General features: G+C 68.7%; 223 protein-coding genes, 4 tRNA genes, 1 pseudogene and 1 riboswitch (2 of these 229 only partly in view). Of the genes and pseudogenes, 96 read left to right on the forward strand and 132 right to left on the reverse strand.

Annotation, left to right across the window (positions count from 1 at the left end):
- Both pqqB and DFR72_RS14995 read left to right on the forward strand, forming a co-directional pair.
- On the forward strand, positions 1-256 hold the 3' end of the coding sequence (pqqB, locus tag DFR72_RS14990; protein WP_090065556.1) for a pyrroloquinoline quinone biosynthesis protein PqqB. 620 nt of this gene lie to the left of the window's left edge; only the last 256 of its 876 coding nucleotides appear in the window; its start codon lies beyond the left edge, outside the window; the stop codon is at positions 254-256.
- An 18-nt stretch (positions 257-274) separates the two neighbouring features.
- On the forward strand, positions 275-1,423 hold the full coding sequence (locus DFR72_RS14995) for a PucR family transcriptional regulator (protein WP_090065555.1): 1,149 nt from the start codon (positions 275-277) through the stop codon (positions 1,421-1,423).
- On the opposite strand, the gene DFR72_RS15000 is transcribed toward DFR72_RS14995, so the two are convergent.
- A complete protein-coding gene (locus tag DFR72_RS15000) occupies positions 1,377-2,222 on the reverse strand; it encodes an SGNH/GDSL hydrolase family protein (protein WP_177224542.1) in 846 nt (281 codons plus the stop codon). The genes DFR72_RS14995 and DFR72_RS15000 overlap by 47 nt on opposite strands.
- A 116-nt stretch (positions 2,223-2,338) precedes the next feature.
- On the opposite strand from DFR72_RS15000, the gene DFR72_RS15005 reads away from it, so the two are divergent.
- The 4 genes from DFR72_RS15005 to DFR72_RS15020 all read left to right on the forward strand — a co-directional run bounded on the left by DFR72_RS15005 (position 2,339) and on the right by DFR72_RS15020 (position 6,157).
- The gene (locus tag DFR72_RS15005) at positions 2,339-3,079 is read left to right on the forward strand and encodes an inositol monophosphatase family protein (protein WP_211335430.1); all 741 of its coding nucleotides are present in this window, start codon (positions 2,339-2,341) and stop codon (positions 3,077-3,079) included.
- Entirely contained in the window at positions 3,076-3,759 is a 684-nt protein-coding gene (locus DFR72_RS15010) for an SDR family NAD(P)-dependent oxidoreductase (protein WP_090065553.1), read from the forward strand. The genes DFR72_RS15005 and DFR72_RS15010 overlap by 4 nt, the downstream gene beginning before the upstream one ends.
- An 84-nt stretch (positions 3,760-3,843) precedes the next feature.
- Positions 3,844-4,656 (forward strand): HD domain-containing protein, encoded by an 813-nt coding sequence (locus DFR72_RS15015; protein ID WP_245982959.1) that lies wholly within the window; start codon positions 3,844-3,846, stop codon positions 4,654-4,656.
- A 37-nt stretch (positions 4,657-4,693) separates the two neighbouring features.
- On the forward strand, positions 4,694-6,157 hold the full coding sequence (locus tag DFR72_RS15020; protein ID WP_090065551.1) for a toll/interleukin-1 receptor domain-containing protein: 1,464 nt from the start codon (positions 4,694-4,696) through the stop codon (positions 6,155-6,157).
- Positions 6,158-6,440: 283 nt separating this feature from the next.
- On the opposite strand, the gene DFR72_RS15025 is transcribed toward DFR72_RS15020, so the two are convergent.
- The 11 genes from DFR72_RS15025 to DFR72_RS15070 form a co-directional block, all read right to left on the reverse strand.
- Positions 6,441-6,517 (reverse strand) — tRNA-Leu (locus DFR72_RS15025).
- 118 nt (positions 6,518-6,635) lie between these two features.
- Entirely contained in the window at positions 6,636-7,739 is a 1,104-nt protein-coding gene (locus DFR72_RS15030) for an ATP-grasp domain-containing protein (RefSeq protein ID WP_245982961.1), read from the reverse strand.
- Positions 7,736-7,858 (reverse strand): hypothetical protein, encoded by a 123-nt coding sequence (locus DFR72_RS47495; protein ID WP_256238980.1) that lies wholly within the window; start codon positions 7,856-7,858, stop codon positions 7,736-7,738. The genes DFR72_RS15030 and DFR72_RS47495 overlap by 4 nt, the downstream gene beginning before the upstream one ends.
- Positions 7,859-8,123: 265 nt before the next feature.
- Entirely contained in the window at positions 8,124-9,449 is a 1,326-nt protein-coding gene (locus DFR72_RS15035; RefSeq protein ID WP_090065550.1) for an NAD(P)/FAD-dependent oxidoreductase, read from the reverse strand.
- Positions 9,450-9,591: 142 nt separating this feature from the next.
- Entirely contained in the window at positions 9,592-10,053 is a 462-nt protein-coding gene (locus tag DFR72_RS15040; RefSeq protein WP_090065549.1) for a hypothetical protein, read from the reverse strand.
- On the reverse strand, positions 10,047-11,276 hold the full coding sequence (locus DFR72_RS15045) for a DUF58 domain-containing protein (RefSeq protein WP_090065548.1): 1,230 nt from the start codon (positions 11,274-11,276) through the stop codon (positions 10,047-10,049). Before DFR72_RS15045 ends, DFR72_RS15040 begins: the two co-directional genes overlap by 7 nt.
- Positions 11,273-12,214 carry an AAA family ATPase gene (locus tag DFR72_RS15050; RefSeq protein ID WP_090065547.1) on the reverse strand — a complete coding sequence of 314 codons (942 nt, stop codon included), beginning with the start codon at positions 12,212-12,214 and terminating at the stop codon, positions 11,273-11,275. The genes DFR72_RS15045 and DFR72_RS15050 overlap by 4 nt, the downstream gene beginning before the upstream one ends.
- The gene (locus DFR72_RS15055) at positions 12,211-12,561 is read right to left on the reverse strand and encodes a hypothetical protein (RefSeq protein WP_090065546.1); all 351 of its coding nucleotides are present in this window, start codon (positions 12,559-12,561) and stop codon (positions 12,211-12,213) included. The genes DFR72_RS15050 and DFR72_RS15055 overlap by 4 nt, the downstream gene beginning before the upstream one ends.
- Positions 12,558-13,157: a DUF4129 domain-containing protein gene (locus tag DFR72_RS15060; RefSeq protein WP_090065545.1), complete on the reverse strand. Its 600-nt coding sequence runs from the start codon at positions 13,155-13,157 to the stop codon at positions 12,558-12,560. Before DFR72_RS15060 ends, DFR72_RS15055 begins: the two co-directional genes overlap by 4 nt.
- Positions 13,158-13,211: 54 nt before the next feature.
- On the reverse strand, positions 13,212-13,685 hold the full coding sequence (locus DFR72_RS15065) for an SMI1/KNR4 family protein (RefSeq protein ID WP_211335431.1): 474 nt from the start codon (positions 13,683-13,685) through the stop codon (positions 13,212-13,214).
- A gap of 10 nt (positions 13,686-13,695) precedes the next feature.
- The gene (locus DFR72_RS15070; RefSeq protein ID WP_211335440.1) at positions 13,696-14,319 is read right to left on the reverse strand and encodes a uracil-DNA glycosylase; all 624 of its coding nucleotides are present in this window, start codon (positions 14,317-14,319) and stop codon (positions 13,696-13,698) included.
- Positions 14,320-14,349: 30 nt separating this feature from the next.
- Here DFR72_RS15070 and DFR72_RS15075 point away from each other — a divergent pair, with 30 nt between their 5' ends.
- The 3 genes from DFR72_RS15075 to DFR72_RS15085 are packed head-to-tail and all read left to right on the forward strand — an operon-like array spanning position 14,350 to position 16,792.
- Positions 14,350-15,807 (forward strand): S10 family peptidase, encoded by a 1,458-nt coding sequence (locus tag DFR72_RS15075; RefSeq protein WP_090065544.1) that lies wholly within the window; start codon positions 14,350-14,352, stop codon positions 15,805-15,807.
- The gene (locus tag DFR72_RS15080) at positions 15,804-16,229 is read left to right on the forward strand and encodes a GNAT family N-acetyltransferase (RefSeq protein WP_090065543.1); all 426 of its coding nucleotides are present in this window, start codon (positions 15,804-15,806) and stop codon (positions 16,227-16,229) included. The genes DFR72_RS15075 and DFR72_RS15080 overlap by 4 nt, the downstream gene beginning before the upstream one ends.
- Positions 16,226-16,792, forward strand: a complete 567-nt coding sequence (locus DFR72_RS15085) for a chloramphenicol phosphotransferase CPT family protein (RefSeq protein WP_090065542.1) — start codon at positions 16,226-16,228, stop codon at positions 16,790-16,792. The genes DFR72_RS15080 and DFR72_RS15085 overlap by 4 nt, the downstream gene beginning before the upstream one ends.
- Before the next feature lie 7 nt (positions 16,793-16,799).
- Here the strand turns inward: DFR72_RS15085 and DFR72_RS15090 are convergent, their stop codons facing one another.
- From DFR72_RS15090 to DFR72_RS15160, 16 genes are all read right to left on the reverse strand, one after another.
- Positions 16,800-17,795, reverse strand: a complete 996-nt coding sequence (locus tag DFR72_RS15090) for an ABC transporter ATP-binding protein (protein ID WP_090065541.1) — start codon at positions 17,793-17,795, stop codon at positions 16,800-16,802.
- The gene (locus DFR72_RS15095; protein ID WP_090065540.1) at positions 17,788-18,774 is read right to left on the reverse strand and encodes an ABC transporter ATP-binding protein; all 987 of its coding nucleotides are present in this window, start codon (positions 18,772-18,774) and stop codon (positions 17,788-17,790) included. The genes DFR72_RS15090 and DFR72_RS15095 overlap by 8 nt, the downstream gene beginning before the upstream one ends.
- Before the next feature lie 9 nt (positions 18,775-18,783).
- Positions 18,784-19,758 (reverse strand): ABC transporter permease, encoded by a 975-nt coding sequence (locus DFR72_RS15100; protein WP_090065539.1) that lies wholly within the window; start codon positions 19,756-19,758, stop codon positions 18,784-18,786.
- A complete protein-coding gene (locus DFR72_RS15105; RefSeq protein WP_090065538.1) occupies positions 19,751-20,680 on the reverse strand; it encodes an ABC transporter permease in 930 nt (309 codons plus the stop codon). The genes DFR72_RS15100 and DFR72_RS15105 overlap by 8 nt, the downstream gene beginning before the upstream one ends.
- A gap of 119 nt (positions 20,681-20,799) precedes the next feature.
- Positions 20,800-22,377 carry a peptide ABC transporter substrate-binding protein gene (locus DFR72_RS15110; protein ID WP_245982965.1) on the reverse strand — a complete coding sequence of 526 codons (1,578 nt, stop codon included), beginning with the start codon at positions 22,375-22,377 and terminating at the stop codon, positions 20,800-20,802.
- 226 nt (positions 22,378-22,603) lie between these two features.
- On the reverse strand, positions 22,604-23,545 hold the full coding sequence (locus tag DFR72_RS15115) for a Ppx/GppA phosphatase family protein (protein ID WP_090065827.1): 942 nt from the start codon (positions 23,543-23,545) through the stop codon (positions 22,604-22,606).
- A 59-nt stretch (positions 23,546-23,604) separates the two neighbouring features.
- Positions 23,605-24,171 (reverse strand): GNAT family N-acetyltransferase, encoded by a 567-nt coding sequence (locus DFR72_RS15120; RefSeq protein ID WP_090065536.1) that lies wholly within the window; start codon positions 24,169-24,171, stop codon positions 23,605-23,607.
- 9 nt (positions 24,172-24,180) lie between these two features.
- Positions 24,181-25,368, reverse strand: coding sequence for an MFS transporter (locus tag DFR72_RS15125; protein ID WP_090065535.1), 1,188 nt, complete (start codon positions 25,366-25,368; stop codon positions 24,181-24,183).
- Complete coding sequence (locus DFR72_RS15130) at positions 25,368-28,466, reverse strand: amidohydrolase family protein (protein WP_090065534.1); 3,099 nt, start codon at positions 28,464-28,466, stop codon at positions 25,368-25,370. The genes DFR72_RS15125 and DFR72_RS15130 overlap by 1 nt, the downstream gene beginning before the upstream one ends.
- Positions 28,467-29,321, reverse strand: coding sequence for a N5-glutamine methyltransferase family protein (locus DFR72_RS45540; protein ID WP_170176275.1), 855 nt, complete (start codon positions 29,319-29,321; stop codon positions 28,467-28,469).
- Positions 29,321-30,793 carry an NAD(P)/FAD-dependent oxidoreductase gene (locus DFR72_RS45545; RefSeq protein ID WP_170176276.1) on the reverse strand — a complete coding sequence of 491 codons (1,473 nt, stop codon included), beginning with the start codon at positions 30,791-30,793 and terminating at the stop codon, positions 29,321-29,323. Before DFR72_RS45545 ends, DFR72_RS45540 begins: the two co-directional genes overlap by 1 nt.
- Positions 30,790-32,040: an aminotransferase class I/II-fold pyridoxal phosphate-dependent enzyme gene (locus tag DFR72_RS15140; protein WP_090065533.1), complete on the reverse strand. Its 1,251-nt coding sequence runs from the start codon at positions 32,038-32,040 to the stop codon at positions 30,790-30,792. The genes DFR72_RS45545 and DFR72_RS15140 overlap by 4 nt, the downstream gene beginning before the upstream one ends.
- On the reverse strand, positions 32,037-32,852 hold the full coding sequence (locus tag DFR72_RS15145; RefSeq protein WP_090065532.1) for a prephenate dehydrogenase dimerization domain-containing protein: 816 nt from the start codon (positions 32,850-32,852) through the stop codon (positions 32,037-32,039). The genes DFR72_RS15140 and DFR72_RS15145 overlap by 4 nt, the downstream gene beginning before the upstream one ends.
- The gene (gene pabB / locus DFR72_RS15150) at positions 32,849-34,906 is read right to left on the reverse strand and encodes an aminodeoxychorismate synthase component I (protein WP_090065531.1); all 2,058 of its coding nucleotides are present in this window, start codon (positions 34,904-34,906) and stop codon (positions 32,849-32,851) included. Before pabB ends, DFR72_RS15145 begins: the two co-directional genes overlap by 4 nt.
- A 22-nt stretch (positions 34,907-34,928) precedes the next feature.
- Positions 34,929-35,243, reverse strand: coding sequence for a chorismate mutase family protein (locus DFR72_RS15155; RefSeq protein WP_245982967.1), 315 nt, complete (start codon positions 35,241-35,243; stop codon positions 34,929-34,931).
- 98 nt (positions 35,244-35,341) lie between these two features.
- Complete coding sequence (locus DFR72_RS15160; RefSeq protein ID WP_090065530.1) at positions 35,342-36,610, reverse strand: AMP-binding protein; 1,269 nt, start codon at positions 36,608-36,610, stop codon at positions 35,342-35,344.
- A gap of 467 nt (positions 36,611-37,077) precedes the next feature.
- On the opposite strand from DFR72_RS15160, the gene DFR72_RS15165 reads away from it, so the two are divergent.
- Complete coding sequence (locus DFR72_RS15165; protein WP_245982970.1) at positions 37,078-38,382, forward strand: 3-deoxy-7-phosphoheptulonate synthase class II; 1,305 nt, start codon at positions 37,078-37,080, stop codon at positions 38,380-38,382.
- Positions 38,383-38,438: 56 nt separating this feature from the next.
- Here the strand turns inward: DFR72_RS15165 and DFR72_RS47895 are convergent.
- From DFR72_RS47895 to DFR72_RS15200, 8 genes and pseudogenes are all read right to left on the reverse strand, one after another.
- Positions 38,439-38,913 (reverse strand): annotated as a pseudogene (locus DFR72_RS47895) (DUF5753 domain-containing protein).
- A complete protein-coding gene (locus DFR72_RS15170) occupies positions 38,852-39,145 on the reverse strand; it encodes a helix-turn-helix domain-containing protein (protein WP_114773679.1) in 294 nt (97 codons plus the stop codon). The pseudogene DFR72_RS47895 and the gene DFR72_RS15170 overlap by 62 nt, the downstream one beginning before the upstream one ends.
- A gap of 102 nt (positions 39,146-39,247) precedes the next feature.
- Entirely contained in the window at positions 39,248-40,492 is a 1,245-nt protein-coding gene (locus DFR72_RS46335; RefSeq protein ID WP_177224540.1) for a lytic transglycosylase domain-containing protein, read from the reverse strand.
- A 169-nt stretch (positions 40,493-40,661) separates the two neighbouring features.
- The gene (locus DFR72_RS15180) at positions 40,662-41,165 is read right to left on the reverse strand and encodes a DUF501 domain-containing protein (protein WP_170176277.1); all 504 of its coding nucleotides are present in this window, start codon (positions 41,163-41,165) and stop codon (positions 40,662-40,664) included.
- Positions 41,141-41,635 (reverse strand): FtsB family cell division protein, encoded by a 495-nt coding sequence (locus DFR72_RS15185; RefSeq protein WP_245982972.1) that lies wholly within the window; start codon positions 41,633-41,635, stop codon positions 41,141-41,143. Before DFR72_RS15185 ends, DFR72_RS15180 begins: the two co-directional genes overlap by 25 nt.
- A gap of 13 nt (positions 41,636-41,648) precedes the next feature.
- A complete protein-coding gene (gene eno, locus DFR72_RS15190; protein ID WP_030482071.1) occupies positions 41,649-42,935 on the reverse strand; it encodes a phosphopyruvate hydratase in 1,287 nt (428 codons plus the stop codon).
- Between the two features lie 154 nt (positions 42,936-43,089).
- The gene (locus tag DFR72_RS15195; protein WP_090065527.1) at positions 43,090-43,500 is read right to left on the reverse strand and encodes a hypothetical protein; all 411 of its coding nucleotides are present in this window, start codon (positions 43,498-43,500) and stop codon (positions 43,090-43,092) included.
- Positions 43,497-44,717 (reverse strand): cytochrome P450, encoded by a 1,221-nt coding sequence (locus DFR72_RS15200; protein WP_090065526.1) that lies wholly within the window; start codon positions 44,715-44,717, stop codon positions 43,497-43,499. Before DFR72_RS15200 ends, DFR72_RS15195 begins: the two co-directional genes overlap by 4 nt.
- Positions 44,718-44,732: 15 nt before the next feature.
- Here DFR72_RS15200 and DFR72_RS15205 point away from each other — a divergent pair, with 15 nt between their 5' ends.
- Entirely contained in the window at positions 44,733-45,434 is a 702-nt protein-coding gene (locus tag DFR72_RS15205) for an alpha/beta fold hydrolase (RefSeq protein WP_090065525.1), read from the forward strand.
- Here DFR72_RS15205 and DFR72_RS15210 read toward each other — a convergent pair.
- The 3 genes from DFR72_RS15210 to DFR72_RS15220 form a co-directional block, all read right to left on the reverse strand.
- Positions 45,419-46,159, reverse strand: a complete 741-nt coding sequence (locus DFR72_RS15210; RefSeq protein WP_090065524.1) for an SDR family NAD(P)-dependent oxidoreductase — start codon at positions 46,157-46,159, stop codon at positions 45,419-45,421. The two genes, DFR72_RS15205 and DFR72_RS15210, sit on opposite strands and share 16 nt — an antisense overlap.
- Positions 46,160-46,209: 50 nt before the next feature.
- Positions 46,210-47,727, reverse strand: a complete 1,518-nt coding sequence (locus DFR72_RS15215; protein ID WP_170176278.1) for an AfsR/SARP family transcriptional regulator — start codon at positions 47,725-47,727, stop codon at positions 46,210-46,212.
- Between the two features lie 61 nt (positions 47,728-47,788).
- Positions 47,789-48,238 (reverse strand): Lrp/AsnC family transcriptional regulator, encoded by a 450-nt coding sequence (locus tag DFR72_RS15220; protein ID WP_090065522.1) that lies wholly within the window; start codon positions 48,236-48,238, stop codon positions 47,789-47,791.
- Positions 48,239-48,288: 50 nt separating this feature from the next.
- On the opposite strand from DFR72_RS15220, the gene DFR72_RS15225 reads away from it, so the two are divergent.
- A complete protein-coding gene (locus tag DFR72_RS15225; RefSeq protein WP_090065521.1) occupies positions 48,289-49,425 on the forward strand; it encodes a MalY/PatB family protein in 1,137 nt (378 codons plus the stop codon).
- Between the two features lie 151 nt (positions 49,426-49,576).
- Positions 49,577-49,948 (forward strand): tetratricopeptide repeat protein, encoded by a 372-nt coding sequence (locus tag DFR72_RS15230; RefSeq protein WP_090065520.1) that lies wholly within the window; start codon positions 49,577-49,579, stop codon positions 49,946-49,948.
- Here DFR72_RS15230 and efeB read toward each other — a convergent pair whose 3' ends face one another.
- Genes efeB through efeU form a run of 3 tightly spaced genes read right to left on the reverse strand, consistent with a single transcriptional unit; the run spans position 49,949 to position 53,144 of the window.
- On the reverse strand, positions 49,949-51,190 hold the full coding sequence (gene efeB / locus DFR72_RS15235) for an iron uptake transporter deferrochelatase/peroxidase subunit (RefSeq protein ID WP_090065519.1): 1,242 nt from the start codon (positions 51,188-51,190) through the stop codon (positions 49,949-49,951). It abuts the gene before it with no gap.
- Entirely contained in the window at positions 51,187-52,305 is a 1,119-nt protein-coding gene (gene efeO, locus DFR72_RS15240; RefSeq protein ID WP_245982980.1) for an iron uptake system protein EfeO, read from the reverse strand. Before efeO ends, efeB begins: the two co-directional genes overlap by 4 nt.
- Positions 52,306-52,319: 14 nt before the next feature.
- Complete coding sequence (efeU, locus tag DFR72_RS15245) at positions 52,320-53,144, reverse strand: iron uptake transporter permease EfeU (protein ID WP_090065518.1); 825 nt, start codon at positions 53,142-53,144, stop codon at positions 52,320-52,322.
- 128 nt (positions 53,145-53,272) lie between these two features.
- On the opposite strand from efeU, the gene DFR72_RS15250 reads away from it, so the two are divergent.
- Positions 53,273-54,067 carry a lysozyme family protein gene (locus DFR72_RS15250; RefSeq protein WP_245982983.1) on the forward strand — a complete coding sequence of 265 codons (795 nt, stop codon included), beginning with the start codon at positions 53,273-53,275 and terminating at the stop codon, positions 54,065-54,067.
- Positions 54,068-55,404: 1,337 nt separating this feature from the next.
- On the opposite strand, the gene DFR72_RS15260 is transcribed toward DFR72_RS15250, so the two are convergent.
- The 4 genes from DFR72_RS15260 to mfd are packed head-to-tail and all read right to left on the reverse strand — an operon-like array spanning position 55,405 to position 64,032.
- Positions 55,405-58,575, reverse strand: coding sequence for a S41 family peptidase (locus DFR72_RS15260; protein ID WP_090065515.1), 3,171 nt, complete (start codon positions 58,573-58,575; stop codon positions 55,405-55,407).
- A 29-nt stretch (positions 58,576-58,604) separates the two neighbouring features.
- A complete protein-coding gene (locus DFR72_RS15265; protein ID WP_090065514.1) occupies positions 58,605-59,525 on the reverse strand; it encodes a nucleoside triphosphate pyrophosphohydrolase in 921 nt (306 codons plus the stop codon).
- Positions 59,522-60,463, reverse strand: coding sequence for a hypothetical protein (locus DFR72_RS15270; RefSeq protein WP_090065513.1), 942 nt, complete (start codon positions 60,461-60,463; stop codon positions 59,522-59,524). The genes DFR72_RS15265 and DFR72_RS15270 overlap by 4 nt, the downstream gene beginning before the upstream one ends.
- A gap of 14 nt (positions 60,464-60,477) precedes the next feature.
- A complete protein-coding gene (mfd, locus tag DFR72_RS15275; RefSeq protein WP_170176279.1) occupies positions 60,478-64,032 on the reverse strand; it encodes a transcription-repair coupling factor in 3,555 nt (1,184 codons plus the stop codon).
- 152 nt (positions 64,033-64,184) lie between these two features.
- Between mfd and DFR72_RS15280 the strand changes: the two genes are divergently transcribed.
- Both DFR72_RS15280 and DFR72_RS15285 read left to right on the forward strand, forming a co-directional pair.
- Positions 64,185-64,718: a DUF4291 domain-containing protein gene (locus tag DFR72_RS15280; RefSeq protein ID WP_211335432.1), complete on the forward strand. Its 534-nt coding sequence runs from the start codon at positions 64,185-64,187 to the stop codon at positions 64,716-64,718.
- Between the two features lie 7 nt (positions 64,719-64,725).
- Entirely contained in the window at positions 64,726-65,835 is a 1,110-nt protein-coding gene (locus DFR72_RS15285; protein ID WP_090065511.1) for a PQQ-dependent sugar dehydrogenase, read from the forward strand.
- A gap of 164 nt (positions 65,836-65,999) precedes the next feature.
- On the opposite strand, the gene DFR72_RS15290 is transcribed toward DFR72_RS15285, so the two are convergent.
- Both DFR72_RS15290 and DFR72_RS15295 read right to left on the reverse strand, forming a co-directional pair.
- Positions 66,000-66,599, reverse strand: coding sequence for a TetR/AcrR family transcriptional regulator (locus DFR72_RS15290; protein ID WP_143086713.1), 600 nt, complete (start codon positions 66,597-66,599; stop codon positions 66,000-66,002).
- A 33-nt stretch (positions 66,600-66,632) separates the two neighbouring features.
- On the reverse strand, positions 66,633-67,574 hold the full coding sequence (locus tag DFR72_RS15295) for an acyl-CoA desaturase (protein ID WP_090065509.1): 942 nt from the start codon (positions 67,572-67,574) through the stop codon (positions 66,633-66,635).
- Positions 67,575-67,747: 173 nt separating this feature from the next.
- Between DFR72_RS15295 and DFR72_RS15300 the strand changes: the two genes are divergently transcribed.
- The 8 genes from DFR72_RS15300 (at position 67,748) to pth (ending at position 75,665) form a co-directional block, all read left to right on the forward strand.
- Positions 67,748-68,887 carry an alpha/beta hydrolase family protein gene (locus DFR72_RS15300; protein ID WP_090065508.1) on the forward strand — a complete coding sequence of 380 codons (1,140 nt, stop codon included), beginning with the start codon at positions 67,748-67,750 and terminating at the stop codon, positions 68,885-68,887.
- A gap of 88 nt (positions 68,888-68,975) precedes the next feature.
- Positions 68,976-69,046: transfer RNA gene (locus DFR72_RS15305), tRNA-Gln, on the forward strand.
- A 14-nt stretch (positions 69,047-69,060) separates the two neighbouring features.
- Positions 69,061-70,758 carry a GGDEF domain-containing protein gene (locus DFR72_RS15310; RefSeq protein ID WP_245982985.1) on the forward strand — a complete coding sequence of 566 codons (1,698 nt, stop codon included), beginning with the start codon at positions 69,061-69,063 and terminating at the stop codon, positions 70,756-70,758.
- Positions 70,759-70,804: 46 nt separating this feature from the next.
- Positions 70,805-72,277 (forward strand): bifunctional UDP-N-acetylglucosamine diphosphorylase/glucosamine-1-phosphate N-acetyltransferase GlmU, encoded by a 1,473-nt coding sequence (glmU, locus tag DFR72_RS15315; protein WP_090065507.1) that lies wholly within the window; start codon positions 70,805-70,807, stop codon positions 72,275-72,277.
- Positions 72,278-72,291: 14 nt separating this feature from the next.
- Entirely contained in the window at positions 72,292-73,263 is a 972-nt protein-coding gene (locus tag DFR72_RS15320) for a ribose-phosphate diphosphokinase (protein WP_030482093.1), read from the forward strand.
- A gap of 677 nt (positions 73,264-73,940) precedes the next feature.
- Positions 73,941-74,543, forward strand: coding sequence for a 50S ribosomal protein L25/general stress protein Ctc (locus tag DFR72_RS15325; protein WP_090065506.1), 603 nt, complete (start codon positions 73,941-73,943; stop codon positions 74,541-74,543).
- A 62-nt stretch (positions 74,544-74,605) separates the two neighbouring features.
- On the forward strand, positions 74,606-75,112 hold the full coding sequence (locus DFR72_RS15330) for a DivIVA domain-containing protein (protein ID WP_090065505.1): 507 nt from the start codon (positions 74,606-74,608) through the stop codon (positions 75,110-75,112).
- The gene (pth, locus tag DFR72_RS15335; RefSeq protein ID WP_090065504.1) at positions 75,102-75,665 is read left to right on the forward strand and encodes an aminoacyl-tRNA hydrolase; all 564 of its coding nucleotides are present in this window, start codon (positions 75,102-75,104) and stop codon (positions 75,663-75,665) included. Before DFR72_RS15330 ends, pth begins: the two co-directional genes overlap by 11 nt.
- A gap of 28 nt (positions 75,666-75,693) precedes the next feature.
- On the opposite strand, the gene DFR72_RS15340 is transcribed toward pth, so the two are convergent.
- Positions 75,694-77,307, reverse strand: a complete 1,614-nt coding sequence (locus tag DFR72_RS15340) for a fatty acyl-AMP ligase (RefSeq protein ID WP_090065503.1) — start codon at positions 77,305-77,307, stop codon at positions 75,694-75,696.
- Positions 77,308-77,407: 100 nt separating this feature from the next.
- Here DFR72_RS15340 and DFR72_RS47500 point away from each other — a divergent pair, with 100 nt between their 5' ends.
- On the forward strand, positions 77,408-78,754 hold the full coding sequence (locus DFR72_RS47500; RefSeq protein ID WP_281273332.1) for a DivIVA domain-containing protein: 1,347 nt from the start codon (positions 77,408-77,410) through the stop codon (positions 78,752-78,754).
- Positions 78,755-78,795: 41 nt separating this feature from the next.
- Here DFR72_RS47500 and DFR72_RS15360 read toward each other — a convergent pair whose 3' ends face one another.
- The 9 genes from DFR72_RS15360 to metG all read right to left on the reverse strand — a co-directional run bounded on the left by DFR72_RS15360 (position 78,796) and on the right by metG (position 90,312).
- Positions 78,796-80,565, reverse strand: coding sequence for an ABC-F family ATP-binding cassette domain-containing protein (locus DFR72_RS15360; RefSeq protein WP_090065502.1), 1,770 nt, complete (start codon positions 80,563-80,565; stop codon positions 78,796-78,798).
- 64 nt (positions 80,566-80,629) lie between these two features.
- The gene (locus DFR72_RS15365; protein WP_090065819.1) at positions 80,630-81,592 is read right to left on the reverse strand and encodes a 4-(cytidine 5'-diphospho)-2-C-methyl-D-erythritol kinase; all 963 of its coding nucleotides are present in this window, start codon (positions 81,590-81,592) and stop codon (positions 80,630-80,632) included.
- 57 nt (positions 81,593-81,649) lie between these two features.
- Complete coding sequence (locus DFR72_RS15370; RefSeq protein ID WP_245982987.1) at positions 81,650-82,408, reverse strand: MetQ/NlpA family ABC transporter substrate-binding protein; 759 nt, start codon at positions 82,406-82,408, stop codon at positions 81,650-81,652.
- 70 nt (positions 82,409-82,478) lie between these two features.
- Complete coding sequence (locus tag DFR72_RS15375; protein WP_090065500.1) at positions 82,479-83,162, reverse strand: methionine ABC transporter permease; 684 nt, start codon at positions 83,160-83,162, stop codon at positions 82,479-82,481.
- On the reverse strand, positions 83,159-84,157 hold the full coding sequence (locus tag DFR72_RS15380; protein ID WP_090065499.1) for a methionine ABC transporter ATP-binding protein: 999 nt from the start codon (positions 84,155-84,157) through the stop codon (positions 83,159-83,161). The genes DFR72_RS15375 and DFR72_RS15380 overlap by 4 nt, the downstream gene beginning before the upstream one ends.
- Positions 84,158-84,379: 222 nt before the next feature.
- Positions 84,380-84,473, reverse strand: a riboswitch (SAM riboswitch).
- Between the two features lie 88 nt (positions 84,474-84,561).
- Positions 84,562-85,392 carry a 16S rRNA (adenine(1518)-N(6)/adenine(1519)-N(6))-dimethyltransferase RsmA gene (rsmA, locus tag DFR72_RS15385; RefSeq protein ID WP_218158088.1) on the reverse strand — a complete coding sequence of 277 codons (831 nt, stop codon included), beginning with the start codon at positions 85,390-85,392 and terminating at the stop codon, positions 84,562-84,564.
- Positions 85,393-85,985: 593 nt separating this feature from the next.
- Complete coding sequence (locus DFR72_RS47505) at positions 85,986-87,395, reverse strand: resuscitation-promoting factor (protein WP_090065497.1); 1,410 nt, start codon at positions 87,393-87,395, stop codon at positions 85,986-85,988.
- Positions 87,396-87,697: 302 nt separating this feature from the next.
- Positions 87,698-88,519 carry a TatD family hydrolase gene (locus DFR72_RS15395; protein WP_090065496.1) on the reverse strand — a complete coding sequence of 274 codons (822 nt, stop codon included), beginning with the start codon at positions 88,517-88,519 and terminating at the stop codon, positions 87,698-87,700.
- Positions 88,519-90,312 carry a methionine--tRNA ligase gene (gene metG, locus DFR72_RS15400; protein ID WP_090065495.1) on the reverse strand — a complete coding sequence of 598 codons (1,794 nt, stop codon included), beginning with the start codon at positions 90,310-90,312 and terminating at the stop codon, positions 88,519-88,521. The genes DFR72_RS15395 and metG overlap by 1 nt, the downstream gene beginning before the upstream one ends.
- 54 nt (positions 90,313-90,366) lie before the next feature.
- Between metG and DFR72_RS15405 the strand changes: the two genes are divergently transcribed.
- From DFR72_RS15405 to DFR72_RS15415, 3 genes are read left to right on the forward strand one after another with little or no spacing between them, the layout of a single operon-like run.
- Positions 90,367-90,921 (forward strand): PadR family transcriptional regulator, encoded by a 555-nt coding sequence (locus DFR72_RS15405; RefSeq protein ID WP_090065494.1) that lies wholly within the window; start codon positions 90,367-90,369, stop codon positions 90,919-90,921.
- 58 nt (positions 90,922-90,979) lie between these two features.
- Positions 90,980-91,912, forward strand: coding sequence for an ATP-binding cassette domain-containing protein (locus DFR72_RS15410; RefSeq protein ID WP_090065493.1), 933 nt, complete (start codon positions 90,980-90,982; stop codon positions 91,910-91,912).
- The gene (locus DFR72_RS15415; RefSeq protein WP_090065492.1) at positions 91,902-92,630 is read left to right on the forward strand and encodes an ABC transporter permease; all 729 of its coding nucleotides are present in this window, start codon (positions 91,902-91,904) and stop codon (positions 92,628-92,630) included. The genes DFR72_RS15410 and DFR72_RS15415 overlap by 11 nt, the downstream gene beginning before the upstream one ends.
- Here the strand turns inward: DFR72_RS15415 and rsmI are convergent.
- The gene (gene rsmI / locus DFR72_RS15420; protein ID WP_090065491.1) at positions 92,622-93,467 is read right to left on the reverse strand and encodes a 16S rRNA (cytidine(1402)-2'-O)-methyltransferase; all 846 of its coding nucleotides are present in this window, start codon (positions 93,465-93,467) and stop codon (positions 92,622-92,624) included. The two genes, DFR72_RS15415 and rsmI, sit on opposite strands and share 9 nt — an antisense overlap.
- A 24-nt stretch (positions 93,468-93,491) precedes the next feature.
- On the opposite strand from rsmI, the gene DFR72_RS15425 reads away from it, so the two are divergent.
- The gene (locus tag DFR72_RS15425) at positions 93,492-95,030 is read left to right on the forward strand and encodes a dolichyl-phosphate-mannose--protein mannosyltransferase (protein WP_245982995.1); all 1,539 of its coding nucleotides are present in this window, start codon (positions 93,492-93,494) and stop codon (positions 95,028-95,030) included.
- Here DFR72_RS15425 and DFR72_RS15430 read toward each other — a convergent pair.
- Both DFR72_RS15430 and DFR72_RS15435 read right to left on the reverse strand, forming a co-directional pair.
- Positions 95,017-95,676, reverse strand: coding sequence for a hypothetical protein (locus tag DFR72_RS15430; RefSeq protein WP_090065489.1), 660 nt, complete (start codon positions 95,674-95,676; stop codon positions 95,017-95,019). The genes DFR72_RS15425 and DFR72_RS15430 overlap by 14 nt on opposite strands.
- Positions 95,666-96,187 (reverse strand): RNA polymerase sigma factor, encoded by a 522-nt coding sequence (locus DFR72_RS15435; RefSeq protein WP_211335433.1) that lies wholly within the window; start codon positions 96,185-96,187, stop codon positions 95,666-95,668. Before DFR72_RS15435 ends, DFR72_RS15430 begins: the two co-directional genes overlap by 11 nt.
- Before the next feature lie 64 nt (positions 96,188-96,251).
- On the opposite strand from DFR72_RS15435, the gene DFR72_RS15440 reads away from it, so the two are divergent.
- On the forward strand, positions 96,252-96,845 hold the full coding sequence (locus tag DFR72_RS15440; RefSeq protein ID WP_090065487.1) for a hypothetical protein: 594 nt from the start codon (positions 96,252-96,254) through the stop codon (positions 96,843-96,845).
- A gap of 142 nt (positions 96,846-96,987) precedes the next feature.
- On the opposite strand, the gene DFR72_RS15445 is transcribed toward DFR72_RS15440, so the two are convergent.
- From DFR72_RS15445 to DFR72_RS15490, 10 genes are all read right to left on the reverse strand, one after another.
- Positions 96,988-98,301, reverse strand: coding sequence for a hypothetical protein (locus tag DFR72_RS15445; protein ID WP_211335434.1), 1,314 nt, complete (start codon positions 98,299-98,301; stop codon positions 96,988-96,990).
- Between the two features lie 207 nt (positions 98,302-98,508).
- The gene (locus tag DFR72_RS15450) at positions 98,509-100,476 is read right to left on the reverse strand and encodes a serine/threonine-protein kinase (RefSeq protein WP_090065486.1); all 1,968 of its coding nucleotides are present in this window, start codon (positions 100,474-100,476) and stop codon (positions 98,509-98,511) included.
- A gap of 255 nt (positions 100,477-100,731) precedes the next feature.
- Entirely contained in the window at positions 100,732-101,286 is a 555-nt protein-coding gene (locus tag DFR72_RS15455) for a hypothetical protein (RefSeq protein WP_143086704.1), read from the reverse strand.
- A gap of 89 nt (positions 101,287-101,375) precedes the next feature.
- Complete coding sequence (locus tag DFR72_RS15460) at positions 101,376-101,750, reverse strand: cupin domain-containing protein (RefSeq protein WP_090065484.1); 375 nt, start codon at positions 101,748-101,750, stop codon at positions 101,376-101,378.
- A gap of 94 nt (positions 101,751-101,844) precedes the next feature.
- Positions 101,845-102,570: a hypothetical protein gene (locus DFR72_RS15465; protein WP_143086703.1), complete on the reverse strand. Its 726-nt coding sequence runs from the start codon at positions 102,568-102,570 to the stop codon at positions 101,845-101,847.
- Positions 102,571-102,689: 119 nt separating this feature from the next.
- Positions 102,690-102,762 (reverse strand) — tRNA-Ala (locus tag DFR72_RS15470).
- 57 nt (positions 102,763-102,819) lie between these two features.
- Complete coding sequence (gene sepX / locus DFR72_RS15475) at positions 102,820-103,536, reverse strand: divisome protein SepX/GlpR (RefSeq protein ID WP_090065482.1); 717 nt, start codon at positions 103,534-103,536, stop codon at positions 102,820-102,822.
- A 156-nt stretch (positions 103,537-103,692) separates the two neighbouring features.
- A complete protein-coding gene (locus DFR72_RS15480) occupies positions 103,693-104,346 on the reverse strand; it encodes a GNAT family N-acetyltransferase (protein ID WP_090065481.1) in 654 nt (217 codons plus the stop codon).
- Positions 104,343-105,566: a molybdotransferase-like divisome protein Glp gene (gene glp, locus DFR72_RS15485; RefSeq protein ID WP_090065480.1), complete on the reverse strand. Its 1,224-nt coding sequence runs from the start codon at positions 105,564-105,566 to the stop codon at positions 104,343-104,345. Before glp ends, DFR72_RS15480 begins: the two co-directional genes overlap by 4 nt.
- Before the next feature lie 17 nt (positions 105,567-105,583).
- On the reverse strand, positions 105,584-106,468 hold the full coding sequence (locus DFR72_RS15490; RefSeq protein ID WP_090065479.1) for a UTP--glucose-1-phosphate uridylyltransferase: 885 nt from the start codon (positions 106,466-106,468) through the stop codon (positions 105,584-105,586).
- Positions 106,469-106,506: 38 nt separating this feature from the next.
- On the opposite strand from DFR72_RS15490, the gene DFR72_RS15495 reads away from it, so the two are divergent.
- From DFR72_RS15495 to mscL, 4 genes are all read left to right on the forward strand, one after another.
- Positions 106,507-107,073, forward strand: coding sequence for a 5-formyltetrahydrofolate cyclo-ligase (locus DFR72_RS15495; protein WP_090065478.1), 567 nt, complete (start codon positions 106,507-106,509; stop codon positions 107,071-107,073).
- Positions 107,074-107,167: 94 nt separating this feature from the next.
- On the forward strand, positions 107,168-107,476 hold the full coding sequence (locus tag DFR72_RS15500; RefSeq protein ID WP_090065477.1) for an FmdB family zinc ribbon protein: 309 nt from the start codon (positions 107,168-107,170) through the stop codon (positions 107,474-107,476).
- Between the two features lie 71 nt (positions 107,477-107,547).
- Positions 107,548-108,102: an SAF domain-containing protein gene (locus DFR72_RS15505; protein ID WP_090065476.1), complete on the forward strand. Its 555-nt coding sequence runs from the start codon at positions 107,548-107,550 to the stop codon at positions 108,100-108,102.
- Positions 108,102-108,545, forward strand: coding sequence for a large-conductance mechanosensitive channel protein MscL (gene mscL, locus DFR72_RS15510; protein WP_090065475.1), 444 nt, complete (start codon positions 108,102-108,104; stop codon positions 108,543-108,545). The genes DFR72_RS15505 and mscL overlap by 1 nt, the downstream gene beginning before the upstream one ends.
- 560 nt (positions 108,546-109,105) lie before the next feature.
- Here mscL and DFR72_RS15515 read toward each other — a convergent pair.
- From DFR72_RS15515 to DFR72_RS15550, 8 genes are all read right to left on the reverse strand, one after another.
- Positions 109,106-109,288, reverse strand: coding sequence for a hypothetical protein (locus tag DFR72_RS15515; protein WP_090065474.1), 183 nt, complete (start codon positions 109,286-109,288; stop codon positions 109,106-109,108).
- Positions 109,275-109,775, reverse strand: coding sequence for a MogA/MoaB family molybdenum cofactor biosynthesis protein (locus DFR72_RS15520; RefSeq protein WP_089909148.1), 501 nt, complete (start codon positions 109,773-109,775; stop codon positions 109,275-109,277). Before DFR72_RS15520 ends, DFR72_RS15515 begins: the two co-directional genes overlap by 14 nt.
- A gap of 5 nt (positions 109,776-109,780) precedes the next feature.
- Positions 109,781-110,641, reverse strand: a complete 861-nt coding sequence (locus DFR72_RS15525) for a sensor histidine kinase (protein ID WP_090065818.1) — start codon at positions 110,639-110,641, stop codon at positions 109,781-109,783.
- Positions 110,642-110,664: 23 nt separating this feature from the next.
- On the reverse strand, positions 110,665-111,351 hold the full coding sequence (locus tag DFR72_RS15530) for a response regulator transcription factor (RefSeq protein ID WP_211335435.1): 687 nt from the start codon (positions 111,349-111,351) through the stop codon (positions 110,665-110,667).
- Positions 111,352-111,520: 169 nt separating this feature from the next.
- Entirely contained in the window at positions 111,521-113,038 is a 1,518-nt protein-coding gene (locus DFR72_RS15535) for a trypsin-like peptidase domain-containing protein (protein WP_090065473.1), read from the reverse strand.
- Positions 113,039-113,089: 51 nt separating this feature from the next.
- Positions 113,090-114,178, reverse strand: a complete 1,089-nt coding sequence (gene galT / locus DFR72_RS15540) for a galactose-1-phosphate uridylyltransferase (RefSeq protein ID WP_090065472.1) — start codon at positions 114,176-114,178, stop codon at positions 113,090-113,092.
- Complete coding sequence (locus tag DFR72_RS15545; protein WP_090065471.1) at positions 114,175-114,972, reverse strand: DeoR/GlpR family DNA-binding transcription regulator; 798 nt, start codon at positions 114,970-114,972, stop codon at positions 114,175-114,177. Before DFR72_RS15545 ends, galT begins: the two co-directional genes overlap by 4 nt.
- 1 nt (position 114,973) lies before the next feature.
- Positions 114,974-116,956: a beta-galactosidase gene (locus tag DFR72_RS15550; protein WP_090065470.1), complete on the reverse strand. Its 1,983-nt coding sequence runs from the start codon at positions 116,954-116,956 to the stop codon at positions 114,974-114,976.
- Positions 116,957-117,251: 295 nt separating this feature from the next.
- Here DFR72_RS15550 and DFR72_RS15555 point away from each other — a divergent pair, with 295 nt between their 5' ends.
- From DFR72_RS15555 to DFR72_RS15565, 3 genes are read left to right on the forward strand one after another with little or no spacing between them, the layout of a single operon-like run.
- Complete coding sequence (locus DFR72_RS15555) at positions 117,252-118,508, forward strand: ABC transporter substrate-binding protein (RefSeq protein WP_245982996.1); 1,257 nt, start codon at positions 117,252-117,254, stop codon at positions 118,506-118,508.
- Entirely contained in the window at positions 118,505-119,458 is a 954-nt protein-coding gene (locus tag DFR72_RS15560) for a carbohydrate ABC transporter permease (RefSeq protein WP_090065469.1), read from the forward strand. Before DFR72_RS15555 ends, DFR72_RS15560 begins: the two co-directional genes overlap by 4 nt.
- Positions 119,455-120,357 (forward strand): carbohydrate ABC transporter permease, encoded by a 903-nt coding sequence (locus tag DFR72_RS15565; protein ID WP_245982998.1) that lies wholly within the window; start codon positions 119,455-119,457, stop codon positions 120,355-120,357. The genes DFR72_RS15560 and DFR72_RS15565 overlap by 4 nt, the downstream gene beginning before the upstream one ends.
- Before the next feature lie 60 nt (positions 120,358-120,417).
- Here the strand turns inward: DFR72_RS15565 and lepB are convergent, their stop codons facing one another.
- The 8 genes from lepB to DFR72_RS46345 all read right to left on the reverse strand — a co-directional run bounded on the left by lepB (position 120,418) and on the right by DFR72_RS46345 (position 127,413).
- Complete coding sequence (gene lepB, locus DFR72_RS15570) at positions 120,418-121,278, reverse strand: signal peptidase I (RefSeq protein ID WP_245983001.1); 861 nt, start codon at positions 121,276-121,278, stop codon at positions 120,418-120,420.
- 10 nt (positions 121,279-121,288) lie between these two features.
- The gene (locus DFR72_RS15575) at positions 121,289-122,674 is read right to left on the reverse strand and encodes a sensor histidine kinase (protein WP_425459890.1); all 1,386 of its coding nucleotides are present in this window, start codon (positions 122,672-122,674) and stop codon (positions 121,289-121,291) included.
- Complete coding sequence (locus DFR72_RS15580) at positions 122,671-123,366, reverse strand: response regulator transcription factor (RefSeq protein WP_090065467.1); 696 nt, start codon at positions 123,364-123,366, stop codon at positions 122,671-122,673. Before DFR72_RS15580 ends, DFR72_RS15575 begins: the two co-directional genes overlap by 4 nt.
- 79 nt (positions 123,367-123,445) lie before the next feature.
- Positions 123,446-124,057, reverse strand: coding sequence for a trimeric intracellular cation channel family protein (locus DFR72_RS15585; protein WP_090065466.1), 612 nt, complete (start codon positions 124,055-124,057; stop codon positions 123,446-123,448).
- 21 nt (positions 124,058-124,078) lie between these two features.
- A complete protein-coding gene (locus DFR72_RS15590; protein ID WP_114773681.1) occupies positions 124,079-125,062 on the reverse strand; it encodes a nucleotidyltransferase domain-containing protein in 984 nt (327 codons plus the stop codon).
- 53 nt (positions 125,063-125,115) lie between these two features.
- On the reverse strand, positions 125,116-126,273 hold the full coding sequence (locus tag DFR72_RS15595; protein ID WP_090065465.1) for a GNAT family N-acetyltransferase: 1,158 nt from the start codon (positions 126,271-126,273) through the stop codon (positions 125,116-125,118).
- Between the two features lie 10 nt (positions 126,274-126,283).
- Complete coding sequence (locus DFR72_RS15600; protein ID WP_090065464.1) at positions 126,284-127,099, reverse strand: 3-hydroxyacyl-CoA dehydrogenase family protein; 816 nt, start codon at positions 127,097-127,099, stop codon at positions 126,284-126,286.
- Positions 127,096-127,413: an EthD family reductase gene (locus tag DFR72_RS46345; RefSeq protein WP_090065463.1), complete on the reverse strand. Its 318-nt coding sequence runs from the start codon at positions 127,411-127,413 to the stop codon at positions 127,096-127,098. Before DFR72_RS46345 ends, DFR72_RS15600 begins: the two co-directional genes overlap by 4 nt.
- A gap of 74 nt (positions 127,414-127,487) precedes the next feature.
- On the opposite strand from DFR72_RS46345, the gene DFR72_RS15605 reads away from it, so the two are divergent.
- Positions 127,488-128,135, forward strand: coding sequence for a histidine phosphatase family protein (locus DFR72_RS15605; protein ID WP_090065462.1), 648 nt, complete (start codon positions 127,488-127,490; stop codon positions 128,133-128,135).
- On the opposite strand, the gene rpmF is transcribed toward DFR72_RS15605, so the two are convergent.
- From rpmF to DFR72_RS15620, 3 genes are read right to left on the reverse strand one after another with little or no spacing between them, the layout of a single operon-like run.
- A complete protein-coding gene (gene rpmF / locus DFR72_RS15610; RefSeq protein ID WP_030481357.1) occupies positions 128,132-128,293 on the reverse strand; it encodes a 50S ribosomal protein L32 in 162 nt (53 codons plus the stop codon). The two genes, DFR72_RS15605 and rpmF, sit on opposite strands and share 4 nt — an antisense overlap.
- Positions 128,293-128,544, reverse strand: a complete 252-nt coding sequence (locus DFR72_RS15615) for a type B 50S ribosomal protein L31 (RefSeq protein WP_090065461.1) — start codon at positions 128,542-128,544, stop codon at positions 128,293-128,295. Before DFR72_RS15615 ends, rpmF begins: the two co-directional genes overlap by 1 nt.
- Positions 128,541-129,425, reverse strand: a complete 885-nt coding sequence (locus DFR72_RS15620; RefSeq protein ID WP_090065460.1) for a GTP-binding protein — start codon at positions 129,423-129,425, stop codon at positions 128,541-128,543. Before DFR72_RS15620 ends, DFR72_RS15615 begins: the two co-directional genes overlap by 4 nt.
- Positions 129,426-129,488: 63 nt before the next feature.
- Between DFR72_RS15620 and rpmB the strand changes: the two genes are divergently transcribed.
- Genes rpmB through rpsR form a run of 4 tightly spaced genes read left to right on the forward strand, consistent with a single transcriptional unit; the run spans position 129,489 to position 130,414 of the window.
- A complete protein-coding gene (gene rpmB / locus DFR72_RS15625) occupies positions 129,489-129,719 on the forward strand; it encodes a 50S ribosomal protein L28 (protein ID WP_245983003.1) in 231 nt (76 codons plus the stop codon).
- The gene (gene rpmG, locus DFR72_RS15630; RefSeq protein ID WP_030481361.1) at positions 129,719-129,886 is read left to right on the forward strand and encodes a 50S ribosomal protein L33; all 168 of its coding nucleotides are present in this window, start codon (positions 129,719-129,721) and stop codon (positions 129,884-129,886) included. Before rpmB ends, rpmG begins: the two co-directional genes overlap by 1 nt.
- Before the next feature lie 4 nt (positions 129,887-129,890).
- Entirely contained in the window at positions 129,891-130,184 is a 294-nt protein-coding gene (rpsN, locus tag DFR72_RS15635; protein WP_030481362.1) for a 30S ribosomal protein S14, read from the forward strand.
- Positions 130,184-130,414, forward strand: coding sequence for a 30S ribosomal protein S18 (gene rpsR, locus DFR72_RS15640; protein WP_090065458.1), 231 nt, complete (start codon positions 130,184-130,186; stop codon positions 130,412-130,414). Before rpsN ends, rpsR begins: the two co-directional genes overlap by 1 nt.
- On the opposite strand, the gene DFR72_RS15645 is transcribed toward rpsR, so the two are convergent.
- The gene (locus DFR72_RS15645) at positions 130,362-130,718 is read right to left on the reverse strand and encodes a hypothetical protein (protein ID WP_143086702.1); all 357 of its coding nucleotides are present in this window, start codon (positions 130,716-130,718) and stop codon (positions 130,362-130,364) included. The two genes, rpsR and DFR72_RS15645, sit on opposite strands and share 53 nt — an antisense overlap.
- Before the next feature lie 84 nt (positions 130,719-130,802).
- On the opposite strand from DFR72_RS15645, the gene bluB reads away from it, so the two are divergent.
- Positions 130,803-131,435: a 5,6-dimethylbenzimidazole synthase gene (bluB, locus tag DFR72_RS15650; protein ID WP_090065456.1), complete on the forward strand. Its 633-nt coding sequence runs from the start codon at positions 130,803-130,805 to the stop codon at positions 131,433-131,435.
- Positions 131,436-131,521: 86 nt separating this feature from the next.
- On the forward strand, positions 131,522-132,979 hold the full coding sequence (locus tag DFR72_RS15655; RefSeq protein WP_245983005.1) for a GGDEF domain-containing protein: 1,458 nt from the start codon (positions 131,522-131,524) through the stop codon (positions 132,977-132,979).
- A 30-nt stretch (positions 132,980-133,009) separates the two neighbouring features.
- On the opposite strand, the gene DFR72_RS15660 is transcribed toward DFR72_RS15655, so the two are convergent.
- Positions 133,010-133,657: a response regulator gene (locus DFR72_RS15660; RefSeq protein WP_030481367.1), complete on the reverse strand. Its 648-nt coding sequence runs from the start codon at positions 133,655-133,657 to the stop codon at positions 133,010-133,012.
- A 451-nt stretch (positions 133,658-134,108) separates the two neighbouring features.
- On the opposite strand from DFR72_RS15660, the gene DFR72_RS15665 reads away from it, so the two are divergent.
- Positions 134,109-137,309, forward strand: coding sequence for a penicillin acylase family protein (locus tag DFR72_RS15665; RefSeq protein WP_090065454.1), 3,201 nt, complete (start codon positions 134,109-134,111; stop codon positions 137,307-137,309).
- Positions 137,310-137,364: 55 nt separating this feature from the next.
- Here DFR72_RS15665 and DFR72_RS15670 read toward each other — a convergent pair whose 3' ends face one another.
- From DFR72_RS15670 to DFR72_RS15695, 6 genes are all read right to left on the reverse strand, one after another.
- Entirely contained in the window at positions 137,365-138,075 is a 711-nt protein-coding gene (locus DFR72_RS15670; protein ID WP_090065453.1) for a hypothetical protein, read from the reverse strand.
- Positions 138,072-139,934 carry a hypothetical protein gene (locus DFR72_RS15675; protein WP_143086701.1) on the reverse strand — a complete coding sequence of 621 codons (1,863 nt, stop codon included), beginning with the start codon at positions 139,932-139,934 and terminating at the stop codon, positions 138,072-138,074. Before DFR72_RS15675 ends, DFR72_RS15670 begins: the two co-directional genes overlap by 4 nt.
- Positions 139,934-140,794, reverse strand: coding sequence for a hypothetical protein (locus DFR72_RS15680; protein ID WP_090065451.1), 861 nt, complete (start codon positions 140,792-140,794; stop codon positions 139,934-139,936). The genes DFR72_RS15675 and DFR72_RS15680 overlap by 1 nt, the downstream gene beginning before the upstream one ends.
- Before the next feature lie 68 nt (positions 140,795-140,862).
- Positions 140,863-141,456, reverse strand: coding sequence for a Crp/Fnr family transcriptional regulator (locus DFR72_RS15685; RefSeq protein ID WP_090065450.1), 594 nt, complete (start codon positions 141,454-141,456; stop codon positions 140,863-140,865).
- A 39-nt stretch (positions 141,457-141,495) separates the two neighbouring features.
- The gene (locus tag DFR72_RS15690) at positions 141,496-142,233 is read right to left on the reverse strand and encodes an FkbM family methyltransferase (RefSeq protein WP_170176280.1); all 738 of its coding nucleotides are present in this window, start codon (positions 142,231-142,233) and stop codon (positions 141,496-141,498) included.
- 10 nt (positions 142,234-142,243) lie between these two features.
- Entirely contained in the window at positions 142,244-143,011 is a 768-nt protein-coding gene (locus DFR72_RS15695) for a hypothetical protein (protein ID WP_090065448.1), read from the reverse strand.
- A gap of 242 nt (positions 143,012-143,253) precedes the next feature.
- Between DFR72_RS15695 and DFR72_RS15700 the strand changes: the two genes are divergently transcribed.
- Positions 143,254-143,329 (forward strand) — tRNA-Arg (locus tag DFR72_RS15700).
- Between the two features lie 90 nt (positions 143,330-143,419).
- Entirely contained in the window at positions 143,420-143,773 is a 354-nt protein-coding gene (locus DFR72_RS15705) for a hypothetical protein (protein ID WP_211335436.1), read from the forward strand.
- Here the strand turns inward: DFR72_RS15705 and DFR72_RS15710 are convergent.
- Both DFR72_RS15710 and DFR72_RS15715 read right to left on the reverse strand, forming a co-directional pair.
- Positions 143,752-144,234: a hypothetical protein gene (locus DFR72_RS15710; RefSeq protein WP_143086700.1), complete on the reverse strand. Its 483-nt coding sequence runs from the start codon at positions 144,232-144,234 to the stop codon at positions 143,752-143,754. The two genes, DFR72_RS15705 and DFR72_RS15710, sit on opposite strands and share 22 nt — an antisense overlap.
- A 126-nt stretch (positions 144,235-144,360) precedes the next feature.
- Positions 144,361-144,843 carry a GNAT family N-acetyltransferase gene (locus DFR72_RS15715; protein WP_090065446.1) on the reverse strand — a complete coding sequence of 161 codons (483 nt, stop codon included), beginning with the start codon at positions 144,841-144,843 and terminating at the stop codon, positions 144,361-144,363.
- Between DFR72_RS15715 and DFR72_RS15720 the strand changes: the two genes are divergently transcribed.
- The 4 genes from DFR72_RS15720 to DFR72_RS15735 all read left to right on the forward strand — a co-directional run bounded on the left by DFR72_RS15720 (position 144,842) and on the right by DFR72_RS15735 (position 151,382).
- On the forward strand, positions 144,842-145,813 hold the full coding sequence (locus tag DFR72_RS15720; protein ID WP_090065445.1) for a nucleoside hydrolase: 972 nt from the start codon (positions 144,842-144,844) through the stop codon (positions 145,811-145,813). The genes DFR72_RS15715 and DFR72_RS15720 overlap by 2 nt on opposite strands.
- Positions 145,814-145,859: 46 nt before the next feature.
- Positions 145,860-146,759 (forward strand): LCP family protein, encoded by a 900-nt coding sequence (locus tag DFR72_RS15725; RefSeq protein ID WP_090065444.1) that lies wholly within the window; start codon positions 145,860-145,862, stop codon positions 146,757-146,759.
- Positions 146,760-147,020: 261 nt separating this feature from the next.
- The gene (locus DFR72_RS15730) at positions 147,021-150,830 is read left to right on the forward strand and encodes an nSTAND1 domain-containing NTPase (RefSeq protein WP_090065443.1); all 3,810 of its coding nucleotides are present in this window, start codon (positions 147,021-147,023) and stop codon (positions 150,828-150,830) included.
- A gap of 54 nt (positions 150,831-150,884) precedes the next feature.
- The gene (locus DFR72_RS15735) at positions 150,885-151,382 is read left to right on the forward strand and encodes a DUF2165 domain-containing protein (protein WP_090065442.1); all 498 of its coding nucleotides are present in this window, start codon (positions 150,885-150,887) and stop codon (positions 151,380-151,382) included.
- On the opposite strand, the gene DFR72_RS15740 is transcribed toward DFR72_RS15735, so the two are convergent.
- From DFR72_RS15740 to DFR72_RS15750, 3 genes are all read right to left on the reverse strand, one after another.
- Positions 151,357-153,411 carry a bifunctional diguanylate cyclase/phosphodiesterase gene (locus DFR72_RS15740; RefSeq protein WP_090065441.1) on the reverse strand — a complete coding sequence of 685 codons (2,055 nt, stop codon included), beginning with the start codon at positions 153,409-153,411 and terminating at the stop codon, positions 151,357-151,359. The two genes, DFR72_RS15735 and DFR72_RS15740, sit on opposite strands and share 26 nt — an antisense overlap.
- Before the next feature lie 339 nt (positions 153,412-153,750).
- Positions 153,751-156,069 (reverse strand): helix-turn-helix transcriptional regulator, encoded by a 2,319-nt coding sequence (locus DFR72_RS15745; protein WP_090065440.1) that lies wholly within the window; start codon positions 156,067-156,069, stop codon positions 153,751-153,753.
- A gap of 2 nt (positions 156,070-156,071) precedes the next feature.
- The gene (locus DFR72_RS15750; protein WP_143086699.1) at positions 156,072-157,292 is read right to left on the reverse strand and encodes an Hsp70 family protein; all 1,221 of its coding nucleotides are present in this window, start codon (positions 157,290-157,292) and stop codon (positions 156,072-156,074) included.
- 223 nt (positions 157,293-157,515) lie between these two features.
- Between DFR72_RS15750 and DFR72_RS15755 the strand changes: the two genes are divergently transcribed.
- From DFR72_RS15755 to DFR72_RS15775, 5 genes are all read left to right on the forward strand, one after another.
- A complete protein-coding gene (locus tag DFR72_RS15755) occupies positions 157,516-158,415 on the forward strand; it encodes an IniB N-terminal domain-containing protein (protein WP_143086698.1) in 900 nt (299 codons plus the stop codon).
- A gap of 206 nt (positions 158,416-158,621) precedes the next feature.
- Positions 158,622-160,433, forward strand: coding sequence for a dynamin family protein (locus tag DFR72_RS15760; RefSeq protein WP_245983007.1), 1,812 nt, complete (start codon positions 158,622-158,624; stop codon positions 160,431-160,433).
- A complete protein-coding gene (locus DFR72_RS15765; RefSeq protein ID WP_090065437.1) occupies positions 160,430-161,824 on the forward strand; it encodes a P-loop NTPase family protein in 1,395 nt (464 codons plus the stop codon). Before DFR72_RS15760 ends, DFR72_RS15765 begins: the two co-directional genes overlap by 4 nt.
- A gap of 15 nt (positions 161,825-161,839) precedes the next feature.
- Positions 161,840-163,114 carry a PhzF family phenazine biosynthesis isomerase gene (locus DFR72_RS47715; RefSeq protein ID WP_170176281.1) on the forward strand — a complete coding sequence of 425 codons (1,275 nt, stop codon included), beginning with the start codon at positions 161,840-161,842 and terminating at the stop codon, positions 163,112-163,114.
- A 182-nt stretch (positions 163,115-163,296) separates the two neighbouring features.
- On the forward strand, positions 163,297-164,247 hold the full coding sequence (locus tag DFR72_RS15775; protein WP_090065435.1) for a LysR family transcriptional regulator: 951 nt from the start codon (positions 163,297-163,299) through the stop codon (positions 164,245-164,247).
- Here DFR72_RS15775 and DFR72_RS15780 read toward each other — a convergent pair.
- Positions 164,244-165,002 (reverse strand): NmrA family NAD(P)-binding protein, encoded by a 759-nt coding sequence (locus tag DFR72_RS15780; protein WP_090065434.1) that lies wholly within the window; start codon positions 165,000-165,002, stop codon positions 164,244-164,246. The two genes, DFR72_RS15775 and DFR72_RS15780, sit on opposite strands and share 4 nt — an antisense overlap.
- 75 nt (positions 165,003-165,077) lie before the next feature.
- Here DFR72_RS15780 and DFR72_RS15785 point away from each other — a divergent pair, with 75 nt between their 5' ends.
- The 8 genes from DFR72_RS15785 (at position 165,078) to DFR72_RS15820 (ending at position 171,784) form a co-directional block, all read left to right on the forward strand.
- Entirely contained in the window at positions 165,078-165,422 is a 345-nt protein-coding gene (locus tag DFR72_RS15785) for a winged helix-turn-helix transcriptional regulator (RefSeq protein ID WP_090065810.1), read from the forward strand.
- A gap of 268 nt (positions 165,423-165,690) precedes the next feature.
- Entirely contained in the window at positions 165,691-166,635 is a 945-nt protein-coding gene (locus DFR72_RS15790) for a gamma-glutamylcyclotransferase (RefSeq protein WP_245983008.1), read from the forward strand.
- Positions 166,636-166,701: 66 nt separating this feature from the next.
- Positions 166,702-167,289 (forward strand): DUF4232 domain-containing protein, encoded by a 588-nt coding sequence (locus DFR72_RS15795; protein ID WP_090065432.1) that lies wholly within the window; start codon positions 166,702-166,704, stop codon positions 167,287-167,289.
- Positions 167,290-167,766: an alpha/beta fold hydrolase gene (locus DFR72_RS15800; protein WP_090065431.1), complete on the forward strand. Its 477-nt coding sequence runs from the start codon at positions 167,290-167,292 to the stop codon at positions 167,764-167,766.
- 16 nt (positions 167,767-167,782) lie between these two features.
- Positions 167,783-168,214: a hypothetical protein gene (locus tag DFR72_RS15805; RefSeq protein WP_090065430.1), complete on the forward strand. Its 432-nt coding sequence runs from the start codon at positions 167,783-167,785 to the stop codon at positions 168,212-168,214.
- Positions 168,215-168,453: 239 nt separating this feature from the next.
- Complete coding sequence (locus tag DFR72_RS15810) at positions 168,454-168,714, forward strand: hypothetical protein (protein ID WP_030481403.1); 261 nt, start codon at positions 168,454-168,456, stop codon at positions 168,712-168,714.
- On the forward strand, positions 168,714-168,965 hold the full coding sequence (locus tag DFR72_RS15815) for a hypothetical protein (RefSeq protein ID WP_030481404.1): 252 nt from the start codon (positions 168,714-168,716) through the stop codon (positions 168,963-168,965). Before DFR72_RS15810 ends, DFR72_RS15815 begins: the two co-directional genes overlap by 1 nt.
- Positions 168,965-171,784 carry an FtsK/SpoIIIE domain-containing protein gene (locus DFR72_RS15820; RefSeq protein WP_090065429.1) on the forward strand — a complete coding sequence of 940 codons (2,820 nt, stop codon included), beginning with the start codon at positions 168,965-168,967 and terminating at the stop codon, positions 171,782-171,784. The genes DFR72_RS15815 and DFR72_RS15820 overlap by 1 nt, the downstream gene beginning before the upstream one ends.
- Before the next feature lie 14 nt (positions 171,785-171,798).
- On the opposite strand, the gene DFR72_RS15825 is transcribed toward DFR72_RS15820, so the two are convergent.
- Positions 171,799-173,001, reverse strand: coding sequence for an RNA-guided endonuclease InsQ/TnpB family protein (locus DFR72_RS15825; protein WP_090065809.1), 1,203 nt, complete (start codon positions 172,999-173,001; stop codon positions 171,799-171,801).
- Positions 173,002-173,105: 104 nt separating this feature from the next.
- Here DFR72_RS15825 and DFR72_RS15830 point away from each other — a divergent pair, with 104 nt between their 5' ends.
- From DFR72_RS15830 to DFR72_RS15840, 3 genes are all read left to right on the forward strand, one after another.
- Positions 173,106-173,549, forward strand: a complete 444-nt coding sequence (locus DFR72_RS15830) for a hypothetical protein (protein ID WP_090065428.1) — start codon at positions 173,106-173,108, stop codon at positions 173,547-173,549.
- Positions 173,550-174,263 carry a GNAT family N-acetyltransferase gene (locus DFR72_RS15835; protein WP_090065427.1) on the forward strand — a complete coding sequence of 238 codons (714 nt, stop codon included), beginning with the start codon at positions 173,550-173,552 and terminating at the stop codon, positions 174,261-174,263.
- 85 nt (positions 174,264-174,348) lie between these two features.
- Positions 174,349-175,362 carry an NADP-dependent oxidoreductase gene (locus DFR72_RS15840; protein WP_090065426.1) on the forward strand — a complete coding sequence of 338 codons (1,014 nt, stop codon included), beginning with the start codon at positions 174,349-174,351 and terminating at the stop codon, positions 175,360-175,362.
- Between the two features lie 421 nt (positions 175,363-175,783).
- Here the strand turns inward: DFR72_RS15840 and DFR72_RS15845 are convergent, their stop codons facing one another.
- Positions 175,784-177,346, reverse strand: coding sequence for an FAD-binding oxidoreductase (locus tag DFR72_RS15845; protein WP_090065425.1), 1,563 nt, complete (start codon positions 177,344-177,346; stop codon positions 175,784-175,786).
- Here DFR72_RS15845 and DFR72_RS15850 point away from each other — a divergent pair.
- Together DFR72_RS15850 and DFR72_RS15855 are read left to right on the forward strand one after the other, a co-directional pair.
- Positions 177,345-177,920, forward strand: coding sequence for a TetR/AcrR family transcriptional regulator (locus tag DFR72_RS15850; RefSeq protein ID WP_090065424.1), 576 nt, complete (start codon positions 177,345-177,347; stop codon positions 177,918-177,920). The genes DFR72_RS15845 and DFR72_RS15850 overlap by 2 nt on opposite strands.
- Positions 177,917-179,302 carry a glycerol-3-phosphate dehydrogenase/oxidase gene (locus DFR72_RS15855; RefSeq protein ID WP_090065423.1) on the forward strand — a complete coding sequence of 462 codons (1,386 nt, stop codon included), beginning with the start codon at positions 177,917-177,919 and terminating at the stop codon, positions 179,300-179,302. Before DFR72_RS15850 ends, DFR72_RS15855 begins: the two co-directional genes overlap by 4 nt.
- A gap of 51 nt (positions 179,303-179,353) precedes the next feature.
- On the opposite strand, the gene DFR72_RS47510 is transcribed toward DFR72_RS15855, so the two are convergent.
- From DFR72_RS47510 to DFR72_RS15870, 3 genes are read right to left on the reverse strand one after another with little or no spacing between them, the layout of a single operon-like run.
- On the reverse strand, positions 179,354-181,021 hold the full coding sequence (locus DFR72_RS47510; RefSeq protein WP_090065422.1) for a WXG100 family type VII secretion target: 1,668 nt from the start codon (positions 181,019-181,021) through the stop codon (positions 179,354-179,356).
- Positions 181,018-181,326, reverse strand: a complete 309-nt coding sequence (locus DFR72_RS15865) for a hypothetical protein (RefSeq protein ID WP_090065421.1) — start codon at positions 181,324-181,326, stop codon at positions 181,018-181,020. The genes DFR72_RS47510 and DFR72_RS15865 overlap by 4 nt, the downstream gene beginning before the upstream one ends.
- A 19-nt stretch (positions 181,327-181,345) precedes the next feature.
- Positions 181,346-181,798 carry a YbaB/EbfC family nucleoid-associated protein gene (locus tag DFR72_RS15870; protein WP_090065808.1) on the reverse strand — a complete coding sequence of 151 codons (453 nt, stop codon included), beginning with the start codon at positions 181,796-181,798 and terminating at the stop codon, positions 181,346-181,348.
- 129 nt (positions 181,799-181,927) lie between these two features.
- Here DFR72_RS15870 and DFR72_RS15875 point away from each other — a divergent pair, with 129 nt between their 5' ends.
- Both DFR72_RS15875 and DFR72_RS15880 read left to right on the forward strand, forming a co-directional pair.
- Complete coding sequence (locus DFR72_RS15875; RefSeq protein ID WP_090065420.1) at positions 181,928-182,836, forward strand: ABC transporter ATP-binding protein; 909 nt, start codon at positions 181,928-181,930, stop codon at positions 182,834-182,836.
- Positions 182,833-184,014: an ABC transporter permease gene (locus DFR72_RS15880; protein ID WP_090065419.1), complete on the forward strand. Its 1,182-nt coding sequence runs from the start codon at positions 182,833-182,835 to the stop codon at positions 184,012-184,014. The genes DFR72_RS15875 and DFR72_RS15880 overlap by 4 nt, the downstream gene beginning before the upstream one ends.
- On the opposite strand, the gene DFR72_RS15885 is transcribed toward DFR72_RS15880, so the two are convergent.
- From DFR72_RS15885 to DFR72_RS15900, 4 genes are all read right to left on the reverse strand, one after another.
- Positions 184,004-185,248 (reverse strand): cryptochrome/photolyase family protein, encoded by a 1,245-nt coding sequence (locus DFR72_RS15885; RefSeq protein WP_090065418.1) that lies wholly within the window; start codon positions 185,246-185,248, stop codon positions 184,004-184,006. The genes DFR72_RS15880 and DFR72_RS15885 overlap by 11 nt on opposite strands.
- Positions 185,249-185,453: 205 nt before the next feature.
- Complete coding sequence (locus DFR72_RS15890; RefSeq protein WP_090065417.1) at positions 185,454-186,767, reverse strand: citrate synthase; 1,314 nt, start codon at positions 186,765-186,767, stop codon at positions 185,454-185,456.
- Positions 186,768-186,992: 225 nt separating this feature from the next.
- On the reverse strand, positions 186,993-187,925 hold the full coding sequence (locus DFR72_RS15895) for a carbohydrate kinase family protein (RefSeq protein WP_090065416.1): 933 nt from the start codon (positions 187,923-187,925) through the stop codon (positions 186,993-186,995).
- A gap of 5 nt (positions 187,926-187,930) precedes the next feature.
- Positions 187,931-188,521 carry a TetR/AcrR family transcriptional regulator gene (locus DFR72_RS15900; RefSeq protein ID WP_090065415.1) on the reverse strand — a complete coding sequence of 197 codons (591 nt, stop codon included), beginning with the start codon at positions 188,519-188,521 and terminating at the stop codon, positions 187,931-187,933.
- An 83-nt stretch (positions 188,522-188,604) separates the two neighbouring features.
- Between DFR72_RS15900 and DFR72_RS15905 the strand changes: the two genes are divergently transcribed.
- Positions 188,605-189,744 (forward strand): acyl-CoA dehydrogenase family protein, encoded by a 1,140-nt coding sequence (locus DFR72_RS15905; RefSeq protein ID WP_090065414.1) that lies wholly within the window; start codon positions 188,605-188,607, stop codon positions 189,742-189,744.
- Here the strand turns inward: DFR72_RS15905 and DFR72_RS15910 are convergent.
- Positions 189,741-190,952, reverse strand: a complete 1,212-nt coding sequence (locus DFR72_RS15910) for an amidohydrolase (RefSeq protein ID WP_090065413.1) — start codon at positions 190,950-190,952, stop codon at positions 189,741-189,743. The genes DFR72_RS15905 and DFR72_RS15910 overlap by 4 nt on opposite strands.
- A 464-nt stretch (positions 190,953-191,416) precedes the next feature.
- Entirely contained in the window at positions 191,417-192,304 is an 888-nt protein-coding gene (locus DFR72_RS15915; RefSeq protein ID WP_090065412.1) for an aldose 1-epimerase family protein, read from the reverse strand.
- 38 nt (positions 192,305-192,342) lie between these two features.
- Here DFR72_RS15915 and DFR72_RS15920 point away from each other — a divergent pair, with 38 nt between their 5' ends.
- Both DFR72_RS15920 and DFR72_RS15925 read left to right on the forward strand, forming a co-directional pair.
- Positions 192,343-193,119 carry an MBL fold metallo-hydrolase gene (locus DFR72_RS15920; protein ID WP_090065411.1) on the forward strand — a complete coding sequence of 259 codons (777 nt, stop codon included), beginning with the start codon at positions 192,343-192,345 and terminating at the stop codon, positions 193,117-193,119.
- On the forward strand, positions 193,116-193,832 hold the full coding sequence (locus DFR72_RS15925; protein ID WP_090065410.1) for an AAA family ATPase: 717 nt from the start codon (positions 193,116-193,118) through the stop codon (positions 193,830-193,832). Before DFR72_RS15920 ends, DFR72_RS15925 begins: the two co-directional genes overlap by 4 nt.
- A 2-nt stretch (positions 193,833-193,834) precedes the next feature.
- Here the strand turns inward: DFR72_RS15925 and DFR72_RS15930 are convergent, their stop codons facing one another.
- Positions 193,835-195,229: an APC family permease gene (locus DFR72_RS15930; protein ID WP_090065409.1), complete on the reverse strand. Its 1,395-nt coding sequence runs from the start codon at positions 195,227-195,229 to the stop codon at positions 193,835-193,837.
- An 80-nt stretch (positions 195,230-195,309) separates the two neighbouring features.
- On the opposite strand from DFR72_RS15930, the gene DFR72_RS15935 reads away from it, so the two are divergent.
- The gene (locus DFR72_RS15935; RefSeq protein ID WP_090065408.1) at positions 195,310-196,104 is read left to right on the forward strand and encodes a hypothetical protein; all 795 of its coding nucleotides are present in this window, start codon (positions 195,310-195,312) and stop codon (positions 196,102-196,104) included.
- On the opposite strand, the gene DFR72_RS15940 is transcribed toward DFR72_RS15935, so the two are convergent.
- From DFR72_RS15940 to DFR72_RS15975, 8 genes are all read right to left on the reverse strand, one after another.
- The gene (locus DFR72_RS15940) at positions 196,088-197,314 is read right to left on the reverse strand and encodes an MFS transporter (RefSeq protein WP_245983011.1); all 1,227 of its coding nucleotides are present in this window, start codon (positions 197,312-197,314) and stop codon (positions 196,088-196,090) included. The genes DFR72_RS15935 and DFR72_RS15940 overlap by 17 nt on opposite strands.
- A 95-nt stretch (positions 197,315-197,409) precedes the next feature.
- The gene (gene asnB / locus DFR72_RS15945) at positions 197,410-199,344 is read right to left on the reverse strand and encodes an asparagine synthase (glutamine-hydrolyzing) (protein ID WP_090065407.1); all 1,935 of its coding nucleotides are present in this window, start codon (positions 199,342-199,344) and stop codon (positions 197,410-197,412) included.
- 559 nt (positions 199,345-199,903) lie between these two features.
- Complete coding sequence (gene pdxH, locus DFR72_RS15950) at positions 199,904-200,560, reverse strand: pyridoxamine 5'-phosphate oxidase (RefSeq protein ID WP_090065406.1); 657 nt, start codon at positions 200,558-200,560, stop codon at positions 199,904-199,906.
- Positions 200,561-200,715: 155 nt separating this feature from the next.
- Positions 200,716-201,417: an urease accessory protein UreD gene (locus tag DFR72_RS15955; RefSeq protein WP_211335437.1), complete on the reverse strand. Its 702-nt coding sequence runs from the start codon at positions 201,415-201,417 to the stop codon at positions 200,716-200,718.
- Positions 201,418-201,441: 24 nt separating this feature from the next.
- Entirely contained in the window at positions 201,442-202,077 is a 636-nt protein-coding gene (gene ureG, locus DFR72_RS15960) for an urease accessory protein UreG (protein ID WP_342768649.1), read from the reverse strand.
- The gene (locus tag DFR72_RS15965) at positions 202,067-202,678 is read right to left on the reverse strand and encodes an urease accessory protein UreF (RefSeq protein ID WP_170176293.1); all 612 of its coding nucleotides are present in this window, start codon (positions 202,676-202,678) and stop codon (positions 202,067-202,069) included. The genes ureG and DFR72_RS15965 overlap by 11 nt, the downstream gene beginning before the upstream one ends.
- Positions 202,675-204,357: an urease subunit alpha gene (locus tag DFR72_RS15970; protein ID WP_090065403.1), complete on the reverse strand. Its 1,683-nt coding sequence runs from the start codon at positions 204,355-204,357 to the stop codon at positions 202,675-202,677. The genes DFR72_RS15965 and DFR72_RS15970 overlap by 4 nt, the downstream gene beginning before the upstream one ends.
- Positions 204,354-204,953, reverse strand: a complete 600-nt coding sequence (locus DFR72_RS15975; RefSeq protein ID WP_090065402.1) for an urease subunit gamma — start codon at positions 204,951-204,953, stop codon at positions 204,354-204,356. Before DFR72_RS15975 ends, DFR72_RS15970 begins: the two co-directional genes overlap by 4 nt.
- 144 nt (positions 204,954-205,097) lie before the next feature.
- Here DFR72_RS15975 and DFR72_RS15980 point away from each other — a divergent pair, with 144 nt between their 5' ends.
- The 5 genes from DFR72_RS15980 (at position 205,098) to serC (ending at position 209,589) form a co-directional block, all read left to right on the forward strand.
- Complete coding sequence (locus DFR72_RS15980; RefSeq protein ID WP_090065401.1) at positions 205,098-205,922, forward strand: ABC transporter ATP-binding protein; 825 nt, start codon at positions 205,098-205,100, stop codon at positions 205,920-205,922.
- Positions 205,919-206,716: an ABC transporter permease gene (locus DFR72_RS15985; RefSeq protein ID WP_090065400.1), complete on the forward strand. Its 798-nt coding sequence runs from the start codon at positions 205,919-205,921 to the stop codon at positions 206,714-206,716. The genes DFR72_RS15980 and DFR72_RS15985 overlap by 4 nt, the downstream gene beginning before the upstream one ends.
- On the forward strand, positions 206,695-207,750 hold the full coding sequence (locus DFR72_RS15990; RefSeq protein ID WP_114773686.1) for a sensor histidine kinase: 1,056 nt from the start codon (positions 206,695-206,697) through the stop codon (positions 207,748-207,750). The genes DFR72_RS15985 and DFR72_RS15990 overlap by 22 nt, the downstream gene beginning before the upstream one ends.
- Positions 207,747-208,349, forward strand: coding sequence for a response regulator (locus DFR72_RS15995; protein ID WP_090065398.1), 603 nt, complete (start codon positions 207,747-207,749; stop codon positions 208,347-208,349). The genes DFR72_RS15990 and DFR72_RS15995 overlap by 4 nt, the downstream gene beginning before the upstream one ends.
- Positions 208,350-208,461: 112 nt before the next feature.
- Positions 208,462-209,589: a phosphoserine transaminase gene (gene serC / locus DFR72_RS16000; protein WP_090065397.1), complete on the forward strand. Its 1,128-nt coding sequence runs from the start codon at positions 208,462-208,464 to the stop codon at positions 209,587-209,589.
- Positions 209,590-209,650: 61 nt separating this feature from the next.
- Here serC and DFR72_RS16005 read toward each other — a convergent pair whose 3' ends face one another.
- Positions 209,651-210,763 (reverse strand): ABC transporter permease, encoded by a 1,113-nt coding sequence (locus DFR72_RS16005; RefSeq protein WP_090065805.1) that lies wholly within the window; start codon positions 210,761-210,763, stop codon positions 209,651-209,653.
- Positions 210,764-210,858: 95 nt separating this feature from the next.
- Between DFR72_RS16005 and DFR72_RS16010 the strand changes: the two genes are divergently transcribed.
- A complete protein-coding gene (locus DFR72_RS16010; RefSeq protein ID WP_090065396.1) occupies positions 210,859-212,067 on the forward strand; it encodes an RNA-guided endonuclease InsQ/TnpB family protein in 1,209 nt (402 codons plus the stop codon).
- A gap of 6 nt (positions 212,068-212,073) precedes the next feature.
- On the opposite strand, the gene DFR72_RS16015 is transcribed toward DFR72_RS16010, so the two are convergent.
- The 3 genes from DFR72_RS16015 to DFR72_RS16025 are packed head-to-tail and all read right to left on the reverse strand — an operon-like array spanning position 212,074 to position 214,267.
- Positions 212,074-212,724, reverse strand: coding sequence for an ABC transporter ATP-binding protein (locus DFR72_RS16015; protein ID WP_090065395.1), 651 nt, complete (start codon positions 212,722-212,724; stop codon positions 212,074-212,076).
- Positions 212,721-213,761, reverse strand: a complete 1,041-nt coding sequence (locus tag DFR72_RS16020) for a peptidoglycan-binding protein (RefSeq protein ID WP_245983012.1) — start codon at positions 213,759-213,761, stop codon at positions 212,721-212,723. The genes DFR72_RS16015 and DFR72_RS16020 overlap by 4 nt, the downstream gene beginning before the upstream one ends.
- An 8-nt stretch (positions 213,762-213,769) precedes the next feature.
- Positions 213,770-214,267, reverse strand: coding sequence for a hypothetical protein (locus DFR72_RS16025; protein WP_090065393.1), 498 nt, complete (start codon positions 214,265-214,267; stop codon positions 213,770-213,772).
- 88 nt (positions 214,268-214,355) lie between these two features.
- Between DFR72_RS16025 and DFR72_RS16030 the strand changes: the two genes are divergently transcribed.
- The 11 genes from DFR72_RS16030 (at position 214,356) to DFR72_RS16080 (ending at position 221,065) form a co-directional block, all read left to right on the forward strand.
- Positions 214,356-215,015: a response regulator transcription factor gene (locus DFR72_RS16030; RefSeq protein WP_090065392.1), complete on the forward strand. Its 660-nt coding sequence runs from the start codon at positions 214,356-214,358 to the stop codon at positions 215,013-215,015.
- On the forward strand, positions 215,012-216,157 hold the full coding sequence (locus tag DFR72_RS16035; RefSeq protein ID WP_090065391.1) for a sensor histidine kinase: 1,146 nt from the start codon (positions 215,012-215,014) through the stop codon (positions 216,155-216,157). The genes DFR72_RS16030 and DFR72_RS16035 overlap by 4 nt, the downstream gene beginning before the upstream one ends.
- 101 nt (positions 216,158-216,258) lie before the next feature.
- Positions 216,259-217,194: a septation protein SepH gene (sepH, locus tag DFR72_RS16040; RefSeq protein ID WP_090065390.1), complete on the forward strand. Its 936-nt coding sequence runs from the start codon at positions 216,259-216,261 to the stop codon at positions 217,192-217,194.
- 16 nt (positions 217,195-217,210) lie between these two features.
- Positions 217,211-217,576 carry a hypothetical protein gene (locus DFR72_RS16045; RefSeq protein ID WP_143086697.1) on the forward strand — a complete coding sequence of 122 codons (366 nt, stop codon included), beginning with the start codon at positions 217,211-217,213 and terminating at the stop codon, positions 217,574-217,576.
- Between the two features lie 42 nt (positions 217,577-217,618).
- Positions 217,619-217,996, forward strand: a complete 378-nt coding sequence (locus tag DFR72_RS16050) for a hypothetical protein (protein WP_090065388.1) — start codon at positions 217,619-217,621, stop codon at positions 217,994-217,996.
- 92 nt (positions 217,997-218,088) lie between these two features.
- Positions 218,089-218,496, forward strand: a complete 408-nt coding sequence (locus DFR72_RS16055) for a hypothetical protein (protein WP_090065387.1) — start codon at positions 218,089-218,091, stop codon at positions 218,494-218,496.
- A complete protein-coding gene (locus tag DFR72_RS16060) occupies positions 218,490-218,909 on the forward strand; it encodes a hypothetical protein (RefSeq protein ID WP_090065386.1) in 420 nt (139 codons plus the stop codon). Before DFR72_RS16055 ends, DFR72_RS16060 begins: the two co-directional genes overlap by 7 nt.
- Before the next feature lie 43 nt (positions 218,910-218,952).
- Complete coding sequence (locus DFR72_RS16065; protein ID WP_090065385.1) at positions 218,953-219,801, forward strand: hypothetical protein; 849 nt, start codon at positions 218,953-218,955, stop codon at positions 219,799-219,801.
- 7 nt (positions 219,802-219,808) lie between these two features.
- On the forward strand, positions 219,809-220,216 hold the full coding sequence (locus tag DFR72_RS16070) for a hypothetical protein (RefSeq protein WP_090065384.1): 408 nt from the start codon (positions 219,809-219,811) through the stop codon (positions 220,214-220,216).
- Positions 220,217-220,260: 44 nt separating this feature from the next.
- Positions 220,261-220,680, forward strand: coding sequence for a hypothetical protein (locus tag DFR72_RS16075; RefSeq protein ID WP_090065383.1), 420 nt, complete (start codon positions 220,261-220,263; stop codon positions 220,678-220,680).
- Positions 220,646-221,065 (forward strand): hypothetical protein, encoded by a 420-nt coding sequence (locus tag DFR72_RS16080; RefSeq protein ID WP_114773687.1) that lies wholly within the window; start codon positions 220,646-220,648, stop codon positions 221,063-221,065. Before DFR72_RS16075 ends, DFR72_RS16080 begins: the two co-directional genes overlap by 35 nt.
- On the opposite strand, the gene DFR72_RS16085 is transcribed toward DFR72_RS16080, so the two are convergent.
- Positions 221,055-221,279, reverse strand: coding sequence for a hypothetical protein (locus DFR72_RS16085; protein ID WP_245983015.1), 225 nt, complete (start codon positions 221,277-221,279; stop codon positions 221,055-221,057). The two genes, DFR72_RS16080 and DFR72_RS16085, sit on opposite strands and share 11 nt — an antisense overlap.
- A gap of 123 nt (positions 221,280-221,402) precedes the next feature.
- On the opposite strand from DFR72_RS16085, the gene DFR72_RS16090 reads away from it, so the two are divergent.
- The 3 genes from DFR72_RS16090 (at position 221,403) to DFR72_RS16100 (ending at position 226,195) form a co-directional block, all read left to right on the forward strand.
- Entirely contained in the window at positions 221,403-223,175 is a 1,773-nt protein-coding gene (locus DFR72_RS16090) for an ABC transporter ATP-binding protein (protein ID WP_245983017.1), read from the forward strand.
- The gene (locus DFR72_RS16095) at positions 223,172-225,013 is read left to right on the forward strand and encodes an ABC transporter ATP-binding protein (RefSeq protein WP_090065380.1); all 1,842 of its coding nucleotides are present in this window, start codon (positions 223,172-223,174) and stop codon (positions 225,011-225,013) included. The genes DFR72_RS16090 and DFR72_RS16095 overlap by 4 nt, the downstream gene beginning before the upstream one ends.
- A gap of 582 nt (positions 225,014-225,595) precedes the next feature.
- Positions 225,596-226,195: a DUF2537 domain-containing protein gene (locus DFR72_RS16100; RefSeq protein ID WP_090065379.1), complete on the forward strand. Its 600-nt coding sequence runs from the start codon at positions 225,596-225,598 to the stop codon at positions 226,193-226,195.
- 5 nt (positions 226,196-226,200) lie between these two features.
- Here the strand turns inward: DFR72_RS16100 and DFR72_RS16105 are convergent, their stop codons facing one another.
- Positions 226,201-226,992 carry a TrmH family RNA methyltransferase gene (locus DFR72_RS16105; RefSeq protein WP_090065378.1) on the reverse strand — a complete coding sequence of 264 codons (792 nt, stop codon included), beginning with the start codon at positions 226,990-226,992 and terminating at the stop codon, positions 226,201-226,203.
- Between the two features lie 209 nt (positions 226,993-227,201).
- On the opposite strand from DFR72_RS16105, the gene DFR72_RS16110 reads away from it, so the two are divergent.
- Complete coding sequence (locus DFR72_RS16110; protein ID WP_090065377.1) at positions 227,202-228,698, forward strand: glutamate-cysteine ligase family protein; 1,497 nt, start codon at positions 227,202-227,204, stop codon at positions 228,696-228,698.
- 67 nt (positions 228,699-228,765) lie between these two features.
- Here the strand turns inward: DFR72_RS16110 and DFR72_RS16115 are convergent, their stop codons facing one another.
- Together DFR72_RS16115 and DFR72_RS16120 are read right to left on the reverse strand one after the other, a co-directional pair.
- Positions 228,766-229,731, reverse strand: coding sequence for a hypothetical protein (locus tag DFR72_RS16115; protein WP_090065376.1), 966 nt, complete (start codon positions 229,729-229,731; stop codon positions 228,766-228,768).
- An 83-nt stretch (positions 229,732-229,814) separates the two neighbouring features.
- Positions 229,815-229,874, reverse strand: partial view of a hypothetical protein gene (locus DFR72_RS16120; RefSeq protein WP_030480709.1) — the 3' end only. 351 nt of this gene lie beyond the right edge of the window; 60 of the gene's 411 nt are visible here — the last part of the coding sequence; its start codon lies beyond the right edge, outside the window; it ends in the stop codon at positions 229,815-229,817.

Here is a 229,874-nt window from a genome sequence, read left to right on the forward strand (position 1 = left end):
CCTGCTGCTCGACGGCACCTTCTACGCGGCCTCGGAGATGGGGGCGGCGACCGGCAGCTCGTCCGGCCAGGCCGCGATGGGCCACCTGCCGATCACGGCGAGCCTGCCCGAGCTGCGGCGGTTTCCCGGGGTGCGACGGATCTACACGCACCTCAACAACACCAACCCGGTGCTCGACCCGTCCTCGCCGGAATCGGCGAAGCTGCGCGAGGCAGGCGTCGAGGTTCCGTTGGACGGCACGGTGATCGAGCTGTAGATCGGCCACAATCACGGGATGTCCTACGTGATCGGAGGCCGTCCGGTGGCCGCGCGGCTCGCCGCCGAGATGCCGTCGTTCGTGCGGCAGGTGATCGCGTCGCTGGTGGAGCGCGTGCCCGCGTACGCGCAACTGCCCGCCGAGGAGCTCGCCGGCGACATCCACCGCGTCACCGAGCACGCCTTGCGCGCCTTCGCGGCCGTGCTGGCCTCCGGTGAGCTGCCTTCCGCCGAAGAACTGGCATTCCTGCGCGAGTCGGCGGCACGGCGCGCCGAGGAGGGCGTGCCGATCGACGTGGTGCTCACGGCGTACCACGTGGGCATCCAGGTCGTGTGGGAGACGCTGGTGCCCGAGGCGCGCCCGGAGGAGGTCTCGGACGTGCTCGCCCTGAACGCGCTGGTGATGCGGTACCTGCAGCTCGTGACGCCCGTGGTGAGCGCCGGGTACCTCGACGAGCGCCAGACGATGTTCGACGACGAGCGGTCCGCGCGGGCCACGCTGCTGACCGGGCTGCTCGCCGGAACCGTTGAAGCGCCGGGACCTTTCGTGGTGCTGGCACTCGAAGTGCCGCCGCATCCCGACGAGCTGCTGGCGGGCGTGGACGCGGCGGTCGCCTCGCGGCGCAAGCTGCGCCGGTTGCGGGCCGAGCTCGAGCGGCACAGCCGGGAGCCGGTGCTGTCGTCGCTCACCCCCGACGGCGGCCTCGCGCTGCTGCCCGGCGAGGACCTGCCGCTGGAACGGATCGTGGCCGACGTGACGCGGGCGTCCGGGGTCCCGTTGACGGTGGCGGCGGTCGCAGCCCCACCCTCCGGGGTCGCGGCCGCCGCAGTGCTCGCGCGCGAGGTGCTTCTCGTGGCACGGGGCTCAGGACCGGGCCTGTACCGGCTGACCGACGTGCTGCTGGAGTACCAGCTCTCCCGGCCCAGTGCCGCCTTGGAGCCGTTGGCGGCGATCGTCTCGCCCATGACCGACGAACTGGTGCAGACGCTGGAGGTCTACCTGCGGCGGGGCTCCCGGCGCCCCGCCGCCTCCGAACTGCACGTGCACCCGAACACCGTCGACTACCGGCTGCGGCGCGTCGCGGAACTGACCGGACTGGACCCGACGCGGATCGAGCACGTCACGCTTTTGACGGCTGCGCTTGCTGCGCGGCGCGCGCGACCGTAGCGCCGAAGGCCGCCATGCCCGCCGCGTTCGGGTGCAACGGCGCCGCGATCGTCGTCGGGATCAGGCCCTCCAGGTACCGGTCGGCAGGCTTGGCGCACGTGTCGTGCCCGACGCTGGCGGCCGCGAGGTCGACGTAGGTCGCACCGCGCTTCTCGGCCTCGGCCTTGGCGGTCGCGCTGAGCAGGTTCACCGATCCCTGCAGGTAGTCGGCGTCGCGGGCCCAGATCGGCTGGACCGGGTAGCAGCCGCCAGGCCGGATGTAGGTGCCGTAGCCGGTGACGAGGACCTTCGCGTGCGGTGCCCGCCGCTTGACCTCGTCGAGGGCCGCACCGAACTCCGGTGCCCACTGGGCGATGGCCGCGGCGACCTGGTCACCACCGGACGTGAGCCGTGCCTTGCAGGAGAGCCCGACGGGTTCCGGCAGCAGGTTGATGCAGCCGAGCGCCGTCTGCACGAGCCCCACGTCGTTGCCGCCGATGGTGATCGACACCAGGTCCGTCGTGGACTTCAGCGCGTCGTACTGCGGCGCCACGAACCCGAACTGCCGCCCGGCGAAGTCGTCCGTCTTCGCCCCGGAACAGGTGACGTCGGTGAGCTTCGCGTTGAGGAGCTTCGCGGCGATCTGCGGGTAGTTGTCGTTGCTGCTGCGCAGGCACCACAGCGCGGGGTCCTGGTTCGGGATCAGCGGCCCGGCCGCCGCCGAGTCCCCCAACGCCACGTAGTCGAGCGTGTCCGCCTGTGCGGTGCTTGTTCCGGCGACCAACATCGCCACGACAGCCAACCCGGCCACGATTCGCATCCTGATCCTCCAACGTCGTTGTCAGGTCAGCTCATCGTGGTGGCTCAGGTCACTGGCGCGGGTAGGACTCTGCCCAGAGTCATCCGGTCGTGTTTGTGACCGATCACAATGGGCCCGTGACTCCTCCCGATCTCCTCTCGCTGGCCGCGCAGTCCTGCGTGGACGCCGCCGCCCTGCTGCGCTCCGTCGAGGTCGACGTGTCCGCCAAGGGCGACTTCGACCAGGTCAGCAACGCCGACGTCGAGGTCGAGGCGTTCCTGCGGTCCGCGCTCGTGTCCGGCGCGCCCGGCTCGGCGGTCGTCGGCGAGGAACTGGGGTCGGCCACGGCCGCGGTCACCTGGTTCGTCGACCCCATCGACGGCACCCGGAACTTCGTGCGCGGCCTGCCCCTGTCGTGCATCTCGGTGGCCGCGGCCGTGGACGGAGTGCTGGTGGCCGGCTGCGTGCTCGACCCGTTCCGCGACGAACTCTTCACCGCGGCTCACGGCGTGCCGTTCAGCGTCCGGTCGACCGGCCTGGTGATCACTCCCGCCGAGAGCCCGCGCCCTCTGGTGCTGACCGACATCCCGTTGCCCGGCAGCCCGTACTCGGGCGAGATGGAACTGCTGGCCGAACTGATGGAGATCGCGGACGTCCGCCGCGTCTACTCGACGGCCCTGTCGCTCGCCTGGGTGGCGGCGGGCCGGGCGGACGCCGTGGCGAACATCGGCGTGTTCCCCTGGGACACGGCGGCGGGCGCGGTGCTGGTCCGCGAGGCGGGCGGCAGGTTCGTCGAGATCGCGGCCAACGCGTTCGCGGCGGGCCGGGGTGAGATCGTCGACTGGTTGGCTTCGGGCGTGAAGGGCATCGTCTCGTGATCGATCTCAGCGGCAAGGTCGTCCTGGTCACCGGCAGCCACGGCACCATCGGCGCCGGCATCGTCGACCGCTTCACCGCCGCGGGCGCCCAGGTCGTGCACCACACCGGCACGGACGACGGCGACCTGCGCACGTCGGCCCAGCGCGTGGTCGACGACGCTTTCGCCCGCCACGGCAGACTGGACGCGGTCGTGAACAACGCCGGCATCCAGCCCGTGGAACCGTTGCCCGACATGACGTCCGCGCAATGGCAGTCCGTGATGGACATCAACCTGATGGCACCGTTCGCCGTCACCCAGGCAGCGGTCGCGCACCTGCCGGCCGGCGGCTCGGTGACGCACATCGCGTCGATCGAGGGCACGCACCCGGCCCCCGGCCACGCCCACTACGCCGTCTCGAAGGCGGGCCTGATCATGCACGCGCGTGCGGCGGCTTTGGAGTACGGCGGGCGCGGCATCCGCGTGAACACGGTGTCGCCCGGCCTGATCGCGCGGCCGGGCATCGCGGAGCAGTGGCCTTCCGGTGTGGCGCGGTGGGAGGCCGCCGCGCCGTTGGGCCGTCTCGGGACACCGGAGGACATCGGAGACGCGTGCGTGTTCCTGGCTTCGGACATGGCCCGGTGGATCACCGGGCACGACCTGGTGGTGGACGGAGGCGTGACGGCCCGCCCGACCTGGTAGCGACAGCGCTCGATGCGTCGGCCGTTGACACGGCCTCAGTTCGACGGAACGTCGGTTCACCTGTTCGGCTGAACAGGTTGTGCAGTGGATCGCAGAAACTGGCCACCGGCAGGACATTCCAAGAAGACCGATCTCGATATCTTATTCCACCACGCCTGGCAACTTCCCTCCACTTTGCGACAAGAGCTGGCCAACTGCCAGACTTCGCGCATGAAAAACTTGAAGTCGCGGTATCTTTCCGATGTCGACGTCTCCACGGCGCTCGTCGCAGCTGCCTTGAACTATGCGTTCCAGCAACTTGCCGGTGATACGTCAGGCCATGATCCACATCATGTCATGCGCGTCTTCAAGATGGCACAGCGACTGGCGGAAGCGGAGGGCGCGGATCTTCAGACCGTCGAACTGATAGCGGCACTCCACGACGTAAAAGACTTCAAATTCACCGGAGACGAAATGTCGGGAGCCCTGGATGCAAGGCGCTGGCTTCTCGAACAAGACGCCGATCCGGATCTGGCCGAGCTCGTGGCCCGCAACATCGCCGGAATTTCGTTCAAGGGAGCGGGAACTCGAACGAAACCGCTGACGATCGAAGGCAAGTGCGTGCAGGACGCCGACCGCCTGGATGCCGTGGGCGCCATCGGCGTTGCTCGCTGTTTCGCTTATGGCGGCACCAAGGATCGTCCGATCCACGATCCCGAAACCGCTGTCGCCCACCATTCGACGACCGAGCAGTACCTGAGCCATCAGGGAACGAGCATCAATCACTTCTACGAGAAGCTTCTCCTGCTGAAAGATCGCATGCACACACAGACGGCGAAGGATCTCGCAGTCGAGCGGCACACTTTTATGGAGGGATACCTGCAGCAGTTCTTCAACGAATGGGAAGCGCGCTCTTAGACCACAGCTGAGCTCAGCCTGCCGCTGAAGGAGCGTCATGCTGCATGCAGTTCATGATGTCGCCTCGAAACTTCTCGCCGTCAGCTCTTTTCAGGACGTCTGCCTCTCAGTGCTGAACAGGTGCATGCTCGACAACGGAAGATTCGAGGCCGGCCGATTCGGCCGCGGCCAGCATTCTTCCGCGTCCGCTGGGGCCGTCTTGAACGGCGTGGTCTCCATCCCCTGCGTTCCCGCTCGACTGCGGCAGCGAGTTCGCCGCCTGGGCTGCTCACTGCTCACCACAGAGGGACATCTGCGGGGGCATGACGAGCATCCAGGCGACGGCACGACATCCTGGTCACTCGCACAGGTTCTGCATGGCATCGCCAAGGACTCCACCGGTCAGTTTCTACGTTCAGCGAACTTCGCCAACGGACTCACCAGGCTGCTCGCCTTGCAGAATCGATCAGACGGTTCGTGGCCACTGCGTCGCGGTGACTTCGATGATCCGGTTTTCGCGTTCTACCCGGTCTTGCTGTTCGAGCAGCTGTCCCGCACTCAGGGCCCATACGCCGAGTATGTCCAGGAGTCGATACGACTCACCGCCGACTACCTGCTTGACGTGGCATCTGCCACCAACGGAACGATCGCCGACGCAGCCCTCGCCGTTTCCGCCCTGGACAGAATATTCCGCCTGGGCAGGCTGGACGACAGGGCTGTGTCACGCTATTTCGACCACAAGGCGCGTCTGATCTCGGATCTGGTCGACGAGACCGGAAATCTACATTTGACTGATAAGTACATACAGAATGATCTCCAGCCTCGCTGGCACTCAGTTACCTGGACACCCGTTCTGTACGCTTGCACAAGACACTGGGGCGGCGTGCAGTCGAGCCATAATTTCCAGATATCGGCCCGACTGATTGAATCCTTCGATCGGACGGAGTCAGGCTGGAAGGGGCCTTCTCACTCGCCTGGAAGAGCCAGTTCATGGGCATCATCACTGGCCCTGCTCAACGTCTACCTCCTGGCGCGGGACATAGTGACCAGCGGCTTGGATGTAACCGAATACCAGAACACGATGCGGAGCATGAGCGCCCGCAAGAGATTTGACGTCGTCATCTCCTTTGGCGGGCCCGATCGCGCTGTGGCCAGAGAAATCCGGGACCACTTGGTGGCAGCGGGATTGCGAGTCTTCTTCGACACGGACTTCAGACACGATCTACTGGGAGAAGATCTCGCAATCTTGCTCCAGGATATATATTTCGAGCGGAGTAGGTTCGCCATTGCAATCCTGTCTCGATCCTTCCTGAAGTCCGACTGGGCCGGCAACTGGGAGTGGAAGGCAGTCCTGGCGCGAATGAATAAACAGCGACAGGGCTATCTTCTCCCTTATTTTCTGGAGAACGTCGAAGTTCCCGGGCTGAACCCGACCATCGGTTTCCTGTCTGCAGACAAGGTGTCGCCGTGCGAGTTCGCCGACATCGTGGTGCGAAAGGTCCAGGCCGGTCGACGACCGTGACGAATAACACAGTGGACGATGTGCCAGCTCAAGGCGGGACAGATCACATCATCGCACCTGCTCGAGTCCGATCGAAAGCAGTTTGACCTGCAGCGACGAGAGTCGTCCAAGATCACTCTCATCAGCGTCGCCGAGTTTGATGAGAGTGATCGACTTATGGTTACTCTCCGACTACTCTCCGCACATCGATCAGAGGTATCGACCTCGGCCGAACGGGTCGGCGAGGCAAGACGGACGAGCCGCAAAATACCTGATCAGGAACCATGTACTGCGGTGATTCTGTTGGTGCCCCCGACGGGATTCGAACCCGTACTGTGATCCTTTTAAGGGACCTGCCTCTACCGATTGGGCTACGGGGGCGCGGTGAGCCTAGGCGTTGATCGTCGGCTTGTGTGAGCGGATGGTCGTTTCTCGCCCGAGCGGCCCAGCGAATTGGACTAGAGCGAGCATCCGGCTAAGCGTCGAACGGTCCCGAACATCAGCGTGCCCTCCCCGCGCCGAGCAGCTCCTTGAAGCGCAGCGCCACCCAGTCGTGCACGGCCGTGGAGACGTTGTTGTCGCCTGCCCTGTGTTCGAACCAGCGCCAGTCGCAGTTGACGTTGATCTCCAGGAACACGTGGTCACCGCCGGTCACTAGCAGGTCGAACGCCGCCACCTGGACGCGCCAGTGCCGGGCCAGCGCCAGGAGTTTGTCCGAGAGGGACGCGGGGACCGTGGTCGGTGTGACGCGGACCGCGTCCGGGTCCACCCAGAGTTGGGCCGGGTCGAGCTTGTCCACCTGGTAGGCCAGGCACTGCTCGCCTACGACGAACACGCGGAGTTCCGTCTCGGAGGGCACGTACTCCTGGACGATCACGGGTGCCGGTTCTGGGGCGTCGGAGGCGCGGGAGGTTTCCAACGGGCGCGGGAACAGGCCGTGTTGTACGCCCGGGCGTGGTTCCAGGAGGTGTCTGCCCGCCGTTTTGACGATGCAGGCGCCGCCTCCTGGGCGGGTGCGGCCTGGGCGGGTCGTCACGGCTGTGCGCGGTACGCGCAGGCCGAAGGTGGACGCGTCGGAGAGCTGCGTCAGGCGGTCCAGGTGCGTCGAGAAGCGGGACGGGTTCACGTGCGCCCAGTCGGAGCGTGAGGACAGCCAGTTGGCCACTGAGGCCCACTGGTCGACCGCGTAGGCACCGGCGAGGGTGCCTGGTTCTACCGGGACCGCGGAGAGTTCGAAGTGGCGGCGCCAGACCAGCAGGGGGCGCAGCAGCCAGCGGTCCAGTTCGACCAGGGGCTGGTCGGTGTAGACGGTGAGGGGCAGGTCCACGCAGCGGTCGGCGTCGATTCGCGCCATGCGGATGCCGCGCTCCGCCAAGGCGATGGAGAGTTCGTTCATCTCCATGTCGGCGGCGCGGGCCAGCACGAGCACGCAGGGTTGCGGGTTGCCGTCGCCCTCGTCGACCATGCCGAGGCGGTGGACCTGTTCCTGGAAGTCCAGACACTTGGGCGGAGAGCGGAAGAGGTATTCCTGACCCTGCAGCAGCAGCGGTCTGGCAGCCTCGGACGGGGCACCTGGCACCCGCCCGTCAGCCGACCTGCTCAATCGTCCTTCTTGCTGCGGAAAACTTGCCCCGCCTGCGCGTACTCTGCGGCGTACTGCGCCAACGCGGGGTCCTCGATCTCACCGCGACGAAGCTGTGCGGCCAGCTCCTCGAGAGACATCGGGATCACCTCTCTCCCCACATGGCGAATCACGCATTCAGGTGATGCACCAGCCGTAGTCTCCGAAACACGTAACGCAATGTCAAGACGACCCTCGGAGCTTACTCCGATTGGGCGCTCAAGTTCCGCCCTCAAGTCAGACGAGTGCCCCGAACGAGGAGATCGTCCGGGGCACGGCGTCACTTACAGACAGTGAGTCTCTGTGTCACTCCTAGAAGCCACCTCTTGAGGTTGTCGACACGAGAAAACGCTCGTGTCGACAACCTCAGGACTGCACTGCGCGATCGAAGTCCGACTTCGGGTCGTTGATCTGGCCCAGGGCCACGATCTCGCGGCCGTAGAACAGCGCCTGCGTCCAGTCCATCAGCACGCGGAGCTTGCGGTTCACGGTCGGCATGAACGCCACGTGGTAGCTGCGGTGCATGAACCACGCCGGCACGCCCTTGAAGCGCAGGCCGAACACGTCCGCCACGCCCTTGTAGAGACCGAGGCCCGCGACCGAGCCGAGGTACTTGTGGAAGTAGTCCTTCGGCTGCTGGCCGCGCAGCGACTCGACGATGTTCTTCGACAGCAGCTTCGACTGGCGGATGGCGTGCTGCGCGTTCGGCACGCACGTCGCCGTCGGGTCCTCCTCGGTGCGCGAGAGGTCCGGCACCGCGGAGCAGTCACCGGCGGCCCACACGCCTTCGAGACCCTGGACCTGCATGGCGGCGGTGCACCGGACGCGGCCGCGCTCGTCGAGCGGGAGGTCCGTGTTGCGCAGCACCGGGTTCGCCTTCATGCCGGCGGTCCAGATGATCGTGTCCGAGTCGAACTCGGTGCCGTCGTCGAGGATGACGTGACCGCCCTCGAGCGACTTCACGCGGGTGTCGAGGTAGATCTTCATGCCGCGCTTCTCCAGCGCCTCGACGGTCCACGCGCCGAGCTTGGCGGACACCTCGGGCATGATCCGCCCGGCGGCCTCGACCAGGACCCAGTTCATCTCTTCGGGCTTGATGCCCTCGTAGTACCGAAGCGCATACCGCGTCATGTCCTCGAGCTCGGCGAGCGTCTCGATGCCCGCGAAGCCACCACCGATGACGACGAAGCTCAGGAGCTTCTTGCGCAGGTCCGCGTTGTTCGTGCTCGCTGCCTGGTCCAGGCGCGACAGCACGTGGTTGCGGACGTAGATCGCCTCGCCGATCGTCTTCATGCCGATGCCGACCTCGGCCAGGCCGGGGATCGGGAGCGTGCGTGAGATCGCACCCAGCGCGGAGACGAGCACGTCGTACTCGATCTCCTCGACGTGGCCGTCCGACAGCTCGGCGGTCACGATCTTGCGCGCGTGCTCGATCTTGGTGACGCGGCCGGTGACGACGTGGCAGCGCTTGAGCACCTTGCGCAGTGGAGCGACGACGTGGCGCGGCTCGATCGAGCCGGCCGCCGCCTCAGGCAGGAAGGGCTGGTAGGTCATGTGCGGCTGCGGGTCGATTACCGTCACGGACGCCTCACCGGAGCGCAGTTTCTTCTGCAGTCCGAGAGCCGTGTACATCCCGACGTACCCACCGCCGACAATGACAATCCGAGTGGGGTGCGACTTCACAGCAGCCATACACACATGGTCGCACCAGGACCCCCTTTTTCGCGCGTCCGAAGGGGCCGTTGTGACTACCGTCGCCGGGTGATGCGGGACACGATCGCGGCTGACCTGCGCCTCCACCTGAAGTCGAGCCGTTCTCCCTGAGAGTGTCGATTCAGATCCTCAGCGCGACGACCCCGATCACGACCGTCAGAGCGCCCAGTCCGAGCACTTCCACGAGCCCGATGCCGGTACCCGATGGGACGAACGCGGCGAAGGCCGTGAGGGCGAATGTGATCACTTGGACAATGGCGAACCGGCGCGCTGGTGCTTTCAGCGCAGCGGGCTCGATCCTCGTTTTCACCGGAACGACCGCAGCGAGCGCGGACGTCACGTGAATGAGGTGCAGCGCCGGAATCAGAACTAGCACTCCGAGCCGCAACGGGTGCCCGTCGGCGAACGCCATCGCCACCGCCGCGTAGCCGATCAGCAACGCCGCCCCGGCGCTCCCCGGCATCAGCGCGGTGAGCGCCGTCAGCACGGTGACGATCAGCAGCGGCGCGATCGACGAGGACTCCAGGTGCAGGACCAGCGCCACGGGCAACGCCGCGAGCACGACCGCCAGGCGCATCAGCATTCGCGCGTCACCGCCACCCCGTGCTCGGCCATGCGCCGCAGCCGCAGCCGGTGCTCCGCGGCGATCATCTCGGCCGCGACCTCACCCCACGGCGTCTCCGCGTCGGGTTCCAGCGGCATCGGCAGCGTGTTGATCGCCAGTACGACGTGCCCGTGCTTGCGCGTCTGCACGGCCAGTTCCGCGACGTCGTCGTCGAGGAACGGCGACAGCAGCACGACCACGCTCCCGTGCGGCAGCCTGCGCAACGCCACCCTCGACGACCACCCGGCGGCCTGCACGCACACGACGAGCTGCGTGCGGATGCGCATCAGGTGCCGCCGCCCGACGCCGGACCGCACGTTGAGCTGCGGCCGGGACAGGTCCGTCAACGCCACCCGGTCGCCTTGGCGCAAGTAGCCCGCGGCCATCGACGCCGCCAGCCGCACCGCCCGGTCGAGGCTGCCGCCGGGCCGCGTCGTCGCCCCGTAGTGGGGAGAGGCCCAGTCCGCCACGTCCGCGCCGACGTCCGCGCGGGTGTCCAGGGCCAGCACGATCTCCGCGTCGGCCTCGGCGTGCCGTTCGCGGACGTGCACGGTGCCGGTGCGGGTCGTGACGCGCCAGTCGATGCGCTTGAGCCTGTCCCCCGGCTGGAACGCCCTGATGTCGCGCAGTTCGGTCGAGTCGCCGGCGCGGGGTGAGCGGTGGATGCCGACCAGCCCGGCGGGCCGGGGCGGGAGCGGTCCGGACGGGTGGTGCTCGACCGGCGGCAGGATCGTGCGGACGTGCTCGACGCCCACGATCGGCCCGTAGACGTGCATGCCGTCCGGTCCGGCGAACAGGTGGTCCAGCCGCAGGTCGACACCGGGACCCCACGCGTCGCGCCGGATCTCGACCGGCAGGTCCGGCGAGTGCGCCGGCACCGCGCGGGCTCCACCCGGCAGCTTGACCACCGCGATCTCCGCGTCCGCGCCGTCGAGGTGCGCGACCGTGTGCACGACGCCCATGCCCGCTCCGCGCGGCACGGGACGGACGTCGACCTTCGGTGTGCCGCGGGGTGTGTGGGTGAGCAGCACGGACAGGACCAGCGGCACGCCGAACAGCACCAGTTCGACCTGGTGCAGGAACATCCCGCCGACGACGAGCCCGACGCCCAGCCAGACGGCGCGCGTGTACGCGTCCGTCGGGTGCCAGTGCGCGCCGTGCGACTGGGCGAACGCCTCCCTGATCTTGTCCGCCCTGCTCATGAGCTGGGCGGGCCCGGAACCTTGCCGAGCAGCTCGGTGACGACCTGCACGCCGTTCACGCCGGACGTCCACGTCTCGGGCTTCATCACGAGCCGGTGCGCCAGCACGGAGACAGCGCACTCCTTGACGTCCTCGGGCGTCACGTACGCACGATCGTCCAAAGTGGCCAGTGCGCGGGCGACGAGCACGAGTCCCTGCGCGCCTCGGGGTGACGCGCCGACCTCGACCGAGGAGTGGTTGCGCGTGGCGACCGCGAGATCGACGCAGTACCGCAGGAGATCGTCGTCCACTGTGGTCCGTTCGAGCTCGGCCTGCAGCTCGGCGAGCCTGCCGGGGGCGAGCACCGGCGCCACCTCGGCGTCCTCCCGCTGCCGCGCGAGCCGGCGGCGCAGGACCTCGACCTCCTCCTCCGGCGGCGGGTACCCGATGTCGAGCCGCACCAGGAACCGGTCGAGCTGCGCCTCGGGCAACGGGTAGGTGCCCTCGTACTCGACGGGGTTCGAGGTCGCGAGCACGTGGAACGGCCTGGGCAGCGGGAACGTGCGCCCCTCGACCGTCACCTGCCGCTCCTGCATGGCCTCCAGCAACGCGGACTGCGTCTTCGGCGGCGTGCGGTTGATCTCGTCGGCGAGCAGCAGCCCGGCGAACACCGGCCCCTGGTGGAACTCGAACTCGCGGCTGCCGGGGTCGTAGAGGAACGACCCGGTGACGTCCGCGGGCAGCAGGTCCGGTGTGCACTGCAGGCGGCGGAAGTCGAGGCTGAGCGCCTGCGCGAGCGACCGCGCGATCAGCGTCTTGCCCAGGCCCGGCACGTCCTCCAGCAGCACGTGCCCGCCCGCCAGCACGGCCGCGAGCGCGAGCCGCAGCGTGCGGGTGCGTCCGACGACGACCTGGCCGATCTCGTCGAGGACCGCCTTGGCCTCCTGCGAAATGGTCACTCGACCCTCCTGAGCCTCTCCGCGAGTTGTTCCGGATCCGGCATCTCGGACGCCTCGATCCCCAGTCGTGCGAGCCGGGCGCGGAACCGCTCCTGGTAGCGCCTCGGGTCCTCCGCCGCCTCGGTGAGCCTGCTCGCGAGCGTGCTGGCGAGCGCGGTGCTGATCGACCCGGGCGGCGGCGGTGCCGAGCTCCAGACGATGTCGGTGGCCCGCGGCAGCCTCGTGACCAGCACGCCGAACGCGGTGGGCGGCACGGCGAGTGCCGCGGCCCACGCCGGCGGGGCGCCGAGCAGCCAGATCACGACGCCGATGACCACCCCGGCCGCCAGTGCCAGCACGGTCTTCATGCGAGCTCCCGGACGATGCGGCTCAGCTCTTGCCGTGCCTGCTCGGCTTGCGCGGCCGTCACGTCCTCGTGCCCGAACCGTGCGCGTTGGTAGAGGTCCTTGAGCACCACCGCGTCCACGCCGAGCTTCTCGGTGAACTCGGTGGGCGTCTGGTGCGGCAGGCGTTCCTCGGCGGCTTCGAGCGCGAGCCAGGCGGCGATCACGGCGTCGCGCGGCGGCCGGTTCGGGTGCTCGGTGAACTGCTGCAACGCCTTCTCGACGCGCGCCACCACCGCGGACTCCCCGAACTCGGCGCCCTCGACCTCCACGCCGCGCACACCTCGGCGGCGGCGCCAGCGGGGCAGCTCGAACGCCAGGACGATCCCGATCAGTCCGAACAGGACGAGCCCGGCGAGCAGCACCAGGTACGCGGTGAGCGGCACGGCGAACACGCCGGGCAGCTCGTTCGGCAGCGGAACGTCCAGCTGCGCCTCGACGTCCTGCGGCGGCGGGCGGTCGTCGAGCCGGTCGACGAACGTGATCGGCGACGTGCCACCGGCAGCGACGACGACGATCAGCAACGCCGCCACCGCCACCCCCGCGCGCCACCACCTCATGCCGGTCAGCCTTGCACGGGCCGGCGGGGTTCGGATGATCCTTCGGCCAACTCGCTAGTCGAACGACTCGGCGGGCACCAGGCCGTCGAGGAACGTCCGGAGGTCGGGGGCCAGTGGCAGCTCCCACTCGTCGTCGGCGTCGAGCCACACGACCGACGGCTCACCGGTCGCCCCGCACGTCCGGTAGTCGAGAGCGATCCACCAGTGGCCGTCCCCGGTCAGCAGCACGACGGGCGACGGCAGCCCCCACTCCCGCACCAGGTAGGGCGTGTCGAGCAACGACGTGGTGCGCTCCGCCGTCCCGATGCCCATCAGGCTGTCGAACGGCGCGTGGTTCGGGGCCCACGAGGTCGGCTCACTCGTCGGGAACGCGGACCGCCCGGCCACGACGCCGCCGCCGTTCTGCACGCGCAGCAGCTCCAGCAACGCGTCAGGCAGCCGCACGCCCAGCACCGCCTCGGCCTCGCGGACGGCGTCGTCGGTGAGCGGTGCCTGCATGCCGTAGCTGTCCTCGGTCCAGAACTCCACGCGGCGGATCCTAAGTGGAACCCATCGCCCGTTTCAGCACGTCCTGCAACATCTCCTGGGTCAGCCTGCCGGTGTAGGTGTTGTGCGGGGACACGTGGTAGCACCCGAACACCCGCAGCCCGCCCATCTCGACCTCCACGCCGTGCCCGAACTTCGGCCGCTCCGGCCCCAGCAGCGGCAGGAACGCCTTCCACCCGAACCCGCCGAGCACCACGACGGACCGCAGGTTGGGCATCAGCGAGATCTCCTCGCGCAGGAAAGGTGAGCACCTGTCCCGTTCCGCGGACGTCGGCTTGTTGTCCGGCGGCGCGCACCGGACGGGCGAGGCCATGCGCACGCCGTACAGCTCCATGCCGTCGTCGCGGGCCCACGCGGTGGGCTGTGAGGCCAGGCCGGCCTCGTACAGCGCCCGGTACAGGAAGTCGCCGGACGGGTCGCCGGTGAACATCCGTCCCGTCCGGTTTCCACCGTGCGCGGCGGGTGCGAGGCCCACGATGAGCAGCGACGCGTCCATCGGACCGAAGCCCGGGACCGGTTTCGCCCAGTAGTCCTGGTCCAGGAACGCCGCGCGCTTCGTCACCGCGACGGACTCGCGCCACGCGACCAGGCGCGGGCACGCTCGGCAGGCCGTTATTCGATCGTCGAGTTCCGTAGTGTTGCTCCCATGTCCGAGGAGAAGACCGAAGAGAAGCCCGAGTCTCCCGCTGATGATCTGGTCACCACCCAGCACAGCATCGTCGTCAAGGGCCGCGAGCTGAACTACACCGCCACCACCGGGCGGATCGTGCTCAAGGAAGAAGTGCTCAAGGACGGCGTGTTCGAGGGCCACAAGCCCAAGGCCGAGGTGTTCGTGACCACCTACACCCTCGACGGCGCGGACCCGCTGAAGCGGCCCGTGACGTTCGCGTTCAACGGCGGACCGGGTTCCGCGAGCGTGTGGCTGCACATGGGGCTCCTCGGGCCGCGCCGGGTCCTCAGTGGCGACGTCGGCGACCTCACCGCCCCGCCGTACGGGATCGCGGACAACGAGGAGAGCCTGCTCGCCGAGAGCGACCTCGTGTTCATCGACCCGGTGTCCACCGGGTACTCGCGGGCCGCGCAGGGCGAGAAGCCCGGCAGCTACCACGGCTACCAGCCCGACATCGAGTCCATCGCCGAGGTCATCCGGCTCTGGACCTCGCGCAACGGCCGCTGGATGTCGCCGAAGTTCCTCTGCGGCGAGTCCTACGGCACGCTCCGCGCGGCCGGTCTCGCCGAGCACCTGCAGAAGAAGTACGGCATGTACCTCAACGGGCTCATGCTGATCTCGTCGGTGCTGGACTTCGCGACGCTGGAGTTCAACGAGGGCCACGACCTGGCCTACACGCTCTTCCTGCCGACGTACGCGGCCATCGCCAACTACCACGGCCTGCACGGCGACCGCCCGCTGAAGGAGGTGCTCGCCGAGGCCGAGGAGTTCGCGGTCCGCGACTACCCCTACGCCCTCGCCCGCGGCAACCGGCTCAGCGACGCCGAGCGCGCCGCGACGATCGAGAAGCTCGCCCGGCTCACCGGCCTGTCCGAGGAGTACGTGGACGCGGTCGACCTGCGCATCGAGCACATCCGGTTCTTCACCGAACTGCTGCGCCGCGACCGCAAGACGGTCGGCCGCATCGACTCCCGCTTCACCGGCTGGGACACCGACTACGGCCGCGAGGGCATCTCCGCGGACCCGTCCATCGACGCGATCCTCGGCCCGTACTCGGCGGTGCTCAACCACTACCTGCACGCCGAGCTCGGTTACTCCAGCGACCTGCCGTACGAGGTCCTCGCGCGGGTCATCGAGAACTGGTCCTACAAGGAGTTCGAGGGCCGCCACGTCACGACGGCGGGCAAGCTCTCGGCGGCGATGCGGGCGAACCCGCACCTCAAGGTCCACGTCGCGTTCGGCTGGTACGACGGCGCCACGCCGTACTTCGCGGCCGAGCACCTCATCGCGCACCTGCAGATCCCGAAGGAGCTCACGGCGAACATCGAGTCGGCCTACTACCCGGCCGGCCACATGATGTACGTCCACGAGCCCAGCAGGATCCAGCAGTCCGAGGACCTGGCGGCGTTCGTCCGGAACTCCTGCGGCACGTGATCCTCGACCTGTCCGACGACACCGTCCTGCACGAGCTCTGGACGGTGCAACGGCTGGCGTACGCCGTCGAGGCCGAGCTCATCGGCTTCGACGGCATCCCGCCGCTGCACGAGTCGCTCGACGAGCTCCGCGCCTGCGACGAGACCTTCCTCGGGCTCCACGACGAGGAGGGTCTCGCGGGCGCGGTGTCCTACCGGCTCGACGGGTCCACTGTGGACATCTGCCGGCTCGTCGTGCACCCGCGGGCACACCGCCGCGGCATCGCGTCGAAGTTGCTCGACGCACTGCCGGACGGGCCGCAGGTCGTCAGCACGGGCACGAAGAACGAGCCCGCGCTCGCGCTGTACCGCAGGCGGGGGTTCGTGGAGACGGGCACGCGCGAGGTCGCTCCGGGTGTGTCGCTCACCGACCTGAGCCGATGATCATCTTTCTCAACGGGACGTCCAGCTCCGGCAAGTCGAGCATCGCCGAGCAGCTGTTGCTGGTGCCGGACACCCCGTACTTCCACCTCGGCGTCGACGCGTTCGGTGCCATGCGCGCCGTCGAACGGACGCTGGAGCTCGACGGCCCCGCCCAGACCGAGGTCCTGCGCCGCACCAGGGCCGGCTTCCACCGGGCCGTGGCGGGCATGGCGCGGGCCGGCAACGACGTCGTGGTCGACCACCTGCTCAGCGAGCCGTGGCGTCTGCAGGACTGCCTCGAGGTGATGGACGGCCTGGACGTCGTGCTCGTGGGCGTGCACTGCCCTCCAGACGAGCTGGAGAGGCGCGAACGGGCCAGGGGTGACCGGGCGCCGGGGCAGGGCGCCGCGCAGCTCCAGAGCGTCCACCAGCACGGGCTTTACGACTTCGAGGTCGACACGAGCGCGCACAGCCCGCGCGAGTGCGCGCTCGCGATCAAGGAGTTCGTCAGCCGGGAGCCCACGAGGAGGGCCTTCGACGAGCTGAGGGGCCGCGCCCGCAGGCACGACCCCTCAGTCACCTAGAAACCGGTCAGACGACCGCGCGCTCCTCCGCGAAGTGACACGCGGCGGGGTGACCGCCGCCCCGCACCACGAGCTCGGGAACCTCGGTCGCGCAGATGTCCTGCGCCTTCCAGCACCGCGTGCGGAACCGGCAGCCCGACGGCGGGTCGATCGGCGAAGGCACGTCACCCGTCAGGCGGATGACGTCGCGCCGGCCGCGCTGGGTCGGGTCCGGTACCGGCACGGCGGACAGCAGCGCCTGCGTGTACGGGTGCATCGGACGCTCGTAGATCTCTTCCTCGGTGCCGATCTCCACGATCTTGCCGAGGTACATCACCGCGACGCGGTCCGACAGGTGGCGGACCACCGACAGGTCGTGCGCGATGAAGACGTACGAGAGACCCATCTCGGACTGCAGGTCGCCCAGCAGGTTCATGACCTGCGCCTGGATCGAGACGTCCAGGGCGGACACCGGCTCGTCGCACACGATCACCTTGGGCTTGAGCGCGAGCGCGCGGGCGATGCCGATGCGCTGGCGCTGACCGCCGGAGAACTGGTGCGGATACCGGTTGATGTGCTCCGGGTTGAGACCCACGGTCTCCAGCAGCTCCTGGACCTTGCGCTGCCGGTCGCCCTTGGGCGCGACCTCGGTGTGGATCTCGTAGGGCTCACCGACGATGTCGCCGACCGTCATGCGCGGGTTCAGCGACGTGTACGGGTCCTGCAGCACGATCTGGATGTCGCGGCGCAGCTTGCGCAGCTCCGCGCCCTTCATCGCGAACATGTCGCGGCCCTCGAAGCGCGCGAGTCCCGACGTCGGCGGTTCCAGGCGCATCAGCACCTGGGCCAGCGTGGACTTGCCGCAACCGGACTCGCCCACCACACCAAGGGTCTCGCCCTTGTTGAGGCTGAACGAGACACCGTCGACGGCCTTGACGTGGCCCACGGTGCGCTTGAACAGCACGCCGACGCGGACCGGGAAGTGCTTGACGAGGTTCTCGACCTCGAGGATGGGCTCAGCCACGAGCGACCACCTCCTCCGCGATGTGGCACCGGCTGGTGCGGCCCATGCCGAGGTTGTGCACGGCAGGGACCTCGGTGGGGCAACGGTCGAACGCCCGCGGGCAGCGCGGGTGGAACGGGCACCCCGACGGGATGTTGGTCAGCGACGGCGGCAGGCCCTTGATCGTCTTGAGCTCCTGGCCACGCAGGTCCACGCGCGGCAGGGACTCCAGCAACGACTCGGTGTACGGGTGTCCCGGCGCGCGGAACAGCTCGTAGACGTCGGCGTGCTCGACGATGCGGCCCGCGTACATGACCGAGATCCGGTCCGCGACGTCGGCGACGACGCCGAGGTCGTGGGTGATCAGGATCATGCCCATCTCGCGTTCCTTCTGGATCTCCGCCAGCAGGTCCATGATCTGGGCCTGCACGGTGACGTCCAGCGCGGTCGTGGGCTCGTCCGCGATCAGCAGCTCCGGGTCGAGGGCCAGCGACATCGCGATCATCGCGCGCTGCCGCATACCGCCGGAGAACTGGTGCGGGTAGTCCGAGACGCGACCCTTGGCGTTCGGGATCTTCACCTGGTCGAGGAGCTCGACCGCCCGCTTGCGGGCGTCCGCCTTGGACATCCCGCGGCGGACCTTGAGCTGCTCCTCGATCTGGAACCCGATCGTGAACACGGGGTTCAGGGCCGACAGCGCGTCCTGGAAGATCATGGCGATGCCCTCGCCACGAACCTGGCGGCGCTCTTCCGCCGACTGCTTCAGCAGGTCCTCACCGCGGAACTTGATCGAACCGTTGGTGATGAACCCCGGCGGCGTGTCCAGGATGCCCATGATCGTCTGAGCGGTCACGGACTTGCCGGAACCGGATTCGCCCAGCACGGCAAGGGTTTCGCCCGCCGAGACGTGGTACGAAACGCCGTTGAGCACCTTCGCGACACCGTCGCGGGTGCGGAATTCCACGTGGAGATCCTCGACCTCCAGCAATGGCTGAGTCACAGGATTCCCCTATCGGGACTTGGGATCGAGGGCGTCGCGCACGGCGTCACCGAGCATGACGAAGGCCAGCACGGTGATCGTGACGAAGCCGGCGGGGAACAGCAGCATGTGCGGAGCCGACTGGAAGTAGTCACGCGACTCCGAGATCATCACGCCCCACGACACCACCGGCGGACGCAGGCCGATGCCGAGGAACGCCAGCGTCGCCTCGGCACCGATGAAGGCACCCAGGGCGATCGTCGCGTACACCAGCACGGGCGCCACGGTGTTCGGCAGCAGGTGCCGGAACACGATCCGCAGCGGGGACGCGCCGAGGCCGCGGGCGGCCTTGACGTAGTCCTGCTGTTTCGCGACCAGGGTCGCCGAACGCATGATGCGCATGGCCACCGGCCACGACAGCACGGCGATCGAGAGCACCACCTGGGTGATGATCCGGAAGACGCCGGGGTTCTCCGTGGGCGCGTTGAGCGTCGTCAGGATGACGATCGCACCGAGCACGAACGGGATGCCGGCGAAGATGTCGCTGAACCGCGACAGCAGGCTGTCGATCCACGTCTTCGCGTAGCCGGCGATGATGCCGACGGTCGACCCGATCAGCACGGTCAGCAGCGTCGCGAAGATGCCGACCAGCAGCGACGCGCGGGCACCGTGCATCGCACGGGCGAAGACGTCGTAGCCCTGCAGGTCGTAGCCGAACCACGCGTCACCCGAAGGCGACTGCAGCGACTTGTCGAGGTCGGCCGCACGCGGGTCGACCGACGTGAACAGCGTCGGCCAGATCGCCATCAGGACGATGATCGCGATGATCACCAGCGAGATGATGAACGTGGGCTTGGTGCGGAGATCGCCCCACGCGTCGCTCCAGAGCGAGCGCGGCTTCTTCTGCTTCTGCGAGGAGTCGTCGACGTGGCTGAGCTGGTCGACACCTGCCGCCGCGGACGCCTCGAGTCCGGTTCCGCCGGACACGGATCCTGGGTCACTCATAGCGAATCCTCGGGTCGAGAACGGCGTACAGGAGGTCGACGATCAGGCTCATCAGCAGGTAGACGAGGACCAGCAGGGTCACGATGCCCGTGACCATGATGCCTTCCTTCTCCTGGATGCCGCGGAAGATCAGACCGCCGATGCCGTTGATGTTGAAGACGCCCTCGGTGACGATCGCGCCGCCCATGAGGGCGCCGAGGTCGGTGCCGAGGAACGTGATCACCGGGATCAGAGAGTTGCGCAGCAGGTGGATGCCGACGACGCGGGACTGCGGCTGGCCCTTGGCGATGGCCGTGCGCACGTAGTCCGCGCGCCGGTTCTCGACGATGCTCGACCGGGTCAGCCTGGCCACGTAGGCCATCGAGAGACTGCCGAGCACGAAGCCGGGCAGGATCAGTTCGCCGAACGTCGGATCGGAGCTGACCGAGGTGTCCATCAGGTCGAAGCCCTGCGGGCCGAGGTAGAGCCGCAGCACGAAACCGGTGACGAAGACCGGCAGCGAGATCAGGAACAGGGTCGAGACCAGGACCAGGTTGTCCAGGAAGCCCGACTTGCGCAGACCGGTGAGGACACCGGCGACGATGCCGATGACGGCCTCGATGATCAGCGCGATGATGCCCATCTTGAGCGTGATCGGCCACGAGGTGGCGATCTGCTCACCGACGGAGACGCCGTTGAAGGTGGTGCCGAAGTCACCGACGAGCAGGTTGCCCAGGTACTTGAAGTACTGGACGACCAACGGGTCGTTGAGGTTGAGCTTCTGGCTCATCTCGGCGATGTAGGCCGGATCACACGGCCGCTGGCCGCACTTGCCCGCGAAGGGGTCCTGCGGAATGGCCCAGACGAGGGCGTAGATGAGAAAAGTGGTCCCCAGGAAGACCGGTATCAGCTGCAGCAGACGGCGCAGCACATAGCGACCCATGAGGTCGGCTCCTTGCGTGGTGGGGGCGCCCAAGGTCCTGACACCGCACCGGCCCCGCGCCCGTAACGCTCGAGGGACGCGGGGCCGGACGGATCAGTCAGAACTCAGGTGTTCGGCAATCAGGCCTTGACGCGGAACGACTCCAGAGCGCCCTGACGCTTGAACGACATCTTCGCGGCGAGCAGGTTCTTGGAACGGCCGCCGATGCCCTTCTCGTTCCAGGTCGGCATGGAGGGCAGGTCCTTGGCGATGATGTCCTCCGCCTGCTGGTAGATCTTGATCGCCTCGTCCTCGTTCGCCGTCTCGTCGGCCTTCTTCAGAAGGGCGTCGACCTCGGGGTTCGAGTAGTTCGAGTCGTTCGACGAACCACCGGTGCGGTACAGCGGGTTGAGGAAGTTCTCGATCGACGGGTAGTCGGCCGACCAGTCCGAACGGCTCATGCCGGTCAGCTGCTTGCCGTCGACGATCTGGCGGAACGCACCGAAGTTGGTGGCACCGACGAACTCGCAGTCAACGCCGAGCGCCTGCTTGATGCTGTTGCAAGCCGCCTCGAGAGGCTCCTTGCGGCCACCGTCCTGGTTGGACTGGATGGTCAGCTTCTTGCCGGTGAAGCCCGACTCGGCGAACAGCTGCTTGGCCTTCTCCGGGTTGTACTTGCAGTACTCGCCGCAGGTGTCCGCGCGGTAGCCCTTGATGCCGGGCGACACGAAGCTGGTGGACGGCACGTACGAGCCGGCGAGCACGGTCTTCGTGATCTGCTCGCGGTTGATGGCCATCGAGACGGCCTGGCGCAGCTTCACGTTCTTGAACTCGGGGATGTACTGCGGGAACGCGATCGCGCTCTGGCCGAGCAGGTTGGCGTTCACGACCGCGTCACCGAGGTCGGCCTTGTACTTCTCGCCGACCTTGGCCGACGGGGGCAGGGCCTCCATGAAGTCCAGCTTGCCCGCGACCAGGTCCTGGTACGCGGTCTCCTGGGAGGAGTAGATCTTGTAGTCCAAGGTCTTGAAGTGGACCTTGTCCTCGCCCTTGTAGTCGTCGAAGCGCTCCATCTTGATCAGCGCGTTCGGCGTGCGGGAGACGAACTTCAGCGGGCCGTTGCCGATCGGCTTGGCCTCGGCGGCCTTCGGGTCCGCGAAGAACGAGTCGGCCATCGGCGAGAACGGCGTGTAGCCGATCATCGTCGTGAAGACCGAGGTCGGGCCGTTGAGGGTGACCTTGAACTCGTAGTCGCCCACCAGCTCGAGACCGGACATCTTGTCCTTGGCCGGCTTGGCGTTCTCGTCGGTCGGGTGAACGTCCTCGAAGCCCGCGATCGGGGAGAAGAACGATGCCGCCTGCTGCGCGTTCGGCGCGTACGCGGCCCAGTTCCAGGCGTCGACGAAGTTCTTCGCCTTGACCTCGGTGCCGTCGTGGAACTTCCAGCCCTGCTTGAGCTTGATCGTGTAGACCTTCGCGTCACTGGTCGTGATCGAGTCGGCCATCAAGTTGTAGGGCGCGCCGTCTTCGGTCTTGTAACCGACCAGCCGCGAGAACAGCGAGTCGGTGACCTTGCCACCGCCGGCCTCGGTCGTGTTGGCCGGGAACAAGGTGCTCTTGGGCTCGGTGCCGTAGATGGACACCGTGCCGTCCGGGTTGTCCTTGCCATCGGTGGCATTGGTGCTACCGCCACCGCCGCCGCATGCGCTGAGCGTCATGGCGAGCGCGGTGGGAAGAACCACCCACGCAACCCGTGATCGCGACATCAGTCTCTCCCGCCTTTCCCCGGCGCCGCTCCGCAGATATTGCGTGCGCGCGCCTCCCCGGGAGGTCTCGTCCACCTCCCAAAACGTGAGAGGACGTTAACCGGGGCGTCCAGCAGTACGCGCACTGAAATCGGTCACAAAGTCGTCACGATCACCTCAAGCGCACCTTAATTCGGCGCTAGACCAGCGAAAACGCGATGCCGTCGAGGATGTCGTGCTCGCTGCACACGAGCGTGCGAATTCCCGCGCGATTTTCCAGTTCGTCGGCAATCGCACGCAGTACCACTGCTCCACCGCAGATCACGTCCACTCGACCGGGGTGCATGGGTCCCAGCGAGGCACGCTCATCATGCGTCATGGAGAGGATACGGTCGGTGATTTCACGAACATTGTCAAGTGTGATGCGACTCAGGTGAATATCGTCGCTGTTGTACACCTCCAGCCCCTGGACCAGGGCTGACAATGTCGTAACCGTGCCGGCGACGCCGATCCACGTCTTGGTCTTCTCGACCGGGACGACTTCGAATGCTTCTTTGACGGCCGCACGCGCAAACGCTTCCGCCTGCGCGATTTCGTCCTCGGTGGGCGGATCGGACTTGATGAACCGCTCCGTGAGCCGCACGCAGCCGATGTCCATCGACCTCGCGGCCTCGACGTCGGAGCCCGTGCCGAGGACGAACTCGGTGCTGCCGCCACCCAGATCGGTGACGAGGAAGGGTCCCTCGTCCGGGTCGAGGTCGGCCACCGCGCCGAGGTAGGACAGCCTCGCCTCCTCGTCCCCGGTGATCACCTCCGCGGGCGCGCCGAGGATCTGCTCGGTCATGCTGAAGAACTCGTCGCGGTTGCTCGCGTCACGCGTGGCACTCGTCGCGACCATCCGTGCGGTCTCCACGCCCTTGCGTTGCATCGTGCGCGCGTAGTCGAGGAGGGCTTGCCGGGTGCGTTCGATGGCGTCGGGGTGCAGACGCCCGGTCGCGTCCACGCCCTGCCCGAGCCGGACGATCTTCATCTCGCGGTGGACGTCCCGCAGCCACGCCGTGCCGTCGTCGCGCTTGGTCACGTCGGCGATCAGCAGCCGGATCGAGTTGGTTCCGCAGTCGATGGCCGCAACGCGCGACATGATCACTCCTCGTCTCGGTGGAGCGGCCAAACCTACGCGTCGCGACCCCGGTGCCCCACTCAGCCGGAACGCGACGCGCGCCACTCGTCCGCGAGCATCGCGTAGACGAACTCGTCGCCCCACTCGCCCTTGAAGATCTCGTTCTGCACGAAGTGCGCCTCGCGCCGGAACCCGAGCCGCTCCATGAGCCGCCACGACGGGTCGTTGCGCGGGTCGCAGCGCCCGATGATCCGGTGCAGACCCAGGTCGGCGAACCCGAGCCGCAACATCACCTCGGTGGCCTCACGGGCGAGCCCCTTGCCCTGGTAGGCCGGGTGGAAGATGAAGCCGGTCTCGCCCTGCCGGTTCTCCTCGCTCAGGTAGTTGAGGTTGACCTCGCCGATGACCTTGCCCACCTCCGGCCAGTAGACGGCCAGCACGAAGTAGTCGCCCTCGGCGGCGAGGTGGTCCTGCTCCACCTTCTTCTTCAGCGCCTCCGCGACCTGGTCGCGCTCGCGGGCGTCCCAGTAGAGGTAGCGGGCGACGTCGGGCAGCGACTGGTAGGCGTACAGGTCGTCCAGGTCGGACTCGGTGAAGGGACGCAGGACGAGGCGGTCCGTGGTCAACGGGTAATCGGGTCGCAACACGCTGTGATCCTATGCAACGGGGACTGGTCGGGGAGTGAGAAAGCGAAGACCGGCGGCGCAGACGGCCACCGTGAGCACACCGCAGGCCGTGGCCAGGCCGAACGCCGCCGCGCTGCCCGCGAGGTCCGCGAACGCGCCGCCCGCGGCCGAGCCCGCCGCCATGCCGAGCGTGACGCCGCTGCCCACGACGGCGAACCCCTCGGTCAGGCCGCGCCGGGGCACCAGGGACTCGACGAGCGCACTGCCCACGACGAGCAACGGCGAGATGCCCACGCCGAGCAGCAACACGGCCAGGCACATCGTCACGACCGACCCGGCGAACAACGCGGGCACACTGCCGCAGGCCAGCACGGCCGCGGTGAGCAGCAGCCGGCGGGGCAGCCCCAGCTGCCAGCGGAGGAGCCCGAACGTGAGCCCGGCGACCATGCTCGCGAACGTCATCAACGCGAGCAGCACCCCGGCCGCACCGGGGTCCTGGTGCTCGCCCGCGAACTTCACGGCCGCGACGTCGATCGCGCCGATCAGGCCACCGGCGGCGAAGTAGACGGCGGTGAGGACCTTCATGCCGTGGACGCGGATGACACCGGTGCGCGGTTCGTCGCGTGCTTCGGCGAACCGCGGTGCGGTGCGCGGTTGTGCGGCCAGCGCGAGCCCGCCGGCCACGGCCAGCACGACCGCGCCGAGCAGGCCCGCAGCCGGCGTCAGCTGCACGGACAACCAGACGACGAGCAACGGCCCGAGGATGTAGATGACCTCGTCGACCACGGCTTCGAGCGCGTAGGCCGCCTGGATGCGGTCGCCCGCCACCACGGCCCACCGCGCGCGGACCAGCGACCCCATCGGGATCGACGTGAGCCCGGCGACGGCCGCCGCCGGGAAGTACGTCCACGCGGGAGCGCCCCAGACGACGGCCGCGACGAGCACGCCGACACCGGCCCCGTGCGCGAGTGCCGACCAGACCAGTGTCCGCGACTGGCCGTGCCGGTCGGCCAGCCGGGCGAGGAACGGGCCGCTGACCGCCATCGCGATGCCGAACACCGCCGAGACACCACCGGCCAGCGAGTACGACCCGGTGAGGGCGGACACCATCAGCAGGCACCCCAGCGTGCGCATGGCCATCGGGAGCCTGCCGACGAAACCCGCCGTCACGAACGCCGCCGCGCCCGGCAGCGCCAGCAGGGCGCGGTACGTGCGCATCAGCGTTGCCGGCAGCAGCCGTGCACGGCCGACTCCGAGTGGTGCCAGTAGTGCGCGGGGTTCTGCACGGCCGAAGGCGCGTCCGGACGGACTTCCGTCGTGCTCAGCGCCGCGGGTCGCGCGACGCGGAACGGCGCGAGGAGGTCCGGCACGGTGTGCATCATCCCGCCGACCATGACCTGCCGCACCGCCGCGGCCTTGCCGATGTCCCGCAACGGGTCGCCGTCGACGAACACGAGGTCGGCGAGCAGGCCGGGGGCGACGGTGCCGAGCCGGTCGGCGAGTCCGAGCACCCGAGCCGCGTCACGGGTGGCCGTGGTGAGCGCCTCGAACGGGGTGAAGCCGTGCTTCACCATCACCCGCAAGTTCTGGTGGTAGCTCACCCCGATGTCGTCGAGCGCCGCGTCGGTGCCGCACGCCACCAACCCGCCGCCGCGATGCACGCGCAGCAACGCGTCCACGTCACCGGCGGTCCACGCCCGGTACAGCTCCGCCCACGGTGCGGCGGCGTCCTCCGCCTTCTGCAGCAGCCGCCGGTACTCCCAGTCCGGGAACAGCACCTTCGTCCGCTCGTCCTCGATCAGCGACCTGTCCTCGAGGAACAGCTCGCTCGCGAACAGCGTCGTGGAGGACATCCACATGCCGCTCGCGACGAACAGGTCGACCGAGTCCTGCGAGGTGCGGCCGGCGCCGTAGCTCAGCGTGCGCGAGTACCCGAGCCGGTTGCCGCCGCCGGTGTGCTCCATCCCGTCGAGACCGGTGATCGCGGCCGGGTAGAGGTAGTGCGAGGTGACCGGAACGCCCTGCTGGTGCGCGCGTTCCACGATCCGCCGCTCCAACGCGACCGGCATCCGCATGTACGACTTGAGCAGGTCGTACTCGAGGCCCTGGGCGCGGTCGAGCTCGCGCTCCAGCTGCTCGCGGTTCATGGTCGTGCGCATGAAGTTGTAGTAGGCCCTGGTGCCGTCGAGCGCCTCGCCGGTGCCGAAGAACCTCGGCCCCACCCGGGTTCCGGCCGCGAGCGCCTCCCGCGTCTCCACCATCTGGTAGGCCGGGTCGCCGGGCGAACGGCTCGTCGTCACGCCGTACGCGAGCCACGCCCGTCCCTGCCGGTCGCCCCACTGCCGGCCGCGCAGGTGCCAGTGGTTGTGCACGTCGATCATGCCGGGCATGACCGTCAACGCCGACGCGTCGACCACCCGGCCCTTCGCCCTCCCCTGCGGCAGGACCGCGGCGATGCGGTCGCCTTCGAGCACGATGTCGACGTTCTTGCGCAGTTCGGCGCTCTTGCCGTCCCACAACGCGCCGGCCCGCACGACCACGCGTTCGGCGGACCGCTTGGCCTTCCACGTCAGGTCGAGCGGGATCGTCCGCGCCGGGCCGCCGTTCAGTCCGACGAGCCGCAGCCTGCCGTTGGAGAGGTACAGCACCCGGTCGCCGCTGACCGACACCGAGTCGGTGACCTCGTCGCTCAGGCGCACCGGTTTGCCGGTGATCCGGCCCGCCGCGTCGACGGGCACCTTCCACAGCAGGCTCTCCGCGACCACGACGAGCCAGCCGTCCGTCCACACCGGACCGTCGTCGCCGCGGGTGGCGATCGAGCGTTCCGGCGCGATCGGCTGGTAGGTCACGGTGCCGGACGCCAGGTGCGCGGTGAGGACCTGGTTGTGGCCGGACGTGCTGCGACGCGAGTACGGCCTCACCGCGGCGAGCGCGATCGTGCCGCTGTCGGGCGACCAGGTCGGCCTGCCGGGCTGGTACATGGCGGGCAGCACCTTGGTGACGGCGCCCGCCTCCCAGACCCAGGTCGCGCCGGCCTCGTCCTGGTAGGCGATCTTGCGGCCGTCCGGGGAGACGCACGGGGTCAGCTGGGCGTTGGGCAGGGAGGTGATCTGCCGCGAGGCACCCGTGGCCAGGTCGTGGCTCCACAGGTTCGCGGTGCCGGCGCGGTCGCTGACGAACACCAGGGACCGGCCGTCCGGGAACCAGTCGGGATCGGTGTCGAAGTACGCGTCGTCGGTGATCCGGCGGGCCTTGCCGCCCTCGACCGGCAGGAGCCACAACGAGTTCAGCGCGCGGAACGCGATGGTCCGGCCGTCCGGTGAGAGCACCGGCCCCGCGATGCCCTTGACCTGCTGGGGCGCCGAGGGGGCGAAGTCGCGCGGCTTGCGCTGGTAGTTCCGCTGCCGCAGCACCGGTGCGGCGACGACGAACGGGATGTCGCTCGCCGCGCCACCGAGCACGCGGCGGCGGATCCCGCCGTTGGTCGCGTACACGATCTCCTTGGCGGACAGCCAGTTCGGCCCGAACGGCGCCACGTCCTCGCCGTCCGCGACCACCGCGCCGTCGACCACCACGGCGGTCTTGGAGCCGCGGGCCTCGACGTACCCGAGCTTGCCGTCGGGTGCGTAGCTCGGCCCGAACACGGTGTCGGCGTCGGACTTCCGCACTTCGGCACGTGCGCCCGTAGCGATGTCGGTGGACTCGACCGTCGTGTCGTTGACGACGTAGACGACCTTGCGTCCGTCGGGCGACCAGGACGGCTGGGCGTGCTTCTTGTCGCCCTCGGTCAGCACCCGCAGCACGCCGGTCGCGATCTCCAGCAGCCAGACGTGGCTGGCGGAGCCGCGGTCGGAGGCGAACGCGACCAGCCTGCCGTCCGGGGAGAACGCGGGCTCCTGGTCGTAGCCGGGACCGTCGGTGAGCCTGCGCAGGCCGGTGCCGTCGGCGTTGATCGTCCACAGGTCGTAGGTGCCCTCGCGGAACGACTGGAACACCAGCGACCTGCCGTCGGGCGCCCAGTTCGGCTGCGTCGAGTCCTGCACGTCGTCGGTCAGCCTGCGCGCCCTGCCGCCGCCGACCGGCACCAGCCACAACGAGTTGAGCGCGTCGAACGCGATGGTCCTGCCGTCCGGCGACACGTGCACCCGCGGACTCGTCGACTCGCGCAGCTCGACCAGCTTCGTGCCGGTCTCGTGGTGCGGTGCGGCGGTGGCGGTGCCCGCGGTGAGCCAGATCGCGCCCGCTCCGGCGGCGACCTGGCCACCCCTGCGGAACACGTCCCGGCGCGAGACACCGGGTGTGTCAGATGTGGACACTCAGATTCTCCTGTGCGCGGTGGTGAAACGGGGATCACCGTGGTGGTCCGGGTGGTTGGTGATGCCGGTGAGGACGCCGGTGTCGCGCATCAGCGCGGCGACGACGGCCACCTGCGGGTCGCCGTGCTCGACGGCGAACCCGCCGCCGGGCCGTGCCAGCCGGGCGGCCAGCGCGATGACGTGCCGCAGGACGAACGTGCCGTCCGAACCGGCGTACATCGCCATCAGCGGCTGGTGCTCGCTCCACTCCGGCAGCATGTCCACGTCCATCGGCACGAACGGCGGGTTGGCGACCACGAGGTCGACGGCGCCGTGCAGGTCGTGGAACAGCTCCGGGTCGGTGACGTCTCCCTGCACCAGCCGGATGGCCGTGTCTCCCGCCTCCGCCCGCTGCTTGGCGTTGCGGAGCGCGAAGTCCAGCGCCACGTCGGAGAGTTCGACGGCGTGCACGGTCGCGTCCGGCCGGGCGTGCGCGATGGCCAGTGCCAGCGCGCCGGAACCCGTGCAGAGGTCGACGACCACGGGATCGGAGACCCCACGCAGACGTTCGAGTCCCCACGCCAGCAACGGTTCCGTGTGCGGGCGGGGCACGAACACCCCCGGGCCGACGGCCACCCGCACCCCGCCGAGCTCGGCCCAGCCGGTGACGTAGGCGAGCGGGATCCGTTCAGCTCGCTGTGCCACCAGCCGGTCCAGCTCCGCTGCCTGCACCGCGTCCAGCTCGGCATCGGGTTCGAGCACGCCGAGCACGTGTGCCGCGAGCACCTCGGCGTCCGATCGCGGCGCCCACACGCCGGCCGCGGTCAGCTTCCGTTCCGCGTCGGCCAGCGCGTGGGCCAGCGGCCGGGACGTCATCAGCTCCCCGACGCCGTGCGGCTGGCGGCGTAGTAGTCGCGCAGCGCCTTCACCAGGCTCGGGTGGATGCGCGACGAGGCGAGCAGCTCCGGCGGCGGCGTGAACTGCGGGTCGAGCTCGTCGGCCCACCGCTGGTAGGACGCCGTCAGGTTCTTCTCGATGATCACCGGCCAGTCGACCGGCACCTGCCAGTTGTACTCGTAACCGGTCGCCAGCATGTGCGTCACCGCGGTCTCCACCGTCTCCTGGCGGGTCGCGGTCTGGATGGGCGAACGCACGGGCTGGAACACGTCGAGGTCGTGCGCGGGCTTCTCGCCCAGGATGCGGGCCGTCATCTCGCCGGCCAGCAACGGCGACAGGTGCAGACCGTCGCGGTAGGTGCCGGTCATCATCCACAGGCCGTCGAGCTCCGCCTCGCCCAGCAGGGGGAACCCGTCGAGCGCGACCGGCCGGTTGCCGACCTGGATCTTGTCGATCCCGCTGTCCCAGAGGTTGCGGCGGACCTGCTTGTTCACGCAGTCGAGCAGGAACAGCACGTCCCGCATGACGGGGGTGTCGACGGGGTCCGGCGAGATGATGTTCGTCGCGCCCACGTAGACCTTGCCCTGGCTGCGCGGCACGACGTGCAGGCCGCACGCGAACGCCCTGTTGGGCGTGCGGATGACGCTGTCCGGCGAGGTGCCGTCCTCGGTCTTGACCAGCACCGACACGCCGTAACCCGAGACCAGGCGCGGTACCCGTGACGCCACGTCCGGCACGGTGTCGAGCAGGTCCTGGGACTTGGCGCCCGCGGCCAGCACCACGTCGGGCGCGCTCAGCCGGGTGCCGGACTCCAGCACGACGCCCTCGACCTTGCCGCTCGCGTACTCGACGCGGGAGGCGAACTCGGGGATGACCGTGCCGCCGGCCTTGAGGAACGCGTTCTGCAGCTGCAGGAGCAGCGCGTGCGAGTCCACCGCGTGCTCGCCGGGGATGTAGAAGGCGCGCAACGGCCGTGAGCTCGGATGCGGGTCGAGCCAGTCGACGTCCGCGGGGTCGACGTCCTCGAACGGCGCGTCGTAGCGGCGCATCTCGGCGCGGATGGCCTCGAAGTTCGCGTCGTCGATGCCGGGCACGCCAATGGTGTTGAGCATGACGACGGTGCCGTTCGCGGTTCGCACGTCCACGCCGTCGGTCTCGGCGGCGAGCTCCGCCGACCACTCCGGCCACAGCGCGGTGGCCGCGATGTCGAGCTCCAGCTTGGAACGGCCCTCGTCGCTCGCCACGAGCGTGGTGGTGACCTCGCCGAAGCAGCCCAGCATCGCGCCCGCCGCGGTCGAGGCGGCGTACGGGCGGTGCGGCTGCCCGAGCAGCGCGACCTTCTGCCCGCGCCGGGCCAGTGTCAGGGCGACGGACGAGCCCAGAGCACCGTTGCCTACGACGACGACGTCGAACACCCTGGTGCCGGTGTTGACGGTTTCATTGGTGCTCAACGGTTTTCACGCCCTCCGGTAGGTGCGGTCAGTCCCAGGACCTCTGCCGCGCTTTCGAGATGTGCCTGCTCGTGCAGTGACGACAGGGCGAACCGGATCAGGCCGGTGCCCCTGGCCACGGTGGGGAAGAACGCGGGCAGGATCAGCAACCCCGCCTCCTTCAGCCGCCGGGCGACGTCGAACGCCTCGTCCTCAGTCGGGTACAGGGCTCCGCGCACGGGTGAGCGCAGGCCCGCGTTGACCAGCTGGCCGCCGGTCAGCTCGTCGAACTGGTCGGTGTTGTGCCACAACCGCTTCTGCAGCGCGGCGACCTCACCGGTCAGGTGCAGCTTCGCCGCGGCGACGTTGGCGGCCAGCATCGGCAGCATGATGGAGTGCCCGAACACCAACGGGTTCGCGAACTTCCGCAGCTTCAGCACGTCCGCCTCGGAGGGCACCAGGGCGAAGCCGCCGGAGCCACCGAACGCCTTGGACAGCGAGCCGGCGATGACCACGTGCGGCGGCAGGCGGTCGCCGAGGACCTCGAACGCGTAGCCCGCGCCGCGTTCACCGGCGATCGAGATGCCGTGCGCGTCGTCGATGTAGAGGTGACCGCCGTGCGGTTCCAGCGCCGCCAGGATCCCGGTGACGTCGATCAGGCCGCCCATCGACCCGACGCCGTCGACCAGCACGATCGGCGTACGGCCCTCGCGGGTGTTCAGCGCGGTGGCGAGCGACTCGGGGTCCTGCAGGTCGAACCGGCGGACCGGGCCGATCTGCTCCAGCAGGCCTCGCAGGATCTGCATGGACGCGTGGGCGGTCTTCTCCACCAGGAACAACGCGCCCGCGTCGGCCACCGGGTAGCTCGGCAGCACACCGGTTCCCAGCAGCGGCAGCAGTCCCAGGTGGACGGTGCCGACCGAGGTGAAGGCGACCGGCCGGTTCCCCTGGTAGACCGCGCCGAGCAGCTCTTCCAGCTCACCGAGGTAGTGCGGCCGCATCCGGTTGCGCGACGAGGAGAAGTGGGCGCCGAAGCGCTGCAGCGCCTCCGAAGCGGCCGCGACGAGGTCCGGGTGCTCCTCCAGCCCGAGGTACGAGCAGGAGACGAACTCCACGGCGTCGCCGCCGTCCTGGAGCTGCACGCGTTTGCCCTCGCGGCCGACGATCACGTGCCCGGTCAGGCCTTCGTCGAACGCGCGGTCGAGCGAGTCGGACGTCTTGCCGACCCGGGACTCCACCCAGTTGGCGGGTCGCTGCACCTGCGTCATTTCTCCTCCATCCCCTCGAAGATCCGCTCGCACAGCTCGCGGTGGTGCGCGAGCCCGTCGCCGAGGAAGCCGCGCAGCTCGTCCAGCAGGTCCGCGAAGGCCGCCTCGTCGCCGTTCTCGACCACGTCGGCGACCCTGCGCATCCCGTTCGCCAGCGCGGCACGTGCCTGGGGCGCATGGGGGTTCGCCGCCTGGACGTCCCAGTAGACCTCCGGCGTGCCGCCCGCGATCCGTGCCAGCAGCGCCAGCAGGGTCCGGTGCGGTGGCGGGGCGACCGCGGTCAGGGCGTCGGCATCGACGTCCAGTTCGGCGAGCCCGAGACCGAACCCGAGCACCGCCGCGTGCGTCAGTGCCTGGGAGGCGGCCGCCAGGCGGTCGTGCTCGGGCGCCGTGACCTCGACGACCCGCGCGCCCCAGGAACCCAGCAGTCGCAGGAAGTCCCGCGCCCGTGGGCCGTCACGCACCACCACCGCGGCGATCGGCCGTCCCCGGACCGGCAACGACGGCGCGAACATCGGGTTGACGCTCACCGCTTCGAGTCCGGTCGCGCGGACGGCCTCCACCACACCGGACTTCACCGAGAGCGTGTCCACGAGCAGCGTGCCTGGCTCGAGGGACAACGCCTTCACCGCGTCGAGCGCCACCTGTTCCGGCAACGCGACCACCACGACGTCGGCGTCCAGTTCCCGGTCCGGTGCGGTGGCGTCGAAACCCGTGGCCAGGTCGAGCACCTCGACCTCACCGGACTCGCGCAGCCGCTCGGCGAAGAGCGAGCCCACCGCGCCGGAGCCACCGATGACCGCGTACCTCACCGGTCCTCACCCACGAGCTGGGCCGCGGTCGCGGCGACGGCGGTGAGCATCGCGCGGGACTTGACGACGGTCTCCTCGAACTCCTCCGCCCGGTCCGACAGGGAGACGATCGCACCGCCGACGCCGAACGTCACGTGGTCGTCCGTGACGACCAGCGTGCGGATCACGATGTTCAGGTCGGCGGCGCCGGACAGCGAGAACCAGCCGAGCGACCCGGAGTACACGCCGCGCGGCCCTTCCTCCAGCCGGTCGATGATCTCCATCGTGCGCACCTTGGGCGCGCCGGTCATCGAGCCGCCGGGGAACGCCGCGCGCACGCAGTCGACCGCCGACCGGTCCGGCAGCAGCGTGCCGCGGATCGTGGACACCAGCTGGTGCACCGGCGCGTACGTCTCCACCGCGAACAGCTTCGGCGCGTGCACCGACCCGACCTCGCAGACCACGTTCAGGTCGTTGCGGACCAGGTCGACGATCATCAGGTTCTCCGCGCGGTCCTTCTCGCGGCTGAGCAGGTCGAGCCGCAGCGCCTCGTCCTGGGCCGGGGTCGCGCCGCGCGGGCGGGTGCCCTTGATCGGCTTCGACTCCGCCACCCGGTCGGCCCCGATGCTCAGGAACCGCTCCGGCGACGCGCAGAGCACCGCGACACCGGGGAAGTCCAGCAACGCGGCGTAGGGCACCGGGCTGATCCGGCGCAGGTGCAGGTAGGTGTGCAGCGGGTCGACCCGCGCGCGCACGGTGACCTCGTTGGTCAGGCAGATCTCGTACGACTCGCCGTTGCGGATCTCCTCCAGGCACGCGTCGATGCGCTCGAGGTAGGCCTGCTCGTCATGGCGCCGGTCGAACGGCACCGGGCCCGACTCCAGCAGCACCGCCGCGTCCGCGGGTTCGGGCGCGGGCAACAGCTCCACCCGCTGGGCCGTCTCCTCCAGCCAGTCGCGGTTCTCCTCGCCCAGCGCCAGCACGTAGGTCGTGCCGGTCCGGTGGTCCAGCACGACCGCGCGGTCGCAGAACAGCAGCGACGCGTCCGGCGTGCCCGCCGAATGTGCCGGCGCACCACCGGTCTCGGCCTTCAGCTCGTACCCGAGGTAGCCGACGTACCCGAGGTTGAAGTCGAACGGCAGGCCGGGCGTGCTGGTCGAACGCAGCCGCAGCTGTTCGTCGAGGTAGTCGAAGAAGGGCTGGCGCACCAACGAAACCGAGCCGTCGGAGCGCCGCACGTCGACCACACCGTCGGCCACCCGGTAGGTGACGTGCTCGGCCAGCGGACCGGACCCGCCGCCCAGGAAGGAGAACCGGGACACGCCGTCGATCACCGCGCTGCTGTCGAGCCAGAACCCGTGCTGCCCGGCGGCGAAGAACTCGCGGTACACCGCCTCCGCGTCCGGCAGCACCGGCACCTGCCGGACGTGCACCGGCAGTCCACCGGTCGGCTCCGGCCGGCGGCGTGGCGCTGGCACGTACGGGTCGGCGGTCGCAGCGCGTTCGCCCATCACCAGGTCGCGGAAGTTCGCGAGCAGTTCACGGCCGTACTCGCTGCTGATCGACTCGGGGTGGAACTGCACGCCCCAGACGGGCCGGGTGCGGTGCCGGACCGCCATCAGGATCCCGTCCGGCGTCCAGGCGATCGGCTCCAGCTCGTCGGGCAGCGCGGTGACCGTCAGCGAGTGGTAGCGCACCACGTCGAACGGGCTCGGCAGACCGCGCAGGATGTCGACGCCGTCGTGCAGCACCGGCGAGATGCGGCCGTGCATGGGCTCCGGCGCGTGGCCGACCTCGCCGCCGAACAGGTGCGCGATCCCCTGGTGCCCCAGGCAGACCCCGAGCACCGGCAGGCCTCCGTCGAGGATCGCGCGGGCGCTCACCCCGAAGTCGCGCTCCCGGTCGGGACGGCCGGGTCCCGGCGAGATCACGACGGCGTCGAACTCGCTGAGGCGTAGGTCGGACCACTCGACGTCGTTGCGCACGACGACCGGAGGCTCCCCGTTGACCTCGCCCAGCAGCTGGTGGAGGTTGTAGGTGAACGAGTCGTAGTTGTCGATCAGGATCGTTCGCATCGCGGGCGCCGCTCCTCGACTGCTATTCGGCCGGTGTGTTGCCCATGACCACGTCCTCGACCCGGCAGGTCTCGGCGATGACGAGCTCGTACAGCCGGTGCAGGAAATCCTGGTTGAGGCCGTGCTCGGCGCCGTACTCCGCGGCCCGCTTCTGGACTATTCCAATTCGGTGGGGCTGCATCATCGGCACACCGTGCTCGAGTTTGTGCTCGGCAATGCGCACACACACTCCGATGCGGTCGCGCAATGTGTCGAGCAGACGAACGTCAATGGCGTCGAGTTCCGCGCGCAGCTCCTCGAGGCGGTCGACTCCGGTGACCGAATTGACCGTTGACACAATGCACCTCCACGACGTGGTTCTTCCCTTTTCGCCCATGCCGGACCCGGCCTGCCGCACACAAACGGCAAACCTCAGCAGGAGGACGTGCGGTCAGCTCATATTCGCTGGAACAACACCGGCACCTTGCCCCGTGCCGATCTCTCGAATTTCGCGAGTTCCGCCCGTTCGACCGAGAATCCGGCACACCTCGGGCCCATCAGCACTTTGCGCAGCTGGTAGGCGGGCAGCAGGTGTTCTCGCACCAGTTCGGTGGACAGGCCTTGCGGCGTGCGCGGTGACAGCAGCAGCCGCACCTCGTACTTCGACGACTCCCACAGGAACTGGAGCTGCACGTCCTCGGCGTCGGTGATGCCGAGGACCTCCAGGGCCCCGATGAGCTGGTCGGACGAGATCGTCCAGTTGTCCACGTTCATCGACTGCGCGGTCCGCCCGAGCAACGTCAGCAGCCGCGCCGGACTGCCGCACCCGCACGGTTCGGTGGTGAAGTACCCGCGGTCGCCGATGCGGTAGCGCAGCAGCGCCATGCCCGTGTCCGCGAGCGGCGTCACCACGATCTCACCGGCTTGACCAGCGGGAACGTGCTCACCGGTGTCGCTGTCGACGATCTCGACCAGCACCGCGTCCTCGTGCACGTGGTGGGTCGCGCCGCTCAGGTGCGCGCACTGGTAGCCGATCGGCCCGGTCTCGGTCGTCGAGTAGGCGAGCGAGCGGACGTTCAGCCCCGGCAGCACGGAATGCACCGCGTCCAGCCGCGCCCGGCCCATCGCCTCACCGAGGTAGAGCAGGTTCTCCAGGGATCGCAGCTGGTCAGCAGGGGTGGTGGTGATCAGTTCAGTGGCGAACGCCGGCCCCGCGACCAGCGTGTCGATCCCGTGGTCGCCGATGGCCGCGGCGATCTCGTGGAACGGCATCGTGCTGCCCAGCGGAAACGTCAGCGTGGGCAGATGTTTGCCCAAATCGTGCACGAAGATGAACGCGCCGTTCAGCTCCGCCGGGAACAAGCAGTTCGCGATGCGTTCCGGCGCCTTCCCCAGCACCGCCCGCACGCCGCGGGCGCCGAGGAGGTCGACGACCTCGTTCGACTCCCACGAGTGGTACACGACCTTGTTGCGTCCCGACGTGCCGCTGGAGCGCAGCACCATCCCCGGCAGACCACCGCGCAGCAGGAAGTCGTCCGAGTGTGGCGGACACCGTTCGGCCAGGTCAGCAGGGGTGAGCAGAGGCAGTGCGGCGATGCCGGCGACACCCGCACCGTCGGCGAGCGTCGGCCATCGCCTGCTCACCGCGGGCGTCTCGCGGACGGCTCGCACCATCGCCGCGAGGTTGTGGTCCCTCAGCTCCTCCAGCTCTTCCCTGCTGATCACGTCCAGATCTCGGGCAAGTCGCACCGCGCTCGCGCCGCCTATGGCATGCGCGAACAATTCGAATTCCAAATTCATCAGACCCCCGCTGGTCGCACCGCTCACCGTATTCGCCCCAGTGCGATGTGCGGTACCCATGACTCGTCTTCGAACGTAGCTGAGGCCCGGCAGCCCGTCCAGCGGTTCTCCGGTAATTGCCGGTTGAGCCGCAACGCACACCGTTGACACACCGCGGATGCACCTTTGTGGACAATGGCGGCCGTCACGAAGGATCACCCGATCGGACCTCACGTCGACCACAGAAAGTATGCACGGTGGGAACCGTGAGCATTGCGCGTGATTCCGCGCTAGGCTCGGACGGGGGAGTCGAGGTGCATTTCCTCGTTGTTCACTTCAAATTTCTGTTCGCTTGTCGGAACCCGGGGAGACCGATGAACAGCGTCGTGGAAAGCACCTGCGCACTGACACGCGTGCGTGAGGTGCGAGCCGTCTCCGCACTGCCGTTCGACGTCCGCCACGAGGTAGAGGAGGCGCTGAGCCGGCCGGCGGCCCAGCAGCCGGTCTGGAGATCGGCGGCGGACTGCCGCGACGCCGTGGCCGCGCTGAGCACCGCGCCACCGGTGGTGCTGGCATCCGAAGTGGACGATCTGCGCGCACGACTCGCTTCCGTGGCGCGTGGCGAGGCCTTCCTGCTCCAGGGCGGCGACTGCGCGGAGACCTTCGCGGGCAACACGGAGGCGCACATCCGCGCCAACTTCACGACCCTGGTGCAGATGGCGGTCGTGCTCGCGTACGGCGCGGGCACCCCGGTCGTCCGGGTGGGCCGGGTGGCGGGCCAGTACGCCAAACCCCGTTCGTCCGAAGTGGACCCCTCCGGCCACCCCTCGTACCGCGGCGACATGGTCAACTCGGCGTCACCGGCCGACCGGACCCACGATCCCGCACGCATGGTGCGGGCGCACGCGAACTCGTCCGCCACGATGAACATGTTGCGCGCCTTGGCCCACTCCCCTGTGCCCGTGAGCGACGCCCCCACCGGCCGCCGGTACGCGGCCCTGGTGGCCGAGGTAGACCGCGCACTGCGTTTCATGCAGGCGTGCGGCGCCGCGAACGACTACACCCGTGACGTCTACGCGAGCCACGAAGCCCTGGTGCTCGACTACGAACGCGCCCTGCTCCGGATGGCCGGCGGCAGGCTGTACGGCCTGTCCGGCCACTTCCTCTGGGTGGGCGAACGCACCCGCCAGCTGGACGGCGCCCACATCGCCCTGGCCGCGCTGCTGGCCAACCCGATCGGCCTGAAGATCGGCCCGACCACCACCCCGGAGTCGGCGGTGGAGTACGTGCAACGCCTCGACCCGCACGGCGAACCCGGCCGCCTGACGTTGATCAGCCGGATGGGCCACGACCGCATCAGGCACGTGCTGCCTCCCATCATCGAGAAGGTGACGGCCTCAGGGCACCAGGTCGTCTGGCAGTGCGACCCGATGCACGGCAACACCGAGACGTCCTCGACCGGCCACAAGACCAGGAGGTTCGACCGGGTCGTCGACGAGGTGGCGGGGTTCTTCGAGGTGCACCGCGCCCTCGGCACCCACCCCGGCGGCCTGCACGTGGAGCTGACCGGGGAGGACGTCACCGAGTGCCTCGGCGGCGAGCAGGACATCGCGGAGGCCGACCTCGGCGAGCGGTACCTGACGGCGTGCGACCCGCGCCTCAACCCGCGGCAGTCGATGGAGCTCGCGTTCCTGGTGGCGGAGATGCTGCGGGGCTAGCGGGGGTCCGCCGTCACGAGGTGGAGGAACGCGGACCACGCCTGCTTCGATTCGGGCTATAGCTGCTCTTGCGCCAGATCGACAAGTGAAACTCCCCCTCGAGACTCGAGGCTGCTGATCAGCTCCCTCGACTCTTCAACACCTAGGGCTTGCTTGTCGAGCAAGTCCAACACGCTGTCGTAGTCGTCCAGGCTTTCCTCGTCGTCGAGGAACAAGCCGGTTCGCAGGGACTCGATCCAGATGGCCGGCTCGTACTTGTCGTACTCCAGCTTGATGAACGGACCGGCCGCAGGGGTACGCGCCGATCGCCGTCGGCACGACTCTGATGGTGATGTACGGGCGCACCGCCATCGTCAGGACGTGGAGGAGCTGAGTCTGCATGAGGCCTGAGCCACCCACCGGCAGCCTGAGTGCGTTCTCGTGGATGTAGAAGAGGAACTCCCGACTGCGGTTGAAGATCACCTGCCGGTCAAGCTTCATTCGGATGAGGTCGTTGAAGTCCGGAGGCTTGATGACCGCTGAACTCTCCATCAGGGCGCGGATGTACCCGGCGATCTGGAAGAGCCCAGGCACGTAGGCCTGCGACCATGATCAGCTCGACCTCGGTGATGCCGCCCTTGCCGTTCACCGCGTCGGACGTCTTGGCTTCCTGCCAGTCCAACAGTTCGGCGAGTCTGCGTTGGGTCATGCCGCTCTGTTCGACGGCGTCGCGGACGCCCTGACCGAACTCGCGGCCCACCACGGTCGAGTTGCGCTTCGGCATGCAGACGGAGCTAGGAGACGGACTCCCCTTCACTCCACCGTTTCTGCCCGAATCTCGCCGAACGAAGTACCACTTGGATTCGTTCCAACCCGACACGCCGCGCTAGCTGGGCGTACTCGTCAGCAAGCTCTGCGACGTCGTCGGCACCGAACTGTTGACGCTGCTGCCCGCGGACGACGACTGCTGCGGCGGAGTCGACGGCTCCGTCTGCGGCGGGTTGGTCACCGTGGTCGTGGTGGTCGTCGTGGTCGTCGTGGTGGTGGTCGGCGGCGTCGTTGTGGTCGTCGTCGTGCACGAGGACGGCGGCGGTGTCGTGGTGGTGGTCGACGACGTGGTGCTGGAGGTCGTGCCCGTGGTCGTGGTCGGGCAGTTCGGCGGCGTCGTCGTCGTGGTGGTCGTCGTGGTCGTGGTCGTCGGGTTGCTGGTGTTGCCGTTGCCCGGCGGGTTTCCGGGGTTGCCGGGGTTGGGATTGCCCGGCTGCGGGTTCTGCTGGTTGTTGCCGTCGTCCGGCAGCAGCGGCAGCGTGTCGATGTTGTCGCTGTAGAGCTTGGCCCACTGCAGGACCTTCGCGACGTACGCGTTGTCCCGGTTGTACCGGTAGATCGCGGCGGCGCGGTCCGACGGCTTGTTCATGTCGAGGCCGCCGGAGCACAGGTAGCGGCCGGAGCCGAGGGCGGCGTCGTAGATGTTCTGCGGGTTGAAGTCGCCGTCGTCGTTCAGGTCGCCGCGGTAGCTCGCCCACGTCGAGGGGATGAACTGCATCGGGCCGACCGCGCGGTCCCAGGCGGTGTCGCCGTCATAGCGTCCGCCGTCGGTGTCTCGGATCGGTTCGATGTTCGGTCCGCCGTTGAGGACCGGGCCGAGGATCTTGGGGGTGGCGTCGCCGTTGCCGTTCACACGGCCGCCGTTGGCGTGGTTCGACTCGATCTTGCCGATGCCTGCGAGCAGCGACCAGTCGAGGTTGCAGCCAGGGACGAGCTCGCCCATCCGGTCTGCGGCGCGGAGGTAGGCGTCGACCATCACGCCGGGGATGTCGTGCACGCCGGTGGTGTCGATGCCGTCGTCGATCAGGCTGTCGTCGTAGTCGCCGTCGATCTCGCCGTCGTCCTCGAGGTCGGCGAGCAGCGCGGCGCTCAGTTCGTCGGACAGCGGCAGGCGGCCGGAAGCGCCGAGTTCGGACGGGTCGCGGTGCAGGGCGCCGAAGACGTCGGCGGGGCCTAACGAGACAGCGATGTCATCGTGCTTGGCGAGGTTGACCCAGTCGACGAGCTTGGTGCCGACGATCATCGCGGGGGCGAGCATCGCAGCCAGCGCGGCGACGGCGAAGCCCTTTTGCCTAGGGCTCAACACCGACGGACCACGCAGTTTGGCCATTGCCACGAATACTCACCTCTCGTGCGTCATCGCGGCTCGCCGTCCTGCAGTTACGGCGAACGCCCCCTGTCCCACCCTGCCCCACTACGAAGCCTAGGTGTACCCAAGACGGAGTGAAGCGTGTGTTCGGTTCCGTTGACTGTTAACTCGCCGAACATTCACCTGCGGGCCACAGGCCCTGCTCGCCCAGGAGTGCCAGCGCCTCGTCGCCCATGGGGTTGACCCCGGGGCCCTTCGCGAGCGCGTGTGCGACGTGCACGTGCAGGCACTTGACCCTGACCGGCATGCCGCCCGCGGTGACCTGGGTGCCCAGCGACTCGATGGCGTCGCGTTCCGCGAGGTACGACTCGTGCGCGCGCTGGTAGGCGGCCGCGAGGTCCGCGTCCGTGGCCAGCCGCTCCTGCTGCTCCTTCATCAGCCCGCCGCCTTCGAGCGTGCTGACCAGGGAGTTCAGCTTGGGGCAGGTCAGGTAGTACAGCGTCGGGAACGGCGTCCCGTCGGGCAGCCGCGGCGCCGTCTGCACGACGTTCGGGTGCCCGCTGGGGCACCGCGAGGCGATCGCACGTGTCCCGCGCGGCGTGCGGCCGAGCTGCTGAGCGACCGTTTCCAGGTCAGCAGCACTTACTTGTGCGTCACCGATTCCCACAGTTCCTCGTACCAGGACCCTTCTGCCGCCTGCTTGCCCGACGGCCTCTCCGTCTCCGTGTTGCGACCCTCGTCACCCGGCAGTTGCACGATGTAGGGCGTCTCGCCGGGCCGCACCCAGTGCAGCCGCTTGCGCGCCTCGATCTCCACGTACGCCGGGTCCTGCAGTTCCGACTTGCGCTTCTCCAGCGCGGCGACCGTCTCGCGCAGCTTCTGCTGCTCGGCGCCCACGTCACGCAGCTCGTCGCGCTGCGAGAGGTAGGTCCGCAACGGGACCGCGATGCTCAGCGCCAGTGCGCACAGCACCATCGCGAACAACGCGGCCCGCCGCGTACCGGTCATTCCGAACGCGCCACCCGTGCCCTCACTGCGCCGCGACGGCGCCTTGGGACGGGGTGGCTTGCGCGCGCGTGCGGGCCTCGCCTCCCGCTCTTCGCGGGGGCGGCGGGGACGACGCGCGCGCTCGGCCATGCCTTACAGCCTCTCAGCTCTCCGGCGTGTAGCGCGGGAACGCGAGCTCGCCCGCGTAGCGCGCCGCGTCGCCGAGGCTCTCCTCGATGCGCAGGAGCTGGTTGTACTTCGCGGTGCGCTCACCGCGGGCCGGGGCACCGGTCTTGATCTGGCCGGCACCGGTCGCGACGGCGAGGTCGGCGATGGTCGTGTCCTCGGTCTCGCCCGAGCGGTGCGACATCATCGACTTGTAGCCGTACGACGTGGCCAGCGAGACCGCGTCGAGCGTCTCGGAGAGCGTGCCGATCTGGTTGACCTTCACCAGCAGCGCGTTGGCGGCGCGGCGGGAGATGCCCTCCTCCAGGCGCTCCGGGTTCGTGACGAACAGGTCGTCGCCGACGATCTGGACCTTCTCGCCCAGCTCGGCGGTCATCTGGACCCAGCCGTCCCAGTCGTCCTCGGACAGCGGGTCCTCGATGGAGACCATCGGGTAGTCGCGCACGAGCTCGGAGTAGTAGCCGATCATCTGCTCGGCCGACCGCTTGTTCTTCTCGAACGTGTAGGCACCGTCGGAGAAGAACTCCGTGGCGGCCACGTCGAGCGCGAGCGCGATGTCGCGGCCCGCCCGGTAACCGGCCTTCTCGATGGCCTCGAGGATCAGGTCGAGCGCGTCGCGGTTGCTGCCCAGCGACGGCGCGAAGCCACCCTCGTCACCCAGACCCGTGGCGAGACCCTTGCTCTTCAGCACGGACTTCAGGGCGTGGTAGACCTCGGTGCCCCAGCGCAGACCCTCGCGGAACGTCTCCGCGCCGATCGGCGCGATCATGAACTCCTGGATGTCCACCTCGGTGTCGGCGTGCGAACCACCGTTGAGGATGTTCAGCATCGGCACCGGCAGCACGTGCGCGTTCGGCCCGCCGATGTAGCGGAACAGCTCCAGGCCGGAACTCGTCGCCGCCGCCTTCGCGACCGCGAGGCTCACGCCGAGGATCGCGTTGGCGCCGAGACGCCCCTTGTCCGGCGTGCCGTCCAGGTCCACGAGCTTCTGGTCGACGATGCGCTGCTCGACGGCCTCGATGCCGACCAGCTCGGGCCCGATCTCGTCGAGCACCGCGGTGACCGCGCGCTCGACACCCTTGCCCAGGTACCGCTTGGCGTCGCCGTCCCGCAGCTCCACCGCCTCGTGCTCACCGGTCGAAGCACCCGACGGAACAGCCGCACGCTCCAGCGTGCCGTCGTCCAGCGCCACCTCGACCTCGACGGTGGGGTTGCCGCGCGAGTCCAGGATCTCGCGTGCTCCGACCTGTTCGATGACCGCCACTTGCGCTCCCTGTTTCTCCTGCGTCTCGTCTCGCGACGAGCCTACTTGGGCCAGGTGACCGGCCGGGGCTCGACACCGTCAGATCACAGTGGGCCCGTCGCGCCTGTCTACTGAATCGTGCCAGACGCTCTACGTGCTGACCATGGCCGTCCTGTCAGCTCGTCCAGCAGTGGACTCTCGTGCCCGGCGGCCGGTTCCGGATCAGGTCGGCCAGGTTTCGCAGGAGGTCCGCTGCGATGGCCGGATCGATTCGGCCGGTCGAGCTCTCCGCCCACCGCCGCGCCAGCTCGTCGAGCGCGGCGGTTGAAGCGTTCGCCAGGGATCTTTGCAGCGCGTCGGACAGCGCGAACACCCACGCGCCGGTGTCTTCGTGCTCCGCGACCACTTCAGGGACGTCGCTGTCCAGGAGGTCGTCGAACGACGTGCCGGTCAGATGTTCTTCCCAGTGGAGCAGGGCCTCTTCGGCGTCGAAGTTCCCGCAGGAGAGAGGCCGGGACGACGGATCTGGACCGTGGGCGGCGGCTTCCTCGTTCGTCGCCGCGAAGAACTTGACGATGCTGCTCATAAGCGAACCGGCAGGTGCTTCACGCCGTTCTGGAAGTTCGACCGCAACCGGCTGACCTCCCCGTCGAGCTCCAGCACCCCGGGCAGGTCGAGGACCGCGTCGAACACGGCCCGCATCTGCGTCCGGGCCAGCTGCGCGCCCAGGCAGAAGTGCGGACCGTGCCCGAAGCTCAGGTGGTCGGCCTCCCGCCGCCCCACGTCGAACCGGTCCGGCTCGGTGAACACGCGCTCGTCCCGGTTGGCGGACGAGAACCAGACGACGACCTTGTCCCCCGCCCGAATCCGCTGCCCTGACAACGAAGTGTCCTGCACGCAGGTGCGGCGGAAGTGCATGACCGGTGTCCACCAGCGCAACATCTCCTCCACCGCGAGAGGAAGCAGCGAACGGTCGGCGCGCAGACGCCGATACTGGTCAGGGTGGGAGAGCAGGGCGATCATGCCGCCCGGGATGCCGTTGCGCAGGGTTTCGTTGCCCGCCACGGAGAACAGCCAGAAGAGGTTCTCGAACTCCTCCAGCGAGATGTCCTCCCGCATGAGGTTGCTCAGCACGTCGTCCCCAGGCGACGAGCGCTTGTACGAACCCAGCGCGTGTGCGTAGGCGTAGAGGTCGGGCATGCCGTCGCGGGCTCGTGGGTCGCGGCCGTCGTCGGGACGGAGCTCCAGCGCGGCGAGGGCCATGTCGGTCATGCCGGCGGTCGAGCTGGACGACAGGGCGTAGTCGGGGTCCTGGAAGCCGATCACGCGGTTGCTCCAGTCGTAGAGCAGCGCTCTGTCCTGGCGCGGGACGCCGAAGACGTCGGCCAGGGTCAGCAACGGCAGATCAGCGACGTCGGACGCGAAGTCGCCGGACAGGCCATGGACGATCTCGCGGGCGTTCGAGCGGATGCGGTCTTCCAGGCGCGCCACGGCGCGAGGGGTGAAAGCCCTGGTCAGCATGCGTCTGAGCCGCGTGTGCGTGGGCGGGTCCTGGTTGAGCATCATGCGTTGGACGTAGGCCAGATCGGCAGGCAGGGGGTCGCGGATCTGGGTAGCGCCTCGATGTGAGGAGAAGACGGAAGGCGTGCGCAGGACCGTGCGGACGTCCTCGTGGCGGAAGACCGCCCAGAAGTCGTCGATGCGCACCACGTCCTTCTCACGCAGCCGGGTTAGTGCGTCGTGCGGGACTCCCGATGTATACGTGTCCGGGTCGACGATGAGGTCGGCATCGGTCCTGGGCATAGAACGGATTCTGACGTGCTTCATGTCGAACGTGGTGGGAACGGGCCGTTGCTGGTGCTGCTGCACGGGCTGGGCGCTACCGGCGAGGTGTGGCAGGACGTCGTGGAGGACTGGTCCGGCAGCTGGCTCGTGCCCGATCTGCCCGGTCACGGACGAAGCGCGCGGATCGACCGGTACTCGTTCGGTTCGCTCGCGGCGGCGGTCGCTGAAGTCATCCCGCGCGAGCCGGTGACGATCATCGGGCACTCGCTGGGCGGCGTGGTCGGGCTGGCGCTGGCGAGCGGGTGGTTCGGGGTCGAGGTGACCACGTGCGTCGGCGTCGGGATCAAGGTGCGGTGGACCGACGAGGAGCTGCAGAAGGCCGCGGCGCTCGCCGCCAAGCCCGGGAAGGTCTTCGACACCGAGGAGGAAGCCGTCGAGCGGGCGTCGAAGATGGCGGGTGTGCCGCTGCGGCACGGCGTGTCCGAAGTGGACGGTGGGTGGACGCCGTCGCTGGACATGAGGGCCTTCGGCGTGGGCCGGCCGGACATGGCCGGGCTGATCATGTCCGCGCAGGCCCACGTCGTGCTGGCGGCGGGTGAGAACGACCCGATGAGCCCCCAGGAGCACCTGCGGGAGCTGGTGCCCGAGCCGGTCTCGTTCCCCGGCGCGGGCCACAACGTGCACGTCGAGTCGCCCTCGTCCCTGCGCACTGTGCTGGCTCAGCCCGCGACGTAGCCGCCGTCGGCCGTGATCACCGAGCCCGTGATGAAGCTGGCCTTCTCGGAGGCCAGGAACAGCACGGCTTCCGCGATCTCGTCGGGCTGGCCGACGCGCTGGAGGGGCAGGTCCTTCGCGATCGCGTCGAACACCTCACCGGCCTCCGCCAGGGCCTTCTCGGTGGCGACCGGGCCGGGTGCCACGGAGTTCACGCGGACGCCGGCGGGACCGAACTCGGTGGCCCACGAGCGGGTCAGCGCGTCCATCGCGGCCTTGGAGGCGTTGTAGACGGACCCGACCGGCGTGCCGACCACGGCCGCGATCGACGAGACGTTGACGATCGAGCCCCCGCCCTTGGCGACCATCGCCGGGGCGAGGGCGGCGGTGAGGAAGTAGGTGCCGCGGACGTTGACGTCGAACACCTGCTGGTAGACGTCGACGGACTGCTCGGTCGTCGGCGAGAACGGGAAGATGCCGGCGTTGTTCACGAGCACGTCGACGTCGCCGACCTCCTCGGCGAGCTTGCGGACGTCGTCGACGCTGGCGACGTCCGAGACGATGAAGTGACCGGTGCCGCCGGCCTGCTCGATCAGCGCGACGGTCTCCTTGCCGAGCTCCGCGCGGCGGCCGGTGAGGTAGACGGTGGCCCCCGCCTCCGCGAGCTTGACCGCGATGGAGCGGCCGATGCCGGAGGTGGCGCCGGTGACGAGGGCCTTCTTGCCTGCGAGTTCCTTGGTTGACATGTCTCCGAACTTGCCGACGCCGGATCGTCAGGCCATAAATTCCGGATGAATCAGCTGGTCAGCACAGGTGCACGCCAGCCGAAGTACATCCGCACGAAATGCGGCAGCCGGTACCGGCCGAGCACCAGCGGTTCGATCAGGTGCACGTCGGCGAGCGACTCCAGCGCGAACTCGATCGAGCCGGGGTCGGCGCCGGACATCTCCGCCGCCTCGCACACGTCGATGACGTCCGCGTCGCGGCCCGCGAAGCACAGCAGCAGGTGGCGTTCGTGCTCGGTGAGCTGCTGCTCGGCCTTGATCATCGGCGCCACCACGGCCATGCAGTCGGACGGGATGGCGTCGCCGAGCCGCGTCTTGCGTTCCATCTGGGCCAGCAGCATCCCCAGGGTCCAGGTCGGGCGGCCGGTGAGCTTGCCGCCGAGCACGCGGATGGGGTTCGGCAGGTAGGAGACGCGCGCCAGCACCTCGTCCGTGACGGCCGCCTCGGCGTCGACCCGGACGGGGTCGAGGACCCTGCGGAAGAACTGGTTCGCCTCGGCCTCGGTCAACCCGGCGACCTTCAGCCACGTCACGCTGGGCAGCTCGTTCCACCTGCGCACACTCGTGAGGACCATCGCCGAGCCGGGCGTGTGGAGCTCCGCGATCTGGGCGGGGTCGTGCACGTCGTCCACGACGATCAGGAACCGCTTGCCGCGCGCCTTCTCCCGCCACAGCGCGGCTTTGTCGCCGTGCGGGTTCTCGACGCCGACCGCGCGCAACAACTCGTTGGCGACGTCCTTGCCCCGCACGAAGATCTGCCCGTCGGGGTAGTCGTGCTTGGCGAGATGCGCGACGTGCGTGGCCAGCGCCGTCTTGCCGCTGCCGTGCATGCCGGTGATGCCGACGGTGCGCGGGAGGGTCCGGAGCGCCAGCGCGATCTCGGCCGTGCGGCCGGTGAAGTCGGGCAGGCCGGGCGGCAGTTGCTCGGGCCGGCGCGTCAGGTTCAGCTCGCCCCGCAGGATCTGCGCGTGCACCTCGCGCAGCTCGGGCCCCGGTTCGAGTCCGAGCTGCTCGTTCAGCAGAGCGCGTGCCTGGTGGAACTGCTCCAACGCGTCGGCCTGCCTGCCGTCGCGGTAGAGGGCCTGCATCAGCAGTGCGCGCGTTCGTTCCCTGAGCGGGAAGGCGGCGACGTGCTTCTGCAGTTCGAGAACGTCCATCTCGCGTTCGAGCAGCGCTTCGCGGCACTGCATCCGCTCGTTGCCGATCCTGACCCGCTGGGCCTCGAAGTACGTGCTGCTCAGACCCTCGAGCGGCTCGTCACGGCAGTCGTCGAAGATCTCGGCTTGAAGCGTGTAACCGCCGTCCTTGGACTTCAGGTCCAGCTCGGGGATGGCCTTGCGGATCTTGTACATGTACGTCCGCAGCGCCATCACCGCACTCGGCGTCGGGTCGTCCCAGACCATGCCGATCAGCTGGTCGTTGCTCAGCCGCAGGCCGTTGTTCAGCAGCAACGCCGCCAGCACCGCCCGCTGTTGCCGCGGGCCCAGATCGATCTCCTCGTCGTCGCGCCAGGCTCGTACCGGACCCATCAGTGAGAAGCGCAGGCTCATGCAACGTGACAACGCCCGCGGGCATTCCTCGCTTCCCGTCTCACGGACCGGCCGGCAACGGGCGGGGCCCGATCACCTGCTTCATCACGATCGTCGAGGTCAGCCCGCGCACCCCGGGCAGCTTCGCCAGCGTCTCCTCGTACAGCCGCTGGTACGACGCGAGGTCCGCGGTGACCACGCGCAGCAGGTAGTCGGGGCTGCCGAACAACCGTTGCGCCTCCACGACGTTCGGCACGTCGACCAGGGCGCGGTCGAAGTCGGCCATGGTGTCCAGGCGCACCTTGGCGAACACGAGGGCCTCGAAGCCGAAGCCGAGCGCCGCCGCGTCCACCACCGCGCGGTAGCCGTGGATGACACCCTCGCGTTCCAGCTCGCGCAGGCGGCGCTGGCAGCGCGAGACGCTGAGTTGCACGCGCTGGGCCAGGTCGGTGACGGTGATCCGTCCGTCGCGCTGCAGTTCAGCAAGAATCTTGCGGTCCACGGCGTCCATGAGCAAAGAACGCAAACACCTTGCGCGCGAGTTCCCCTAGCTTTTGCCCCATGAGCAGCGCGAATCCGTTACGTCAGCTGACCCTGGACCAACTGAGGCGCCGCACCAGCATGAAATGGCGGTACTACCCCGAGGACGTGCTGCCCGTGTGGGTGGCCGAGATGGACGTCCCGCTCGCCGAACCCGTCGCCAGGGCGATCACCGACGCCGTCGAGCGAGGGGACACCGGCTATCCGAACGGGACCGCCTACGCCGAGGCGCTGGCCGGGTTCGCGAAGGAGCGCTGGGGCTGGGAGCCCGCGGTCGAACGCACGGCGATCGTGCCGGACGTGATGCTGGGCGTGGTCGAGATGTTCCGGCTGGTCTCGCACCGGGACGCGCCCGTCGTCGTCAACTGCCCGGTCTACCCGCCGTTCTACCAGTTCGTGGAGTCGCTGGGACGCCAGGCGGTCGAGGCGCCGCTGGGCGCGGACGCGCGGATCGACTTCGCCGCGTTGGAGGCGGCATTCGTGCGGGCCGGACGGGGTGCGGTGTACCTGCTGTGCAACCCGCAGAACCCGACCGGCACCGTGCACACCACCGCCGAACTGGAGGAGGTCGCGCGGCTGGCCCGTGCACACGGCATCCGCGTCGTGGCGGACGAGATCCACGCGCCGCTCACGACCGGCGGCTTCGTGCCGTACCTCAGCGTCGCGGACGACGGGCTGTCGTTGATGTCCGCCTCGAAGGCGTGGAACCTCGCCGGGCTCAAGGCCGCGCTCGCCATCGCCGGGCCCGACTCCGCTGACGACCTGAAGAGGCTGCCCGAGGAGGTGAGCCACGGGCCCAGTCACGTCGGAATCCTCGCGCACACCGCGGCGTTCGACGACGGCGCCGACTGGCTGGACGCCCTGTTGGAGGGCCTCCAAGAAAACCGGGAACTGCTCTCCGGCCTGCTCGCCGAGCACCTCCCCGCCGTCCGCTACTCCCCCGGCCAGGGCACCTACCTCGCCTGGCTGGACTGCCGCGCGCTCGGCGACGACCCGGCCAGGACGTTCCTCAAGCGCGGCAGGGTCGCGCTGAACTCCGGGATCCCGTTCGGCACGGGCGGTGCCGGGTTCGCCCGGATGAACCTCGCGACCTCGCCGGAGATCATCACCGAGGCGGTTCGCCGGATGGCCGAGGCATGGCACGGACGGCTCGCTTGACGGCCTGGGTGTTCCGTGTCCGCAGTGGACTCGGGCAGGTCGCCGGTCTGCTGCTCGGCGGGCGTCCGCACGGGCCGTGCGGCCACTCAATCGAGTTCTGTCGCCCGGACGGCAGTCGAAGAACCGGCAGGCGGTAGGTAACGTTGATCGAATGACGGACGGCACCTTCGAGGCGTTTCGGAAGGCCGAGGCGTTGATGGCTCAGCGCAGGCCGCTCGACGCGCTGCGCGAACTGAGGCGGGTGCTGGACGAGGCCGGCGAGGCGCCGTCCGTGCAGCTGCTCGCCGGCCGGGCCTATCTCGGGTCCGCGCAGCTCAACCGGGCTGAAGAGGCGTTCCGCAAGGTCCTCGACCTCGATCCGAGCGATCACTACGCGCGGTTCGCGCTCGGTAGGACGCTGCAACGGCAGAACCGCCTCCCCGAGGCGCTCGCCCAGCTCCGGATGGCGGTCGCGATGAACCCGTCGCCGGAGTACCAGGAAGCGCTCGGAGAGGTCAAAGCCCGGCTGGCCCTGGGGAACTGATCACCGGAACAGGGTGTCTCCCCAGAACCCGCCCTCCTTCACCCCCGGCGGCACCGCGAAGTGCCCGGACCCGGTGTGCTCCAGGTACTCCATCATCTCGTCCTTTGTGGACAAGGCCTGCTGCATCGGGACGAACTGGGTGCGCGAGTCCCGGTTGAACGCCACGAAGAACAGTCCCGCGTCGAGGTGCCCGAGCCCGTCCGTGCCGTCGGTGAAGTTGTAACCGCGACGCAGGATCCTGGCGCCGTTCAACGACTCCGGCGCCGCGAGCCGGATGTGCGCGATCTCGCCGATCAACGGGATCCCGCCCGCGCCCTTGACGTGCAGGTCGGGTTCGTCGAACTCCTTGTTCTGCCCCAGTGGCGCGCCCTCGCCCTTGGTGCGGCCGACGATCTGCTCCTGCTCGGCCAGTGACGTGCGGTCCCAGATCTCGATGTGCATGCGGATCCGCCGCGACACCAGGTACGTACCGCCGACGAGCCACTCCGGCCCGTCCTCCTCCGAGACCCAGACGTGGTCCCGCAGGTGCTCGGTGTCCTCGGCCTTGATGTTGCGCGTGCCGTCCTTGAACCCGAACATGTTGCGCGGCGTCGCCTGGTCGCGCGTGGTCGAGGACGTCCGTCCGAACCCGAGCTGCGACCACCGCACCGCGACCCGCCCGAACCCGATGCGCACCAGGTTCCGGATCGCGTGCACGGCCACCTGCGGGTCGTTCGCGCAGGCCTGGATGCAGATGTCCCCGTTGCTGCGCGCGGGGTCCAGGTCGTCCTGCGGGAACCGGGGCAGGTCGATCAACCGCTCGGGCCGCCTGTCCCTGATCCCGAACCGGTCGTCGAACAGCGACGGCCCGAAGCCGATCGTGATCGTCAGCGCGGACGCGGGCAGGTCGAGCGCCTCGCCGGTGTCCTTGGGCGGCGCCTGGGCGTTGCCGCCGACCGCACCGTCCTCCGCGGCCTCCTGCCCGGCCGTCATCCGTTCCGCGGCGACGGTCCACTGCTTCAGCAGGTCGACCAGCTCGTCGCGGCTCTTCGTCTTCACGTCCAGCGCGACGAAGTGCATGTGGTCCTGCGCGGGCGTCGTGATGCCGGCCTGGATCTCACCCCGGAACGGCACCTTCGCCGCGGCGAGGTTCTCGATCTCAGGTGATCGGGACGCCAGCACACCGGCGGCGGCACCCGCACCCGCGAGCGCCACACCGGCGCCCGCGAACCCGAGCAGCCTGCGGCGGGGAACCCCCGTCACTTGGCCGACACCACTTCCGCGACCTTGCTGACGGGCTCGCCCAGCGCGTCGACGGCCTCGGCCAGCGCCTTGACCTCGTCCTGCGTCAGCTCGGTGTAGAGCTTGAAGCCGTCACCCTTGCGGTGCTTCTCCAGTGCCTCGTCCAGCGCCTTGAACTTCTCGTCCAAAGTGGACACGAGCGCCTTGTCCCTCTGCTCCACCACGGGACGCAGCGCGGCGATCGCGGCCTGCGACCCGTCGACGTTCGCGCGGAAGTCCCAGAGGTCCGTGTGCGAGTAGCGGTCCTCCTCACCGGTGATCTTGCCGGTGGCGACCTCGTCCAGCAGCTCCTTGGCACCGTTGGCCAGCTGGACCGGCGTCAGCTCCACCGACTTCGCCTTGGACACGATCTCCTTGACGTCGACCAGCAGCTGGTCCGCGATCTTCTCGGAGTCGGCCTGCAACCCGGACTCCCAAAGGTCCTTCTCGAGGCGGTGGAAGCCGGTGAACGCCATGCCCTCCTCGATGACGTCCTCACGGCCGTCGATCTTGGGGTCGAGGTCGCCGAAGCTCTCCGCGACGGGCTCGATGCGTTCCCAGTACAGGCGCGACACGGGGAACAGCGCCTTGGCGTCGTCGACCTTCTTCGCCTTGACGGCGTTGACGAACTCCTCGGTCTTCACCAGCAGCTGATCAGCCTGCGAGCCGACGTAGCGCTGGTAGCTCCTGGTCGCCTCGGCCAGCATCGTGTTGCCGTCGGTCGACTTCTTGGCGTCACCGGTCACCGTGAAGTCGCCGCGGATGCCGTCGCCCTTCATGCCGGGCTTGCACGCGGTCTGGAACTTGCCGGACTCCGTGACCTCGACGATCAGCTTCCGGGTGAGCCCGGGCCCGATGTTCTCGACCTCACCGAGGATGCGGTCCCCTTCGGCGTAGAGGTAGAACTCGGTCACCTTGGTGCCCTTGTTGGTCACCTCGAACGTCACGTTGCCGGCCCCGGCCTCGGTCTTGGCGACCTTGCACGCGTCGTCGGTCGCTTCGACGGCGATGTTGCCGTTGGCGCCGGTCGTACCGCCGTTGCTGCTGCACGCCGCCAGCACCGCGAGGGAACCCAGGATGACTGCTGCCTTGCGCACGGTTGCTCCAGTGATCAGTTGGCCACGGCGGCGCGACGACGCGGCCGGACGAGGAACAGGGACAGGACCACCACCACGTAGGAGACCCACGCGATGGCCTGCAGCACGGACGTCCGCTGCGAGTAGTTGAAGAAGCCCTTGAGCAGCGCCCCGTACCAGGAGTCCTCCGGCAGGGTGTCGCTGATGTCGAACGCCAGCGTGTTCAGCCCGGGCAGGATCGCGGCCTCCTGCAGGTCGTGGATCCCGTAACTGAGCACACCCGCGGCCACGAACACGAGCAGCACACCCGTGACCGTGAAGAACTTGCCGAGGTCGAACCGGATCGCCCCCTGGTAGAGCAGCGCGGCGATCAACACGGCGACGAAGATCCCCGCCAGAAATCCGATGAGCGGCTCCGCCGTACCCCCTCCGGCGGCCTGCACGCTGGAATAGAAGAAGACCGCCGTCTCCAGCCCTTCCCGACCAACGGACAAAAGGGACACGACAACGATGGCAAAAGGTCCGATTTCGAGCGCTTCATCCATTTTGCCGCGCAACTCGGCCGCAATCGTCTTGGCCGCCCTGCGCATCCAGAAGATCATTCCGGTGACAAAGGCGACCGCGATGATCGACATCGTCCCGCCGAAGGCTTCCTGCTGCTCAAAGGTCATCCCGGCAGCACTGAACGTGATGATCGCCCCGGCCGCTACGGACAGTGCCACCGCCGTCGCAACACCGACCCAAACCCATTTGAGCGCATACCGTCGATCGGTCTTCACGAGGAATGCGATCAGGATGCTCACCACGAGCGCGGCCTCGAGCCCTTCGCGCAGCCCGATGAGCCCATTGGCGAACAACATCCCACGCCTCCGAAGATTAGGTCGACCTATTTAAGGTAAGGCTCACCTGATTGTCCAGACGCCATCAGTGCCGGTTTCATCACGCTTCCCCCCGTCACCACTGGCGCGGAGCACGTAGCCTGGGTCGCGTGGTCCCGCCGCCCGCAGTCCAGGAACCCGCCCGCCGCAACCGCTCCGGCAACATCTTCGGCCGCATCGTCCTGGTGCTGCTGCTGATAGTCGTGGTCGCCGCAGGCGCCTGGGGCCTGGGCGCCCTGGGCCCGCCCCCGTTCCTCGTCCCGATCCAGCAGGTGGAACCGGGCGCAGCGGCGCCAGGCAGCGCCCCGTCCCCTGGCACCACGGCAACCGCCAACCCCCTGGCCGACTGGGCGACACGAGTAGCGTCGAAGACGGACATCCCGGCCAGGGCCCTGCACGCCTACGCGCAAGCAGACCTGACGATGCAACAAGAGGCCCCAGCCTGCCGAATCAGCTGGGCGACCCTGGCCGGCATCGGCAGGATCGAGTCGCACCACGGCAACATCAACGGCGCCCGCCTGCAGGAGAACGGCCTGCCGTCCCGCCCGATCATCGGCATCCCCCTGGACGGCGGCCCAGGCGTGAAGGCCATCAAGGACACCGACGGCGGCCGCCTGGACGGCGACACCACCTGGGACCGGGCAGTGGGCCCGATGCAGTTCATCCCGGGCACCTGGAACCGCTGGGCGAAACGAGCGGCAGGCGACGGCCTCCCAGCAGACCCGCAGAACATCGACGACGCCGCCCTGACAGCGGCCCGCTACCTCTGCGGAGGCAGCGCACGAGACCTCGGCACGGGCCAGGGCTGGTGGGCAGCAGTGCTGGCGTACAACAACTCCGTGGAGTACGGCCAGAACGTGTTCAGCGGAGCCGACGCCTACGCCAGGGCAAGCATCCCGCAGTAGCGCCAGAACACGCTGACGCAGGGGTCCTCTTCGCTCAAGGACCCCCCGCGACCCAACGTACAGAGCAGGTCTGACACTCCGACGAGGTCGAGGCAGGCCGCCTGGCCGCACGCCACGCCGAGGGCGGGCTGCCTGACCTCACGCGATGCCAAAGGCGAGCCCATGGATCGCATGCGACGCCGCCTGGCCGAACGCAAGCCGACGGATCGCACGCACGCCGATCGCAAGCTGCCCGACCGCACGCGACGCCGAAGGCGAGCCCCACCTGATCGCACGCGATGCCGCAGGCGAGCCGTCCTTACCGCAAGGTCTGGGTGGGGTGGTCCCGTCACGAGTCGCACCTCAGCTCTTGCTGCACCTGAAGAAGGGTGTGGCCCGCTCTGGTGCGGCTCGTGACGGGACCACCCCACCACCGCACCCCTCAAAGCAACGCAACTCCGCCCAAAGCAACAGGCGTGCCATCTACCCACGCGTGGCGCGGGCCGGTCTTCGATCAGATCGTGGGGGGTCTGGGGGGGGCGGAGTCCCCCAGGAAGCAGCGCAACCGCACGCCCGCAACGCAACCACCTACGAACTCAAAACAGGAACCCCCACCGAAACCTCAACCCGATCAACAGGAGGCTCAGCCCGATCAACAGGAGGCTCAACCGGCGAGGTGACCGGCGGCGAGGTAACCGGCGGAACCACAGGCGGAACCGGCTCCTCAGCCCGAGGCGCAGACGAAGGCGGAGCCTCGACAGGCGCTTCCACCGGCGCCACAACAGAACCAGGCGCCTCAACAGGAGGCCCAGGCTCCACACTGGACACAACCACAGAGGTAGTGGTGACCACCGGCGAAGCCGACCCAGAAGGCGAATTGGGCTCTTCCTCGCCAGGCCCAGCAGGCTCCCCAGGCTCGTTCCGCCCAACAGCCACAGGCTCACCAGCACCAACCCGAACAGTCTCGGTAACGGTAGCCCCGACCACCCGAGTCTGCGTAGCGGTACGAGCAGCCCGAACCTCCCGAGCCGCCCCCTCCACCACCACAGTCTCAGTAACGGTGGCCAACGAAACCCCAGCCTCAAAAGGCTCGGTCCACCACTGAGACGAAGGCCGGGAAGGCGGAGGCGCAGCCAACGGCGCCTCCGAAGGCGACCCGGTCAGTGCGATCAACGCGAACATGCCGCCCAGTGCCAGGAACGGCACGACGACCACGGCCCCGAAGCATCCACGGCCACTGCGCGGCTCTTCACGATGACTCATCTCCAGCACACCCCCGAACGGTGAGAACTGTTCCATCTGGTTGATCGTCCACATGGAACAGTCCGTCACAGTTCTTTAGTAACACGATGGGGTGTTCATGCCAGCGGTGGCAACTCCGGAGCGTGAGCTGCGGGCGAAGATGAAAGAGTTTCCAGGGCCAGCGAGACGGCCTTCTCCAGCTGCGGGTCGCGGCCGGACACGCGGTCTGCAGGCGTCATGACCACCTCGATGTCGGGGTCCACGCCGTAGTTCTCGACCGCCCAGCCGTGTCCCTTGAAGTAGGACGCGTACCTCGGCTGGGTGACCAGGGTGCCGTCGACGAGCGTGTACATCATGTCGATGCCGATGACGCCGCCCCAGGTGCGCACCCCGACGACGGGGCCGATGCCGAGTTCCTTGATGGCCACGTTGACGATGTCGCCGTCGGAGCCGGCGTACTCGTCGGCCACCGCCACGACGGGGCCGCGCGGCGCGTCCTGCGGGTAGGACTCGGAGGCCGTGTAGCCGCGGGCTACCGACCAGCCGATGACCTTGCGGCCCAGCTTCTCGATCACCAGCTGCGAGGTGTGGCCGCCGCCGTTCTCGCGGACGTCCAGCACCAGGGCCTCGCGGGTCAGCTCGACGCGCAGGTCGCGGTGCAGCTGGGCCCAGCCGGCGCCCATCATGTCGGGGACGTGCAGGTAGCCCACGCGGCCACCGGACTTCTCGTGCGTGAACGCACGGCGGTTGGCGACCCAGTCGTGGTACCGCAGAGGCTCCTCATCGGCCAGTGGCACCACCACGACCCGACGCAGCTCGCCACCACCACCGGGGCGCACGGTCAGCTCGACGGGCTTCCCCGCGGTTCCGACCAGCAACGGGCCGGGGCCGGCCAGACCGACCGGACGGCCGTCGACGGCCACGAGTGCGTCTCCCGCGCGCACGGCCACGCCGGGCGCGCACAGCGGCGAGCGGGCGTGCGGGTCGGACGTCTCGCCTGGGATCACGCGCTCGATGATCCAGTCCGAACCCGAGCGGACCAGGTCCGCGCCCAGCAGCCCCTGACGGCGGGACGCGGGCACGCTCGGCGCCGAGCCCCAGACGTAGGCGTGCGAGGTGCCCAGTTCGCCCTGCACCTCCCACAGCAGGTCGACCAGGTCGTCGTGGCTGCCCACCTCGGCCACCAGCGGCCGGTAGCGGTCGAGTTCGCCCTGCCAGTCGACGCCGCCCATGTCGGTGCGCCAGAAGTTGTCGCGCATGAGACGCCCGTTCTCGGCGTACATCTGCGCCCACTCCAGCGCCGGGTCGACGACCACCCGCACGCGGGACAGGTCGATCTCCACGTAGTCAGCAGAGTCCTCGTCGGCCTTGCTGTCGGTCGGCACGACCCGCAGGTCACCGCGGTCCTCGACGAGCATCCGCTTGCCGTCGCCGGACACCGCAAACGCTTCCGCGCTGTCCGCCAGGCACTCGGTCTTCTGCTTGCCGAAGTCGTAGCGCTCCAGCACGGTGCGCGGCGGGCGCGCGTCCGGCGAGGCCAGGTTGTCCCCCAGCACGCCGAGCAACGGCCGGCGCAGCCACAGCAGACCACCGCGCGCCGCCTTCAACGACACGTAGTCGGCGGCCGCGACGGGAACCGGCACGACGCGGTCGGCGAGGCCTTCGAGGTCGACCTTCGTCACCGGCGCCTTGTCGTCGTCGTCCTCCGAGTCCTTGTCCTCGTCGCCGACCGGGCGCCCGCCGTGCATCGGGGCGAACGGCGACGGCGTGGTGGCGGCCAGCGGCACGAGGTGCGGGCGGCAGCCGGTCGGGAACGACAGGTCGAACACGTGCGCGTCGTAGATCGGGTCGAACGTCCGGATCGACAGGAACGCCAGGTACTTGCCGTCCTCGGTGAAGGTCGGCGCGAAGTCGGCGAACCGCAGCGACGTCACGTCCACAACGGACAGATCGGCCGCGTTCACCATCTTGATGTGCCGCAACGGGGTCGGGCCTGGGTGCGACCACGCCAGCCAGGCGGAGTCCGGCGAGAACGCGAGGTGCGTGACGTGCGCGTTCGCCCCGCGGACGACCTCGCGCACCTCCCCGGAAGCGATGTCCACCAACAACAACCGGCCGTCGTGCGTGGCGACGGCGACCCGCGAACCGTCAGGTGCGGCAGCCAGCGACATGACTCGGCCGAGGGCACCGGAAGCGATGCGGCGAGCGGTGTTGCCCGGCTCGACTCCGCCGACGGGCGCGATCTCCAGCGCCTCCTCGCCCTCGACGTCGGTCACCCACACCACGTGACCGGTCTCGCCGAGCACCTTCGGCAGCCGCGCCCGGACGTCGGAACGGTCGGCCAGCACGCGGACCGGGCCGTCGCGATGCGTCACCCAGTGCACGGAGCCGCGGACCTCGACGGCCGACGCGCGGCCGGTGTGGTCGACGCTGAACGACTCGATGTTGCCGGAAGCCTTGACGTGGCGCGGTTGCAGGCCGGTGCGCGGGCCGCCGAGCTTGATGTCGAGCTTGCGCAGGGCCTCCAGGCCGTCGAGCAGCCACAGTTCGCCGGCCTGGTGGAAGATCACCCGCGAGCCGTCGGTGGAGGCGTTGCGCGCGTAGAACTCGCCCTCCGAGTGGCGGCGCAGGTCGGTGCCGTCCGGCAGCACCGAGTACACGCTGCCGACGCCCTCGTGATCGGAGAGGAACACGATCCGCCCGTCGACCCACATCGGGTTCGACAGCGTCGACTTCAGCTCGGACAGGATCCGGGTGAAGTCACCGGAGCCGTCGGCGTCGACCCAGAGCTTCCCCGCCGTGCCGCCGCGGTACCGCTTCCACATCGACGGTTCCTGCATGTAGCTGGACGACGTGACGACCTGGCCGTCCGGGCCGAAGGAGACGTCGTTGACCCAGCCGTACGGCAGCACCTCGGACGGTCCGCCGTCCAGCGGAACGGCGTGCGCCCGCTTGCGGTTGCGCGACATCTGACCGGTGGTCGACACCGCCAGCACTCGCCCGTCCGGTGTCCAGCCCGACACGGCTGTCCGGGCCACGCCCCAGTGCGTCAACCGCCGTGCCGGACCACCGTCCACAGGCGCGACGCGCACTTCAGGGGCGCCGTCGATCACGCTGGCCCACGCGAGATGCGTGCCGTCAGGCGAGAAACGGGGCGTACGGGCAGGAACCTGGTCAGCGGACGCGCGCCAGGCCCTTCCTCCATCGACGGGCGCGAGCCACACGTCGTCCTCGGCCACGAAGGTCACCAAGTCACCGCGCAGGTGCGGATACCGCAGGTAAGTCACGAGATCGACGTTAGCCCACGCCCACCGTTTCAGGAGGGCAAAAAACGCCGCCAGTCCTCAGCCGCAAGAGAATCAAGACCTTCGGCCCGTGCCTTGGCCTCCGCCTCGCGCACGTTCGCGGCGAAGCGGCGGCAGACCTGGCGCAGTTCCGTCTCCGGGTCCTCGCCCGCGAGCTTGGCGAGCGCGGTCACGGCGAACAACGTCGTGCCCGTGTCGTCGCCCTCCGGCAGCAGGTCGACGGGGAAGCCCGCGCGTTTGGTGCGCTGCACCAGCTTCGCGGCCAGCGCGACGGCCGGCTGCCCCAGCGCGACACCGTCCACACTGGACTCACGTTGCTTCTCGGCCTGCTTGAGCTCCTCCCAGCGGTGCTGCTGGGAGGTCGCGTCGTGCACGGCCGGGTCGTTGCCCTCGAAGACGTGCGGGTGCCGGCCGACCAGCTTCGCGACCAGTTCGGACGCCACGGCGTCGATGTCGAACGGGTCCTCGGCGGCCTCGGCCGCGACACGCGCGTGGAACAGCACCTGCAGCAGCACGTCGCCGAGCTCCTCGCGCATCGCGGCGCGGTCGCCGTCCTCGATCGCCTCCAGCAGCTCGAAGGTCTCCTCGACGAGGTACTGGCGCAACGAGTCGTGCGTTTGCTCGGCGTCCCAAGGACATCCGCCCGGCGAACGCAGCCGGTGCATGACGGCGGCCGCGTCGAGCAGCCCAGCACCCAGCGGCTCCGGCGTCGTGATCACGTGAGCGTCCGGGTACGCGTCGGCCGAGGTCGCGATCACCACCGCGCCGGCCTCGACCACCGCGGGCGCGGGCCCGTCGACGCCCAGCGCGGACCAGGACTCCAGGGGCACGCCCTCGCCCGCGTAGACGGCCTCGGCCGTGCGCAACGCGGGCAGAGCGGCAGCGGGCAGCACGGCGCCGAGGCGCTCGCTCAGGACTACGACAGTGATCAAGACTTGTTCTCGGCCGCGGTCACGCCGACGAAACCGGCCCTCTCACCGGCGTTGCCGACGACCTGCGCGTTGGTCGGGTCCCACACGCCGTAGCGGGGGTTGACCTCGATCTTCAGGTCCGCGGTCAGGAACTGCGCGATGCGCAGGCCGAACGCCGCGAGCAGCTGCGGGTCGATGCGCTCGATCAGGTCCTCCTCGCCCGGCGTGGGCGAGACCTTGTTGCGCTCCTTGACCAGCGCGACCATCCAGCTGGACTGCTGCTCGTCGGCCGGGAAGGCGACGACGGTGCCGGGCTTCACGCCCCACAGCATCGTGTGGACCAGCGACGGGTTCTCGGTGACGCGGACCCGCTGGTTCGTCGCGGACGCCTGCTGGCCGCCGGTGGTGCGCGGGGCCTCCTGCACGAACCGCGACATCTTCGAGGGGTCGGCGGTGACCTCCGCCGCCTTCTCCTTGGCTTCCTTGGGGTCCTGGACCTGGAAGAAGTCGATCACGACCTCGAGCGTGGAGAGGTTGCGGCGGGCGAGCTCACCCATCACCAGCACGTCGCGCTGACGGCGGTAGATCGTGGTCTCGTCCTGCTCGCTCTGCTTGGCGGCGGCCTCGGCGCCGCCCTTCTCCTTGATCGCGTCGTACACCTTGGTCTCGTCGACCGTGATGTTCTCGCGCTGCGCCGCGGTGGCCGCGAGCCGGTGGCTGATCTCGTCGGCCAGCACCAGCTTCGAGACCTGGTCGAGCTTGCCCTGGTCCTGCATCTGCTGGGCCGCGGGCTCCTTCTTGAGCACCTTCACGGTGCGGTCCTGGACGGTCTGCAGGCCGATCGCCTGGTCGCCGACGATCGCGGCCGAACTGGCCTTCGCGGGCCCGGTCGCGCATCCGGTGGCGAGGAGCGCCACAGCCACACCGACCAGCGAGAAACGCTTCAGAACAGTGCTCACGAGGATCTACCCTCTCACGCCTTGGTGACTCCGGTCACGGGAGTCCCCGCGAGTGAGTTCAGGAACGCACCGCACCAGTCCAGCAGCTCCTGGTCGCGCAGCTGAGGTGCACCCATCCGGCCGCCGGCCGCTCCCTCCGTCGGCCTAGGCACGGTGACCGTGCCCATGGACTGCTTGTAGACGGCCTTCGGGAACAGGCGCCGCAGCCTGACCAGCTGCGAGTCGAGCAGGTCGAGCTTCGCGAACCGCAGGTTCTGGCCCATCGCGATCACCTCGGTGACCCCGTGGCGGCGGCAGGCGTGCCGCAGGCGGGCCACGCCGAGCAGGCGTTCGACGGGCTCCGGCGGCGTGCCGTAGCGGTCCTTGAGCTCGTCCCAGACGGACGTCAGAGAGGCCTCGTCGGAGGCGGCCGCGATCTTGCGGTACGCCTCCAGCCGCAGCCGCTCGCCCGGCACGTACTCGTGCGGGATGTGCGCGTCGACCGGGAGGTCCACGCGGACCTCGGCGAGCTCCTCCTCGACCTCGCCGCCGTCCGCCCCGGCGTGCTTGCGGAACGCCTCGACGGCCTCGCCGACCAGCCGGATGTACAGGTCGAAGCCGACGCCCGCGATGTGACCGGACTGCTCGGCGCCGAGGATGTTGCCGGCGCCGCGGATCTCCAGGTCCTTCATGGCGACGGCCATGCCGGCGCCGAGCTCGGTGTTCTGCGCGATCGTCGCGAGCCGGTCGTGGGCGTGCTCGGTGAGCGGCGTCTCCGGCGGGTACAGGAAGTACGAGTACCCGCGCTCGCGGCCACGGCCGACGCGGCCGCGCAGCTGGTGCAGCTGGGCCAGGCCGAGCAGGTCGCCGCGCTCGACGATCAGCGTGTTCGCGTTGGAGATGTCGAGGCCCGTCTCGACGATCGTGGTGCAGACGAGCACGTCGTACTCGCGTTCCCAGAACCCCTGGATGAGGTGTTCGAGCTTGTCCTCGTTCATCTGGCCGTGCCCGGTCACGACCCTGGCCTCCGGCACCAGCTCGCGGATGCGCTTCGCGGCCTTCTCGATCGTCGAGACCCTGTTGTGCACGTAGAAGACCTGGCCGTCGCGCATCAGCTCGCGCCGGATCGCCGCGCCGACCTGCTTGTCGTCGTACGCGCCGACGTAGGTGAGGATCGGGTGCCGTTCCTCCGGCGGGGTCAGGATCGTGGACATCTCGCGGATGCCGGCGAGCGACATCTCCAGCGTGCGCGGGATCGGCGTCGCGGACATCGTGAGGACGTCGACGTGCGTGCGCAGGGCCTTGATGTGCTCCTTGTGCTCCACACCGAAGCGCTGCTCCTCGTCGACGATCACGAGGCCCAGGTCCTTGTACCGCACGTTCTTCTGCAGCAGCCGGTGCGTGCCGATCACGATGTCGACCTCGCCGTCCGCGAGGCCCGCGATGGTCTGCGCGGACTCCTGCGGGTCGGTGAAGCGGCTCAGTCCCTTGACCACCACGGGGAACTGGCGCATGCGTTCGGCGAACGTGTTGAGGTGCTGCTGGGCGAGCAGCGTCGTCGGCACCAGCACGACGACCTGCTTGCCGTCCTGCACCGCCTTGAACGCCGCGCGGACCGCGATCTCCGTCTTGCCGTAGCCGACGTCGCCGCAGATGACTCGGTCCATCGGCACGGAACGTTCCATGTCGGCCTTGACCTCGTCGATCGCGGCCATCTGGTCCTGCGTCTCGGTGAACGCGAACGCGTCCTCCAGCTCGCGCTGCCAGGGCGTGTCGCTCGCGAAGGCGTGGCCGGGGGCGCTCTGCCGCGCCGCGTAGAGCTGCACCAGCTCGGCCGCGATCTGCTTGACCGCCTTGCGCGCCTTGGACTTCGTGTTCTTCCAGTCGCTGCCGCCGAGCTTGTTCAGCGTCGGCAGCTCGCCGCCGACGTACCGGCTGACCTCGTCGAGCTGGTCGGTCGGCACGAACAGCCGGTCGCCGGGCTGGCCGCGCTTGGACGACGCGTACTCCAGCACCAGGTACTCGCGGGTGGCGCCGGCGACGGTGCGCTGGACCATCTCCACGTACTTGCCGATGCCGTGCTGCTCGTGCACCACGTAGTCGCCGGCCTTGAGCGCGAGCGGGTCGACCGCGTTGCGCCGCTTGGACGGCATCTTGCGCATGTCCTTGGTGGACGTACCGCCGCGACCGCCGGTCAGGTCGGTCTCGGTCAGCACCACCAGCGCGAGGTCCGGCAGCACGAACCCGTCCTCGAGCGAGCCGCGCACGACCGTGACGGTGCCCGCTTTCGGTGCCTCGTCGAGGGATTCGACGCAGACGGCCGGGACTTCGGCTTCCTTCATCCGTTCGACGGCGCGCTGCGCGGTACCGGCACCGGGCACGACCAGCACGGCCGCACCGCCCGTCGCCGTGTGCGCCTTCAGGTCCGCGAACGCCCGCTCGACGTCGCCCTGGTAGGCCTCGACCGGCTTGACGTCGAGGTGCACGACGTCCCTGGCGTCGCTGGTGAGCTGGCTGAGCGTCCACCAGGGACGGCCGCCTGCCTTGGCGTGCTCGGAGATCTCACCGATGCCCTGGTAACCGCTGCGGCCGAGGTCGATCGGCGCCTTGCCGCCCGCGGCGGCCGCCATCCACGACGCCTCGAGGAACTCCTGCCCGGTGCGCACCAGGTCGGCCGCGCGGGCCCGGATCTTCTCCGGGTCGTTGAGCAGGACGTGCGTGCCCTTCTCGACCACGTCCGTGAGCAGCTGCAACTCGTCCGGGCAGAGCGCCGGGATGAGCGCCTCCATGCCCTCGACCGCGATGCCGGCCGAGATCTTCTCCAGCATCTCCGCGAGGTGCGCGTCCGACCGGTGCTCCTCGGCCAGCTCCGCCGCGCGGTGCCGCACGTCGTCGGTCAGCAGCAGCTCACGGCACGGCGGCGCGACGAAGTCGGTGACCTCCTCGGGCAGCGATCGCTGGTCCTGCACCGAGAACGGCCGGATCTCGCTGACCTCGTCGCCCCAGAACTCGACGCGGTACGGGTGCTCTGCGGTGGGCGGGAAGATGTCGAGGATGCCGCCGCGCGTCGCGTACTCACCGCGCTTCTCGACCATGTCGACGCGGCTGTAGGCGTTCTCGGCCAGCGTGGTGAGCAGCTCGGCGAAGTCCTGCTCCTCGCCCACCTTCAGATGCACGGGCTTGAGGTCGCCCAGCCCCGGCGCCATCGGCTGGATGAGGCTGCGGACCGTCGTGACGAGGACCCTGATCGGGTTGCCCTCGGGGTGCTTGAGGCGGCGCAACGTCTGCAGGCGTGCGCCGACCGTGTCCGCACGCGGGCTCAGGCGCTCGTGCGGCAGCGTCTCCCAGCTGGGGAAGAACGCGACCTTGTCCGGGCCGATCAGGTCCTTGAGGACGTTCGTCAGCTCTTCGGCCTCCCTGCCCGTGGCGGTCACGGCCAGCACCGGCCTGACCGTGGACAGCGCGGCGGTGACGAGCGGGCGGGCGGCCAGCGGACCGTCCAGTTCCAGCTCGGGGACCCCCGCCGATTCGATCAACGTGCGGAGGGCTTTGTCGGGCAGGACACCATCGAGCAGGCCGAGCAGCGGCATGTGAGAAACCCCGGTCGAGTGCGGAATGGGCGGCCGAGTGCGAACGCCGACAGACCCCTGCCTGGGACGAGGGGTCTCACCACCCACCATAGCTCTTTCCGCGACCGCTTATCGGGTGGCTCGAGCGCAGCCCCAGCCGTCACGCTGTGCACGTGTCAACGAGAGAAATCAGGGCTGACTACGACGATCAGTCCATAGTGGTTTACCAGGCCTATTCGCCCGCGATCGCCGATCCCGCCGTGGCCGCGCAACGGTTCGTGCCGCCGTTCAAGCTGGACCGGATGACGTGGATCAAGCCGTCGTTCCTCTGGATGATGTACCGCTGCGGCTACGCCCGGAAGGAAGGCCAGGAGCGGGTGCTGGCCGTGCGCATCACCCGTACGGGGTTCGATTGGGCGGTCTCCAACGCGGTCGAGAGCAGCATCAGGGGCAAGCCTCCGGTGCGCGTGCAGTGGGACCCGGAACGTGGGCTGGACCACGAGGCGCTCCCCCACCGGTCCATCCAGATCGGGCTGACCCGCGAAGCCGTGGACATGTACGTCAACGAATGGACGGTCGGCATCACCGACGTGACGGCCCTCGCGCACGAGATCCACGAGAAGGTGCGTGCGCGTGATCTGGACGGAGCGCGCGCGTTGCTGCCCGTTGAACGGCCTTACGGAACCTCCACGGCACAAAACGCATAGTTGGGACATGCGCGCACTCGTTGCTGCTGGGTTGGTGCTGGTCGTCGCGGCGTGCTCGTCGCCGGAACCGGGCGGCAACGCGCCGTCCAAGGCTCCGGCGCCGCAGGGCCTGAAGGTCGAGGAGGTCGCGGGCGGCTTCCAGCACGGCTGGGACATCGGGTTCCTGCCCGGCGGCTCGCTGCTGGTCACCGAACGCCCCGGCGGCGTCAAGCTGGTCAAGAGCGGCCAGGTCACGCCCGTCGACATCGACCTGACCGACCTGCAGGCACGCGGCGAGGGCGGCCTGATGGGCCTGGTGGTCCACCCCGACGACCAGCGCTTCACGGTTTGCTACAACACCTCCAGGGACGTGCGGCTGGTGACGTTCCGCCTCGACGGCACTAAGGCGACCAAGACGAAGGACCTGCTCACCGGCATGCCGTCGAACTCCAGCGGGCGGCACTCCGGCTGCCGGCCGACGCTGGCGCCGGACGGCTCGATGTACGTCGCGACCGGCGACATCGCGCAGGCCCGCAACCCGCAGGACCGCACGAGCCTGGGTGGCAAGGTGCTGCGGATCGACGCCGAGACCGGCGAGGGCGCGGCCGGCAACCCGTTCATCACCTCCGCGAACGCCAACGAGCGCCGCGTCTACACCTACGGCCACCGCAACGTGCAGGGCGTGGTGTTCCGGCCGGACGGCGACCAGGCGTTCTCCAGCGAGCACGGCCCGAGCGTCGACGACGAGGTCAACCTGCTGCAGAAGGGCGCCAACTACGGCTGGGACCCGTCCGAGGGCGGCACGAAGGGCGGGTACGACGAGAGCGTGCCGATGACCGACCTGCAGCGGTTCCCGGACGCGGTGCCGGCGGTGTGGTCGTCCGGCTCGCCGACCGAGGCGATCTGCCAGGCGGCGTTCTGGAACGGCAAGCTCGCGATCACCGCCCTGAAGGGTTCGAAGCTGATGCTCTTCACGCTCGACCAGGCCGGCAAGGTGCAGAACGTGAGCATCCCCGAGGAGCTGAACGACAAGTACGGCCGCCTCCGCGCCGCGCGCACCGCGCCGGACGGCTCGCTCTACCTCACGACGTCGAACGGCACCGACGACAAGCTGCTCAGGCTCACCGGAACCGCGTGAAGCCCGTCCGAGCCGTTCGACCCCTCGACGAACGGCTCGGACAACGAGCTTCACTGGGAACCATCGCTCGGGCGCACCCGGACCGTTTCACCGTCGAGGGCGGATTAGGCGCCCTGCACTAACGCCGGACCCGTGATGCGTGCAGATGCACTAAGAACGACAGCTCACGAACGGCTGCGCAGCTTGGGCTTGTGCTCCATCGCCGACAACCCGTTCCACGCGAGGTTCACCAGGTGCGCCGCGACCTCGTCCTTCTTGGGCTTGCGGGCCTCCAGCCACCACTGCCCGGTGAGCGCGACCATCCCGACCAGCGCCTGCGCGTACAGCGCGGCGAGCTTGCGGTCGTAGCCCTGCTTGGCGAAGTGCAGCCCGAGAATGTGCTCGACCTGCGACGCGATGTCGTTGAGCAGGGAGGAGAACGTGCCGGAGGACGACGCGACGGGCGAGTCGCGCACCAGGATGCGGAACCCGTCGGTCGAGCCCTCGATGTAGTCGAGCAACGCGCAGGCGGCCTGTTCGAGCAGCTCACGCGGGTGCGAGCCGCCGTCCAGCGCGTCGACGATCTGGTCCATCAGGCGCTGCATCTCGCGGTCCACGACGACGGCGTAGATGCCTTCCTTGCCGCCGAAGTGCTCGTAGACGACGGGCTTCGACACGCTCGCGCGGTGCGCGATCTCCTCGACCGAGGTCGCGTCGAAGCCCTTCTCGGCGAACAGGGACCGGGAGACGTCCAGGAGCTGCTCTCGGCGTTCCTTGCCCGTCATCCTGACCCTGGCCATCGAGTCAGCCTACAAAGGTCACTTCTGCGCGGTGATCCTGGCCAGCCGCTGTTCACTCGGCCAGCGGACGTGCGTCGCCCAGCCGAGCTTCTCGTACAACCAGATCACACGGGCCGAGATGTCGATCTGGCCGCGCCGCACGCCGTGGCGCGCGGAGGTCGGGTCGGCGTGGTGCAGGTTGTGCCACGACTCGCCGAAGCTCAGGATCGCCAGCGCCCAGACGTTGGCCGAGCGGTCGCGGGCGGCGAACGGCCGGTCGCCCACCATGTGGCAGACCGAGTTCACCGACCACGTCAGGTGGTGCAGGAACGCGACGCGGACCAGACCGGCCCAGAAGAACGCCGTCACGCCGCCCCAGACCGACCACGTGATCAGGCCGCCGAGAACTCCCGGCGCGGCCAGCGAGATCGACGTCCACAGCACGAAGTGCCTGTCCACCCACACGAGGTCCTCGTCGGCCAGCAGGTCCGGCGCGAAGCGCCTGTGGTTGGTCTTGTTCCGCTGGAACAGCCAGCCCATGTGCGCGTGCCAGAAGCCCTTGGCCAGCGCCGCGGGTCCGGTGCCGAACAGCCACGGCGAGTGCGGGTCGCCCTCGCGGTCGGAGAAGGCGTGGTGGCGGCGGTGGTCGGCCACCCAGTCGAGGACGGGACCCTGCAAGGCCATCGAGCCGGCGATCGCCAGCGCGATCTTCAGCGGACGCCTGGCCTTGAACGAGCCGTGCGTGAAGTAGCGGTGGTAGCCGGTCGTCACGCCGAGGCCGGAGAGGTAGTAGAAGACGACGAAGAGCGCCACGTCGACCCAGCCGAGGCCCCAGCCCCAGGCGAAGGGGACGGCGGCCAGCAGCGCGAGGAGGGGAACGACGACGAACACGTACACGCCGAGCTGTTCGGCGTTGTTGCGCCGCTTGCCGAGCAGGGGTTTGGGGCCGTGGCCGGTGGCCCGGTCCATGGTCGAAGTCATCCAGAACCTCTGAGGGGTGAGGGGACCGACGTACCTACGCGACCGTAAGTTACGGAAGCGTAGGTTAGATTCCGCCGCCGTCGCCACACCCCACGTGGAAAATCACGGGCAGTTCTCAGGATCAGCACGCTGTGTCGACTGGAATCGAGACCTCGACCCGGCATCATCGAACGATGGCCAGACGCAAGATCATCCGGATCACCGCGACCTCGCTGCTCGTCCTGCTCGTGCTGGTCACAGCGGCTCTGGGCGGCGTCGGGTGGTACTACAGCGGCGAGCTGCTCGAACCGGAGGAGGTGCCGCGGCGCTACCCCGAGACGGCGCTGGGAGTGGACGACAAGAACGTCGTGCTCGCCGAATCGAAGCTCACGCTGCAACGCGGCACGTTCGGCGTCGTCTGGCCCGGCGGCACCGCGAAGGTCGGCGACATCGCGTCGACCAAGGACGGCCGCGTGGAACGCCCTCTGCTGGAAGGCACCGCACCGCCCGAGGGCACCAAGGTGCGCATGGAGACCAACGTCCACGAGGGCAACCCGAAGACGTCGCTCGGCCTGGTCTTCAGCGACGTCGCCGTCCCGGGCGAGCTCGGGGACATGCCCGCGTGGTTCGTCCCGGCGTCGAACCCGGACACGTGGGTCATCACCGTGCACGGACGTGGCGCGTCGCGTGAGGAGGCGCTGCGGGTGGTTCCGCAGTTGCACGGCGCGGGGCTGCCCGTCCTGCTGATCACCTACCGCAACGACCCCGGCGTCCCGAAGTCGCCGGACGGCCTCTACCACCTCGGCGACACCGAGTGGCACGACGTCGAGGCCGCGATCAAGTACGCGCAGGGCAAGGGCGCGAAGAAGGTCGTGCTCTACGGCTGGTCGATGGGCGGCGCGATCGTCGGCCAGACGCTCGCCCGGTCCGGCCTCGCGGCGGCCGTGAGCGGCGTCGTGCTCGACTCCCCCGTCACGAACTGGACGCAGACGCTGAACCTGCAGGCGGAGAACCGGGGCGTGCCGACGTGGCTCACGCCGGTGGCCGAGGTCGTGTCCGGCTGGCGCGCGGACATCGACTTCGACCGGTTCGACCTGGTCCGCACCCCGCCCGCCCTCAAGCCGCCGACGCTGCTCGTGCACGGCTCGGCGGACGGCACGGTGCCCGCCCAGTCGTCGCGCGACCTCGCCACCGCGGCGAACGGGCTCGGGTGGCCGCTGCAGTACGTGGAGATCCCCGGCGCCGACCACACGTCGGGGTGGAATGTGGCGACGGACACGTACCGCACCGCGCTCGGTGACTTTCTGACCAGGTCAATCGGCGCCAAGCCGTGATCTTGAACTGAGCCGAGCGAGTGGTGGTTGGACAAGAAGAGGACCACTCGTGACAACATGTGCCCTGAGCGGACGCGAGTTCGCTCATTCCGCCATGGTGTAAAGGCAGCACCTCTGATTTTGGTTCAGATGGTCCAGGTTCGAATCCTGGTGGCGGAGCTGGGCACGAGTCAGTGTGGTCTTTGGGAGGTGCGAAGCTGCCCGAGGAAACGGTCGACGAGCAGGGCAACGTGGGCCACCGCCATCACGAGATGTCCGACGCGTGGCTGGTCGGTCGCGCGTCCGAACTGGTCGCCGTGGCCCAGAGCAGCCACCTCGCCGCGCAGCTGGACGCGGCGTCCGAGATCGACCGCATCCTCGCCGAGGCGCAGGGTCGCGGAGAGCCCCGCATCGTCGCACAGCTGCTCAGAGCCGCGGCCGTGGTCAGGCTGGTCACGCCCGGCCTCGTCGACATGTCCGACCCGCAGCTCGACGAGATGCTCGCCCACTGCCGCCGCCACGGCCTGATCGTGCTGGAGGCGGACGCGCGGGCGTTGCGCGGCCGCCGGTTCCTGCTGGGCAACGCCGAGGACAAGGCGCTGACCGAGATCGCGTCGGCGCTGGCGATGATGCTCGACGAGGAACCCGAGGTCGACCCGGTCTTCGACAAGCGGATCTGGGACCAGCTGCTCGCCACGACGCTGCAGGACATCGCCCTCGTGCTGACCCAGCTCGGCGTCTACGAGATGGCGGACGACGTGCTGGCGGGCGCCAACAACGCGTTGCGCGAGAGCGGCCAGCCGCACCAGATCTACGTCCACCTGGTCAACCGGGCCCGGCTGCGCATCGGCTGGGGCCTGCGACTCGAACGGGTGAACCTGCACGACGCCGCGCACGAGCAGTTCAAGGTCGCCTCCGGGCTCGCCGAGGCCGCCGAGGTGCCGTTCCGGCAGTCGCTGCACCCCGGCAGGCGCGACCTCGACGCCGCCGAGCAGGTGCCGATCCTCGGTGCCGCCCACGCGCTGACGAACCCCAGGGAAAGCCACCTCGACCGGCTCTGGTCGTTGCGCGGCCTGTCGATGTACGCGCGAGAGCTGATCATCGTCGCGATCGCGCTGGCCCGGTGCCTGGTCGAGGCGAACCGGCTGGACGACGCGCTCAAGGTCCTCGACGACACGCGCACGCAGATGGAGCACGACACGTCGGAACCGTCGCTGGTGCTGTCGCTGGAGCGCGAGTACGCCCACATGTGCGGGCCGCACACGACGTCGGCGCTGCAGGCCTACAACGCGGCCCTGGAGCTGGAGCTGTGGCAGATGCGGGAGTCCCGCGTGGCCACGCTGCAGACGCGCCGTGAGCACGAAAGGCTGACGCGCGCGCACGGCCAGATCGCGCAGCAGGCGTTGCAGGACCCGTTGACCGGCCTGCCGAACCGCCGCGCGCTCGACGACAAGATGGGCGAGCTCATCGCCGGTCAGGTCGACCCGTTCTCGATCGCACTGGTCGACCTCGACGGGTTCAAGGGCGTGAACGACCGCCATTCACATGCCGACGGTGATGATGTTCTCCGGGTGATTGCCAGCACACTCCGGCAGGCCCTGCGGGGTGACGACATGGTGGCCCGCTACGGCGGCGACGAGTTCGTCGTGCTGCTGCCGGGGGCCCCTCTGCACGCCGCCGAAGCAGCACTCGGCCGGGCCGTGGATGCGGTGGCAGGCTTGCCAATCGACCTCTCCCGGGGCGTGACGCTGTCGGTCGGCGTCATCTCGCTGCGCCCCCGCGAATCCGCCAACCAGGCCCTGTCGAGGGCTGACTCGGCGATGTACGTGGCGAAGCGCCAAGGTGGCTGCCAGGTAGCGGCGGTGGCGGGGGAGCCGTCCGCGGAGGCCTAGGCTGGTCGCGGACTTCGAAACACCCAGCCTGTTAGGGAGAGCATTGATGCTCGAGGGCCCTGTCAGCACGGTCGTGCTCGCCGCCGGGGAAGGCACCCGCATGCGGTCGTCCACGCCCAAGGTGCTGCATCGGATCGCCGGCCGCTCACTCGTCGAACACGCGGTGCGCGCGGCGGCCGGCACAGACCCCGACCACCTGGCCGTCGTCGTCGGTCACGGCCGTGAAGCCGTCACCGAGCATCTGGAGACCCTGGCCGGGACGCTGGGCCGCAAGGTCACCGTCGCGGTGCAGGCCGAGCAGAAGGGCACCGGTCACGCCGTCTCGTGCGGCCTGGCCGAACTGCCGCACGACCTGGCCGGCACGGTGATCGTCAGCTACGGCGACGTGCCGCTGCTCGACACCCAGACGTTCACCGCCCTGCTCGCCGAGCACCGGTCCGCCGGCAACGCGGTCACCGTCCTGACGGCCGTGGTGGAGAACCCCACCGGGTACGGCCGGATCGTCCGCGACGCCGACGGCACCGTCCAGCGGATCGTCGAGCAGAAGGACGCGGACCACGGCGAGCAGCTGATCAACGAGATCAACTCCGGCGTCTACGCGTTCGACGCGGCGGTGCTGCGCGACGGCCTCTCGCGGCTGTCCACCGACAACGCGCAGGGCGAGCTCTACCTGACCGACGTCCTGGGCATCGCCCGCGGCGACGGCAAGCGCGTGGGCGCGCTGATCGCGTCCGACCGCTGGCTGGTCGAAGGCATCAACGACCGCGTGCAGCTCGCGGCCGTCGGCGCCGAGATGAACCGCCGCATCGTCGAGGGCCTCATGCGCGGCGGCGTGACCGTCGTCGACCCGGCCTCGGTGTGGGTGGACGCGGACGTGCGGGTGGGCCAGGACGCCCTGATCGAGCCGAACGTGCAGCTCCGCGCGGGCACGGTGATCGGAGCCCGGGCGACCGTCGGCCCCGACACGACGCTGTCCGGCGTGACCGTCGGCGAGGGCGCCTCGGTGATCCGCACCCACGGCAGCGACTCGGTGATCGGCGACGGCGCGTCCGTCGGCCCGTTCGCCTACCTCCGCCCCGGCACCTCCCTGGGCGTGAAGGGCAAGATCGGCACGTTCGTCGAGACGAAGAACTCGCAGATCGGCGACGGTTCGAAGGTCCCCCACCTGTCCTACATCGGCGACGCCACGATCGGCGACCACAGCAACATCGGTGCGGCCTCGGTGACCGTCAACTACGACGGCGTGAACAAGCACCGCACGATCGTCGGATCCCATTGCCGCACCGGCTCGGACAACATGTTCGTAGCGCCGGTGACCGTGGGCGACGGCGCGTACACCGGCGCGGGCACCGTCCTGCGCCGCAACGTCCCACCGGGCGCGCTCGCCGTGTCCGGAGGCCCGCAGCGCAACCTCGAAGGCTGGGTCATCAGCCGTCGTGAAGGCACGGCGGCCGCTCAGGCGGCAGCCGAGGCCCTGGCGAAGCAGAATGCCGACGAGAACACAGAGGAGGGTCGCTGACCGTGAACCCGCAGATGCCCGGCACACCGAAGAAGAACCTGATGCTCTTCGGCGGGCGTGCCTACCCGGAGTTGACGGAAGAGGTCTCGAAGCACCTCAACGTCACGGTGACTCCTCAGTCGGCCTACGACTTCGCGAACGGCGAGATCTTCGTCCGCTTCGAGGAGTCCGTCCGAGGCTGTGACGCCTTCGTCATCCAGTCGCACACCGCGCCCATCAACCAGTGGCTGATGGAACAGCTGATCATGGTCGACGCCCTCAAGCGGGCCTCCGCCAAGCGCATCACCGTGATCATGCCGTTCTACCCGTACAGCCGCCAGGACAAGAAGCACCGCGGCCGCGAGCCCATCTCCGCCCGCCTGGTGGCAGACCTGTTCAAGACCGCAGGCGCCGACCGCCTCGTCTCGGTGGACCTGCACACGGCCCAGATCCAGGGCTTCTTCGACGGCCCGGTGGACCACCTGTGGGCCATGCCGCTGCTGGCGGACCACATCCGCGGCAAGTACGCGGGCCACGAGATCACCGTCGTCTCCCCCGACTCGGGCCGCACGAAGCTGGCCGAGAAGTGGGCGGACACCCTGGGCGGCACCCCGATCGCGTTCATCCACAAGACCCGAGACCCCCTCCGCCCGAACGAGGTCGTCTCGAACCGAGTGGTGGGCAAGGTGGAGGGCCGCCTCTGCATCGTGATCGACGACATGGTCGACACCGGCGGCACCATCGCGGGCGCAGTGAAGCAGCTCCTCAACGAGGGCGCCTCCGACGTGGTCATCGCCGCGACGCACGGCATCCTCTCCGGCCCCGCAACCCAGCGCCTGCAGGACTCGGGCGCCCGCGAGGTCGTGTTCACCGACACGCTGCCGATCCCAGCGGAGAAGCGCTTCCCGAACATGACAGTCCTGTCCATCGCGCCACTGCTGGCACGAGTGATCCAGGAAGTGTTCGAGGACGGCTCCGTCACGTCACTGTTCGACGGCAACGCCTGACCCAGCCAGACCGGGCCCGCCTGCTTTTCGCGAAGCCGAAGGCGAGCCGTCCTTACCGCGCGGTACTAGGCGGTGGGGTCCCATCACGAGTCGCGCCACAGCTCTTGCTGCAGGAGAGAAGGGGTGTCAAGCGGACACGCTTTTCGTCCGCTTGACACCCCTTCTCTCCTGTGGCCCGCTCTTGGCTCGGCTCGTGATGGGACCCCACCGCCACGCCACCCTCGAAGCAACAGGCAGCCGCCCAACGCAACAGGCGTGCCATCAACCCGCCCGTGGCGTGGACCCCTGATCAGATTGCCGGGGTCTGGGGCAGAGCCCCAGGGAAAGCACGCAACGCAAGGTCGCCGCCCGCAAGGTGACCACCCGCCCGGTCGCGGCAGGCAAAGGCGACCACCCGCAAGGCGGCGGCAAGCAAAGGTGACCACCCGCAAGGCCGCGAACCGCCCCACCAAGCCACCCCCGATTAACACCCACCCCGCCCACTCACCTACACTGGTCGGGTTGCCTCGGCGAGGGCGAGCTTTCCAGCTCAACGTGATCGACGCGGTGGCTCGATGCCGCGCGTGTTGAAGTCATCCGTGTGCTGCTCGCCACCGCTGGCCACCCCCCTAGCTGATCCGCTGATACTTGTGCACCGCCCCGACGTACAAGGCCAGACTTGTAAGGAGTACCCCACCGTGTCCGAGGTCCGTCTCGCCGCTGAGCAGCGCACTGAATTCGGCAAGGGCGCCGCCCGCCGTACCCGTCGCGCCGGCAAGATCCCCGCGGTGCTCTACGGCCACGGTTCCGACCCGAAGCACCTGGCCCTGCCGGCGCTCGAGTTCGCCCGTGTCGTCCGTGAGCACGGCCAGAACGCTGTCCTCACCCTCGCCCTTGACGGCGCGGCTGAGCTGGCGCTCACCAAGACCGTCACCACGCACCCGATCAAGAACTACATCGAGCACGTCGACCTGCTGCTCGTGAAGCGCGGCGAGAAGGTCACCGTCGAGGTGCCGCTGGTCATCTCGGGCGAGCCCGCTTCGGGCACGCTGCTGACGCAGGACCTCAGCACGATCCAGATCGAGTCCGACGCCATGAACATCCCGGACCAGATCGAGCTGTCGATCGCCGGTGTCACCGCGGGCACGCAGATCCACGCCAGCGACCTGACCCTGCCGGCCGGTGCCGTGCTGATCACCGACGCCGACGCTCTCGTCGTCGCCGTGAACGAGGCGCCGTCCGCGGCGCAGCTCGAGGGTGACGAGGCTGCTCCGGCGGCTGAGGCCACCGAGGAAAGCTGAGCCCCATCACGTCGGGCCGAAACGACGGCGCGTCACCTCCTCACAAGGGGGGCGGCGCGCCGTTGCCGTACCTGCGGCCCGCAGACGTCCGGTCGAAGACCTTCCGCCGCAAGCGGCAGGGTTACGACCCGGACCAGGTGAACGAGTTCCTGCGGATCATCGCCGACGCCCTGGCCGGTCGTCTCCGCCTCGACCCGGACCACGTGCGCACCGTCAGGTTCGCCACGGTCCCGAACGGCTACGACCCGCTCAGCGTCGACGGTGTCCTGCACCTGCTGGAGTTCCAGGTCCGCAACGGCATCGTGCCGCCGACGGGCCTGAGCTCCGGCGAGGACCTGCACGCGCGCAAACTCCCGAGGTCCAGCACCGGTTACGATCGCGCCGAAGTCGACGCCTTCGTCATCCGTGCCGCCGCCAACCTGGACGGCCGGGGTGCCATGACCTCCACCGAGGTCCGCAACACCCGGTTCAGCACCACGTCCGGCCTGCTGGGCAAGGGGTACCAGGTGCAGGCCGTGGACACGTTGCTGGACGATCTCGAGCAGGAGTTGCGGTTCCGTGGACGCTGACCTCGCCCTCATCGTCGGGCTGGGCAACCCAGGCCCCAGGTACGAGGGCAACCGCCACAACATCGGGTTCCTGGTCCTCGACGAACTGGCCGCCCGCGTCGGCGGCAAGTTCAAGGCCCACAAGTCGGGCGCCGAGATCGTCGAGGGCAGGCTGAGCGGCCACCGGGTCGTGCTCGCCAAGCCGCGCAGCTTCATGAACCTCTCCGGCGGCCCCGTCGCGAGCGCCGTGAAGTTCTTCAAGCCCACCACCATCGTCGTGGTCCACGACGAGCTGGACCTCCCGTTCGCCGTGCTGCGCATGAAGCTCGGCGGCGGCGACAACGGCCACAACGGACTCCGCTCCATCACGAAGTCCCTGGGCACCAAGGACTACCACCGGCTCCGCTTCGGCGTGGACCGCCCGTCCGGTCGCCAGGACCCGGCCGACTACGTCCTGAAGGACTTCTCGACCGTCGAGCGCAAGCAGCTCGCGCTGGAGATCGACCGGGCGGCGGACGCGGCCGAGGCCCTCGTGACCAAGGGCCTCGAAGCCGCGCAGAACAGCTTCCACTGACCCGCTGGTGGCCGGCGGTTCCAGGCCGCTAGACCAGAGCGGCCGCCGCAGACCGCCTCAGCTTGCCGGACGGCGTCTTGGGCAGCGTCCCGGGCGGCTGCACCACCACCGCGAACGGCCGCAGCCCCACGGCGTCCACAACCCGAGCAGTGACCTGCTTGACCAGATCCCTCTCGGCCTCGGCGTCCCCGGCCAGCTTCGACTCCACCACGACGGCGAACCGCTCGCGCTGCGTCCCGGCGTCCAGTCGCACGGCGACGGCGTTGCCGGGCCGCACCCCGTCCACCGAGCAGGCGGCGCGCTCCACGTCGGTCGGGTAGATGTTCCGGCCGCCCATGATGATGACGTCCTTGCGACGCCCGCAGACGACCACCTGGCCGTCCTCCACCACGTACCCGAGGTCCCCGGTGGACAGCCACCCCTCGGCGTCCTGTGTCGCCAGTGGACCGTTCACCGTGAGGTAGCCGGGCGTGACGGCCTCGCCGCGGATCTGGAGCTCACCGACGTGCCGGACGCCCAGCACCTCACCGGAGTCCGACACCACCCGCAGTTCCAGCCCCGGCAACGGCGGCCCCAGCAACGGGAACGCACGCCCGTCGGCAGCGGGCACGGCCTTCTTGTCCGCCTCCACCGCGTCGGCGTCCACCACGTCCACCGACAGTCCGGTGAACAGAGGCGCGAAAGCCACACCCAGAGTGGTCTCCGCCATGCCGTACGCGGCGAGGATCGACTCCGGCCGCAGTCCGAACCGCGCCCCGGCGTCCACGAACGACTGCACGGCCGCAGGGTCGATCGGCTCGGCGCCGTTCAGCGCCAGCCTCAACGACGACAGGTCGAAGGAATCGGACGAGGACGCGAGCCTGCGCGCCACGATCGCGTAGGCGAAGTTCGGCGCTGCGGTGATCGTGCCGCCGTGCCGGGTGATCAGGTCTGCCCACAACGTCGGGCGGGACAGGAAGTCGACGGGTGTGACCTTCACCAATTCCAGACCGAACAGCATCGGGACGGTCAGGAACCCGACCATCCCCATGTCGTGGAACAGCGGCAGCCACGAAACCATGACGTCAGAGGCAGGATCCAGCGCCGCCGCGACGCGCATGCCCTCGGCGTTCGCCATGAGATTGCGGTGCGTGATGCGCACCGCCTTCGGATCGGCGGTCGATCCACTCGTCAACTGCAGCAGTGCCGTGGCATCCTCGTCGGTGGGAACAGGAGCAGAGATCGGTTCCGCATCGAGTTCGGAGAGCAGTTTGTAGGGCACTCCGTGCTGGTCGAGAACGGCAGCCAGAGCGTCGAAAGGGCTGCCGAGCAGGACCAGGTGCGAATCGATCATGGCGAGCACCCGCAGCGTGTCCTCGGCCCACTCGGCCAGGTCGGTGCGTGGTGTGGGTTGATGCAACATCGTGACGCTGCCACCACACAGCCATGCGGCTTGCACGGCTGGGGCGATCACGGCTGGTTCGGCGGCGAGCACGGCGATCGCGGTGCCCGGCGCCACGTCGAGCGCACCGGCCATCCGCCGGGCGCGTTCGTGCACCTCGGCCCAGGTCCGGCGGACTGGCGAGGCGGGTTCGCCCGTCGTCATGCCCCTGTCCCCGCCGCTGGTGGCCGTCGCCAGCATCACATCCACGAACTGACTCATGTTCGCGATCGTAGTGGCGCCGTTTGGTCCATCAGGGCGAAACGTTATGCCACACGAAACGCGATACTCCCCAGTACAGGTACGCAGGAGGAGGTCATTGGTGGATCGGGGCGGCCCCGGAGCGCAGCATTCTCTACCCGCGCATCCGGCACCTCTGCTCTCCGCGCAGGACGTGGCCCTGGTCGCGTTCCACCGTCCCCCGCGAGGTCAGCGCGGGTACGACGCGGCTGAGGTGGACGCGTTCCTCGACCGGGTCGAGGGCACCATGAAGAGCAAGGACATCCTCACGCGTGAAGACGTGCTCAACGTCAAGTTCAGCACCGCCACCCGGGACCCGGGCTACGACGTGAACGAGGTCAACGTCTTCATGGAACTCGTCGCGGACACGCTGAGGTCCACTCCGCAACGCGCGCAGGCCTCCGCGCCGGCCAAGGGCGCCCACGCCACGTCACAGGCGATGAGACCCGCGGTACGACTGTCCCCTGACGACGTTGCCGCCGTGCGCTTCCACAAGCCGAGACCGGGGACCCGCGGCTATCACGAGGGCCAGATCGACGCGTTCCTCGACCGCATCGAGCAGACTTTGCGCGGCAGGGACAACCTGACCGCCGGGCAGGTCCAGGACGCCGTGTTCGGCGAGACCGCCCCCGGCACGTTCGGCTACGACGAGGAAGACGTCGACACGTTCCTCGACCTCGTGGTGCTGATGTTCGAGGTCGCTCCGCCGCCGCGTGACGCGGGCCCGCCGACCACAGTGCTCTCGCCGCTGCCGCAGCAACAGCAACGGCCGCAGCAGCGCAGCCCGCAGCCGGATCCCCGCCCGAAGCAGGACCAGCGTCCCCAGCAGCCTCGACGCCCCCAGCCGGCCCCGTCGCAGCCCGCCCAGCAGCCCGCGCTGCAGAAGGCCATCGACTCGCCGAAGCTCACCGCGGCGGACATCCGCAACATCGCGTTCCACCGCCCTCCCCGCGGCCGCCGCGGCTACCAGGAGTCCCAGGTGGACGCGTTCCTCGACCGCATCGAGGCGACGCTGCTCGGCCAGGACAACCTGACCTCGAAGGACGTCCGCGACGTCAGGTTCTCCCGTCCGCTGATCGGCCGGCGCGGCTACGACGAGACCGAGGTGGACGGGTTCCTCGGCCAGATCGAGCAGCAGCTCTCCGGACCGGTGCGCAGCAGCATGCCGACGGTCAAGTCGTGGAAGGACCTGCGCCAGCTGCGGATCCCGCAGGCGGCGTCCGGGCAGCGCGGTTACCGCACCGCGCAGGTCGACCGGATGCTGGAGGAGATCGGCGTCGCGCTCGACGGCATGCTCGGGGCGAGCTCGGACGAGGTCATGAAGGCGCGCTTCAGCTACGCGCTGCTCTCCGGCCAGGGCTACGACACGTCGTTCATCGACGAGCTGCTGCCCCTGCTCGCGACCGAACTGCGCCGCCAGGGCAAGTAGCCCCGGCGGCGATCAGGTCAGGTCAGGTCAGGTCAGGCGGCTCAGCCTTCGACGACCTCGGCCGCGACCATCCACTGAGCCTCCACGTCGGACTCCTCCGCCAGCACGGCACGGAGTTCGGCGTCGAGCTTCAGCAGCCTGGCGGAGTCGGTCGAGGCCTCGGCGAGCGCCGCGTGCAGCTCGGCTTCCTTCTTGTGCAGCACCTCGAGGCGCCGCTCCAGCCGGGCCAGCTCCTTGCGGGCGGCACGCTGGTCGGCGGCGTTCGACGGGGCCTTGTCCCCGGACGGTCCGGTCGCGGACTCCCTGTCGCGCATGGAGTCGCGGCGCTTCAGGTACTCCTCGATGCCACCGGGCAGTTCGGTCAGCCCGCCCTCGCCGAACAGCGCGACGACCTTGTCGCACACGCGCTCGACCAGGTAGCGGTCGTGCGAGATCACGACGAGCGTGCCGGCCCACGAGTCGAGCAGGTCTTCCAGCTGTTGCAACGTGTCGATGTCCAGGTCGTTCGTCGGCTCGTCGAGCAGCAGGACGTTCGGCTCGGCCATCAGCAACCGGCACAGCTGCAGCCGGCGCCGTTCGCCACCGGACAGGTCGGAGACCGGCGTCCACTGCTTCTGCGACGAGAAGCCGAACCGCTCGCCCAGCTGCGACGCCGACATCTCGTACTTGCCGAGCACGACGCGGCGCGCGACCTCCTCGATCGCCTCCAGCACGCGCATCGACCCGTTGAGGTCGAGCAGCTCCTGCGAGAGGTGCGCGATCTTGACCGTCGAGCCCTGGATCCGCTTGCCCGTCTCGGGTTCACGCTCACCGGCCAGCAGTTTCAGCAGCGTCGTCTTGCCCGACCCGTTGACGCCGACCAGTCCGATCCGCTCACCCGGTCCGATGCGCCACGTCAGGTCGCGCACCAGCACGCGGTCCGGAATGGACAGTGTGGCGTCCTCGACCTCGATGACCGTGCGGCCCAGGCGCTTCTTCGCGAACGCCAGCAGCTCGACGTTGTCCCGCAACGGAGGCACGTCGGCGATCAACGCCTCCGCCGCCTCGATCCGGTAGCGGGGCTTCGAGGTGCGGGCAGGCGCGCCGCGGCGCAGCCAGGCGAGTTCCTTGCGCGCCAGGTTCTGCCGCTTCTCCTCCATCGTGTCCGCGAGCCGCTGCCGTTCCGCGCGCGCGTAGATCCAGTCGGCGTAGCCGCCCTCGTACTGCTCGACCTTGCCGTTCACCACTTCCCACGTGCGGTTGCAGACGGTGTCGAGGAACCACCGGTCGTGGGTGACGACGACGAGCGCGCACTTGCGGGCCAGCAGGTGCTCCGCGAGCCACCGCACGCCCTCGACGTCGAGGTGGTTGGTCGGCTCGTCCAGCACGAGGAGCTCGAGGTCCTGGATCAACGCCGCCGCGAGCACGACCCGGCGCCGCTCGCCACCGGACATCCGCGACACCACGGAGTCGAGGCCCAGCGCCGTGATGCCGAGTCCGTCCAAAATGGACCGGACGCGCGCGTCAGCCGCCCACTCGTGCTCGGCGTCGAACCCGAGCGGGTCGATCACCGCGTTGCGCACGGTCGACCCGTCCGGCAGTTCGGTCCGCTGCGTCACGACGGCCATCCGCAGGTCGCGCGACCGCGACACGCGGCCGTCGTCGGCGGGCTCCACCCCGGCCAGCACCTCGAGCAGCGTCGTCTTGCCGCCGCCGTTCAGGCCGACGACACCGATGCGGTCGCCTTCGTTGACGCCGAGCGACACGCCGTCGAGCAGCGGCCGGACGCCGAACGACTTCGACACGGACTCCAGGTTGACCAGGTTGGCCATCAAAACCTCACGACTAGTAAGAAACTGCCCTGGGAAGGCTACCCAGCACGACCAAAGCCCTCGGTCACGCGTGTACCTCGGGCGGCGTGGGCTTGGGCTCCTCAGTCGCGATCACACGCGCTCCGGGCACCGGCCCGTGCGCCACGCGCACCGTCCGGCACACACCGGCACCAGCGAGTTCGGCGGCCACCCGCACGGCCATGTCGCCGTCTTCGCACAGGAACGCCGTCGTGGGGCCGGAACCGGACACGATGCCTGCCAGCGCGCCCGCGTCGACACCCGCGCGGAGCGTCCGGCGCAGGTTCGGGCGCAGCGAGACCGCCGCGGCCTGCAGGTCGTTGCCCAGCAGCAGGGCGAGCTGCCTCGGGTCACCCGAGGACAGACCCTCCAGCACCGCCTCGACCTCGCCGACGCGCGGCGGGTCCCCGTCCGCGCGCAGGCGGTCCAGCTCGTCGAAGACGTCCGGAGTGGACAGTCCGCGGCGGTCGAACGCCAGCACCCAGTGGAACTGGTGGCGGCCCAGCACGGGCACGATCCGTTCCCCGCGGCCCGTACCCAGGGCGGTGCCGCCGTAGAGGGCGAAGGGGACGTCCGCGCCGAGCTTCCCGGCCAGTCCGGCCAGTTCGTCGCGGCTGATGTCCAGGCGCCACAACGACGACAGGCCGACCAGCGCCGCCGCCGCGTCCGCGCTGCCGCCCGCCATGCCGCCCGCGACGGGGATGGCCTTGCGGATGACGACGCGGACCTTGGGGTCGTCCGCGTCCTTGCCGACGTGCGTGGCCAGCAGCTGCACCGCGCGCCAGGCGAGGTTCGAGGCTCCGGTGGGCACCTGGTCGGCGCCCTCGCCGTACACCTCGACGCCTGGCTCGTCGGCGACCGCGACCGTGACCTCGTCGACCAGGGAAAGCGCCTGGAAGATCGTCACCAGGTCGTGGTAACCGTCCGGGCGCACGTCACCTACGGCCAGGTGCAGGTTGACCTTGGCCGGGACGCGAACTGTGACCGGGGGAGGAACGACTGCGAGCACCATGTCAGAGTACGGGCGTTCTGGGGTCCCGGACTCCTCCCCCGGCCACTGTCACGGTCAGACGGGGATGACCGAACCGCTGAACGTCTGCTTGATGTAGTCCTTGACCTGCTGCGATCCGAGCAGTTCCGCCAGCTCCTTCACGCGCTTGTCGTCCTTGAGCTCGGTGCGGGTGACCAGGCCGTTCGCGTTCGGGTTGCCCTCGGCCTTCTCCAGCGCGAGCGAGTCGGTGGCGGGCTTGAGGCCCGCGTCGATGGCGTAGTTGCCGTTGATCACGGACGCGTCGGTGTCCTCCAGCGACCTGGGCAGCTGAGCGGCCTCCAGGGGCACGAACTGCAGGTTCTTGGGGTTCTCCGCGAGGTCGCGCACGGTCGGCTGGTCCACGGCCTTGAGCTTGATCAGACCGTTGGCCTCCAGCAGCTTCAGGCCACGGGCCTCGTTGGTGGCGTCGTTGGCCACCGCGATCTTCGCCCCGCTCGGCAGTTCGTCGAGCTTCTTGACCTTCTTCGAGTACAGGCCGAGCGGCTCGACGTGGACCGGCTGCACCCACTCGACCTTCGCGCCGCTCTCCTTGGTGAAGGTCTCCAGGTACGGGACGGTCTGGAAGTAGTTGGCGTCGAGCGACCCGTCGACCAGCGCCGTGTTCGGCTGCACGTAGTCGGTGAACTCGACGACCTCGATCTTCAGACCCTTCGACGCGGCGAGGTTGTCGGCCACGTACTTGAGGATCTGGGCGTGCGGGACCGGCGAGACGCCGACCTTCAGCGTGTCGGACGCACTGGTACCACCTGACGAGCAAGCGGACAGAGCAGTCAAACCGGTCAAAGCTACTGCGATCAGGGCAGCACGAATACGCATGACGTTCCTTTTGAGAAATTGCTACGGGTCAGACGGAGGCGTGCCGGCGCCGGTCAGACGCACGGGCGGCACGGGTGAAACCGAACTGGATCACGGTGGTGAGCACGGCGAGCCACGCCACGGTGCTCCACAGGATCCGGTCGTTGAAGCGCTGGTAGCCCTCGCGGATGGCCAGGTCGCCGAGACCGCCGCCACCGATCACGCCGGCCATCGCCGAGTACCCGATCAGGGCGATCACGGTGACACCGATGGCGTTGATCAGTGCGGGCAGCGACTCGCGGATCAGCACGCTGCGCACGATCCTCAACGTCGAGGCGCCGGTCGTGATCGCGGCCTCGACCACGGTCACGTGCACCTCGGACAGGATGTTCTGCACGAGCCGCCCGACGAACGGGATCGCTCCCACGGCCAGCGGCACGATGACCGCCGTACTGCCGATGGAGCCGCCGACGAGGAGGCGGGTGACCGACGTGAGCGCGACGAGCAGCACGATGAACGGCATCGAGCGGCCCAGGTCGGTGACGAAGCTGAGGATCCTGTGCACCGCGGCGTTCGGCCGCAACCCACCCTTGGCGGTGAGCTGCAGCCAGACACCTACGGGAACTCCGAGAACGGTGGCGATGACGGTCGAGACGCCGACCATGTACAGCGTCTCGCCGGTGGCCTCGACGAGGAAGCTGACGACGTCGGACCAGGGTGTTGCAGACCTCACGCAGCTACTCCCTGCGGGCCCTTCAAGGACCTCTGCACCGAGCCGCCGGCTTCGCCGATCCACTCCAGGGCGGAGTCCGAGCGCTCGCCGTTCAGGCCGAGCCGGAACCGTGCGACCGGGGTCTCGCCCAGGCGCGTCAGACCGCCGCCGACGATGTTCAGCTCGACGCCGAACCGGTGCGCGGCCTCGGGCAGCAACGCGCCGACCGCGGCGAACCCGACGAGCACGACGTCCGCGACGCGGTCGTAGCTGCTCTCGTTGATCGGGTTCAGGTCGACGGCGGGCAGCAGCGCACTGCTCGTGCGGCTCGCCACGTCGTTGACCAGGTCGAGCACCTTGCCGTGCTCGACGACGCGGCCCTGCTCCAGCACGGCGACGTCGTCGCAGATCTTCCGGACCACGCCCATGTCATGCGTGACGATGAGCACGGTCACACCCAGCTCAGCGCGCGCACGGTCGAGCACGGTCAGCACGGAACCGGTGGTCTCCGGGTCCAGCGCGGACGTGGGCTCGTCGGCGAGGAGAACGCTGGGGTTGGCCGCGAGGGCGCGCGCCACGGCGATGCGCTGACGCTGCCCGCCGGACAGCTGGTCGGGGTACGAGGCGGCCTTGTCGGTGAGCCCGACGAGGTCCAGCAGTTCGCCGACCCTCGTGCGGCGCTGCGGCCCGGGGATGCCCGCGGACTCCAGCGGCAGGGCGATGTTGCCGGCCGCCGTGCGCTGACGGAGAAGCGAATCCCCTTGCGGCACAACGCCGATCTGCCGGCGAGCGGCCCTGAGGGCCGACCCGTCGAGACTGGTGATGTCGGTACCGTCGACGCGGATCGCACCCGAGTCGGGACGCTCCAGCAGCGCGACGCAACGAGCCAGCGTCGACTTGCCGGCGCCGCTCGGGCCGACCACGCCGAGCACGGTTCCGGCCTCGACGTCGAGGGTCACGCCGTTGAGGGCACTGATGCCCTGGAAGGACTTGGTGAGGTTTTCGACAGTGATCACGTCTGCTCCACGGCTGCGCGCGACGGCACACAGTCCGTTGTGGACGGACGTGCGCGGTCGAGAGTTCTGCTCAGGTGTGTGCGCCACTCGTTGGCTGAGTGCGCGTCAGGAGGACTTTTAGAAGGCGCCCTAGACGAGGTGGCGACGACATGCAGAAGACGAGCGACGGCACTGGTCGATGACTCGACGGCGCGTCAGCATTCGCACGGTACCCATGGTGCTCCTCCATCGGTCCTGGCGTTAGCACCTGCCCGCATCCAGCGGGTGGTTGCTGCGACGTCGTAGAGCCAGGTCTCTCAGTCGCTCCGGATGGCAAGTAGCAGTCAACCGGACGGACGTTCGGTTGCGCAAGCCAAAACCGGATTCGTTCGACAGATCACACTGTTGGCCGATGGATCCCCGGCCTAGACCTCGGCAATCCGGATGAAGTCGATCACGCTCAACTGCTCTCCCCGAACCTGGGGATCAACGCCGGCTTTCTCGAGCAGTTCGTCGATGTTCCCCGGGTTGCCGGCCCAGCCCCTGAGCGCGGCCCGCAGCGTCTTCCGACGCTGGGCGAACGCAGCGTCGACGATCTGGAAGAGCTTCTTCCGATCCACAGTGGACAACGGCTTTTCGTGACGCCGGAAGGAAACCAGCCCGGAGTCGACGTTGGGCGCAGGCCAGAACACGTTCTTGCCGACCGCCCCTGCCTTCTTCGCCTCGGCGTACCAGGCGAGCTTCACGCTGGGCACGCCGTAGATCTTGTTGCCGGGCTTGGCCGCCATCCGGTCCGCCACCTCCGCCTGCACCATCACCAGACCCTTTTGCAGGCTGGGAAGTTCGGCCAGGAGGTGCAGCACGACCGGGACCGCCACGTTGTACGGCAGGTTCGCGACGATCGCGGTGGGTTGCGCCGGCAGGTCTTCTTGGGTGACTTTCATGGCGTCCATGAGGACGACGTGGAGCTTGCCGGCGTTCTCCGGGTCCATCTCGCTGACCGTCTGCGGGAGGCGGTGGGCCAGGGTCGGGTCGATTTCGACTGCGACCACCTGGCTGGCGCTGGGGAGCAGGGCGAGGGTCAGGGAGCCCAGGCCTGGGCCTACCTCCAGGACTACGTCGTCTTGGGTCAGGCCGGCCGCGGTGACGATCTTGCGGACGGTGTTCGGGTCGTGCACGAAGTTCTGGCCCAGCTTCTTGGTTGGGCGGATGTCCAGCTCTGCGGCTAGACGGCGGACTTCGGCAGGTCCCAGCAGGCTCACTTGGGCATTCTCGCAGGCTTGGCGGTGGAGGGGTGGGCTGGGACCTTGCTGGTGGGGCCGGTGGGTCACCTGCCGTGCGAGCGGTCACCTTGCGAGGGTGGCCGGGCGGGCAATACCGGGCCGGTGCCGGTCATCGCCGCTGCGCGTCGATAGCGATTCGGGCACCACCGCTCGACCAGTGCGCAGAGGTTCACACGCCTCGGCTTCGCCATTGCGATTGGCGGCAGGGCAGCTCGGCTTCGCCGTTGCCCTGCGCGCAGGGAGGGACGCCTCGGGCTCCGCCCTTGCGTTGGGCGGCAGGGTGGCTCGGCTCCGCCGCCGCTCTGCACGAGCCTTCATGCGGCATCCGCCTGCAGGATCTCCCCCACCGCATGCCCGTCCACGGTGCCGCACTTCAACTGCGGCGCGTTCGCTCCCTGCCGCACCCCGCCTGCCGCGCGCCCGCCACCCTCCACCTGCCGCGCTCGCCACCGGCCTTGCCTTGCCCCGCGCACTGGATTTCGCCGTGCCCCTGCCCCGCCAACGACGAAGGCCGCCCGTGGGGAACCAGGGCGGCCCAAGTCAGGGGACGGGGAGAAAGTGTGTGTTTACGGCAGGCCCAGCTTCGCGCGGCAGCCCGGCCATGCGCCGTACGTGCCGCCTGCGCGGTCGCGCAGCTTCGTGGCGGTGGCGATCTGCTGTTCGCGGGTGGCCTGGTGCGGCAGCTGTGCGTAGGCGGTGCCGCCGTTCGAGGCCCAGGTGCTGGCAGAGAACTGGAGGCCGCCGTAGTAGCCGTTGCCGGTGTTGATGGCCCAGTTGCCGCCTGCCTCGCACTTGGCGAGGCGATCCCAGACTTCGCCGTCCGGGATCGGCTTGGTGCCCACGGTGATCTTCTTGGGCTTCGGCTCCTTGGTGATCTTGCCGCCGATCTTCTCGCGGCTGATCTCCTTGCCGTTCTTCACCGTCACGCGGTACGTCGACGTCTGCTCGCCCGGCGTGCCCGGGTCGGTGACGGTCTGCTGGCCGCTGGCCAGGTTCGGGTCGTTGGTCTTCTCGACCGGCGGGGCCACCGGCTCGTTCACGTTGATGACCGTGACGCCGGTGCGCGAGATGTAGATCTCGGCGCCGGTCGCGATCTTCACGTCCATGCCGGACGCGACCGCGTCCTCCGGGCCGAGGGTGAGGTTCTCGCCCTTGAGCAGCTCGTCGACGGTGAGCGCGGTCGTCTTGACCTCGCGGACCGGGTTCGCGCCGTCGAAGACCTTGACGTTCTTGAGGGTCTTGACCTCGACGCTCATGCCTTCGAGCGGCACGTCGTGCGAGCCGGGCATCGACATCCAGGCGCCCTCGAGCGGCACGCCGAGCTGCTTGGCGGCCTCCTCGACGGTGACCGAGCGGACCCAGTCCTCGCGGGCCTGGCCGTCGATGCTCATCTTGAGCAGGCGGCCGCGGTCGAGGCTGATCTTGCCGCCGTCGGAGATCGGGGCGTTCAGCGACGGGGACAGGGCGTCGTGCTCACCGACGACGATGCCCTCCTCCGCCAGGACCTCGCCGACCGTGCCCTCGTAGGAGTGGACGGTCTGCATCGCGCCGTCGACCTCGACGGTCAGCGACTTGTCCATCGCCATGGCGGTCACGCCGCCACCGGAGATCGACACCAGGACCGCGGCGACGGTGCCCTTGAGGAAGCGGCGCTTCCACGTCGAGGCGGCCGTGACGAGGACCTGCGGGTCGTTGCGCTCCTCTTCCTCCGACGGGAGGACGAGCGGCGGCATGATCGTCGTCTCGGCGTTGATGAGACGGATCAGCTCGTCGACGTCGACGTTGGCCGAGGCGAGCAGGTCGTCGGCGTCCGGGCCGAGCACCTCGAGCACGTCCGCGGGCGTGATGGTCAGCGCACCGGCGGGGAAGCTCGGGTGGGGGTCGACGACGTCAACGGTCGTGCCGCCGACCGGCGTGAACCAGTCGGTGTCGTCGTTGAAGTCGTACGGAGCAGCAGCTCTGTCGCTACCAGACAAGGGTCGATACCTCCATTGCGGAAGCTGTGAGGCCACCGCACAGTTGGCGTTGACAAGATCATTCGAGTTGGAGCTCGAAGGTTCCCGGCAACTCCTCCTACGTGGTCTCGCTTCTTCGCGCTTCTGGCTTCGGTCCCGCCCCGACTGCGGGCGTGCTCCGAACCGACAAGGTCGACTCAGGTGGCACGGTCACGGGACAGTAACGGGGTAGCCGACGTTGCGCAAACACCCCCGCCAATGTTGTGACCTCAGTCACCCCATGGAGGTAGGAACCCTGTACTCCGTTCGCTCTAAGTCGCATTTCAGTGGTCCAGCCCGAACACTCGTTGAGCAGTACGGGTGACGGCGACGCAGAGTTCAGAAAGATCTTCGCCACGCAACGTAGCGAGATCGCGAACTGTGTAATTCACACAATAGGGTTCATTTGGACGCCCACGATACGGATGGGGCGTCAGGAACGGTGCGTCCGTCTCGACCAGGAGCTGATCTTGCGGCACGAGCGCCGCCGCTTCCCGCAGCGCACGGGCGTTCTTGAACGTCACCGGGCCCGCGAACGACAGCACGTACCCCGCGTCGACGCACCGCCGGGCGAAGTCCGCGTCGCCGGAGAAGCAGTGGAAGACCACAGTGGACGGTGCGCCCTCGGAGTCGAGGATCTTGAGGATGTCCTCGTGCGCGTCCCTGTCGTGGATCATCAACGGCTTCCCGACGCGCTTGGAAAGGTCGATGTGCCAACGGAAAGCCTCGTGCTGGGCGGCCGGTGGCGAGTAGTCCCAGTAGTAGTCCAGACCGGTCTCGCCGATCGCGACCACGCGGGGCAGAACGGCCAGCCGCTCCAGTTCGGCCTTCTCCTCGTCACCGAACGAAGAGGTGCGCGTCGGGTGCACGGCGACCGCGGCGTAGACCCGCGAGTCCCAAGTGGACGCTCCGGCGGCCCACTGCGCGGCCTTCAGGTCGTCCGCCACGGTGATCACGTGCGAGACGCCGGCGGCCTCTGCCCGATCGAGCAGGACCGCCACGTCGGCGGCATCGACGGCACCGCACGCGTCGAGATGGGTGTGGGCGTCGATCACCGGTGCCGGAAGAGCTTCCGGCACCGGCGGTCGTTCACGCTTGTCCGTCACTACTCGGTCACGATCGGAGCCCACTCGGGCCCGACCTCGCCCAGCTTCGCGTCCAGCTTCGTGAACAGCGGCGACGGCTTCTGCAGCGGCCGGCCGACCTCGAGCGGCGTGGACTCCCACTTGGCCTGCTCACCGGCGTAGTCACCGGTCAGCACCGGGTACGAACGGTCGGGGATGTCCAGGTCGTCGACCTCGGTCATCTCCGGCTGTGCGGCCCACACGCCCGTGCCGCCCAACGCCTCGTGCACCTTTTGTGCTGAGTGCGGCAGGAACGGCGTCATGAGCGTGTTCGCGTCCTGCACGACCTGCAGTGCCGTGTGCAGCACCGAGTCGCGGCGGTCCAGGTCGTCCTTGAGCTTCCACGGCTCCTGGTCGGACAGGTACTTGTTCGCCAGCGAGATCACGCGCATGGCCTCGCCGGAGGCCTGCTTGAACCGCGAACGGCGCAGGTGCGCGCCGACCGTGTCGAACGCCGCCTTGGACTGCGCGAGCAGCTCGTGGTCGGCAGGCGTCAGCGCCGTGGCCTTCGGAATGGCGCCGACGTTCTTGTGCGCCATCGAGATCGAGCGGTTGACCAGGTTGCCCCACTCGTTCGCCAGCTCGAAGTTCGTCCGGCGGACGAACTCCTCCCAGGTGAAGTCGGTGTCCTGGTTCTCGGGACCCGCGACGGAGATGAAGTACCGCAGCGCGTCCGGCCCGAACTCCTTAAGGAAGTCGCCGACGTAGATCACGGTGCCCCGCGACGTCGAGAACTTCGAGCCGCTCATCGTCAGGTACTCCGACGACACGACCTCGGTCGGCAGGTTCAGCGTGCCGAACCGGCCGGGCTCGCCGCCCTTGTCGCCCGCGCCGTTCTGCCCGAGCAGCAGCGACGGCCAGATGAGCGAGTGGAAGACGATGTTGTCCTTGCCCATGAAGTAGTAGCCCTGGGCGTCGCCCGTCCAGAACTCCTTCCAGGCGTCGGGGTCGCCGGTGCGCCGCGCCCACTCGACGGACGCGCTCAGGTACCCGATCACGGCGTCGAACCACACGTAGAACCGCTTCATCGGCTGGTCGCTCCACCCGTCGAGCGGGATCGGCACACCCCAGTCGAGGTCGCGGGTGATGGCGCGCGGCCGCAGGTCCTTGATCAGGTTCTGCGAGAACTTGAGCACGTTCGGACGCCAGTCCGACCGCGTGCCCATCCAGCTGCCCAGCGAGTCGATGAACGCGGACAGGTCGAGGAACAGGTGCTCGGTCTCGACGAACTTCGGCGTCTCGCCGTTGATCTTGGAACGCGGGTTGATCAGTTCCGACGGGTCGAGCTGGTTGCCGCAGTTGTCGCACTGGTCGCCGCGCGCGCCCTCGTAACCGCAGATCGGGCAGGTGCCCTCGATGTAGCGGTCGGGCAGCGTACGACCGGTCGACGGGCTGATGGCGCCCATCTCGGTCTTGGGGACGACGTAGCCGTTCTTCCACAGCGCGGAGAACAGGTCCTGCACCACCTGGTAGTGGTTGCCGGTGGTGGTGCGGGTGAAGAGGTCGTAGGACAGGCCGAGGCCCTGCAGGTCACCGGCGATGACGCGGTTGTACTTGTCGGCGAGCTCGCGGGCGGTGAGCCCTTCCTTCTCGGCCTGCACCTGGATGGGTGTGCCGTGCTCGTCCGTGCCGCTGACCATGAGCACCCGGTGTCCGGACATTCGCATGTAGCGGGAGAAGACGTCGGACGGGACACCGAAACCGGAGACGTGACCGATGTGCCTGGGGCCATTGGCGTAAGGCCAGGCCACCGCGGTCAGTACGGAGGCACTCATGGCAATAGCCTACGGAGGCGGTGCCAGGGGGTTTTCACCGAGTGGGAGGTCTGTTTGTCCGCGACCAGAATGCTGGTGCTCGGCGTGGTCAAGCTCGTCGGCGAGGCACACGGTTACGTGGTGCGGCGCGAGCTGAAGTCGTGGTCGGCGGACAGCTGGGCGAACGTGCAGCCGGGCTCGATCTACCACGCGCTGAAGTCGCTGGCCAAGGACGGACTGCTGGAGCCGGTCGGCACCGAGGAGTCCGACGAGGGCCCCGCCCGCACGACCTACCGGATCACCGCGGCCGGCGAGCACGAGCTGCGGGACCTGCTCGCACACGCGCTGGCTGACCCGGCCGCGGGCAACGACGAGGTCTCCGCGGGCATCGCCATGCTCAACCTCGTCCCCCGCAAGCAGGCGGTCGTGCTGCTGAAGAACCGGCTGGCGGGCCTTGAAGGACAGCTCACCCCGACTCGGCACGGCATCTCGTCGATGCAGGAGATGGGCAAGCCCGCGCACGTCAGCGAGCTGTTTCGACTCTGGCTCGTCCATCTCGAAGGCCAGGTGCGCTGGACTCAGGAGCTGATCGAACGCCTAGAGGCCGGTGCGTACGAGCTGAGGGACTAGTCAAACTTGATTAGTTCTCGCTAGCCTCTAGTCAAAGTTGACTAGAGGGGGTTTCGTCATGATCAAGGCACGCGGTCTCGCGCGCCGGTTCACCACGAAGGCCGGTCCGGTGGACGCGGTCAAAGGGGTGGACATCGAGGTGGCCGAGGGCGAGCTCGTCGGGTTCCTCGGCCCGAACGGCGCGGGCAAGTCCACGACGTTGCGCATGCTCACCACGCTGCTGCAGCCGACCGCCGGCGAGGCGGTCATCGCCGGGCACGACCTGCTGACCGACCCGGCCGGGGTGCGCCGCAACATCGGCTACGTCGGCCAGAAGAACGGCTCCGGCCAGGACCAGCGCGTCGCCGACGAGCTGGAGTTCCAGGCCCGCTTCTACGGCCTGTCCAAGCACCATGCCCGCAGGAAGGTCGCCGACCTGCTCGAACGGTTCGACCTCCAGGGCCTCGAGAAGCGCGGCGTCATCACGTTGTCGGGCGGCCAGCAGCGCCGGCTCGACATCGCGATGGGCATGCTGCACGACCCGCAGCTGCTGTTCCTGGACGAGCCGTCCACGGCACTCGACCCGCAGAGCCGCCGCAACCTGTGGGACCACATCAGGCAGCTCAAGGCCGACGGCGTCACGGTCTTCCTGACCACGCACTACCTGGACGAGGCCGACTTCCTCAGCGACCGGCTGCTGGTGATCGACCACGGCTCGATCGTCGGCGAGGGCTCACCCGACGAGCTCAAGCAGCGCGTCTCCGGCGACCTCGTCGTGCTCGGCACACCGCAGGCCTCGATCGTCGCCTCGAAGTTCGAGAACGCCGTCGTCGAGGGCGAGCAGGTCAGCTTCCGGATCCCGAACGGCGACCGCGCGCTGCCCGGGCTCCTGCGCGACCTCGACAACATCGGCGTGGAGCTGCACTCGGTGCAGGTGCACCGGCCGACGCTCGACGACGTGTTCCTGACCATGACCGGCCGCTCGTTGCGGGAGGAAGCCAATGCTGCCTAGGAACCTTTTGGGTGACACCTGGCTCGTGTTCTGCCGCGTGATGCTGCCGGTCGTGCGCAACCCCGTGGCGATCGTGTTCGGGATCGCCCAGCCGTTGCTCTACCTCGGGCTCTTCGGGCCGCTGCTCGGCGAGGGCGGCTGGCAGTGGTTCGTGCCGGGCCTGCTGGTGCAGATGGCGTTGTTCGGCACCGCCTACGCGGGCTTCTCGTTGCTGCCCGAGGTGCGCACGGGCGTGATGGAACGGCTGCGCGTCACCCCGGTCAGCCGGATCGCGCTGCTCGTCGGCAGGGTCGGCAAGGACGTGGTGCTGCTGGTCGTGCAGAGCCTGCTGATCATGCTCGCCGCGATGCTGTTCGGCTTCCGGGCCACGGCCGGGCAGATGCTGCTCGGGCTGGGGCTGGTGGCGTTGCTGGGCATCGCGATCGGCTCGGTGTCGTACGCGATCGCGCTGAAGGTGAAGCTGGAGTACGTCTTCGCGTCCGTGCTGTCGGCGTCGATCGTGCCGTTGATGCTGCTCTCCGGCGTGCTGCTGCCGATGTCGAACGGCCCGCAGTGGCTGTACTGGCTGTCGCGGATCAACCCGCTGGCGCACGTCGTCGACGCCGAGCGGTCGATCTTCAACCCCGGCACGATGCTGTACGGGCTGATCTCGGTGGCGGCTCTGGTGCTGGTCGGCGTGTTCTACGGCGTCCGCACGTTCAACAAGGAGTCAGCTTGACTTGATCGCCGCGTCGTAGAGCGTCTTCTTGCTGATCCCGGCCGCCTCCGCGACCTCGGCGGCGGCCGACTTCATCCGCTCGCCGTCGGCGACGCGCTGCCTGACCTCGGCGACGAGCGTGTCGAGGTCCGGCGTGTCAGCGACGGGAGCGGGGCCGAGCACCACGGTGATCTCGCCGCGTGCGCCTTCCACGGCCCATTCGGCGAGCTCGGCCAGTGAGCCGCGCACCACCTCCTCGTACTTCTTCGTCAGCTCGCGGCACACGGCGGCACGGCGGTCCGGCCCGAGCACCTCGACGGCGTCCGCGAGCGTGTCCGCGAGCCGGTGGGGAGCCTCGAAGAAGACGACCGTGCGCTGTTCGGTGGCCAAAGGTGCGAACCAGCGCTTGCGCTCACCGGACTTGCGCGGCGGGAAGCCGTCGAACGCGAACCTGTCGCTCGGCAGGCCGGACAGGGCGAGCGCCGTCGTCACCGCGGACGGCCCCGGCAGGCACGTGACCGTGAGGTCCTGCTCGACGCACGCGGCGACGAGCCGGTAGCCCGGATCGGAAACGGACGGCATTCCGGCGTCCGTCACGAGCAGCACGGTCGCGCCGTCGCGCAGCGACTCGAGCAGCCCCGGCAGGCGCCCGACCTCGTTCTGGTCGTAGAAGCTGATCACCCGCCCGGACGGTTTGACCTGCAACGCGGCCGCGAGGCTGTGCAGCCTCCTGGTGTCCTCGGCGGCGATCACGTCAGCCGTCCCGAGTGCCTCGATCAGGCGCGCGGAGGCGTCGCGGATGTCCCCGAGAGGGGTGGCTGCCAGGACGAGACGGCCTGAACCGGATACAGGACTCACAAGCTTCACCCTACGATCGGCGGCGTGACAGTCCTCGTGCAGCCAGGAGAGGCGCCCGTCGTCGTCGAGGAGCCGCCTACGGATCGTGCGGCGGTACTAGACCCGCCGCCGTCCGGAGACCGCATGCGCGGGTGGCTCATGACGGCCGTCGTGACGCTGATCGGTGCCGTCGTGCGCTTCTGGAACGTCGGGTATCCGACGGACAAGGGCACGCCGATCTTCGACGAGAAGCATTACGTGCCGCAGACAGCGCAGGTGCTGCGCAACGGCGGCTACGAGGACAATCCCGGCTACGAGCTGATCGTCCACCCGCCGCTGGCCAAACAGCTGATGGCGATCGGCCAGGAGCTCTTCGGCTACGACGGCATCGGCTGGCGGTTCGCCTCGGCGCTCGCGGGCGCGATCACGATCCTGCTGATCGTCCGCATCGCCCGCCGCCTGACCCGGTCGGACCTGTTGGGCGCGCTGGCCGGTGTCCTGCTCATCGCGGACGGCGTCTCGCACGTCCAGTCGCGGATGGGCATGCTCGACATCTTCATCGCGCTGTTCGTCGTGGCCGCGTTCGGCTGCCTGGTCGCCGACCGCGAACAGATGCGCGCCCGGCTGGCCGTGGCCGTGCGCGAGGGCTTCGTCAACAACTCGGCGTTCGGCCCGTGGATGGGCTTCCGCTGGTGGCGCTTCGGCGCGGGCGTGATGCTCGGTGCGGCGTGCGGGATCAAGTGGTCCGGCATCTGGTACATCGCCGCGTTCGGCCTGCTGACGGTCATCTGGAGCGCGCTGGCACGGCGTGCCGCGGGCGTCGAGGAGCCGTGGCTGGGCGCGCTGGTGAAGGACGTCCTGCCGTCGCTGGGCGGCCTGGTCGCGATCCCCGTGCTCGTCTACGTCGCGACGTGGTTCCCGTGGATGGCCAGCGAGACCGGCATCGACCGGCACGTGGTCGGCGGCAAGGTCCAGGACGTCTCGTACGTCCCCGACGTCCTGCAGTCGCTTTGGTACAACGCGAAGAACGTCTACAAGTTCCACGTCGAGCTGGTCACCTCGGAGACCAACCGGCACCCGTGGGAGTCGAAGCCGTGGACGTGGCCGATGGGCCTGCGTCCCATGCTCTACTACTACGACAACTCCGTCACGGGCTGCGGCGCGGCGTCGTGCCTCGGCGCGATCATGCTCATCGGCACGCCCGCGATGTGGTGGCTCGCGTTCCCGGTGATCGGCTGGGCGCTGTACCGCACCATCGGCCGCATGGACTGGCGTTACGCCGGCGTCCTGGTCGGCTACGCCGCGGGCCTGCTGCCGTGGTTCCTCAACCTCGACCGGCAGATGTACTTCTTCTACGTCACGCCGATGGCACCGTTCCTGGTGCTGCTGATCGTGCTGGCGCTGGGCGAGGTCCTGGGCCGAAGCACCGCGGGCTCCGAACGCCGTGGCACCGGGTTGCTGGTCGTGGCGCTGTACGTGGGCATCGTGGTGGCGAACTTCGTGTGGCTGTGGCCGATCCTGAACGGCAACCCGATCACACCGGAGATGTGGCAGCAGCAGCTGTGGCTGCCTAGCTGGCGCTGATCTCGAGGGCTTTCTCCTTGGTCAGGTCGCCTTCGAGCCTCATGGTGACCTGACCTCGTTGCCAGAGCAGGGTTTGCCCTGCCCCGTTCGGTTCCTCGGTGTGCCACGCGCCGTCGCGGTCGATGTAGAAGAACACGTGCGGGTACGGGATCCAGATCTTGTCGCCGATCTGCTCGACGCCCTCCTGGTGCACCAGCTTGCCGACGGTCGAGCTGATGGCGCCGTCGAACTGGTCGAGCCTCAGGCCGCCGTAGTGCAGGCTGACGAACCGTCCTTCGTGGACGGTGACCCGGTCCGGCGTGCCGAGCTCCCCCGGCAGGTGGATCTCGAACGGCATCTGCTTCCGGGCCTCGTCGAGTGAGACGTCGTTGCTGGGCAACGGAGGGACGACAGACAGCGGCGCCTCCGTGCGGAACTCGACACCGGCGAACTCCAAGAGCTGCTGCACGCCCGCCCGCACCGCCGGCGACACCGCGAAGGCGATCGCCGACGCCGTGATCGCGGCTACGAGCGCCTTGAGCCAACGGTTTCGTCGTCGCGGCACGTTGATCCTGGCCAGCACCTGGGCGGTGACGTCCGGCGGTTCCGGCACGTGGAGCTGCCGGCCCAGATCGCGGAGGGCGGCCTCTGCCCGGTCATCGGTCATGGGCCACCTCCTCCAGCATCGGGCGCAGCTTGGCCAGGGCGCGCGACAGCCTCGACTTCACGGTTCCCTTGGCCACGTTGAGGGTCTGCGCGGTCTCGGCCTCGCTCAGGTCCAGCAGGTACCGGCACGTGACGACCTGGCGGTCGGCTTCGTTCAGGCTCTGGACGGCGTGCAGGAGCTTGGCGCGGGAGTCGTCCACGAGCGTGCCGGGGTCGTCGTGGTCGACGGTCTCGGTGATGGCGGCGAGCCTGAGCTCCATCAGGTTGCGCCGCCGTCTGCCGCGGTGCAGGTTCTTCGTCTCGTTGGCGACGATCTTGAGCAGCCACGGCTTGAAATCGGCTTCGGGCTTGAACGTGTGGAGCTTCCGGTACGCCTTCACGAACGCCTCCTGCACCATGTCACCGGCGTCCGCACCGGCTCCGAGCAGGAACGCAGTCCGGTGCGCGAGCGCGGTGTACCGGGCGACCAGCTCGCCGTAGGCCGCCTGGTCGCCTGCGATCGCCCGTGCCACCGCTTCGTCCGTGATGCCCTCTCTACACCGGGAACCTCAGATCGGTTCCCGGTGTATTCGCGCCATGAGGATTCTCGCCTTTTTATGCGCTTTCCTGCTGATCAGCGCACCGAGTGCGCTCGCGGGCGGCTGGGCGGTCACGTACGTCGACCCCGTGCCGTCGATCCAGCCCTCCGTGACCCACACGGTCGGCTACTGGGTGCTGCAGCACGGCACCCACCCGTTCTCCGGCGACCTGGGCAGAACCGGCCTGCGCTTCAAGTCCGGAGCCGATTCCCGGGACTTCGCCGGCGTAGCACTGGGCGAACCCGCGCACTACGCCGTGACGTTCTCCCTGCCCGCCGGCACGTACGAGGTGTTCGGCGTGCAGGGCGTGTTCCCGGAACACGCCCTGGGCACGCTGACCGTGCCGGGCACGTTGCTGGTGAAGCCGGTGGACCCGCAGATGGTGCAGGGAACGGTGGACGGCCCGTCACCGTGGCAGGAGATCGCACCGCCACTGGCGGTCTCCGCTTCCCCCGCCCCGGCCGCCGCGGTGGCGCCTTCCGAGCCTTCGGGAAAGCCCTTGCCCGTGTGGATCGCCGGACTCGTCGTCGCGGGCGCGGCCGGTGTGTTCCTGCTGCTGCGCAAGAGGTTGCGGCCGAACCCCCGAAGGTGAGTGGTGAGGCGATCGGCGGAAACCGCCTCACCACTCTCGCGTGGCATCCCGTGAGGGTGCCGAGGCTTGCGGGTGGACCACGGCTTAGGTCGGTGAACGGTGAATCACCGTTACGGACCGGTCCAACGTTCACCCGGTTCGCCTAAGCGTCGACCTCCTGCGGAACCGACACCGCGACAGCGGCGGGAACTTCCTGCCCAGGCACCGCCGCCGGGCCGAGCTCGGGTCCGTCCTGGGACGACGGTGCCGTCGACACGAGCGCCACCGGAACGTCCGCAGGGGGCACGAACGTCGCCTCCGACCTGATCTTCGGCGGCGTGGCGGACCACGGCTTGAGGTTCTGCACGATCTCCTCGTAGAACGACGAAACGGCGTTCAGCACCGAGTCGATGAACGAGTTGCGCCCGGTGCCGCGCTTCGAGCCCATCTGGACCGAGATCTCGACCCTGAACCCGCGGATCTCCTTCTGCGGATCGGCGATCAGCAGCGCGGGATTCGCCCGGACCGCACCCAGCAACTCGGACGCCCCGGCACCTCTGGCATGCGCGACGAACGCTTCCAGCCGGACCGAGTCAGGCGCGTTCTTCAGCTGCCGCAGCAGCCAGTTGATCCGGGTCGACGGGCGGCCCTCCCTGGGACCTTCCACGTCGACACCGCAGATCACCCTGCCGGCTCGCAGATCGGCGACGACGTGCAGCGTCCCGACCGTGTCGGGAATGCGAATGCCGCCGGACAGCTTCCCGTCGGCCACCAACTGCCCGAGCTGGCGGGAAAGGCGGGCCTGCGGCTCAGCGAGGTCCTTGCGGGACAACGCCGGGGTCACGTCCGTGCCGAGGCGCCTGCCGAGCTGCAGTCCGGCGAACCGGAGCAGGGCCTCGAACCGGAGCACCACGTCGGGTGCGATCTTGTCGGTCGTCCGCAACGTGCGAGCCTCGACCGCGTCGCGCAGCGGAACCCACGACTGGCCCATGTCCTCGAACGCCATCGCGCCCGACCGCGGATGCTCGAGGTACCTGATCAACTCACCGAGGATCCAGGCCTGGTCGGGGTCGGCCACGCCGCGGTGTTCCTTCTGCATCACGGCTTCGCAGAGCACCTCGCTCCACGACCAGTGGTGCAGCGCGACCTTCTTGAGCTTCTTGCGGTCCACCGGCGTCGGGTGCTGGCCGGGCAACGGCGAGATCTCGTTCGAGATCGTGATGACCGCGTCGAAGCCGAACTCGCGCGCGACGTCCAGGTAGTTCTCCAACTGCTCCACCTGGAGCTCGTTGGACCCGGTCTTCACCTCGACCAGCGCGGTCCACGACTTCTGCCCGCGGGTGACCCGGACCAGTCCGTCAGGGATGAGCTTGCGTCCGTCGAGCTCGAACGGGACCTCGATGAAGGTCTGCACAGCGGCGGCGGGCGCCCCCAGCGGCTGGGTCAACGCCCGCCCGAACTCGCGCACCGCTGACATGACGGCCAGCAATGCCGATGTCGCCCGTCGTTCTTGTTCTTCAGCACCGTTGATGCCCGAAGTCGGAATCAGGCGTGCGGCATGCCAGCTTTCTTCAGCGGTCATAGTTCCCTCGCATGGCGGCTTTGCGGTCAGGAAACAACAACGCTGTCGTCGTTGAACTCTTTACGACCGTTACCCGCCGTGCGGGGCATTCACCCGGTTCGCCTACATCGGCATGTGCCGCGTGGGCGGCGGCGTCGGCTTGCTGATCATCTTGGTGACCGGGCCTTCCTTGCTCATGCCCTGCTGGTCGAGGAACTGCGACAGCTGCCCGCGCACCTGGGCCAGCGACGGACGGCGGCCCGGTTCGGGGTCCATCGCCGCGAGCAGGAGCCTCGCGTGCTTGCTGTTCTGCGGCAGCTTGGTGATCGGTTCGCCCTGGGCAGCGGCCATCAGCGAGGAGATCGGGTTCTCGCGGGAGCCGCGCGGCGGGTGGCCGGTCAGGGCGTAGGAGACCGTGGCGGCCAGCTGCCAGGAGTCCGACGCCGGGGACGCGGTTTCGCCGCGGGCCGTTTCCGGGGCCAGGAAGTCCGGGGTGCCGACCATCATGCCGGTGGCCGTCAGGGTGCTGTCGCCCTTGGAGCGGGCGATGCCGAAGTCGATCAGGTGCGCGGTGCCCTGGTTGTCGACGATCACGTTGGACGGCTTCACGTCGCGGTGCAGCACGCCTCGGTCGTGGGCCGCCGCGAGTGCGTCGGCCATGTTCAGCCAGAGTCGGGCGGCGAGTTTGTCGTCGATCAGGCCGTTCTTCAGGACCGTCTCGGACAGCGAGGCGCCCTCGATGTACTCCATGACCAGGGCGAGGCCGTCCGGGTCCTGGACGATGTCGAAGACCCGCACGCAGTTCGGGTGACGGACCGCGGCCAGGGCGCGGGCCTCGCGGAGCATGCGCGCCTCGGTGTCGTTGTCCGGGGCGTGCGCGAGCTTCACCGCCACGGTGCGGTCGAGCTGCTCGTCCACGGCCAGCCAGACCGTGCCGAAGCCACCGGAACCGAGCTGGCGGACGCGGCGGAACCGGCCGTTGCCGGGGTTCCAGACCTTGCCCGACTTCTGCACCGGCGCGGGCGACTCGGCGTTGGCCGCGCCCGGACCGAACGGCAGCGGGCCCGGCGTGTCCGCGAGCACCGCCGGGTTCGACGGCTGCGGAGTACTCGGCTGCGGCAGGACCTCGGCGACGCGGGTCGGCGGGTACTGGCGCGGCGGCTGGTGCTGCGGTTGTGTCACCGGGCGCATCGGCCGGTTCATCGGTGCCGGCTGGTACTTCGGCACCTGCGCCGGCTGGTACGGCGGCGGGTTCTGCCCCGGGTTCTGCGGCGGCGGCTGGTGCTGCGCGGCCGTGATCGGCTTGGTCGCCGCCTTCTTCTGGGGCTGACCAGCCGGGAGCTGGTTGTTCTGGGGCTGGGGCTTGCGCGCCACCGGCTGCGGTGGCGGCGAGTTCTGCGAGTTCCGGTCCTGGGACCGGTCGCGGCCGGGGCGGTTCAGCATGGCGGTAGTCAACCCGAAAATCCGCACGACGAGTGAGCCGATTATCGCAATCGGCAGAAACCCGAGGAGCACATGGCCGACGAGGGTTACGGGGAATGCCGACGTCGTCACCAGCAGTACCAGGAACATCGGCCAGAACACGCGGCGCGGCCAGTTCGGCCCGAGCCGGAACGCCGAACCGGACTGCAGCATGACGAACAGAAGGCACAGCAACGCGAGCGCCGCGGTGATGCCCGCGGCCGCCAGGAACAGGGGCTGCTCCGTCGGCCGCTGGATCACGCCGATGATCGACGGCGCACCGTCGACCAGGTAGCTGCCCTGTGAGAACGTCCCGAAGCAGGTGTCCTGGTCCAGCGACGCCGAGCCGGGGATCGCCCGTCCGGACAGCCCCTGCACGGTGCCGCGCATGACGAGCCACGGCAGCACCAGACAGCTGGCGACGCCGAGCACGGTGAAGATGGCACCGGTCACGGGTCCGTAGGAGTTGCCGACCACCCGGCGCACCGCGATGGACAGCAGCGCCCCGATCGTCGGGAACAACCCGAGCACCGCACCGAGCGCCGTGGTGGTCCACACCCAGTCACCGGGGCAGACACTCGCACCCACGAAGCCGTGCAGCCACGTGAGCAAGGACTCAGCGAGCCCCACGACTCACACCACCCCTTCCGAGATCACCCCCAGCCTAGGCGGTCTGTCAGCGTACGGTGCGTGATTGGTTTGCGGTTGACGCCACAGCAACCCTTTCCTTGATCACCGCGTTGTACCTCCGTCCGGCACGCGTCGAGCCTGCTGTTCCTTACACGTCTCGACGGACGGCTCCGTTGACAGAAGTCGGCAGTGCTGCGCGATTCGTTATCGAGGCAGCACGAACGGACACCTGGCGAACGGGTGGAAAAGGCGACGTCAGCCGACGTCTGCCCGGTGATCGGAGAAGGTGCGCGAACTGCCCCTGCCCGCCGACGCGCCGGAAGTCTGCGCGGCCGGACCGGACGCCACCGGCAGGTCACCGAGGCCGGCGACGAACTCGACGGTCCACAGGTGCCGGGCGGCCGGGTTGTGGTCCGTGAAGGAGTCGCGGTGGCCGTAGGTGGCGACGCGGGTGTTCTGCTGGTCGTGCATCTCGACGGTGATCTGCGAGCCGAGCAGGCCCTTCTCACCGGGTGCGCAGGCCAGTTCCAGGCGCGTGCGGATCCACTGCGGCTCGGTGGCCGGGTCCGCTTCGAGTTCCTCGGAGACCGCGGTGCAGGCCGCGCCGTGGGCCCGGAAGGTCAGGGCGGCCCGGAAGACGACGAGCTCACCGGCCGTGCAGCCGGTGAGAACGCGCGCTTCTACAGCTGTCTCCGTGCTGGAGACGACAGAACGGGCGGCCGTGCACCGGGCGGTAGGGGCTTCGGTCGACGCCGCCGCACCGCTGGAGGTGACGGCCCCGAGTAATAACGCGGCGACCACAGATCTCATGAGAGAAAACTATTTGTGGATTCCGCGTTCTTCACTCAACTTCACCCCATAGATGGGTGAGCGCGAAATACGTTGCCGGCGCTGACCTGTCAGTGGTCGTGGTGGTCGTGCTCGGGAGCGAACGGCTGGTAGACGTAGAACATCGTCACGGGCTCGTCGCCCGCCACGGTCTCGTGGTCGACGCCCGGCGGCACGAACGCGTACGAGCCTGCCGTCGCCTCCGCCCCGCCGATGCTCACGGTGCCGTCGATGACCCACGTGTGCTGCGTGGCCGACGGGTGGCTGTGGCCGGCGTCGCGCGCGCCTGGCGCCATCTGGATCAGGCCGACGATGGTGTCGCCGCTGGGCGACTTCCACAGCAGCCTGTTCTGCAGCCGTTCGTCGCCGTGCAGCGGGAACGCCTTCAGCTGGGCGAGGGCTTCGGCGGACAGGACCGTGACCTTGTCCTGCGGCACGTCGCTCATGGGGGACAGCCTTTCGGGAGCCGAACGAGCTTACGGCCGTTATATAGGCGAAAGGGCCGTTCCCATTACTGCGAACGGCCCGGAACCACTCAGTTCAGCTGCATTTGGCCTCACCGTTGAACAGCAGGAACGTCGTGAGCTTGCCGTCGGTGAAGTGGAAGCTCAGCACGGTGCCCTGCTGATCGGGCACCGGCACCTCGAAGCCCTTGCCGTCCTTGTCCACGGCGTTCGGGTAGGCCGCCTTGAGCTGCTCGACCGTGGCACCCTTGCCGATGTTCTTCGCCGTCGTGGCACCCGGCGGCGGCACGATCATCCGGATCTTGTCGCCGGCGAACAGGACGCCGCCGTTCGCCTCACGCGCCTCGGCCCGAGCGGCGATGCGCTTCGTGGACTCCGCGGACAGCTCGACCGCCTTGGCTCCGGCTTCCGCGGCCGTGGCGAGCTTTTCGGCGTGGGCGGCGTAGGCAGCGGCACCCGCGTTCGCTCCCGGCGCGGGACCGACAGCCGCGTCGGCGTCGTCCGCCACCTTCTTCGCTGCCTCGTACTTCTGCTCGATCTCGGCGTCTTCCGCGAGTTGCTTCGCATCCGGCGCCGGCGCGCCCTGGTAGCGGTAGTCCTCGCAGTCGCCGGTCTTCCCGGCGGCGGTCGCACCGAGCTCGCCGGTGGCCAGTGCGTCCTTTTTGGACATTCCGGGCTTCAGCCCGCCCCAGCCCGTGACGTCGAAGTGCTTCTCCTGCATCGTCGCCGCCCGCTGGTCTCCCGACCCCGGCGAGCAACCGGCGACGGCGAGTGCCACCGCCACGACGAATACAGCTTTCAATCCCCCAAGATTGTTCACGCGCCCAAGATATCCATCATCGCAGCAACTGCCGAACGAGTTACTGACCACGCAAAAGAAGAGAGCCGATGGTCGCTATGACCACCGGCTCTCTTCTTACGTGGAGCTGAGGGGAATCGAACCCCTGACCTTCTCGATGCGAACGAGACGCGCTACCAACTGTGCTACAGCCCCTTGCGGTGTTACGAGAGAACTATAGCAGTCCCAGAAGGGGTGTTTCACCACCCCCTCCTACGCCCCGACAGCACCTCGGTACCGCAGCGACTCCAGTCCCTCTAACTCGACGAAGACCGGGTCCTCGTCGTCGGAGTCGACCGGGATGGTGCCCGGGAGCACGCGGTGTTCGAAGCGCGGCAGCGGTGGCAGTGCGGGCCTGTCGTCGACGACCTCGACCTGGGTGGTCTCGGAGTCCTCGGCGCCGACCTGCTGCGGGATCTCGGCGGCGGCCGCGATCTCCTGGTGCTGCGGGCCCGTCTCGCGGCGGCGGCGCACCTGCTGCAGGCGGGCGAGCCGCCGGGCGCGGATCTCCTCCTCGATCCGCACCTGGCGGCGCAGGTACGTGAGGTAGCCGACGAGCAGCAGGTCGAGCGCGGCGTGGCCGTACCAGAGCTTCGTGAAGAACACTCCGGCGACGATTCCCGACACCACGGCGGCGACCAGCAGGAACGCCACCACTCTGCGGCGGAACGCGTACTTGGCCTGTGCCACCAGAACGGCGGCTTCCGGGTCGTAGCCACCACGGCCACGCCGGAACGGGCGCTCGACGTACTCCTCCTCGTCGAAGTAGTCGTCGTCGATGTCGTGGATGTCGTCGTACTCGGCGTCCGGCATGGCGTCGTACTCCTCCCCCACGCTGCGCGCACTCTCCTGGCGCTTGCGGGCCATCATGGGGACGAGGACCACGAGCCAGGCGACGACCAGCGCAACGATGATCAGCGAACTCGGCATTCCCCGTTCACCTCCCCCGGCCCACGCGTGGTGCTGTCAACCACGCTAGTCACAACAGTCACACCTGTCTCGGAGGCACGCCGAACTCGGTGCGTACGAAAGTGTGGTCTATCACCCACTTTTGGGTGAAGTGATTAGGGCAAACGGAAGCGGACGTCAGGGAAGACGGGCCTCTCCGCGTGCGACCAAACGGCGCACTAGGCCATCCGGGACCTCTTCGGTCGTGAGCGCGAAGCAGAGGTGGTCGCGCCACTGCCCGGCAACATCCAGATAACGCTTGAAGAGGCCTTCCTCGCGGTACCCGGACTTCGTGAGCACGCGGATCGAGGCGCCGTTCTCGGGGCGGACGGTGGCTTCGAGCCGGTGCAGACCAGCGTCGCGGAAAGCGTGGTCCGTGAGCAACGCCACGGCCGCCGTTGCGACGCCGCCTCCCGCCCGATCGGCGGCTACCCAATAGCCGATCCACGCCGACAGCAACGAGCCGCGCACGATGTTGCCGACGGTGATCTGACCGGCGACCTCGCCGTCCACCAAGATCATGAACGGCAGCGTGGTGCCGCGGCGGGCCATGCCGCGCAACGACGACCACTGCGCGGGCCAGGACAGCGTCGCGTTGCGCTCGTCCCAGCCCTCCTGCGCGGTCGGTTCCCATTGTTCGAGGTAGGCGCGGTCGCGGATGCGCAGCCTCGACCACTTACCGCCGTCGAAGAGCCTCGGCCCGCGCAGCTCGACGGTTCCCGCGCGCACCTGGAGAGGCCCCAGCCGGACCGGCCAGCCGGGGTGTCTGCCCAGATCGGCGAAAACGCTCATCCACGCTGCGCAAGGAAGCTGACCAGCACCTCTTGGCCGACGGAGACCTCCGTGACGTCCTCGTCGACCATGATCAGGCAGTTGGCCTCGGCCAGTGACGCGAGCAGGTGCGACCCGGACGTGCCGAGCGGCTGCACCAGGTACTCGCCGTTGTCCGCGTCGCGCAGCAGCTGACCGCGCAGGAAGCCCCGGCGGCCCTTGGTCGACTGCAGCGGCGACAGCAGGCGTGCGCTGACGGCGCGGCGGTACGGGTTCTTCTTGCCCAGCGCGGCCCTGATCAGGGGCCTGACCAGCACCTCGAACACGACGAGCGCGCTCATCGGGTTCGCGGGCAGCAGGAACGTCGGCACGGCGTCCGGGCCCAGCCGGCCGAAGCCCTGCGCGGAGCCGGGGTGCATGCCGACGCGGGTGACGTCCATGTCGCCCAGGTCCGTGATCGCGGCCCTGACCTCGTCGCCGACCGTGCCGCCGACGCCACCGGCGATGACGACGATCTCGGAGAGCAGCAGCCTGCCCTCGATCACCTCGCGCAGCCGGCGCGGGTCGGCCGACATGATGCCGACCCGGCTGACCTCGGCGCCCGCGTCGCGTGCGGCGGCGGCCAGTGCGTACGAGTTCACGTCGTAGACCTGGCCCTGGCCGGGCGTGCGGTCGACGTCGACGAGCTCCTCACCGAGCGAGATCACGGACACGCGCGGACGTGGGTGCACGAGCACCTTGTTGCGTCCCACGGCGGCCAGCAGACCCACCTGAGCAGCACCGATGGACGCGCCGCGGCGCACGGCGACGTCGCCGGTCTGCACGTCCTCGCCGGTGCGGCGGACGAACCCGGCGGACGGCACGCTCCGGTTGACCGTCACCTTGGCCTGGTGGCCGTCGGTGTACCCGAGCGGCACGACCGCGTCGGCGAGCGTGGGCAGCGGAGCGCCGGTCGCGATCCGCACGGCCTGGCCGGGCTGCAGTCTGCGCGGCTGGCGCGAGCCGGCCGGGATCTCGCCCACGACCGGCAGCTGCACCGGGCTCGCGTTCGCACCGGACACGTCGACGCTGCGCACCGCGTAGCCGTCCACGGCGGCCTGGTCGAAGCCGGGCAACGCGCGTTCCGCCACGACCTCCTCGGCGCAGAGCAGGCCCTGCGACTCCGAGATCGCCACCCGCACGGGTGCGGGCCGCACCGCGGCCGCGATCACCCGAGCGAGCTGCTCGTCCACTGACCTCATGTGATTGGTCCTCGCGCTCAGGAGTTGTCGAGGCGTTCCCGCAACCACTCACGCAGATCGGGTCCGTACTCCGGGGTGTTGAGTGCGAAGTCAACCGCAGCCCGCAGGAATCCGGCGGGATTACCAAGATCGTGTCGCCCGCCGCGGTGGACCACGACGTGCACCGGGTGACCCTCGTTGATCAGCAGCGCGATGGCGTCGGTGAGCTGCAGCTCGCCGCCCGCGCCGGGCGTGATGCGCTTGAGCGCGTCGAAGATCGCCCGGTCGAGGAGGTAGCGCCCGGCGGCCGCGAACGTCGACGGGGCGTCCTCCGGCTTCGGCTTCTCGACCATGCCGACGACCTGCTTGACGTCGTCGTTGCCGGTGTCGCGGACGTCGAACACGCCGTAAGCGGAGATCTGCTCACGCGGGATGTCGAACGCCAGCAGGACGCTGCCGCCCTTCTCCTGGCGGACCTCCGCCATCTTCTTCAGGGCGCCGGTCGGCAGGATGATGTCGTCGGGCAGCAGCACCGCGACGGCCTCGTCCTCGCCGGTCAGGTTGCCCTCGGCACAACCGACGGCGTGGCCCAGGCCGAGTGCCTGCTCCTGGATCGCGGTCTCCGCCTTGATCAGCTTGGGAGCGCGCTGGATCTTCTCGACGAGGTCGGCCTTGCCGCGCGCGGCCAGCGTCTCCTCGAGTTCGGGGTTCGCGTCGAAGTAGTTCGCGACCGCCGCCTTGTCCGGCGACGTCACGATGACCAGCTTCTTCGCGCCTGCCTCGGCCGCCTCGCGCGCCACGTACTCGATGGCGGGGGTGTCGACGAGGGGCAGCAGTTCCTTCGGCACGGCTTTGGTGGTGGGGAGGAAACGGGTGCCCAGACCGGCCGCGGGCACGATAGCGGTGTGGAAGGCGCTGCTCATGGGCTGCGATGCTAACGACATACCGGGGGATACCCATCATGACGTCCGATCTTCGTGACCGTAAGGCCACGTTGCGTTCACGGTTGCTGGCCTCACGGCGCTCCCTGCCGGCCGAAGTGCGCGCCCTGGAAGCCGCCGCGCTGGCCGCGCACGTCGCCGCCCTGGACGTCACGCCTGATCAGACGGTGTGCGCGTTCCTGCCGGTCGGATCGGAGCCCGGAAACGCGTCGTGGCTCGACGGGCTGCGGTGCCGGGTGCTGCTCCCGATCGTGACGGGCGACTCGCCGCTGGACTGGGCGGTGCACGACGGCCCGTCCGCACTCGCGCCCGCCGGGTTCAAGCTGCTCGAACCCACCGGCCCCCGGCTCGGCGCCTCGGCGATCGCTGGAGCATCGCTGGTGCTCGTGCCCGCGTTGGCCGTGTCGGTGGACGGGGTGCGGATCGGGAAGGGGCAGGGCCACTACGATCGCTCGTTGCCGCTGGTCAACGCCCCGCTGATCGGCGTCGTGCGGGACAGCGAGGTGCTCGCCGAGGTGCCGGGCGAGCCTCATGACGTGAGGATGAACGGCGTGCTGACCCCCTCGGTGGGCCTCCGGTGGCTGTGACATTGACCTGGGGTGTTTGCGCTCCGGGAAGGTCCTGAGCGAAAATCGTGTTGGCACTCACAAAGGTCGAGTGCCAGAGCTAGGAGCAGACCCAGTGCCTACGTACCAGTACGCCTGCACCGCGTGTGAGCACCGGTTCGAGGCTGTGCAGTCGTTCAGCGACTCCTCCCTCACCGAGTGCCCCGAGTGCTCGGGCAAGCTGCGCAAGCTCTTCGGCGCCGTCGGCGTCGTCTTCAAGGGCAGCGGTTTCTACCGCACGGACAGCCGGTCGGGCTCGTCCACGAGCGCGGCCACCACGACGTCCTCAACGGATGCGAAGCCGGCCGAGAAGAAGTCGTCGGACACGAAGTCCTCATCGGACTCGAAGTCCTCGACGAGCGCTCCGGCGGCCGCCGCGTCCTGAAGATCGCGAGTTGTCCACAACTTGCGCTCAGCCCCGTCCACCCTGCCTCCGACCGCCCTACGGTCGGAGGCATGACCCTTTCCGCGACCGCCCTGGACCGAGTCCGCACCCTGTCCCGCCGCCGCCCTTCCGTTGCGTGGCGCCGTTTTCTGGCTCTGGGCCTGGCGCTGATGGCGGTGTCGACGTTCTTCTGGCCCGACGTGGGCCATCCGGCCGTGGTCGCGGCACGGGATCTACCGGCAGGCGTGTCGTTGTCCGCCGCCGACCTCCGGCTGGTCTCGTTGGCCTCACCCGTACCGGGGACCTTTCCCGATTCCACCGAACTGGTGGGCAGACCGCTGGCGTCCCCCACACGCGCAGGCGTCCCGTTGACGGACTTCGACCTAGCGAGCACCTCGGAGGAGCAGGCCTCAGTCGCCGTGCGGGTGGCTGACCAGGGCCTCGCCGAGGTGGTGCGGCTGGGCAGCCGGGTCGACGTCGTGTCGTCGTCCGGCGAGGTGCTCGCGGAGAACGCGGCGGTGCGCGAGACACGCGGCGAAGTCGTCGTGCTCACGTTGCCGAGACTTAATGCAACTCGTGTGGCCGCGATGTCACTGGATCATTCATTAGCCGTTACTCTCCGCTGATGCTGAAGGGATTCAAAGACTTTCTGATGCGTGGGAACGTCGTCGACCTGGCTGTGGCCGTGGTCATCGGCACGGCGTTCACCGCGATCGTCACCGCGTTCACCACGAGCCTCATCAAGCCGCTCATCTCCTCGCTCGGCAGCACCGAGACGAAGGGCCTCGGCATCCAACTGCGTGAAGGCAAGGAGGACACGTACCTCGACTTCAGCAACGTCATCAACGCCACGATCAACTTCGTGATCGTGGCCGCTGTCGTCTACTTCGTCCTGGTGCTGCCGATCCAGAAGATCCAGGAACGCCGCAAGAGGGGCGAGGAGGCCGGCCCGTCCGAGCCGACGAACGTCGAGTTGCTGATCGAGATCCGCGATCTGCTCGCCGCTCAGCAGCAGCCCACCACCACGGTGCAGAACACCGCACCGGACCGCCGCGGTCCCGCGATCTGATCTCCACCCGTCCCCGCCGAGACGAAGCGCGCAGCCGTCGCACCACCGCGCGCTTTGTCCTGGCCCTGCGGCCATGGCCGACGACGGTCCGAGCGGTTTCGCGACGCGGCTGTGTTGAACCACCTCGCGCTCCGGCGTCCAGCAAATACAGCCCACCCGTGGCGCGGCCGGGCTGTTGAGCCGCACCCGCGAAAGCCAAGATCCAGACAGGTCGGCGGACGCAAGCCGCACCGGTAGGGCCCGAAGGCCGAGCAGCGCTCACCACGGGTGCGTTGGCACAGCTCTACGTGAACACAGGCAGCCTCGCCGCGCCCCAGTCTTGAGGCCCCAACGGCGAAGCCGAAGGCCAAAGGACCGCGGCGACCTGGAGACCGGCCGCACGCTCAGACGTTCGGCAACATCAGCCCGGCGACGATGCGTCTGTCAGCCGACGGCAGAGCCCGAAGGCGACGTTCGCCACCACCGCGCTACCCGCCGTGGTGCGGCGGCAGGCGCGCCAGCACAACTCGCACGTCGAGCACCGGCAGAGCCCGAAGGCGACGGCACCCGCCCCACCCGCGTCAGCCGCCGTGGTGCGGCGGCCTGTTCTCGCGGTACCAGGCCTCGCGGTCGTCCGGGGAACCCCCGCCACCGCGCTCGTCCGACGTCGTCTCCGGGAGCACGTCGCCGAACACCTCGGCCAACCGGCGACGACGCGCTGCGGCGTCGTCGTCGGCCGGCTTCGGCGAATCACTCTTCGTCAAGACCGCTCAGCTGTTCGATCACGTAGGGCACCAGAGCCGACAGCGTCGCCATGCCGTCGCGGACCGCGGAGCGTGAGCCCGCGAGGTTCACGACGAGCGTGCTGCCGGAGACGCCGGCGAGGCCGCGCGAGATGCCCGCGTCGACCGCGCCCGCGGCCAGCCCGGACGCCCGGAGGGCCTCCGCGATGCCGTGGATCGGGCGGTCGAGCACGCCCTGCGTGGCGTCGGGTGTGACGTCTCGCGGGGACACGCCTGTGCCGCCCACCGTGACCACGAGGTCGACGCCACCGATGACGGCCGTGTTGAGAGCGGCCCGGATGTCGACCACCTCACCCTCGACCGCGACGGTGCCGTCGACGATGAAGCCCACTTCTTCCAGGAGTTCGGTGACGAGAGGCCCGGAGTTGTCGTCCTGCTCGCCGTGCGCCACCCGGTCGTCCACGATCACGACCAAAGCGCGGCCAAGGCGCTGCGCGCTGCGTTCCATACCGATCACCGTAGCGGGAGTCTGACTTCGAAGCGGCAGCCAGGACCGTGGTTCTGGACGCCGATCCGTCCGTGGTGCGCGTCGACGAGGCCTCGCGCGATGGAAAGACCCAGTCCGGCACCGGAGGGATTGCGTGCGGACGAGCCGCGGAATCCCACGTCGAAGACCTGTGGCAGCACGTCATCGGGTATGCCGCCGCACGCGTCGTCCACCCGCACCACCGCTTCGGGTCCGTCCACATCGACCTGGACGGCGACCGAGCCGCCCTCCGGTGTGTGGCGAATGGCGTTGGACACAAGGTTGCGCACGACACGCATCAGTTCCGGATCGGAGCCCTTCACGACCGGCCACGCGCGAGCATCGGCGCGCAGCTCGACGCCCTCGCGCGCGGCGACCGGGCGGGAGGCCGCGACCACGTCGCTGACCACGTCGGCCAGAGCCACGTCGTGCATCGGCAGGTTCAAGGCGCCCGCGGTGATCCGTGAGAGCTGGAACAGATCGTCCACCAGCTTCGAGAGGTGGTCGGCCTCCAGGGCGATCTGCTTGGCGTAGACGGCGACCTCACCCGGCTCGGAGACGACCCCGTCCTCCAGCGCCTCGGTCATCGCCCGGATGCCGGCCAGCGGCGTCCGCAGGTCGTGGCTGATCCACGCCACCAGCTGCCGCCGCGCCGCCTCGGCCTCGCGCTCCCACATGGTGCGCCGCGCGATCGCCCGGCCCAGCATGATCGAGAACGGCACCGTGACCACCCCGACCAGCACGCACGCCATGAGCGTGGCGTTGAGCATCGGCGTGAACATGAACCCGCTGACCACCAGCACGCCGGCGATGGTCGCCACCACCGGCACGATGACCATGACGGTCATCGCGGTGGTCAGGGAGACGCGGCTCAGTCGATCGAACACGGGTCATACCTGTAGCCGACGCCCCACACCGTGCTCAGCCGCCGGGGCTTCGCAGGGTCTTCCTCGATCTTCTCGCGCAACCGTCGCACGTGGACGGTCACGGTCGACTGGTCGCCGAACTGCCAGCCCCACACCCGTTCCAGCAGCTCCGCGCGCCCGAACGCCTTGCCCGCGTTGCCGATGAAGAACGCCAGCAGGTCGAACTCGCGGGTCGTGAGCTGCAACGGCTGCCCGTCGAGCGTCGCGGTGTGCGCGGCCACGTCCAGCACGAGGTTCCCGTCCCGCACCACCCGCGGCTCGTAGGCCCGATGCGCGCGCCGCAGCACCGACGAGACGCGCAACGCTAGCTCACGCGGGCTGAAGGGCTTCGTGACGTAGTCGTCCGCACCGATTTGAAGCCCGGCGATGCGGTCTTCCTCCTCGCCCAGCGCCGTCAGCATGACGACGGGTGTGCTGCCGCGTTCCCGGATGCGCCGGCACACCTCGAGCCCGTCGATGCCGGGCAACATCAGGTCCAGCACCACGATGTCCGGCTCGTTCGCGGCCACCAGCCGCAGCGCCTGCTCCCCGTCACCGGCGAGCTCGACCTCGTACCCGGCGTGTTCGAGGTAGCGGCGCACCACGTCGCGCACCGTCGTGTCGTCGTCGACGACCAGGACCCGTTCCACCACGTCACCACGCTAAGCCACGAACGCCGGCCCGGCCCGCATCTGTCACGAGGACGTAAGAAGAGGCCTCTGCCTGTGTGCGGGGCAGGTGCGCACAGCCAGAGGCCTCTCCGGGGTCGTCACGCTCGGTTTCCGGCGGGCGGCGGTTGCCGGAAACCGAGCGTCCCCCGACCTATCCCACCTCGACACCGTCGAGGGTGGCTTCCACCGTCCTGTTGTCGGACAGCGTGATCGTGACCTTGTCGCCGGGAGCCTTGGACCGCACGGCGGCCACCAGCGTGTCCGACTCGTCGATGCGGCGGTCACCGAACTTCGTGATCACGTCGCCGGCCTTGAGCCCGGCCTTCTCCGCGGCACCGCCGGAGGTGATCTCGGAGATGCGGGCGCCCTGCTCGGTCGACTCGACCTTCACGCCGAGCACGGTCTGCCTGGGCTTGCCGCTCTTCACGATCTCGTCGATCGTGCGGCGGGCCTGGTCCATCGGGATCGCGAAGCCGATGCCGACGGAACCGGCCTGGCCCTGGCCCTGGCTGGGGCTGTAGATCGCGGAGTTGATGCCGACGACCTGGCCCTGCATGTTGACGAGGGGGCCGCCCGAGTTGCCGGGGTTGATCGCGGCGTCGGTCTGGATGGCGTTGAGGACGGTCGCCTGCGAGGTGCGGTCGCCTCCCGCGGAGACCGGGCGGTTCACCGAGCTGACGATGCCGGAGGTGACGGTGCCGGACAGTTCGAACGGCGAGCCGATCGCGACGACGGCCTGGCCGGTCCTCATGTCGCCGGAGTTGCCGAGCTGCACGACCGGGAGGTTCGAGACGCCGTCGGCCTGGATGACGGCGATGTCGGAGCTCGGGTCACGGCCGAGGATCTTGGCGGACGCCGTCCTGCCGTCCTGGAAGACGACCTTGATCTCGCCGCCGGAGGCAGCGCCCTCGATGACGTGGTTGTTCGTCACGATCTGGCCGTTGCCGGAGATGATGAACCCGGAGCCCTCGCCGGAGCCGGACCGCGTCGTGACCTGGATCTGGACGACGGACGGCAGCAGCCGGTTCGCCACGTCCTCGACCGAACCCGCGGGTGCGTTCGAGGTCTGCGAGGCCGGGCGGGGCGTGTCTAGGGAACTGACGGACGACGAGTCGTTCGCGAAGTTGTAGCCCAGATAGCCGCCGAGGCCACCGGAGAGCCCGCCCACGAGCAGCACGAGTGCCGCGACGCCCGCCACGACCTTCCCGCGGCCCTTGGACTGCGGTGGGACGGGCGGCGGCTGGTAGCCGGGCGGGAGGTAGTACTGACCCGTCTGAGGACCCGTGTGCGGACCGGGCTGCGGTCCGCCGAAGGGGCCCGGTTCCGCGCCGAACTGCGCGGTCGTGGCGCCGAGGCCGAGCGGGTGAGGTTGGCCGGACCCTGATGGAGGAAGCTGCTGGCCGGGTCCGGGCCCGCCGAGCTGCGTCTGGCCCGCGCCAGGTGAGGGCACCTGCGGCTGGGCCGAAGTGAAAGAGGCGGGCACGTCGCCCAGGCCGGCAGGAGCGTGAGTAGCCCCAGCCTGGCCGGATCCCCCCTGCAAAGGATCCGGCTGGCCGGGATCCGGCAGCGACGGGCCCTGCTCCCGTGCGCCGGAGTCTGTCTGACCGGCGCTCGCCGGGACGGAGTTGGACTCTTCCGGCTGCGGCGCTGGCTTGTTGCTCTCGGTCATGGGCACAGTCTCTCGGCTCGTCCTGAGAGAACCCTTAGACCAGCCTGGGAGCTAGTTGTGTGTTCCCCGGAGCCGCTCGGCGATCTGCTCGGGCGTCACGTCGTTGATCCACACGGCCTCACCGGACTCCGAGCCCGCGAGGTACTTGAGCTTGTCCTTCGTCCTGAGCACCGAGAAGACCTGCAGGTGCAGCCACATCTCGTCGCGGCCCGCGTTGACCGGCGCCTGGTGCCAGGCCGCGATGTAGGGCAGCGGGCGGTCGTAGAGCGCGTCCAGCCGGTGCAGCACCTTCAGGTAGAGCGACGCGAAGTCGTCACGCTCCACAGAGGACAGTGCGGCGATGTCCGGTACCTGGCGCCGTGGCGCCAGCACGACCTCGACCGGCCAGCGGGCGGCGGCGGGCACGAAGGCGACCCAGTGCGGGGATTCGTCGATCACGCGCGCGCCCGCGCGTAGTTCTGCCTCCAGCACGTCGCCGAACAACGGGCGCCCGTGCTCGGCGTAGTAGTCCAGAGCCGCGTTGAGCATGCGTTCGGTACGAGGTGTCACGAACGGGTAGGCGTAGATCTGGCCGTGCGGGTGCGAGAGCGTCACGCCGATCTCTTCGCCGCGGTTCTCGAACGGGAAGACCTGCTCGACCCCTGGCAACGTTGACAAGTAGGCGACGCGGTCCGCCCAGGCGTCCACGACGGTGCGCACGCGTGACTCGGAGAGCTCGCCGAACGACTTGTTGTGGTCCGACGTGAAGCACACGACCTCGCACCGCCCGCGGCCCGGTGCGCGCGCGAACAGCGGTTCACCATCCACAGTGGACTCCACGTCCGGCACGTTCTGCGCCAGCGAGGGGAACCTGTTCTCGAACACCACGACGTCGTAGTCGGCCTCGGGGACCTCCGTGGGCCGGCCCGGCGTCGACGGGCACAGCGGGCACAGGTCCGCCGGCGGCTTGTACGTGCGCGTCTGGCGATGAGCCGCCATGGCGACCCACTCGCGGGTCAACGGGTCCAGCCGGACTTCGGACATCGGCTGGGTCTCGGGGAGGTCCCGGGTGTCCACCGCGACTCGCGGTGGCGCCTCAGCGCTGTCGTCGAAGTAGATGATCTCCCGGCCGTCCGCCAGCTTCCCCGCGGTACGCCTCACGCCAACTCCTCGTCACTTCCCGGTACATGAGCCAACACCAACTCGCCGACCTGCTCGGACAGGATCGCCCGTGCGTCGTCCGGCAAACCCTCGTCCGTCACCAGGACGTGTGCCTCGTCGAGGTCCGCGATCGTGGAAATGCCGACCGTGCCCCACTTCTCGTGGTCCGCGACCACGACGACGCGTCCTGCCGCGTCGACGAGCGCGCGGTCCGTCTCGCTCTCGTTGAGGTTCGGGGTCGTGAAGCCGGAGCGCTCGGCCATGCCGTGCACGCCCAGGAACACCACGTCCAGGTGCAGCGATCGCAACGCCTGGACGGCCACGGGGCCTACCAGCGCGTCGGACGGCGTGCGCACGCCGCCGGTCAGCACGACCGTGCGGTCGGTGCGCCCGCTCTGCTGCAGCACGTCCGCGACGCGGATGGAGTTCGTGACGACGGTCAGGTCCGGGATGTCGTCCAGGAACCGCGCCAACGTCCACGTCGTCGTGCCGGCGGACAGGCCGATGGCGGTGCCGGGGCGCACGAGGCCCGCGGCCGCGGCCGCGATCGCCTCCTTCTCGGGCAGCTGCCGCACCGACTTGGCCTCGAAACCGGGCTCGTCGGTCGAGCGCCCGACGACGGACGTCGCGCCGCCGTAGACCTTCTCCACCAGGCCGCGTGCGGCGAGCACGTCGAGGTCGCGGCGCACGGTCATGTCCGAGACGCCGAGCCGCACGACGAGGTCGCTGACGCGCACCGCTCCCGTACGACGGACCTCTTCGATGATTACCGCCTGCCGCTGACGTGCCAGCACCTCACACCTCTTCCCTGAGGACGACTACGTCCCCGGCGCGCACGGTGAGGCGTCCGGAGACCTGCGTGCCGGACAACACGTCGACACCGGACGCCTCGATCTGCACGTCGGTGCCGGTGTGGTTGACGGCGAAGAGGAACGATACGTCGCCTTTGCGCCGCACGAGCTCGATCTCAGAAGGCGACACCGGCACGCCCGCACCGGAAAGCGCGTTTTCCACCGTTCGGCCGAGACCGCCCTCGTCGAGATCGCACGCCACGTACCAGGCGACACCGTTGCCGAACGCGTTGCGCGTCACCGCCGCGACGCCGGGCAGCGGCCCGTCGGCATAGGAGACAACGGTGTCAGCGGTGCGCGTGTGCAGGTGCTCCGTCCACAACGAGGCGGTCGAGCCGTCGGTCAGCGAGACCGTCTCGTCCTCGCGCAGCGGGTAGAACTCCTCGGACCACACGCCCAGCACGTCGCGGAACGCGCCGGGGTATCCGCCCAGTCGCACTCGCGTGTACTGGTCGGCCACACCGGACAGGTACGTGACCACGACGTGTCCGCCGCCCGCCACGTAGTCGGCGATCACGGCCGCGTGCGCGTCGGACACCGCGTAGAACGCCGGCACGATCACCAGCGAGTACTTCGAGAGGTTCGTGCCCGGTGCCACGAAGTCGACGGTGACACCGGCCTGCCAGAGCGCCTTGTAGTAGCCGAGGACGTGCTGCCAGTAGTCGAAGTCGTTGGTCGGGTGGGCCTCCTGGCGCAGCGCCCAGCCGGACTGGAAGTCGAACAGGACCGCGACGGAGGCGTCCACAGTGGAGCCCACGACGCCGGCGAGCTTCGCGTACTCGGCGCCGACCTCGCAGACCTCCCGGTACACCTTGGTGTCCGTGCCGGCGTGCGGGACCATCGCCGAGTGGTAGCGCTCGCTGCCACCGCGCGACTGCCGCCACTGGAAGAACAACGTGCCGTCCGCGCCGCGCGCGATGTTCTGGAACGAGTGCCGCCGCTGCTCCCCCGGCAGCTTGGCGATGTTGCGCCGCTGCCAGTTCACCGCCGACGTCGAGTTCTCCATCAGCAGCCACGGCTTGCCGCCGGCGAGGCCGCGCACGAGGTCCGCGGACATCGCGAGCTCGATGTGCCGGTCCGGCGACTGGGCCTCGGTGTAGTGGTCGTTCGAGACGAAGTCGACCTCGCGGGCCCACTTCCAGTAGTCGAGGTCGCCGAACGTCCAGTTGACCATGAAGTTCGTGGTGACCGGCACGCCGGGCGTGATCATGCGCAGCACGTCGCGCTCGGCCTTGTACAGCTCGAGGATCGCGTCGTCGGAGAACCTGTCGTAGTCCAGCACGTGCGCCGGGTTCGAGAACGTCGGAGTCACGCGCGGCGGCAGGACCTGCGCGAAGTCGGTGTAGCCCTGGCTCCAGAACGCCGTGGACCACGCGTCGTTGAGCTGGTCGAGCGTGTAGCGGCTCGACAGCCACTCGCGGAACGACGCGGCGCACGTGTCGCAGTAGCAGCGCTTCACGTGGCACGCGTACTCGTTGCCGACGTGCCACGCGGCGAGCGCGGGGTGGTCGCGGTAGTGCGAGGCCATCTCGGCCGCGAGTGCGGTCGCCCGGTCGCGGTAGATGGGCGACGACGGGCAGTACGCCTGCCGTGAGCCGTGCGAGAGCCGCACGCCGTCCGCGCGGACGGGCAGCATCTCGGGGTACTCGGTGGTGAGCCACGGCGGGGGCGCGGCGGTCGCGGTCGCGAGGTCGACGCGGATGCCGCCGGCGTGCAGCAGGTCCATCACGCGGTCGAGCCACTCGAACCGGTACTCGCCCTTGCTGACCTCGATCTTCGCCCAGCTGAAGATGCCCAGGCTGACCATGGTCACCCCGGCGCGCCGCATGAGCTCGACGTCCTCGGCCCACACGTGTTCGGGCCACTGCTCGGGGTTGTAGTCAGCCCCCCAGCCGAGGCCGGGCAGGTCTGTGGGCCATGTCGTCACGAGCGCAAGCGTGGCCGACAACAACCCCCAACGTCAACACAAGCAAACACAACTTCGCGTTGGGGTCTGTTCGGCCTACGACCGGGACAAGTACCGGGAAATGACGCCGCACGCGGCTGTGCACTGGTTTAACAGCTCCGTAACGGGACTTGACAGGCTGTGTGCCTGGGACCACATTATGCGCAACTTTGTTGGAGTCCTGTTCGGTTCGCACGTGCGAGTGTCACCTGTAGGAGCGATGATGGTTCTGCACACGCCTGGTTCCACTCCGTTACCGCACTTCGGTCGGCGAACGATGCTGCGAGTCATGCTGGCCGGTGCGGGCGTCGCCGCTACCGGCGGTCTTCTCTCAGCGTGTGGCGGTGGTTCGGGCTCGGGCGGTGACTCGAAGGTCGTCACCTTCGGCAACAACCTGTCCGACCAGGTGCCGAAGGACGCGATCACGGCCGCGCTCAAGGGCTTCGAGGGTCAGTCCGGCGGCCTGTCGGTCACGATCAACACCAAGCAGCACGAGCAGTACCAGGAACAGATCAACAACTACCTGCAGGGCAAGCCGGACGACGTGCTCGCGTGGTTCGCCGGCTACCGCATGCGGTTCTTCGCGGACCAGGGCCTCACCGGCGACCTGAGCGACCTGTGGGGCAAGGTCGGGGGCAACTACTCCGACGCGCTCAAGCAGGCGTCGACGGGCTCGGACGGCAAGCAGTACTTCGTGCCGTTCACGCAGTACCCGTGGGGCATGTTCTACCGCAAGAGCGTGTGGCAGGAGCGCGGTTACGCGATCCCGAAGACGCTCGACGAGCTCGTCGCGCTCTCCACGAAGATGCAGTCCGACGGCCTGAACCCGATCGCCTTCGCGCAGAAGCAGGGCTGGCCGGCCATGGGCACGTTCGACCAGCTGAACTTCCGCACCAACGGCTACCAGTTCCACGTGGACCTGCTGGCGGGCAAGGAGGACTGGCAGGACAAGCGGGTCAAGGACGTGTTCGACACCTGGAAGCGGCTGCTGCCGTTCCACCAGGAGAACGCGCTCGGCCGCGAGTGGCAGGAAGCCGCGCAGTCGTTGCAGCAGAAGAAGTCCGGCATGTACCTGCTGGGCTCGTTCCTCGGCCAGCAGTTCCCGGACGCCGAGAAGGACGACCTCGACTTCTTCCCGTTCCCGGAGATCAACCCGGCGCACGGCACCGACACGGTCGAGGCGCCGATCGACGGCTACATGATGGCGAAGAAGCCCGGCAACTCCGAGGGCGCGCTCAAGCTGCTCGAGTACCTGTCGACGGCCGAGCCGCAGCTCACCTACCTGAAGTCCGACTCGTCCGTGGTCGCGACCAACCAGAAGGCGGACACCTCCGGCTACAACTCGCTGCAGAAGAAGGCGGCCGAGGTCATCAAGGGCGCCAAGCACATCACGCAGTTCCTCGACCGCGACACCGACCCGGCCTTCGCGAGCGAGGCGGCCACCAACGGTCTCATCGCGTTCATCAAGGACCCGAACAGCGTCGACTCCGTGCTCAAGGGCATGGCTGACCAGGCGAAGAACATCTTCAAGTGACCGCGTTGCAGGAGAAGCCGAAGGCGGTGACCCCCGACGGGTCGCCGCCTCGTCGGCGTGGAAAGCGTGCCACGGCCCTCGCCGGCACGGACAAGCTCGTGCTGGCGCTCATGCTCGGCATCCCCGCGTTCGTGCACCTGCTGTTCGTGTGGATCCCGGCGCTGGGCTCGGTCGCGTTGTCGTTCAGCAGGTGGAACGGCATCGGCGGCTTCGAGGACATCGAGTGGATCGGTGTCGGGAACTACGTCGAGATCTTCACCGAGTACCCGCGGTTCTGGCCGGCGGTGCAGCACAACCTGATCTGGTTGCTGTTCCTGCTGATCGTGCCGACCTCGGTGGGTCTGCTGCTCGCCGTGCTGCTGGACCGCGAACTCCGGTTCAGCCGGATCTACCAGTCGGCGCTGTACATGCCGATGGTGCTGTCGCTAGCGCTGGTCGGGTTCATCTGGCAGCTGATCTACACGCCGGACGGCGGACTGCTGAACTCGGTGCTGGGCCTCGACGAGCCGGTCGACTGGATCGGCGACTCGGACATCAACCTGTACGCGGTGATGGTCGCGGCGGCGTGGCGGCACACCGGCTACATCATGCTGCTGTACTTGGCGGGCCTGAAGTCGGTGGACCCGGCACTGAAGGAAGCCGCGTCACTCGACGGCGCCTCGGCCTCGCAGACGTTCTTCCGCGTCACCTTCCCGGTGATGAAACCGGTGAACATCGTGGTCGCCGTGGTGACGGTGATCGAGGCGCTGCGGGCGTTCGACATCGTGTACGTCATCAACAAGGGACGCAACGGCCTGGAGCTGCTGTCGGTGCTGGTGACCGACAACATCATCGGTGAGGCTTCGCGCATCGGCCGCGGTTCCGCGGTCGCGGTGATCCTCCTGACGATCTCGCTCGGCGTCATCATCCCGTACCTGTACCAGGTGTTCAGCAAGGAGAACCGGACGTGACGGCCACGCTGGAACGGCCTTCGGTGCCGGTGAAGAAGACCAGGCCGATCACGCCGGCCCGCATCGCGCTGCACGTCTTCCTCGTCCTGACGTGCCTGATGACGCTGGCACCTCTGCTGTGGGCGGTCTACGCGTCGCTGCGGACGTACGAGGACACGTCGGTCAACGGCTACTTCTCCATCGCGAAGTCGCTGACGTTCGAGAACTTCGCGAAGGCGTGGGAGATCGGCGACCTGCCGCACTTCTACTGGAACACGTTCCTGATCACCGTGCCGGCCCTGGTCATCACGCTGCTGCTGAGCTCCATGGTGGCGTTCGGGGTGTCGCGGTTCAGCTTCAAGTTCAACATCGCGCTGCTCATGCTGTTCACCGCGGGCAACCTGTTGCCGCAGCAGGTGATCGTGACGCCGCTGTGGAGGCTGTACCGGCTGATCGAGCTGCCGGCGTGGATGTCGGAGAGCGAGTCGCTGATCGACTCGCCGCTCGGCGTCATCCTGATCCACATCGCGTTCCAGATGGGCTTCTGCACGTTCGTGCTGTCGAACTACATGAAGACCATCCCGTACGAGCTGACCGAGGCCGCCAGGGTCGACGGGGCCTCGGTGTTCCGGCAGTACTGGCAGCTGACCCTGCCGCTGTGCCGGCCGGTGCTCGCCGCGCTGGCGACGCTGGAGTTCACCTGGATCTACAACGACTTCCTCTGGGCGTTGGTGCTGATCCAGGACGGCGACAAGATGCCGGTCACCTCGGCGTTGCAGAACCTGAAGGGCACGTTCTTCACCGACAACAACCTGATCGCGGCCGGCTCGCTGCTCGTGGCGCTGCCGACGCTGGTGGTGTTCTTCGTGCTGCAGCGGCAGTTCGTGGGCGGACTGACGCTGGGATCCACGAAGGGCTAGAGACGCACGGAAAAGGGGCGAGGACCGACTTGGTCCTCGCCCCTTTCGCGTGCTTTGCGACTACTTGCCGCCGGTCTGCGGGTTGTGGTCCGAGATCGAGCCCCAACGGCCCACCGGGATCACGATGACGCGGGCCTTGCCGATCACGTTCGAGACCGGGATGGCGCCGTCGGCCGGCGTGGGGTCGCCGTGCTTGCGCGAGTCCGACGAGTTGTTGCGGTTGTCGCCCATGACCCACAGCGTGCCCGCGGGAACGGTGACCTTCTCGAACGAGTCCTGCTGGCGGGGGCCGCCGCCGAAGTTCAGGTACGGCTCGTCGAGCGGCTTGCCGTCGACCTTCACGCGGCCCTCCTCGTCGCAGCACTCGACGGTCTGGCCGCCGACGGCGATGACGCGCTTGATGAAGTCCGTGCCGCTGGGCTCGGAGAGGTTCACCATCGAGCCGAGGTCCTGCAGGGTGCCGACCACGAAGTTCGGGGGCTGCTTGCCACCGGTCCAGTTCGGCGGGCCGCGGAAGACGATGACGTCACCGGGGCGCGGGTCGTTGAACAGGTACGTGATCTTCTCGACCAGCACCTTGTCGTTCACGCAGCCCGTGCAGCCGTGCAGCGTCGTCTCCATCGAGGCCGACGGGATGACGAACACGCGCGCGACGAACGTCTGGATGACCACGGTCAGCAGCAGCGCCACGCTGAAGATGACCAGCAGCTCTTTCCAGAACGGCTGCTTCTTCTTCGCCTTCTTCTTGTGGAACCTGGGCGCCGGGTCGTCCTCGTACGCGGAGGAACGCGACGAGCGGTCCTCGTACGACGAAGCGGGCGAACCGGACGTCGAGAAGCGCGACGTGGGTTCGGGGCCGTCTCCGGAGGGAGGGGTCGTCTCCCAGGTCGACGAAGAATCGTCGTTCACGCGATGACTCACACGCCCCACCTTACGGTCGTCCGGGTAGGCGCAACGTGAACAGGGCTCCACCCTCGGGGGCCCTGCCCGCCGTGGCCGTGCCGCCGTGCCGTTGCGCCACCTGCTTGACGATGGCGAGTCCCAGACCGGAGCCCGGCAGGGTCCGCGCCTCGGACGAACGGTAGAACCGCTCGAAAACGTGAGGTAGATCGGCGTCCGCGATGCCGGGGCCCGCGTCCGCCACCTCCACGACGGCGCTGCCGTCGCCCATCTGACGGAGGTGCAACCGCACCGCCGAACCCGAGGGGCTGAACTTCACGGCGTTGTCGAGGAGGTTCAGCACCGCGCGTTCCAGGGCACTGGAATCACCCAGAAGTGTCCACGGTTGCAGCTGCACGTCGAACGTGACGTTCGAGGCGCGGCGGCGCGCGCGGTCCAGCGACCGTTCCACCACCTCGTGCAGGTCGACCGGCTCGTGGATGACCTGTGGTGCGTCCTCGCGGGCCAGTTCGACCAGGTCACCGATCAACGTGGTCAGTTCGTCGATCTGGGCGCGCACGTCCGCCTGGATCTCCGTCTTGTCCTCCTGGGACAGGTTCGGGGCGTCCGGGCGTTCCGAGGCGAGCAGCAGCTCCAGATTCGTGCGCATGGACGTCAACGGCGTGCGCAGCTCGTGGCCGGCGTCGGCGACCAGGCGGCGTTGTCGTTCCTGCGACTCCGCCACGGCACCGAGCATCGCGTTGAAGCTGTGCGTCAGCCGCGCCAGCTCGTCGTCGCCCGCGACCGGGATCGGGGTCAGGTCACCCGTGTTCGCGACGCGTTCGGTGGCCTCGGTGAGTCTTTGCACGGGCCGCAGACTCGTGCGGGCGACTGCCGTGCCCGCGATGGCCGCGAGCAGCACGCCGGCACCGCCGATGAGCAGCAGGACCACGCTGAGCTTCGCGAGCGTCGTCCGTTGCGGCACCATCGACTGGGCGATGATGATCGCCTGGCCCGGCTGGTACGCGACGGCGATGACCCGCGTCTCGGTCTTGTGGTCGGTCCAGATGAACTCGGGCCGGTCGCCGTCCGCGACGTCCCAGGCCTCCTGGACGCTGGGCGGCGGGGTGGAGTCCTTCGGGTAGATGATCTTCCCGGGGTCCGCCAGCAGCACGCCCATCTTCACGTCGCCCGCCGCGAGGAACGCCGCCGGGTAGTTCGCGACCTCGTCCGGTGTGGTGACCTTCGTGCCGTTCGCCACCGTGGCGGCACGCTGGCGCAGACCGTCGTCGAGTGCGTCGTACGTGCTCTTGCGCACGACCATGTACGCACCGAGAGAGACCAATGCGACGGCTCCGGCCACGCAGAACGCCGCAAGCCAGGTGACCCGCGCCCGCAACGACGCCCGTTGCAGGCGTCCCTGTGGTTCAACGATCACGGAGGGGTCTCCCGCAGGACGTAGCCCACCCCGCGCACCGTGTGGATCAGCCTCGGTTCGCCCTCCAGCTCCGTCTTGCGGCGCAGGTACCCCACGTAGACCTCGAGAGCGTTGCCCGAGGTCGGGAAGTCGTATCCCCACACGTCCTCCAGGATGCGGCTGCGGGTGAGCACCTGGCGCGGGTGCGCCAGCAGGAGCTCGAGCAGCGCGAACTCGGTGCGGGTGAGGCTGATCGGACGCTCGCCGCGGCGGACGTCACGGGTCGACGGGTCCAGCTCCAGGTCGGCGAACTTCAGCACGGCGGCGGACTGCTTGGCCGCGTCGTCGTCGTGGGCGGCCCTGCGCAGCAACGCGCGCAACCGGGCCAGCAGTTCCTCCAGCGCGAACGGCTTGGGCAGGTAGTCGTCGGCACCGGCGTCCAGCCCGGACACCCGGTCGCTCACGGCGTCCCGTGCGGTCAGCACGAGGATCGGCAGGTCGTCACCGGTGCTGCGCAGCCTGCGGCACACCTCGAGGCCGTCGAGGCGGGGCATCATCACGTCGAGCACCATCGCGTCCGGCCTGGCGGCGGTCACCGACTCCAGGGCCTGCATGCCGTCTCCGGCAGTCTCGACCTGGTAGCCGTTGAACTGCAGCGAGCGGCGGAGTGACTCCCGGACCGCCCGATCGTCATCGACAACGAGGATGCGCATGGGGGCAGTCTTGCCGAGGGATCTGAGAAGTGCCTGAGAAGGGCCCTAACTGCAGGTGTGAGTACTGCGTTAGTTCTTGCTAGCCCTCCAAGCCCCTCGCGACCGGCGCATTCCACTTCCGCCAGAGCGCGATGAGCCTGATGGTGATGATCAGTACCGCGCCGGCCAGCGAGACCAGGCCTTTCGGCAGCCCGGCCCATTCGCCCACCGCCACGACGACCGCGCCGCACAGCGCTGCCACGGCGTAGATCTCTCTCCTGAGGACTAGAGGAATCTCACGGAGGAGCAGGTCACGTAGTGCGCCACCACCGATGCCCGTCGTCATGCCGATGAGGCACGCCGCGTAGGGCGTCGCGCCGAGGGACAACGCCGTCGACGTGCCGGACGTGACGAACAGGCCGAGGCCCACGGCGTCGAGCAGCAGCACGCTGCGGCGGAGCTTCGCGACGTGCGGGTGGAACCAGAAGACGATGAGGCCTGTACCGCCCGCGACCAGCAGGTACGGCCAGTTCCGCAGGCTCGTCGGCGGGTGCACGCCGAGCAGCACGTCGCGGATGATGCCGCCGCCCAGTGCCGTGGTGAGCGCCAGGATGGTCACGCCGAACACGTCGAGGCGGGCGCGGACCGCGGCCACCGCTCCGGAGGCGGCGAAGACCGCGAGACCGATCAACTCCAGGACGATGAGCAGCACGAACGGAGAGGGTAATGCTGGTTATCGGGGCGGTGCCGCCCGGCGGTAACCGGCGTCCAGCCGCCCTCCCGCGGACACCAGGACGGCCTCCACGACGGCGATGAACCGCTCGGCGCCCTCGCCCCGCACCAGCGCCCGGTAGGCGTCCACGAGCTCGTCCTCCTTGGCGTCGCGCAGCCGGCGCAGCAGCCACTTGCCGTGCCCGAGCCACCGGTTCTGCATGACCAGCGCGAGCTCTCCCGCGCAGCTCAGGAGCCTTGCCGCGACGAACAGGCGCTCGTCCTCGTCGCGTGCGCCGATCAGGTCCTCAAGCAGGTCCGTGGTGCCGTAGCGACGGTCTTCCAGCTCGGTGACCGTCGCGGGAGCAGGGCCCGCGTCGAGCAGGGCGCGTGCCTCGGACCGCATGCGCTGACCGGTGCCGTCGGCGTCGAGCATGAGGAAACCCTCGGCGCACATGTGCAGCAACGGAGGCCGCCGGCCCTCGGCGTCACGGGCCACGAAGTCCTGGAACGACTCGATCGTGTGACAGAACAGCTCGACCGGCCAGCCGCGGTACCGCAGCGTCTCGCGGAACGCGCCGGGCAGGTCGTCGACGATCACGACCATGTCCAGGTCGGAGTTCGCCGTGTAGTTGCCCGCCGCCACGCTGCCGCCGAGGAACGCCGCCCTCGCGAGCGGGTACTTCACGTCGAGCAGGTCCCGCGCGACCTGCACCGGGTCCTTGTCCCAGTCCAGCGGGTGGCCGTTGACGTAGTAGTCCTCGTCGGGGTTCAGCGGGCCGAGCACGTCCTCGACGTACGGCCTGATCGCGGGGTGCACCTCGTGGAGGTCCACCAGCCACGGGTTGTCCTCGGCGTCGAAGTACGGCCTGATCGCGAGGAACTGGGCCCGCGAGATCTCCCGCACGCTGACCGGTGGCCCGCTGCGGTGCCTCGCGTAGCCCTTCAGGCGCCAACCCATGTTGTCGCCGTAGGCATGCCTGACCTCGTCCTGGTCCCCCGCCACGCGTCCATTGTGACCGAAGGACAGGTGAGAATCCCGTTGCGAACGGCCTGTCGTCAGAAGAAGTCCGCGAGCCGGGGCGTGCCGGACGAGCCGGTGAGCTGGTCGAGCACCGCCGCGTCGGCCGGGTCGCCCTCCAGCAGACCCCCGCGTCGCAACGCGTGCGTGTTCTGCGCGCCGGCGAACCACGGCCCGAGCGCTCGCGCGTGCAACCGCACCGCGCCGGTGCCACCGGGTTCGACGCGCACCGAACCGTCCTCCACGACGAGGCGCCGGAGACCCGCGTGCCACGGCGCGTGGTCGTCGACGACCTCCAGGTCCACGGCGGCGTTCGCGAGCCGCGGCCAGCCCCGCGCGGCCACGGCGGCGGGCAGGTCGACGACGCGCTGCATCCAGGTCGAGGTCCACACCGAGTGGCGGATCGGCGTGCCGCCCAGGAAGCCGATCGTCGCCGGGTCGGTGATCCGCAGGTCGATCGCTTCGAGCGTGCCCGCCCAGGACGCCAGCGAGGCGAGGAGGTTCAGCTGGGCCTCGACGTCGACGCCGATGAGGTCGTGGACCTTGAGCCGGCCCGTGTCGCCGCCGGGCTCGCGAGTGGCCGTCAGATAGCCCCGCAGGCCGTTCGGACCTGGCAGCACCGTCACCAGGTCCATCTCCAGGACCTTGCCGAGGTCCATGCGCGGTGGCCTGCGGTCGGCCATGCCGTCGATCGTCCGCGCCACCTCCAGGTAGCACTCGTGCAGGGCGGGGAGGTCGCTCTTCTCCGCCGGGCGCGAGGGGATCAGCTCGGCGGGCTTCGGAACGGAGAGCAGCCTGTCCATCGGCAGCTCGACCCACTCGAAGACCCCGGTGCGTTCCCAGCCGCGGCGCCGGTACAGCGTCGGCACGGTCGCGTAGAGCACCGAGAGCGGCTGGCCGTGCTCGCGCATCGTGGTCAACGCGGCGTCGAGCAGCGCGTTCGCGATCCCCCGGCCGCGGTAGGACCCGTCGACGGCGACGCCGCCGATCCCGCCCATGGGAACCGCGGCGCCGCCGTAGAACTGGGCGTACGAGCCGATGCCGAGCACGCCCGCGACCCGTCCGTCGATCTCGGCGAGCAGTCCGTGCGAACCCGGCCTCAGCAGCGGCCCCGACGGTTTGGTGCCGTTGAACGCGACCCTGCGCAGCCGGAACACGGCGTCGCGGTCGTCCTCGGTGAACTCGCGGATCTGCACGGACAACTATCTACCAGGAAAAGAAGCCCTGGCCCGCCTTCTTCCCCAGCTCACCGCGGGCGACCTTGTCCCGCAGCAGCTGCGGCGGGTCGAACCGCGGCCCCAGTTCGGCCGCGAGGTGCTCGGCGATCGCCAGCCGCACGTCGAGCCCGACCAGGTCGGTGAGCTCCAGCGGGCCCATCGGCCAGCGGTAGCCGAGCTTCATGCCGGTGTCGATGTCCGCGGCGGAGGCGACGCCCTCCTCCAGCATGCGGATCGCCTCCATGCCCACGGCGACGCCCAGCCGTGAGGTCGCGAACCCCGGCGAGTCCCGCACCTCGATCACGGTCTTGCCCATCTCCTCGGCCCAGGTCCGCGCCTTGGCCACGTTCGCGGGGTCGACGCCCTCGTGGTGGACGAGCTCGACGAGCTGCTGCACCGGGACGGGGTTGAAGAAGTGCATGCCCAGCACGCGTTCGCCGGGCAGGCCGGCGGCGATCTCGGAGATCGACAGCGACGACGTGTTGGAGGCGAGGACCGCGTCCGGGCACCTCTCGGCCGCGAACCCCAGGACCTTCTGCTTCAGCGGCACGTTCTCCGGCACGGCCTCGACGACCAGCTCGGCGTCCGCGGGCAGCTCACCTGTGGAGAGCAGCGCGAACACCGCGTCGGCGTCGGTGAGCTTGCCCTTCTCCTGCGCCCTGCCGAGCGACCGCCGCACGGCGAGCCTGCCCTGCTCGGCGCGTTCGGCGTCGGCCTCCGACAACGTGACCTCGTGGCCGTTCGCGAGCAGGAGGTGTGCGATGCCCGCGCCCATCGTGCCGCCGCCGATGACGACGGCCTTCACGCCACGACCTCGGCGCTGAACATCGCGACCAGCTCCATCCCGCCGATCTCGGCGAGGTTGGCGCCCGAGGTGGCCCACTCCGCCGACTGCAGGACGGCCTTGAACGACTCCTCGGACTCGAAGTACATCTCCGCGATCAGGTGCGGCTCGTTGTCCCCGAGGAACCCCGCCAGGAACACCTGCTGCACCTTGGCGACCTCGGCGCGGACCAGGCCGGGAACCGAGTTCACGATCGGCAGGTGCGACTCGAAGTACCTCTGGTCGAAGCCCTCGGGGTCGGCGGGCTTCTTGTACAGCGCGATGTACTTGATCATGTGACACCATCCTCCTCGACTCGCCGAGCACTGTAACGCCCGGAGCGGTCCCCGGGCTGAGGCACGATGGTGAGGTGCGGATCATCCTGCTGCGCCACGGACAGAGCCTCGGCAACGTCGACGAGCTCGCCTACTGCCGCATCCCCGACCACGCCCTGCCGCTCACGCAGACCGGGGAGGAGCAGGCGCGCGCCGCCGGGCCGACGATCAAGGCCCTGATCGGCGACGGGCCGGTCGCGGCCTACGTCTCCCCGTACAAGCGGACCAAGCGGACGTTCGAGCTGCTCGGGATCTCCGCGGAGCGGATCGTCACCGAGCCCAGAGTGCGCGAGCAGGACTGGGGCAACCTCCAGGACCCGGTGCAGCAGGAGGTGCTCAAGCACCAGCGGCACGCGTTCGGCCACTTCTTCTTCCGGCTGCCCAACGGCGAGTCCGGCGCGGACGTGGACGACCGGGTGGCGGCGTTCCTCGACGGCCTGGAAGTCCGGATGCGCAAGAACGAGACTCATCCCAAGACGGTGCTGGTCGTGTCGCACGGCCTGACGATCAGGTTGCTGTGCCGCAGGCTCTTCGACTGGAGCATCGACCTGTTCGAGTCACTGTCCAATCCGGACACATGTGAGAACCGGGTGCTCGACCACGACGGCACGGGGTGGAGGCTGGACCGCCCTTTCGACCAGTGGCGCGACTCACCGGACGGAACGGTCCAGCGTCCCGTCTAGATGAGCCCGCGCTTGTAGGCGGCGACCAGCCGCCGAGGCACGAGGAGCTCCTTGCCGTCCAACGTCCGCACGCGCACGAGGTCCGGCGCGGTGGCCTTCCACTGCGACCGGCGGTGGCGGGTGTTGGACCGGGACGTCTTGCGCTTGGGAACGGCCATCAGCGCTCTCGCTTTCCGTAGCGGCGGTTGAACTTCTCGACCCGGCCCGCGGTGTCCACGAGCCGTTGCGTGCCCGTCCAGAACGGGTGCGAGTCGGCGGTGATGTCGACGACGAGCAACGGGTAGGTGTTGCCGTCCTCCCACTCGATCGTCCTGGACGACTTCGCGGTCGAGCGTGTCAGGAACGTCTTGCCGGTGGACGCGTCCTGGAAGACGACCGGGTGGTAGTCGGGGTGGATTCCGGGCTTCATATCGCCAGCTTTCGGATCGAGTCCACGAAGGACAGTTCGTCGTCGGTGAGCAGTGCTTCGGCGAACGCCGCGGTGATGGAGTCCGGTTCGCCCAGGGTGATCGCCACGATCTGGGTGGTCCTGCCGCCGAGCGGCCCGCCCTCGCCGACGTGCAGGCCGCAGCCCGCGGATTCCAGGTGCAGCGCGACGTCCGGCTCGTCCGCCACCCAGAGCCGGCCGCGCGAGCGCACGACCGTTCCGTCCAGCAACGAGTCGAGCGCGTCGTTCAGCCGTGCCGGGTGGAACGGGCGGTCCGCCGTGAAAACCGCTGTCGAGACACCGCATTCGGGCGTCAGGGGCATCAGCCGCGGCCGGGTGCTCCTGCGCGCGACCACCGTCTCGGGCGTGCAGCGGTGCGCGCCCGGAGCGAGCCGGTCGAGCACGGCGAGCGTGCGTTCGTCCGCGTCTCCTTGCAGCACCAGCACGTCCGCGGCCTCGGCCTGCGCGACGACGACCTGCGCCACCGTCCGCTGGTCGCTGACCATCGACGCGTCGCCCAGGGCGTCGTCCAGCCAGGTCGCCGCGTCGAGCACGGTGATCACGCACTCGACGTCGATGCCGAGCTTGCGGCGCACCGCGTCCGGCTCCAGCAGCGGGTCCAGCTGCAGCACGACCGTGTGGCCCTTCAGGCCGGCGAGCAGCTCGCGCAGGTCCTCCCGCACGGTGCAGGACACGCAACCGTGCAGCAGGTCGATGTCGGTCGCGATGCCGTCGACCCAGCGCCGCACGCTCGTTTCGGCGGCCACGTGACGCACGAGCACCGAACCGGGCCGGTCGCGCCACACCCGCACGGCGACGTCGTGGTCGACCAGCCCCGCCACCATAACGACAACGGTTTCCATGTGAGGTACCGTAGATGAAAACGAAAGTCGTTTCAATCTGAGTCTGTCCTCCTGGAGGTACTCGTGCGCTGCCAGCTGACCGGCCGTGAGCCGGGCTTCGGCAACCGCGTCTCGCACTCGCAACGCAAGACGCGGCGCCGGTGGAACCCGAACGTCCAGCACAAGCGGTACTTCGTGCCGTCGCTGAACAGGTTCGTGACGCTGACGCTGTCCGCGAAGGGCATCAAGACCGTCGACAAGATGGGGATCGAGGCCGCCGTGGCCCGGCTCCGCGCGCAGGGGGTGAAGGTCTGATGGCCAAGAGCACCGACGTCCGGCCGATCATCAAGATGAGGTCGACCGCCGGAACCGGCTACACCTACGTGACCCGCAAGAACCGCCGCAACGACCCGGACCGGATGGTGCTGCGCAAGTACGACCCGGTGGCGCGCAGGCACGTCGAGTTCAAAGAGGAGCGCTGAGGACGTGGCGAAGAAGTCGAAGATCGCCGCGGACCTGCGCAGGCGCGAGGTCGTGGCGCGGTACGCGGAACGGCGGGCCGAGCTCAAGGAGATGCTGCGGCACCCGGAGACGCGCGCGGAAGCGTTGCAGGGTCTGCAGAAGCTGCCGCGGGACGCGTCGCCGACCCGGTTGCGCAACCGCGACGTCGTGGACGGACGGCCGCGCGCCTACAACCGGAAGTTCGGTCTGTCCCGCGTCCGGCTGCGGGAGATGGCCCACCGCGGTGAGCTGCCCGGCGTCTCGAAGGCGAGCTGGTGATGCGCGAGAGGAAGCCGCTCAAGCGCAGGGTGAACCTGCTCGCGAAGGAGGGCGTGACCGTCGTCGACTGGAAGGACGTCACGCTGCTGCGCAAGTTCCTCTCGGACCGGGGCAAGATCCGGTCCCGCCGGGTGACCGGCCTGACGCCGCAGCAGCAGCGCCAGGTCGCCACGGCGATCAGGAACGCACGGGAGATGGCCCTGTTGCCGTACCCGTCACAAGCGCGATGACCCGCACCGCCGCGCTGGTCAGGAAGGCCAGCGCGGCGAGCTGCACCAGCAACGCGAGCACCCAGGTCGTGTGTTCGTCGACCGTCAGGTCGCCGCGAACACCCACCAAGAAGGTCGCGTAGAGGCCCCAGCACTGCAGCGCGGCCAGGCCGGCGCCGACGATCGTGGTCCGCATCGAGACGACCACGACGACGGCGGCGAGCAGGAGCAGGGCGAGCAGCGGCCAGGCGCTGGTGAACGCGGTCACGCCGACTCCGGCACCGAATCCGAGCGCCGAGCCATAACCGCCTTTCATTCTTCGCATCCGATCGGTGTATCTCCTCAGGTGAGATCAGCGCCACCTCTCCAGCGTGAAGTTGGTGCTTTCGAGTGAGGCACGATCGCACGAATGAACCTGTACGACGTGGTCCACCGCCGCAGGGACACCCGAGCCGAGTTCTCCGGTGAGGAGATCCCCGCCGACGTGCTGCGCCGGGTGCTGAGCGCCGCACACGCCGCCCCCAGCGTCGGACTGTCCCAGCCGTGGGACTTCGTGCTCGTGCGCGACGAGTCGACCCGGCGTGCCTTCCGCGACCACGTCCAGGCCGAACGCAGCGTCTTCGCGGCTCAGCTGGACCAGGAACGGGCGGAGACCTTCTCCCGCATCAAGGTCGAGGGGGTCATGGAGTCGACCCTCGGCATCGTGGTCACCTACGACCCCGACCGGGGCTCGCCGGCGGTGCTCGGCAGGCACGCGATCGCGGACGCCGGTCTGTACTCCGTGTGCCTCGCCATCCAGAACCTGTGGCTCGCCGCGACGGAAGAGGGACTCGGTGTGGGCTGGGTGAGCTTCTACCGGGAAGATGTGCTGCGCCGGCTGCTGGACATCCCCACAAGGGTTCGTCCGGTTGCGTGGCTGTGCGTCGGTCCGGTTCGATCACTGCCCGAGACGCCCGATCTGGAACGTCACGGTTGGCGCAACCGACTACCCCTCGATGACGTCCTGCACCACGATCGGTACGGGGCGCGACAGACCCGGTAGCCTGTGCGGGCCGCTCGGCCAGTCGGAACGGAGTCGATGAACGAGTGGAGCAACGCGATCCGCTGGTAGCGGGCCAGATTCCGCGGTTGGACCGAGAGGTCCGCGCGTTGCTCAACGCTGGCCGCTTGCCGGAGGCGAACAGTCTTTTCGACGAGGTGGTCACCAAGGTGTCCCCCGGCGCCGACCGCTGGGTTCGGTCGGCGGTGCTGGTCAACCGGGCGGTGATGGCCTGGCGCCTCGGCCGCATCCCCCTCGCGCTGGAACTGGCCGCCGAGGGGTGGACGGACCTCGACGCCGACCGGTCGGACAGCCCTGCCGTGGCCCACACGATGGGCTCCCTCGGTTATCTGATGGAGGGCATCGGCAACCGGCGCGCGGCCCTGGACATGCTGCGGCTCTCGGTGCAGGTGGCGCGTCGTGCGGGCAACACCGACGTGCTGGCCCACTGCCTGCAGCGCCTCGGCGGTTCGCTGAACTTCCGCGCCTGTTCCGGACCTCCCGCGGCGGCGCCGGCGATCTTCGAGGAGGCGCTGGCCTACCTCGACGAGGGCCTCGGCATCGTCAAGGACGAGGTGCACCGGCGCGCGCTCCTCGGCGCGTGCGGACGGTCCCTGGCCGGCGTCGGCCAGTTGGACAAGGCCGAGGAGATGGGCGAGGAGACGCTGCGGCTCGCCCTGGACGCCGACGACCTGTGGGGCGTCTCAGTAGGTAACTGGGTTCTTGCCGTCGTGCGCCGCGAGAAGAACGATTTCGACGAGGCGCGCACACTCGCGTCCCGTGCCGTGACGAGCGCCGAACGCATCAACGACACGTCACTGCTGCTGCGGTTCTCGACCGAGCTGGCGGACATCTGCCACGCCCTGGGTGACGCCGAGGGCGAGGCCGAGGCGTTGCGCCGGTCGATGGCCGCCTCCCGCACGGCCAGGGAGACGTTGCAGGAGGGCCTGGGCCAGGCGCTGGAGCAGCGCCGGGTGGCCGTTCAGGCACAACGGCTCGCGGTGGCGGCGCAGGAGGCCGCGGCACGTGACCCGTTGACGGGCCTGGCGAACCGGCTCGGGCTGGAACGGGCGGCCGCCGCGCTGCTGGAGTCGACGGCGGCGCGCGGGCGGGTGCCGTGGCTGGTGCTGGTCGACGTGGACTGGTTCAAGAACGTCAACGACGACGCCGGGCACGCGACGGGCGACGCGGCGTTGCGCGAGATCGCGGCGTTGCTGCGGCGCGAGTGCCGGTCGGACGACCTGGTGGCGCGCTGGGCCGGTGACGAGTTCGTGGTGCTGCTCGGGGACACCGGGCCGAACATGGACGTCGGCCCGAACGTGGCCGAGCGGATCCGCGCGGCCGTCGACGGGCACGACTGGACGATGGTGCTCGGCGCGGTCCGCCGCCCGACGGTCAGCATCGGCGTGGCGGCGGGACCGGCCAAACTGGACCAGCTGTTCGCGGCCGCCGACATGGCGCTCTACCGCGCCAAGCGGCACGGCCGCAACAGGGTCGAGGTCGAGCCCTCGGTGGACGAGGTGCCCGAGATCGTCTCCGGGAACTAGGGCTCCCGGCGAACGAAGGGTTCTCGGCGTCTAGGCGATCAGGCCGCCGCGGTAGGCCACCAGTGCGGCCTGCACGCGGTTGACCGCGCCGATCTTGCCGAGCACGGACGAGACGTAGCCCTTCACCGTCGCCTCCGACAGGTGCAGGGTGCCGCCGATCTCCGCGTTGGACATGCCCTGGCCGATCAGCACGAGCACCTCGCGCTCGCGTTCGGACAGGCTCTGGAGGAGCCTTCGTGCCGGCTCCGCCATCCGTTCGCCGTCGGCGACGGCCGCGAGAACTCTCGCCGCCACACCGGGGTCGAGAACAGCACCTCCGCGCGCGAGATCACGCACGGCCTTGACGAGCTGTTCCGGTTCGGTGTCCTTGAGCAGGAAGCCGGCGGCGCCCAGGCGCAGAGCTTCCGACACGTACTCGTCGACGTCGAACGTGGTCAGGATGCAGACCCTCGGTGGGTCCGGCAGGGTCCGCAGCCTCCGCAGGGCCACGAGTCCGTCCGAGGTGCGCATCCGGATGTCGAGCAGAACAACGTGCGGACGATGCTGGCGTGCCAGGTCGGCTACCAGATGTCCGTCATCGGCCTCAGCAACAACTTCGATGTCTCCGACGCTGCTCAGGATCATGCGAAGGCCGGAGCGGACGAGGTCCTCGTCGTCGGCCAGCAGAACCTTGATCACGACGCCTCCCGCATTGGCGTTCCGTGCTCCCTCATGTTCGTGATCTTGGCGTACGCACGCCGAAGACCACGTTAATTCTCAGTTATCTCATCATGTGGTTACAGATTTTCGAGAACGCCAACCGCGTTCACAGTTACCGGAATTGAGCTCTGACTTCGCTGCGTAGGCGGGCCACCAGGCGTTAGGAGGGATCATCGGAACACTGAGTGACGAAACATCAATATCCCACTGAGTGGAATGCGGTACCAGAAACACGGATACACCCTCGGTAATCCGATTCAGATGTCTCGCTTGGCCTCGTTTCTGCCCATATGGCTCCTTAATGGGTTTCGGGATCGATACAGGCCGTCCCGCACTGGATCAGAAAACGCGAAGGTCTTTCGCAATAGCCCTACTGGAAAGTAACGTGCGTCACAACAGCCCTGCCCTGCACGGAGAGGAGCTTCGCGCGATGCGGAGAGCCAATCCGGTGACGACCCTGCTGGCGACCGCCGCCGTCACCGCCTCCCTTTTGATCGTTCCGCCGGCCAACGCCGAGGAACCCCCACGCGCGGCCGCGTACGCCGCGGACGACTACTGCCTCGGGCAGTGCAACGACGTCCTGCCGCCCGGCAACAACGGCAACGCGACGCTGGCCGAGGTCCTCGCGCACAAGGCGTTCGGCACCAGGCCCGCGCATTCGGCGGACCAGCTCGGGAAATACGACGCCCTCGTCAACGGCTACGGCGGACTGACGAACTCGCAGCTGACGGACTTCTTCAACGACGCGTCGTTCGGCGTGCAGTCCGACCAGGTCGAGAGCACCATCAAGCCGCGGTCCGACGTGACGATCGTGCGCGACAAGAAGATCGGCATGCCGCACATCACCGGGACCACGCGGTCCGGCACGATGTTCGGCGCCGGTTTCGCGGCCGCGCAGGACCGCCTGTGGCTGATGGACGTCTTCCGCCACCTCGGGCGCGGCCAGCTGACCGGGTTCGCCGGTGGCGCGCCGGGCAACCGCGTGCTGGAGCAGAGCTTCTTCAACCAGATCCCCTACACCGAGGCGGACCTGCAGAAGCAGATCGACAGCGCGACGGCGAACGGCGGTGAGCGCGGCCGGCAGGCGCTGGCCGACGTCACCGACTACACCGCGGGCATCAACGCGTACATCACGCAGGCCATCGGCGCGCGGAACTTCCCCGGTGAGTACGTGCTGACCGGGCACGCCGACGCGATCACGAACTGGAACGACATCCAGCCGTTCAAGACGACCGACATGGTGGCGATCGCGTCCGTGGTCGGCGGCCTGTTCGGTGCCGGCGGTGGCGGCGAGGTCCAGTCGGCGCTGGTGAAACTGGCCGCGCAGAACAAGTACGGCGCTGCCACCGGTGAGCAGGTCTGGAAGGCGTTCCGGGCGCAGAACGACCCCGAAGCCGTGCTGACCCTCCACGACGGACAGTCGTTCCCGTACTCCGCCTCCCCCGCTTCGCCCCAGGGCGTGGCGCTTCCCGACGGTGGCGTCGTCACGCCGGAGCGCATGGTCTACGACGAGGTGGGCGGCACGGGTGCCTCCGTCGCCGTTCCCGCCGCCGAGGACGTGGCGAAGGCCCGGGGCATCTTCTCCGACGGCGTGCTGCCCGCCGACCTGCTGAACAAGAAGCACGGCATGTCGAACGCCCTCGCGGTGTCGGGTGCTCACACGGACAGCGGGAACCCGATCGCCGTGTGGGGGCCGCAGACCGGTTACTTCGCGCCGCAGCTGCTCCTGCTGCAGGAACTCAACGGCCCCGGCATCCGTTCGCGCGGCGTCTCGTTCGCAGGCGTCTCGATGTACGTGCAGCTCGGCCGGGGTGTCGACTACTCGTGGAGCGCCACCTCGTCGGGCCAGGACATCGTCGACACCTACGCCGTCGAGCTGTGCAACGCGGACGGTTCTCCTGCCACCAAGGCTTCGACGTCGTACCTGTTCCATGGCGCGTGTCTGCCGATGGAGCGCCTCGAGCGCAAGAACGCCTGGAAGCCCACCGTCGCGGACGGCACACCCGCCGGTTCGTACACGCTGGTCATGTACCGGACCAAGTACGGCCTGGTGACGAGCAGGGCGACCGTCGGCGGCAAGGTCGTGGCGTACACGACGTTGCGTTCGACGTACATGCACGAGGTCGACTCGATCATCGGCTTCCAGGAGCTCAACGATCCTTCGGCGATCCGCTCGGCCACCGACTTCCAGCGCGCGGCCAACAAGATCGGCTACGCGTTCAACTGGTTCTACGTGGACTCCCGCGACTCCGCGTACTTCAACTCGGGCCTGAACCCGGTCCGCCGTTCCACTGTGGACCCGAACCTGCCGACGTGGGGCCGGGCCGAGTACGAGTGGGTGAACTGGAACGGCGACGAGAACGTCGCCGACTACATGCCGTTCGCCGGGCACCCGAACTCGATCAACCAGGACTACTACGTGTCCTGGAACAACAAGCAGGCCAAGGACTTCACGTTCGGCGGGTTCGGCCACAGCGCCGTGCACCGCGGTGACCTGCTGGACGTCCGCGTGCGCGCTCTGATCGCTTCCGGCCAGAAGGTCACGCGTGCTTCTTTGACCCGAGTGATGGCCGAGGCGGCAGTGGCCGACCTGCGCGCCGAGCAGGTGCTGCCCGAGTTGCTGCGGGTGCTGGAGTCCGCTCCGGTCGACGCCGCCCTGGCCCCGGTCGTGCAGAAGCTGAAGGACTGGCAGCGCTCCGGCTCGTTGCGCAAGGAGACCGCGAAGGGCAGCAAGGCCTACGACCACGCCGAAGCCATCCGAATTCTCGATGCCTGGTGGCCCCTGCTCGTCGAGTCGCAGTTCAAGCCGTCGCTGGGTGACGGCCTGTACAACGCCCTGGTGGCAGCCCAGCAGGTGGACGAGGCCCCGTCCGACACGCACGGCGCCGCCCCGCACAAGGGTTCGTCGTTCCAGTACGGCTGGTGGGGTTACGTCGACAAGGACCTGCGCAAGGTCCTCGGCGACCCGGTCCAGGGCGCGTTCCCGCAGACCTACTGCGGTGGCGGCACCCTGTCCGGTTGCCGCACGGCTCTCGTCTCGTCCTTGCAGGCGGCCGTGGCGAAGCCGGCGAACGCCGTCTACCCAGGTGACGCGGACTGTGCCGCGGGCGACCAGTGGTGCGCGGACACGATCATCCACCGCGCCATGGGCGGCATCACCCAGGACAAGATCCACTGGCAGAACCGCCCGACGTACCAGCAGGTCGTGCAGTTCCCGTCCCGCCGGGGCCAGACCACCACCAACCTGGCAGCCGGCCGCACCACCACCGCGTCGTCCCACGAAAAGGGCTGGAACACCCTCCCGCCGTCGAACGCGGTGGACGGCAACCCGACGTCCCGCTGGGCCAGCGACTGGAGCGACAACCAGTGGATCCAGGTGGACCTTGGCTCTGTGCAACGAATCGGTCGCACGGTGTTGCGGTGGGAATCGGCCTTCGGCAGGGGATACCGCATCGAGATTTCCAATGACGGCACGAACTGGCGGAACGTTTTCTCCACAAGTAGTGGCGATGGCGGCGATGATGTCGTAGCGTTCACACCACAGGACGCGAGACACCTACGGCTGACGGGCACCCAACGGGCCAATCAGTACGGGTACTCCCTGTACGAGCTTGAGGTCTACGTTTCGTAGGCCTTCGAGATGAGGACGCCGATCCACCCCCAGGGGTCGGCGTCCTCTACTTATTTCAGCCGAGGTGTCGCGCGAGCTCGTCGGCGGCGTCGTCGTGACTGTAGCCCTTCATCAAGCGCTGGATCTGCTCGAACACGTCCCACCGGTTCTGCGGCTCGAGGCCCGGCATGGCCTCGCCCAGTGCGTCCGCCAACCGTCGTGCCCACGGTTGCTCCACTCGCTCGGCGTTGACGATCCCGATCAACTGTTTGAAGACACCTTCCTTGTGAAGCGCGTCTTCCACGTTGTACCCGGTGCGACGCAGCCACCAGAGCACGGCGTGCGGCAGATCGGAGAGAACGTTTTCACGCAGGTGGGCGATTTCCGCCAGTTCGGCGACACGTTCCCTTCTCTGTTGCAACAATGCCGCACTGTGCTCGGTGAGCTCGACGTGCACGTTCTCCGTCCCGACCCACATCGCGCTGTTGGGCGCGATCGGTCTCGGGTGGCCGAGTTCGGCGGCCAGCACGTGCTGCATCATGTCGCTGCTCACGCCTTCGGCTCGTGCGAGAGGGGCCGCGCGATCCCGTAGGGCGACGGCGGCGATCGAGGCCGGAGCCGGATGCGTGCCCTGGTTGCCCTCGGTCCACCAGACGATCGTCCACTCCGCACGCCACTCGACGCCAGGTTCGGCGCCCTGGAGCACACCCGACCACTGTTCGCGCTGGTAGATGCGCGGTGCGGCCAGCGACTGAGGGCCACGCTGCAGGTTCTGCCACCAGTTCATCGCCGCACCACCGGGTGCTGGGCGTCGATGAGCCTTCTCAGTTCGGCGTGCACTTCTTCGCGTCCTTCCGGTTGATCGCGCTTCCACAGGTCCACCGCCATGCCCAGCAGGTTGAGTGCGTTGACGTCATTGCCCGCGGCTTCCACCAGCAGGGAGAACGGCACCGCCCTCACCTCGCGATCAACGCCGGACGCAGCGGAGAACCAGTCCTTCAGGCCTTCCACGACGCCCATGTGGTTGGAACTGCGCAGAATCGCCCCCCAAGCAGCGAAGCCGGAGGCGCCACGCAGGTGGAACCTGCGGCCGGGCAGGGTCATCTCCCGCACGACGATCGCCGCGGCCGCCCACTGGCCACCGGTGCTGGTGCGAAGCCACTCGACCATCCGCCCGAGGACGACGTCCGCCTTCCCCTGCTCCGTCGCCAGCACGAGCAACGCATCCTCGACTCTGCGCACCACCTCCGCTCTGGCATGACCGGTCAGGTGCCCGAGCCTGGTCAGCGCGAGCTGCGTGTGCACTTTGCCGAACTGCGCCGCGCAGACCTCGACGATCGCACGGGCCAGTGGCACCGGAAGCTCGGGATCCTTCGCCCACCAGTACATCCGGCGACGCACCTCGACCGTGGTGCGCTCGTCCACTGCCGCCTCGTCGAGCAGGCCGGCGGCCAGCGCGATGTTGTGCTGGACCCACCTCCGCACAGCCGTGAGCAGTGGCTTCGCGTCGCTCGTGTCGGTGCAGAGGGCCAGCAGCCTGGCCGCGATCTCCTGGCGGGTCTGCGGGTCCAGACGAGCCTGATCGTCGAACGCCACCGCGACGATCCAGTCGCTGAGGTGGTCGCGCAGCTGCGGAAAGCCGCGCCACACGTGGTTCAGGACCGACGTGTCGTAGTCGCGGCGGGTGAACTTGGTGCGGTCCAGGAAGGTCGCCGTGTGGGCGATCTTTCCGAGTCTGCGGACGAATCCCTCGCTCGCCAACACCTGACTCGGCTCGTCCTCCAGGTGGTTCGTGAGGTCGAGCAGAATCCGTTCGGCGCGGTAGATCGACTCGTGCCGGCCGTTGTTCACCAGTGCCAGTGCTAGCAGCGCGCTGCGCTCTCTCGCTTTGGCACCGTCGAACTCTTTCGAGAGGGTCTTCGCGTACTTGTGGAACGCCTCGAACGCCTCCCTGATCGAATCGCCCAGGGGCGCGTCACGCCGCGCCCGCAGCACAAGTTCGGCGAAATGCGCGACATCAGCAGGGCGCGCGCCATCAGCCAGGTCGAGCCAGTCCGAGTCAGCCAACAACGTGCAGAGCTGGTCGCCCGGCAGGTCGTGGCGCAGGTGAGCCTGGAGCACCTCCTCCAGCCACGGCGAGGGCAGTTTCCTGCGCAGGTGACCGTACCTGTGCAGGAATTCCTCACTTTCGTTGCCGGACAACAGGACCACGACGTGCCCGCGTGGCACCTGCTCGCTGAGGAACCCGCCGATCTGGGCCTCGACGGGGCGGGTGTCCTCGGCGGTGCGGAAGTCGATGAGCACCAGCGCGTCCTCGGACACCCGGCGCAACCTGAGTTCGGTGTCCTGCTCGACCTCGACGTGTTCGACCGTGCGCGCCTCGTTGTGGACGTCGTGCAACAAGCACAACGCCGCCGTCCGCGCGCCACCGTCCGCCGTGAGCGCCAGGAACTTGTTGACTCGCAGGGACTCCACGGCGACATGGAAGTCGAGCGGCTCAGCGAACCGTTCTCGTTGCCAGGTCAGGGTGGTCGGCAGGATCTGGTCTCCGAACACCTGCCGCACGAGACCGTGACCAGCGCTGATGGTGATGATGTCGCGCCCGGCGATGGTGTTGTGGCGGCCGTCGACCTCGATCGAGGGCATCACGACCGCCTGCCCCTGACGTCCCGCCCGGCGACCGTGTTGCTGTTGCCACGCACGCTGATCCGGTTCGACTGGTCGCGGTGGTCCTGCGTCAGGTGCCCGATGCTGCCCGCCTGCACGACATGACCCGAGTTGTTGCCGGAGAACTCGTTGTGGATGCCCTGAACCCTCTTCTCGTCCTTCTCCTCGCTTCCCTTCACCTCGTCCTCCTGGCTGAACCCGCGGGACAGCAGGTCGCCGGACGGCTTGGGCACGTGCAGGTACGCGTCGCCGCAGAACTGCTTCACCGACACCGAAGTCCGCACGTAGTCGCTCGATGCTTTGGTGGCATGCCCACCCAGCACGACGTCCTCGTGCACGCGGTCCGAAATGATGGCGGCGACGAAGGTGATGTCGGGGTCCGAGAGTTCGAGCAGCCGGCGCACCTCGGCGGCGTCTACCAGCCGATGCGCCGCCACGCGGCTGTCCCCGCACCCGTCGCCGAGACGAGGGGAGTCCGACTCGTACAACGGCCCCACGGTGATCGCGGCACGCAGACGCAGCCTGGACTTCCGGTCACCGGAACGCAGAATCCGGTCGTAGTAAGCGAGTTCGGTCTGCAGCGCGTTGAGGAACGGCCCGATCAGCAGCGGCAGCGACTCGGGCCGGAACCCCACCGCGTACCCGTCACCCGTGCTGTCCGGGAAGCGCCGTTCCTCCCACACGTCGGCGCGCCCCGCACGTTCGAACGCCCGGTGCAGCAGCTCGGGGATGATCTCGGTGAACTCGCGCTGCTGTGCGGCGGTGTGACCGCTGTAGTTCTCCATGTCCACCACGAGCACCGCGCGGTAGGGCGGCAGTTCTTCGACCGGCTCAGTCATGCCGATGACGGTGTCAGCCCACCGCCGGCCGTGCTGCGCACCAAATACCACCCGCGAAGTGACTCAGGTCACTCAGCGAGGCAGATCGGGTTGGTCGAGGCCAGGTAGTTCTGGTCACACAGTTGCACGAGCACCTTGGCGACCGCGTTGCGAGACAGGCCGAGCGACTCAGCGAGCTTCGACTGCGACAGCGGGATGGTCAGCGGCTTCGGGTGATCGGTCTCGGCGAGCCGCGCGATGCGTTCGAGCACGTCCCGCACCCGCGCCTCCGTGCCGCGGGAGGAAACCTCGGTCACCGTCTCCCGCAACTTGGCGACGACGTACTGACCGAGCTGATCGCCGACCTTGTGCCGTTCGAGCACTCGCTTGAAAGCCGCCCGCGAGAGGCTGAACGCGACGCAGGACTCCATCGCGACCACGGTGGCCGACCGCGTGCCGCCGTCCTGCGCGGACATCTCGCCGAGCACGTCACCGGAGCCGCGCACCGCCACGAGCAGCGTCGAGTTCAGCACCCGGACACGTCCCCGCTGCAACACCAGCAGCGATGTGTCCGGCGCCCCCTCGACGAGCAACGTCTCGTTGGCCTTGAAATCCCGTCTGATCCCGGTGCCGCGCAACTCGTTCCACACCACCACGGGCACCAACGCCCGAAACCCTCGCACGACTCCTCTTTACTCAAACGAGTGTCATGCCGCAATCGCCTAAACGCGGAAGAGGTAGTTCCGGACCTCGCCCCCGATGTCGCCGGTCGGCACCCACGCACCGCCGTGCCACGTGGTCATGCGGTACCCGCGCTCGGTGAGGAAGTCGGCGACGTCCTTCGCGTGGTACCCGAACCGCTCGACGTGCCGTTCCTCGATCTCGAGCAGGAACGCCGGCTTGAGCCGCTCGATGGTCTCCACAGCCCCTTCGAGGACCCTGAGCTCGGCCCCCTCGACGTCGGCCTTGACGAAGTCGAGCCGGGTGATCCCCTGCTCCTCGACGAAGTGGTCGAGCGTGTCCGTCTTGACCAGTACGTCCAGGTGCTGGTCGAACTCCTCGTTGGACCCGAGCCCGTTGGCCCCCACCGTGAGGAACGACCGCCCGGTCACCGGACTCCCGTGCCGCACCGGCACGGACATGACCTCACGCCCCTGCTTCTCAGCGCCAAGAGCCACCGAGTGCCGCTTGATGTTGGCCCCTTCACGCGGCCGCAGCACGTACGACAGGGCGGGGTGCGCGAACACCAGCGGCTCGACGCTGTACACAGTCCCTTGTGGACCGACCAGTCTCGACAGGGTCACCGTGTAGAGCCCCAGCGCGGCCCCGACGTCGATGCAGACGTCCCCAGGCTTGACGACCTTGCGAAGCCCGATCAGCTCTGCCTCGGCATAGGGCGTGAGCCGGGCGAGGGCCTGCAACCCGGCGACAACAGCGGCACTGCGAAGTTGGGTCAACACCCCGGTCAGCCTAGACGTGCCCGTTGTTGCGTTGTTCCCCCGCGGGCAACCCGACCTGGTCAGCGAACTCGGCGGCCACCCGAGCCCCACCGTAGACGCTCAGCGCCTTCACCAGGTGCAGCCGCAGGTCCTGCCGATGGGCGTCCCCGAGCTCAGGCATGGCCCGCTCCACACTGCTGACCAACGACTCGGCCCAGTTCGTGGCCGGCTCCCGCTGCGCGAGCTTCACGAGCTCAGCGAGGTGATCAGCCAGCTTGACCGCCTCAGCGACCTGATACCCGTTGCGCTGCAACCACCAGATCGTCGCCGTGCCGACGTCCGTCAGCACCTCGTCCCGCAGATACCGGATCTCAGCCCGCTCGACGTCCCGTTCAGCCAGCTTGAACGTGGAGTTCCGCAACAGCTCGACGTGCTTCCGAGCCATCTCCAGGTCCTCGTCCCCAACAGTGATCTTCACCTGCTCGGCCCGCGCCCAGACATGCGTGCCGGGTACCTGCCGTTCGGTGGCGAGCTCATCCCCCAACTGCACCTGCAGGGCAGCGTGATGAATCAACATCGCCTTCGAACTGATCTCCTTGGCCCGCTGCAACACGTGATGGATAGCCGCACTGCGCGGCGAGTTGTGCCGCAACCCGGTAGCCAGATCAAGCCGCCACACCACGGTGAACTTGAAGTGGAAGTCCAACCCGTACACCGCACTGGCCAACGGCGTCTCGAACTCCTGCTGATGACTGCTGGCCGGCGGCACGAACGTGATGTCGTCAACGCGCCTGGGCACCCTCCGGCGCCACCAGGCCTTGAAGGAACCAAGCGGGCCAGGACGGAAGTCGGGCCAAGGTCTGCTCACGCCCCCTCCCTACCTGACGTTTGTGCCCGGCAGAAGGTGGCCTGCCTCACTTCCCTCCAACGGCCGCACGGCGCTTTGGGTGCTCCTCACGGTGCGTGAGCGAGGTGCCTGTCCGCGGTAGGCGGGGGCTCTGGTCAACTCGGTGGCGGCACCCCGGTAGACTGCTGTCGCCAGCCCTAGTAGCTCAGGGGATAGAGCATCGGTTTCCTAAACCGTGTGTCGCAGGTTCGAATCCTGCCTGGGGCACCACCTTTCGCCGGGTGAAATCAGGGCCTGACATGCTGAAACGCTGTCGGGCCCTGATCTTTTCGGTTTGGTGCGAGTTCATAGACTCGGGAGGTGTCCGCCAGCGATCGACTGCCTTTGGTGCCGCCCGCCGAGTACGGCGACACCTGGGGGATGCTCGAGCAGGTGCGGCTGAGGTCTGGAATGTGGGTCCGCGAGCGCCAACTTCGCGATTTGCAGGCGACCCTCCTGGGCTACGGCATCGCACTGGAAGTCCATGGCATCGACGAACCGTTTCCGTTCTACCCAGGCGGTCACTTCGCGGCGTGGCTGCATGAGCGGTTCGGCTGGGGCATGTCTTGTGGGTGGGCGGGTGCCATCGAGGAGATCTCCGGCACGGAGGACCCGCTCGACCTCTTCTTCCGGCTCGCGGACGAGTACCGAGGTCACCTGCCGGCGCGGACGTGACTGATGTACGGCTCGTACGCCGACAGGTCGCGCAACGGCTCGTACCTGCTCAGGTAGTAGTAGTCGGCGATGATGTTGGCCTGCTGCTCGGTGTTGAAGTCGGCGAACGTCTTCCCGTGCAGGCCTTCGATGCCGCCGTAGTCGTAGAGCCCCTTCGCGAAGAAGCCGGCGATGGCCGTCGGCAGGAGGCTCAGGACGCTGCGGCCGTGTTGGTACTGGTAGGCGTGCGTTAGTTCGTGGACCAGCCAGCGTTCGTAGCGGGCCTGGTGTTGTGGCGTGGTCAGGACGCCCTTGGGGAAGGTGACCAGGCGCGGGAGGGTTCGGGCCACGCCGAAGCTGCCGAGTACGCCGCCTTCGGCGAGGGTCAGGGCGCTGATGTCCAGGGCGTCGCCGAACACCTCTCGGGCTATCGAGGCTTCGTGTGACTCCAGGTTGCGGCGGAACACAGGTCGGAACACCACGGTGGCTCCCCTGCTCTGGCTTCGGGCTGTCGGTGTCGAACAAGGATGTCACGGGCCGCTCGCCGAAGTCCTGTTTGGACACAGAGGTTCTTCGAGAAGCTCAGGACGGCGCGCTGATCGACGAGATCACCCTGCGACGCCCGTGAGCCGGTAACGGATCTCCTTCAACTCTGCCCCGCCGATGGTCTCGGTCTTGACCGTGCCATCGGCGCGGAACCCGAGCCGCTCGTAGAAACGCCGCGCCCGCGGGTTCTCGTCGAACACCCACAGCACCATGTCCTGCTCCGCACCGAGTGCCGCACGTGCCAGCTCGTACCCCAGCGGAGTGCCCCACGCCGAGGGCAGCACGTAGAGCGCATAGAGCTGGAACGCCGCATCGGGCTCGCTGGACGGGCCGACGGCGCAGAACCCGGCCACGGCGTCGTCGACGAGCCCGACCCAGACCCCACCGCGTGGGATGCCCCGTTCCCACATCGACTCGCGCTCCTGCACGGAGAGCTCGTCCAGCACGGAATCCGGGACGAGACCGCGGTAGGCGGACTGCCAGGTCTGGACGTGCACCGACGCGACGGCGGGAGCGTCGGAGACTTCTGCGAGACGGACTGTCATGGCTGCCCCCACTGGCATGATCGAACGCATGCGGATCATCGTCGACGCGGACCCCGGCATCGATGATGCCCTCGCTTTGTACTACCTGCGTGCACAGCCAGAAACCGAAATAGTCGCCATCGGCACGGTCCACGGCAACGTGCCGGTCGAGCAGGCCACGGCCAACGCGTTGAGGCTCGTCGAACGCCTGAACCTCGATGTCCCCGTGGCCATGGGCGCGGCGAAACCGCTCGCTCAGCCGCTCATGACCGCGGAGAGCGTGCACGGTGAGGACGGCCTCGGCGGTCATGCGGGAGGCGAGCCCACCACGTCGCCCACCGGGGAGAGCGCCGCCGAGCAACTGGCGAACCTGGCACGAGAGAGTCCGGGGGAACTGAGCCTCCTCGCGATCGGGCCGCTCACGAACGTCGCTCTCGCCCTGCAGATCGAGCCACGCCTGCCGGCGTTGCTGGACAAGGTCGTGGTCATGGGCGGCGCGCTCAACGTGCCCGGCAACATCACCTCCCACGCCGAGGCCAACTTCTGGCACGACCCGGAGGCGGCCGATCTGGTCCTCGCCGCCGGCTTCGACGACCTCACGATCGTCGGTCTCGACGTCACCATGGAGGGCCACGCGTCGCAGGAATGGCTCGACGCGCTCCCCGACGACTGCTTCCCGAGGCGGATCCTCGGCTTCTACGCCGACTTCTACGGCAGCTTCCTCGGCAAGAAGGGCTTCGTCCCGCACGACCCGCTCGCCGCGGCGATCCTCTGCGACCCCGGCCTCGCCACCTGCCACGAGGACCGGTTCGCGATCGAGCTCACCGGTCGCTACACGCGCGGCAAGATCGTCGCCGACCAACGGTTCCTCGCCCCGGAAAGCCCGTTCGGGCGTGACATCGCCACCGAACGCACGAAGGCCAAGTACGCCGTCACGGCCGACAACGCCCGGTTCCTCGACCAGCTGAGGCACGCTGTGACACAACCATGACGAACCACCGACGGGACCTGGACAAAGAACGGGGACCGTGAGAAGCATGAACGTCCACTTGAAACGATGGCTCGCGGTCTCGGGGACCGCCTTGGTCATCGCGGCGGGCGTCGTGGCCGGGGGTTCCTACTGGCGGCTCGAGAGCAATCTCCAGACCGTCGATCTCGCCAAGGAGATCACCCACCCCAGGCCTCCGTCGACGCCTGGGCGCCCCCTCAACATCCTCCTCGTCGGCAAGGACGACGGGCGGTCCGACACGGCCATGGTGGTCCAGCTGAACGCGGCGGGCGACCAGGCCCGCGTGGTCAGCATCCCGCGCGACACGATGGTGCCCAGGCCTCGGTGCGGGGCCAGCCCGCCGGTCGCGATCGCCATGTTCAACAGCGCCTTCTCCACCGGTGGGGCCGCGTGCACCGTGGCGACGGTCGAGCAGATGAGCGGCATCCGGATCGACCACTTCGTGCAGATCGACTTCAACGGGTTCCGCGACCTCATCGACCGGCTCGGCGGCATCGACGTCACGATGCCCGAGGCGATCGACGACGAGAAGAGCGGGCTGCACGTGCCGGCCGGGCCCACGAAACTCGACGGAACGCAGGCGCTCGCATTCGTGCGCACCCGCTACAGCATCGGTGACGGCAGCGACCTGAACCGCATCAAGAACCAACAGCTGTTCATGCGGGCGTTGAGCGAGAAAATGGCGAACGAGAACTGGCTCGCCAGCCCGGCGAAAACGCTCGAGCTCGCCGACGTCCTCACGAAGTCCATCGTCACGGACACCGGAATCGGCTCGATTCCGAAACTGGCAGATCTCGCGGGAAAACTCACCGCGTTGAAACCGGAGTCCATCGCCTACGTGACGCTTCCGACCGAGACCTACCTCCCCGACCCGAACCGGGTCCAGCCGAAGCAACCCGAGGCGGACGCGCTCTGGCAGGCGGCCTGATCTAGCTGACGGCGCCTTGCCACTCGCCGGGAAGCGGACCCGAGGGCCACGGCTGAGGAGACCCCCGGTACTCCTCAGCCGTGGACGTTCCGCCCCAGTCGGCCACTCTCACGTCGACGATCTCCCCCCGCTCGTGAAGGACTTGGAGTCGAGGTTGTCGGACCACCTCGTTATGGTGGTTCTCTGACTGCCTGTGCGGTGCGTTCGCCGCAGCTCAGACGGGCGGTCCTCGTTTTCCGGTCCGGACGGGGAGGAGGCCGGTTGGGACCCCGTGGCGTCTTCGCGGAGCGCTTCGCGCTGCTCTACGCGGAGGCAGGCGACCCTCCCCTGAAGAGGGTCACGGAATCGGTCGCCCGTGCCCGCCGATCGGACGAGCAGGGCAGGCCGCTGCGGGTGCCCGCCCAGCGGGTCAGCGACTGGCGGCGGGGGCGCAACGTGCCCGCCAGGTTCAGCGGGCTGAACGCGGTCCTCGAGGTCCTCGTCGGCGAGGCCCGCAAGCGCAGGCCACAGCCGGCGATCGAGGGCCTGTACGAGCTCGACGTGTGGCGCGCCCTCTGGGAGGCGGCGCTGGCGAGCCCCGTCACGGAATCGGACACACCCCCTCAGGAAGACGACTCCGTCTGCCCGTACATGGGTCTGAGCGCATTCGGGCCGCAGGACGCGAATTGGTTCTTCGGCCGGGAAATGGCGACGAACGCACTTTTGCACCGGCTGAACGACAACGGCATCACGATGCTCGTGGGCGCGTCCGGCGCCGGCAAGTCCAGTTTGATGAAAGCGGGCGTGCTGCCCAGGCTCGGCAAAGAGACCATCGTCCTTTCTCCTGGCACCGACCCGCTGAAGGAGTTCGCACTCCAGGTGCCGGAGCTGGTCCACGCGCTGGAGTCGGCGGCCGCCGAGGACGTGCAGGTCGACCTGTCGCACGAGGTGCAGCTCGCGGTCGGCGACCGGGTGGTGGTCGTCGACCAGTTCGAGGAGGCGTTCACCCTCGGCGGCGACGAGAACCGGTTGCGGATCTTCGTGCAGGCCCTGCACGCGGCGGCGGAGAAGAGCGTGGTCGTGCTCGGCGTGCGGGCCGACTTCTACGCCCGCTGCCTCGACTTCCCCGAGCTCGCCGAGGCCCTGCAGAGCAGGCAGATGGTGCTCGGCGCGATGTCCGCCGCCGAGGTGCGCGACGCCGTCACGAACCCGGCCAAGGCCGTCGGCCTGCAACTGGAGGCCGGTCTGGTCGACCTCGTGCTGCGCGACCTGGGCACGCACAACCGCCGCGGCAAGGACGCCTACGACGCAGGCGCGCTCCCCCTGCTCAGCCACGCACTGCTGGTCACGTGGCAACGCAGGCAGGCCGGGCGCCTCACGATCGCCGGCTACCGGGCGGCCGGCGGCATCCAGGGCGCCGTCGCCACCACCGCCGAACGCGCCTGGTCAGACCTCGACGAACCGGCCAGGGCCGCCGCGAGGCAGCTGCTCCTGCGCCTGGTCAGGGTCGGCGACGACACGCAGGACACCCGCCGCCGCTCCAGCCGCCGCAGCCTCCTCGAAGCCGGCACGAACCTCCCCGCCGCGGAACGCGCGCTGGAAGTCCTCACGCAGGCCCGCCTGATCACCACGGACGCCGACTCGGTCGAGATCACGCACGAGGCGTTGCTGCAGGCCTGGCCCCGGTTGCGCAGCTGGATCGACGAGGACCGGGCGGGCAACCTCACCCGGCAACGGCTCGAGGAGGACGCGGCCACGTGGTCCGCGCACGACCACGACTCGTCACTGCTCTATCGCGGCGCACGGCTGGAGGGAGTGCGGCAGCAGCGGGACGTCACCACGATCGCCAAGGAGTTCGTCCGCACGTCCGAACGCCAGCACCGCAAGACCGTCTGGCTGCGCAGGTCGGCGGTCGCGCTGGTGGCGGTGTTCGCGCTGATCGCGGCCGGCGCGGCCGTCATAGCGGTGAACCAGCGCGACGACGCCCAGTTCCGCCAGGTCGTCGCCGAGGCCGACCGGCTGACCGCGAGCGACCCGTCGCTGTCCGCCCAGTTCCTGATGGTCGCGCACCGCATGCGCCCGGCCGACCGGAGTGTGGCCGCGAAGCTGCTCGCCACCCAGCAGGTCCCGCTGGCCGTGCCGCTCGTCGGGCACACCGGCGCCGTCTACCTGACGACGTTCAGCCCGGACGGCTCGCTGCTCGCCACCGCCAGCTACGACCGCACCGCACGCCTGTGGGACGTCCGGGACCGCAGTCGCCCCAGAGAGGTCGCGGTGATCTCCGGGCACCGGAACTGGCTGAGCTCAGCGGTGTTCTCGCCCGACGGCAAGGTGCTCGCGACCACCGGCCAGGACGCGACGATCCGCCTCTGGGACGTGACGAACCCGAGTTCCCCCAGGGCGTTGAAGACGATCGAGACCGGCAACGGCCCCTCGTACCTGCTGGAGTTCAGCCCGGACGGCACGCTGCTCGCCGCGGCGAACGAGGACCGCTCGGCGATGCTGTGGGACGTCCGCGACCCGGCGAACCCCGCACCATCCGGCGAGCCGATGCGCGAGCACGCCGCCTCGGTCCGTTCGCTCGCGTTCAGCCCGGACGGCAGGACCCTGGCCACCGCCGGCGACGACCAGACGATCCGGCTGTGGGACGTCGCCACGAGAACGAGCGTCGGCAAGCCGATGACGGGCCACACGCTCGGCATCCACAGCGTGGCGTTCAGCGGCGACGGCAAGCTGCTCGCGAGTGGCGCCGACGACAAGCTGGTGCGGCTGTGGGACCCGGCCACGCAGCAACCGGTGGGTCAGCCGCTCGTCGGCCACACCGGACCGGTGTGGTCGGTGAAGTTCAGCCCGGACGGCCGCACGCTCGCCTCTGGCGCGTCCGATGCCACCGCGCGGCTGTGGAGCCTGACCGACCCGGCCGCGCCGACCCCTCTCGGCCGCCCGCTCGCCGCACGGGGCGCCGGCGTGTTCGCGGTCGGTTTCAGCCCGGACGGCGACTCGCTCGTGACCGGTTCCCTGGAGAACGCCGTGAACCTGTGGTCGTTGCCGCAGGCGATGCTCCTCGGCCACTCCTCACAGGTGACCACACCGTCGTTCAGCCCGGACGGCAAGATCGTCGCGACCGGCTCCGGCGACCGGACCGTGCGGCTGTGGAACGTCTCGGACCCGCAGCACCCCAAGCAGATCGGGCAACCGCTGCTGGGGCACGAACGTTCGGTCAGCAGGCCGCGGTTCCGCCAGGACGGCAAGGTGCTGGCCACCGCGGCCGGCGACAAGACGGTGCGGCTGTGGGACGTGGCCGATCCGGAGCATCCCGAACCGCTGGGCGAGCCACTCGTGCTGTCCAACCGGTTCTCGGCGTGGGCGGTGTTCCGACCGGACGGCCAGGTGCTGCTGACCAGCAACACCGACGAGTCGGTGCGGCTGTGGGACGTGCGCGACCCTGCGCGGCCCGTACCGCTCGGTGTGCCGCTGACCGGTCACGACGCCTACGTCAACGACGTCGAGTTCAGCCCGGACGGCCGCACGGTCGCCACGGCGAGCAGCGACAAGACGGTCCGGCTCTGGGACGTGGGCGATCCGGCGCGGCCGCGGCAACTGGGAGAGCCGATCAAGGCGCCGCAGGTCGTGGGGCAGGCGATCTTCACCCCGGACGGGCACACGCTCATCACCTCGGGCCAGGACAAGGTGATCCGGCTCTACGACGTGCGCGACCGCGAGCACCCGGCGCTGATCAGCGAGTTGTCCGGGCACACGGGCTCGATCAGTGCGGTCTCGATCAGCGCGGACGGCAGGACGCTGGTGAGCAGCAGCGCCGACAAGACGTTCCGGCTGTGGAACGTCGAGGACCCGGCCAACCCGGCGGACCTGGGCCTGCAGATCGCGGGCGACTGGGCGGCGGAACCGCTGGCCCAGTTCGCGCCGCGGGGCGAGGTGCTCGCGACCGGCAACGCGGACGGCATCGTGCGGCTGTGGGACCTCGACGTCGAGCACGCGATCAGCCGGATCTGCACGGCCACCCGCGGCGTGCTGACCCCGGCGCTGTGGCAGGAACGTCTGTCTCAGATGGACTTCCGGGATCCGTGCTGACCCTCACCGAGCAACTGCCTCACCGGCAGCACAGCATCGGTTACTGTCCGCTCCATGCGTCTTCTTGCTCGGGTCGGCAGCTTGCGCGCGATCGTCGCGGTGACCGTCGGGTTCATCGCCCTCAACATGGTTCTGGTGGTGCTGGGCAACGTCACGGACTACGGCACGAACGAGGCGTTCGTGCGGCACGTCCTGGCGATGGACACCACGTTCGGCACGGAACTGAGGTGGCGGGCGATCACGAGCCCGGCCGTCGTCACCATCGTCTACGTCGCGATCATCCTGTGGGAGGCGGTCTCCGCGGTGCTGCTGACCGCCGGCACCGTCGCCTACCTGCGGGACAAGGAGGACAGCGCGCGCAAGTTCGCGTCCGCCGGTCTCCTGATGGTCGTGGCGTTGTTCCTCGGCGGCTTCATCACCATCGGCGGCGAGTGGTTCGCGATGTGGCAGTCGAAGGACTGGAACGGCATCGGCGCGGCCCTGCGCATGGTGACCATCGCGGGCTTCGCGCTGATCCTCGTGCACCTCAACCCTCGTCGGGCCACTCCGTAGTCGGCTCCACGCAGAACACCGGCCCGACACCCGCGTCGGCGCCGAGCTCACCCCACCAGTCGCGCTGCTCGGCGTCCTCGATCGAGTCGACCACGACCATCCCACCGGCCTGGTGCACGAACCCGATGAGGTCGCTGAGCACGTGCGACACCAGCTCGTCCGGCTTCTGGCACCGCCCCTTCACCCGCACGGCCCGCACGCCGAGCGAGCGCACGAGCTCGATCTCCGTGGTGGAGCCCTGGAAGTCGCGCGCCCCGATGTGGATGCCCATGTCGGCCAGCAGGTCGAGGTTGTCGGCGGCCTCGCTGTCCTCGGACGCGAGCACGTGCACGGGGAAGCCCAGCAACAACCGCCCGGCCTGCAACCCGGTGTCCGCCAGCACGCGCCGCACGTCCCGAACCAGGTCCGGGCTGTTCGCCATGCTCTCGGTCAGGCAGACCGCGAGCATCTCGTCGTAGCGGCACGCGGTCTCGGCGGCCGTCCGCAACATCCACTCGCCGAGGGGCAGCATCAGGCCGGTGTGCTCGGCCATCGACGCGCACTTCTCGTGCTGGATCAGTCCGACGTCCCGATGCCGCCAGTTCAGCTCGGCCTCGACGCACACCCGCGTCGTCCCGTCGAGCTTCATGACGGGGTTGAACACGACCTCGATCTCGCCGCTCTCCCACGCCCCGGGCATCACCGCGGCCAGCGCAAGATCTTCTTGCTCCCGCTTGTCCTGCGTGGCGTCGTGCAGCCCCCACTGCCGCCGCCCGACGCGCTTGGCCCGCCGCAACGTCATGTCGGAGGCGCGCAACACCTCGGCGGGATGATCCCCGGGATGCAACCGCGGCAGCACCCCGATGGACGCCGACACCGCCACCCCGTGCTCACCGAAGTAGACGGGCTCGGCGAGCTCGTGCTCGATCATCCGGATCGTCGTGTCGACGTCCGGCGTGTCGATCCCGTTCTCCACCAGCACGGCGAACTCGTCACCTTCAAGCCGGGCGACCATCGCCTTCTCGGCGGAGAACACGGAACTGAGCCGCTCGGCGACGAGCTTCAGCACCTTGTCACCGATCTCGCGCCCGAGCCCGTCCGTGATGACCGCGAAGGCGTCGAGATCGAGGTGGTACAACGTGACCCCGTGCTCGATGTCGCTGTGCAGCAACGATTCCAGCCGAGTGGTGAGGTACTGCCGGTTCGGCAGCCCGGTCAACGCGTCGTGCAACGACTGGTACTGCAACCGCCCACCGAGCAACGTGAGCTGGCTGTCGTCGTCGATCATCACCACGTAGTGCCGCGGGTTGTCCTCGGCGTCCTTCTGCACGGTCGCCGCGAGCAACACCCGGAAGTGCTCACCGTCGCGATCGATGAGCCGAGGCCGTTCCTCGACCCGCCGCATCCGCCCGTACCGCAACCCGGCCAGCGCGTCGTTGATGAGCGGCAGATCAGCGGGCGCGATCAAATCGGTGAGCGTCATCCCGGCGACGTCGTCACGCCGGAGGATGGTGCACAACGCCTCGTTGGCCCGCGTCAGCTCCCCGTCGAGTTCAACGATCGCGATGCCGGTGGACGAGTGCGCGAAAATGTCCTCGAACCGCTCCTCGCTGGCCTGAAGATCCAGCTGCACAGCCCGATTCGCGCGTAACAAGGCCTGACTGATGCTTTCCTGCTGCTCCAGCACAAATGCCTGAATGGCCGCCGTATAAGCAGCAGACAGAGCACCGATCACCAACGAGGCCTGCCGGGCGTCCGCCTTCTCCTGCACGACGAACCGCGCGAGGACCTCGACGGACTCCCGCAAACTCTCAGCACCGACGCAGTGCATCTCAACGAGCCGAGTACCGACCCACGAGGCCACGTCGGGCTCCCCGACGAGCGCCTCGGCCACCACGTTGAGCAGCTCGTGCAGCTCTTCGGTCAGCTTCGCCGCAGACAGCGGCACATACGCGGTACGACTGATCTTGGCAGCCCAGTCGCGCGCCAGCTCGTCACGTCCCAGCGGACGTGACGGTCTCGCGTCGTCCTGGCTCGGCAACCGTTCCACCTGACCTGCTCGGCGAGCAACGGTGCGGAAGCCTACCGCCAGCAACCCACACCGTCCCAACGCGCGGAGACGTTCCCTCCAACGGGGTAATAGCGATCTCCGGGCGTTACAACAATTACTAGCTCGATCGGACCAATTTTCTCACGAAACACCCCAACCCTCGACCCCAGATCGACTGACAGGCGGCCAACGGCCCCTTGGCAAGGCCGAACGGCCAGCACGCCCTGACACTTGATCGCACGCGAAGCCGAAGGCGAGCCGTACTCACCGCGCGGTCCGGATGGGGCGTGGACCCGGCTTCGGATCAGATTGGCGGGGTCTGGGGCGGAGCCCCAGGAATCAGCCCGCCCCCATGATGTGCCGCAACTGAGCCAGAAGATCCGACCGGGACGTAGACCCCAACCGCTGCCGCATCCGAGCCATGTGGTGCTCAACAGTCTTGGCGGAGATGAACAACCGATCCCCCACCTGCCGATAAGTCATCCCCTCCAACACCAACTGAGCCACCTCCCGCTCCCGATCGCTCAACTTCCCGGCATCCTCGACCACGGCGACAACATCAGCCTCAGCCGCACGCCGAGCGGAAACCGGCCGCCCCTGCAACAACCGAGCACAGTCCAGCAACCGGACCATCGCCTGCCGATCAGAAGTCCGGATGGCAGCCTGCCCGGCCAGCCGAGAAGCGTCCCACCACAACCCGACAGCGTGCAGACTCCGAGCGACTTCCTCGACCCGATCAGCGTCGACATCCCCAGCCACCACGTCCAGCCAGCACTCGGCAGCAGCGGACAGGATCGCGCAGTACCGGCTCCGCTCCCGATGAACCGCCAGCGCGGCAGCATGTTCCTCAGCCGACGCGGTGTTCTCATCAATGATCGCCGCGTGCAGCAGGCTCCAGTGCAGCTGCGTGGCCCACATAGGTGGATTCCCCAACGCCCGCAACAACACAGCGGCCTGGGCCAGGTGGGGCGCCAACCGCTCCTTGTCCCCCAACCGGGCAGCGGCAGCGGCGAACTCGCCCAACGGCAACAGGCTGAACAGGTCAACGGGATGCCGGAGAACAGCCTCACAGGCCTGCTCCCAAGTCCGGCGCAAGGTCGCCAGATCAGAGTTCCGCCGAGCCACCCCGACCTCGAGGGCCACCGCGAAGATCCAGTCACGAGGCTCAAAAGCACCCCGAACGGACATCAACGTCTCGCGGGCCACAGCCAGGTTCCCGCGCAACATGTGCAACCAGGCCTGCAACAGCCGGTGCCGCACGGACATCAGCACCCCACCGGTACCGGCCTCCACGGCCCGGTCCAGCACGGACTCCGCAACTTTCGGCTCGCCGCAGTGCACAGCGACCAACGCCGCCAACGCGGCCGGGCTGTCCGGCAGCAGCACAGCTCCACCGGCAGGTTCGAGCATCGACGAAGCACGCACCAATGTGGACAGTGCCGCGGTCTCGCCGCCGGCCACCGACTGCCGAACTCCCTGCAGCATCAACGAGGCCGCGCCGCCGAGCATCGTGGGAGGCTGCGGAGGCGTCTCCTCGAAGACATGGCCGGTGCCGATCAACCCGATCCCGGCGAAAGCGGCGGCGTAGGGAGTGGCGGCCCACCGGAACAGCTCGGTGCTGCGCGCCAGTTGCCCGCGGTGGGCCAGCGCGACGGCCGCCACCTCGGCCGCGGTCCGCCGGTGCGGCGAGTCGGCGACGCTGATGACCTGGTCGGCGAGGCGCAGGGCACCGTCCAGGTCTCCGGCCATGGCCGAGGCGGTGGCCCAGGAGGCAGCGGTCTCGGCGGAAGGCGTACCTCCGCCGGTCGAGGCCTTGAACAGCCGCGCGGCCAGTGCGGGATCGGAGGCCAGGGCCTCACGGGCGGCCGCGACGAACACGGGTCCGCCGATCCCGGTGTCGACCAGGGGCCGCACCAGTTCCAGCACCGGCCCACCGCGGTCGAGCTGCAACTGCGCCAGCTTCTGCCGCACCGCGATCCGGCGCTCGGCGCGAGTCAGCGCACCGACGGCCCGCTGCGCCAACGGCAGCAGGGTGCCGTCCTCGGTGAGCATGCCTGTGGCACGGGCGGCTTCGATGATGTCACTGACCTCGTCGAAGTCCTTGTCCAGCAAGGCGGACAACAGGTCCAGCCGCTGAGCGGCACCGGCTTCGGCGGCCAGCAGGAACTTCTGGAGGTCGGCGTCCAGCCAGTCCAGGTCAGCGCGGAACGCGCCGAGGGCGTCGGCGGAAACCTCGGTCACAGCGCCAAGGCGTTCCACGTACCGCGGCACGCCGCCGGTCTGCGCGAAGACGAAGTCGGCAACCGGCTTGGCGGCGCCGAGCAGTTCGCGAACACCGTCACGGGACAGTGGCGCCAACGACACGACGACGGCACCACCGCTCAGTTCGGCCAGCGCCGCACGGCGCGGCCAGGGCCGGTGGGCCAGCACCAGGAGGGGTTCCGCGGCAAGCGAGCGCAGGGAGGCGTCGTCCAGCAGGTGCGCGTCGTCCACCACGCGCACAGCGGAGTTGGTGATCTCCGAAAGCAGCGCTGTCTTGCCGTAACCACCAGGCGCCGCAACGACCACGCGCAGGCGGGTGCCCGCGGCGGCTTCGTTGATCCGGTCGAGGACACCCCGCACCGGGGCGTCCAGCACCAACCTGGCTCGCGTGGTCACGCTCAACGGCCGTCCTCATCATCGTCTCGGGATCGGGGGCTGGAACCGGCGCGGCGGCCGGCGGGCTTCAGCACGCGCGCGACGCGCTTCACCCGCCTCGGCGGCAGTTCCAGCGGGGACACGTCCACCGGCGGGCGGGGCGGTGGCGCGCTGAACTCGTCGTCGGCGCTCGGGACCTCGCCGACGGGGAAGCGCATCGAGGCTTCACGGGTGTGCACGAGGACCGACGTGTCGAGCGGTTCCGGCTCGACCTCGGGGCCCATCAGGACCAGCCGCGCGGCGACCGCGAGGCCCTTGGCTACCGAGTGCTCGGGGCGGGCCTCGGCCAGCACGCGGCAGTCGACCGCGGACGACAGCGCGTCGCCGATCACGGGCATCCGGCATGCACCGCCGACGAGCAGCACCGCGTCGGGCTGCACGGTCCCCAGGGCACGAACGAAGGTGCTGACCAGGTGGTCGACGGACGGCCGGATCTCGTCCACGAACTCGTCGCGCGCGATCTCCACCCCGCTGACCACGACGGACGGCGCGGAAGGGCCGAACGCCCGCTTCGCCGCCTCGCACTCGGCGGACGACACGTGGCCGTCCTTGCCGAGCCGGCCGCGCACCAGCCCGAAGAGCAGGTCGTCGAAGTCGGCGCCGGTGTGGTGGTCGACGCCGTCGACGTGGTTGACCAGTTCGAACGTCCGGGTCTGCGCTCGCCGGACCACCGACGTGGAGAAGGCGTGGCTGCCGAGCGAAAAGACCGCCAGCGACGCGTCGAGCACCACGCGGGAACGCACGGCGTGGTTCTCGGCGGCCGCCAACGGCTCCGGCACGAGCGTGGCGTCGGGCAACCCGACCGCCCGCAGGGCCGCGTGGAGCTGCCCACGGCGATAGGGACCCCACCCTGCCGGGTGACTGACCGCCAGGTGACGGGGCTGTTCACCCTCTCGGGCTACCACCTCGCCGACGACCCACATGACCAGCAACGCGGTGAGCTCCTCGGCCGGGCACAGCTCCGGACCCAGCGCGAACGGCACGGCGTCACCGACCCGCCGGGCGAAACCGGAGGCGGTCCACCCGACCACCCCGCGCTCACCGACGGAGAACGTCCCCGCCTCCGTGAGCTGCAGCGAGGACGGCACCACGAGGGCGATCTCGGCATCCCGGGCACCGTCGAGGCGGCACACGGCAGCCGTCGTCCGGGTGGTCCCGACATCGACTCCGAGTACGTACGCCAAGTCTCTTCCTCACCTGTTCGCAGCAGCGACCAGTACCTACACGGGTGAACGAGAGACGCTCAAGCGAGGCCCCTAACCCCCTAGGGGGTCAACGACCGTCACCCCATCGGGGAACGGGGATTCACTGGGAGTGATCCCCGATGCCGGTCACGGGTCCGCTCTCATAACTTTCAGCCACACACCCCGACCGAGATCCGTGCCTCAACAGGAGTCCCTTCAGATGATGCCCAGCACGCTCCACGACTTCGTGCTCAACCTGCTCAGCGACCCGTCCCTCAAGGACGCCTTCGCGGCCGACGCTCAGGGCACCCTGGAGCAGGCTGGCCTCGCCGACATCACCGCCGTCGACGTGCAGGAAGTCATCCCGCTGGTCCTCGACCTGCTGCCCGCCACCCCCGCTGGCCTGCCCGCCATCGACGGTGTGGACCTGGCCCTGCCGACCGACGACCTGCTCGCGGACGGCCCGCTCGGCGCCATCAGCCAGCTGCAGGCGGTCGCGTCTCAGCTGACCTCGTCGGGCCTGAGCCTCAGCGAGCTGCACACCTCCTCGGCCGGCGTGCTCGCGGCGGACGAGAACGGCTTCAACCTGATCACGGCGAACAAGACCCTCGGCGAGTACACCTCGACCAACGTGGGCCTCGACGGTGACTTCTCCGTCGTCGGCGACGTGGCGAGCGTCCTCGACCAGACCGCGTCGCCGCTCACCGGCACCGTGCTGGACGTGGCCGACACCGCCACCGCGACCGTCGACGCGCCGCTGGACGGCGTCTCCTCGAGCGTTCCCGGCCTGGACGGCGTCCTCGGCAACCTCGGTGGCGCGACGGGTCTCGCCCACGACGCCCTCGGCGTGCTGGGCGGCGGCGGCGCCGACCTCGGCGTGCTGAACGTCTCCGGCCTGGGCGACCTCGCCGACGGCAACCTCACCGCGCACTCCACCGAGACCGTCGCGACCGTCGAGCACACGGTGACCGGTGTCGTCGGCACCGCGACCGGCGTGGTCGGCAGCGCGGGCGTCGGCGACGTGCTCGGTGACCACGGTGTCGGCAACGTGCTCGGCACCGTCACCGACGTGACCCACAACGTCCCGGTCGTCGGCGACCTGGACCTGGGCCTGCTCGGCTGAGCCACCCTCCCCACGCGGACCGGCCCTGTCTCTCGCGGACAGGGCCGTTTCGTCGTCTCCGCCTGGATCGTCGTCTGACAAAACACCCAAACCGGTTCACGTTCTACTCGGTGAGCAACGTCACCGCCCTCCCGAACAGCCCCGTCTGTTCGAACGAAACCGGTATCGAAGTCAAGGCTTTCACCCAAGGGGGTGAACACGGCACTATGAGTCAGGTGATGGCACCGCCCTGGCTCGACGTGCTCGACGAGACGATCGGGGCCTGCGTCACGCACCGGAGGCCCGATCTGGAGGCCCGGCTGCGGGAGAAGCGGGCACAGCAACTGGACCCCAAGTTGCGCGTTCTCGTCGTCGGCGAGTCCAAACAAGGCAAGAGCCAGCTCGTGAACGCGTTGCTCAACGCACCCGTCTGCGCGGTGGGCGACGACATCACGACGACTGTCCCGACCTTCGTCCAGCACGCGGACACCCCGTCCGCGGCTCTGGTCCGCAACGCCTCGGCGGGCGGATCGATCTTCCACACCCCGACCGAGCGCATCGCCGTGCCGATCGACCAGGTGACGAAACAGGCCGCCGCGCAGCACGTCGTGCGGGCCGAGATCGGCATTCCGCGCGCGCTGCTCGACAGCGGCCTGGTCCTGATCGACACCCCCGGCGTCGGCGACACCCGCTCCGCGCACACCGCCAGCACGTTCGCGACGCTGATGCAGGCCGACGCCGTGCTGCTGGTCTCCGACGCGACGGGTGAGCTGACCTCGGCGGAGATGACGCTGCTCAAGAAGGTCATGGAGGCCTGCCCGAACGTCACCGTGGTCGTCACCAAGATCGACCTGGTGCCGAGCTGGCGGCACGTCGTGGAGCGCAACCGGGCGCTGCTCGCCCGCGCCGGCATCCGCGCGAAGCTCATCCCGGTCTCGTCCGCACTGCGGCTGCGCGCCGCGAAGACGGGCGACCAGCGCCTCAACAGCGAGTCCGGGTTCCCGGAGCTGGTGACGTGCGTGCAGAGCGACATCGTGGCGAGCGCCGACCTGCTGGCCCGCCGCGCCGTCGCCGTCGTGGCGTCGTCGGCGATCACGCAGCTGGTCACGCCGTTGCGCGAGGAGCTCACGGCCCACGACTCGTCCCGCACGGTCGCCACGATCTCGACGCTGCAGGAGGCCCAGCGGCGCGTCGACGAGCTGCGCCGCCGGTCCGCGCGCTGGCAGAACGTGCTCAACGACGAGATGGCCGACCTGATCTCCGACGTCGAGTACGACCTGCGCGACCGCACCCGGAAGATCCTGCGCGAGGTCGACAAGACCTACGACGAGGCCGATCCCACGATCGGCTGGGACCAGTTCGAGCAGTGGCTGGAGGACAACCTCAACGAGGCCGCCACCACGAACTTCGCCTGGCTGATGGAACGCGCGGAGTGGGTGGCCGCCAAGGTGGCCAGGAACTTCCCGGTCTACCGAGAGGACCTGATCCCGGGATCGGTGCTGCCGGACGACCTGCTCGAACCGGCGAGCAAGCTCGAGAAGCCGAAGATCGAGCCGTTCTCGATGCCGCAGAAGCTCTTCACCGGTCTGCGCGGCTCCTACGGCGGCGTGCTGATGTTCGGCCTGGTGACGTCGCTGGCCGGCATGCCGCTCATCAACGTGATCTCGCTCGGCGCCGGCGCGCTGTTCGGCGGGAAGTCCATTCTGGACGAGAGCGACCAACGGCTCAAGCGCCGTCAGGCCGCGGCGAAGGCCGCCGCGCAACGGCACGTGGACGACTTCTTCATGAAGTTCTCCAAGGACGTCCGCGACTCCGGGCGGCACATCCAGCGCTCGCTGCGCAACCACTTCAGCACGCTCGCCGAAGAGCTGCAGGAGACGTTGCTGGAGTCGGCCCGCAGCGCCAAGCGCGCGGTGCAGGACGACCAGACCGAACGCGAGCGCAGGATGCGGGAAGGCCGCAAGGAGCTGGACAAACTCGTCACGCTCTACAAGCGGGTGCAGGCACTCGGGGGTCCTGCGATGGAGCTCACCGCGTGACATTGGACCGCGTCGTCTGGTCGATGCTGCAAGAGGCGCTGGGTGTCTACCGGGACAGCCCCCGCGCCACGGCCTGGCTGCGCTCGCACGTCGAGCGCTACACCGAACCCGTGCGGATCGCGGTGGCCGGCCGGTCGCGGATCGGCAAGTCCACTGTGGTCAACGCACTGGTCGGTGACGAGTTCACGCCGCAGAACTCGTTCGTCTGGTACCGCGGCGGCACCGAGCAGCGGGCGCACGTGTTCAACGGCCCCGGCCGGCCGCACGAGATCACGATCGGCAGGCGGGGCAGCCGCAACCACGTCGAGACGGGCCAGTTCGACCGCTCCGACCGGATCGTCGTCGACTGGCCCGCGCGGACGCTGCGCGACGTCGTGCTGATCGACACCCCGTCCGAGGCCACGCCGGAGCAGGTGCTCGGTGACGCGGACGCGTTGCTGTACCTGATGCGGCACGTGCAGGACGAGGACCTGAAGTTCCTGCAGTCCGCCAACGACCACCCGATCGCCAGGACCGCAGCGGTGCACACGGTCGCTGTGCTCGCCCGCGCCGACGAGATCGGGGCCGGGCGGATCGACGCGCTGTCGTCGGCCAAGCAGATCGCCCGCCGCTACCGGCGTGATCCGGCCGTGCAACCGTTGTGCCAGAACGTGGTCTCGATCGCCGGGCTGCTGGCGGTGGCCGCGAAGACGTTGCGGGAGGACGAGTTCGCGGCCCTGCGGGTGCTGTCGTCGCTGGGGCGCGAGGAGCTGGAGGACCACCTGCTGTCGGCGGACCGGTTCGCCGGCGAGCAGTTCCCGCTGGCGATGGAACCCGCTGTGCGGCAGGCGTTGCTGGAGCGGTTCGGCATCTTCGGCGTCCGGCTGATCACCGCGTTGATCAGGCAGGGTTTCGACTCGCAGGTGAAGCTGACCGGCCAGCTGGTGCAGCGCAGCGGGCTCGGCGAGCTGCGCGACTCGATCGCGGTCCACTTCGTCGAACGCCGCGAGGTCCTCAAGGCGCGGTCGGCGCTGCTGGCGCTCGACGTGCTGTTCCGGATGGAGCCGCGGCAGAACGCGCGCAAGCTGGTGGCCGACCTGGAACGGGTCGTCGCCTCCGCGCACGACTTCCGCGAACTGCGGCTCGTGGCCGCGCTGCAGTCCGGCCGCACGAAGCTGCCCGCCGAACTGCAGGCCGAGGCGCTGCGGCTCGTCGGCGCCGAGGGCGTGGCACCGTTGGCACGGCTGGGTTTCGAGTACGAGGCCGATGCCCGTGAGCTGCGTGAGGCGTTGCTCGACGCGCTGCTCCGGTGGCAGGCGCAGGCAGCGGACGTCCACGCGACCCACGCCCACCGGAAGGCCGCCCAGATCGTGGTGCGCGCGTGCGAAGGGCTACTCCCGCAGTTCAGCTGAGGCACGATGGTCCGCATGGAACTCGTGCGTTGGGAGAACGAGCACTTCGGCTACATGCTGAGGTGGGCGTCCGACCCGCGGATGACGGCGTACGTCGGCAACGGCATGCCGTGGACCCCTGACTACGTGGCCGAACGGCACGAGCAGGCGTTGCGGCACTGGGAGGTGCACGGCTTCGGCCTGCACGTGGTCGTCGAGGACGGCGTGGTCGTCGGGCTCGCGCAGATGCTCGACGGCGACCTGGGCGAGATCGAGATCGGTTACTGGGTCGACCCCGCGTGGTGGGGGCGCGGGATCGCCTCCCGGGTCGCGGTGGAGCTGCGGGACCGGGCGCTCGCCATCGCGGACCGGGTCGTGGCCGGGACCGACGCCAGGAACTCCGCGTCGGGACGGGTGCTGGAGAAGGCCGGGCTGAGGTACTTCACCAGCAGGAACATGGGCGGAAGACTTCAGCACTGCTACGCGTTGGACCGGGGTATGAGTGACAAGGGCGTCCTGCGGTACAGCGCGTTCACGACCGATCCGGCCGGGGGGAACCCGGCGGGGGTGGTGCTCGACGCGTCCGATCTGAGCGACGACGAGATGCTCGGGATCGCGGCGAAGGTGGGCTATTCGGAGACCGCGTTCGTGGTGCCGCGGACCGAGCGCGAGTTCGACGTCCGGTACTTCAGCCCCAAGGCCGAGGTGCCGTTCTGCGGGCACGCCACGATCGCCACGTCCGTCGCGCTGGCCGAGCGGATCGGGGACGGGCCGCTGACGTTCCACACGCCGGCCGGGGAGATCACCATCGAGACCTCGGGCGGGACCGCGTCGCTGACGAGCGTGCCGACGAGCACGTCCGCCGCCGACCCGGCGCTGGTCGCGGACGCACTGGAAGCGTTGGGCTACAAGGAGATCGGTGACGGCCCGGTGCACGTCGGCTTCGGCGGCGCACGCCACCTGCTGATCCCGCTGAAGGACCGCGAGCAGCTGCGCGAGCTCGACTACGACTTCGACGCGTTGCGCGACCTGATGCTGGCGCACGACCTGACGACCGTGCACCTGTTCTGGCGGGAGTCCGCGGACCTCGTGCACGCCCGCGACCCGTTCCCCGTCGGCGGTGTCGTCGAGGACGCGGCCACGGGCGCTGCCGCCGCCGCGTTCGGTGGCTACCTGCGCGACCTCGAAGGGCCGCAGCGGTTCGTCATCAGCCAGGGCGAGGACATGGGCAGGCCGTCCCGCCTGGAGGTCGACGCCACCCGCGACGACCGCCGCGTCACCGTCACCGGTGCCGCCGTGGTCATCCCTTAGGGTTCGACGCCGCTGCCGCAGAGCGCAGGGTGTGCGGCAGCAGCGTCGAACCGAGGGGTGCGCACCCTCCCGCGCCGGACCCGAAGGCGCTGCCGCAAGCGCCGGGCCGGATGATCGATCGAGTGCCACTATGCACCGATCGAAGGGTGGCGGCGCATTCAGAAGGGGGATACAAGGTCTTTATGCCCGAGCTGGAGCTCCGACACCTCCGCGCGGTACGAACCATCGCCGAGGAAGGCAGTGTCACCAGGGCCGCGACGCGGCTCGGACTCACCCAACCCGCCCTGTCCGCCCAGCTGCGCACCGTCGAGAGACTCGTCGGCGGCCAGCTGTTCGACCGAACGCGCAACGGTTGCGTCCCAACGGACCTGGGCCGCCGGGTGCTGGGCACCGCACGCCTGGTGCTCGACGAGATGGCGCAGCTGATGGCCAACACCCGCGAGACGGACCGGCGTGGCCCGCTCTTCGTCGGCTGCATCCCGATCCTGTACTTCGCCCGGCTCGTGGAGGGCATGCGGGGACTCAACGCGGACGTGCGTGCCGAAGTCCGGCCCTCGTCCGCGGAGATCGTGGACATGCTGGAGGCCGGGCAGGTGCACGTGGCGCTGTTCGAGTTCTTCGACGGCATGCACGCGCGCGACCTGGCCGGCATCGAACTGCGGAAGCTGGTGACGGAGCCGGCGTTCGTGGCGTTGCCGGAGACGGACCCGCTGGCGGCGCAGGAGGAGGTCGACCTGGCCTCCCTGGCAGACCGGGACTGGGTCACCCCGCCGAAGCAGCACATCGGCAGCCGGACCCAGATGTTCCAGGTGTGCGCCGACGCCGGGTTCGTGCCCCGGCTGACGCACCACACCGGGGAGGCCAGCATGGCCCGTGGACTGGTCGCCGGCGGGTGTGTGTCGTTCGCCGCGGCGCCTTCGCGGACCGGGGAGGGGATCGTGATCCGGCGGCTGCGGGGGATGCCGTTGATGACGGACATCTTCGTGGCCACGCGCAGGGACTCGCCGGTGGCGGGGCGGGCGCACGAGGTTTTCGCGTGCGCCGCCGACGCCTACCGGTCGGTGCTGGACCGCAACCCGGAGTACCGCAGGTGGTGGGACGCGCACCCGGAGGCGCACCCCGAGTTCACCTAGACCGCGATCGGGCGGGAGGGACGGCCGATCAGCTTCTCCAGATCCGGGCGGACCTCGGCGAACACGCCTTCGCGGATGGCCTTGAAGAAGTCGACGAAGATCGCGGGCACGCCGGCCGCGACCAGGTCGTCGTCGCTGACGTCGCGGTAGCGGTCGCCCGCGAGCTCGGGGAACGACCACGAGGTCGAGCCGGTGAGCTCGTAGACCTGGTTCTCGTGGCCGCCGGTGGTGAGCGCGACGGCGGCGGCGAGGGCGTAGTCGTCACGGGCGGCGCTGGCGACCCGGCCGTCCTTCGTGGAGACGGCGACGGTCTCGCCGGCCAGCACGCCGAGGTAGTTCTCGTGGTACATGCCGTTGCGCAGGAACGTGAACGGGATGCCGGTGGCCCGGATGGCCTCCTCGGTGGCCTTGTGCACCGCCGCGACGCCCACCGTGGACGTGTCCGCGTCGGTCAGGCTCGTGTAGAAGATGTGGCCCACGCCGTGTTCGACGGCCTTGGCCACGGCGTTGCGGTGCTGCTGGACGCGGGTCTCCGTGTCGGGTGCCTCGCCGGACACGATGAGCAGCTTGTCGGCTCCGCGGAAGTCGAGGGTCTCGGGCTGCTCGAAGTCGCCCTGCCTCACCTCGACGCCTTCCAGGGTGAACTTCTCCGGAGAGCGCACGGACACGACGACCTGCTCGTTCGTGCGGTCGAGGACGTAGCGGACCACGGCGTTGCCGAGCTGGCCGGAGGCTCCGGTGATGAGGATCGTCATGGATCTGAAGGTAGGGTTAGCGCTATCCTTTCGTAAGTACCCACTTTGGAGTCGGGTACTTACGCGGAGGTGAGCATGCAGGTCGCGGTGTGTCCCGAGCGGGCGATCATGGAACACGTCACAAGCCGGTGGGGCGTGCTGGCGCTGCAGGCGCTGTCCAACGGGGAGGCGTGGCGGTTCAGCGAACTGCGCCGGGAACTGGAGCACGCGAGCGAGAAGATGCTCACCCAGACGTTGCGGACACTGGAGCGCGACGGGTTCGTGCACCGCGAGGTCTTCCCGGTCATCCCGCCGCACGTCGAGTACACGCTGACACCTCTCGGCAAGGGTGCGGCGAACCACCTCGTGGCGCTCGCCCACTGGATCGAGGCGAACGTCCCAGAGGTGACCCAGGCGCAGCAGCGCTATGACAACCCCTGAGGCACACCGGAGAGTCGAGCAGCAGACATCGGACTAGTCACCCAGATGCGCAGTGAACGTTCTCACTTGGATGCCTTAAACCCGAGAAAGACATCGGATGGGTCACGAATTGGGGGCGCCATTCGGGGGCCGATACTGGCACAATGGACCAATGGCCCAACCGTTCACCGACGAAAGCCATCCGGCTGAGCCCTATCCGGGCACTCGTCCAGACCACTGTTTCGTCCACGTGGACGAAACGGGCTGGCCAGTGCGACCGGACCTCACCATGGAGTCGGGATGGCGTGTTGAGCCGGAGAACATCGATCTAGACCAATGGCTTGCGAACCACGGCGAGCCCCCGCTGGCGGGCCGCATGCCGGTGCTCGGCTACGGGTCGAACGCCAATCCCAGCAAGCTCACCTGGCTCCGTGAAGAGCTCGGACTCGAAGGCCCCGCGGTCGTGCTGCGCGCACGGTGCGAGGGCCTTTCTGCTGTCTGGGCCGCCGGCCTGCGCATGCGGGACGGGCAGCGGCCGGCGACGCTCGCGGGGGCGCCCGGCGTCACCGAGGAGCACTCGATCTGGTTCGCCACGCCTGATCAGTTGCGCGTGCTGGACCGGTGCGAGGGCCGCGGGCTGCGCTATCGGCTCGTACGCGTGCACACGGGCCGTGTGGTGCTCTACAACGGCGGCGTCATCGACAGCGTTCTGGCGTACACGGCAGGCTCGAAGAAGCGCATGCCCGTGCTCTTCAACGGCCGCATGGTCCGTTGCGCGGACGTCTCGCAGCGGGGCGCGCGCGTGCTGGGCGAGAGGCCCGCGCCGAACGACGGGCTGGACGTCACCGAGATCCACGGCGAGCCGTCGGCCGACGACTGGCCCGAGTTGCTGTTCGCCTACGGCACCCTCCAGCCGGGCGCAAGCGCTTGGCACCTGATGGAACCGCACGTCGTGGAGGCCGAGGAGACTCATCTCCCCGGCACGTTGTTCGACACCGGCCAGGGCTACCCCGCGCTGCGCCCCGGCGCCGGCCTGGGCGTGCCCGGCTTCGTGCTGCGGCTCAAGTCGCCCGAGGACGCCCTGCCGCTGCTCGACGAGTACGAGGGTGAGGACTACCGCCGCGTGCGCGTCGTGCTGCCCGACGGGCGCATCGCCTGGACGTACCTGTGGACCGCCGCGGTGCAGGGCATGGCGGAACTTCCGGACGGATGGGACGTCCACCAGATCCGGTGAATTTCCGGCACGTTGTGTTGGTTGATCGGTAATTGGGCACATCCTTCGGTGGTAGGAGGTGCACCCATGACTCGACGGTTGATCGCTTGCGGACTGCTGGTGCTCGCTTCCGTTACGGCTTGCGGGACGAGAACGCCGGACAACGCGTCGCAAACACTGCCGACGGCTTCGCCGACGCCCTCGTCGACGTCTTCGTCCGCTCCCGCCTCGAACACGCCTCAGGCGCTCTCCCCCAACGGGACGCGCTGCAACTCGGCGGCGTTGAAGGGCGAGGTCGTTCCGACTGATGCCGGAGCGGGGAACAGGTACGGCAAGTTCGTCGTGACGAACACCGGGACGGTGCCGTGCACGTTGGACGGTTACAGCGGTTTCCAGCTGGAGAACGCCTCCGGCGCCGTACCCACCAAACTGGAGCGCAAGGCCGACCCCGGTCCTGCCGCTCTGACGCTCGCGCCTGGCGGCAAGGCCTCCGCGAACCTGCGCTGGAGCGTGGTACCCGCGGGCGGCGAGCCGGTGGAGGGCTCGTGCCAGCCGGAGCCGTCGAAGGTCGCGGCGATCCCGCCGAACGAGACGGCACCACTGTCCATGCCGTGGACCCTGGGCCCCGTGTGTTCCGGTGGCCGGATCGAGATAAGTGCCTTCTACGCTTCGTAGATGCACGTACCTGGATGGCTCGCCGTGCTGCCGCACGGCGAGCGCATCGCCTTCTCGCTGCGCACCGCGGGCGTTCCGGTCGCGGTGGGCGAGAACTTCGAAGCGGTGATCGAGACCGCGGACCGGCCGGTCGTCCTCATTGGACACTTCACCGCGGCGCCCGCCGCGGTGCGCTGTGCCCAGAAGCGTTCCGGGCTCGCCGCGCTGGTGCTGGTGTCACCGGTGCTCGGCCTCTGGGACGGCGCGTCGAACGAACTGGCCGACCTGATGGACGAGGTCGGCTTCGGGCCGGCGCTGGGCGACCTGCCGACGTTGTGGCTGCACGGCTCGGCCGACGAGATCGTGCCGATCTCGGACACCCGCGCGGGCACCGACCGGATCCGCGGTTCGGCCTTCGAGGAGCACGTCGCGGACGGGCTGCTGACCGACGGCGAGGCCGTCACTCGGGTGCTGGAGTTCACGCGGAGGGTCGTCTGACACCATTTCGGGTGTCATGGACGAAGACGACCTCGTGCTCCTGATCACCGTGGTGGTCGAGGCAGCGGACGAGCAACAGGCGCGTGCCGCGTGCGACGCGCTCATCAACCGTGCGGGCGCCCAGATCGTGGACGCCCGCGACTGCTCCGACGAGGAGCCGGGCTGCTGGGCCGTCGTGATCACACGGCCGAGCACGGAGAAGGCCACCCACAACGTCGCGGCGGCGCTCGCGCGGGCCGTTCGCACGTTCGTGCGCGGGCTGGGCGAGGGCTTCTCGGCGCCGCGGGTGGCGTGCGAGCCGCCGACGGCGTGGACCGTGCTGGACGAACCCGAGCTGATCAACGGCCTGGTACCGGGCGCCGAGAGGGTTCTGGTCGAGGTGTGGGCCGGAGATGACCCTTTCGGGGCAACAACTTTGCGTGACAACTCGCCGTCGAAGCCGTCTTGATTCACCCGGCCGGTCGGCATGAACGCTCAACGGGCTGTAGGCGTCGTTGTGAGAGTTGCTACACGCGTGGAAGAGCGGCCTGCGGCGGGCTGAACTGATCATTAAATCAAGGCCCGTTCGAGTGGATTCAGGCATCCACCCGGTTAGCCGATCTTCGGTCTCAACTGTGAAAATCTGGGCACAATCTCTACTAAAGGTGGTCGTCAGACCATCTTGTTCCGGAGGGTTCGGGAGCCGACATGGCCAGCATCGAAGAGGTCCGTGCCGCAATTGCCCAGGCGATCGACAAGGCTGCTCAAAGCCAGTCGGCCCTCCAACAGGCGGCTGAGCTCGCCGAGGACGCGCAGCAGCTGCTGACATCGGTCACGCAGGGCTCCGTGCAGGCGGACGTCGAGACGACGAACGCCCAGTTCGCCCAGGTCGTGTCCGGCGTGAGCGAGCTGCAGAACTACCTCGGCGCCGGCATTTCCGGGGCCGAGGGCATCAACAGCAGGCTTTGATGGCGTCCATCGGCGAGGTTCGTGCCGCGCTCGAGCAGGCGAGCGAGATCCTGCGTGAGTCGTACCGCAACGTGCGATCAGCGCAGGAGGGCCTCGACGAGGCGGTCGCGATCCTCGCCGAGTCGAGTGAGAACCACCACGAGTCGCTGCTTCCAGTGGAGTTCGTGCGCGCGAAGGAAAGATTCCCCGATCAGCTGGAACTGATGGTGGGAACCCTAGAGCGCATCCAACGACTCACCGTGGAGCTGTGATGAGCAGGCGGGACGACCGGCGGACGAAGATCGAGAACGCCTTCGAGGAGTTCCAGCGCGCCGTTTCGGCCGCGCTGGGCTCCGTGGCGCGCGAACACCGGTTGCTCGCCACCGAGCACGCCAAGGACATGTTCGAGTTCACCGTGCGCGGCATGGGCGTCGACAAGGCGTTGCAGGACGTCGCCCTGAAGGACGTGACCTCGTTCCTGACGGTCGACGAGAAGCGCCAGAGGAACCCTCGTCAGGCGCCGCTGTCGATGCCCCAGTTCGCTGAGCGCCTCGACCAGATCAAGCACGACTGGGAGCAGTCGTTCCACGAGTGGACGACCACGGGCCCCGAGCAGCTGACCGAGCTGGTCAACTCGGTCGCCGCCGGGCCGGCGTCGTTGCCGCACGAGTCGTGGCTCGGGCATCCGGGCACGCACGACGGCAGCGAGGGCGTGCCGGAGCTGTGGCGGATCGGCACCGGCGTGGTGACGTCGGCGCCGACGCCCGTCCCGTTCCCCGTCGCGGTACCGCTGCTGGACCAGGCGCACCTGCACATCTCGTCCACTTCGGACACCCGCCAGCTCGCGGACACTCTGGTGGAGAGCCTGCTGCTGCGCGTGCTGTCGCACTTCCAGCCAGGGCTCGTGCACGTGCACGTGTGGGACGTCGGCCAGCTGACCGGGTCGTTGCCCGGCCTCTACCCGCTGACCCGCGCGAACCTGCTGACGGTGCACGACCCGGCGCGGCTGCACGAGCTGCTCGACGAGATGTCCGAGCACATCCGCCAGGTGCACACCAAGGTCCTGGTCGACGGCCACCTGACCGTTCGTGCGGTCAGCGGTGAGGGCCGGCGCACCGAACCGTGGCGCATCGCCGTGCTGTTCGGCAACCGCAAGGCGTTGAAGGAAGACCAGCAGCAACAGCTGCAACGCGTGGCGCGCAACGGTTTGGCGTGCGGCGTGCAGCTGTTCATCGTGGACATCCCGATCACGATCAACTCGCCGGTGGAGACGGTGTCGTTGCGTGGCGACGGCACCGCGTTCTGCACGATGACCGGCAAGGACGTGACCGTCACGCTGGACGACGCGCTGCCGCGCACGCTCGTGCCGCGCGCTTGTGCCGCCATCGCGGAGAAGCGCGAGGAACGGCGCTCGCGCATGAGCACGTTCGGCGACCTGCTGCCGGACAGGCCGTGGACGGAGAACTCGTCGGCCGGGGTCATCGCGCCCGTCGGCTTCGACGACGGCGAGCAGGTCTGCGTGCAGCTCGGCGACACCTCGCCGCACGCGTTGATCGGAGGGCCTTCGGGTTCCGGCAAGACGAACTTCCTCTACGCGATGCTCGGTTCGTTGTGCGCGCGCTACTCGCCGAACGAGCTGGAGCTGTACCTGCTGGACTTCAAGGAAGGCGTGTCGTTCGCGCAGTTCGCGCCGGGCCGCAAGGACCCGTCGTGGCTGCCGCACGCGCGCCTGGTCGGCGTGAACGTCAACACGGACCGCGAGTTCGGCGTGGCGCTGCTGCGGTTCCTGTCCGACGAGATGCGCCGGCGCGCGGACGCGGCCAAGCAGCACGAGGTCACCAAGCTGGAACACCTGCGCGCCGAGGACCCCGGTGGCCGCTGGCCGCGGATCGTCGCCGTGATCGACGAGTTCCAGTACCTGTTCGGCGAACGCGACCAGGTCACCGCCGCCGCGACGCAACTGCTGGAGGACGTGGCGCGCCGCGGCCGTTCGCAGGGCATCCACCTCGTGCTGTCGTCGCAGGACGTCTCGGGCATCGAGGGTTTCTGGGGAAAGTCGGCGATCTTCGAGCAGTTCACCGTCCGCATCGCGCTGCCCAAGGCCCGCCGGGTGCTGGCCGAGCCGCAGAACGACGCCGCCGTGGAACTGCCGCGCTGGCACGCGGTGATCAACCACGAGTCGGGCGTCAAGCCCGGCAACGAGATCTGCCGCGTCCCGGACTCGACGTCCAAGGGCACCATGGACTTCCTGCAGAACGAACTGTGGCGCCGCGAACCGGGCCGGGCACCGGGTCTGTTCGACGGCAGCAAGATCCCGCTGATCGACGCAACGCAGGACTTCTCCGACCTGCGACCCGGCGAGGCATCGCCTACTGTTCTTCTCGGACAGGTCATCGACGTCGCGGGCAGCGCGGCACGTGTGCGTTTCGCCCGGACCCCGGGCCGCAACATCGCGGTGATCGGCTCCGTGGTCCAGGACGCGGCCGCGGTGCTCGGCGGAGCGGCCGCGTCGCTGGGCAGGCAGCACCACCCGCACGAGGCGAGGTTCTCGCTGGCCTGCCTGGTGGAGGAGGCGATGCCCGAGGCGTTGTACCTGTCCAAGCGCCTGAGCGCTGACGGGCACGACGCCGAGGTGATCCAGATCGACGGCATCCGCAGGCTGCTGGACGAGACGGCGGCCCAGCTGCAGGCGATCAACACGGGCCAGGCCGACGCGCCGCTGAAGCCGCACTACCTGGTGCTGTACGGCATCGACGCCGCGCAGACGTTGCTGGAGCAGAAGGATCCGGCGACCCGGGCGTCCGGTGTGGACAGTCTCCGCACCGTGCTGAAGCACGGCCCGGAGAACCGCACGCACGTGCTGGGTTGGTGGCGCGGCGTGCAGAGGCTGAAGGCGAGCCTCCCGCCCGGCGTCTACGACGACATCGGCGCCTGGGTGGCGTTCGACGTCCAGGGCAAGGAACTGCTGTCGCTCGGACCGGAGCAAGTGATGTCGTGGTCACCGAGACCACGCCGCGGCCTGTTCTTCGACCGGTTCGAGCACTCGCGACCGCAAGTGATCATCCCGTTCGACACTGGAGAAGCGTCTTGACCTCGTCCCCGCGCCTAAGGGCAGGGGACTTCGACCCTCGCGGATCGAGATTCCTGCTTCACAGGCGACCGCCTCGCCGACTGGTGCCGGGTTGGTCTTACGTCGCCTCCACAGGCGGCAACCGCCAGCCCGGCGGTCAGGATGTTCTTCGCGGCGTTGATGTCGCGGTCGTGCTCGGTCCCGCAGCCGGTGCACGTCCAGGTTCGTACAGAAAGATCCAGCGAGTCGAGCAGCAGACGGCATCCCGAGCAGATCTTGCTCGAAGGGAACCACCTGTCGACAACGACCACAGCTCGGCCACGCCAGGCCGCCTTGTACTCGATCATGGTCCGGAACTCCGACCACGCAGCATCGGAGATCGCACGAGCCAAACGCGAACGACCCAGCATGCCGGACACGTTCAGATCCTCGATCACGATCGTTTGGTTCTCACGAACGAGTCGAGTGGTCAGCTTGTGCAGGAGATCCCGTCGCCGATCTGCGATACCGGCATGGATTCTGGCGACCGCACGTCGGGCCTTCGCACGGTTGGCGGATCCCTTGACTCTCCTAGCCAAACGTCGCTGCGCCCTCGCGAGCTTCACCCGTGCAAGCTGCTCATGCCGAGGGTTGCCGATCTTCTCGCCCGTGGACAGAGTTACCAGGGACGTAACTCCGAGGTCCACCCCGACCGCGGTCCGCGAACGAGGCAGCTCGGACACGCCGGTTTCAATCAGGATGGACACGAACCAGCGTCCAGCCGGGTCGAGCGAAACCGTGACCGTGCTGGGAGTGGCCCCTTCTGGCAGCGGACGCGACCAGCGAATCGAAAGCGGCTGATCCATCTTGGCCAGCTTGAGTCGGCCATCTCGCCACACGAAAGCCGACCGAGTGTACTCAGCCGACGCACGCGACTTCTTCCGCGACTTGAACCGAGGAAACTTCGCACGTTTGTTGAAGAAGCTCGTGAACGCACTCTGGAGATGCCGCAGGGTCTGCTGCAAAGGCACCGACGAAACGTGGTTGAGGAATGTCAGTTCACTGGACTTCTTCCACACAGTGAGCATGGCCGATGTTTCGGCGTAGTTCACCGTGCGCTGCTCACGGCCCCATGTATCAGCACGTGCTTGCAGGGCTCTGTTGTAGACAAGCCGCACGCATCCGAACGTGCGCAGCAACTGCCGCTGCTGCTGTTCAGTCGGATAGAAGCGGTACTTGTACGCCCGCTTCACCAGCATGCTCGACACCTTTGCCAGCTTACCGAATCAGCATCCACCGCCGAAATCGGTAAGCCTGGGATTGGCATCCTCGCCATAGTGGGTACACGTCAATTGGAGTTTCGATGAACCCGATGATGACGACGATGTTCGAGTCGGTCCCGTCGCAGCGTCAGAGCGAGGAGGTGATCGAGGTGCCCACGATCTCAGCCGTTGAGCGCTACAAGGAGATCATCGCCATCGCCACCGACGCGGCTGCTCGACAGCGCAAGCTGGACGTGGTGCGGTGCGCCGAGCTCGCCGAGCGGATCGCGGCGACCCAGCACGAGATCGCCGAGGTGCGCGATCGCGAGCGGGTCGTGCGGATGGGCGCCGCGCTGCACTGGGAGGCGGCGGTGGAGCAGCTCTGGAACGAGCGCTGGCTGCAGATGGTCACGTTCCCGCAGCCCGACGAGTCCGTCCCCCCACGCCCCCAGGGCGACTACAACCGGGCGATGGACCTCGCCTACCAGGCGCTGGAGGACTCGCTCGCGAAGCGAACCCTGTTGCGCCGCAAGCAGAAGGACTGAGTGCGCCGGTTACGCACCACCGCCGACGTGCAGGACGCCAGCGACGACCCGATGGTCCGCTGGGCAGCCCAGGCACTGTCGTCGGGCGGTGCAGCCTGGGCACACGGCGACGCGGTGGCCGTGCACGCCCCCTCACTGACCCGCCGCCGCAGGCTGGTCCTGTCCGGACCGGCCGAGTGCGTGGCGTCTCTGCTGGCGGCACACGGCCGCGGCGTGGAGCTGCGGCCACTGTTGGAACGCCCACTGGCCCTGGAGGTGGCGTCCCTGATGCCGACCCCGTGGCTGGAGGACAAGCCCTTCGGCTGGATGGACCGCTCAGGCACGCTGGACCTCCCGGCCGAGGCAACCTGGCTGCGGTCCTCTGAAGGGGTGGAACCCCTCCTGCGCGAGGCCAACCCGAACTCCTGGGCCTGGCCCGGCGAGAAGGGCGTACGCCGCTGGGCAGGCGTCCACGAGGACGGCGAGCTGGTAGCCACCGCGGCCGAAGCCTGGTCGTCCACGGACGTCGGCTTCATGATGGGCGTGGCAGTCCGCCCGTCCTGCACGAACCAGGGCCTGGGCAGCCGGATCTGCCAGTTCGTGGCCTCCTCCCTGCTCACCCTCTACGGCACCTGCGCACTCTTCGTGGAGAACTACAACGCGCCGGCGATCGCCGTCTACCGCAAGCTCGGCTTCGCCTACCGCGACGTCACGACACTTCTTCCTGCGGCCTAGGTCACATTCCGGAACAGTCATCACCGACAGCCGGTTAAAACGGATAACTGATCCGCATGACTTCAGACAGGGAGATGCCCAGACCATGACGAACACCGCACTAGAGGTCCGTCTCGCGTCCCGCCCGAACGGCTGGCCGACCGAGGAGACCTTCGAGATCGCCGAGGTCGAGATCCCCACCCCGGGCGAAGGCCAGATCCTGGTGCGCAACGTGGTCATGAGCGTCGACCCGTACATGCGCGGCAGGATGAACGACGTCAAGTCCTACATCCCACCGTTCCAGGTGGGCGCCCCACTGGACGGCGGCGCGGTGGGCGAGGTAGTGGCGGTGGGCACGAACGTCGACGGCTTCGCCGAGGGCGACAACGTCCTGCACGGCCTGGGCTGGCGCGAATACGCCGTGGTCAACGCCAAGCACGCGGTGAAGGTCGACAGCTCAGTGGCCCCGCTCTCCACGTACCTAGGTGTCCTGGGCATGCCGGGCCTCACCGCCTACGCGGGCCTGCTGACTACCGCAGAGTTCAAGCCAGGCGACGCGGTCTTCGTCTCAGGCGCAGCAGGCGCAGTGGGCCAGATCGTGGGCCAGATCGCCCGCCTGAAGGGCGCCAGCAGGGTGATCGGCTCCGCCGGTTCCGCCGAGAAGGTCAAGTACCTCACCGAGGAACTGGGCTTCGACGCAGCCTTCAACTACAAGGACGGCCCAGTAGCCGAACAGCTGGCGGCAGCCGCCCCCAACGGCATCGACGTCTACTTCGACAACGTAGGCGGCGAACACCTGGAAGCAGCAATCGCAACCCTGAACCTGAACGGCCGCATCACCATGTGCGGCGCCATCTCGCAGTACAACGCGGCCGAGAAGCCGACCGGCCCGAGCAACATGATCCAGATCCTCGCGAAGCGCCTGACGCTCCGCGGAATGCTGGTAGGCGACCACAAGGCCCTGCAGGAGCAGTTCGTGTCCGAGGTGGCAGCCTGGATCGCCTCCGGCGAACTCAAGTACTCCGAGACCGTCATCGAGGGCGGCGCCCGCCAGGCCCCTTCAGCATTCCTGGGCATGCTGCGAGGCGAGAACACCGGCAAGATGCTCGTGAAGTTCTAACCCACACGCGAAGCCGAAGGCGAGCCACCCGCCCGAACGCGAAGCCGAAGGCGAGCCGTCCTCCCGCACGCGATGCCGGAGGCGAGCCGTCTTTCCATACGGGCCGGGCGGTGGGGTCCCGTCACGAGTCGCGCCACAGCTCTTGCTGCATGCGTGAAGGGGTGTCAAGCGGACACGCTTTTCGTCCGCTTGACACCCCTTCACGCATGTGGCCCGCTCTTGGTGCGGCTCGTGACGGGACCCCACCGCCAACGCACTCTCAACGCAACAGGCAGCCGCCCAACGCAACAGGCGTGCCATCAACCCGCCCGTGGCGTGGACCCCCGATCAGATTGCCGGGGGTCTGGGGGCAGCGCCCCCAGGAAAACGCACCCAACCGCAACTCGCTCAACACAACCGGGGAACGCAACGCAACGGGCGACTAAACCAACTTCCCAGGATTCAAAATCCCAGTCGGATCAACCCGCTCCTTCACCGCCCGCAACACATCAACCCCAACAACCCCGATCTCCTTCTCCAGCCAGGGAAGGTGATCGCGCCCCACAGCATGATGATGCGTGATCGTGCCGAGCCGAGAGATCACATCAGATGCCGCGACCTTGGCCTTCCCCCACTGCCCAACAGGATCAGAAAGATCCCGAGGCACCAACACGGTGAAGTAAAGCGAAGCCCCAGTCTCATAAGCATGCGAGACATGGCACATCACCACAGGATTCCCAAGCTCCCCAACCAACGCCTCCCGAACAGCATCACGCAGCTCAGAAACCCGAGACCAGCAAGTAGCGGTCTCCAGTGTCTCAACACAAACACCGGCATCCAGCAGGGCATCCCGCTGCCGAGGCCCGTTGAACCGCCCGTGCAGCCAAGAGTCCCCCATGGCCCGCCCAAGCCGAACAACCTTGTGCCCGCTCAACGCCCGAACAGTCGCGGCCCGGGCCCGGCACTCCCACCCGAGGATCACCAGGCAGGGCTGCCGAACCCCACGCACCCGCAGGTACTTCTTCACCAGATCGGCCTTGGCCCCGGCCATCTCGAGTGCGACCTCAGTCTCGTCCGCATCGGACAACCGAGTGACATCAGCCAAAACCCCAGCCTGGGCCAGCGACCGCACCAGGGAGACTCCGGCCTCCCACCCGTCGACCACGAATCCCTCATACCGAGCCGCGGAAGGCTTGGGCCGAACCCGAACAGAAACCTCGGTGATCACCCCGAACAGCCCTTCACTACCAAGCACGAGCTGTTTCAAATCCGGACCAGCAGCAGACGCGGGCGCAGCCCCAGCAACCCACTCCCCCACCGGCGTAGCGACCCGAACCGACTCGACCATGTCCTCAAACCGCCCGTACCCGGACGACGCCTGGCCGGCAGACCGGGTAGCAGCGAACCCACCGATAGTGGCCCGCTCAAAAGACTGAGGCACATGCCCCAGCGTGAACCCGTGCTCCCCCAACAACTTCTCCGCCTCAGGCCCGGTGATCCCGGCCTGCAACACAGCCACTCGCGACACGGGATCAACGGAAACCAGACGCCCAAGCCCGGCAAGGTCCAACGCCACGACAGCGGACTTGGATCCGCGCAGAGCCTCAACGCCACCCACCACGGAAGTACCACCGCCGAACGGCACCACAGCGATGTCGTACTCGACGCAAACCCGAAGCACCTCGAGAACTTCCTCAGGCGAGCCAGGCTGCACCACAGCGTCCGGCACAGCGAGCTCCCCATGCCCACGACGCCGCAACAGATCCAAGTACGACAGCCCACCAGCACGCCCGAGCCGGTCCGCATCCTCGACGGAAACCGCACACACGGCCTCCAGCGCCGTGAAGGCGTCCTCGGTCAACTCGGACGGAGGCACCACGACAGCCACCTCGGGAAGCGGCTCCCCCAGTCCGACGCGCTGACTGAGCCAAGCCAGCGCATGCGGCGGCAACGGCACGGTTTCGGAGGTCCATCGAGCCCTGGTCACTGCTACAGTGTTACACATGACGTCTCAACGTCACACCCACGACGCCCTGCTCGACGCCACCCGTGAGTGTGTTCTGGAGGTGGGGGTCCGCCGGACCACCCTCACCGACGTGGCGAAACGGGCCAACGTGAGCCGCATGACGCTCTACCGCCGCTACCCGGACGTCGACCACCTCGTCAGGGCCCTGATGACCAGGGAGTTCGCCGCGTTGCTCGAAGAGGTCGAGCGGACGACCGGGCACGGCAACGCGCGCGAGCAGCTCGTTCAGCGGGCCGTGGACGCCATCAGGCTGCTCGACGCCAACCCGTTGATGCAGCGCGTCCTGCAGCTCGACGCGGACCTGATGCTCCCCTACCTCACCGACCGGCTCGGCAGCACGCAGCGGCTGGTCGAGCAGTTCCTCGTCGCGCAGGTCGAGGCCGGGCACCTCGACGGCTCGATCCGGTTCGGTGACGCCAAGACGCAGGCGCGCGTGGTGCTGCTGACCACGCAGTCGATGGTGCTCTCGACCAGGCCGGCCACGTCCGGGCTCGACTTCACCGCACTCCTCGACGAGCTCGCCAAGCAGCTGGACGGAGCCCTGAAACCGTGAACACGTCCCTGAACGCCGCGAGGCGCCTGCAGGACCTCGAAGCAGCGCAACGGGAAGTCGCCGACCTGCTCGTCATCGGCGGCGGCGTCACGGGTGCGGGAGTCGCGCTCGACGCGGCCTCCCGAGGCCTCAGGACCGTCCTGCTGGAGGCGCACGACCTGGCGTTCGGGACGTCCCGGTGGTCCAGCAAGCTCGTCCACGGCGGCCTGCGCTACCTCGCGAAGGGCGACGTGCGGCTCGCGCACGAGAGCGCCGTCGAGCGCGGCATCCTCATGACCAGGACGGCACCGCACCTCACGCGCACGTTGCCCATGCTGTTCCCCCTGCACGCCGACGCCGGCCGCTTCGTCATGTCGGGGTTCCGCGCCGGCAACGCGCTGCGCATCGCCGCACGCACGCCGTCGGACGTGCTGCCGGCCCCCCGCCGGGTGCAACGGCACGAGGCCATGGCGCTGGTCCCCGGCCTCGACCCGGCGAAGCTCACCGGCGGTCTCCTGAGCTACGACGGCCAGCTCGTCGACGACGCGCGGCTCGTGGTCGCGCTCGCCAGAACCGCCGCCGGGCAGGGCGCGAGGATCATCACCCGCGCGAAGGTCGTGACGCTGCAAGGCGACGGCGCCGAGGTAGTGGACACGCTGACCGGCACCACCTTCACCGTGAAGGCCAGGGCGGTGGTCAACGCGACCGGCGTCTGGGCCGGCACGCTCGCCCCGGTGCAACTGCGCCCGTCGCGCGGCTCGCACCTCGTGATCGACGCCAGGAGCGCGGGCCTCACCGGCACGGCGCTGACCATTCCCGTCCCCGGCGAGCGCAACCGCTACGCGCTGCTGCTGCCCCAGGCGAACGGCCGCGCGTACCTCGGCCTCACCGACGAGCCGGTGGACGACATCCCGGACGTGCCACAGGTCCCCCAGTCCGATGTGGACTTCCTGCTCACGACCGCTTCCCACGTCCTGCAACGAAATCTCACGAGGGACGACGTCATCGGCAGCTACGCGGGCCTGCGCCCGTTGATCGAGTCCGCGGGCCGGACCGCGGACCTCTCCCGCCACCACGCCGTGCTGACCGCGCCGAACGGCGTGATCACGGTCGTAGGCGGCAAGCTCACCACCTACCGCAGGATGGCGGCGGACGCCGTCGACGCGACGAAGCTGACGCAGAACCCGTGCCGCACCAAGGACATCCGCCTGGTCGACGACAGGCCGGCGCCCACCACCCCGATCGCGCCCGGCGTCACCGAGGCCGACATCGTTCACGCGATCCAGCACGAGGGCGCGCTGGACGCCGACGACGTCCTCGACCGGCGCACGCGCATCGGCCTGGTGCCCGAAGACCGTGAGAAGGCCGCACCCGAGATCGAGAAACTCCTGACGAACGCATGAAAAACGGGGCGTCCGCGAAGGACGCCCCGTTTCAGCGCAAGGACCGCAGGATCACTCGCCGATGACCGGCTTCGCGGCCTTCGGGGGTTCGACCAGGGACTCGCCCTCGATCCGCACCTTGCGCTTGTGCTCGTTGCTGCCACCCTGCTGACCGGCACCGCCGGCCATCGGAGCGCCACCCATCATGCCCGCGCCCATACCGGCGCCACCGCCCTTGCCACCGCCACCAGCGCCGCCGGCCGCGGGAGCGGCAGGAGCAGCGCCGCTACCGGCCGCCATGACGCCGGCCGCGCCACCGAACTGCGTCGCCGAGGTACCGCCGGCGCCACCGCCACCGGCCGGGCCACCGCCGAGGCCGGCGGGCATGCCGCCACCTCCGCCGCCGCCCATGCCCTTCGGGGCGCCACCGCCACCGCCGCCACCGCCCGCACCGGCTGCGGCAGCAGCCGCGGCGGAGTCGGTCGGGCGGTACCAGTCCGTGCTCGGCGTCGTCGGCGGGATGCCGATCGACGGCGGCTTGACCCCGGTGTTGCCACCGGCCGTCGTGGTCGTGCCGGGCTCCCAGTGACCGGGCACCCAGCGGCCACCGGTGCCGCCACCACCCGAACCGCCGCCGGGGCCGGGCACGTAGCCACCACCGCCGCCACCGGGGTTGCCGGGCGTCGGGTAACCGGGGCCGGTGGGCGTGCCGGGAGGCGTGTAGATGGGACGCACAGGCGTGCCACCGACGTTCCCCGTGCCACCCCCGCCCGGGGCATGGCCGCCCTGGTCGACAGGGGTCCAGCCGGGCCGGACCTGCCCACCGCCGGCAGCGGCCGAACCGGTGGACCCGCCGCCGGCACTGCTGGTGATCGTGCTGCCCGCACCGTTCCAGGCCTGTGACTGGTCGCTGCCGCGGATGCCGTCGAAGCCACCGGCGGTGTTGCGGACGGGTCCGCCGCCGCCACCGCCCTTGCCCTGGTTCGCCATCGTGGAGATCGCGTCGATGATCGTCTCGGCGGTCTTGGCGATCTGCGAGACGGACTTGATCAGGTTCATCAGCTTCTGCACGGAGCCGACGAGCTTCTGCAGGAAGTCAGCCAGCTTCTTCGCGTAGTTGACCGCGGTCGTGACGATGTCCGAGATCGCGCCCGCGATGGCCGCGCCGAAGGTGAGGAACGACGCCGCCAGCCACTGGATGATCTTCATGACCATGTCGGACACGGCCTGGCTGATCAGGTCCATGATCATCTTGCGCACGGTGCCGACGAGCTCGCCCGCGCCCTTGACCGCGCCGGCGATGCCCTCGACCGACTTGGCCAGGGTCTCCAGACCGCCTGCGTGCCGCTTGGCCGCCGCGCGGTAGCCGTCCGCCGCCTTGCCCTGCCACTCACGGGTCTGCGAGGTGCAGATCTTCTCGTACTCGGTCGCGATCGCGTGGACCTGCTTGCCCGCGTTCTGGAACGACTGCGACATCTTGGCGATCGACTCGGGGCTGCCGAGCAGGACGTCGAACGGCTCGCGCAGGAAGTCGACGTGCTGGATGGCCCAGCTGAAGCCGGCGGAGAGGAAGCCGCTCAGCGGGTTCGCCGACATGCCGACGATGCCCATGGCCGAGTTCGCGATGCCGAGGCCCGCGTTGACCCAGTCGCCACGTTCGATCGCGGAGTAGGTGTTCGAGATGTTGCTGATCAGCTGCTGGGTGTCCTGGCCGCTGGACTGCGTCGCTGGGGCGTTCATCCCCGGCCTCCCTGGAAGCCGAACATGTTGTCGAGGTCGACCTGCTCGTACTGCTCGACGGTCTGCTTGAGACCGCTCGCCATGTCCATCAGCGAGTTGGCGGCCTTGCCGAGTCCGTCCTGCGACAGGCCTGCCTGCTTGAGGACGTTCGAGGCCAGGAAACCGAGGAAGACACCGAACGCCTCAGTCGTGAGGGCACCCGGATCACACGTCTCGGTGGCCTTGCGCATCCTCTCCATGAGCCGGTCCACGCTGGCGGCGTGGGTTCTCAGCTCGTCGAGGTCGATGTTGAACTGCTGCTGCATGCCTAACCCCCTCCTGCACTCAGGCCATGACGTCGGGCGGGTTGGTGAAGTACTCGTCGTCGGGCCGGACGTCCTTGCGCTCCAACTCCGACTTCGGTTCTTCCTCGTCGGTTCCGTCGCCCTTGTATCCGTTCGGCATCTGCGCCTTCACGAACTCGAGCGCGGGGCTGTCGCCGACGAAGTCCGTCATGATCTGCACGACGCGGCCGGAGGCGTCACGCTGGGCCTTGGTGGAAGCGGCGAGCACGGCGGAGGCGATCTCACTGGGGTCCATGCCACGGGCCTCGGGCTTGATCTGGAGGTCTGTCAGGACGCCTGTGGCGTTGACAGTCACCGTGATCAGGCCGTCTGGCGAGCTGGCGCTCCCGCCGACACCACCGAGCTGGTCGCGTGCCTGCTCAGCGTGCTGCTTGGCCTGCTCGATCTTGGCCCCGTACTGCTTGAGCCACTGATCCGGGTCAATGGGCTCCATGGTCACCCCCGTTGAGTGAATTGGTCGTTCATTCGATTCGCCGTAGACGCCCGTATCGTTTCACCCGTTCCCTGCTCACCGATACTTTCAGTCCGATTACCGCCATCCGGGCTAACGAAGGGGTTCACCGTGCCTGAGGGAGTGCTGGAGATCGACAGGATCTCCAAGCGCTACGGGGAGGTCGTCGCCCTGCGGGACATGTCTTTCGACGTGCGCGCGGGCGAGCTCTTCGGATTCGTCGGAAGCAACGGCGCCGGGAAGACCACGGCCATGCGCATCGCGCTGGGCGTGCTCTCGGCCGACTCCGGCGAAGTGCGGTGGAACGGCAGAACCGTCGACCTCGACACCCGGCGCCGGATCGGTTACATGCCGGAGGAGCGCGGCCTCTACCCGCGCATGAAGGTGCTCGACCAGCTCGTCTACCTGGCCGAACTGCACGGCATGGGCACCAACGAGGCCCACACGAGCGCGGAGAACTGGATCGCGCGCCTCGGCCTGCGCGACCGCCGCACCGACGAGGTGCAGCGCCTGAGCCTCGGCAACCAGCAGCGCGTCCAGCTGGCCGCCGCACTGGTGCACGAGCCGGACGTGCTGGTGCTCGACGAGCCGTTCTCCGGCCTCGACCCGGTCGCGGTGGACGTGATGAGCCAGGTGCTGCGCGAGAAGGCGTCCGCCGGGGTGCCGGTGGTGTTCTCCAGCCACCAGCTCGACCTGGTGGAACGGCTGTGCGACCGGGTCGGCATCGTCAGCGCCGGTTCGATGGTCGCGACCGGAACAGTGGATGAACTCCGGTCGAGTGGCGAAGCTCGCCTCGTGGTGGAGTCGCCAACGACCGAGTGGGCTGCCACGCTGGGTGGCGTGCGGGTGATCGAGAAGAACGGGACGCGGTGCGTCCTCGAACTCGCCGACGGCGTGGACGACCAGGCGGTCCTGCACGCGGCGCTCGCGGCCGGTCCCGTGCACGAGTTCTCCCGGCAGCGCCCGTCGCTGACCGAGCTGTTCCGCAACGTCGTGACCATCGAGGGCAGGAGCGCATGACGTCGGCCCGAGCTGTCTCGCTGGTGGCGAAGCGCGAGTTCGTCGTGAAGGTGCGCACCAGGTCGTTCCTGATCGGCACGGCCGTGATCATCGCCGTGCTCGCCGGGTACGTGGTGCTGCAGTCTCTCCTGTTCGACGACCAGCAGCACAGCGTCGTGGGGCTGTCCGGGCAGGCGACGCAGCTCGCGGACCCGTTGCGGGACAAGGCGAAGGCGTTCGGCATCGAGGTCGAGACGCGGGACGTCACGACCGCGGGCGACGCCGAGCAGCAGGTCCGCGACGGCTCCCTGGACGCGCTGGTGACCGGTGCGCCGCCGGAGCTGAAGATGATCGTCAAGGGCTCCGGCGACGAGGTGCTGGCGACGGCGCTGAACGACGTGCTGCGCCAGCAGGTGCTGACCGCGCAGCTCGCGGAGGCGGGCATCAACCCGCAGGAGGTCGCGGAGAGCCTCGCGAACGCCCGCGTGGCCGTCACGGCGCTGGAACCCGTTGACCCGCAACGAGGTCAGCGCCTCGCGATCGGGCTGATCGTGGCCGCGCTGCTGTACTACTCGCTGCTCGTCTACGGCACGATGGTCGCGCAGGGCGTGGTCGAGGAGAAGTCCAGTCGCGTGGTGGAGATCCTGCTTGCGACCGTGCGGCCGTGGCAGTTGTTGCTGGGCAAGGTGATCGGCCTCGGCGCGGTCGGCCTGCTGCAGCTGCTGGTGATCTCCACGGTCGGCCTGGGACTCTCGTCCGCCTTCGACGTGATCGACGTGGGCACGCTGGGCGGTGCCGCCCTGCTGACCGGCGTGCTCTGGTACCTGCTCGGTTTCTTCCTGTACGCCACCGTGTTCGCGGCCGCCGCGTCGCTGGTGTCACGCCAGGAGGAACTGCAGTCGGTGCTGACGCCGATCAGCATGACGATCATCGTGGCGTTCGTGGCCGGCATCAACCTGATGATCGGCAACCCTTCCGGCACGACGGTCACGGTGCTGTCGATGCTGCCGCCGTTCGCACCGATCCTGATGCCGGGCCGGATGGCGATGGGCGTCGCCCCGGCCTGGCAGGTGCTGCTCGCGGTCGTGCTGGCGCTGCTGGCCATCGCGGCGATCACGTGGCTGGGCGGCAAGGTCTACGCGAACGCCGTGCTGAGGACCGGCGCTCGCGTCAAGCTCCGCGAGGCGCTCAGGCTTTGATCGCCTGGTAGCGGTCGAGCGCCACCTGGCGTTCGACCGCGTGGTCCACGATCGGTTCGATGTCGGGCGAGTCCGGCGCGTACCTCCTGACGTAGGCGCCGTCCGGGTCGAACTTCTTGGCCTGCGTCGTCGGGTTGAACACGCGGAAGAACGGCGAGGCGTCCGTGCCGCTGCCCGCGACCCACTGCCAGTTGTGCTGGTTCGAGGCGATGTCGCCGTCGACCAGGTGCTTCATGAAGTGCCGCGCGCCCCACCACCACGGCAGGTGCAGGTCCTTCACGAGGAAGCTCGCGACGATCATGCGCACCCGGTTGTGCATGAAGCCTTCCTGCAACAGCTGCCGCATGCCGGCGTCGACGATCGGGAACCCCGTGCGTCCCTGTTTCCAGGCCTCGAACAGCTCCTTGTCGTCGTCGTGCACCATGCGGTCGAACTTGCGGTCGTAGTTCTCACGCGCGGTCTCCGGCTTGTGCCACAACACGTCGGCGTAGAACTCGCGCCACGCGAGCTCGCTGCGGAACGTTCCGTCACAGTCCTGCAGCAGGGTCCGGGGGTGCAGCACACCCCACCGCAGGAACGCCGACATCCTGCTGGTCGCGTCCATGTCGGGCCGGTCGCGGGTGGTGTCGTAGTCCTGCAGCCGTTCGTCGCGGAACTCCTCCCAGAGTTCGAACGCGTCCGGGAGCTTCTCCTCGACGGCCGGGATCGTGGTGCTGTGCCCCGGTTTCACCCAGTCCAGAGTGGACGCGCCGGTGTCCGCGGGCTTGCGCCAGCCGTGCTCCAGCCAGGCGTTGCGGAACGGCGTGAAGACCTTGAACGGCGTCCCGTCCTGCTTGCGCACCCGGCCGGGTGCGACCGCGTAGGGCGAGCCGGAGCGGACGAGTTCGACACCCCCCAACGCTTCCTCGACGGCCTCGTCCCGGCGGCGCCCGTACGGCGCGTAGTCCGCGGAGATGTGGACGCTCTCCGCACCGATCTCCTTCGCGACGCGCGGAACCACCTCCACCGGATCACCGTGCACGACCATCAGACGACCGCCCAGTTCATCGTTCAGGGCGTGCAGACAGCGGTGCAGGAAATCGATTCGCGGCTTCCCGGACGGTTTCAGCAACCGGTCGTCGAGAACGAACAACGCGAGTGCGCGAGGCGATCTTTCGGCTGCCGCGAGAATGGCCGGATGATCGGATGTCCGCAAATCGCGGCGGAACCAGACGAGCGACGGGGAAGAACTCACCGTTCGACGCTAAGGCGCACCGGGGGCGCCCGCATGACAGGCGGCGCCTCGCACGGGTGAAGCAATGTCCGACCAGCGGTTCGCCAGCCACCTGGAGGCACAGCCCGCGGCCCGCACGTCCGTCCCGCACCACCCCCAGGACAAGCGAAAAGGCGCGCCGCCAGTGGCGACGCGCCTTCAGCCTGCCAGAAGGACTAGCCCGTGATCAGCGGTTCTCCATCGCGATGAAGTCGCGCTCCGTCGGGCCGGTGTAGATCTGCCGCGGGCGGCCGATCTTGGTGGCCGGGTCGTTGATCATCTCGCGCCAGTGCGCGATCCAGCCGGGGAGCCGGCCGAGCGCGAACAGCACGGTGAAGAACTTCGTCGGGAAGCCCATCGCCCGGTAGATCAGACCCGTGTAGAAGTCCACGTTCGGGTAGAGCTTGCGGGAGATGAAGTAGTCGTCGCTCAGGGCGGCTTCTTCCAGCTGCTTCGCGATGTCGAGCAGCTGGTCGTCGGCGCCGAGCTTGCCGAGGATCTCGTCGGCGGTCTTCTTGATGATCGCGGCGCGCGGGTCGTAGTTCTTGTAGACCCGGTGGCCGAAGCCCATCAGGCGGACGCCGTCCTCCTTGTTCTTCACCTTGTTGACGAACGACTGCACGTCGCCGCCGTCGTTCTTGATCTTCTCCAGCATCTCCAGCACCGCGCTGTTCGCGCCGCCGTGCAGCGGGCCGAACAGGGCGTTGATGCCCGCGGAGATCGAGGCGAAAAGGTTCGCCTCGGAGGAGCCGACCAGGCGCACGGTCGACGTGGAGCAGTTCTGCTCGTGGTCGGCGTGCAGGATGAAGAGCAGGTCGAGCGCGCGGACCAGGTCCGGGTCGAGGTCGTAGGCCTCGGCCGGGAACCCGAAGGTCATCCGCAGGAAGTTCTCCACCAGGCCAAGGGAGTTGTCCGGGTAGAGGAACGGCTGGCCGACCGACTTCTTGTACGCGTAGGCCGCGATGGTCGGCAGCTTGGCGAGGAGGCGGATCGTGGAGATCTCCACCTGGTTCGCGTCGAACGGCGACAGCGAGTCCTGGTAGAAGGTCGACAGCGCGGAGACCGCGGACGACAGCACCGGCATCGGGTGCGCGTCGCGCGGGAAGCCGTCGAAGAAGCGCTTGAGGTCCTCGTGCAGCAGCGTGTGCCTGCTGATCTTGGAGGTGAAGTCCTCGAGCTGGGCGGCGGTCGGCAGCTCGCCGTAGATCAGGAGGTAGCTGACCTCCGCAAAGTTCGAACGCGCGGCCAACTGCTCGATCGGGTACCCGCGGTAACGCAGAATTCCCGCGTCACCGTCGATGTAGGTGATCTCGGAGGAGCAGGAGGCCGTGTTGACGAAACCGGTGTCCAGGGTTACCAGACCGGTGGTCGACAGCAGCTTGCCGAGATCGATGCCGGACGCGCCTTCGGACGCCCGCACCACCTTCATCTCGAGCTCTGCGTCCCCGTGGCGCAGCGCGACGGTCTGTGGGTCGGTCGGCGCAGTCGTCGCGTCGGGCATTCAAGTCCCTCTCAACGCTCGGACGGGGTGGCGGCAGTCCACGCTGGGTCTGCCGTCGTCTCGGACCACCCCGTTGGGATCTGAGTCTTCAAGTCCACTCACGCTAGTCGGCGGAAGGCCCGCCTCGCAGCAGCGGTGTGAACCGATTCTGAGAGATGGGACCGGCATCACATCCGTAATGCCAGTTTCTAGCGCGGCTCCCCCACGGTAGTCCGATCCTCCGTTTTATCCACCCAACGCGGCGGTGAGTTCGCTCGCAAAGGGCGGTTCGGCGCCCGCACGGGAACATGTGATCGCGGCGGCCGCACCGGCGTACGTCAATGCCGCGGTCCATTCCTCCGTGGAGAGGCCACGGATCTTCTCCGCGCTCAACGCATCATGGTCGTGCAGCCACGCGAGCAGGGCGCCTTGCACCGTGTCGCCCGCCCCGATCGTGTCGACCACGTCCACCTTCACGGGCGGCACGTCGACCTGTCCGGTGGCGGTGATCACGGACAGGCCGTCGCCGCCTTTCGTCAGCACGACGGCGGCGGGTCCCTGTGAAATCCACGTCCTTGCGATCTCGATCACGTCGCCGTCCTCGGCGAGCCACCGCGCGTCCTCGACGGACGCCTTCAGCAGCCCGACGTCCGGCAGCCAAGACCGGAACCGCGCCCGATAAGCGCCCGGATCGTGGATCAGACCCGCCCGGATGTTGGGGTCGAGCACCGTCAGCAAGCGCTTGCTCTCCCGCCGCAGCACCGTCTCGTACACCGAGGCGCCGGGCTCCAGCACCAACGACAACGTGCCGAACGACACGGCCTTCGTCTCCGCCGGCAGCGGCCCGGGGTCCTCGACGAGGCGGTCGGCCGTGCCGTCGACGTAGAACGAGTAGCGCGCGGACCCGTCCTCCGCGAGGCCGACGACGGCGAGCGTGGTGTTCTCCGGTCCACGTTGGACCAGATCCGTCGCCACCTGCGACGCGTGCAGCCGCTTGATCAGCTGCTCCCCGAAGTGGTCGGTCGACACCCGCGACAGGAAGTCCGTCGGCACGTCGAGCCGCCCGAGCGCGACGGCCACGTTGTACGGCCCGCCACCGAGCTTCGGCGCGAGCGGCGTGAGCTCGTCGTCCCCCACCGGCACCATGTCGACGAGTGCCTCACCAGCAACCACGATCACGCGCTCTACTCCTTCTGGGAGGTTCCGGTCCTCTGCAGCCCATCCAACAACAGTTCGCCCAGTGCGGTGAACGCCTCGGCGTCCGAAACACCTGCCCGTTTCGTGAGCACACCGGTCTGGATGCCCTCGATGAGCAGACCGGCCATCTCGGCGAACAACGCGGCGTGCACCTCGCGGAACACGTGCCGCTCGACGCCGTCCTGGATGAACGCCTTGATGCGCTCGGCCGCAGCGCGCGCGTTGCGTTCGTACGTGGCGCGCGTGGGCGGGAAGTCCGACACGTCCGCGATGAACGCCGCTGACGCCTTGTTCAGCTCCTCAGCGGCCCCCGCGAGATAGCTGCCGATGCGTTTGCGCACGTCGTCGAGGCCCGCGATGCGCTTCTCGATGCGCTCGGCGGCCCCCTTGAAGTACCGGCCGACGACCCTGACCGCCAGCTGTTCCTTGCTGCCGGCGAGCGCGTACAGCGTCGATTTCGAGCAGTGCAGCCTGCCCGCGATGTCGTCCAGGGTGAGATGTCCGAAGCCCTCGGCGAGGAACAACGCCTCCAACCGGGTGAGCAGCTCGGCCTGCCGCTGCGTGAGCGCCCGCGTCATGGTGACGACCCTGCCACATTCACTGGCAGCTGTACTGCACAACGCACTAGAGTACAGCTACCAGTACACACCGGAGGTCGACGATGCCCGCCGAGCGGTTGCTCCCCACGCAAGAGGCCGAGGACCTGATCGCGCTGGTCAAGGAGATCGCGCGGGACGAGCTGAAGCCCCACGCCGCGGACGCCGAGGAGAACGAGAAGTTCCCCCGCGACGCGTTCCGCCTGCTGGGCAGGTCCGGCCTGCTGGGCCTGCCGTACCCCGAGGAGTTCGGCGGCGGCGAGCAGCCCTACGAGGTGTACCTGCAGGCGCTCGAAGAGGTGGCCTCCGCGTGGATGACGGTCGCCGTGGGCCTCTCGGTGCACGTGATGTCGTGCTACGGCCTCGCGACCTTCGGCACCCGCGAACAGCAGGACCGCTGGCTCCCGGAGATGCTCGAGGGCGACCTCCTCGGCGGCTACGCCCTCTCCGAGGTCCAGGCGGGCTCCGACCCGGCGGCCATGTCGACCAGGGCGGTCCGCAAGGGCTCCGAGTACGTCGTGAACGGCACCAAGGCGTGGATCACCCACGCCGGCGCAGCCGACTTCTACACCCTGATGGCCCGAACGTCCCCCGACGCGGGCCGCGGCATCTCCTGCTTCCTGGCCCCCGGCGAGGCCCAGGGCATCACCGCAGCCACCCCGGAACGCAAGATGGGCCTCACCGGCTCCATCACCGCGCAACTGGCGTTCGAAGACGTCCGCTTCGGCACCGACCGCCTGATCGGCAAAGAGGGCGACGGCCTCAAGATCGCACTGTCCGCTTTGGACTCGGGCCGCCTGGGCATCGCGGCCTGCGCCGTGGGCCTGGCCCAGGCCGCCCTCGACGAGGCGGTCACGTACGCCAAGACCCGAACCCAGTTCGGCCGCCCGATCATCGAGTTCCAGGGCCTGGAATTCCTGCTGGCGGACATGGCAGCGGCAGTGGAATCGGCCCGAGCCACCTACATCTCAGCCGCCCGCCGCCGCGACAGGGGCCTCCCCTTCCGCCAGCAGGCGTCGATCGCCAAACTCATCGCCACGGACGCGGCGATGAAGGTGACGACCGACGCCGTCCAGGTGCTCGGCGGCGCCGGCTACACCCGCGACTTCCCGGTGGAGCGCTACATGCGTGAGGCGAAGGTCCTGCAGATCTTCGAAGGCACGAACCAGATCCAGCGCCTGGTGATCGGCCGAGGCCTCCGCTAAACGCTCTCGCGGTAGAAGGGGTCGGCCACGACCCCTTCACCAGCGGTCTCGTCCCACGTGTAAACCTCACGCCCCTGCACGAACACGCGCAAGGCACGGCTCATCACGTCCAGCGGATCGCCAGACCAAACAACAACATCACCATCGAGCCCAGCCTTCAAAGACCCGACCCGATCATCCAGCCCCATGATCCGCGCAGGGTTGGTGGTGATCGACCGCAGCGCCACATCACTGTCCAACCCTTCCTTCACGGCCAACGTGGCCTGGTGCACCAGGAAGTGAATGGGCACAACGGGATGGTCGGTCGTGATCGCCAACTCCACCCCAGCTCGCGCCAGGATCCCAGGGTTGCGCAGCCCCCGGTTCCGCAACTCCACTTTGGACCGACTGGTGAACAACGGCCCGATGATGACCGGAATCTGCTTGTCGGCAATGACATCAGCGATCAGATGACCCTCAGTCCCATGATTGAGGATCAACCGGTACCCGAACTCCTCCGACAACCGGATCGCCGTGGCGATGTCGTCGGCCCGATGAGCGTGCTGACACCAGCCCAACTCGCCGGAGAGCACCTTCCCCAGAACCTCGAGGGTGGTGTTGCGGTCAAAGGACTTCCCGTCAGCCTCAGCCTCGGCCTTCTTGGCGAGGTAGTCCTGAGCCTTGGTCAACTCATCTCGAATGACCGCCGCAACCCCTTGCCGCGTAGACGGCAACTTCCCCTTCTCGCCGTACACCCGCTTCGGATTCTCACCAAGCGCACTCTTGACGCTGACCGGCTCCTTGACGAGCATCTCGTCAACGGTCCGCCCCCAACACTTGATCGCGACCGTCTGCCCGCCGATGGGGTTGCCGGACCCAGGCTTGATCACCGCAGTGGTAACCCCACCACTGAGCGCGTCGGCAAAGCCGAGGTCAGCAGGGTTGATCGCGTCAAGCGCCCGCATCCGAGCCCCAACAGGATCAGTCATCTCGTTGGTGTCCTGCCCAGCCCAGCCCTCGGCCTCCTCATGGACACCGATGTGCGCATGAGCCTCGACAAAGCCAGGCAACACCCAAGCCCCATCAGCGTCGACAACCTGAACCCCATCAGGAACGTCGACATCAGCACCCACAGCAACGATCTTGCCGCCCTGAATGAGAACAGTGCCGCCTTCAAAGGGCTCGCCGTCGACGGGAACGACGTAACCACCGGTGATCGCGATGTCCATGGTTAGCAACGCTAACGGTTAGCCAGACACTCGGCCACCCCTGACGGCCGCGAAGCCGAAGGCGAGCCGCCCACCCGCACGCGAAGCCGCAGGCGAGCCGTCCCTTCGCACGCGAAGCCGCAGGCGAGCCGTCCTTACCAAGCGGGCCTGGCGGTGGGGTCCCGTCACGAGTCGCGCCATAGCTCTTGCTGCATGAGAGAAGGGGTGTCAAGCGGACACGCTTTTCGTCCGCTTGACACCCCTTCTCTCATGTGGCCCGCTCTTGGTGCGGCTCGTGACGGGACCCCACCGCCACAACGCACTCTCCACGCAACAGGCAGCCGCCCAACGCAACAGGCGTGCCATCAACCCGCCCGTGGCGCCCTCCCCCGATCAGATTGCCGGGGGTCTGGGGGCAGAGCCCCCAGGGGAAGCACTCAAGGCGACCCGCCAACGCAACAGGGGAACGCACCCCAACCGGCGCGTCAGCCCAACGGCCGAATCCCCCACCGAGCCCCCCAGGACTCCCCAGGAGAAACCCAAATCAAATCCACCCCAGAATTCAAGGCATCCGGCGGACAGGTCATGGGCTCAACAGCCACAGCCCGCCCCCGCCCAGGATAAGAATCGGGCGTATAAACCTGAACCCACCGAAACGCAGGATCAGCCCAAACCTCAACCCCACCGCTCTCAGCGACCAACGTGTGGTGGACCAGCCCGTCCACTCCAGGCTCACACCCCCCAAAGGGCGTGTCCAACCGAACCCCGTCCAACCCCCGACCACCACGGAAGTCGAACTCGGTCCCCTCCACCGGCACAGCCGCCCCAGAAGGCACCATCCGCTCAGCATCCAACGGCAGCACAGTGGTAGCGGCCAACGTCAAAGTGCAGGAATCGGTAGCAGCGTTCCCAGCCCGAGGATAGGGATGCATACCAACCCCGAAAGGCGTAGCAACGTCCCCAACGTTGGTAACCCCATGTGTGACGGTGAGCCCACGATCATCCAACGCATACGACACAGTGACGTCCAAAGCAGCAGGCCACCCGGCCTGGGGCTCGATCAAAACCCGCAGGGACACCAACGACCCGGTGTGCTCCAAGACTGTCCAGGCCCGACGCCGCACCAGCCCGTGGACCGCGTTCCCGCGAGCAGGCTCCGTGACCTCCAGCTGCTGAACAACCCCGTCCAGCACCCAGGACGCACCGGCGGTCCGGTTGGGCCAGGGCACCAGCACGGCCCCGGCGCTCATCGGGGGTTTCTCGTCTGCGCCGAACGTCTCGACGTACGGCACACCGTCCACCTCGAAAGACCGCAGCCCCGCGCCTACAGTCGTGATCACGGCGGTGGCACCCTCGTACGAGATCCCCAACATGAGGCTGAAGCCTACGGGGCCTGCGAAAGGATTTGCCCATGAAGGTTCATCACCTCAACTGCGCCACGTTCCGGCCTCCCCTGGTCGCGGGCGGGCTCGTGGCCCACTGCCTGCTGATCGAGACCGACCAGGGCCTGGTCCTGGTCGACACCGGCTTCGGCACGAACGAGGTGATCAACCCGAAGGCGACGATCGACGGCCTGAGCCGCAAGCTGCTCAAGCCGGTGCTCGACATCACCGAGACGGCGATCAGCCACGTCGAGAAGCGCGGTTACACGGCCGACGACGTGAGGCACGTCCTGCTGACCCACCTCGACCTCGACCACGCGGGCGGGCTGCGCGACTTCCCCAAGGCCACCGTGCACGTGCTCGACACCGAGCTGGAGGCCGCGACCAACGCGCGCAGCACCAAGGAGCGGGCGCGGTACCCGAAGGCGCAGAGGGACGGCGTCAAGTTCGAGACGCACAAGGCCGAGGGCGAGGACTGGTTCGGGTTCCAGGCGGTCAAGAACATCGCCGGCCTGCCGGAAGAGGTGCTGATGGTGCCGCTGATCGGCCACACCCGCGGCCACACGGGCATCGCGGTGAAGTCGGACGACGGCTGGCTGCTGCACGCCGGCGACGCGTACTTCTACCGCGGTGAGGTCGAGACGCCGCCGAGCAACATCTTCGCCCTCAAGCTCACCGCGAAGCAGACCGAGACGATCCGCGAGCAGCGTCTGTCCAATGTGGAACGCCTCAGGGAGCTCAAGGCGAGCGGCGAGGCCGAGGTGTTCTGCGCCCACGACCCGGTCGAGCTGGCGCGGCTGGCGTGACGTTCATCCGACAGATCCGCCTCGACCAGGCCGACGACACGCACCGCTACCCGTTCACGCTCCCGGTCGTCCGGCACCTGATCGAGCACCCGCTGGAACTGAGGTCCCCCATCACCTTCCTCGTCGGGGACAACGGCGCGGGCAAGTCCACGCTGGTCGAGGCGATCGCGGTGGCGGCCGGGTTCAACGCCGAGGGCGGCACCCAGTCGTTCAACTTCGCCACCAGGGCGACGGAGTCGTCGCTCGGCGACTACCTGGTCCTCAGCCGGGGCACGAGGAAACCCAGGACCGGGTTCTTCCTGCGCGCCGAGTCGTTCTACAACGTCGCCACCGAGATCGACCGGATCGGCGGGGGGATCCACGCGTCGTACGGCGGGAAGTCGTTGCACGAGCGGTCGCACGGCGAGAGCTTCATCGACCTGATGAACCACAGGTTCGGCAGCAGGGGCCTCTACGTCCTCGACGAACCCGAGGCCGCACTGTCGGTCAAAGGCTGCCTGACGGTCTTGAGGCGCATGCACGAACTCGTGGAAGAGGGTTCGCAGTTCATCATCGCAACACACTCGCCGATCCTGCTCGCGGCACCGAACTCCACGATCTTCGAGATCACCGACACGATCGACGAAGTCCCCTACGACACAGCGGAACCGGTCCGGCTCACCCGCAACTTCCTGGGCGAACCGGACCGGTTCCTGAAGCACCTGCTGGACTAGAACTACTTCCTGAGGTTCTCCGGGTGGATCTCCACCTTGCCGTGCAGCACGCGGTTGATGCCCCAGAGCACCAGACCGGCGAGCAGCAGGTAGCCCGCAATCACGTAGTCGCCCGCCGGGCGACCGGACGTCCACGGGATCGCGAGGTACGCACACGTGATCGCGCCGAGCACGGGCGCCCACGTGGGTGCGCGGAAGTGCTTGTGCTCAGACGGTTCCTTGCGCAGCACGAGACACGCGACGTTGACGATGGTGAAGACGATCAGCAGCAGCAACGACGTCGTGCCGCCGAGCTTGCCGATGTCGGCGGTCGACACCAGGATCACCGCGACGCCGGTCGTGAAGACGATCGAGATCCACGGCGTGCGGCGGAACGGGTGCACGACACCGAAGAACTTCGGGATGATCTTCTCGTTCGCCATGCCGTACAGCAACCGCGACGCCATCAGCATGTTGATCAGGGCCGAGTTGATGACGGCGAGCAGACCGATCAACGCGAAGATCCACAGCGGGAAGCCCGGCGCGCCGACGGTGACGACCTTCAGCAACGCGCCGCTGCTCGCCTTCGCGAGCTCGTCGGACGGGATCAGCAGCGACGACGTGATCGCGACGAGCACGTAGATCAGGGCCGCGATGCCCATGCCCCACAGCATCGCGCGGGGGAAGATCTTGACCGGGTTGCGGCACTCCTCCGCCATGTTCACCGAGTCCTCGAAACCGACCATCGCGAAGAACGCGAGCGCCGTGGCCGAGGTGACCGCGAGCATCACGTTGCTGCCCGACGGCACGTTGATCTCGGTGAGCCTGCCGGGGTCGCCGTCGCCGTTGATGACGGCCCACGCGCCGATCAGGATGATGATCACCAGACCGGACAGCTCGATGCAGGTCAGCACCACGTTGGTCTTGACCGACTCGGACACGCCGCGGAAGTTGATCAGAGCGAGGCCGGCGATGAAGACGATCGCGATACCGGTGATGACCAAGGACTCCGGGCTCAGCGCGACGTCGAAGAACTCGATGAGCAGCTGCCGCAGGTACGTGCGGCCGAAGGCGAGCGCGGCCGACGAGGCCGACGTGATGCCGGAGCACATGACCGCGAACGCGACCATGAACGTCAGGAAGTGGATCTTGAACGCTCTGTTCGTGTACAACGCGGCGCCGGCGGCCTTGGGGAACTTGCCGACGAGCTCGAGGTAGCTGAACGCGGTCAGGAATGCCACCACGAACGCGAGCAGGAAGGGCAGCCAGAGCGCGCCGCCGATCTTGCCTGCCACGTTGCCGGTGAGGGCGTAGATGCCGGTGCCGAGGATGTCGCCGACGACGAAGAACAGCAGCAGCTTCGGGCCGATTGCCCGATGTAGCTCTGGTTGCTCCGTTTGTGGAGTCGCTTCAGCCATGCCCGAAGATTCTGCCCGTTGTGCCTGCCCACCAGCACGAACGGACGCCTACCTCACCCATTTGATGTAACAATTGCCCGATGAGACTCGCGGCGACCGCGATCATCGCCGCTCTGGCGCTGACCGCCTGCTCCTCCTCCGAACCCGCGAGCGACACCAAGTCCCAGCACCGCGACGTGCAGAGCCTGGTGGCCGCGGTGACCAAGACCGCCGGCGAGAAGGGGTCCTACCGCTTCTCCATCACGCCACCGCCGACCGGAGGCGGAGTCCGGGCGCCGGCGAGCGGCAGCGTGCGGCTGGGCGGCGAGGTCCCGAGCATGGACGCGACCACCCAGCGTCCCGTGCAGACCGGCGGCGAGGCGGTCGACCTCCGGCTGGTGTCGACCAGGAAGGACATCGCGTTCGTGAAGCTGCCCGCCGCGGTGTTCGGCCTGCCTGCCGACAAGCCGTGGGTGGAGCTGGACCGCAAGGTCGACGACGACTTCACGACGACGTTGCTCGGCTTCCACGACGTCGTCTACCAGCAGGCCGCCTTCACGACCTACCACCTGCCGGTGATCCAGGCCGGTGGCGAGCTCAGGCTGACCGCGCAGGTCGGCGGCAACACCCGGTACTCGATCGCCGTCGACTACAAGAAGGCATACGACAACCTCACCGATGAGGGCCTGAAGGCCGAGGTCAAGCTCGCACTGGACCAGAAGGTCGCCGGTTCGACCGGTGAGGTCGAACTGGACGGCAGCGGCCTGCCGATCCGCATCACCTTCTACACCGAGTTCCAGGGCGCGCAGATCGTCGACGAGGCCCGTTTCTCGGACTGGGGCTCCGATGTGGAGATCGCCGAGCCGAACCCGGCGGAGATCAGCTCGCGGAAGTGAAGCGGTAGCGCCAGATCGCCGGCAGCACCGCCACCATCGCGACGGACGCCACGACGACCAGCAGGCCACCGACCGACACCGCCGCGGCCGTGCCGAACGCCGCGCCACCCGTGCCGTGCAGCAGGTCCGCGATGCGCGGCCCGCCGGCCACGACCACGATGAAGACGCCCTGCATCCGTCCGCGCATCTCGTCCGTCGCGGCGGACTGCAGGATCGCGCCGCGGAACGCCATCGACACCATGTCCGCCGCACCCGCGAGCGCCAGGAACCCCGCCGCGACCCACAGCGAACCTGCGAGACCGAAGCCCATGATCGCGAGGCCCCAGCCGACGACGGCCAGTGTCAGCGCGACGCCGTGCCTGCTGACGTTGGAGATCCAGCCGGACGTCAGGCCGCAGATCACCGCACCGACGGGGATCGCCGCGAACAGCACGCCCAGCGCGAACCCACCGCCGGCCGGGTCGCCGAACGTGTGCTGGGCCATCTCCGGGAACAGCGCCCGCGGCATGCCGAACACCATCGCGATGATGTCCAGCAGCATGCTCGCCATCAGCACCTTCTGCGCCCACAGGTATGTGAACCCGGCCAGCACGTCCTTGAGGCCGGCGCGCCTGATCACGCCGTCGAGCGGGGGCATCGAGGGCAGCTTCCACACCGCGTAGACCGTGGCGGTGAGCGCGATCGCGTCCACCAGGTAGAGCGTCGAGAGCCCGACGACCGGCATGAACGCGCCGGCGAGCAACGGCCCGAGCACCGCGCCGAACTGCATGACCGTCGAGCCCAGCGCACCGGCCGAAGGCAACAGCTCCGCCGGCACCAGCCGGGCGATGGAGGCCTGCCGCGCCGGAGCGTTGGCCGCGAAGAACACCTGCTGCAGGCCGAGCAACCCGATCACCAGCCACACCGAGCCGACGTTCATCGCCGCCTGCGCCCACAGCAGCACCGACGAGAGCGCGATGCCGATGTTCGTGACGAGCAGCAGCTTGCGACGGTCGACGGTGTCGGCGATGGCGCCGCCCCACAGCCCGAACACGAGCAGGGGCACCAGCGCCACACCGGCGGCGATGCCGACCCACGCCGAAGACCCGGTGAGGTCGTAGACCTGCTTGGGCACGGCAACGGCGGTGAGCTGGGAGCCCACCGCCGTGATGATCGTGGAGATCCACAGCCGGCGATACGCGACGATCTTCAACGGTCGCGTGTCGATCACGAACGTAGAGCGCGCGCTTCTCCCCACAGTGGCCACTTGGTTAGCCTATGACAACTAACAAGCCCTTCACGTGGAGGTGTCACCAACACCACTCGTCAAAGGCGGACGGGGTACACCGGCTCCGGCACCTTCGGGCTGATCCGCCCCTCGACGAAGATCCCGTGCCAGATCATGAAGCAGAGCACGCTCCACAGCTGCCGGCTGCGGTCGAACTGCTCGGACTTGTGCTCGGCGAGCAGGCCCATGACCGCGTTCTTGTCGAGCAGGTGCCCGGTCTGCGAGTCGTTGATGATCCCGCGCGCCCAGTCGTACATCTCGGCCCGCAGCCAGTGCCGGATCGGCACCGGGAACCCGAGCTTGGGCCGGTTGAGCACGTGCGCCGGAATGATCTTCGCCAACGCCCTGCGCAGCGCGTACTTGGTCGTGCCCTCGGTGAGCTTCTGGTCGAGCGGCACCTCGGCCGCGACCCGGAACACCTCGGGGTCGAGGAACGGCACGCGCAGCTCGATGGAGTTCGCCATCGTCACCTTGTCGGCCTTGACCAGGATGTCGCCGCGCAACCACGTGAAGAGGTCGATGTGCTGCATCCGCGCCACCGGGTCCCACGCCTCGGACTCGCGGTACCAGGGCGCCGTGACGTCCTGGAAGCCGATGCCCTCGACATAACCGGGGAACACGGCACGCACCTGTGCGTCACTGAAGTTGCGAGCGTTCCCGTAGTACCGCTCCTCGAGCTTGAGCGCCCCACGCCGAAGCAGGTCCTTACCGCGAACACCCTCCGGAATGGACTTCGACACAGCGCCCATCAACTTGCGAACGCCGCCCGGCACCTTCTCGAAGGGCGACAAGGACAGCGGCTCGTGGTAGATCACGTACCCGCCGAACAACTCGTCCGCACCCTCACCAGAAAGCACGGCCTTGACGTACTTACGAGCCTCCCGCGCGATGTAGTACAACGGCACCAACGCCGGGTCCGCCACCGGGTCGTCGAGGTACCAGATGATGAGCGGCAGCTCCTCCATCATCTCGTCCGCAGACACGGTCCGAACGACGTGCCGCACACCGATGGCCGCCGCAGTCTCGGCAGCAACGTCCACCTCCGAGTACCCCTGGCGATCAAAACCGCTGGTGAACGCGATGAGGTTGGGGTTGTGCTGCTTTGCCAGCGTCGCAGTAGCCGTGGAGTCGATACCGCCGGACAAAAACGCACCGACCGTGACGTCCGGGTCGGAGATCATGTGCTTGGCCACCGAGTCACGCATGACGTCGGCGATGCGCTCGTACAGCGCCTCAGCCTCATGCGCCCCGTTCACCGGCCGCGGCGAGAACACGGGCTTGAAGTACCGGTTGAACAGCACCTGCCCACCAGGCGACACCTTGAACGACGTCCCGGACTCGACCCGCCGAACAGCCTTGTGCAACGACTCGGGCTCAGGCACGTACTGCAACACCAGGTAGTGCTGCAACGCAGTCTGATCAAGCTCCTGGCTGATCCCCAGAACCCCCGTGAGCTGCAACAAGCTCTTCTTCTCAGACGAGAACGCGACCCCACCGGGCCCAGCGGCCCAGTACAGGGGCTTGATCCCGAACGGATCCCGGGCGCCGAAGACCACCCGCTCCTCAGCGTCCCAGATCATGAACGCGAACATGCCGCGCAACATCTTGACCCAGTCAGCACCGAGGTAGTGATAACCAGCGACGATGGCCTCACCATCACCGTTGGTCTTGAAGTTCGCCCCGAACTTCCGCATGAGCTCGGCCCGGAGCTCCTTGTAGTTGTAGATCTCGCCGTTGAAGTTCAACGTGTACCGCGTCGGGTTCTCCGGCGGCCCCCACACAAGCGGCTGGTGGGAGTGCTCCAGGTCGATGAACGCGAGCCGGTTGAACCCGTAGACGACCTCGGCATCAGCCCAGGTGTCCTGCTCGTCGGGCCCACGGTGCCGCTGGCAGCGCAGTGCTGCGGCCACAGAGGCACGCGCGGAAACCGCAGCGGCTTCGGTGGAACAGATGAGTCCGAGCACTCCGCACACGTGAAATCGCACCTCGTAGTTCGCTGTAGCAGAAATCCCAGTATGCCGAAGCGAACTTCGGACATCCCCGCCAGCCTGAGGACGCCTGACCCACCGCTCAGGTTCACCCGAAGCCGAAGGCGAGCCACAGCCCACACGCGATGCCGCAGGCGAGCCGTCCTTACCGAACGGGCCCGGCGGTGGTTCCCGTCACGAGTCGCGCCATAGCTCTTGCTGCACCTGAGGGGTGAGGTCAAGTCGACACGCTTTTCGTCGACTTGACCTCACCCCTCAGGTGTGGCCCGCTCTTGGTGCGGCTCGTGACGGGAACCACCGCCAAACGCACTCTCCAAGCAACCGGCGGCCGCCCAAAGCAACAGGCGTGCCATCTACCCGCCCGTGGCGTGGACCCCCGATCAGATTGCCGGGGGTCTGGGGGCAGAGCCCCCAGGAAAACGCACGCAACCGCAAGCTCGCCGCCCGCAAGGTGACCGCCCGCCCGGTCAGCGGAACAGCAAAAGGGGCGCCTCCCGCCCACAGGAGACACCCCATCCGCAAAAGCTCAAACTCCAACGGCGACCTACGGAGCAACCCGCTCCAACGACCACCCATCCCGCCCATCCCGGAACCGCAGCCGATCATGCATCCGATCCCGCCGCCCCTGCCAGAACTCGACCTCCTCAGGCCGAATCCGCCACCCACCCCAATGCGGCGGCACAGGAATCTTCTCGGTATCGGCAAACTGCCGCTCGATCTTGTGCAGCGCGGATTCCAAAGTAGACCGCCCACCGACCACCCGGGACTGAGGCGAAGCCCAAGCCCCGATCTGCGACCCACGGGGCCGGGAGTTCCAGTACTCGGCGGTCTCCACCGGCCCGACCTTCTCCACTACCCCACGAACATGGGCCTGCCGCTGCATCGCGAACCACGGGAAGGTGGCCGACGCGTAGCGAGTAGCCATCAGGTCATGCGACTTGTTGGACGTGTAGTTGGTGAAGAACACCAACCCGCGAGCATCAAGCCCCTTCGCCAGCACGGTCCGCGACGAAGGCCGGCCCTTGACGTCGGTGGTCGCGAGCACCATCGCGTTCGGCTCGGGAAGCCCGGCGTTGGTCGCTTCGTCGAGCCACAACTGGAGCTGTTCGTGCCAGGTGGCGGCAAGCTCCGACTCGCTGAGCGAGCCCTGCTCGTAGGACACGCGCATCGCCGGTAGTGCGATGTTCGTGGTCTCCGTCATCGGCGAACCTCCAAGCGGCGGCAGAACTCGTGGTCCCTGGACCCGCGACCATACGCACGGGCGCCCGATCCCGAAACCGCCTGCGCGGTGATGACCACCACCTGAACGGTGACTGTCCGTGCAAAGAACAGTTCTGGATCGAATTCGTGATCGAGTCAGATGGAATCGAGCACACGTGTGACGGTGACCACGTCATCACCCAGTGCGGTGGCAAGGCTTCCGCCTGCTGCCAACGGAACGACGCTCCACCACTCCGCGCCGTCCGTTCCGCGCTCCACCGAGTCCAGCACCACCTCGGTGCCGACGACCCTCCTGCCCGCCAGGCCGGCGGCCGAAGCGTCGACCAGGGGATCGCCCACGACCAGTTGCTGGTGCAACAACGGCTTGCCGCAACGGGTTGCGCGCATCGAGGACGTCACCGTGCCCGGCTTCTCCCCCGCACGACCCAGCACGAGAACCTCACGAGTTCGCAACTGTGCGTGACCGTCCAATTCGGCCTCCACCACGGAAGTGTGGTTCGCACGGCTCGTCACGACGGTCGGCTCGGGCAGGTAGCGAACAGAGCCCTCGACCAGGAACCGGACCGAGGACGAGGACTCCTCACCGGACGAACCTGGCAACAACAGTGTCGCCGCAACACCTCGAAGCTCGAGCGAGGCTCCAGGACCGACTTCGACGGTCAAGGACAACGAATCGCCGCCCAGGGGTGCCGTCACCGAGGAAACCAGGTGCACCAAAGCAAGCGGACCCACGCGCCGGTGCGGCACCAATGTCAACGGTGTCATCGACCGCAGGACCCGCACGACGCTGTTGCCGTGCGAGTCCAGCGTGACGACCAGCCGCGCCGAGGCCTTCACAGGACCGCCCTCACAGAACCGCCTTCACAGCTGGGCCAGCACCCACTTCGCCACCTCGGGCGCGTCCGGCGTCTCGACCAGCGACTGGGCGATGACGGGCAGCTCCCCGCGCATCCGGTGCGCGTCGGAGATCATCACGTCCAGGTCCGCGCCCACGAACGGCGCCAGGTCGGTCTTGTTGATGACCAGCAGGTCCGCGGTCGTGACCCCGGGACCACCCTTGCGCGGCACCTTGTCCCCGCCGGCCACGTCCACGACGAAGATCTGCGCGTCGACCAGCCCGCGCGAGAACACCGCCGTCAGGTTGTCCCCGCCGCTCTCGATGATCACCAGGTCCAGGCCGGAGTACCGGTGCTCCAGCCGCTCCACCGCGTCGAGGTTCGCGGTGATGTCGTCCCGGATGGCCGTGTGCGGGCAACATCCCGTCTGCACCGCCTCGATCCGCGCCGGGTCGAGCACCCCTGCCCGGCGCAGGAAGTCCGCGTCCTCGGTCGTGTAGATGTCGTTGGTGACGACCGCGAGCTCCAGCTGGGAGCCCAGCGCACGGCACAGCGCCGCGGTCAGCGCGGTCTTGCCGCTGCCGACCGGGCCGCCGATGCCGATGCGCGGTGCGGCTCCGTGGTGGTGATCATGCGGGTCGGGCCCGTGGTTAGCTCCCAAAGAGACGCACCCCTTCACGTCGTACATGGGCCTCGGCCAGGAGATCCAAGGCAGGCGAACCCAGCGCGGGCAGTTCCTTGCACGCCCGCGAAGCAACGTCTTCCACAGCGAGCGAGGCCACGATCGCGTTGACCCCGAACGGATCGAGCCCGAGCAACCGGACAGCAGCCGACGCCGGTCCGCTCACCGCAAGATAAGCGCAGGTCAGAGCAGCTTCGAAGGCATCGTCGACCAACACTCCGATCACCAGCGGCTGGTGCGGGTCGCGAGGCAACGCCTCCAGCCGGGCGGACGGCCAGGCCCGGCGAGCCGCACGCAGCATGCCCCGCCCCTGCGCCCGCGAAGCCGCACGCTGGGCAGGCGAAGGCGTGCGGGCGTCCAGCTCCGCGTCCAGCACGTCCAGGTCCTCGCCACGGGCCGCCGCCGCGGCGAACCCGGCCGCGAGCAACCCGGCACCGAGCAACCGGCCGTGCAGGAACGCCCGCAGCGACGGCTCGTCGTGCACCAGCCCGCGCGCGGCGGCCTCCTCCAGCCCACCGGAGTGCACGTGGCCGCCGCCGGGGAAGCGGGAGTCGGCGAGGATCAGCGCGGTCAGCATCAGAACAGGAAGTACCGTTGGGCCATCGGCAGCTCCGCGACCGGCGAGGGCACGACCAGGTCCCCGTCGACGTGCACGGCGAAGCTGTCCGGATCGACCCGGACGTCCGGCATCGCGTCGTTGTGCACCATGTCGGCCTTGGTCACCGAGCGCGTCGAGGCCACCGGCAGCACCCTCCGCGCGTACCGGTCGCCGACACCGGCCTCGATCGCCGACGGCGCGACGAAGAACACCGACGAGGCAGCACCGGCCGTCGCACCGAACATCGGCCGCGCCCACACCGGCTGCGGTGTCGGGATCGAGGCGTTCGCGTCGCCCATCGCACCCCACGCGATGAACCCGCCCTTCAGCACCACCGAGGGCCGCACGCCGAAGAACTTGGGCTCCCACAGCACCAGGTCGGCCAGCTTGCCGGGCTCGACCGACCCCACCTCGTCGGCGATCCCGTGCGCGATAGCCGGATTGATCGTGTACTTGGCGACGTAGCGCTGCGCCCGCAGGTTCGAGTCCATGGAACGGCGCGACGACATCACGTGCGCGGTCTGCCAGGTCCGGATGATCACCTCGCCGACGCGGCCCATCGCCTGCGAGTCGGACGAGATCATCGAGATCGCGCCCAGGTCGTGCAGCAGGTCCTCGGCCGCGATCGTGGTCGGCCTGATCCGCGACTCGGCGAACGCCAGGTCCTCCGGCACGGACGGGTTGAGGTGGTGGCACACCATCAGCATGTCGAGGTGTTCTTCGAGCGTGTTGACGGTGTGCGGGCGCGTCGGGTTCGTCGACGACGGCAGCACGTTCGGCAGCGACACCACGCGGATGATGTCCGGCGCGTGCCCGCCACCGGCGCCCTCGGAGTGGTAGGCGTTGATCGACCGGCCACCGATGGCGTCCACAGTGGACTCCAGGAACCCGGCCTCGTTCAGCGTGTCCGTGTGGATCGCGACCTGGACGCCGGACTCGTCCGCGATGCGCAGGCAGGCGTCGATCGCGGCGGGCGTCGTGCCCCAGTCCTCGTGCAGCTTGAACCCGCCCGCGCCGCCGGCGAGCTGCTCGCGCAGGCCCTCCTCGGAGACCGTGTTCCCCTTGCCCAGCAACAGTACGTTGACCGGCATGTGGTCCATCGACGTCAGCATGCGGTCGAGGTACCAGGCTCCGGGCGTGACGGTCGTGGCCTTCGTGCCCTCCGCCGGGCCGGTGCCGCCGCCGATCAGCGTCGTCAGCCCGGACGCCAGCGCCTCGTCCACGATCTGCGGGCAGATGAAGTGCACGTGGCAGTCGATGCCGCCCGCGGTGAGGATCTTCCCGTTGCCGGACAGGATCTCCGTCGACGGGCCGATCACCAGCGCCGGGTGCACGCCGTCCATCGTGTCCGGGTTGCCCGCCTTGCCGATCGCGACGATCCGGCCGTCTCGCACGCCGACGTCCGCCTTGACGACACCCCAGTGGTCGAGGACCACCGCACCGGTGATGACCAGGTCCGGAGCACCCTCGGCGCGGGTCGCGACGCCCTGTCCCATCGACTCGCGGACCACCTTGCCGCCGCCGAAGATCACCTCGTCGCCCGAGCCCGCACCACGCGAGCGGTCCTCGGTGACCTCGATGAACAGGTCCGTGTCGGCGAGCCGGATCCGGTCCCCGGCCGTCGGCCCGAGCAGCTCGGCATAACGCTCGCGGTCGATCATCGCTGCAACCCCCGGACGATCCTCAAGCCTGCCAGCGGAACCAGCGTGACCTCGCGCTCGACACCGGGCTCGAACCGCACGGCAGTCCCCGCCGGGATGTCGAGCCGGTAGCCGAACGCGGCCTCCCGGTCGAAGGACAGCCCCGTGTTGACCGAGGCGAAGTGGAAGTGCGACCCGACCTGGACGGGCCGGTCGGCGACGTTCACGACGACCATCGTCACGCGCGGCCGGCCGGGGTTGAGCTCGACGGGCTCGGAGCCGACGACCACCTCACCCGGCGCCGGACCGGCCGAGGGCGCGATCGGGTGGTGCACGGTGACGAGCTTCGTGCCGTCCGGGAACGTCGCCTCCGCCTGCACCGAGTCGATCATCTCCGGCACGCCGCGCATGACCTGTTCCGGCGCGAGCACCGTCCGCCCGCTCTCCATGAGCTCGCTGACCGTGCGACCGTCCCGCGCGCCCTCGAGCACGTGGTCGGTGATCAACGCGACCGCCTCGGGGTAGTTGAGCAGCACTCCGCGTTCGAGTCTCCGCCGCGCCACGTCGGCAGCGACGTGCACGAGGAGCTTGTCCCGTTCATGCGGCGTCAGATGCACTCCGCCGTTCTAACACGCGAAAGCGCGCTATCGCGGAGTGGAAACACGGCCGAAACACGACCGCGTGTCCACCGACCGGTTGACAGCCGGGGTCAGCGGTGCGGTCGTCCCGCCGGACACCCTCCAAAACGCAGGATTTGTCCCATGAACGCGATCCGAGTGAGGGGCCTGAAGAAGGCCTACAAGGGCCACCAGGCGGTGGCGGGGGTGGATCTCGACGTCGCCCGCGGTGAGGTGTTCGCCGTGCTCGGCCCGAACGGTGCGGGCAAGACCACGAGCGTCGAGATCCTGGAGGGTCACCGCGACCGCGACGCCGGCGAGGTCAGCGTGCTCGGCGCCGACCCGGCCGAGGCGGGCAGGGAGTGGCGCGCGAAGCTCGGGATCGTCCTGCAGAGCGCGACCGACGCCGCGAACCTCACGGTCCGCGAAGCCGTGCACCACTACGCCAAGTACTACGCGAACCCGCGTGACCCGGAAGAGGTCATCGACCTCGTCGGGCTCACCGAGAAGGCCAAGTCCCGCGGCGGCACGCTCTCCGGTGGCCAGCGGCGCCGCCTGGACGTGGCGCTCGGCATCATCGGCCGCCCGGAGCTGATGTTCCTGGACGAGCCGACCACCGGCTTCGACCCCGAGGCACGCCGCCAGTTCTGGAACCTGATCAAGCGGCTGGCCACCGAGGGCACCACGATCCTGCTGACCACGCACTACCTCGACGAGGCGGAAGCGCTCGCGGACCGCGTGGCGGTGCTCGCGGGCGGCCGGGTCGTCGCCGAGGGCACGCCGCAGACGCTCGGCGGCCGGGCACACGCCGACGCGACCGTGCGCTGGCTGTCCGACCGGGGCTACCAGGAGATCCGCACCTCCGAGCCCGCCAAGACGATCGCCGAGCTGTCGAGGCACGGCGAGCTCGCCGAACTCACCGTCACCCGCCCGTCGCTGGAAGACGTCTACCTGGAGCTGATCGCGTGACCACCGCAACGTTGCCCGGAACCCTGTCGCTCGGTCTCTCGAGGGGTGCGACCGAGCTGCGGGAGTTCTTCCGGCAGAGGGAGAACCTCATCTTCACGGTCTCGTTGCCCGCGCTGCTGATGCTGCTGCTGGGCACCGTGTACGTGAAGGAACCCGCCGCCGCGCAGATGTTCGCGGCCAGCATGATCGGCGCCGGCATCATCTCGACGTCGTTCGTCGGACTCGGCATGAGCGTCGTGGCCGACCGCGAGGACGGCACGCTGAAGCGCCTGCGCGGCACACCGATGCCGTTCACGTCCTACTTCATCGGCAAGATCATCTTGGTCTTCGTGTCCAGCCTCTTCGAGGCCGTGCTGCTGCTGGTCGTCGGCATCCTGCGGTTCGACGTCGAACTGCCGGCCAGCGCGGAGAAGTGGTTCACGTTCGCCTGGGTCTTCGTCCTCGGTGTGATCTCGTGCTCGCTGATCGGCGTCGCGCTGAGCTCGATCGCGAAGTCCACCCGCAGCGCGGCGGGCGTGCTGAACCTGCCGTACATCGTGCTGCAGTTCCTCAGCGGTGTGTTCATCATGCAGATGGCGCTGCCCGAGTCGCTGCGCACGGTGGGTTCGTTCTTCCCGCTCAAGTGGGTGTGTCAGGGTTTCCGCTCGGTGTTCGCACTGAACGACGACTACGCGGTCATGGAGGCGGCGGGATCATGGGAGCTGGGCAAGATCGCGCTGGTGCTGGGGGCGTGGACGATCGTGGGCCTGGTTCTCGTCAGCAGGACTTTCAAGTGGAGCAACACCAGTCGCTGATCACCTGGTACGTGCTCTTCGCGATCACCCAGGCCACCGCGCTCGTGCTGATCCTGATCGACAACAACACCCTCGCCGACCGGCTGTCGGCGGCGGGGTTGTTGTCCCTGAACGGCGTGTGGTTCCTGCTCTACGGCAAGAAGCTGGTCAACCGCGCTGACGACGACTGGCGCGGCTTGGTCTACGCGGCCGGTTCGCTCGCCACGTTCGCCCCGGCGGTGTGGTTCAGCGGCAACGCGACCTTTGCCCTGTTCGGCCTGGTCCCGCAGATCTACATGGTGCTGCCGGTCGCGTGGGCGTTCTGGCCGATGGCGCTGTTCGTGTTCACGCCGCAGATCCTGACCTGGGCCGCCGGTGCCGTGCCCGCACTGCCCTGGCCGGCCGCGCTGCTGATCATCGCGTTCTCCCAGGCGTTCGGCTGGGCGATCAGCCGCATGTCCGAGCAGAGCAGGCAACGCGCCGAGCTGCTCAACCGGATCGAAGCGCTCACCATCGAGGCCGAACGGGCCCGCTGGGCAGGCGAGATCCACGACACGCTCGCGCAGGGCTTCACGTCGATCATCACGCTGCTGCAGGGCGCGCAGCCGAACGTCGAGCTGGCGTTGCGGACCGCGCGGGAGAACCTGCGCGAGGCACGGGCCCTGGTCGCGTCCAACGCACCGTCGCCTTTGGACGGTTCGTCGCTGGAGGAGGCGTTGCGGCGGCTGGTGAACGGCGTGGAGCTGGAGTCCTCCTTCCGGGTCATCGGCGATCCGGTGGGGCTGCAGACCTCGGCCGAGGTGGTGCTGCTGCGGACCGTCCAGGAGGCGCTGACCAACGTGGCCAGGCACTCCGGGGCGTCGCGGGTCGACGTCGTGATGAGGTTCGACGAGGACGGTGTCTCGCTGGAGGTGCGCGACGACGGCCGCGGGTTCGGCGACGCGCCGGAGGGCTTCGGCCTGCGGGGCATGCGCGCACGGCTGGAACAGGTGGGTGGGACGCTCTCGCTGTCCTCGGACGAGGGAGCGTCAGTGCTGGTGGAGGTACCGCTGTGATCAGGATCCTGCTGGTGGACGACCACCCGGTGGTGCGCCAGGGCTTGAAGGGCATGCTCGTCGCGGACGACCTGGAGGTCGTCGGCGATGCCGGTTCGGGCCAGGAAGGCATTGAGAAGGCCGCGCTGCTGAAGCCGGACGTCGTGCTGATGGACCTGCGGATGCCCGAGATGGACGGTGTGGCCGCGACCGCGAAGATCGTCGGGACCGGGCCGCGCGTCCTGGTGCTCACCACGTACGAGACGGATTCGGACATCCTTCGCGCGGTCGAGGCCGGCGCGTCCGGGTACCTGCTCAAGGACTCGACGACCGAGGACCTCATCGCCGCCATCCGGGCGGCGTCGCGCGGCGAGACCGTGCTGGCGCCGTCGATGGTCGCGAAGGTCGTCGGGCAGGTCCGCACCCCGCCTCTATCAGCGCGCGAGGCGGAGGTGCTGAAGTTGGTCGCCAAGGGGATGTCCAACGTCGAGATCGGCCGGACGCTGTTCATCTCGGAGGCGACCGTGAAGACGCATCTGCTGCGGGTGTTCAACAAGCTGGGCGTCTCGGACCGCACGGCCGCGGTCACCACAGCCCTGGATCGAGGCATGTTGCAGTGACGCAGGACACCCGGTTGACACCTCCCGGCTACCCTCCTGCAACACTGTGAACTCCGGCAACGGCGCCGGTCAGGTCCCTGAAGCTCGTCAATCGCCCCGGAGGCGTGACCACATGACCCAGACCGCCGATCCGACCTCGTTGGTGCTTCCCGCCGAGCTCAAGCCGTCTGACGGCCGCTTCGGCTGTGGACCGTCCAAGGTGCGTCCCGAGGCCGTCGCGGCCCTCGCTTCCGAGGGTGCGGCGCTGCTCGGCACGTCCCACCGGCAGAAGCCCGTCAAGAACCTCGTCGGCCGCGTCCGCTCCGGACTGCGCGACCTGTTCCAGCTGCCCGACGGCTACGAGGTCGTGCTCGGCAACGGTGGCACCACGGCGTTCTGGGACGCGGCGTCGTTCGGACTGGTCCGCGAGACCGCGCAGCACTTCACCAACGGTGAGTTCTCCTCCAAGTTCGCGAAGGTCACGCAGACCGCGCCGTTCCTGAAGGACTCGCTGGTCACCAAGGCCGAGCCGGGCACCTCCCCCGAGCTCTTCTACGCCGAGGGCGCCGACCTGGTCGGCTGGGCGCAGAACGAGACCTCGACCGGTGTCGCGATGCCCGTCACGCGCATCGAGGGCTCCGGCGACGCGCTGATCGCGATCGACGCGACGTCCGGCGCCGGCGGCCTGCCGGTCAAGGCCGAGGACTTCGACGTCTACTACTTCGCGCCGCAGAAGTCGTTCGCCTCGGACGGCGGCCTGTGGCTCGCGCTGATGTCGCCGGCCGCTCTCGCCCGCGTCGAGGAGCTCAAGGACCGCTGGGTGCCGGAGTTCCTGTCGCTGCCGACCGCGCTCGACAACTCCACCAAGGACCAGACGTACAACACGCCGTCGGTCGCCACGCTCTTCCTGCTGGCGCACCAGATCGACTGGATCAACGGCAACGGTGGCCTCGACTGGTCCGTCGCGCGCACGAAGGACAGCAGCGACCGCCTGTACTCCTGGGCCGAGAAGACCGCGTACACCACGCCGTACGTCGAGAAGGCCGCTGACCGCTCGCAGGTCGTCGGCACGATCAACTTCTCCGACGAGGTCGACGCCGCCGTCGTGGCGAAGGTGCTGCGCGCCAACGGCATCGTGGACGTCGAGCCGTACCGCAAGCTCGGCAAGAACCAGCTGCGCGTCGCGATGTTCCCGGCCATCGAGCCGAACGACGTCACGATCCTGACCGAGGCGATCGACTGGGTCGTCGGCCAGCTCTGAAGTTCCTGAAGTAGCAGCCTGGGGTGCACCGACTCACTTGTCGGTGCACCCCAGGGCTTTTTCAGGCAAGCGCCTCCGTGGGCGACTGGCGTGCCGCCCGCACCGCGGGATAGACGCCGGCGATGGCGCCGATGAGGATCGCCGAGCCCACTCCCCCGAGCAGGGCCGGCCACGGCAGTGCCGCGGGCCATTGCTGACTGATCGAATACCCGGCCGTGACCGCGATTCCCACGATCACGCCGACCAGTCCGCCGAGGCCCGACAGCAGCACCGACTCGGTCAGGAACTGCCACCGGATCTGCCGCCGGGTCGCCCCGAGCGCCCGCCGCAGACCGATCTCCCTGCGCCGTTCCAGCACCGAGATCACCATCGTGTTCGCCACGCCGACGCCACCCACCAACAACGCGACTCCGCCCAAGCCCAGGAACAGCGCGTTGTAGGAACTCTCGGCCAGCTGCTGCGCTTCCAGCGCCTCGGACGGCCGGGAAACCTTGACCTCGTTGGACTTCTGCGGGTTCAGCGTCGGCCCGAGCAGGTTGCGGACGTTGTCGACCTGGTCCGGGGACGTGCGCACGTAGACCGTGTTCGCGTTGCCCTCGAACCCGAACGCCTCCTTGGCCGCCTCCCAGCCGATCAGCGCGGACCTGTCGATCTCCGGGGAGAGCGGCAACGGCCCGAGGATGCCGACGACGGTGAACCACTGCCCGTCGAGCCACAGCTGCACACCGGGCTCCTCCACGCCCAGGCGTGAGGCCGCGGTACCCCCGAGCACCACCGACTTCTCGCCCGGCGACAGCCACCGGCCCTTGCGGACCTCGGCGTTCAGGACCTCGAGCAGGTCCTTCTCCGCCGCCTGCACCTGCAGCCCGAGCGTGTCGCTCGACGGCACGAGGTCGTTCTTGCGGACGCTCGCGGAGAGCTTGCCGGTGGCGCTGGCCGCCGACACCGCGCCGATCCGCTTGGCCATCGGCACCGCTGTCTCCGGCAGCTTCGCGTCCTGGCCGAAGAAGTCCTGGCCCGGCGCGGCGGTCAGGAGGTTGGTGCCCAGCTTGGACATCTTCTCGTTCAGCGCCGCCGCACTGGAGGCCGGGATGCCTACGACCGCGACCACGGCGGCGATGCCGATCGCGATGCCCAGGGCGGACAGCACCGCGCGGATCGGGCGGGTCCGCATGCCGAAGAAGCCGAGACGGAGGAGGTCGATCACAACGCCCTCCCGACGAAAGCCTGCGTCCAACCAGTCATGTCGTTCCCAGTGAGTTGTCTTTCGTGCGAACGGCGTACAAATGCCGGGCCTACCCGACCCCTGAAAAAGCCGCGGTGCTGTCGCGCACCCTCGGGTGCGTGCGTCTGGTGTGGAACAAGACGTTGAGCGAACGGACCCGCCGCTACCACACCGAAAACGCACCCACGTCGCACAGAGGGACAAGCGCCACGCTGACTACGCGGAGGCGAGGTGAAGAACTCGCGTTCCTGTCGGAGGTGTCTTGTGTGCCGTTGCAGCAAACGTTGCGGCATCAACAGGCGGCGTTCCAGAACTTCTTCTCCGGACGTACTCGCTACCCGAGGTTCAAATCGCGGACGGCCCGTCAGAGCGCGCACCACACCAGATCGGCGTTCCGGATGCGCGACGGTTCGCTCGTCCTGGCCAAGACGAGCTCGCCGCTGCGGTTCATCTGGTCCTTCAGCCACATCGACGTCACCGAACTGGATCCCACGACGGTGATTGCGTCCCGCGAGCCTGATGGCCCCTGGTACGTGAGCTTCGCGATGGACGTTCCCAAGCCTGCTGTCCCTCAACCCACGAGCCGCGCGATCGGGCTCGACCTCGGACTGGCGACCTTCCTGACGACCAGTGACAGCGTCCGGATCGCCACTCCGCGGAACCTGGCCCGCAAAGCCAGAAGCCTTGCCCGCCACCAGCGCGGACTTGCTCGGTGTCAACGCGGCAGCAACAACCGGCACAAAGCCAAGGCCGAGGTCGCTCGTACCCATCGCAAGGTCCGCAACGCGCGGCGGGACTTCCTGCATCGCACCAGCACCGCGCTGGTGCGGTCGGCGGACATGGTCGCGGTCGAAGACCTCAACGTCGCGGGCACGGTCCGCAACCGCCGGCTCTCCCGTGCCATCTCCGATGCCGGTCGGGGCGAGTTTCGGCGGCAGCTCGAGTACAAGTGTGAACGAGCCGGTCGCACGCTGGTCGTGATCGACCGCTGGTACCCCTCCAGCAAGACCTGCTCGAACTGCGAGTACCTGCTCGTCGAGTCGAAGCTTTCCGCCCGGCACTGGACGTGTCCGAGCTGCCGCACCCGGCGCGACCGGGACTTCAACGCGGCGAAGAACATCCTTGCGGCTGGTCGAGCCGTAGCCCGAGACGCCCCGGGCGATGCCTGCGGAGCTGATGTCAGACGGCAAGGGTCACCCCTTCCGCGATCGGTGGTGGAACAGGAAGCGCGCGGCCGAAGTTCCGGTTCGTGAGCGAAGTCAAACGATCACCCCGTCGCGGACCTCGACGCGGCGCGGCGCCCACGCCGCGATGTCCCGGTCGTGCGTGATCATCACGATCGTCGTGCCGTCGGAGTTGAGGCTCTCCAGCAACTCCAGCACGCCCGCGCCGTTCTTCGTGTCCAGGTTCCCGGTCGGCTCGTCGGCCAGCAGGATCCCCGGCGTGTTCACCACGGCCCGCGCGATCGCGACCCGCTGCCGTTCACCGCCGGACAGCTCGTGCGGCTTGTGCAGCGCGCGGTGGATCAGGCCGACCCTGTCCAAAGCGGACATCGCCATGGACCGCCTCTTCGACCGCGGCACACCGGCGTAGACGAGTCCGGAGGCCACGTTCTCGATCGCGGACAGCCCGTCGGTGAGGAAGAACTGCTGGAACACGAACCCGATGGTGCGCGCCCGCAGCGCCGACAAGGCGTTGTCCGACAGGGTGGAGATGTCGTTGCCGTCGATCTCGACCCTGCCCGTCGTCGGCTTGTCGAGCGTGCCCATCAGGTGCAGCAGCGTCGACTTCCCCGAGCCGGACGGTCCCACGATCGCGAGCATCTCCCCGCCCCCGACGGTCAGGGAGACGTCGCGCAACGCCTGCACACCACCGGGATACGTCCGGCTCGCGTGGTCGACGGTGATCACTCGGTGGTCACCACCTTCATGCCCTCGCGCAGGCCCTCGCCCTGCACCTCGACCTGGCCCTTGGCGAAGATGCCGACGGTGACCGGGATGGTCTTGCCGTCGTCGGTGACCACGCCGTAGCCGCCCTCGTTGAGCGCGAGGAGTGCGCCGATCGGGACCGCGAGCACGTTCTGCTTCTTCGACACCGTGAACAACGCGGTGACGTTGCCGCTCTCGATGCCCTCGGCTGCCTTGGGGTCGTCGACGGAGATCGTGAGGACGAGCTTCGGCTTCTGGCCCTGGTTCGGGTCGCCGGGGTTGCGGGTGACGCCGGTGATGGTGCCGGTGGTCGGCTTGCCGCCGGTGATCGACAGCTCGACCTTCTCGCCCTGCTTGGCGAGGCGCTGCTTGGACTGTTCCAACTCGACGGTCACCGCGCGCTCGGTGCCGGTGACCTTCATGAGGTCGCCGCCGGCGGGTGCGCCGAGCTGGGCCGACAGGGACGAGACGCGGATCGCTCCCGGCTGGACGATCACGTCACCGGAGCCGAGTTTCCCGTTCTGCTCCAGGCCGTTGGCCTTCTGCCACTTCTTCAGCGCGGAGGCCGTGTACGAGGTGAACTTCTCATCGGGGGCGCCGAAGTCGGAGAACCCGAGTGCGGCGAGGTTCTCCTCCACCACCTTGACGTCGGGTCCGTTCGGCATGCCCGCTTCGAGGTCGCGGTAGAGCGGCATCGTGCCGTAGAACAGCGGCACCGGTTTGGCGTCCGAGTGGAACACCGGTTTGCCCTGGTCGATGACGGCGCCCTGGTTCGGCAGCCCGGTGACGGTGCCGCTTTTCCGGCTGGCCAGCGCTCGTTCCGCGCCGAAGCCGAGCTGGCCGGTCACCGACTGCTGGTCGGCCAGGTTCGTCTTCTTGACCTGTGTGGTCTTCGACGGGTCGTTCTGCAGCGGCGCGGCGCTGGCCTGGTTGGACGCGATTCTCGTGAGCACCACGACCCCGCCCGTGCCGAGCACCACCGCGGCGACGAGCACGGCGACGAGGAGCTTCCTGTTCACCTGGCGCTTCATCCGACGGGCCTCGCAGCGACCATGCCCTCACCGAGGCCGCAGTCCTTCATGTCCTGCTTGACCTTGTCGTCGTCGAAGTTCGGGAACTCCCTGACCTCGGCCGTGCCGCCACCCTCGAACGACGGGTCGGGCCAGTCGTGTCCCTTGTCGCGCATGCACTTCGCCTGCTGGCGCATCTTGTCCTGCTCCTCCGGTGACGGCGGCTTCATCTCGCCGCCGTTGGGCAGGTGCTCCTTGCAGGCCTCGTGGGCGGTCTTCATCTTGTCCTCGTCGATGGACGCGGCGTCGCCGCCGGGCATCGCCTCGATCACGATGCCGCCGCCGTCCTCGCTCGTCTTCGGGTCCGGCATGTCGACGCCGTTCTCCCGCATGCACTGGGCGAACTTGACCATGTCGCCCTTCTCGTCCTTCTGAGCCCCGGCGGGCTGCTCTTTCGACCCGCAGGCGGTGAGCGCCAGGAGCAGGCCCAGCAACACTGCGATGGTGGATTTCATGGGGACAGGTCTACGGAGGGCGTCATTCGGCGGCGTTAAGCGAAAGGCCTTATCCGGCGCTTATGCCCGTTGCGCGGAAAATAGCGTCATGCGTGTGCTGGTGGTCGAGGACGAACAGCTGCTCGCGGACACGATCGCCGAGGGGTTGCGCAGGTACTCGATGGCGGTCGACGTCTGCTACGACGGCGAAGCGGCGTTGGAACGGGTGGGGGTGCACGCGTACGACGTGGTGGTGCTCGACCGCGACCTGCCTCTCGTGCACGGTGACGAGGTGTGCAAGGCGGTGCACGCGACCGGAGGTGAGGCGCGGGTGCTGATGCTGACGGCGGCGGCCGAGGTGGACGACCGGGTGGCCGGGCTCGGGCTCGGCGCCGACGACTACCTGACCAAGCCGTTCGCGTTCGCCGAGCTCGTGGCCCGCGTGCAGGCGCTGGGCCGCCGGGCCCGTCCCGCTTTGCCGCCGGTGCTGGTGCGGGCGGGCGTGACGCTGGACCTGCCGCGCCACCAGGCGTCGCGCGACGGTGCCTTCCTGCCCTTGTCCCCCAAGGAGTTCGCGGTGCTGGAGGTGCTGATGCGGGCCGAGGGCAACGTGGTGAGTCCCGAGGAGCTGCTGGAGAAGGCCTGGGACGAGCACGCGGACCCGTTCACCAACGCCGTGAGGGTGGCGGTGATGACGCTGCGCCGCAAGCTGGGCGCGCCGCAGGTCATCGAGACCGTGCCCGGCGCCGGCTACCGGTTCGGCTCATGACGCTGCGGACCAGGCTGACGGCCTGGTACGGCGGGGTGTTCCTGATCGCGGGGGTCGCGCTGGTCGGGCTCAACTACTGGCTGCTGGCCGAGTTCTTCCCGGTGGACGCGGGCATCGCGATCACACGGGGGATCCCCTCCACGGAACTGCAGCCGGTCACGGGCTACGCGACGATGGAAGCGGCGCAGCTCCCCGCCGACACCCTGGTGGTCAGCGGCGACCAGGCCAGGGCCAACACGATGAGCTCGGTCCTCTGGCAGTCGATCATCGCTCTGCTGTTCGCCGCCGTGCTCGCCGTCTGGCTCGGCTGGGTGGTGGCCGGACGGGTGCTGGCGCCGCTGCACTCGATCACGTCGACCGCGCACCGGCTGGAGGCCGAGCGCCTGGACCAGCGCATCGAGCTGGACGGGCCGCCGGACGAGCTGAAGGAGCTCGCGGACACCTTCGACGGGATGCTCGACCGGCTCGCGTCGTCGTTCGACAGCCAGAAGCGGTTCGTCGCGAACGCCTCGCACGAGCTGCGCACGCCACTGGCCGTGCAGCGGACGTTGATCGAGGTGGCGCTGGCCGCACCGGACGCGAACGACGACATGCGCCGTCTCGGCACGCACCTGCTCGACACGAACGAGCGGAGCGAGAAGCTCATCGACGGGCTGTTGCTGCTCGCTCGCAGTGACCGCGGCCTCGCCAACCGTGAGCTGGTGTGGCTGGACGAGGTGATCGACGACGAGATCGAGTCCTGCGCGGCGCTGGCTTCGGAGAAAAAGGTCACGTTTGCGGTTCGGACTCGCAGGTATCTGGTCGACGGCGACCCGGTCTTACTCGCGCAGCTCGTCGGCAACCTGTTGCGCAACGCCGTCCTCTACAACAAGCCGGGCGGTTCCGTGTCGGTGGAGCTTGATCGAGAACTGGTCGTCACCAACACCGGTCCCACCGTGCCTGCCCAGGCAGTACCCGGATTGTTCGAGCCGTTCCGCCGGCTCCGGGACCGCACCGGGACCGCCGGATCCGGCCTCGGGCTGTCGATCGTGCAGTCCGTGGCGAGGGCGCACCAGGGCGCGGCGAAGGCTCGTCCGAACGGAGGAGGAGGTCTCGTGGTCCAGGTGAACCTTCCGGAAACGGGAGTGCGGCAACCCTCGTGAACTGGCAAGATCACGTATAGATATCGGCGAGTCTCCCACTCATCGGGGGCTCGTTGTCCTAACGTTGTCTGCTGGCGAGGTGCGAATTCAGGGAGGCCACGATGCGAGCGCTGCGAGTCATCGGGCTCGACGAGGACGGCAAGTCCGTCATCCTCGAGGACCCCGAACACCGCGGCGAGCGCTTCACGCTCCCCGCAGACGAGCGTCTTCGGGCGGCCCTGCGCGGTGATCTGGCGCGCCTCGGCCAGATGCAGATCGAGTCCGGCGAGGCCCAGATGCGGCCCCGGGAGATCCAGGCCCGCATCCGTTCCGGCGAGTCGATCGAGCAGGTCGCCGCCGCCTCCGGCATGCCGGCCAATCGCATCGAGCGCTTCGCCTACCCCGTTCTGCTGGAGCGTTCGCGCACGGCCGACATGGCCCAGCGCGCGCACCCGGTCCGTGAGGACGGCCCGGACGTGCAGACGCTCGGCGAGGTCGTCGCGCACTCGTTCGGCCAGCGCGGGCACGACCTGTCCGACACGAGCTGGGACTCGTGGAAGGGCGACGACGGTCGCTGGATCGTGCAGCTGCACTGGAAGACCGGGCGCTCGGACAACCGCGCGCACTGGGCGTTCCACCCCGGTGCGCAGGGCGGCACGGTCACGGCGCTCGACGACGTCGCCGTCGACCTGATGGATCCGAACCCGAACCGGACGCTGCGCACGGTGCGCCCGGTGACGCAGCTCGCGCGGCAGGCACTGGAGGCGACTCCGGCCATCCCGCCGATCCTGCTCGACGAGGAACCACTGCAGGTCCCGGCTCAGGCGACTGCCCCCGTGGCGGCTCCGGTAGCGGCTCCGGCCGTGGCCGAGAAGCCGGTCCAGGAGAAGCTGCCCGAGCCGGAGCCCGCTCCTGCTCCTCCACCGCCGGTGAAGGAGCAGGAGCCCGCAGCCGAGAAGCCGGTCCGCAAGGACCCTCCCCCGAAGAGGGGGAAGAAGAACCACCCCATCGTTCCTTCGTGGGAGGACGTTTTACTGGGCGTGCGGTCGAACCGCTGAGTGAGACGCTGCCGCCATGGGACGTCGTGTCGCGCTGGCTGCCGGAGTGGGTGCACTCCTCGGGCTTGCCTGGTGGGGAATGTTCGAGCTCCTCGCCTCGGGCGCTGTCTGCTCGAAGGACGACTGGGGCTGCCTCCAGGCATTCGTGATCGCCGCACCGGTGTTCGCGGTGCTCGGAGCGGTCGTGGGTGGTTTCGCACTGCGTGCGTTGAGCGTGTCGCGGGCATGGCTGGTCGCCGTGCCCGCGACCCTCATGGCCGTGGTGGCGATGGTGTTGTTGCTGGGGATGACTTTTCTCGCCTTCGCGGTGTTCGCCGCGCTGTACGCGTTGATCGCCGTGCTCACGGGTGCGCGTCGTGAAGGTGCTGTGGAAGGTTCGTGAAGATCAGGCCGGTCACGGCCATGATCAGGTAGCTCTGGGCGCATGGGGTTGCGCGCTGTTGCAGGGGCGAGTGCCGGGCTCTTCACCGCGGTCGGCTGGCATCTGACCTGGCGGTTGTCGCTGTCGCCCGCCTGCCTCTCCGTCACCGACCGGAGATGCGGCCCGGAACACCTCATCTTCCCGACGGCGTACGCGATCGGCTGGGCGATCGCCGGCGGACTGCTCCTGTTCGCCGGGCTCAAGCTGGTGAAACTCCCTCACGCCGGATCGACCGCCGGGCTCGGGTGCCTGCTCTGGCCGTTCGCGGCGTTCGGGTTCCTGCTCCTCGGAGCCACGAGGGACTACGTCGGCATCGGTGTTCCCGTCGTCGCCTTCGGGCTGGCAGGAGCACTCATCGGGCGCCGGCCCAGGCACGCGTGATCGCCGTGCTCACGGGTGCGCGTCGTGAAGGTGCTGTGGAAGGTTCGTGAAGATCAGGCCGGTCACGGCCATGATCAGGTAGCTCTGGGCACATGTTGTCGCGCACTGTTCTCGGGGCCGTCATCGGAGCCGTGGCGGGCTTCGGGTTCCTGTCGACCATGACCCTGACGGGCCGGTACTGCACCGTCGGGTCGGGCCGCACCCTGTGCGGTGAGCTCCCGCTGCTGATCCCGCTCCAGTTCCTGTTCTGGGTGGTTGCCGCCGGGATGCTCGTCGTGGCCGGGTTCCGCCTCCTGCGGCAGCGACGCGGGTGGTGGGCGGCGGGGACCGCCGCCGTGCTGTGGGTCGCGCTGGTCGCGACGACCCTCTACGCGATCTACGAACACGCCGACCTGTACCAGGCGGAACGCGGTCCCGTCATCGCAACGGCTGCGGTGGTCGCGGCGTGCGTCGCCTACGCGGTCGCCGCGCTGGCGGTGGGGCGGGCGCAGCGGTGCTAACGCGGGCGCTGATCGGTGCCTTCGCCGGCGCGGTCGCCGGAATCGCGGGTCACCTGGGCTGGTCGTGGGTGATCCCTGCGGAGTGCCCCGAACTGGGTGGCCGGATCTGCGACAAGTGGTACAGCGTCGCGATGTTCTTCCTGCCCGTGTGCTGGGCCGTCGTGGCGGGGCTGGTCCTGGCGGCGGTGCTCGCGTTGTTCGCACTTCCTCGCGCTTGGTCCGCGTCCGGGCTCGGATGCACCTTCTGGCCGGTCCTGTGGGTGGCGGGCGCCGTGGTCGACGTCGCGAACATGCAACTCGTCGTGTCCGCCGTGCCGGTCGTGGCTTTCGCGCTGGCGGCCGCGCTGACCGGGCGGAGTCGTGCTGCCGGGGATGGCCTGCGCACCGGTGAAGGTGCTGTGGAGGGTTCGTGAAGGCCCGCCCGCTCAGGCGGCTTGATCAGGTACCTGTAGGCGCATGTTGCTGCGCGCTGTCGTCGGGGCGGTGGCCGGGGCGATGGCCGGCGCCGGTCTTCTGCTGACCGTGTACGCGTTCGCCTGGTACTGCGACGAGCCCGGCCGCACGGGGTGCGGTGGTGCGGTCTTGCTGCTGTTCCCGTCGTTCTTGCTGTCATGGATGTTCTTGGCGGCTGTGCTGATCACGTCCGGTTTCCGGTTGGGGTGCCTGGAACGCGGCTGGTGGACGGCCGCGATCGGCAGCGGGCTGTGGGTGGTGCTGGGCCTGTCGGCCCTCTACGTCGATGCCTCCTACCTCTACCTGTACCGGGAAGACGACCTGCGGTTCAAGGCGTACGCGGCGGTGATCGTGCCCTGCCTCGCCTACACGATCGCCTCGTTGGGCACCGGCGTCGCGCGCCTGTCCAGGACGGTCAGCGTGACTCCGCTCCGGCGTGGCACGGTGGGGGCGGTGTCCGGCGCGGTCGCCGGGTTCTGCCTCCAGGGCATGTTCTCCGAGCACCGTTCCGCGTACTACGGGACGAGCTTCGAGTTCTCCACCCTGCCGATCTGGATGCTCGTCGGCAGCGGCCTGACCGCGGGTGGGCTCGTGTTGTTCGGCGCCGGGCGCGGAGGGGCCGCCGCGTGGGCCGGCTTCGTGCTGTGGGCCGTGCTCGGCGTCTGCGCCGGCGTCCTCGGCATGTTCTCGCTCGAGGTCGAGGTGCTGCGCGTGGTCACGGTGCTGCTGGCCGCCTTCGCCTACGCCCTGGGGGCGGTGGTGACGACGTCTCGCGCTCGCGACGACGTTCGACCGGCAGGTGCGGTCACCAGCCGTTCAGCCCCTGGTGAGACGGCCGCCCGATCGTCATGATCTGCCCATGAGGGGGCTCTCGGCGATGCTGGTCGCTGCGATGGTGGGGGCGTTGTGCGGGGCTGGTTGGTTCTCCTCGGTCCAATCCGCGTTCGACCTGCCGTGCGACGGCACAGGGTTGTCGTGCACTTTCTTCGTGCTGCTCTGCGTGGCCCCGGCGCTGCTGGTCCTCTGGGTGGTCGCGGCGTGGGGACTGCTGCGGCTCGCGCGGTACTCGCCGGCCTGGCCGACGGTTCTCGCGGGGACGTCGTTCGCAATCGTGCTGGCTTTCGCACTCGGTTCGGCGATGCCCCTGCTGTCGCCGCCCCGGTGGTTCGTCTTCGTCCTCGTCCCGTTCTCGGCGGCGGTCGGGTACGCCTTGGCCGCCAAGGTGGCCGGAAATCATCGCGGGCAGGGCGAGACGCCGGTTGCGTAGTTCTGCGCATGGCCGTGCGTCCTGCGGATCGTCATGCTCCAGCCATGAGGGTGGTCACGGCGGCGGTGGTGGGGGCCTTGTGCGCGGCCGCGTGGTCGATGTCGTTCGTCCCCATCGGTAAGTCCCTGTGCGTGGGCACCAGCGCGATGGGATGTGTGGGTCTCATCTTCCTGTGGGTGGCACCGATCTCGGCGGTCGTGTGGGCGGTCGTTGTCTGGGCGCTGCTGAGGCTGGCCCGGTGGAGGCCCGTCTGGCCGACCGCGGTCCTGGGGCCGGTGGTCTCGTTCGTGCTGGCGCTGGCCGCCGGGCTGACCGCCGTGGGGATGCGTCTGCGGCCGTCGGAGAACGACAGCGTGCTGGTGGTCACGATCACGACCGGGATCGGCTACGCCTTGGCTGCTGCGGTGACCGGTGGTTACGGTGGGCGGCGTGACGGAGCAGAGCACCGCGGGCAAGACGGGTAGGGCAGGACGCCGGCTGTTGTTCCGGGTCGTCCTGTCGATGGCCGTCGGGGCCGGGCTGGTGCTCGGGTGGACGTGGGCGTACGAGTCGGGCTTCCTGAAGTCGTGGCTCGACAGCACGTCGATGTCGACGTTCCTGCTGCTCGTGCTGATCGGGCTGCCGCTCGCGCTCGTGTCGTCGCTGGTGCTGGCCGGGCCGGTGCTGTGGGTCTTCGGGGTGCGGCCGGTGTGGCCGATCATCCTGCTCGGGCCGATCGTGCTGGGCGTCGGGCTCTACTTCAAGGTCCACGAACCCGCCATCGCGTGGTTCACCAACCGGCACCACGCCGAGGCGTTGCTCGCGGCCGTCGCCTACGGGCTGGTCGGCCTGTTCACCTTCAAGAAGTAGCAGGTACCTCGTCGAGCAGGTGCAGGTCCCAGCCCTCTCGTTCGCACCAGTCCTCCGCGTCCTCGCGGGAGACGAGCACGGCGTGTCTGGGGCGCTCGCCCGCGAGCCGGTCCCAGCCGTCCGGAGCCAGGACGAAGTTCACTCCGCCGTGTGAGGCGATGAGCCGTCCGTGTGGAAACGCCATCGTCTGCTCGGTCCGCAGAAACCGCGTCATGGTGTTCATCGTGCCCTTGACCTCGACCTAAGTCGAGACAGGAGGCTCCGGTGGGAGAAAAACCGGATGCTGAGTGTCGGTCGTACTTCGTACCGTGGAGACGACCTGGAGGGGGCTCACCGCGTGAGCGATCAACGTAACTCGACGATCAGGACCTTGCGGAGGTTGTGGCCGTACGTGCGGCCGCACCGCGCACGGATGACTGTCGTGCTGTCGGCGACGATGCTCGCGATGCTGTGCGGACTCGGCATCCCGCTGCTGACGCAGCGCATCGTCGACGGTCCTATTCAGAACAAGCAGACCGGTCCGCTGCCCTGGCTGATCGCCGGGGTGCTGGTGCTCGGCATCGGCGAGGCGGTGCTGTTCTACGTCCGGCGCAAGATCGTCGCCCGGCCCGCGGCCGAGGTCGAGGCGCGCATGCGGTTCGACCTGTACAAGCACCTCCAACGGCTGCCGGTGTCGTTCCACGACCGGTGGCAGTCCGGCCAGTTGCTGTCGCGCGCGACGAACGACCTCACGACCGTGCGGCGGTTCGTGGCGTTCGCGATCGTCTTCCTGATCGTGAACAGCGTGGTCGTGCTGATCGGGCTGGGCATCATCGCCTCGCTCTCGCCGTGGCTGCTGATCGTGTCGCTGTGCGGCGCGCTGCCGTTGATCGTCATCTCGTACTTCTTCGAGGCGAAGTTCAAGGTCGTGGCGCGCAGGGCGCAGGACCAGGCGGGCGATCTGACCACGACGGTCGAGGAGTCGGTGCTCGGCATCCGGGTGCTCAAGGCGTTCGGGCGCGGGCCGGAGCTGTCGAAGCGGTTCATGGCGCAGGCCCGTGAACTGCGGACGACCGAACTGAACAAGATCTCGATCCTGGCCGCGCTGTGGTCGGTGCTGATCGTGCTGCCGGAGCTGTCGATCGCGGGCATGCTCGCGGTCGGCGCGGTCGGCATCGTGCAGGGCTGGATGACGGTCGGCACGCTGGTCGCCGCGGTCGCGGTGAGCGCTTACCTGCGCTGGCCGGTCGACTCCATCGGCTGGTTGCTGGCGGAGACGAACCAGACCGCCTCGGCGCTGGAACGCTACTGGGAGGTCATCGACTCCCCCGTCGCGATCACCGGCCCCGCCTCGCCCGCGCCGCTGCCCACGCCGCTGCGCGGGCACGTTCGTTTCGAGGGCGTGCGGTTCGCGTTCGACGACGGCCGCGAGGTGCTGTCGGGCGTCGACCTCGACCTGCGTCCCGGTGAGACGGTGGCGCTGGTCGGCACGACGGGGTCGGGCAAGACGACGCTGACCGCGCTCGTGCCGCGGCTCGCGGACGTGACCGGCGGCCGGATCACCATCGACGGCACCGACGTGCGGGACCTCTCGCTGGAGGACCTGCGGACCGTCGTGGGCATGGCGTTCGAGGAACCGGTGCTGTTCTCCGCGTCGGTGACCGAGAACGTCGGCCTGGGCCTGCCGGACGTCACCGAGGCCCAGGTGCGCGAGGCGTTGCGGGTGGCCAAGGCGGAGGAGTTCGTGGAGGCCCTGCCGTGGGGCCTCGCGACCCGGATCGGTGAGCAGGGCCTGTCGCTGTCCGGTGGTCAGCGGCAGCGGCTGGCGCTGGCCCGCGCGGTCGTCGGCAAGCCGGCGGTGCTGGTGCTGGACGACCCGTTGTCCGCGCTGGACGTCCACACCGAGGCCGAGGTGGAGGGCGCGCTGCGGCGCGTGCTGAGCGAGACGACGGCATTGGTCGTGGCGCACAGGTCGTCGACCGTGCAGCTGGCCGACCGCGTGGCGTTGCTGGTCGACGGCAAGATCGAGGCGATCGGCTCGCACCGGGAGTTGTTGGACACCAACGACGAGTACAAGCGTCTTCTGTCCAGCATGGACGAAGACCTGGTCGAAGAGGAGGTGGCGTCGTGAGTGAAGTTGTCGCACCTGTTGCGGCTGAAGAGGAGTGGCGCGGCGTCGCCTCCGAGGAGATCGAGGAGATCTCGTACTCGACGGGTCTGCGCCTGCAGGCCCGCTCGCGCCGTCTGCTGGGTTCGTTGCTGCGCCCGCACGTCGCCCGCACGTCACTGGCGATCGCCGCGGTGGTCACCGGCAACCTGGCGGCACTAGCGGGCCCGCTGCTGATCGCCGCCGCGATCGACCGCGGCATCCCCGCCGCGGTGGGCGGCAGTCCGGCGGTCCTGATCTGGTGTGTGGTGGGCTACGGGGTCTGCGCGCTGCTGATGACGTTCCTGCGCTGGGCGTTCCTGCGGGTCTCCGGCCGGGTGGGCCAGGACCTGCTGCTGGACCTGCGCGGCCGGATCTTCCGGCACTCGCAGGGCCTGTCGGTCGGCTTCCACGAGTCGTACACGTCCGGCAAGGTCATCTCCCGGCTGACCAGCGACGTCGACGCGTTGCAGGACCTGCTGGAAGAGGGCCTGGACAGCCTGTTCAACGCCGCGCTGTCGGTCGTGGGCATCGCGGTGATCCTGATCTGGCTCGACGCCCCGCTGGCGTCGGTCGTGATCGCGGGCTTCGTGCCGCTGTACTTCCTGTGGCGCTGGTTCCGCCGGCGCTCGATGGAGGCGTACCGGGGCACGCGCGGCGCGATCGCCAAGATCATCGTGCAGTTCGTGGAGTCCATGAACGGCATCCGCGCGGTGCAGGCGTTCCGGCGCCAGCCCCGCAACGAGCAGATCATGGCGGGCTTCAACGGTCAGTTCCGCGACGCGAACACCGACGCGCTGGGCGTGATGGCCACGTTCGTCTCGACGATCCGCGCGATCGGCAACGTGTCGCTGGCAGTCGTCCTCGCCTGGGGCGCCTACCGAGTCGCGGACGGCGCCATCGAACTGGGCGTGCTGGCGGCGTTCATGCTGTACCTGCGCCGCTTCTACGACCCGTTCGACGAGCTGGCGATGTTCGCGAACTCCTACTCCTCCGCCACCGCCGCCCTGGAGAAGATCTCGGGCGTCCTGGAGGAACAGCCGTCCGTACCGCAACCGACGTCACCGGTGGCCATGCCCCACGCACGGGGCGCCGTCCGGTTCGCCGACGTGGAGTTCCAGTACCCCGGCACGTCCCGGCAGGTGCTGCCGCGCTTCTCGCTGGACGTGCCGGCGGGCGAGACAGTGGCCTTGGTGGGCGCGACCGGAGCCGGCAAGACCACGGTGGCGAAGCTCGTGGCCCGCTTCTACGACCCGTCAGAGGGTTCCGTGCAGCTCGACGGCACGGACCTGCGCTCGGTGACGGACACGGACCTGCGCCGGGCCGTGGTGATGGTGACGCAGGAGAACTTCCTGTTCTCCGGCTCGGTAGCGGACAACATCGCCCTGGGCCGCCCATCCGCTTCACGGGCGGAGATCGAGGCTGCAGCAGCCGAGGTGGGCGCACACGAGTTCATCGCAGCCCTCCCGGACGGCTACGACACGGACGTCCGCAAACGAGGCGGCCGCCTGTCCGCGGGACAACGCCAGATGGTGGCCTTCGCCCGCGCGTTCCTCGCAGATCCGGCGGTGCTGGTCCTGGATGAGGCAACATCATCCTTGGACGTGCCCACCGAACGCGCCGTGCAGGCAGCACTGGAAACAGTGCTGGCGGACCGAACCGCGTTCATCATCGCCCACCGCCTGTCGACGGTCCTGATCGCGGACCGCGTCCTGGTGCTGGATGGTGGCATTGTGGTGGAAGACGGCTCCCCGGAGGAGCTGATCGGCGAGCGGGGCAGGTTCGCCGCCCTGCACACGGCCTGGCGCGACTCGCTCGCGTAGGCCTGCAGGTCGCGTTCGCGCCAATGGGGATCTGGCGCGAACGCGACCTCACGGCTCCTGTCGCCGACCCACGGCAGGCGCACGGCCAAGCCGCACGGTCAGGCCGCCGCACGGCCAAGACATGGCGAACCACCCTGCCGCCCAACGCAAGGGCGGAGCCGGGGCGTCCCTCCGCACGCGCAGGGCAACGGCGAAGCCGAGCCTCCCTGCCGCCAATCGCAAGGGCGAAGCCGAGGCGTGTGAACCTTTGAGGGCCGTTCAAGCGGTGATGACCAGCACCGGCCCGGTACTACCCGCCCGGCCACCCACGCAAGGTGACCTGAGCGCACTGGTGACCGCCCCGCCGGAACGGGACATGCCCACGGGAGCCGACCCGCGCGCTGCCAGCCCGCCCGCCCTCGCAAGGCGACCGCCCGCACGGCAGGTGACACCCCGCTGGAACGCGACATGCCCACGCAAGCCGACCCGCACGGTCCCAACCCGCCCACCAGCCGAACACCCGCCCCGCCAAACCCCTGATCCGTTCTCCCCACCCTCCACGTCCGATAGGTTCTGCCCGACAGCCAGACCAAGGAGGGCTCTGTGGAGTTGCGAGTCCGGGACGGCCGTGCCGTGCTCGCCGGAGAAGACGATTCCGGTGAGCGCGAGGTCGACCCGCACAGCCTGCCCCTCGGTGCCGATCTCGCCGAGGCGCTGCACGAGTGGGCGAAGGTCGCCGACGCGGTGGTGCGCACCGAGTCGCCGTCCGACGGCGTGGCCCGTGCGCTGATCGCACGCAGGGGCAAGCAGCTCGCGGGCAGGCTCGCCGCGGTCATGAACTCCCCCGTCAGCTACACCGACCCGGTCAGCGGCGACCTGCTCACCGTGGACGCGCCCGAGGTGCCGGTCGAGGCCGCGTTCACCGCGGAACCCGAGGCCGAGCCGGAGCCGACGCCGTGGGGCACCGGGCTCACGGTCAGCGTCATCACGGCCGCGATCGTCACGGTGACCGTCGTGTCGTTGTCGCTGGGCCTGGGTGAGACGAGCCGGTGGCTGGCCCTGGTCGCGAACGTCCTGGTGGTCGGTGGCCTGGCGCCGAGCGTCTGGCTGGGGCGCAACGTGCCGGTGTGGCGCTGGGTCGCGTACGGCGTCGTGACCGGGGTGCTCGTCGCCTGGCTCGCCCTGATCCTGACCCTGCTCTAAGACCTCTAAAGCAGCGCGTGGAACGCCACCGCGCCGGCGGTGGCCACGTTCAGCGAGTCCACGCCCGACGACATCGGAATGCGCACGGCCAGGTCGGCGGCGTCGATGGCCTCGTCGGTGAGGCCTGGTCCCTCCGAGCCGAGCAGGACCGCCACGCGACGGCCGCGCAAACCTGCGTCTGCAAGTTGCAGGGCGGACGAGCGGGGCGTCAGCGCGGCAACTGTATAACCCTTTTGCCTCAACAGGTTCAGCGCCGCGGGCCACTGATCCGTGGTAGCGAACGGCACGCGCAGCACGTGCCCCATCGAGACCCGCACGCTGCGCCGGTACAGCGGGTCGCTGCAACCCGGGCCGAGAACTACGCCGTCGACGCCCAGTGCCGCGGCGTTGCGGAAGATCGATCCGAGGTTCTCGTGGTCGCCCACGCCTTCGAGCACGGCGAGGCGCTGGGCGCCTGAGGCGAGCTCGTCGAACGACACGGCGGGGGCGCGGTCAGCCGCCGCGAGTACACCCCGGTTCAAGTGGAAACCAACGACCGACGCCATAACCTCTGCTGACGTCACGTAGGCGGGAACGTCCAGGTCAGAAAGGTCCAGCGCCTCGATCCTGCGCCGCACCCCGAGCAGCCCGCGCACCGGGTACGGCGATGCCAGCAGACGTTCCACCACGACGACGCCTTCGGCGATGACGAGACCCCGTCCTCCCGGCCGGTCGGGCCTGCGATCGGCCGTCGACAGGTCGCGGAAGTCGTCCAGCCGGGCGTCAGCCGGGTCGTAGATCTCGATCACGTCAGCCACGCCGGAAGTTTCGCATCCGGCGCGGTGTGGAACAGGCGAGGTAGTCCGGAGGGCGGAACCGCACACGCCCGACCAGCGGATGATCGCTGGTTGTTACCTCCACGTGACAGAGAGCACCGTTTTGGGCGATGTAAAGGGGGATCGCGCTGTGTCACTTTTGGCGTTCCGCCTGGCCCGCGCCCACCGGCGCCGAGCGAAGGGGTAGCGGCATGGGAAGTGAAGTGTCCAGCCGCACTTTCACCAGAGACGACCGCCAGCGTTATCGGGAGAAGATGCAGCGGAGTCTCGACGCATTGGCCACGATGCTGGCCGAAGACACGTTCTCCTTTCCCCGTCGCCAGATGGGGCTCGAGATCGAGCTGAACCTCGTCGACGACGCGATGCGGCCGGCGATGGCGAACTCGGAGGTCCTCGAGAAGATCGACGACCCCTCCTACACCCTGGAGCTGGGACAGCAGAACCTGGAGATCAACGTCCCCCCGCGGGAGCTCGCCGGGGGTGAGATGCTCGGCCTGGAGGAGGAACTGCGGCAGTCGCTCGACAACGCGGACTCCAAGGCCAACGACGCGGGCGCGAACCTCGCCATGATCGGCCTGCTGCCCACGTTGCGGGAGCGGCACTTCGACCGCAAGTGGCTCTCCGACGGGCCGCGGTACGCGCTGCTCAACGACACCATCTTCAAGGCCCGTGGCGAAGAGATGGTGCTGCACATGGAGGGCCCGGCGATGCCGGGCAAGGGGCCGGAGAAGCTGCTCAGCTACGCGGACTCGATCCTGCCGGAGGCCGCGTGCACCTCGGTGCAGCTGCACCTGCAGGTCGAGCCGACGCACTTCGCCGCGCATTGGAACGCCGCGCAGTGCCTGGCCGGGGTCCAGGTCGCCATCGCCGCGAACTCGGCTTTCCTGCTGGGCAAGGCGCTCTGGCACGAGACCCGCATCCCGTTGTTCGAGCAGGCCACCGACACCCGCCCGGACGAGCTGAAGAACCAGGGCGTCCGTCCGCGCGTGTGGTTCGGTGAACGGTGGATCACGTCGATCTTCGACCTGTTCGAGGAGAACGTGCGCTACTTCCCCAGCCTGCTGCCCGAAACCGACGACGAGGACCCGTTGGAGGTCCTGGAAGCCGGTGGCGCGCCTCGTCTTTCGGAGCTGCGCCTGCACAACGGCACGATCTGGCGCTGGAACCGCCCGGTCTACGACGTCGTCGACGGCGTGCCGCACCTGCGCGTCGAGAACCGGGTCCTGCCCGCGGGTCCCACGGTGCTCGACACGATGGCCAACGCAGCCTTCTTCTACGGTGCGCAGCGCGCGCTCACCTCGCAGGAACGTCCACTGTGGACGCAGATGTCCTTCCAGGCGGCCGAGGAGAACCTCTACACCGGCGCCAGGCACGGCATGCACGCCCAGCTGTACTGGCCGGGCATCGGCTGGATCCCTCCGGACGAGCTCGTGCTGCGCCGACTCCTGCCGATGGCGCACGAGGGCCTGCGTGACTGCGGCGTCTCCGACGAGGCCCGCGAACGCTACCTCGGCGTGATCGAGCAGCGCTGCCTCGCGCGGCGCACGGGATCGTCGTGGCAGCGGGAAACCGTTGCGCTGCTGGAAGAACGCGGCATGTCGAGGGACGCGGCGCTGTCCGGCATGCTCAAGCGGTACATGGAGCTGATGCACGCGGGCGAGCCCGTGCACACGTGGCACGTCGGCTAGGCCCTGCCCTGCAAGTCTCGACCGTGACTCTCATCGAACGGACTTACAGGACAGGGCCTAGTCCGGTTCACCACGTCGTCAGCTTGCTCCGGAACGCCCGCAGCACGTCGTTGGGCAGGCCCGTCGCCGTGACCGGCCTGCCCTGCACCTCGACGCTCGAGTCCGCGCCCACGAAGACGACGACCGCCAGCCGCGGGGTGTACCCGATCATCCAGGCGTGCCGGACCACGTCCCCGTCCTTCACCTCGACGGGCAGGCACGCCGCCTCCGGGTGGTCGCCGCAGAGCGGATCGGCACGCAACTCCTCGGTGACCCGCGCCGCGAACTCCTTGCTGCGCCCGGGATCCAGGCCCAGAGCGGGCCTGGACGCGGTCGCCGCCCGGTACAGCGTCTTGCCGCCGGCCTCGGTGACGTGGGTGACGAAGTGCGTCTCGTGGTGCATGCCCTCAGCCGCGAAGGTCGCGTAGGCGGTCGCGACGTCGAGCGGCCTCAGCAGCGCCTCGCCGGTGGCGAGCAGGTCCGTCCTCCTGCCCCCGACCTCCGCGCTCTCCGGCACCCCGGCCGCTCGCATGAGCGCCACCGACCCGAACGGCCGCGTCGCGTCGCCGGCAGCCCTGACCACGCCACCGGCGTGGTCCGCGGCGGGGTCCAGCCCCGGCGCGTACGCCCTCACGCTGCCATTGGCCGGGTCGACCGCCGTGATCGACGCCGGGCGTGCGGCCGCCAGCTGACGGATCACCTCCGTCGCACCGGCCTGCGCCTTCGAGTCGATCGTCGTGACCACCAGCGCGCCGCCCGCGGCGCGGAGCTGGTCGAGAGACGTCCCGACCGTCCCGAGTTCCCGCAGCACCTGCTGGACCAGCGGCGTCTCCGGCTGACCGGAACGCCACAGCAGCGAGCCGTCCGAGTGCTGCAGCACGACGTCACCGGCGGCGATGGCCTCCGATGACGCCTCAGGCCGTTGCCACACAACAGCTCCGACGACCGCCGCGACGAGAACCAGCGCGCCCAGAGCAGGCAGGAACCGCTTCATAGAATCCCCCAGCGAGAAACTCCCCCAGGGAATCGAATGTAGCGGTGCCGTCCAGCCTCAGGCCTCGACGTCCGGGAGCCGGTCTAGCGGCGGCGACCTGCCTTCAACGGCGCGACGTCCGCACCGTCGTGGGACGTCCGGCA

The organism is Lentzea flaviverrucosa, assembly GCF_003350445.1.
Classification (GTDB): domain Bacteria; phylum Actinomycetota; class Actinomycetes; order Mycobacteriales; family Pseudonocardiaceae; genus Lentzea; species Lentzea californiensis.

Coding starts and splice junctions, on each gene's coding strand:
- DFR72_RS15920 (WP_090065411.1), top strand. CDS start 192,343: ATGAAGGTTCATCACCTCAACTGCGCCACGTTCCGGCCTCCCCTGGTC.
- DFR72_RS16035 (WP_090065391.1), top strand. CDS start 215,012: ATGACGCTGCGGACCAGGCTGACGGCCTGGTACGGCGGGGTGTTCCTG.
- DFR72_RS16055 (WP_090065387.1), top strand. CDS start 218,089: ATGTTGTCGCGCACTGTTCTCGGGGCCGTCATCGGAGCCGTGGCGGGC.
- DFR72_RS15675 (WP_143086701.1), bottom strand. CDS start 139,934: ATGCCCTCGATCGAGGTCGACGGCCGCCACAACACCATCGCCGGGCGC.
- DFR72_RS15125 (WP_090065535.1), bottom strand. CDS start 25,368: ATGCGCACGTACCGCGCCCTGCTGGCGCTGCCGGGCGCGGCGGCGTTC.
- DFR72_RS15085 (WP_090065542.1), top strand. CDS start 16,226: ATGATCATCTTTCTCAACGGGACGTCCAGCTCCGGCAAGTCGAGCATC.
- DFR72_RS15615 (WP_090065461.1), bottom strand. CDS start 128,544: ATGAAGCCCGGAATCCACCCCGACTACCACCCGGTCGTCTTCCAGGAC.
- DFR72_RS15830 (WP_090065428.1), top strand. CDS start 173,106: ATGAACCCGATGATGACGACGATGTTCGAGTCGGTCCCGTCGCAGCGT.
- DFR72_RS15555 (WP_245982996.1), top strand. CDS start 117,252: ATGCTGCGAGTCATGCTGGCCGGTGCGGGCGTCGCCGCTACCGGCGGT.
- DFR72_RS16045 (WP_143086697.1), top strand. CDS start 217,211: ATGGGACGTCGTGTCGCGCTGGCTGCCGGAGTGGGTGCACTCCTCGGG.
- rpmG (WP_030481361.1), top strand. CDS start 129,719: ATGGCCAAGAGCACCGACGTCCGGCCGATCATCAAGATGAGGTCGACC.
- DFR72_RS15100 (WP_090065539.1), bottom strand. CDS start 19,758: ATGAGTGACCCAGGATCCGTGTCCGGCGGAACCGGACTCGAGGCGTCC.
- DFR72_RS16070 (WP_090065384.1), top strand. CDS start 219,809: ATGAGGGGGCTCTCGGCGATGCTGGTCGCTGCGATGGTGGGGGCGTTG.
- DFR72_RS15680 (WP_090065451.1), bottom strand. CDS start 140,794: ATGACTGAGCCGGTCGAAGAACTGCCGCCCTACCGCGCGGTGCTCGTG.
- DFR72_RS15865 (WP_090065421.1), bottom strand. CDS start 181,326: ATGCAGCAGCAGTTCAACATCGACCTCGACGAGCTGAGAACCCACGCC.
- DFR72_RS15020 (WP_090065551.1), top strand. CDS start 4,694: ATGCTGCATGCAGTTCATGATGTCGCCTCGAAACTTCTCGCCGTCAGC.
- DFR72_RS15915 (WP_090065412.1), bottom strand. CDS start 192,304: ATGTTGGGGATCTCGTACGAGGGTGCCACCGCCGTGATCACGACTGTA.
- DFR72_RS15040 (WP_090065549.1), bottom strand. CDS start 10,053: ATGCTGATGCGCCTGGCGGTCGTGCTCGCGGCGTTGCCCGTGGCGCTG.
- DFR72_RS15110 (WP_245982965.1), bottom strand. CDS start 22,377: ATGACGCTCAGCGCATGCGGCGGCGGTGGCGGTAGCACCAATGCCACC.
- DFR72_RS15075 (WP_090065544.1), top strand. CDS start 14,350: ATGTCCGAGGAGAAGACCGAAGAGAAGCCCGAGTCTCCCGCTGATGAT.
- pdxH (WP_090065406.1), bottom strand. CDS start 200,560: ATGACGGAGACCACGAACATCGCACTACCGGCGATGCGCGTGTCCTAC.
- DFR72_RS15440 (WP_090065487.1), top strand. CDS start 96,252: ATGAGGATTCTCGCCTTTTTATGCGCTTTCCTGCTGATCAGCGCACCG.
- DFR72_RS15060 (WP_090065545.1), bottom strand. CDS start 13,157: ATGAGGTGGTGGCGCGCGGGGGTGGCGGTGGCGGCGTTGCTGATCGTC.
- DFR72_RS15230 (WP_090065520.1), top strand. CDS start 49,577: ATGACGGACGGCACCTTCGAGGCGTTTCGGAAGGCCGAGGCGTTGATG.
- glp (WP_090065480.1), bottom strand. CDS start 105,566: ATGAGGTCAGTGGACGAGCAGCTCGCTCGGGTGATCGCGGCCGCGGTG.
- DFR72_RS47495 (WP_256238980.1), bottom strand. CDS start 7,858: ATGTCTCTCGAGGAGCTGGCCGCACAGCTTCGTCGCGGTGAGATCGAG.
- DFR72_RS15490 (WP_090065479.1), bottom strand. CDS start 106,468: ATGAGCAGCGCCTTCCACACCGCTATCGTGCCCGCGGCCGGTCTGGGC.
- DFR72_RS15200 (WP_090065526.1), bottom strand. CDS start 44,717: ATGCCCAGGACCGATGCCGACCTCATCGTCGACCCGGACACGTATACA.
- rpsR (WP_090065458.1), top strand. CDS start 130,184: ATGCGCGAGAGGAAGCCGCTCAAGCGCAGGGTGAACCTGCTCGCGAAG.
- DFR72_RS15185 (WP_245982972.1), bottom strand. CDS start 41,635: ATGGCCGAGCGCGCGCGTCGTCCCCGCCGCCCCCGCGAAGAGCGGGAG.
- DFR72_RS15105 (WP_090065538.1), bottom strand. CDS start 20,680: ATGGGTCGCTATGTGCTGCGCCGTCTGCTGCAGCTGATACCGGTCTTC.
- DFR72_RS15215 (WP_170176278.1), bottom strand. CDS start 47,727: ATGGGTCCGGTACGAGCCTGGCGCGACGACGAGGAGATCGATCTGGGC.
- DFR72_RS15850 (WP_090065424.1), top strand. CDS start 177,345: ATGACGTCTCAACGTCACACCCACGACGCCCTGCTCGACGCCACCCGT.
- DFR72_RS15170 (WP_114773679.1), bottom strand. CDS start 39,145: ATGCCGAAGCGCAACTCGACCGTGGTGGGCCGCGAGTTCGGTCAGGGC.
- serC (WP_090065397.1), top strand. CDS start 208,462: ATGACCCAGACCGCCGATCCGACCTCGTTGGTGCTTCCCGCCGAGCTC.
- DFR72_RS15210 (WP_090065524.1), bottom strand. CDS start 46,159: ATGTCAACCAAGGAACTCGCAGGCAAGAAGGCCCTCGTCACCGGCGCC.
- DFR72_RS45540 (WP_170176275.1), bottom strand. CDS start 29,321: ATGACGTCCCGGCCGCTGGCCCACGCGCTGGCCGACGCGGAACGGAAG.
- DFR72_RS15725 (WP_090065444.1), top strand. CDS start 145,860: ATGAACGTCCACTTGAAACGATGGCTCGCGGTCTCGGGGACCGCCTTG.
- DFR72_RS15735 (WP_090065442.1), top strand. CDS start 150,885: ATGCGTCTTCTTGCTCGGGTCGGCAGCTTGCGCGCGATCGTCGCGGTG.
- DFR72_RS15820 (WP_090065429.1), top strand. CDS start 168,965: ATGAGCAGGCGGGACGACCGGCGGACGAAGATCGAGAACGCCTTCGAG.
- DFR72_RS15970 (WP_090065403.1), bottom strand. CDS start 204,357: ATGATCGACCGCGAGCGTTATGCCGAGCTGCTCGGGCCGACGGCCGGG.
- sepX (WP_090065482.1), bottom strand. CDS start 103,536: ATGCCGAGTTCGCTGATCATCGTTGCGCTGGTCGTCGCCTGGCTCGTG.
- DFR72_RS15580 (WP_090065467.1), bottom strand. CDS start 123,366: ATGCGCATCCTCGTTGTCGATGACGATCGGGCGGTCCGGGAGTCACTC.
- DFR72_RS15645 (WP_143086702.1), bottom strand. CDS start 130,718: ATGCGAAGAATGAAAGGCGGTTATGGCTCGGCGCTCGGATTCGGTGCC.
- DFR72_RS16110 (WP_090065377.1), top strand. CDS start 227,202: ATGGGAAGTGAAGTGTCCAGCCGCACTTTCACCAGAGACGACCGCCAG.
- DFR72_RS15295 (WP_090065509.1), bottom strand. CDS start 67,574: ATGACTTCGACCATGGACCGGGCCACCGGCCACGGCCCCAAACCCCTG.
- DFR72_RS16075 (WP_090065383.1), top strand. CDS start 220,261: ATGAGGGTGGTCACGGCGGCGGTGGTGGGGGCCTTGTGCGCGGCCGCG.
- DFR72_RS16085 (WP_245983015.1), bottom strand. CDS start 221,279: ATGACGCGGTTTCTGCGGACCGAGCAGACGATGGCGTTTCCACACGGA.
- DFR72_RS15055 (WP_090065546.1), bottom strand. CDS start 12,561: ATGAAGACCGTGCTGGCACTGGCGGCCGGGGTGGTCATCGGCGTCGTG.
- glmU (WP_090065507.1), top strand. CDS start 70,805: ATGCTCGAGGGCCCTGTCAGCACGGTCGTGCTCGCCGCCGGGGAAGGC.
- DFR72_RS47510 (WP_090065422.1), bottom strand. CDS start 181,021: ATGAACGCCCCAGCGACGCAGTCCAGCGGCCAGGACACCCAGCAGCTG.
- DFR72_RS15000 (WP_177224542.1), bottom strand. CDS start 2,222: ATGCGAATCGTGGCCGGGTTGGCTGTCGTGGCGATGTTGGTCGCCGGA.
- DFR72_RS15930 (WP_090065409.1), bottom strand. CDS start 195,229: ATGGCTGAAGCGACTCCACAAACGGAGCAACCAGAGCTACATCGGGCA.
- DFR72_RS15415 (WP_090065492.1), top strand. CDS start 91,902: ATGCTGCCTAGGAACCTTTTGGGTGACACCTGGCTCGTGTTCTGCCGC.
- DFR72_RS15525 (WP_090065818.1), bottom strand. CDS start 110,641: ATGACCGTCATGGTCATCGTGCCGGTGGTGGCGACCATCGCCGGCGTG.
- DFR72_RS15445 (WP_211335434.1), bottom strand. CDS start 98,301: ATGTCAGCGGTGCGCGAGTTCGGGCGGGCGTTGACCCAGCCGCTGGGG.
- sepH (WP_090065390.1), top strand. CDS start 216,259: ATGCGAGCGCTGCGAGTCATCGGGCTCGACGAGGACGGCAAGTCCGTC.
- DFR72_RS15760 (WP_245983007.1), top strand. CDS start 158,622: ATGAGTCAGGTGATGGCACCGCCCTGGCTCGACGTGCTCGACGAGACG.
- DFR72_RS15840 (WP_090065426.1), top strand. CDS start 174,349: ATGACGAACACCGCACTAGAGGTCCGTCTCGCGTCCCGCCCGAACGGC.
- DFR72_RS15360 (WP_090065502.1), bottom strand. CDS start 80,565: ATGGCCAACCTGGTCAACCTGGAGTCCGTGTCGAAGTCGTTCGGCGTC.
- DFR72_RS15825 (WP_090065809.1), bottom strand. CDS start 173,001: ATGCTGGTGAAGCGGGCGTACAAGTACCGCTTCTATCCGACTGAACAG.
- DFR72_RS15045 (WP_090065548.1), bottom strand. CDS start 11,276: ATGAGCAGGGCGGACAAGATCAGGGAGGCGTTCGCCCAGTCGCACGGC.
- DFR72_RS15800 (WP_090065431.1), top strand. CDS start 167,290: ATGCACGTACCTGGATGGCTCGCCGTGCTGCCGCACGGCGAGCGCATC.
- DFR72_RS15115 (WP_090065827.1), bottom strand. CDS start 23,545: ATGTCGCGCGTTGCGGCCATCGACTGCGGAACCAACTCGATCCGGCTG.
- DFR72_RS15910 (WP_090065413.1), bottom strand. CDS start 190,952: ATGGACATCGCGATCACCGGTGGTTACGTCGTTCCCGTCGACGGCGAG.
- DFR72_RS15285 (WP_090065511.1), top strand. CDS start 64,726: ATGCGCGCACTCGTTGCTGCTGGGTTGGTGCTGGTCGTCGCGGCGTGC.
- DFR72_RS15035 (WP_090065550.1), bottom strand. CDS start 9,449: ATGGCTGCTGTGAAGTCGCACCCCACTCGGATTGTCATTGTCGGCGGT.
- DFR72_RS15225 (WP_090065521.1), top strand. CDS start 48,289: ATGAGCAGCGCGAATCCGTTACGTCAGCTGACCCTGGACCAACTGAGG.
- DFR72_RS14995 (WP_090065555.1), top strand. CDS start 275: ATGTCCTACGTGATCGGAGGCCGTCCGGTGGCCGCGCGGCTCGCCGCC.
- efeU (WP_090065518.1), bottom strand. CDS start 53,144: ATGTTGTTCGCCAATGGGCTCATCGGGCTGCGCGAAGGGCTCGAGGCC.
- rpmF (WP_030481357.1), bottom strand. CDS start 128,293: ATGGCCGTTCCCAAGCGCAAGACGTCCCGGTCCAACACCCGCCACCGC.
- DFR72_RS16025 (WP_090065393.1), bottom strand. CDS start 214,267: ATGAAATCCACCATCGCAGTGTTGCTGGGCCTGCTCCTGGCGCTCACC.
- DFR72_RS15340 (WP_090065503.1), bottom strand. CDS start 77,307: ATGAGTCAGTTCGTGGATGTGATGCTGGCGACGGCCACCAGCGGCGGG.
- DFR72_RS15620 (WP_090065460.1), bottom strand. CDS start 129,425: ATGGAAACCGTTGTCGTTATGGTGGCGGGGCTGGTCGACCACGACGTC.
- DFR72_RS15980 (WP_090065401.1), top strand. CDS start 205,098: ATGAACGCGATCCGAGTGAGGGGCCTGAAGAAGGCCTACAAGGGCCAC.
- DFR72_RS15775 (WP_090065435.1), top strand. CDS start 163,297: ATGCCCGAGCTGGAGCTCCGACACCTCCGCGCGGTACGAACCATCGCC.
- DFR72_RS15670 (WP_090065453.1), bottom strand. CDS start 138,075: ATGAACTGGTGGCAGAACCTGCAGCGTGGCCCTCAGTCGCTGGCCGCA.
- DFR72_RS15880 (WP_090065419.1), top strand. CDS start 182,833: ATGACGTCGGCCCGAGCTGTCTCGCTGGTGGCGAAGCGCGAGTTCGTC.
- DFR72_RS15900 (WP_090065415.1), bottom strand. CDS start 188,521: ATGACGCGGGCGCTCACGCAGCGGCAGGCCGAGCTGCTCACCCGGTTG.
- bluB (WP_090065456.1), top strand. CDS start 130,803: ATGAACCTGTACGACGTGGTCCACCGCCGCAGGGACACCCGAGCCGAG.
- DFR72_RS15870 (WP_090065808.1), bottom strand. CDS start 181,798: ATGGAGCCCATTGACCCGGATCAGTGGCTCAAGCAGTACGGGGCCAAG.
- DFR72_RS47715 (WP_170176281.1), top strand. CDS start 161,840: ATGGAACTCGTGCGTTGGGAGAACGAGCACTTCGGCTACATGCTGAGG.
- DFR72_RS15790 (WP_245983008.1), top strand. CDS start 165,691: ATGGAGTCGGGATGGCGTGTTGAGCCGGAGAACATCGATCTAGACCAA.
- DFR72_RS46345 (WP_090065463.1), bottom strand. CDS start 127,413: ATGATCAAGTACATCGCGCTGTACAAGAAGCCCGCCGACCCCGAGGGC.
- DFR72_RS15535 (WP_090065473.1), bottom strand. CDS start 113,038: ATGACCGAGAGCAACAAGCCAGCGCCGCAGCCGGAAGAGTCCAACTCC.
- DFR72_RS15715 (WP_090065446.1), bottom strand. CDS start 144,843: ATGACAGTCCGTCTCGCAGAAGTCTCCGACGCTCCCGCCGTCGCGTCG.
- DFR72_RS15300 (WP_090065508.1), top strand. CDS start 67,748: ATGGCCAGACGCAAGATCATCCGGATCACCGCGACCTCGCTGCTCGTC.
- metG (WP_090065495.1), bottom strand. CDS start 90,312: ATGAGTGCCTCCGTACTGACCGCGGTGGCCTGGCCTTACGCCAATGGC.
- DFR72_RS15495 (WP_090065478.1), top strand. CDS start 106,507: ATGACGTCCGATCTTCGTGACCGTAAGGCCACGTTGCGTTCACGGTTG.
- DFR72_RS15720 (WP_090065445.1), top strand. CDS start 144,842: ATGGCTGCCCCCACTGGCATGATCGAACGCATGCGGATCATCGTCGAC.
- DFR72_RS15905 (WP_090065414.1), top strand. CDS start 188,605: ATGCCCGCCGAGCGGTTGCTCCCCACGCAAGAGGCCGAGGACCTGATC.
- DFR72_RS15290 (WP_143086713.1), bottom strand. CDS start 66,599: ATGACGGGCAAGGAACGCCGAGAGCAGCTCCTGGACGTCTCCCGGTCC.
- DFR72_RS15810 (WP_030481403.1), top strand. CDS start 168,454: ATGGCCAGCATCGAAGAGGTCCGTGCCGCAATTGCCCAGGCGATCGAC.
- DFR72_RS15460 (WP_090065484.1), bottom strand. CDS start 101,750: ATGAGCGACGTGCCGCAGGACAAGGTCACGGTCCTGTCCGCCGAAGCC.
- DFR72_RS15890 (WP_090065417.1), bottom strand. CDS start 186,767: ATGCCCGACGCGACGACTGCGCCGACCGACCCACAGACCGTCGCGCTG.
- DFR72_RS15220 (WP_090065522.1), bottom strand. CDS start 48,238: ATGGACGCCGTGGACCGCAAGATTCTTGCTGAACTGCAGCGCGACGGA.
- DFR72_RS15785 (WP_090065810.1), top strand. CDS start 165,078: ATGCAGGTCGCGGTGTGTCCCGAGCGGGCGATCATGGAACACGTCACA.
- mfd (WP_170176279.1), bottom strand. CDS start 64,032: ATGCCGCTGCTCGGCCTGCTCGATGGTGTCCTGCCCGACAAAGCCCTC.
- DFR72_RS15935 (WP_090065408.1), top strand. CDS start 195,310: ATGAGACTCGCGGCGACCGCGATCATCGCCGCTCTGGCGCTGACCGCC.
- DFR72_RS16115 (WP_090065376.1), bottom strand. CDS start 229,731: ATGAAGCGGTTCCTGCCTGCTCTGGGCGCGCTGGTTCTCGTCGCGGCG.
- DFR72_RS15520 (WP_089909148.1), bottom strand. CDS start 109,775: ATGGAACGCAGCGCGCAGCGCCTTGGCCGCGCTTTGGTCGTGATCGTG.
- DFR72_RS16065 (WP_090065385.1), top strand. CDS start 218,953: ATGTTGCTGCGCGCTGTCGTCGGGGCGGTGGCCGGGGCGATGGCCGGC.
- DFR72_RS15505 (WP_090065476.1), top strand. CDS start 107,548: ATGACCCTTTCCGCGACCGCCCTGGACCGAGTCCGCACCCTGTCCCGC.
- DFR72_RS15845 (WP_090065425.1), bottom strand. CDS start 177,346: ATGTGTAACACTGTAGCAGTGACCAGGGCTCGATGGACCTCCGAAACC.
- DFR72_RS15805 (WP_090065430.1), top strand. CDS start 167,783: ATGGACGAAGACGACCTCGTGCTCCTGATCACCGTGGTGGTCGAGGCA.
- DFR72_RS15430 (WP_090065489.1), bottom strand. CDS start 95,676: ATGACCGATGACCGGGCAGAGGCCGCCCTCCGCGATCTGGGCCGGCAG.
- DFR72_RS15480 (WP_090065481.1), bottom strand. CDS start 104,346: ATGAGCGTTTTCGCCGATCTGGGCAGACACCCCGGCTGGCCGGTCCGG.
- DFR72_RS15410 (WP_090065493.1), top strand. CDS start 90,980: ATGATCAAGGCACGCGGTCTCGCGCGCCGGTTCACCACGAAGGCCGGT.
- DFR72_RS15815 (WP_030481404.1), top strand. CDS start 168,714: ATGGCGTCCATCGGCGAGGTTCGTGCCGCGCTCGAGCAGGCGAGCGAG.
- DFR72_RS15665 (WP_090065454.1), top strand. CDS start 134,109: ATGCGGAGAGCCAATCCGGTGACGACCCTGCTGGCGACCGCCGCCGTC.
- mscL (WP_090065475.1), top strand. CDS start 108,102: ATGCTGAAGGGATTCAAAGACTTTCTGATGCGTGGGAACGTCGTCGAC.
- DFR72_RS15455 (WP_143086704.1), bottom strand. CDS start 101,286: ATGAGATCTGTGGTCGCCGCGTTATTACTCGGGGCCGTCACCTCCAGC.
- DFR72_RS16030 (WP_090065392.1), top strand. CDS start 214,356: ATGCGTGTGCTGGTGGTCGAGGACGAACAGCTGCTCGCGGACACGATC.
- DFR72_RS15795 (WP_090065432.1), top strand. CDS start 166,702: ATGACTCGACGGTTGATCGCTTGCGGACTGCTGGTGCTCGCTTCCGTT.
- DFR72_RS15195 (WP_090065527.1), bottom strand. CDS start 43,500: ATGAGCAGCATCGTCAAGTTCTTCGCGGCGACGAACGAGGAAGCCGCC.
- DFR72_RS15755 (WP_143086698.1), top strand. CDS start 157,516: ATGCCCAGCACGCTCCACGACTTCGTGCTCAACCTGCTCAGCGACCCG.
- DFR72_RS16005 (WP_090065805.1), bottom strand. CDS start 210,763: ATGCGGACCCGCCCGATCCGCGCGGTGCTGTCCGCCCTGGGCATCGCG.
- DFR72_RS15320 (WP_030482093.1), top strand. CDS start 72,292: ATGCCCGGCACACCGAAGAAGAACCTGATGCTCTTCGGCGGGCGTGCC.
- DFR72_RS15780 (WP_090065434.1), bottom strand. CDS start 165,002: ATGACGATCCTCATCACCGGAGCCTCCGGCCAGCTCGGCAACGCCGTG.
- pabB (WP_090065531.1), bottom strand. CDS start 34,906: ATGCGAACGATCCTGATCGACAACTACGACTCGTTCACCTACAACCTC.
- DFR72_RS15140 (WP_090065533.1), bottom strand. CDS start 32,040: ATGACGCAGGTGCAGCGACCCGCCAACTGGGTGGAGTCCCGGGTCGGC.
- DFR72_RS16050 (WP_090065388.1), top strand. CDS start 217,619: ATGGGGTTGCGCGCTGTTGCAGGGGCGAGTGCCGGGCTCTTCACCGCG.